The sequence below is a fragment of the Flavobacterium daemonense genome (assembly GCF_007341385.1).
Classification (GTDB): Bacteria; Bacteroidota; Bacteroidia; order Flavobacteriales; family Flavobacteriaceae; genus Flavobacterium; species Flavobacterium daemonense.
In genome coordinates, this window is the sequence record NZ_VJYD01000011.1 from 1 (window position 1) to 183,864 (window position 183,864).

Below are 183,864 nucleotides of genomic sequence, written 5' to 3' on the forward strand. Positions count from 1 at the left end.
TGGTGGTCAGTTTGCTCCGGAACTGGTGATCAATTTACACTGGAAAGTGGTGGTCAATTTGACCGGTTTTTCCACATATCCTCTGCTGAGCACATTCTGCGGGGAGAGCAGCTTTATGGTTTTATGGTGGTTCTCCAATTGGAGTCTGCGGCTTCGCAGGTACTGGCTGGTAAAGATCTTCAGGCTGCCTTTTAAATGCTGAAGATTGCTGTTTTCCTGCTGGATGATGCGCTGCGGCCTTTGCAGCGTTTTTTGCGCAGTCAGCAGCAGGTGCTGCTTTTCTTCTGCCAGCAGGTTTCGGCTAGCCTGCGAAATATGCTGCTTTTGCAGCATAAGCCCTTCTTTCTGCGCGCCGATCAGTTCCCTTGCATTATGGCTGATCAGATTTTTGATCTCGGTGAGTTCCTTATAATGCCCGAGGAAAAGCTGCTGGGATTTGATGGCTATGGTCCTTTGCAGGGAGAGTATGTGCTGCTCGAAACTGCGGTTGTGCGCTATGATGAACTCCGCCGCCTTGGTCGGGGTTTTGGTATGGGTATGCGCCATAAGGTCTGTAATGCTCACATTCTTCTGGTGCCCGATTCCGGTTATCACTGGAATGGGGAACTTGGCGACCGCCCTTCCGATATTGTAGTTGTCAAAAATCAGGAAATCCGACTGCGACCCGCCTCCTCTTGCAATGACAACGGCATCATAGGGAATCCCCGTATTGTAGACCTCGATAAGCTTGTTTAGGAACAGTTTGGCGTTATTGTCTCCCTGGACAACGGTATGGTAGTCATCGATCTGAAAAACATACCCAAAATCGTTATGCTGCATCGTATGGCGGAAATCCTCGTTTCCGGCTGAACTGCTTGAAGAGATCACCGCAACCCTCTGTACGACTATAGGCAGCTTCAGACGGCTGTTGAGCGTGGAATACCCCTCACCTTCTTTGCGTATGAAATCATTTTCTTTTACCAGCCTTGCAAGTGTCGCATTGCGCTGCTGCTCCAGAATGCCAAGCATGAAATTGCTGTCGATATCCAGAAGGTTCACCGAAAGGCCGTAAAGCGGATGGTAGTCCACGCTCACCTGCACCAGCACATGCAGGTTGTTGGTGAAGCGCTGTCCGGTTGTGGTTTCAAAATCGAGGATCTTCAGTGCTCCGGCTCCCCAGCTCTTGCCCAGTATTTTGGCAGTGATCGTACTGCTTGTCTCTGATTTTTCCACCAGCTCGAAATAATGGATCTTCTTGTCGGCCTTGAAGGAATGGTTGGTGATATCAGCCACCACCCAGTACGTCTGTCCCCTGAAACGCGAATTGATCGTGTCCTGGATCTGGTCGTTGAGCTGTGAGAGTCTGATATACTGTTCGGGTCCCATATATTTTTAGGGTCTGCTGCTGTTTGTGTTTTCTTCCTCGCCGCTAAGGTAGCTATTCTGGAGCGGAATCTCAAAAACACAAAAAAAGAAGGCCAATTTTCAATTCAAAACGGGTTAAAAGGGCAGCCAAAGTAGTGTCCGCCCTCACCTGCATGCGCATAACGGCTCCCCGCCGCCCTTCGGGACTTATAGCACTCCGGCTCCTTGCGCCCACTGGTTCTTTGCTTTCTTTTTTCCCGTTTTTTCTTTTGAAAAATTTGCGTTGCGGGGTATGCGGAAAAAACTTGAAATAAGTAGTAACTAAAAATTTTATGTCATGGAAATCACAGGACGAATTGTAAAAGATGCCTCAGTTTTTAAGGTAAAAGAAAGCCGTGAGGTGGTAAACTTCTCTATAGCGATAAGCGACAGCTACAAGCCCAAAGGAAGCACCGAAACCAAAAAGATTGTAACCTATGTCGACTGCTCCTACTGGCTCAGCGCAGGATTGGCGCAGTGGCTCAAAAAAGGGGCGCTCGTGCAGCTCTTCGGACGCATCGGGCTGAATGTCTATATCGGAAATGACGCCCGCGCGCACGGCTCTCTGACCTTTCATACCTCGGATATCAAAATACTGGTATTTGCTGAAAGCAAAAATAGTGCGCCTGCGCCCGCTCCCAAAAAGCAGAATGTTTCGGATAATCCCGACGACCTGCCTTTCTAGACTTTTCAAGCCTTTAAATTTTATACACGCCTAAATGAAATATTATGAAAGCCTTACAAAAATCTTCTTATTGTGGGTATCGTGTAAGCGGTGCCTTTAACCAAATCATTCTGCGAAGCATCACTTCCTATGACGGCAAGCGTAGAGAACAGCTGAAATCCTTTTTCCTTGACCTGCAGAGGGGCGGTTGCATCAGCGGGATGATATCCGAATTCATCTACCATGATGACTGCAGGGCATTTTACATCGAGCATATCGATGACCTTGAAAATATCCGCAACGAACTCGAGCAGGCCATCGGCGAACCGATCGGGAACCGCTTTCAGACCCTGCACTACACTTTTGTATGCTGGCTCTGCTTCGAGGAATACTGCTATGACCTCTATTCAAGGCTCTTTGAGTGAAATTTTCAAACTTGACTATCTTCTTATGAAAGCTTCTGAAAATTTTAGAAAAGCCATAGAGGGCTATCTCGGCACCTTGGCGCAGGGCGATACAGCCTTTGCGCCACACTATGGAAAAGCTTCCAAAAACTTGGAAAGCTGTCTGAACTACATCTTCGGCGAGGTCAAAAAAACAGGCTTGTGCGCCTTTGACAATCAGGAAATCTTTGACATGGCAGTCAGATACTACACCGATGATTCCATCGGTACGCCCGCCTCTGTGGCATGCAGAGCCGTGGTACAGCCCCCTGCGCCCGCCGACCTTTTCTCACAGCCCGAAATCCCCGCCGTACCTGTTAGAACAGAACCTATTCCAACAGCAAAAAAAGACGTAAAACCTGCAGTGCAGACCGCACTCACACTCTTTGACCTATGATACCCAAAACCATCATCGAAAAGCAATTGACGGTGCTGAGCGCCTCACTTGCACCCATAAAAGCAAAGGTATTTATATGGGCGGAGCAGAATATCTTTCTCAAATGGGGCGTGCTCTCACGCTCCAAGTTCTACTGTTTGGAATGCGCCCACATTTGGAAGCCGTCCTGCCCGAACACCTGCAACAAGTTCACTACCTGTCCTGCCTGCGCAGGAAAGCTCAAAATGATGCCCTATAATCAGGTGCATTTCAAGGAAACCGAATATTTCGCCGTTATCGAGCGCTGTGTGGGGTTTCAGGTGGTGCGTTTGGTAATCGTCTACAAGCACATGAAAAAGAATTTCACGCCGACCTATTTCCACAAAGAGGTCATGCAGCATTGGATTAATGCAAAAGGCGAAGTGCGCACTTTTGCGCTCTCCACCAATGTATTTTCCAGCACGCTCGATTCATGGAAATTCTATTCCCCTCTTGAAATAAAGCCGAAGGATTTCATCCGAAATGCCAAATACTACATCAACCCCTTCAAGGTTTATCCGCAGATGAAAGTGCTTCCGATTTTAAAACGCAACGGCTTCAAGACCTCGGTCTACGACATCGCCCCGCACCTGCTCTTTGCATCGCTTCTGTCCGACCCCATAGCCGAAACCCTTTTGAAATCCCGACAGCTGAACATTCTGCAGTATTACCTCTGCGCATCACGCCAATGCATAAAACTCAATTGGCAGGCAGTCAAGACTGTCATCAGAAACAAGTACAAGGTTTCTGATGTGCAGATTTGGGAGGATTATTTGGAACTGCTCCGCTATTTCAAAAAAGACCTTTCCTATACCCTTTATGTCTGCCCTGATAATCTGCAAGATGCTCACGACCATTTCGTGAAAAAGAAAAGGGAACTTCTCAGAAAGAAGAAACTCCAAGACCTGCGCCTTGAGATCGAAAAGGCGCAGAAAAGATACGCAAGCGACAAGAAACGCTTCTTCGGACTGCTCTTTACGGAAAAGGATTTGAGCATTTCCGTAATCGAAAACGTTCGGGATTTCATGCAGGAGGGCGATGATTTGGGGCATTGCGTATTTACAAACGAATACTACGGCAGAAAGGATTCGCTGATACTCTCGGCTAAAATCGACGAAAAGTCCGTGGAAACCATCGAAATCTCCCTTTCCAAAATGGAAATCCTCCAATGCAGGGGGCTGAAAAACAAGCCCTCGAAACACCATTCGCAGATAATGCGCCTGCTCTCTGAAAACCTGTATCAAATAAGGGAACGGATGAAGAAAAGAAAAGCCATAACCGCAAGCCGATAGCATTATCGGCTTTTTTTTGTAAAAACAGACATCAAAAGCCCGCCGGCTTGCAGCCGGCGGGCTCCGTTTTTTCAAGACGCCTTGATTATCTGATGCTGATGGTGTCCAGAAGGTTTTCCTGATCGATAAAGGCCACAATGTACTGCTGGACCTCGCTGCGTTTCTCCTTGGCGGTTTCAAAAGTATTGATATGGTACTGCTCGTCCTGGTCCTCGATATGTATGATCTCGGTATATCCTTTCGAGATCAGGCTTCCTTTGAGCCTGAGAATGGTATGCTGGGCTCGGGCATCCAAATCTTTTCTCACCTGTAGTCGTATTGCTGTTTCCATTGTAAAAGATCGGTATGGGTCGGGAATCTTATCCCAAAGATAACACTTTCATCTTTTCATCGAAAGGGCGCCTGTGTTAAAAAAAACAATGCAGAAGATCCAATTGCTTCAAATCCTATTGATTAACAGCGTGTTGTACATGAAAATTTCATAAAATCAAAAATTTCAGGTGTAATTTTCCAGATCTTATATGCTGTAACTTTACCATCCTAAAAAAATCAAAAGATGAAAACTCCAATCGAACATACCCGGCACACCTGTCCCGTTTCCAAAGACCAATATTTTATTGACTCTTGGGGCAATCTGGTCTGCATCAAATCCTATAAAGGAGACTGGGGAGACTGGGATGAGGAAACTTCATTCCCTTGCGGTTCCCCTGCTGATGCTGATGAATCCCATACTGAATCTGAAACGGAATAAAAAATAGCCAATTACAAAAAACATGCAAACATCCAATAAAAAACAGTACTGCAGCACAAGGACATCCGATAAAAAAAGGCCGTCCCAGACGGTTTCTTCAAGAACAGATGAGAAATCCGCTTCTGCGCCAGTAAAACATTGTAAACACTACATTTGCAACAAATCCATTATCTCTATATAAACAATAATTTAAGTTTGTGGAAATTGAAGAAGAGAAGTATTGAGGAAAATATCCGACTAATCATAAAAAAAAGAGGCCAGCAACTATGAGCTGACCTCTACACATTTTTAAGTTTTACTAACTAAATAAAGCCTTTTTTAAGCCCAAGGCAGCTTGTTCAGATGAAAATTTAACCGCATCAATATGATCTAATGGGTTTAACAAACCATAATCATGGATAAATCCGTTAAAGGTTTGAATTGTTGTAGGAACACCAGCCTCATCTAACTTACGGGCATAAGCTAATCCTTCATCAAAAAGAATATCATTCTCGGCTAATTGTACTAATGCAGGTGGCAATCCTTTCAATTTTTCAATTGAAGCACTGAACGGGGTAGCATAGTATTCTTTTCTTTGCTCTAAATCTGTAGTATAGTTATCCCACATCCATTTCATTAAGCTTGCTGTTAAGAATCTGCCTTCAGCATATTTTTGCCAAGATTCACGTGTAAAATCAGCATCTGTTACTGGCCATAAAAGTAATTGGAATTTTATTTCAGGGCCACCTTTATCTTTTGCCATAAGACAAAGTACAGCAGTCATATTTCCGCCAACGCTGTTTCCGGCGGCCGCCATATTTTTACCATCTACTCCTATCTGGTCTCCATTTTCTGAAACCCATTTTGTAGCCGCATAAATTTGATTAATAGCGGTTGGATATTTAGCTTCAGGCGATGGTGTATAGTCTGTAAAAACTGCTGCTGCCCCACTATTTACGACTAAGTCCCTTACCAATCTCCTGTGGGTAGGATAATCCCCTAATATCCATCCACCACCATGTGTAAACATAAATACTGGTAGTTTTTCAGAAACTGCATCGGCAGGTTTTACAATATGAATATTTACTGTATAACCATCTTGTGTAATTTCTCTTTCGGATTCAACAATATCTGAATAATCAAATTCTACTGACTTTTGAGCATCTATCAGTACTTGTCTTGCGTCTTGAGGCGTCATTGTTTCCAATGGTTTGCCACCACTGTTATTTAGAGCATTTAAAAAATCTCTAATTTGTAAGAGGATTTGAGGGTCTTTTTCTGCTGGAATTGGTTGTGCCATAATAGTAAATTTTAATGATTAATATTTTTAAACAAAGTGCTCTAAGTAATTTTTATTCTTGACTTAGATTTTGATGAAACTTATCACTAACAAATTTCCTGATAAATTGGCAAGATTGTGTAACTGAATCAAATAAGTGTGTAACCAAATCTCTGGTTGAAATATATATTTGAAAATTAATTTCTTATATATACTTCTTCAAAAGGAACTCTGTATCTTTCTCCCCAGATGCCTTCATTTTCTTTTCTAATTCCACATGAAACTACCATATTAATTTCGGCACTTTGAGGCAATTTTAAAATGCCCTTTAAAACTTTACTGTCAAAACCTTCTAAAGGACAGGTATCATACCCTTCGTTAGCCATTGCAATCATAAAAGTTTGAGCTGCCAAAGCACATGATTTATGAACAACTACTCTCATATCATTCTCAGAGACTTCTCTTGTAATAGTCCTGAATAATCCAATAATCTTTGTTAAAATTATCCTTAAAATTCCAAGTAACCCAAAAAAACGCGAATAGAGTAAAGGCATTATTTTACCATAGTATAATTCACGATCCTTAATTCTTTTCTCTTGACGTTCTTGCGGGCTATTCCGGCGAATATTCCCTTTTTCAAAATCTAAAACAAATTTCGCTCTCTTTCGAAATAAATCTCTTCTGGTTACAAAAATTACAATTTGTGAAGCTGTTGAAGTTGCAGTTTGGTCTAGACAAGCCTTAGATACTTGTTTTAATAATTCTGGTTTTGTTATATGATGAAACTCCCATAATTGCATATTGGAACTATTTGGAGCCAAAGTTGCCAATTCTAAGCATTCTTTTACCTTTTCTTCATCAATAGGTTTTTCTTTATCATAAACCCGAACGGAACGTCTAAAATTTAATATTTCAGTTAAATTCATCGTTATTTTAAATAGCATTAATTAAATGATTGTCTGAACTCTAAAGGCGAAATAGAGGTTCTGTTTTTAAACAAGCGGTGAAAAGACTGCGGGTGTTCAAAACCTAAATGATAAGCAATTTCAGAAACTGACAAAGAAGTGGTAGAGAGCAGTTCTTTTGATTTTTCGATAATTCTATTCTGAATATGCTGCTGGGTTGTTTGTCCTGTGTGAACTCTTAACATATCGCTTAAATAATTAGGACTTAGGTGTAATTCGTTAGCAACATATTGAACCGTAGGAATGCCATCTTTCTCCAATTTGTCATTTTTGAAATAACCATCAAGTACATTTTCCAATTTACTAAGTAAATCGTTATTGGCTTTTTTTCTTGTCAAAAACTGACGGTTGTAAAAACGATTGCAATACTTCAGAAGTAAATCGATATTAGACACTAATAAATCCTGAGTAAATGAATCCATGTTGGCATCAATCTCACTACTGATATTTTCAATTATGTCCATTATCGATTTTTCTTCCTTTTCAGATAGAAATAAAGCTTCACTGGTTGAATATGAAAAGTAGCCATAGTCTCTAACTATGGCAGCCAAGTTGTATCCCTGCAAAAAATCGGGATGTATTACCGCAACAAATCCTTTAACACCATTAAGAAGAACATCTTCAAACTGCAATACTTGATGTGGAGCTATAAAGTACATTATTCCCTCATCAAAATCATAATATTGCTGGCCATATTTACATTTGCCTCCTGCACACTCTTTTTTAAGAGCAACCACATAAAAATCAGTTGTTATGGTGCTTAAAATTGTTTCAGGCTCCAACTTTACATCATCAAAATTAAATACACTGATCAACGGATTAGAAGGGCTTTTTAATCCTAAAAATTGATGTAATGCACTTATTGATGAAACTTTTGAAGGAGTTTTCATTTGTTGAAATTCTGACTTATACATCACTAAGTTACAATTTTTTATTTTAATAATTTTTCATTCTTAATTTGTTCGATGCCTTCTTTGTATGTTGTCACCTGAAATTCAGGAAAACGCTTTTTAAACTTTGAATCGTCGAATAAATTATCATATTTATATCTTGGAAGTAATTCCTGCAATTCTTTCACTCTTTCATTAAATCTTGCGCCAATTTTAAAAACAAATTTTGGTACAACTGAATATTGCAATTCTTTTCCATAAATTTTTGATGCCAGATTGATAAACTGATTATAATTTAACATGTTATCATCAATCGGCAAATGCCAAGTTTGACCGAAAGCATCAGGTGTATTACCAATTAAAGCTGTTGCCCTACTTGCATCTGGTGTCCAAATTAAACTTCTCAATTTATCATCTCTCAAAGGCACCCTCAATTTTTTATTTTCCTTTATATTATTAAAAATCAAAGTGTTGGTTATACTCTGTGTTTTACCAGGTCCATAAAATTCCGGTGCGCGACAAATAACCGCTTCGAGTTCACCTGATTCTATTTCTTTCATAACCATTTCAGCCATTTCTCTTCTTACTTTTCCTTTTCTTCCAACTGGATCGAAAAGGGTTTCTTCAGTGAGCAAACGACCATCCTGCGGGTACATATAAGTATTGTCAAAAAAAACCAATTTTGTTCCGTTGATTTTACAGGCATCAATGACATTTCGTAGAATGAGAGGAAATTGTTTTTCCCATAAGTCAGAACTAATAGGAAGCCCTAAAGTAAAATAAGCAATCTCACTTCCTTTTACAGCTTCAATAGCACTTTTTTTATTAGATAAATCAGCAGAAAATACTATATCTGTATCATTAACTTTCTTTGCTTCTCTGCTTACGATTCTTATCTCTGAAGTATAATTTCTCTTCAATTCTCTTGCTAATTCTTCGCCAATTTGACCGTTGGCTCCTAATATTACCTGCATTTTTTTAGTTTTAAATTCTACTGCAAAGTTCAGTATTATCATAGTGATAGACGTAACTCTGTTATGGTTGTTGTAACATTATCTCTGTTACATTACCCTTTTTAGCCACTTCATTTTTTTATCTGAATAAGGCGGATATTTCCAATCGGGTTCGCCCCAAGTTGTTTTCTCTATTACTGATTTTTGATGTGAGAATGTCAAAAATCCGAATTCACCATGATAATGCCCAATCCCGGAATTTCCAACCCCCCCAAAAGGAAGATAATCACTTGTAATCTGCATCAACGTATCATTGATGCAACCACCACCAAAGGAAACTCTGTTTAGTAGTTTATCTTTCTCATCATCATTATTTGTAAAAAGATAGGCTGCCAAAGGTTTTTCTCCATCAATGATTTTTTCAAGAGTTTCATCATAATTTTTAAAGGAAACCACTGGCAAAACCGGACCAAAAATTTCTTCCTGCATGACAGCATCATCATACGTTACATTGGTCAGGACTGTGGGCTCAATGTAAAGCATTTCTTCATTATGTTTCCCTCCATAAAATATTTTACCAGGAGTAATCAGACTTAATATTCTGTCATAATTTCTTTTATTGATAATACTTGTATAGTGCTCCGCACCATCTGTATATCCAATTTCTTCAATCTTATCTTTTAAGAATTGCAAAAACTTGTCTTTAATGGATTCTTCAACCAGCAAATAATCAGGTGCTATGCAAGTTTGACCACCGTTTAAAAATTTACCCCAAACGATACGTTTTGCGGCCACTTCTAAATTGGCTGTCTTTGTTACAATAGCGGGCGATTTACCTCCTAATTCTAACGTTACGGGGACCAAGTTTTTCGCAGCTGCTTCATACACAATCTGCCCTACTTTTGGACTTCCAGTAAAGAAAATTTTGCTCCACCGCAATTTCAATAACTCGGTTGTTTCCGGTATGCCGCCTTCAGCAACATACAAATAATTGGAAGGGAAATTAGTATTGATTAATTCCGCCAAAAGGCGCATTGTATTTTCGGGTAATTCGCTTGGTTTTACAACACAAGTATTTCCGGCTGCAATGGACGTAATCAAAGGAACTAAAGTCAATTGATAAGGATAGTTCCACGCCCCAATTACCAAAGTTACGCCCAAAGGGTCTGCATAAATATGGCTGCTTCCGGGTTGTAAACTGAGGGCCGTTTTTACTTTTTTGGGTTTAGCAAGCTTATCTAAATTTTTTAAAAAAAAGTTGATTTCTTTATGAACTAAATTAAGTTCAGTTAAAAAAGTATCGAAAGAACCTTTACGAAAATCTTTATAAATTGCTTCATATAGGCGTTGTTCGTTTCCTTTCAAAATATCTTTCAACTTTAGTAAAGTTTCCTTTCTAAACGCCACATCTTTTGTTTGATGAGTGTTGAAGAACTCCTTCTGCGATTGAAATATTTTAGCGAATTCCATTTCCTTAATTTTTAAAAATGAGTTGAATTATTTATTGTTTTCAGTCACTAATTCAGGTGTGTATAAAGCTGCTTGAAATTCCGGTTGGTAATCATAGCGAACTAATTTTTTAAGTTCCAATGATTTGATAAAGGCTGATAACGGACCATCTGAAAGATTAAATTGAATATCTTCAGCCTTTTTGCTTGTTGCTTTTTTTATTGCTCTTACATCACTGTAACCGTGTGTTAACTGGCCTTTTGTATTAAGATTGATAAAATTCGAACGGTTAATTTCAGGTATTGAATTGGTAACCTCTAATTTTTTACCTGTCATTGAAAAATCTAAATTCCCTTTTTCATCGTAATAAGTGAAAGTTACATTATTTCCATCAGTATTATAATCAATAGGGATTAACCATTTTGGTAAATTATATCCAACTTTTCCACGAACTCTTGCTAATTCGGTATTAACAGGCAATTTCAACACATAACCCCATAGACTTTTGTCATTTACTTCACCCATTAAAGAAATCAGTCCCCAATTACTTTTATTTGGTTTAGTGGTTACAATAGAGATAGAGAGTTCATTGTATGAATCATTATCACAAAAATGGTAAGCATAGGAAGTAATAGCGATCAATCCTCTACCGGGTGTATAAGAAATCGGTTTGACCAATTCGTTTACTTCCGCAGGAAGCAGCTCTTTTATTTTGCTCATATCTGCTGTATAAATAGCAGTAATACTACTATTGCTGTAATAAAAGTTTGGTGAATATGTGATAAAGCCAACATCTTTTTTTTCTTTGTGAAGGGTTTTGAACCAGCTTAAATCTATATCAGGTCTTTCCTCTGCGACTACGGAAAGGGGTGAATTGGAATGGAATCTGTCAAACATACCGCCTTTTAAAACAGGTAGTTGATGACCTGCCAATTCAATAATGGTATCGTTTTTAGCTATTGAATCGTTGTTTATTGCTTTCAGATTTGAATTTGCAGATGCTTTATTAATGATGGCACTGCTTAGAAAGAAGCCTGGTATAAAAAGTAGAATTACACCAAGGACTGCTACAAAAAATATGGTTTTTATTTTTTTCACTGTGTTATAGTTTATTTAGTATCTGAGTTTGTTTTAATTTTTTCAAGTTCTTTCATTACTACTCTAGCCATTTCTTTAGAGCTAAAAGGATTTTGACCAGTAATTAAATTACCGTCAACAACTACTTTTGAAGTCATAGGAATAAAAGCTTTTTTATAATCGGAGTTTCTTTCCTTTAATGCTGCTTCAAGATTAAATGGAACTTTCTTTTTTCGTCCGGCAAGACTTTCTTCAAACCAATTAAATCCAGTTATCTTTTTGTCTTTTATCAAATAGTCGCCATTGGAAAGTTTAACATTCAACAATCCGCCTACACCGTGACAAATCGCAGCCACTTTTTTATTCTTCTCGAAATGATCTTTAATGATTTTTTGTAGAATAGTATCATTTGGAAAATCATACATAGTCCCATGTCCACCTGCTAAATAAACACAATCAAATTCTTGTTTTGATACTTCTATTAAACTTTTGGTGTGCTGTAATTCTTCTCTAAATTGAATATTATTCCAATATCCTTTAGATACTTTATCCAAAACTAAAGGCCTTAAACTTTCAGGATCAATCGGTGTATCTCCACCGTTTGGACTTGCTATGGTAATTTCAAACCCTTGCTCTTTAGCTTTATCATATATATGGGTAAGTTCACTGAGCCATAGACCAGTTGGCAATTGGCCATCGTCATACATATTAATCCCAGTAACAATAATTAATAATTTCAATGCGTTCATAATATCTCTTTTTGATGATACAAAGTTCCGTCTTAAATGCAAAGCAGAAGTAACCTAATCAACTGAAGTTATAACATAATCTCTGTTGTTGTTGAAATTTTAATTATAAAAAACGAGTCAGAAAGTAATTTGCTTGTAATATGAGGAACATTAATATTTGGATATGCAAACGAAAATTTCAGATAATGATAAGGGCATATTTTTAAATCCGTAACTTTTTTAAATGCCTTTTTCGAATTCAAGAATTCCACAAAAGAATGTTACAACTTAATAACATTAAAAATGTATATGGATTAAAATTTTTTAACGTTTAACCCCTACAATACATACAAACCGTCTCCCAATTAAATATCAGATTAATTATCTTACAAAACAACCTCAGAATAAGCCAATTTCTTTAAATCATTCATAAAATGGTTTGTAAATTGTTCAGTAGCCTCCCCCTAGGTAACAAAACAAACCATTATTTAACTCCATAAACAAATGATTATCTTTGAGTGACAAATAAAGCATTTATAGGACAAGTTTAATTTGGGGTTGCCTACAATTTCGCCAAAAAGAAAAAGCGTTTTTAAAGATAATAAGCCATCCAAATTTTGTGGTAAAATCCTAGTACAATTTATTTAGAAAAAGAAAAACCTTAAAAATATCAATACTTAAGAAATTCATATCCAAATGTGTATTACAGGCAGATAAAAATATTGAAAAAAGATATATTTTAATCTGGGTGCAGAATCGGTGCATCTATTTCAAGAGAAAATCTAAAACATTGTACAACAATGACTTTAAACCTCAAGTTCGAAACATTACTAGAAGAAAACATGTTAATATTCAAAAAATAAGCAGATTTATTTTTTTAGTAAACTACTTATTGATTGCTCTTCTACTGAGGCAGAAAAATGGTTTATTTCTCTTTACCCCTTGCCGATATTCTTCTCAGAAACAAAAAATAAATTTCTGACCGGACCCAGTAAAGCTTTTGCCCAATGCAGAAGGAAGACTTTCTTTAGCACAAGCACAAAGCCGGCAAAAGAATTGGGTTTCTGAACATAGAAGTCCGCCCCCTTATCAAAAGTGTCTTCAATATCTGCAGGATAATCCCAGGTAGATAGCATAATGGCAGGAATGTCCTTAAGGCTTTTATCTCCCTTAATTTCTTCCAGCGCCTTTTTGCCCCCTTTAACGGGCATATTGACATCGATAAAAATAATATCGGGATCGGGATGGGACTGATCCCTGAGGGTATCAAGGAGCTCCTGCCCGTTTTCAACGGTCGTTACCTCAGAAGCAATCTCCGCTTCATCCAGGGCATCGATGAACAATTCCTGATCGTCCTTATCATCCTCGGCCAGCAGAATTTTAACCGGCTCTTTTTCTTTTGAGTCCTCAGCATCAGGATTTTCAGCACTTATCATATCAAGCGGTTTTATAATTTCCAAATGTACTAAAAATGCCCTAATGAAATGATACCCTGCAAAATAAATACCCAGGGCCTGATTTTACAATCCCTTTTAAACTGCAGGATATTAAAACATTATTATCAATAAGCCAGCTTAAAATTGTGCGCAGACAAACCAATAGTATTATTACAAAGTTTAGCTTTAGTCTTGATAAAGACTTAGGGAATTGATCTAATTTCAGTTTCATCATTATGTCAGTCTGCTGATCATCTCCCAATTTGAAAATATGTTTGTCAAAGGCGGCAAAACCATTTTTTTCATAAAACCGGATTGCTCTTAAATTCTCTTCCCAGACTCCCAGCCAGACATATTCATATCCCTTTTCCCAGGCCGCTTGGACTGCCTTGTCATAGAGCAGCTGCCCGACACTTTTACCATGAAATTCCTTTAAAACATAGATCCTTTCTATTTCAAGAGATGCACTGTCCCTTAATTCGGTTTGTGATTCTCCAAAATTGATTTTGAGATAGCCTACAACTTCACTATCAATCCTGGCAAAATAAAACTCGGAATCTTCATTTTGAAGCTCTGCAGTTAATTTTGTAATTGAGAAACCTTCTTCAAGATAAGATTTCATGTTTTCCTCGGAGTTCGAATCTGCAAATGTTTCTTGAAAAGTTTCACGGCCGATTCTCTGCAGTTCATACAGATCAGCAATAGTTACTTTTATAATGGTTATGGATTTCATCTTAGAACTGTTTTAGCCGTTAGTTTTTAAATTCCACTCATAATTAAGCCATTCCTGGTTTTCTATGGCTCCCAGTCTTTCATAAAAATTCCTGCCTCCCTCATTCCAAGGTGCAACGGTCCATTTTATCTGTCTGCAGTTATTCTTTATTGCTTCTACCTTAAGTTCGTCCATTAATTTCTCACCTATCCTGCGACCTCGGAAATCCTCGGCAACATACAGTTCTTTCATATAAATTGCCGGACGGTTCTGCGCCGTAAAAGGCAGGAAATAATATACCAGGATTCCTGCAATCTTCTCATCGCACTGGGCAACAATACAATAGAAATCCGGGGGATCTTTTCTAAAACCGCTCTCTTTTACTATTTCAGCAGTGATGGCAAAACTGTTAATGTATTTTTCAAAAACAGCAAGTTCTTTCATTAAGCTCCAAATTTGTTCACTGTCTTTTTCTGCAGCTTTTCTAATGGTTATATTCATTTTTTAAGGATTTTAGGCAAAGTTCTGAATATGTCCCAAGGAAAAATTATACAAATGATAAAAAATGAACCCTATTTTATATTTGTTCTGATACGGCTTAAACTTACCTGTGTTATGCCTAAATAGGAAGCGATATGCCCAAGCTGGACCCTTTGTATCAGGTCGGGATAATTTTTTAAAAGCTGCATGTAGCGGTCAGCTGCGGTTCCCAGCTGTCGGGAAATAAGTCTTTCTTCTGCTTTGAGCAGTTCATTTTCTGCAAACTTTCTGCCCCAGTTGGCAATTTCAATATTTTCATTGAAAAGATTTTGAAGCGCCTCAGTATTTAGTTCATAAAGCTCGCTGTTTTCCAGCAGTTCTATATTTTCATATCCTTTCTCACTGGAAATATAGCTTTTAAGCGACGCTATTGTATCACCTTCTTTTCCAAAGGAAAATGTAATTTCATTCTCCCCGGCATTGGAAAAAGTCCGGGCAATGCCCTTTTTAATAAAATAGATATTTTTCTCAACCTTGTCAGCCTGTATGATAAGGGTATGATTGGGTAGGCTTACTTCGAGAATATTTTTCTTGAGGATCAGTTTTGAAGCAGGTGAAAGCGGATGTATTTTGTCGAGTATTTGATCAATTTCCATTTTGATAACAGTAATCTGTTTTAGTTTTCCGGTTATTTGAAATTATGTACTAATCAGTAATTATTTTTCACGCACAAAGTTAGCAGATTCATAATTAGACTTGATTGAAGTTGCCTTCAAAAGTGCCACAAAAGCTAAGTCGAATTTAAAGATATTACAAAAGTCTCAATTTTGTGGCAGAATCGTGCGCATAACTCTTTAAACGAAAATTAATTGCTTAAAACCAAACTCTTATAAACTGAGGCTCGAATTGCAGATCTTCCTTCTTCACAATTAGAAAACATTTATTTTTTTCAAAGAATAGTCAGATTATGTATATTACTTACCATACTTATTAATTTGCTTTTCAACTGAAGTAATTTCTTAAAGAGTATTGCGTGTTTAGATCCGAATAGCAAAGCGTAATTGAATACCCGAGAAAAAACAAATTATAACTTTGAATACTAATCATTGAAATTATGAAATATTAAACCCCGTGGATATAACACCACTACAATGTTTCAATTTAATTTTACAGGCACCAAAAAGATATCCGCCATGTATGATTATGTATCGCTGTTAAAAAACATAGTGGACAACACACCTCTTCCTATAGCTGTTTTAATTGGCCCCGAACTTAAAATAGAACTGGCTAATCCCGCAATGATCTCAATTTGGGGAAAAGGAAACGAGGTTATCGGAAATAATTATTTTGAAGTACTTCCTGAAACACCCAGACATGAAATAATGGTCCAGGCCCTCGAGGTTCTAAAGACAGGAATCCCGTTTTATGCAAAGGACAAACTCATAGATTTAATAGTTGATGGAAAAATAACGCAGCATTATTTCAATTACAGTTTTACTCCTCTTTATGGTAAAGATGGAAATATTTACGGTCTATTAAAAAATGGAACCGATATAACAGATTTACACAACATCAAGCAGAAAGTACAGAACTCAGATGAAAGACTCCGCATAGCGGTTGAATCTTCTGGAATGGGGACGTATGAAATAAATTTAATTACTAAGGAAACTATTACTTCTGGAAATTTTAACGAATTGTGGTCTGCTGATGAAGCATCAGACACTGAAATGCTTCTGAAAAGAATGCATCCAGAGGATTTACCAATAAGAGAAAAAGCACATAAGGATGCTTTAATTACAGGAAAAATAGTTTATGAAGCCAGGATCATAAATGATGATCAATCTGAAAGATGGGTAAAAGTCAACGGAAAAATTATAAAAGATCAAAATGGAAATGATTGCAGCATCATTGGAATTATACAGGACATCAGCGATCAGAGAAAGTTTCAAAAAGATCTCCACCAAAAAATCGAGGAAAGCACTAAAGAGTTAAGGCTGTCAAACGAGAATCTAATTCATTTCGCCAACATGGTTACTCATGACTTAAAAGAACCTGTGAGAAAAATGAAATTTTTTAATGGTTTATTAAAAAAGGAAATTGAAGCTGAAAGAATTGAAAACATAAAAAAATACAGCGATAAAGTAGACCAGTCTGCCCAGAGAATGGAGACATTAATAGAAGGCACCTTAGCCTATTCAACTCTCAATAAATCAATTCAGTCAGTCCAGAAAATAAATCTTGATCAAATAATTGAAAATATAAAAATAGATCTAGAACTTATCATACAAGAAAAGGATGCAATTCTTATTACAAGCGAGCTCCCTGAAATAGAAGGAGCTCCTATTTTAATACACCAGTTATTTTATAATCTAATACATAATGCCTTAAAATTTTCTAAAGCAGATGAACCTCCTAGAGTTATAATTACATCTAATATTGTGGACTATGATGGTAAAAAGCATGTCCAGATATTAATTAAAGATAATGGTATCGGGCTGGACACCGCATATGCGGAACGAATATTCAATGCTTTTGAAAGACTGCATTCGAAAGACGATTATGAAGGAACCGGACTCGGGCTTGCCCTTTGCAGAAAAATAGCCGAAAGACATAACGGAACTATCACTGCTGCTGGAAAGGAGAATGCTGGAGCCGAATTTACAATAACCCTGCCGCTAAATCAGGATAAGAAGACTATTTAAAATATTCTTTGTACTCTCAACTTTGGGGTTTCACTAAAATTAAATTTTTTCTGCTGCTTATTACTGTAACTGGAATTTCCTCCGTTTTTGGCACAAAAAGATAAAGCGAATTTTTACTTATTTTTTGCCAATCTAAGTTTTGTGGCAAAATCGTGGCACTCTCTATTTAGAAGAACTAGAAGTTCAGTAAAATCAGGATATGAGAAGTTTAGGTTCGAAACTTTTAGATTCCAATACTTTTGTAATCGAATTTGAAGTCAATACTTCTGTTTCTTTTTGCATCACTTGATGAACCCATGTAAGGTATTTTTTCCTCAAACTCTTCAATCTAATGTCTTTTTCTAAACCAGCTTCGTGATGGAATATCACAGAAACCCGAATGATAATAATAATGACAACTTCATAATTGAAGACTAGCAACGTGCAGACTTTAAGTCTGACAAGCAAATCTATGGACTTTCAGACCAGAGTGGTTTAGTTTGTTATTCTAAACCAGTCAATGGCGACATTTCCGGCATCATTTATAATTCCTTCCCTAAGTGCCACAAAACCTATTTTTGCGCCAATCCACTTGCCTTCTCTAGCTTTAAAACTTTCACCAATGGGACTGAATTTTTTTCCGTCTTCACTATAGAAAAAATCGCATATTCCACCAGCTTTTATTTTTGCCTGCAAATAGATTGTTTTGTTTGTTATCGGAATAGCTTTTCCTTGGGATTCGACACCTTTTTTATCTATATTTTTTGCTGTTCTTTGGGAAAGAAATAATTTTCCGTCTTCTTGTTTCAAACATAAAAAACTATAGTCCAATCCCATAATTACCAATCCGGTATATTCTCCGTTAAATCTGGAGTTGAAAGTGATTTTTGTTGTAGCAGTAAACTCATTTGCAGGTAATTTTTGCAATAATAAGTTTGGAACATCAAATAAACTTGTGGCGTCTTTTGGTACGGGAATACAATTTAAACTATAATATCCCATAGCAGTCGTCAAGCCCCAAACAATTTGTGGATTTGCGTGCCATTGCCATTGCAAGCCTAATTTTGGCGTATTGAATTCATCACTTTCCGGAGGCGTTTCTATAGGAAATGATTTTTTGCCAACATTAGGTTTTTTATACGTCATAACCGGTTCGCCAATGCCATTTTTGTCTTCATCTGAACCTATAATAGGCCAGTCGTTTTCCCATTTCATTGGTTGAAGGTGTACGACTCTTCCATAAGCAAGTTGATCCTGAAAATGGATAAACCAATCTTCGCCTGTTTGGGTTTGAACCCAGGCTCCCTGATGCGGTCCATTTATAGAAGATTTTCCCTGATCCATAACTTTTCTTTTTTCATAGGGGCCAAAGACGTTTTTAGATCTCAAGACGGTTTGCCATCCGGTTGACACTCCACCAGCGGGAGCAAATAGGTAATAATAGCCTTTACGTTTGTAAAATTTAGGCCCTTCGATGGTTGTTTCGTCAGGGTGACCGTCAATAATCATGACATCATCATTGTTGGCACGGGAACCTTCTTTATTCATTGTACAAACGACTAAAGCGCTTTTTATTCCTGAACGGCTTCCTGCAAAAGCATATGCCAAATAAGTTTTGCCATCTTCATCCCAAAGGGGAGTAGGATCAATAATTCCTTTCCCTTCTTTTACCTTTATAGGTTCAGACCAAGGGCCTTCGACTTTTTTTGCTTTAAGCATATAAATACCAAAGTCGGCATCAGGATAATAGATGTAAAATTCGTTGTTGTGATAACGAATACAGGGTGCCCAAACACCATTTCCGTGTTGGACTTTGTTATATAGATCCAAAGGTTTTTGTATCGAAAGGGCGTATCCAATTAATTTCCAGTTAACCAAATCTTTTGAATGAAGAATTGGCAATCCCGGGATACAATTAAAGGACGAAGCCGTCATGTAATAATCATCACCAACCCGAATCGCATCCGGATCCGAATAATCGGCGTACAAGATTGGGTTTTTGTAGGTTCCATCACCGTTGTCGGCTACCCAGACTTGTGAATATTGTTTGTCATTCTTTTCCTGAGCTGTTGTCATTTGTATGGCAATGCTCAGTAAAAGTACTGGTGTTATTTTGGAAAGTTTCATTTATGATTATTTTTTATCTGTAGATTGTTCTCAATAATCCAGCCCTTACTCCAATTGGCACCAATAATTGCCGTTTGCTCAACAGTTGGCGGAGCCCAGTTTGGTGCTGCGTTTTGCAAAATGAAACCACGAACGGTAATATAGTTAATAAAATTCTTTGAAGGGTAAAAAACAGTCTGGCGAACATTCACCTCAACTTGAGACTTATTTGGATCCTTTCTAGGAAACTGGGCATGGACAACTGTGTCAACGGAACCAACCTCTGCAAAAAACAATGCTTCCCCAGCGATTGGTTTAACCACCTCATCTAAAGCGTTGGCCTCTTTGAGCCATTGATCATCAAGATAAACAGAACCCGTATGAGCAATGTGTCCCCCTACTGCGCTAAACCAGTCTCCTTTGATCAAATCACCAAAGGGGTTGTAGCTTCCGAAGAAAGTGTTAGGAATGACTGTTTTCCATGCATCATTTTGTTCCTTGATCCAACCAGTGACAGGCTCTGCACCGGTAATTATGACTTTTTCTCCTTTTGCTGCTTGGTAGGTGATACGCTTAGTTGCCGATTCACCACCACGTGGCGGGATAACCGTTTCACGATAAATACCTGCATGAACAGTAATTATATCGCCTGGCATGGCTTTGTTGGCCGCCGCCATAATTGTTTTTAATGGCTTGTTTAACGATCCGTCATTTCCATCGTTGCCATTCACAGATACGTGATATTCCTTTCCAAAAGAAGTTCTCCCCTTATCTTTTGCAAAAGCAGAAAAAACATTTAAAGCAACTAGTAGAATAATGATTTTTTTCATATATTAATTTAAGTATATTGGCATAGTTTTATTTAAATACAAATTAAGATTTTATTCTTAACTTTCTGTAATGGCTAAGTTAGCATGTCCAAAACCATTGTGCATCGGGATGTATGGTTCGCTTATAATTTGAGTTTGCATCATCGATAATGCCTATTTGGCCATGTTCCGCTTTTATTCGACGTTCTTCTTCTGATTCTTGCTTTTTTGAGCGAAGATCTTAGGTGATGCTATAGCACATAATAAGACAATCGAATACAAAATATTTTTTTTCATTTACTATTTTATTGGTTATAGTTAATATTTGAACATCAATTTTGAAAATTAATTTTAAAAAAAGTTCTATAAGTTTTTCAAATTCTTATGGGACATTAAATTTACTGTATTTCCATTTCGATTATTGTATCTATTGGATCTATTTTCACACCATCCATATACACAAAAGTTCCTTCTTGCTGTTGTTTGAATTTCAGTTCTTTTTTACCATCCATCAGATAACATTTTTTGAGTTTTTGTTTCATTTCAGGAATAAAAATGTAACCGGACTGTTTTGGAGTGTTGATGATATGTGCAAACCAGATTTTGTCTTTAGCAGTAAATACTCCCCAATCTTGGGCTTTCATTACTCCTCCTCTAGTTCCATAAATACTATTCCCGTTTTGCTTCAACCAAGTTCCTATTTCTCCTAAAGTCTGCACAAACTCTGGTTGAATTGTTCCGTCAGCCATTGGACCAACATTCAAAAGAAAATTGGCATTCAAACTGGCGCCATTGATCAAATAATGCAATAACTCTTTGGTCGATTTGTATTTTCTGTCAGTGATATTGAAACCCCAAGTACCGTTCATCGTTTCACAGGTTTCCAAAGGCAGTTGAGAAACAATGGATTCACCACTAAATCCAGCTGTGTTTTTACCAGGTAAATCTTTTTCAAATGCTTGGAAATCTTCTCCTGGAAGGGGCGCAAGGTGATGGTTGTTCGAAATTAAACAATCTGGTTGAATCGAATGGATCAATTTGTAAATTTCATCATAATGCCAGTTTACTTTAGACTGTGAATTTTTATCCTTGTCCACTTGATCCCAGTGTCCGTCAAACCAGATTCCTCCAATCTCTCCGTAATTAGTCAACAATTCTGTTAATTGACCTTTCATAAAGCGAATGTAGCTGTCCCAGTCGCTTTTTTGGGTTCTTCCGGTCCCTTGTCCTGTTCTACCGGTTTCGTATTGATAATCGGTTCTGGTCCAATCCAACAGCGAATAGTAGCAGAATAATTTGATGCCTTGTTTATGACATTCGTCTGCCAATTCTTTTAATAAATCTCTTTTAAAATGGGTGTTTGTAATTTTCCAATCGGATAATTTGGTATCAAAATTGCTAAAACCATCGTGGTGGCGTGTAGTGAAAGTAATGTATTTCATTCCTGCCGATTTGGCGATTCCAACCCATTTTTTGGCATCAAAATCCTGTGGATTAAATACATTAATCAATCTTCCGTATTCAGTTACATTGATGTTTTGATTCGTCATAACCCATTCACCGTTGCCCAAAACGCTGTAGGGTCCGAAGTGAATAAACATCCCGAATTTATCATCCTCAAATTCTTTTCTGTTTTCCAGATTTCCCTTTGTTGGAGTATAGCTTTGTGCTTGCATTCCTACCGAAAGCATTGAACACAATAGTAGACTAAGCGTCAGTTTTTTCATTTTATTGAATGTTTTGAATATTATAAAAGTAGTTTCATTGCCTTTTAGCTGTATAAAAAATCTTAAAGTTTTTAAGCTTCTATGTGATAGTTTTTTTTTTGCAATCAAGATATTTTCAGAATTATCCAAGTGATAGCCCCCAGAATTTATAGTTCATTCAAAAATTTAGGGGGCGACATCTTGGCAACCAAAAAATATAATAAAAACAAAAATAATTTCTAATACTCCCACTTAACAAAAGCCTCCATAGCGGCATAGTGAGACAACCCCAATTCTACATACAAATCTGCAGTTTCCTTGTTTCTGTCCTCGGCTCTTTGCCAGAATTCCCTTGAGTCGGTTCCTTGAAACACCACGCCGTCTTTTTGGGATTGATGTTTGAAGATTCCGTGTCTTTTAGCCAAAACCTGATCCGGACTCATAGGAACGGCCATCTCGATCTCGTCGATTCCCCATTCCTGCCACGCGCCACGGTACAACCACAACCAACAATCTTTCATGTAATCGTTTGGTTTCAAGCGTTTAGTAGCCTCAAAAATCGCATCCAGACATACTTTGTGCGTTCCGTGCGGATCCGCCAAATCACCCGCCGCATAAATCTGGTGTGGTTTTATTTTTTCGATTAATTCCATCGTGATTTGGATATCGGCCTCTCCGATAGGATTTTTTTCGATAGTTCCAGTTTCATAAAAAGGAAGCTCCATAAAGTGAATCTGACTGTCTGGCAAACCTACAAAATGGCTCGTGGCGCGGGCTTCTCCTTTTCTAATCAAACCTTTAATATATCTCACCTCTGGAATATCGATTTCACTAGTTTTCTTGTTTTTTAAGAAGCTTTTGGCTTTTTTATAAATAGTATCAGCCTCGGCACTTTTTATATTGAATTTTTCATTGTAATCAGTAACAAAATTTGCAAAACGCAGTGCCTCATCATCAGCAACGGCAATGTTTCCAGATGTCTGGTAAGCCACATGCACTTCATGTCCCTGCTCCTGCAATCTCATGAAAGTCCCTCCCATACTGATGATGTCATCATCTGGATGCGGGCTGAAAATAAGCACTCTTTTTCTAGCCGGTTCTGCTCTTTCTGGTCGATTGGCATCATCGGCGTTCGGTTTTCCTCCCGGCCATCCAGTGATGGTATTCTGTAATTTATTGAATATTTTGATGTTGATGTCGTAAGCTGGTCCCGAATCGGCCAATAGATCGCTCATTCCGTTTTCAATATAATCGGCATCGGTAAGCATCAAAATTGGTTTCTTCAAATGAAGCGCCAGTCCCAAAACCGCTTTTCGAATTAATTTATCGGTCCAAACCACTTTCTCTACCAGCCAAGGAGTGTTGATCCTTGTCAGTTTTGAAGACGCTTCTTTATCCAAAACAAAAACAGCATTTTTATGTTCCTGCAAAAACGAAGCAGGCACTTGGTTGGTCACCTCTCCTTCGGCAGAAGCTTTGATGATGTTGGATTTACCAACTCCCCAAGCCATAAGAATCACCTGTTTGGCTTCCATTATTTTTTTAACCCCGAGCGTGATGGCCGTTCTTGGGGTATTGTTAAGTCCAAGGAAATCGCTACTCGCCGCCACTCTTGTGATATGATCCAAAGCTACCAATCGGGTTTTGGAATTCTGCAAGGAACCCGATTCGTTGAATCCGATATGACCATTTCCTCCAATTCCGAGAATCTGCAAATCGATGCCGCCCAAAGCTTCAATTTTCGCTTCATAATTGGCACAAAATTCCGCAATTTCTTCTTTTGAAAGCGTTCCATCTGGAATGTGAACATTTTCAGGTAAAATATCTACTTGATCAAACAGTAATTCCTTCATAAAACGCACATAACTGTTGATTGAATCTGGTTCCATCGGATAATATTCGTCCAAATTGAACGAAATCACGTTTTTAAAACTCAATCCTTCTTCTTTGTGCAAACGAACCAATTCGGCGTACAATCCTTTTGGTGATGAACCTGTGGCCAATCCTAAAATACAAAGCTCATTGTTTTCTTGCTTGGATTTAATCAAACTGGCTATTTCCTGCGCAACAGCTTTTGACGCCGCTGAGGAATTGTCAAAAACTACGGTGTTAATGTTCTCAAATCGTTTCTCAAATCCTGTGGATTTGTCAATATTACTTTTTAACATTTTTTGGTTATTTATATTTCTTAATTTATTGTTCTAGGCTTTCCACCAGCTTTTGTATTTATGACTTTGATGCTGAAAAAACGATTTATAATGCAGGAGGCAATACAATTAAAAATAGTTTAAAGGAACAATTGCAGAGTTTACTAAACTGACATCACTAGTATCGCAAAATCTTTAACTCCGCTTTCTATGATTGAATTTCTTTTGATGATTCCGACATTGTTTATTAAAATATCAATGGGTGCCACTTCGGCTTCTATTTTGTTGATATTGGCAATCACCGATACTTCATCTTTCAAATCAAATACATACCCATACACTTTGATTCCCAAAGACTTGTACTCTTCTATTGCCTTATCCAATGCTGCTTGTGAGCGGTCATTGACTACAATTTTTGCGCCCGCCTCGCCCAATTCTTTAGCCATAGACATTCCTAGACCATGGACTCCTCCGGTAATAAGCGCTGTTTTTCCTTTAAAATCAAATAAATTCATTGTTTTTTTCCACGTTTACCAATTAAATTTCCTTGCTAGTGAATTCATTTACTTAATTGCAATCCAAAAACATTGTCAAGTTTGTTGCCTTATATCTTCTTTGATCCAATTGGCAGATATATTAATAAAAAAATTATACACATAGAACATAGACTTAAATTTAGATTCTTTTGAAGCGTGCTTATGGATTCAGGCAAAAAAAAATCATAAAATAAAGATCTATGTTCCTATGTGATTGGATTTATGATTCCCCAAAATCATAAATACCATTTTTTGTATCTCAGTAATGCTTCCAAGAAGTAATAATCGGCATAAGTAAGTGGAACATCAACCTCGCTTTTATGAGGTAAAGAACCTACGCTATGCAACAGTAAATAGCCTCCATTAGCACCTAACTGAGCACGGTATTTCGGACTTGATAATGACACTAAAATAGTTTTGGCTGCATCAACATAATTTTGCTTTTCTTTTCCCGATGTATACTGGCCCAATTCTAATAAAGCAGATGCATAAACTGCCGCTGCCGAAGCATCACGCAATGCATTTGGAATATTTGGCGCATCAAAATCCCAATAAGGAATTTTATCAGCCGGCAAATTAGGATTGTTCAATATAAATTTAGCAATATGCTGTGCTTGATTCAAGTAAGCTGTATTTTTGGTAAAGCGGTACATCATCGTATATCCGTACAGTGCCCATCCCTGGCCTCTGCTCCAAGCACTAGGATCAGAAAAACCTTGAACGGTACCTTTTTTCAGAACATTCCCAGAATTAAAATCATAATCTACCAAATGATAACTGCTGTAATCAGGTCTAAAATGGTTTTTAATTGTTGTATCGGCATGGCTTTCGGCTATGTTGGCAAAACTTTTGTCGGCACTGTTTTGACTAGCCCATTCGAGCATTTCAAGATTCATCATATTATCAATGATAACAGGCCCAGCATAATCTTTTGAAGCTTCCCATGATTGTATGACTTTGGCTTCAGGACGGTATCGCGTTGCCAATGACTTAGATGATTCTAAAATTACTTTTTTGTATTCTTCATTTTTTGTCAATCGATAGGCGTTTCCAAAACTACAATACATCATAAAACCTATATCATGAAGTTTTGTATAATATTTCACCGTATCTAGTATGGCAAGTTTTTTCTTCGCTTCATCCAAAATCAATGGTTTTTTCGTGTACTCGTAGATGTACAAAAGCGAACCGGGATAAAAGCCGCTGCACCACCAATAAACATCAGAACTGACATTATGATTATTCTGAAATGTTTTTGGCATTGAATCAAATGGTGTTGCTTTCTCTAAATACTGATACTGCTTTTCGGCAAATTCAAAATTCTCTTGAATCATTTTTTTCATGGCAATACGATCCTTTCCATTGTCTTTTTGGGCAAAAACTGATATACAGCAAAAAGATAATACCATAATCTGGTAAAAAACTTTCATTTTGATAATTCCCATAAATTTATTGTGTTATTTTATTTAATCTAAATTATTTACAGTTCTCGAAAACCTCTCAGACTCCTAAAAAATCTGACATAATTCTCTATCAAATAAATTATCATTTATCTGAAAGTAATTATGGTTCTTTTGAAATTTAATCCACACGATCCCAAGAACAGAAAGCTTAGAAAAACAATAATGCTTTTTTAAGTTTGAATAGTTCTTTTGATTTGATTTTTTATAAACGAAATAAATTATAATTACCCCGAGCATTCCTCGGAGTAATTACAATTGCAGTAGTATTTTATTGCCACAGTGGATTTTGAACCAATTTGCTGTTTAGTCCCATCTCTTTTAAAGGAATAGGCAACGTCATATTTTTCTCCACTGCGTTAGTATATTCAATTTTCATATTTTTAAGTGCAGTTGATGGTGCATTAGCCCCCATGTAAGTACCTGTGTCTTGCATTCTCTGAAGCCATTTTCCCCAACGAATCAAGTCCAATCTACGCAAACCTTCGAAACATAATTCTCGTGCACGTTCGTCTTCAATGGCTAACTGAAAAGCACCTTGAGATAAACCCGTAGGTAAATCACTAGCTGTAGAAGCAGTATTGATATCTAAACCATACCCTCTTCTTCGCACTTGGTTTACCGCATCATATGCAATAGCAGTAGGACCATTTACTCTGTTTTCGGCTTCTGCAAGCATTAATAAAACATCTGAATAACGAAGTATTGGGAAATTGATACCCGTATTTGACGTGTTTTTAAGACCCAGTTCATAATATCGACGGTATTTACCAATGCTTCTAAATTTAGTAGTAGCAGGAACAGGTTCCTGCACTAAAGTGGCGACATTTGTAGTTTTTGCAGGAAGAGACGAAAACGTAAATGGATAAAGTGCCCAATCACGACGCAAATCCCCCGGTTGGTACTTATCATACATACTTCCCATAGCAAACATTGATACACCACTATTAGCGCCTAAAACATCAGCAAAGTTTGCGGGAACTGAGATTCCATTGTCAATACCAAGCCTAGTAACCTCTATATACCCTTGAGTATTGAGCCCTTTAGCATCAGCCTCCCACATAGATTCTTTACTATTGTATTTTCCTTGAATTAGATTTATAAAAACCTGAGCATAACCATTATTAGTAAAAGCATTAACATTAACAGTCTTAGTTGCACCAACAAAAGTATAAGCAGGAGTGTTCAGTGTAGCATCTGCATAAGTATTTAAAGCATGCTTCCCTGAATTTTTTACTTTAGTAGCCCATTTTAGCGCCTCTGCATATTTACTAGTGTCGTTATGAGGATAGCCTGCCATAGTCAAGCATACTCTGGCTAAAATTCCTTGTATTGCTGTTTTATTGATTCGGCTTGCAGCTCCGCCTAACTCAGGAGCATCAACATCATATACTTTGCTTTCAGCTTCTGTCATGTCTTTTATAATTTGTGCATACACATCTGCAGGAGCAGATTGAGGAATCTTTACATCTTGGGGATTGGTTGTAGGAGTCAACTTCAAAGGGATATTGCGATAATATTCAATTAATATGAAATGAAAATAAGCTCTTAAAAACAAGGCTTCGCCCAATATTTCCTGACGTTTATTTTCGTCCATTACAGGCACATTAATATTTGCAATCAATTGATTGGCACGATCAATACCCAAATAACAAACTCTCCATAGATCAGCAACTTTATTATCTGCTGTAGTAAACACATTCCCTGTAACTCCAGTTACAGCACCGCTAAAGAAATTTTGATAACATTCGTCTGTTGTACAATCAAATGTTTGCCAAACTAAGTTTTGATAATAACCGCCGGTACTTGGGTTATTTAATGCGTCGTAAACCCCGGCCAGTAAACTGGTAAGTCCAGCTTCGTCTTGTATATATTGCTCAAGAGCGATTTTATCAATTGGCTCTGTATCTAAAATATCATCACATGACACGGTGGTCATCATCATTGCTATAACTAATAAATATATCTTTTTCATTTGTTTTATTTTTAAAAATTAAAATGAAGTATTTAGTCCAATTGTTACTGTACGTGCTCTTGGATAAGATGAGTAATCAAACCCGCCAGTTAAGACAGAGGGGCTTGTACTTACTTCAGGATCTGAACCAGAATATTTAGTCCATGTAATTAAATTTTGTGCAGCAGCATAAATGCGTAACGATTTCAATTTAACTTTTTTAGTAAAATCATTATCAAAGTTATATCCGAAAGACAACGTTTTAAGTCTTAAATAAGAACCGTCTTCAATCGTATTGGTATTATATCCAGGGATTGATCCATTAGTTCCTAAAAGACGAGGCATATTGGAATCTGGATTACTTGGTGTCCAGCGATCAGCAAAACTTGCAAATTGATTTAAGTTAGCTTTAATAGGAGTTCCTCCTTCAAACACAATACGGTTTGCATTCATAATATCATTACCATAAGACCATTGAAAGAATATATTTAAATCAAAACCTTTGTAAGTGAAATTGTTTGTAAAACCCCCAATATGTTTTGGTAAAGTATGCCCAATAATACCTATATCTTTTGTATCAAATGCACCATCACCATTTACGTCTTTGAATTTTATATCACCTGGTTGTATGAGATTAGCACCTTTACCATTAGTAATAATACCTGGTTTTAAAGTATAAGTAGTTACTCCAGTAGAACTAACAGTACTGTTAAAATCTGAATATTTATAAGTACCATCAAAAACATATCCGTACATTTCACCTAGTGGTTGTCCAACTGCAGATTTTGTATAGAATATCGATGGATCATAACCTGCTGTCCTTAAAATCTCAGTTTCACCATCATTCAATGCTAATATTTTATTTTTGTTGAATGAAATATTAAAAGATGTTGACCATGCAAACGACTTATTATTAATATTTTGCGTATTTAACGTAAGTTCCAATCCTTTATTCTCCATCGAACCAACGTTTTTAAAGGCAGTATTAAATCCAGAAGTAGTTGGCAAATTTGCTTGTAACAGTAAATCATCAGTTACTTTTCTATATACATCAGCAATAATTGTGATACGTTGATTAAAAAATCCTAAGTCAAGACCAAAATTCGTTTGTGCTGTTGTTTCCCATTTTAATTTATCATTTCCTAAATTGGTTGCAACCACTCCCGGTACATATTCATTATTGAAAACATAGGAGTTACCTATCCCATTGAAAAATTTGGTTTTGTAGTCAAAATCCCCTACTCTATTGTTTCCTGTTTCTCCATAAGAAAATCTTAACTTTCCGTCAGATAACACTTTATTGTTTTTTAGGAATTTTTCATTTTTAAATCTCCATGATAAAGCAGCCGATGGAAAATATCCCCAGTGATTTTCAGAAGGAAACTTAGACGAGCCATCTGCTCTCCATGATGCTGTCAAAAAGTATCTTGAATCATAATTATAATTTACCCTTGTCAGGAAAGACAACATAGTAGATACAGACGAAAAAGGATCAACTCGAACTGGACTACCATATGCTTGATCATTAGGATGTTTAAAAACATCAAGTCCCATTGATTCATCTTTAATTTGGTTATATGCTACACCATGAGTATCGGTTGTTACTTTCTGCATAGTAAAACCTCCTAAAACATTTAAATTGTGTTTTTTATTAAATGTTTTAGTCCATGTGAGGGTATTTTCATTCAACCAGTTTTTAGTATCAACATAATCAATTCTTCCATTAACTCCATTAGCACTACCCTTGTAACCACTAGATGTTTTAGAATTATTGAATTTTTCATTTCTAATTTCTGAATTAACAAGCCCGCCACTTACACGAAGCTTTAGTCCCGTAATAATATCATAATCAAGATAAGCATTACCAATAAAATTGCTTGATATTCTGTTATTGACCTGGTTCATTAAGTTAATAACTGGGTTGGTACGAAAATCTTGAGAAAGGTTTAAATCTGGATCAAACAACTCTTCATCAGGATTTGTCGAGGCACTTCTTGGTCCAGTTATAGGTCTATATCCCCATACTGAGTACATAGTGTAACTTGTATAACCATTACCAGTTGCAGAAGGTAAGTTTCCTTTCGATTCACTATATGCGTAATTCGTATTGATTCCTACTTTTATCTTCTTTGTTAATTGGTGATCCAAAGTAATACGTCCTTGATATCTAGTAAAATTAGACCCAATCATAATTCCATCTTGATCTACGACATTTCCAGAAATAAAGTATTTTGTTCTTGCAGTTCCTCCACTAAAGGATGCATCGTACGTTTTCATTATTGCAGGTCGAATCACCTTAGCGTACCAATCAGTAGCTTTACTCGTTTTGTAATCTTCTAATTTTACACCTGCTGGCAAATAAAGTTCTGTTGGAGACAGGTAGGGTGGTGTTCCAGTAGGTGACGGATTCAATTCTATTTGTAGTTTTACAAATTCGTAAGGATCCATCATACGGACATTGTTAATCCCGTTCTGAATACCAGTTGAATTACTAAAAGCAAAAACCGGCTTACCTGTTCTTCCCTTTTTAGTTGTAATTACGACTACCCCATTAGCTCCTCTTGCTCCATAAACAGCTGTGGCAGAGGCATCCTTTAAAATATCCATAGTTTCAATATCTTGTGGATTTAAAGTATTGGGATCCATATTTTCAATAGGAAAACCATCAATAATAAATAAAGGAGAATTGGATTGTGTTAAAGAGTTATTACCACGAATGACAATGTTCAATCCCGCTCCTGGTTGACCGTCTCCTGAACTAACCTGAACCCCTGCTACGCGTCCTGCTAAAGCTTGATCAAATGAAGCTACAGGAGCCTTTTGCAAATCTGACATAGATACTGTTGCTATAGATCCGGTGATATCTTTCCTTTTTTGAGCTCCATATCCAACTACAACAATCTCTTCAAGGTTACTTGTTGACGATTTTAAAGTAACATTTATAGCATTTCTATCCCCGACTGTAACTGTCGTTGTTTCAAAACTTATATATGTAAAAACCAATTGGTCTTTTGAATCGGCCTTGATATTAAATTGACCTGTATAATCCGTTATTGTAGCCGTTTTAGTTCCTTTTACAGAAACAGTAACGCCCGGAAGAGGATCATTCTTATCATCTTGTACAGAACCAGATATCATTCTGCTTTGTGCCTGCACAAAAACTGGCGCAATCATTATAAAAATACCGACAAGAAAATGTCTGAAAACCCTAGTACAAGGTTGGCATTTCAAATTATTATTTTTCATAAGTTACTAATTTTGGTTTTTTGTTAATTGTCTAAATCTGTTTTTGGTTAAAAGTTAGTTAGTTCTTAATTCATTAATTTCAAATTTTAGTTTACTTTTTTTGAGATTACGAAAACGTTTTCATTGTATTTCTTTTTCCAAATGTACAGACCTCTATCATTTTTAGGGTGGATAATCGCCCCATTTTGGGTGCTATTTCTCCCAATTTGTTGGTTTTTTGTTCTCTTTCACTATCACAAGTACTTTTTTTTCAATATTTTCTTAATAATTGTCAATCGTTTTTATTTTTCACGAAATTTCTATCTATTGAATGGAAAACCCATTTAATAATTTTTAGAAATAAATAGATTGAAACAGCGAATTCGATTTATAAATTTTCAATTATTTCTGACAATATCCCAGACAACCATACCGCAACTAAAATAAAAAAGCTGTCTAAAAAGATTTAGACAGCTTTTTTATTGTTTTAATATGTTAAACTATTGTAATTCTAATTATCTCAACACCATTTTAAAAACTGCAAAAATCTAATCGATAGCATATTTTCTCCTCTGCTGCAATTATAAACAAAATCTTGATGGCCTTGCTCTATTGAATCAAAAATTATACAATAAAAACCACATTTAACACCTATGATACTACGGTTGGGGTGCAAATATAGGTGTATTCTTACTCACTGTAAATGAAATACTTGATCCAGCATAAGGAGCTAAAGGCATTGTGCATTCTAAAAGTCTGGTAGATGTAATCCCCGGCAAATCCAAATAAACATTGATTTTTGTATTACTCTGAGCTGGATCGGCAATAGAAACAGCAACATTCGGGGTACCAACATTCTTCAACATCACTACGCAAGGCTTATCGACACGAACAGTTACTCCATCGTTTGTAAAAGTACTAGGCGTATAGAAAATCAGTTGCAATACATTCAATCCGGTGTGTTTTACGGCTTGTACATCGGAATTATTTGTCAATATTTGAATCTTGCTGGCATCATATTTCTTCATATCCCGTACCCTAGTTTTATTAGGCGCTACAATATAAGCGTAGCTTGCATCAGACGGTTTAACACCATGATTAAACCACAGCTTAAATACATCACTACTAACCGGTTTATTAACTTGAGAGTTATTGATATCATGCCAGTTACCGGTTTGAGTCTGATTAGTAAGCTGCAGATTCCCTCCCTGAGGAAAAAAATAACCTATATTACCATGTAAAGCCCATTGCAGATTACCATTATAATTGTAAGCCCCTTTGCTTAATATAGCAGTCTTTCCATTAGACGATACTATTACCTTGCCATCCAACAGACATTGGTTTACGGTAGTATTGATTGTTTCGGCAGCTGTAGCATTGATAGCGGCACCAAGACATACTACTTCATCATCAAAAAAAAACCATGATTTTCGAGCATTTACTCCATAATCATTAAAGGCATAAGCAGTCGCACCATAGACACCATCGGAAACCCCGCCCACAAAGGAAGATATACCCTTGTGTTCAGGAAGGCTAAACCACTGTCCACGTAATGGCATGGTAGCATATTCCGGAGCGGTTACCCCGGGAATTTTGTTCCATTCCCAAACAGGGAAAATATTATAATACTCATTTCCGGTAATATTAATATTAGTAGCACCATCGGTAAGCAAATACCCCTTAACACTCTCTCCTCCTCCATTTTCAGCTCTTAAAGTTCGGGTAGAAACGTTTCGCACACTAAAATTATAGCCGCTTCTGATATGCTGAACATAATCAGAACTATAATAATTATTATTTTTTGACTTTACCCCGTACGATGCCGGTTGAGTTCCTTTTACACGGGCTATAGCCTCATCATAAGTGTTACTATTACTCGGATCTAATAGTTTCATTTTTTCTAATGTTCTACTAAGTTCAGATTGGTCTAAAGCATTAGTCCTGCTAAGTGAACGCCCCATGACATTAAAATCGAAGTATTTACCACGAATAGAATTAAGATAAGTGTTTCGTATAAAAAGGGACAAGAGATTCAAATTGGCACCCGCCAATTCAAAAGAAGTACCTCTAACAAACATGGCCACATTAATTTCGCCGCCAATGAAAACTCTACCATAGCCACCTATATACAATTGACTGCCATGAGCTTTGTAAGAACAATCATATTGAATTCCATCACCAGTGGTCAATACTATAGGCTCAAAAGCTTGATTTACTGCCATTTTCACAATAGAACTATCCGCGTTAAGGCAGCCTCGATAAATATAATGTAGAGCAACATCTACGTTGTTGGCAGCACCGGTAACTGGATTGCCTCTATCCATTTGTAGGATAAGTTTAGCTTCAAGTGAGGACGGTATTTGCTTATTAGGGTTGCCTCGAAGCAAAATCAGAATTTGACCTATTTTTTGTGGATTTCCTATTTGATTCCACCACCAGCCATCGCCTGTACTTTGAGGATCTTTTTGATTCCAATACGTTAAACTATTTACGATTGCCTGATATAATGTACTGCTGCCATAATAATGAGAGCCAGGAATTGTATAGGCCAATGTAAAGTTTTTTACACGATCCAAATGGGGTGCCGGGCTCCAAAGGTTTGGAGAACGATCACTATAATTTATATCTTTCCAGGAACCATCACTTTGTAAAGTAGAAAGTGTATTGGCCACCGCATTATCTAACGTGATTATTGCTGTACCACTAGTGATACTTTCGCGTATGCGCTGCATGATCGTTTCATATTCTGACGCCGACTGTCCTAAAACACGATGGTTTTGAAAAAAGGCACAGATGAATAAAATAATTAAAACGCAGTTCTTCTTCATTATTATTAATTTTGATTAAATGTTTTTAATAGGTTGAAAGGTTTTCCTAATTAAGGCGATTATTTGATTGTTGCAAAAAGCACAAAGTCCTTACCAAAAAGAAGTTCACAAAAAAGCTTGTCAACAATCTTTATTTCTATATTTATTGTATTATCTCACTTTACCAAAAAATTCCCAATCAAAATTACTTTTCATTTTGATTGGGAATATAATTAAATTATTCTTTTTTATTTTTTAACAATCGTACTTCTAAAAATTTCAGCACCATTTTGAATAATCACAATATAGTTTCCGGAAGGCAAATCCTCAGCGAAAATATTTTGTGGGACAGCAACGAAATGAACCTGGCGGATCTTGTTGCCAAGTATGTTATATATACCAATTGTTGCATTAGGATCTAGCTTTGATGCTACCTCAACATTAAAATTGTCTTGAACTGGATTAGGGTAAACAGTAAAATTAGATGAAGTTGTTGCTACCTCTTTAGCAGCCATTTTAGCCGTACCATTGCAAGAACCTAGCTTATCTCCATGATTCAAATGTGCTTGAACGGCAGATTGTGCCACGCAAATAACATTATTATTATGACAAATCTGAACTTTATCATTTTTATTACCACATCTAACATCAAGTACATTAATTGTAATCGAAGCTGTAGATTGACATCCGCCTGCATACGAAGCTGTTACTGTATAGGTTCCAGCCTGTGAAACTGTAATTAATGGTGTATTTTCGCCAGTGTTCCAAGTATAAGTAACGATTTGATCTCCCTGTACCAATGAATTAAGCGTAATTGATGTTGGTCCATACCCTAGGTAAATGGTATTTTTATCATCTACAGCAGGATTCATGGCATAAACATCTGGAATAGATAACTGTACTGTTGGACAAACCACATTTGTAGTAACAACTGTAGAAGTTGTAACAGCATTATTGTTATCAGTAACTTTTGCAGTAATAACATAAGATCCCGTAGCAACATTGTTCCAATCAAAAGTGTAAGGCGCAGTTAAATCCTCACCTAACTTAGTTTCTCCGCTGAAGAATTCAACTTTAGCTACAGAACCGTCAACATCTGATGCATCAGCAGTAATGGTAACAGTTGCAGGAGCATTATAGTTTGCATTTGCCGAAGGCGAAGTAATCACAACCGTTGGCAATGCATTTACGGTAACGTTCACAATTTCAGAAGTCACAACAGCAACTTTATCATCAGCAACTTTTGCAGTCAATGCATAAGAACCTGAAGCAACATTTGTCCAATCGAAGCTGTAAGGAGATGCAGTAGCTTCACCTAATTTAGTTTCTCCATTGAAGAATTCAACTTTAGCTACAGAACCGTCAGTATCATTTGCATCAGCAGTAATTATAACAGTTGCAGGAGCATTATAGTTTGCATTTGCCGAAGGCGAAATAATCGCAACCGTTGGCAATGCATTTACGGTGACGTTCACAATTTCAGAAGTCACAACAACACCTTTATCATCGGCAACTTTTGCAGTCAACGCATAAGAACCTGAAGCAACATTTGTCCAATCGAAACTGTAAGGAGTTGCAGTAGTTTCACCTAATTTAGTTTCTCCATTGAAGAACTCCACTTTAGCTACAGAACCGTCAGCATCAGTTGCAACAGAAGTAATTGTTATAGTTGCAGGGGCATTATAACTTGCATTTGCTGATGGCGAAGTAATGGCAACCGTTGGCAATGCATTTACAGTAACATTCACGACTTCAGAAGTCACAATAGCACCTTTATCATCAGTAGCTTTTGCAGTCAATACATAAGAACCTGAAGCAACATTTGTCCAATCAAAACTGTATGGAGCCGTAGTGGCTTCTCCCAATTTAGTTTCGCCATTGAAGAACTCCACTTTAGCTACAGAACCGTCAGTATCATTTGCATCAGAAGCAATTGTTATAGTTGCAGGGGTATTATAGCTTGCATTTGCTGATGGCGAAGTAATGGCAACCGTTGGCAATGCATTTACATTAACATTCACGACTTCAGAAGTTTTAACAGCACCATTGTTATCAGTAGCTTTTGCAGTCAATACATAAGAACCTGAAGCAACATTTGTCCAATCAAAACTGTATGGAGCCGTAGTAGCTTCTCCCAATTTAGTTTCGCCATTGAAGAATTCAACTTTAGCTACAGAACCGTCAGTATCATTTGCATCAGAAGTAATTGTTATAACTGAACCTTGAGTAATAGTAGCACCATTAACAGGAGAAGTTACGATTACGGTTGGAACTGCGTTAACAGTGATATTTGCCACTGATGAAGTAGCCGTAAGTCCTCTATTATCAAAAGCTTTGGCTGTAATGGCATGTGTCCCTGAAGGAGCATTGTTCCAACTGAAACTGTAAGGAGCTATTGTGCTCTCTCCTATTTTAGTAGATCCATCATAAAATTCCACCTTGCTCACAGAACCATCTGCATCACTTGCAGAAAAAGTAAAATTAATACTTGAACCGGCGGTAAAACTGGCATTATTTGTTGGCGAGCTTAATGTCACTGTAGGAGCAATATTTTGTTCTAAAATCAATACCGGCCTGTTTGCAGCCAAAGCTTCCTTAGAATATAAAGTAATACTACCTGAGTTGGCATAGGTACCTGAATTTATATTTTTTAGAGCAATATCCAAGGACAATAGCTTATCCCCGGAAAGTTCAGCCACCACCTGATTGGTAATATCCCATTCTACTATGGTACCAACAGTTGATGCACCCGGCACTGAAGCAATTACAGCACCCGTTGTTGGTTTAGTATTCCAAGTAACCCCAGAACCCGCAGCACCAGTGCCTTCCACCCAACTGTCATTGGAAACATAAGTTACATCCCAGTTATTAACTGCAGCATTTGCCTGTCCACCTAAAACTTTCAATTGCAATCTGGCTTTATTGATACTGGCAGGAAGACTACTAAGATCAAACCTCATTAGGACTTCACGAGTAGTTGTAGCAGCAAAACCCTTAGTCATCAGTAAATTCGAGGCTCCATAATTATTAGCAGGTAAACCACCATCTACATAAGCATCCGCGACGGGCGACACATTTACAGGGGCGTACTTCACAGTGATATTTGTCGCTAGTGAGGTAGCGGAAAGCCCTCTATTGTCAATCACTTTGGCTGTAATGGCAAACGCACCTGCAGGTACATTGTTCCATGAAAAATTGTAAGGAGCCGTTGTGCTCTCTCCTATTTTATTAGATCCTTCATAAAACTCCACCTTGCTCACCGAACCGTCTGAATCGGTTGCAGAAACTGTAAAATTAACACTTGAACCGGCGGTAAAATTGACACCTTCTATCGGTGAACTTATGGTCACTGTAGGAGCAATATTTTGTTCTAAAACCAATACCGGTCGCAATGCAGCATTGCTATATTCCTTAGAATTAAAGGTAGCGTCTGAACTTCCCACTGCAACAGTAGAAGCAATATTCAAAGACAATACCTTATCCCCATTAAGTTCAGACAACACCTGATTGGTAATATCCCATTCTACGGTGGTTCCGGTTGCTTGACCGGGCTTTGAAGCCAATGAAGCACCCGTTGCTGGTTTGGTATTCCAGGTAACCCCATTTTCTGTCCAACTATCATCAGAAACATAGCTTACATTCCATGAAGTACTTGCAACAGCGGTATTAGCGTTTCTCGCTACTAATTTCAATTTGGCTCTGTTGATATTTGCAGAGATATTGTTTAGGTCAAACTTCAGTAAGTCTTCACGCGTAAAGTCGGCAGCTCCACTCTTATTGATCACTAAATCGGTAGCCGTTCCATAATTTGTAGTTGCATAAATACCACCTCTTACATAAGCATCTGCAGTTGGCGATACATTTACAGAGTCATATACAACAGTTGGTGTACTATCATTTACTGTATATGAAACACTTGATCCTGCATAAGGAGCTGAAGGCATCGTGCAAGCCAAAAGTCTGGTCGATGCGATTCCCGGCAAATCCAAGTAAACATTGATGTTGGTATTAGTCTGAGTAGGATCGGCAACATCCACCGAAACATTCGCAGTACCCACATTTTTCAACATCACCACACAAGGCTTATCCACACGGACACTCACAGTACCATTTGTAAAAGTAGTACCTGTATAGAAAATCAGTTGCCATACATTCAATCCGGTATGTTTTACGGCCTGTACATCAGAACTATTGGTCATGATTTGAATCTTGCTCGCATCATAATTCTGCATATCCTGCACCGTAGTTTTATTAGGTGCTACAATATAGGCATAGCTGCCATTAGTCGGTTTAACACCGTGATTAAACCACAACTTAAACACATTACTGCTCACCGATTGATTCGCCTGGCCGGTATTAATATCACGCCAGTTCCCGGTTTGAGTCTGGTTAGTCAACTGTAAATTCCCTCCCTGAGGAAAAAAATAACCTACATTCCCGTGTAATGCCCATTGCAGATTTCCATTATAATTGTAAACTCCTCCCGAACTTAATACAGAAGTACTTCCGTTGGACGATACGGTTACATTACCACTGAGCAGACATTGGTTTACGGTAGTATTGATCGTTTCGGCAGCTGTAGCATTAATGGCGGCACCAAGACAAACTACTTCATCATCAAAAAAGAACCATGATTTTCGAGCATTTACCCCATAATCATTAAACGCATAGGCACTGGCACCATACACCCCATCGGATACCCCACCCACAAAAGATGCTGTCCCCATATTTTCAGGAGCGTAAAACCATTCTGCACGTAACGGAATAGTAGCGTATTCCGGAGCGGTTACCCCAGGAATTTTGTTCCATTCCCATACCGGAAAAATATTATAATACTCATTTCCAGCAACATTAATATTAGTGGCTCCATCGGTAAGAAAATACCCTTTAAGACCCTCTCCACCCCCGTTTTCAGATTTTATAGTTCGGGTAGAAACGTTTCGAAGACCAAAGTTATAGCCGCTTCTGATGTGCTGAACATAATCCGAACTATAATAATTAATATTTTGGGCACTTACCCCGTAAGATGCCGGCTGAGTTCCTTTTATACGGGCTATAGCCTGGTCATAAGTGCTACTGTTATTCGGATCCAATAATTTCATTTTATCTAATGTCCCAGCTAATCCTAATAGATCTAAAGTATTAGCCCTGCTGTTGGAACGCCCCGTGACATTAAAATCCATGTATCTACCACGAATCGTTTTAAGATAGCTGTTTCGTATAAAAGAAGATAATAAATTCAATTTTTCAGCTGACAATTCATAAGAAGTCCCTTGAACAAGCGTGGCCACACCAATTTCACCGTCAACGAAAACCCTACCATAGCCCCCTGTATACAATTGACTACCGTGTGATTTATACGAATAATCATATTGAACTCCATCACCAGTGGTAAACTTTATTGGTATAAAAGCCTGAGTTACCCCTGTTTGTAAAACAGCACTGTCTGCATTAAGGCAGCCTCGGTAAATAAAATGCGTAGCAATATCCAACTTATTAGCACCTTCTTGTGTAAATATATCACCTCTATTCATTTTTAGGATAAGACCCGCTTCAAGTGTAGACGGTATTTGTTGGGTTGTGCTGTTACGAAGCAAAATCAGAATTTGTCCTATTTTTTGTGGACATCCTATTTGATAAAACCACCAGTCGTTAATTTGGGGTTCGTTTTGGTTCCAATATGTTAAACTATTTACAATCGCCTGATATAACGTACTACTACCATAGTAGCTGGAGTTAGGCATGGTATAGGCCAAGGCAAAGTTTTTTACACGACCCAAATGACTATCAAGTACAGAACCATTAGTGTAATTAAAATCTGGCCAAGAGCCATCGCTCTTTAAAGTAGAAAGTGTACTGGTAACCGAACTGATCAAGCCAGTTATACCTGTACCGGCAATTGCGTTTTCCCTTACACGCTGCATGATCGTTTCATACTCTGACGTTTGTCCCAAAACATGATGGTTCTGGAAAAAGGTGCAGATGATCAAAATAATTAAAAGGTAATTCTTTTTCATAATTATTTATTTTGGTTATTTAGTTAAAGGTTAGCTGTTTTTAATTACAATAAATTGGTTTCTTTTTTAATTAATAATTCTGTCTAACTATAAAAAACGAAAACGTTTTCGCGTTGTAGAAATTATTTCAAATTTACTTTAAAGCCTATTTTAAGAGGTGGATAATCTACCCATTTTGGATGTCATTTCTCCCAATTTATTGATTTACAATAGCAAACGACATAACATTTCAAAAGAGAGATGAAATTTTACTACGAAACTGCGAAATGTCCTTAAACTCAAAAAGAAAGGTCATTTGCTACAGCTTTGATCAAATTACCATTGAGAAAAAAATAATGAACTGATCGTGGTTACTGCCGACATTCGATTAATAAATCTCAGAGGCAAACTGAAAGGGAAAAGAATAATTAAAGAAAAAGAAATTGCAATCACTGAAGTTTAGCTAATTCATATCCTTCTTAATCTCTAAGATGCAGAACTAAATATTAAAAACTGGGTAAATAACTGTATAAAAACTGAATGTGCTAACAGTATGGAGTTTTCTAATTTCAACCAGAATTCCAAACTGTTAGCACATCTAATAAATTTTATTAACGTTATATCGGTTAGTATCTTTATTTAAAAAGCCATCCCAACAAAATTGGGATGGCTTTTTAAATAATATGATCATTTTATTAAAACCTTACTTAACTGGTTTTATCAAATAGCTATGTTCTTTAGGATGATTTTCAGTGTAAACACTATCCTGAAGATTTTCTATTTCCTGTTCAATAGCTGCCTGTTGTGGTTTGTCTTTAACATAATTATTGAAATATTTTTGGTGATAATCAGAACCTTTAAACTTTTCTTCTAGTCTTTTTTTCAAATAAGCATCAATTTGGTCGATACTCATGTTGGCCGGTGCATCCTTTAGATCATTTATTTCTACTAACTTATTATATCGCAAACGTACTTGAGCGGTTCTGATGCGCTGTACAATTCCCATTACTTTTAATGCCTGCTGGTATTGCGGTGTCTTTTGATTTTGTGACAAGTTGATACCATTACGCAACTCGTCGGCAGTGTAAAGTCCCACAGTTATTCCATCAATCAAAAGTTCAAATTTGCCATTCCCAGAAACATCAGCTTTAAGTAATTCCTGATCTAGGTCGTTTATAAATGGTACCCATGCAAGTGTCGATTGGGCAGCATCTGTAACAGGAAACGGTAAACTGTACTCCAGACATCGAAACGTTAGTTGCCCGTTATCGTGTTTAAGATCAGTAATTGAACAATTTATGCTCTGTGCTTTGCTCTTATTAAGATTTTTTCCAATAACGATCTTTGCAACATATTTGTTTGGTTCCAATGTGCTCAAAAACTGATAGGCCATTACAAAATGTCCAGGGGAACCAGGATGTACTCGATCCAGACTAGTAATCGTTGCGGTAGAATCTTTTGCCTGAAGTTCATTGTTGATTCGGTTCATAATGGTCCAGTAATCCACCAATCGGGTATTGTACTTTTTGGACATCAATGCCATGTGGTCGCCTGCTATGTGCAGTGCATCGTTAACTCCATAAAGGTTCTCTGTTGTTGTTTTGGCGCTTTGGTCGTATATTGTCGGCTTTTGAATTATAATGTCCAGATTATTTTTTTTAAATATCTTCAATATCTCTTCCGTTTTCTCACGATAAAGATTCAAAGCATCGCTTTTTGCTTTTTCTACTTGAGGATTATTACGGTTTTTTTCTGTGTAAAGTGAACGGTTTACATCATTCATCCCAATCATAAGTGCTACTTTGTTAGGACGATGACTAAGTATATCATCATCCATTCGTCCAAGAACGCCGGAAGCTCTGTCACCAGAAATACCACAGTTAAAAAAAGTCAGTCGCTCGTTTGGAAAACGGGTTGCATAGAATAGAGAAATTAAGTTATGGAATTCTCCATTATGAGTAATGCTGTTTCCCACAAAGCAAATCCGATCTCCGTCGTGAAAGAGTTTAGGTTTTTGCTGGGCAAATGAATAAGAAGAATAAAAAAGGGAAATAGCTCCAATTAGTATTGTAGCGCAGGTTTTAAAGTTATGGCATTTTATTAACATTATTGCTTGTTTGAGTTATTATTAAATGTTTTAATCGGAAATAATTAAAAGGTGCTTAGGTCTTCCCTTACTTAACCGCTTTTATCATATAGTTATGTTCTTTAGGATGGTTTTCAGCATAAACACTATCTTGAAGATTTTCTATCTCTTGTTCAATTGATGCCTGTTGTGGCTTGTTTTTAATATAACTACTGAAATTTCTTTCGTGAAAATCAGACCCTTTAAACTTTTCCTCTAGTCTTTTTTTCAAATAAGCATCAATTTGGTCGATACTCATGTTTGCTGGTGCATCATTTAGATGGCCATATTCTACTAGCTTAATATTTCGCAAACGCGCTTGTGCTGCTCTGATGCGCTGGACAATTCCCATCACTTTTACAGCTTGCTGGTATTGCGGTGTCTTTTGATTTTGAGCCAAATTGATACCATTACGCAACTCATCAGCAGTGTAAATCCCAACAATTATCCCATCAATCGAAAGCTCAAATTTACCATTCCCAGCCACATCAGCTTGGAGCAACTCTTGATCTAGGTCGTTTATAAATGGTACCCACGCAAGTGCCGGTTGGGCAGCATCTGTAACAGGAAACGGTAAGCTGTTTTCCAAGCATCGAAACGTGAGTTGCCCGTTATCATGTTTAAGATCAGTAATGGAACAATTTATGCTCTGCGCTTTGCTCTTATTAAGATTTTTTCCAATGACTATTTTTGCAACATATTTGCTGGGTTCTAATGTGCTCAAAAATTGGTAGGCCATTACAAAGTGTCCAGGGGAAGCAGGATGTACACGATCTTTGCTAGTAATCGTTGAAGTAGAATCTTTGGCCTGAAGTTCATTGTTGATGCGGTTCATGATTGTCCAGTAATCTACCAATCGAGTATTATACTTTTTGGACATCAACGCCATGTGGTCCCCAGCTTTATGCAGTGCATCGTTAGTTCCATAATAGTTTACTTCCTTTGTTTTGGCATTTTGGTCGTATATTGTAGGTTTTTGAATTATAACCTCCAGATTATTTTTTTTAAATATCTGCAATAGCTCTTCCGTTTTCTCATGGTAAAGATTCAAAGCGTCGTTTTTAAGTTTATCTCCTTGAGCATTACGGTTGTTTTCTGTATAAAGTGAAGGTTTTACATCATTCATTCCCACCATAAGTGCTATTTTGGTAGGGTGATGACTGAGGATATCATCATCCATTCGTTGAAGCATGCCAGAAGCTACATCACCAGAAATACCACAGTTAAAAAAGGTCAGCCTCTGGTTTGGAAATCGGGTTGCATAGAACAGAGAAATGAAGTTATGGAATTCGCCATTATTGGTAATACTATTCCCTACAAAGCAAACTCGATCTCCATCTTGAAAGAGTTTAGGTTTTTGTTGTGCATCTGAATAAGAAGAACAAAAAAGTGAAAGTGTTGCAATTACGATTGTAGTGCAGTTTTTAAAGTTATGGCATTTTATGAACATTATTATTTATTTTAGTTGTCGTTAAATGGCTTAAATAGGCTAAATTTTAGTTGTTATGACATGCAATAAATTAGTATATTTTTAATTGAATGATTTAATTATCTTAAAAATTACGAAAACGTTTTTGCATTGCGGAAACATTTTCAAATTTACTATAAAGCATCTTTAAAGAAGGGTGACAATCTAACCATTTTAGAGTGTATTCTTCCCAGTTTTTTGATTTCCTTTTTTGGCGTAATCCTATTTCTCTATTTTTAAAAATTTTCTTAATAATTATTTATTTTTATTATTTTTTATGTAATTTCATATTAAAATAGCAATAAAGCAACAATTTAATAATCGCTAGTGGCAAAAAAATTAACACTAATCTTTGTGCTTATAAATTTTCTGTTATTTTTGACAAATATTTATTCTGGTAATCAAACTACAATTCATCCAAACATTATTTAAGAACTCCCCATCTCTTAATAGTAAATTTTGGATATTCCAAATAACATCAATGTGTCGCTTAATTTATAAAAACTAAAAAATTTCAATGATTTTTAAATACCAAATTTTGAGATTTGTTTTTTTCTGGATTTGCTTTTGGAATTTACTTTTTTCGAGCTCTGAAAGCTTTGGTCAAAGCAAATCATTATCATTTAATAGATTGGATGTCACCAATGGTTTATCAAACAACTCGGTTTTATCAATCAGTCAAGACTCAACTGGCTATATCTGGCTGGGCACCAAATATGGATTGAATCGTTTTGACGGGCGTACTTTTAAAGTTTTTAAAAATGACCCGAAAAATAAAGCCAGTATATCTTCTGCAGATTGGATTCAAAATCTGGCATTAGGTAGTAATAACATAATGTGGATTGCAACCAAAGGGTTAGATCTATGCCACCTAGAAGATAACTCCTTTGAAACTATAATTCCGCAAAAAGAAAGCATTTTAACGGTATTGCCTGACAAGAAGGGCAATTTATGGATAGGTTCATCTAATCAGTTGCGATTCAAAGCCGCAAATAGTAAAAAAATTATATCTCTTACAATCGCCAAAAACATCAAAAAAGTTTCATCCATTTTTGAAGACAATGAGCATCATATTTGGATTGGAACATCTGATGGTTTATTTGAATTATTTTTTGGAAACAAAAAACTAAATGTAAAAAGGCATTTTAGTTCCCAATTTAAAAACGGTGAGAATATTGATCCTATTACCAGTATCGTGCAAGATCAAAATTTAAGATACTGGATCGGGACAAGAAAAAGCGGCCTCTTTGTTTTTGACAAAAAATCAATGCGCCTGACTCACTTTGAAAAAAAAAGCAATGATAAAAACTCGTTGGTAAATAATACAATCCGAAAAATTTTGCTTCATAAAAATGGTTCACTCTGGATCGGAACTCAGGATGGCTTATCGGTTTTGAATCCGAAAACTTTTCAATTTATTAATTATCAGCATGATCCAACTGATCCTAACAGTTTAAGCCAAAATTCTATTTACGATATTTTTCAGGACAAAAACGGTTCTGTCTGGATAGGAACTTATTTTGGAGGAGTAAATGTAGTTTATTCTGTAAATACGCCTTTTACAGTTTATCAAAACAGCATTTATAAAAACAGCATCAGCAGTAATATAATTAGCGCTATTACTGAAGACAGCAAGCATAATTTATGGATTGGTACAGAAGCTGGAGGATTAAATAATTTCAACAGAAGCAGCCAGCAATTCACCACATATAAAAATAAAATTAATGATAAGAACAGCTTAAGTTCTAATTTAGTTAAAGCCATCGCTATAGATAAAAGTCAAAACTTATGGATAGGTACCTCGTTTGGTGGTCTAAATTTTTTTAATACTAAAACCGCGACTTTTAAGGTTTTCAAACGAAATGGCGAAAGCAGCAATAGTATTGCATCAGATGAAGTCAACTCATTGCTTATCAACAAACAAAATAAGTTGTTTATTGGAACCGATTTAGGTCTTAATGTTTATGATATTGCTCAACAAAAATTTTGGCTTATAAATTCTAAAAATAATATAGTTGTAAAAAAACCAATTTATGCACTATTTCAAGATAAGAAAAATATTATCTGGATAGGCACTACTGACAGGATTTATAATTATCATGACTCAAAATTTCAACTTAAAAATTTTAAAGACAGTCTAAACGGATCGTTTAATTATAGGGTTAACTGTTTTCTGGAAGACAGCAAAAACAATATGTGGGTAGGAACCTATCATAATGGGTTAGCTCTACTTAACATCAAAAACAATACTTTTAAAATTTTTAATAGCGCAAATGGCTTGCCCAGCGATAATATATTGGCTATTGCAGAAGACAACGAAACCAATTTATGGATAAGCACTGATAATGGCTTGGTAAAATACAACCGCCGTTTAAATACTTTCAGAACTTTTAATATCCTTGACGGTCTGCCTGATAATCAATTCAATACTACTTCTGTTTTAAAGGACTTTCAGGGGCGACTATTTTTTGGAACCTACAATGGCTTTATCAGTTTTCTACCTAAAAATATAGAAAAAAACATAGTCCCACCTGATGTTGTGTTATCTGACCTCAAATTATTTAATGCACCTGTTAAAATTAATGATGAAAGTGAACTTCTAAAACAAGACATTAATTTTAGCACCACATTAACTTTTGACCACACTCAGAACAATTTCACAATCGAATTTTCCGCATTAAACTTTATAAAATCAAACAAAAACAAGTATGCCTACAAACTTGATGGTTTTGATAAAAACTGGAGTTATGTAGAAATACCTTCCGCCACTTATACCAATTTACCGGCAGGTGATTATCAGTTTTTAGTCAAAGCAGCCAATAACGATGGAATTTGGAGCAAGAATATCAAAAAAATTGACATTGAAATACTGCCGCCTTTCTGGAGAACCTGGTGGGCATATCTTATCTATTTTGCTATAGCTTATACAATAGCCTATTATATCATAAAGTTTTTTAAAGCCAGAGCTAGACTAAAACAAGAGCTTTATTTTGAAAATTTGAGAGCTGAGCATCAGAAACAGGACTATCAAATGAAGTTGGATTTCTTTACCAATGTTTCACACGAAATCAGGACTCCGTTAACCCTGATTTTAGGTCCAATTGAAAAATTAGAGCAACTAACTGTAAAAAATACACAGGCCAATAAATATGCACTAAGCATTAAAAACAATACCGAACGTTTATATCGATTGGTAAACGAATTGTTGGATTTCAGAAAAGCTGATTCCGGCAACCTGCGACTTCTGTTTATAGAAGAAGACATTGTAAAAGCCTTGAAAGAAGTTTTTAATCACTTTCAAACACTTGCCGAATCAAAAAACATTCAATACTCTTTTAAAACCAGCGATCCCCAGATTTTGGTCTATTTCGATAAAGATCAAATGGAAAAAGTGTTTTTTAATTTATTGTCTAATGCTTTCAAGTTTACACAAAAAGGAGGCAAAATCTGCTTAGAGATATCTTTGAAAGAACAGCAAGTTGAAATTACTGTGAGCGATAATGGCAAAGGAATTGCCATCGACAATATCAATGATGTTTTCAAAAACTTTTATCAAGCCGGACAAAAAATGGGAACGGGCATTGGTCTGGCCTTATCAAAAAGTTTGATAGAACTGCACAAAGGCAATATAAGCGTAACAAGTACGCCTGCTTTAGTGAACGAAACGGGAAAAACTACTTTTACGGTAATGTTGCAGCTAGGCAAAAATCATTTGAGCGAAATTGATATTACACCAGCAATATCCTACGTTGAAACTAATATGTATGAGGAAGCTGACCATTATTTACAAGAAGATGCGCCCGAAGATTTTTCAGAGGACTTTATTGACACGCAAATTGTTGTGAATACAAATAAAACTGCAACCATCTTGATTGTTGAAGATAATGATGAAGTAAGGGAGTTTATCAAACAATCTTTGGAGAGCCAGTATCATATTTACGAAAGAGAAAACGGACTTGAAGGCTGGGAAAATGCCATTCAAACCCTTCCCGATATAATTATTAGCGATGTAATGATGCCGGTTATGGATGGTTTGGAATTTTGCAGGAAAATCAAAACCGATATAAGAACTTCACATATCCCTGTTATTCTTCTGACAGCCAAATCAGCGCCTATAAACCAAATCCACGGCTTGCAACACGGTGCCGATGCGTATATTACAAAGCCCTTCAGTGAGCAGATTTTACATCTGAACATCCGTAATCTTTTAGCCTTAAAAGAAGCATTACGAAAAAAATATAGCGAACAGTTGCTGCAATTGCCGATTATAACCAATGCTGAATCATCTCAAGACGAGTTATTTCTGCAAAAACTGCAACAAATTATAGAAAACAATATTTCAAATACAGAATTGGATCTCAACTTTATTACTATAGAAATTGGCATGAGCAAATCAGGTTTGTACAGGAAATTTAGTGCACTGACCAATCTGACCTTAAATGAATTTATTAGAGCTCAGCGTTTGAGACACGCCGTCGAGTTGTTCCAAAAAGGAGAAATTTCTGTTATCTCGGTAGCTTCACAAGTTGGATTTAATGATCCAAAATATTTTGCACGAGAATTCAAGAAAATATATGGCATCACCCCAACAGATTATATTAAAAACAAAAAACAGAATTAAATAGTTGAGTTGATTAAGTACAATGCAAAACACTGATGCAAATAGACTACATTAATCTCTTTTAAAGTTTTAAAGACAGTGTAATATCATTTAGAAAGATATAATTCTAATTGTTTTTTTGTATAAAACGAGCGCACTCGAGATGCGTGTGCATCTCGAGTGCGCTCGAGGTCTTAAAATTATAATAATTCGAATTTCTGCACCAGACGCATCAAATTGTTGCTCCTTATGACCGATTGGTTCATTTTTTATATTCTATTCAAAATTATTTCCCTTTTGTAATTCCGCTTTCATTAAATGCATCAACCACATAAAAATAGTCAGCACCTGCATTCAAACTCAAAATGGTGGCCGAAGTTTCAGAATAGACTTGATGATTCAAATATAATTTGTCTTTTGCCAATCCATATCTAACTATGTAGCCCGTAGCATTTGGAACTTTATCCCAACTAACGGTTACTTGTTTTCGGTCTGAATCTTTTCTTTCAATTTTGATATTTTTTACGGGTTGCGGCAATTTATCATTCCCTTTTCCGAAAATACGGAAACCGCTTATCGCAAATTTTCCGTCAGGTACATGGTGATTGGTAATTCTGAAATAACGCCCTTTGATTGCTTTTGGCAATTCAGAATAATCATGTGGATAATCATTTACGTTATTGCTTTTATCAATTAAAACCGTCCAGTTTTTCTTGTCATTTGAATATTCAATTACATATTGATACGGCACATAATCAGCTCTTCCCAAAAGTTCAGTGTCTTTATCGGTAAAATTGATTTGAATTGCGCGAACCTCATATTCTTTTTCTAAATCCAAACTCAACCATTCACCTTTGTTTCCTGTTTTGGCACTCCAAAAAGTTCGGATGTTTTCGTCAACCGCATTTTCAGGATTGAAATTTTCCAAAACCGATGAAGTTTCCACTTTTTTGTTGTACGAAAGCAACATCCAACCCGTAAATAAATCGGTGTTGCCTTTTAGATTTTTGTTTGGAATATAATGCGGGTAATCTGCCAAATACGAATTGGAATACAAATTATTGTCTTTATCAAAAGCCGCCGGAATTAAGTTGATTCGACGCTCAAACAATTGATAAATATTTACGCCAACGGTTCCGCTATGCCAATAATTGCCATAAATATCCTTAAACGTGTTTCCGTGACCTCCTCCAAAAGCAAAGCCCGTAGGTTTGTATGCATACGGATTATGTTTAGCAATCGTGTAAGGCCCCAGCGGATGATCACCTATGTAAACTGCATCGTTGTATTCTTTTCCCTGCAAGGGCGAAGAATACTGAAAATAATATTTCCCTTTATATTTATTGAGCCACGCCCCTTCCAGCCAAGGTTTTGGGCGATTCAATAATCGATCTGATCCTTTGTTCTCCCATCCATATTTATCGAGATGCAAATTCACCATCGGCTGAATTTCCCCAATGGGTTCAAAGTTGTTTTTTACGTCCAATTCGATTCCGTACAACGGTAAATTATCATTGGAGCTGCCATAATACAAATAGAGTCTTTTATCATCGTCCAAAAACAAACAAGGATCGGTGAAACCGCTCAATTTATAATTCCTTATGTACGTCCATTTTCCCGATTTCGGGTCGGATGTTTTGTACAGTTTTTGGTCTGCAGCCATAAAATAGACTTCTCCGTTCATTTCTACAACGGTTGGCGCATATTCTTCCCAAGGCAAATCATTGTTCGTAATAAAATCCCAAGCAATCATATCTTTCGAATGCCAATAGCCTCCCGATCTGGAGACGAACAAATAATATTCATTTTTAAAAACCAGCATGTCCGGATCGGCGCCTTCACGATAGGATTGTGTTCCTAAAATTCTTCCCCCATAGTCTTTTCTGATGCAAAATCGATAACTGATATTTACAGGGTTACAATAGGTTGTCTGTGCAAAAAGAGTTTCTGAAAAACAAGTTGTGAGCAATATTATTATAATTATTTGCCATTTGAATTTACCGTTTATCGGATGTGTTTTTTTCATTTTCCTTTTAATTTATTTAGATTTCCAATCAATAGCGTCTGTACGAAATGGAACAGCAGGAAGTCCTGCACCGTTAAACAGATTTGGCATAGCTGTTTCATCCCAAGCAAAACGCACAGTCACAGGATTAGTAATCCCAGGTGCAGATACAATGACTTTTTGACCTTGGATTTGGGCAGTTGCAGGAACAAACTTACCATCATTCCCTGCTACCATAAACCAATTTAACGGTTTATTATAATTACTTTTCAGTCCATCACTATACTTGAATGACAGGATAGCATTGCCATTTTGTACCTTCATGCTTTCAAAAACTGGTCCACTGCATACTACTTTTTTATTGTAGGTATTTGCAAGTGAAATTAATGCTAACCTTCTACCTACTTCCCATTTATACGATGGGTGAATATCTGTAAGCGTATCCACCAAATCCGTGGTGACAGCCATACCAGTATGCGGTATTTTCAAAGACTGTGTTTGCCCTTCCCAGAACTCAGGGAGCCTTTCTGCAGTACGCGGTACGGAAGTCTTTTCCTTCCTCTTACTATAATAATAGGGAGCAATCAGTACCGAATAGAAAGGAAGTTTGTCATTCCCCCATTGTGTACGCCAACCTTCAATCAATGCCTGCATTTTATCAGCATACCGTATTCCATCATTATTCAGGCAATTTGCCTCGCCCTGATACCAAAGAAAGCCACGCAATGCAAAGGGCGCTAAAGGCTGTATCATGCTCTCATTATTCTTTCCAGGGGCAATGTTATCAATCATAAACGGCTCTTTTTTGCTCTCTGCTGCAAATGCTGGTACGGCTTTATAAGCTTCTGCTGGCGTCCACGTCTCAATACGGCTTCCACCCCATGCAGAAAAAATGACCCCAATGGGTATGTGTAGCTTTGACTGAATATTTTTTGCGAAATAAAACCCTACAGTAGAAAACTGCTCAAAAGCCGTGCCTGCACACTCATTCCAACCGGTTGTTGTTACATCAGGGCTACTCAATACCTTCTCAACTTTAAATAAGCGAATGTTGGGATAGATTTTAGTTAATTCCAACGCTGAGCTGTCAATCCCCACCTTAGGCTTGACAAAATATTGGGGAAGTAACTTCATGCTATATTCCATATTCGACTGGCCGGAACATAACCATACTTCACCCACAAGAATATTTGAAAGGCTAATCGTATTGCTGCTGCCAGAAATTGTCATCACCTTTGGCTTATCTGATGCTTTTAAAGGAGATAGTTCTACTTTCCAATTTCCATCAGAATTTGTTTTAGCGTTTTTTTTCTGACCCGAAAAAGATACAGTGACCCGTTCGCCTGGATTAGCCCATCCCCATACAGGCACAGGCTTTTCTCGTTGTAATACCATATTGCTTCCCAATACTTTTGGGAGTCTGACTTGTGCCTGAATAAAAGCAGAAGACGTTACAAGAACAGTAAGAGTGAATAGTGTTTTTAGTCTCATGGTTAAATCATTTAATTTTTTTTCATAGTAATGGTCATCTTACAGGCTGATTATTGGGTTTATTTTTTTGACACGGTCTAGATGGTTCATTATTACAGACAACCCCGGTTCCAGTTCAACTATAATCGAAAACATAGCTTATGTATTATGGTTGAGTCACATATATAGGCGTACCGGCATTCACTGTAAATGAAACACTTGATCCCGCGTAAGGAGCTGAAGGCATGGTACATTCCAAAAATCTGGTTGATGCGATTCCTGGCAAATCCAGGTAAACATTGATTTTGGCATTACTCTGTGCTGGATCGGCAATATCCACCGAAACATTTGGAGTACCAACATTCTTTAACATCACCACACAAGGCTTATCGACACGAACACTTACACCGCCATTTGTAAAAGTAGTAGGCTCATAGAAAACCACTTGCCTTACATTCAATCCGGTATGTTTTACGGCCTGTACACTAGAACTATTTGTCATTATTTGAATCTTGCTGGCATCATATTTCTTCATATCCCGCACCGTAGTTTTATTGGGTGCCACAATATAAGCGTAGCTGGCATCAGTAGGTTTAACGCCATGATTAAACCACAAGGTAAACACATCGCTGCTAACCGGTTTATTAGGCTGAGTTGTATTGATATCATGCCAATTACCGTTTTGAGTCTGGCTAGTCAACTGTAAATCCCCCCCCTGAGGAAAAAAATACCCTACATTACCGTGTAATACCCATTGCAGATTTCCATTATAATTGTTAGCCCCTTTACTTACTACAGAAGTCCTTCCATTGGACGACACCGTTACCTTGCCATCCAGCAGACATTGATTTACGGTGGTATTGATGGTTTCGGCAGCTGTAGCATTAATGGCGGCACCAAGACAGACTACTTCATCATCAAAAAAGAACCATGACTTGCGGGCATTTACGCCATAATCATTAAAGGCATAAGCCGTAGCACCATAAACCCCATCGGATACCCCACCCACAAAGGATGATTTGCCCTTGTGTTCAGGAAGGCTATACCAATCTGCACGTACAGGAATAGTGGCGTATTCCGGAGCGGTTACCCCAGGAATTTTGTTCCATTCCCATACCGGAAAAATAGTAGCATACTCATTCCCGGTAACAGCAATACTAGTGGCTCCTTCTGTAAGAAAACACCCTTTAAGATTCTCTCCGTTTCCATTTTCAGATCTTAAAGTTCGGGTAGAAACGTTTCTAAGACCAAAATTATAGCCGCTTCTGATGTGCTGAACATAATCCGAACTCCAATAATTAATATTTTTGGCACTTAGCCCGTACGACGCCGGTTGAGTTCCTATTAGACGGGCTATGGCCTCATCATAAGCGCCAATATTATTTGGATCCAAAAGTTTCATTTTTTCCAATGACAAACTTAATCTTGATTGATTTGAAGCATTAATTCTGCTAATGGAACGCCCTAAGGCATTAAAATCTATATTCTTACCACGAATACATTTAAGATAAGAGTTTCGTACAAAAAGAGATAAAAGATTCAAACTGGTACCCGACAATGCATAAGAAGTCCCTCTAACATACATGGCAACATTAATTTCGCCGTCAATAAAAACGCTACCATAGCCCCCCATATACAATTGACTCCCATGAGCTTTATAAGAATAATCATATTGAACACCGTCACCAGTGGTCAACACTATAGGCATAAAAGACTGATTTACGCCTATTTGCACAATAGCACTATCCGCTTTAAGACAGCCTCTATAAATATAATGCGTAGCAACATCCACCATGTTCGCAGCACCGGTTTGTGTAACTGGATTCCCCCTATCCATCTGCTCTATAAGATTAGCTTCGAGGGAGGACGGTATTTGTTGAGTTGTGTTGTTACGAAGTAAAATCAGAATTTGTCCTACTTTTTGAGGACTTGATATTTGATTCCACCACCAACTGCCACTTTGCGGATCTTTTTGATCCCAATAAGTCAAACTATTTATAATTGCCTGATACAAAACCTTATTACCATAATAGTTAGAGCTGGGCATCGTATAGGCTAGTGCGAAGTTTTTTACACGATTCAGATGCGTATCCGGAATCCAAGTGGCATGAGTACGATCACTGTAATTTATATCTCCCCAGGAACCATCGCTCTTTAAAGTAGGAAGTGTAGTGGCCACTGCATTATCTAACGCGGTTACAGCTGTACCACTAATTAAGTTTTCGCGTATACGTTGCATGATCGTTTCATAGTCTGATACCGTTTGTCCCAAAACACGATGGTTTTGAAAAAAGCAACAGATCAATAAAATAAGTAAAACGCAGTTCTTTTTCATTATTATTTATTCTTAGTTAATTCAAGTTGCTAGTTTTTCAACAGCAACACTACTCGCCTCTAGTACTTTAAACCGAAGCTTACTTGTCTTATTGTTTTCATAAACAACAATTTCAAGTATTATTTAAAAAAAATTAAAACGGGGCAACTCTTGCCAATCATCAGTTCCAAAACCGCTTTTCGGAAATCCCTCTGTATTAAACAAATCGCCGGACACAAAAATTTATTTTAAACCTTCTTTATCCATTGATTAAAAGGTCAAATGTTTTTATTTCACACTCACTACTAACGGACTTTTTAATTCTTTAGAAAAATTGTTCAAATATTCAAACCACTGAACTTCATTTGTAATTTTACCAGCTTTATCCCAAGCCGCGCCGGTATAATATACAATCGCTCCATTATTGTTTGTTTCTGTTATGGCTAACAATTGCTTATTATCTACCAGCGTATTCTTAACAGGAGTTGTCAAAATAGCACCAACGCCAGTCGTTCCATCTTCGCCATGAGTAGGTTCCCAATATCCTATAACACCTTCTTTTTCATTTAACGAAATAGCACCTGCTCCCTGCCTTTTGATTATTCCAACAACAACCGGCAATGCTTTACTATCTGAATAAGTGTAAACATTTTCTATCTTATTAAGTTGTGAACCTGCGTCTAGTGAAATAGTTCGAATGCAGGAAACTTTAATTCCGGATGCATCCCAGGTGTCATATTCCAATTTGAAAGTAGAGCGCAAAGGACCATTATCCAATATTTTCCAACGATGATAATTGGCAGAATAACGTATGGTATCATTAACATAAGGAGCCATATTTCCTGCGCCTAATGAAAACCCAACATGATAATAATCCATTCCATCTCCGTGATCAATATGATACTCTCTTAATTTATATCGTTCATTGATAACCATTTTATCGGTACGTTTTACCCAAATGTCTAATCCATAAGCATTATCTTTTTCTTTTTCAAGTGCTTTACCATAGGCTCTAAAAGCAATTTTATCATTCTCCCAGGCAAAATCATCCATTCTTTCAGGAACAAAACGGGCAAAAGTTTTGGTTTGAAATACTATTGGTTTCCCTTTTTGAATAGAAAGACGAAGTGTCCCTCTGGCTTTAACACTTACTTGCAACAATAAATTTTGAATCCCCGGAAGTCCTTGGTGTTCCAATTGATAAGGAACCTGTTTTTTGGTTGATGCATTGATCACAACAAAATTGGTCGTGTCTATTTGCGGGTAATGTGCCAAAATGGTTTCCCATTTGACAGCAACAACAGCTTCACTTCTGTTTAAATCCGAATTGTTCTGGATTTCAATTATTCCTTTTGTTTGGGACAAAAGCATTAAGGGTAAAAAAAGGAAGTATAAATAAATCCGTTTAGTGTATTTCATTTTGATCAGTTTTTATATTTTTTTTAAAATTTGTATTAGCTTTTTTTTGATTTTATTGGTAATATTTCCGTTAAAAAAAATCAGATTTACCTCAAAATTTTTCAACTCATTTATAATTTTAAAAAAAGCCACCATTACAGTGGCTCCTTACCACTAAAAAAAAAACAAACTAATATTTATGTTGAACTATTGCACTTTAGCGTTTGATAATCATTTGTATCTGATTTTTGATATCCGTACATTGTCTTTCGGCTTCAGATAAAGGAAATCCAACGTTCATTCCTGGTCTCTTATGCCCGATTGAACTTAAATAGGAATCTTTCTTGATTGCTTGTTCTTTTTCTACTAGCTGAAAAATAGATTCGCCGTTTTTATACCTAGATAAAACATCTTTCATATCTACCGCATTTGCAACTTTTGTTTCACCTAAACCCAAAAGAATATTTTTTGCTATAATAAAATGTCCAAGATTATCAGGGTGTATACCATCTGCCGCAAACTCAAATGTTGAATCTTTAAGGCGTTGATCTTCTAGATATTTTTTCATTGGCCAATGAACATCAATCACACTCCAATCACTTGTATAGCGACGGCTGATCAGCCAGTCTGAATATACATCAAGCACATTGGCGTAAGCACTTCCTTTTCGTTCATCATATATTGGAGGCGTAATATGAATTATCGAAGCGCCCGATTTTATTACCTCCTCATGCAACCAGTTGATTCCTTCACAGAACTTCTGAAATCTTTCATTGTCAAAAGGCAGGTAAATGCCATCATTCATGCCGTAACAGGCAAGTACCAAATCAGGTTTTAGTTTTTTTAGAACACGATCAAGGCGCTCATGCAAGTCTGGTCGAGGAAATTTACCATCTGCATGATTAGGCTCAGACAAACCCGAAACAGTTTCGCTAGGCAAACCCACATTAATTATTTCAAAATGTCTTTCTGGATATTGCAGACGCAGGTAAGCATCTATACACGACACATAATACCCGGCATAAGTAATACTATTTCCTAAAACAACAATTTTCTTTGAGTTTGCCGGAATACTATAAGGTTGCGCAAAAGATTGATTTTGAAGTCCCAGAAAAGAAATTATTACTAAAAGAAAAGTTTTCATATTATTAGGAATATAGGTTTTCATTAAATTCATACATTTTTTAAAAATATAAAAGTAGAATACGTGAAGTATTTTAATTAATTGAATATTGTCCTTGTTTAATCAATAATTATCTGATGTTACAATAACATGATTTATTGGGCTCCCGTTTCATCAACGGTTACTATTCTGTTTCTTAAAGCAATTCTAACATTGATTTTCTTTTAGAGAACGATTTCAAATTTATTGCTATTGAAGATCCCAGAGGAGGATATTCTTCCCTTCTTTGGTTAAAATCCTCCATTTTTTTCTAGGTCCTAAAAAGAAATAAGCTATTTCTTAAAGCAATAAAAAAACAGTTTATAAAAGTTTAGTAAAGAGATTGTAAATAACTGACGTATCTCATATTTCGTCTTTTTAAGAAAAATACACAAAGGCAATAAACACTTAATTAAGGATAATTTTGCATTATAATTGAACTCAGCATTTTAATAATTTTATTCTTGAAATTAAATCAAAATGCGGGGCCTGAAATATTGTATTAAGCAAACTTAAAATGGTTATTTTTTAATCGATAGTTTATTATTTTTTTTGCCATAAATTTCAAATAAAACAATCGAAACTTAAAAGTATTGTCCCGCATCTGATTTGATAAGGTCCCGAATTTTTAAAAAAAATCTAATTAATATACAACGAAAAGAAAACCAATTCAGCAGAGAATAGGTATTGTATTCGTACATACCTTTTAAGCAATTCAAAATAGAAGTAAGATCCATAGTAAAATCCAAGACTAATGACAATAGGAATTATAGGAGTATGTAGTGCAACATTGAATTTCGCCACCAGAGCTATTGAATACGGACATGAAGTACTAATTAGCCACTACCGAAACAATGAGTCTATGAGGGCAACAGTACAAGAAATGGGATGCAACGTAAAATTTGTCAGTAAAGAAAAAGCCGCAAAAGCCAAGATAATTATATTGTTTGTTCCCTTTGAAGAAATCGATTCTTTTATGTCTGATTTGCCAGATATGACAGGCAAAATATTAATTCATACAAACAATTCAATTTTCAGTATGGAATGCCTTCAATTTGAATTAAGAACAAAACTCTCTAGTGAAATAATAGCTCGCTTATTGCCAAAAGCCTATTCGTTAAAAATACTTACAATATTAAATCCTAATCTAATTTCACCAGTTACTATAAATGCAAACGAAATATTTTATCTGACAACAAACCAGAAAATAAAAAAGAAGGTTGACGAATTTTTAGAAACTTTAAATTTTTCACCTTATGATTTTGAAGAAATATGTCGAATAAATGCCTCTAATGAAGTTGTTAATGAATTCGAACTAACTTGATTTTTTTTTACATCCGTTATGTTGATTGCACTTTGACTTTGTATTTTTGATTTTTAAGAAAAAACAATAATTCTGTTCTTCTTTCCTTTAAAAATTTTCAAAAAATGCAGGAACAACAATATTAATATTAAAACCACAAACATTAAAAATTAATCCTTTTTTACAATTCTGGCAATTTCTTTTACTAAATTTTAAATCCCAAACTATGACTGTTTTTTTTAAACACACTTTTTATCTATTTTTTGTATTCACTAGTCTGAAGAGTTTCGGTCAGTTACTTATTAAACCTAATGATAAAAAAATCACCTATATGGGAAGAGTAGAAACGAGCAAAGATGCAGCTGTTTTTTACTGGCCTGGAACTTCGGCGACAATAAATTTTACTGGTACAAACATTAAGGCAACCATGAAGTCGAGCAAAGAAAAAGGCTATTTTTATGCTATTATAGATAATGATGCTACAAAAGCTCTTAAGTTTGAATCAGACAGTATAAAAAAAGATATTTTGCTCGCAGAAAATCTTTCTAAAGGGAAACATTCACTGCAATTATATAAACTTTCCAACAGCACCTCTGCTAATATTTTTTATGGTTTCGAAATTGGCGGAAAAGCAAAATTGTTCAAACCTTCGGTACTGCCTAAACGAAAAATAGAATTCTATGGAAATTCTATTACTGCTGGTCATGGAGTCGATGTCCCACAGGGAATGAATGATTCTGGGAAACCTGAGCTTTTCAACAACTATTACACCTACGCAGCGTTAACTGCAAGGCACTTTAATGCACAATCATCCATCATTGCCAGAAGCGGTATCGGCATCATGCTCAGCTGGTTTCCGGAAATAATGTCCGAAATCTATGATCGTACTGATCCTTTTGACCCTTCAAAAAAATGGAATTTTAATAACTACACCCCTGATGTAGTGGTGATTAATCTGTTTCAAAATGATTCCTGGCTGATCAACAAACCTGAACATCAAGAATTTAAACAGAGGTTTGGCACAACAAAGCCTACAGAAGATTTTATCATAAAATCATATCAGAATTTCGTTGCGAGTATCCGCGCCAAATACCCAAAAGCTTATATTATCTGTGCTTTAGGAAATATGGATGCCACTCAGCCAGGTTCGAAATGGCCTGGATATATACAGCAGGCTGTAGCTGGATTGAAAGATGAAAAAATTCATACTGTCTTCTTTCCTTACAAAAATAGATCAGGGCATCCAAATAGAGAAGAGCAACAGTCCATGGCTGATCAATTAATCCTTTTTATTGACAAAACTGTTAAGTGGTAGAAAAACCGAAAATCTGAAACAAAAAACTAAGCAAAATAGAAGTATTTGACTTTACTGCTAATTTAAAAAACACTTATTAAATTAAATGTCGGCGCAGCATGTAAACGATGAGCTGTAAAAACAATTTTAAATAATAAAGATTTATTAAAGTCAAGTATTTTCAATTGCTGGTGATCAATCTTCCACTCAATCCATTCTGAGCTTTGACCTTTTACTGTTGCCAACAAAATATCTGATGCTGCTTTGTCATTAATGTTTGCTTTATCTTTTCTATTATCTGGCAAACAATAAATTACGCACATCAAATTTTCAGAATCGATAACATTATCAGGAATTTTTACTCGATAAACAGCATAGTCAAAATGATTGATTTCATTTAAATCAAATTCTAAAAAAATCTCTTTGTAAATTTCTCCTTTTTTCACTTTCAGATTTTTATCTGTTAAAAATTAATTGCTACATTTTCCTTATCCAATAAATACTATTTAGCAAACAAGTGATTGAGAATAGAATTACTACTATTCAGCAATCACTTGTTTTTTTACGTTTTAAAAATATGATCTGCGCCTTTTCTTCAATGCAAAAAATATTTTCTCCAGACGTACAGATCAAACCTAAGTTCTACTATTTATACGCAACTGCAGTTTGCGTACTGCTTCCCAAACCGTCCATACCTAATTCGATGACATCTCCCGGTTTGATATAAATAGGATCAGGCTTAATTCCCAAACCAACTCCTGGAGGTGTCCCTGTACTGATGATATCGCCAGGAAGCAATGTCATGAATTGGCTTAAATAATGTACTAAAAATGGGATTTTGAAAACTAGATTTGAAGTATTGCTGTTTTGAAATTTCTTTCCATTTACCTTCAGCCACATTGGGATATTATTGACATCTTTAATTTCATCTTGCGTTGCCAAAAACGGTCCAAGCGGTGCAAATGTATCACAGCCTTTTCCTTTTGCCCATTGTCCGCCGCGTTCGATCTGAAAACCTCTTTCGCTGTAATCGTTTAGCAAAGCATAACCCGCAACATAGTCTAATGCTTCAGATTCTTCTACATAACTTGCTTTTTTGCCAACCACAAATGCAAGCTCAATTTCCCAATCAGTCTTTTCACTATTTTTCGGAATAATCAAGTCATCATTTGGTCCGCATAATGACGTAGTCGATTTAAAAAAGATAATCGGCTCTGTCGGAATCGGCGCATTAGTTTCGACGCAATGATCTACATAATTCAATCCGATACATATTATTTTTGAAGGTCTTGCAACCGGAGAACCTAAACGCACATCAGCACCAACTTCAGGCAAAGCAGGATTGCGACCTAAAACTCTTCTCAACATCGCCAATCCGTCTTCTTCAAAAAAAGCTTCGTTGTAATCTGTTACTATTGACGATACATCATACCTTTTTTCTCCTATTAAAATACCTGGTTTCTCTTTTCCCGGTTCTCCAAATCGTATTAGTTTCATTTTATTTCCTTTATTATATTATACTTCTTCTAATTTATTCTAAATATGATGTTTCATTCAAAAAAACATCATTTTTATTCATTATTCAATTACAAAAACCACAACACTTCTTGCACCGTGTGCTCCTATCACCAATGACTGCTCTATATCGGCCGTTTTTGAAGGTCCTGCGACAAATGCACCAAAACCTTCTTTTTCCACATCAATTTTTTGATACGCCTGATGAAGATTGCTTACAATATTTTTTTTCTCCATTACTAAAATCAAATGCTGGCATATAAAAGGAATCAGCCTGTTTATCATTTGGCTTTCATAAATCCATACCGCACCATTTTCTGCTACTCCAAGTGTACCTTTGACATAAGCCTTCTCTACTTTCTCTAAATCAAATACCGGCAACAAAGCAACATATTTATCAACATCACCAAGTGCCTCAATAGTATTTACTATGAAATTTCCAGTCGTTTTATCGGTAGCCAATTTATCTTTTAGAACAGTTATATGCGAAATTAATTCCACTTTCCCGCCAATACTTTCCAATACCGTTTTAAACTGAATAAATGAATCTTCATAATGAATAGTTGATGCCAGGTCGATAACAGGAAGCTCAGCCAACTCAGGCTGATTCATTGCGATGGCATTCAATATATTTTCTCTTGCACTCATATTTCCAGTCAGCTATTAATTTTTTCTGTTTTTTAAATACCAGTCATGAAATGAATCTTTTGGAGCAGAAGGCATTTCTCTTTGCTTGAACCAAGGATTTAATTTATTGTTTACCATAAATGGAAAAAAATGAATGACCTTTCTCCCCGTCTTTCCCAGCAAACGATAGATCTTAGGATTCGAAAACACAAAACTCATTCCTTTCATGCTTATTTTTTTGCTTGCTGCCACATAGCCTTCTTCAACAATTACTTGTCTCCATTTCCATAATTGTTCGTGGATATTGATTTTTACCGGACAAACATTGCTGCAGCTCCCACATAGGGTTGATGCAAAAGGCAAATCAGCGTTGGCTTTCATGTCCAGATTTGGATTTAAAATAGAACCAATTGGTCCTGCAACAGCCGTATGATAACTATGTCCACCGCTTCGGCGATAGACAGGACAAGTGTTGAAACAAGCCGCACAGCGAATACATTTCAGCGAATTTCTAAAATCTTCTCGTCCCAACTGTTTGCTTCGTCCGTTGTCTACAATCACGATATGCATTTCCTGATCAGGTCTTGGTTTCTGAAAATGACTTGAATATGTTGTAATTGGTTGTCCTGTAGCGCTTCTGGCCAATAATCTCAAAAAAACAGATAAATGGTCCGCTTTGGGAATCAATTTTTCAAAACCCATACACGCAATATGCACAGGTGCTGTGTGAGCTCCCATATCAGCATTTCCTTCATTGGTACAAACAACAAAACCACCCGTTTCCGCGATGGCAAAATTGACGCCTGTTATTGCCAATTGTGATTCTACAAACTTATTGCGCAAATGCTGTCTTGCAGCTTCAGTCAAATACTGCGGATCATTATTTCCTTTCTCAGTCTTTAGATGTTCGTGAAAAGTGGCACTTACATCTTCCTTTTTCAAATGAATTGCCGGCAAAACGATGTGACTTGGCGGTTCTTTTCGAAATTGCACAATGCGTTCGCCCAAATCAGTGTCTACTACTTCTATGCCCTGGTGCTGTAAAAATTCATTTAAATGGCATTCCTCGGTAAGCATGCTTTTGCTTTTTACGATTTTCTGGATGCCATGTTTTAAGATAATTTCATAAATGATCTCATTATGTTCTTTGGCATCTGAAGCCCAGTGTACTTTTATACCGTTTGCTGCCGCTTTTTCTTCAAATTCTTTTAAATAATTCGAAAGATTAGAAAGCGTATTATTTTTAATTTGTGATGCCCATTCTCTTAATTGCTCCCATTCCGGCAAACCATGAGCTGCCTTGTCCCGCTTTTCACGAACAAACCACAGAGTATCGTCGTGCCAGTCGGTTCGAGGCTCGTCAGCTATAAATTTTTCCGCTAAATCAGCATGTTTTACGGTCATCCTTTTAAATTTATCTAATCTTTACTAAAGATTAATTTCATTTTTTATAACACCCGATTCAATATTTCAGCAATATGAATCGTTTTTATTTTGCTTCCTTGTCTCTTTAATATCCCTTCCAGATGCATTAGGCAGCTTGTATCTCCGCCTGTTATATAATCAACCTCATTATCTTCATGTTCTTTGACTCTATCCTTTCCCATTTTTACGCTTACTGCTTCTTCGAACACGCAAAAAGTTCCTCCAAAACCACAGCATTCATCATTTCGTTTTGCTTTTTTCAGCTCAATTCCTGCAACCAATTTCAGCAATTGCTCAGGCTTCGAGAATTCAGGCAGCATTCTTTCGGTCATTGAAGAAAGATTCAATCCCCGTTGTCCGTGACAGCTGTTGTGCAGTCCTACTTTATGAGGAAAACTTGCCGGAATGCTTTTGACTTTCAGAATATCAGTCAAAAACTCTGTGAGTTCATAAATAGAATTCCGAATTTGAGATGCTTCTATACCATCTTCCTCATTGCTTAAATGTTCTTTTACATGCAAAACGCAACTCCCCGAAGGAGCAACGATGTAATCAAATCCAGAAAAATTTTTAATGAAGTTGATATCACAACCCTTGCTTAAAGCAGCAAAACCACTATTGGCCATCGGCTGTCCGCAACAGGTCTGTTCCAAAGGAAAACTTACATCACAGCCAAGTTTTTCTAACAACTGTAAAGTAGCTATGCCAACTTTGGGATAAAACTGGTCAATGTAGCAGGGTATGAATAAGGCAACCTTCATTAAATTAGTTATTTAATTTGATGAAACCGCCATCAATTGGATAATCACATCCTGTCACAAAACCAGATTCATCACTACATAAAAACAACGCCAATGCCGCAATTTCATCCGGTTTTCCCATTCGTCCAATTGGCTGGGATTGTGATAATTTTTCGAATATTTCGGCTTCTTTTCCTGCATAATTTTTAGCAATAAAACCATCTACAAAAGGCGTGTGAACCCTTGCTGGTGAAATAGAATTACAACGGATATTTTCTCCTATATAATCTTTTGCAACTGATAAAGTCATAGCCATGACAGCTCCTTTTGCAGTCGAATAAGCAAATCTGTCCGGAATTCCAACCCATGCAGCAATAGATGCCATATTGACAATTACGCCACCATTTGAAAGTCGGAATTGTGGAATTGAGGCATACAAGCAATTGTATACGCCTTTTACATTCACATTCATAATTCGGTCAAAATCTTCTTCCGGAGTAGTATCTACTTTGCCGACATGCGCAATCCCTGCATTGTTTACCAGAATATTGATGTTTCCGATTTTTTCGAATGTTGCTACTACTTCCTGATGATCAGCAACATTGCAGGCATGCGAAAACACTTTTCCTCCATTTGCTTTTATTTCATCCACTGCTGCTTTGGCGCTTTCTTCAGTCAATTCAATAATATGCACTTCAGCTCCCTGTTTTGCAAATAAAGCCGAAATCGCTTTCCCTATCCCGCTGCCGCCGCCTGTAACAACAGCTTTTTTATTTTGTAATGAAAACATGTTTTTTTATTTAAAATTTAAAGAGAAACGCCGCGCTTCCACGGAATAAAATCATCTTGATTTAATAATACTGCTTTTGGAATAATTTCTCCGCTTGCCGCCTTGATGCAATATTCCAAAATATCTTCACCCATTTCTTCAATGGTTTTTTCTCCGCTGATTATTGGACCACAATCAATATCAATAATATCACGCATCTTTTTTGCCAGAACAGAATTTGTAGCAACTTTGATTACAGGACAAACCGGATTTCCTGTTGGAGTTCCTAATCCTGTAGTAAACAGTATTAACGTAGCTCCAGATGCCGCCTTTCCAGTTGTTGCTTCCACATCATTTCCTGGAGTACAAACCAAACTCAGTCCTGCTTTTGTTGCAGGTTCTGTATAATCCAAGACATCAACTACTGGAGCTGTCCCTCCCTTTTTGGCGGCACCAGCGCTTTTTATAGCATCTGTAATTAATCCGTCCTTGATGTTTCCCGGCGACGGATTCATATGAAAACCTGAGCCGACTTTATGTGCCAAAGCATCATAAGACTGCATTAAATCAATGAATTTTTTTGCCGATTCTTCTGTTGTACAACGGTCGATAAGATTTTGCTCTGCACCGCATAATTCAGGGAACTCAGCTAATAAAACTTTAGCACCCAAAGCAACTAATAAATCTGATGTATAACCAACAGCCGGATTTGCTGAAACGCCGCTAAAACCATCGCTTCCGCCACATTTTACTCCGATGCAAAGTTCACTCAACGGGGCATCAGTTCTTTCAAATTGATTGATTTCTATCAATCCTTCAAAGGTTTTTTTAATGGCATTAGCGACTAATACTTCTTCACTTTCAGTTTGCTGTTGTTCAAAAATAAACAGCGGTTTGTCAAAAGATGGATTTTGATTTTTAACATCATTTACAAAATCCTGAACCTGTAAATGCTGACAGCCTAAACTCAGCAAGGTAATACCCGCCACATTGGGATGATTTGCATAAGAAGCCAATAAAGCACTTAAAGTTGCCGCATCTTGGCGCGTGCCTCCACAACCCCCTTGATGATTTAGAAATTTAATGCCATCAACATTTTTAAAAATGCGATTGGCAGTATTATTTGGCGTAAGCTGCATATCCACAGCTTCAATATTTTCTCCATTTTGATAAGCTTCCAACAATTGATGGGTAAACTGTGTGTATTTATCACTCACCGAATAACCCAATTCATTGTGCAAGGCTTCTTTGATTACATCCAAATTTCGGTTTTCACAAAAAACAGTTGGTACAAATAACCAATAGTTCGCTGTTCCAACACGGCCGTCTTTTCTTTTATACCCTTTGAAAGTTCTGTTTTTATACTTAGAAACATTTGGTGCCTGCCATGAAAAATCGACATCACGATATCCATAAGGTTCAGCAGCGTGTTTTAGATTTTCAGTTGTCATCAGACTTCCTTTTGCAACATCACATTGCACTTTTCCAACTAAAACACCGTACATGATAATCTCAGCTCCAGCTTTCAAATCGGCTGTATAAAATTTGTGTTTTGCTTTAATAGTGTCTTGAAGGATATAAGCCTCGTTTTCAAAAATTATGCTTTCTCCTTTTGCCAAATCTGTTAAAGCCACCAGAACATTGTCTTCTGGATGCATTTTTATCAGCTGCCTTTTTACTTTATTTTCTAACATTATATATAAAATAGAATTTATCCTTTAATTGTTTTGTGCCCGTTGATTGCGAACAACAGTATTACCGAAAAACAAGTCAGCGGCACTACATATCCATTTTGGATATTTCCAGTCATATCAGAAATGAATCCTAAAACCGGAGGAAGCAAAGCGCCGCCAACAATTGACATAACGATTAGTGAAGATCCAATTTTAGTATTATGCCCGAGTCCTTCAATTCCCATCGAGAAAATAGTAGGAAACATGATGCTCATAAAAAAAGCAATAAATATCAAGGTATAGACCACCACCATTCCGGTTCCCATTATTGCAACTATCGATAAGAAAATGGCAATGATAGAATAAATGATCAATAATTTCCTTGGCTGTATAAATTGCATGAAGAATGTACCTGCAAAACGTCCTAACATAAAAGTCAAACCAAAAAACCCTAAATATTTAGCAGCTGTATCTTCATCCAGACCTGCTGAAGTTGTTGCCATTTTAATAAAGAAACTAGCCACACAGACTTGAGCTCCTACATAAAAAAACTGTGCTAAAATTCCCCAACGCAAGCGTATCGACTTTAATGCTCCAACAAAACTAGCTCCATCTGCTCCCTCTTTGTCCTCATCTTTTACATCAGGCATATTGGTAAAATAAAAAACTACAGCTACTGACAAAATAATCAGTCCTAAAATAAGGTAAGGCATTTTTACGCTTGCTGCCTCTTCTAAAATATGGGCATGAAGTGCAGCGGGTGCCATTGCATCGATTTCGGCTTTAGTCAGGTTTTTTCCGGATAAAATAATCGGCCCTATATAAGCCGGAGCAATAAAAGCAGCCAATCCATTAAAAGATTGAGAAAAATTCAATCTTTTTGTTGCCGTTTCAGATGGTCCCAGTATCGTCACGTATGGATTGGCTGCGGTTTCCAAAAATGTAAGCCCGCAGGCTATGATAAACAAAGCTCCTAAAAAATAAACATATTGTAGCGAGTTGGCAGCCGGCACAAACAAAATTGAGCCAATACCAAACAAAATCAATCCCGTCATTATCCCCGATTTATAACCGTATTTTCTCATAATATATCCTGCAGGCAAAGCCATTACAAAATACGCTATGAAGACTGAAGAGTCAATCAGAGAAGACTCTAAATCGGTAAGATTAAATGCTTTCCTTAAATGCGGGATAAGTATCGGATCCAAATTATGTACAAATCCCCAGAAAAAAAACAGACTTGTTACCAGAACAAAAGGAAATAGCCATTTTTTATTTTCTTTAGAATCTACAGTTCTTTTAACATCTATTTGAGTTACTAATGCCATGCGTTTTTTATTAAATTCATGCGTTTTTCGAAATATAAAAGTAGATTAACAGAGGTATATTAATTGATTCAATATTGTCCTTGTTTAATCAGTAATTATCTTTTTTTTACAGTGAACGATCTAAATGAGTGTAACCACCATCTACGTATATCAACTGTCCGGTAGTATGGCTCGATCTTTCGGATAATAAAAACACCACCATGTTTGCAATTTCCTCAGAAGTTGTCATTCTGTTTTCTAACGGAATTTTAGCCGTGATTTTCTTTAATTTTTTTTTGGGATTTTCTAGAGTCTGAATCCATTTATCGTACAATGGCGTGTAGCATTCTGCCACGATAACTGCATTTACCCGAATTCCGTATTTGAGCAGTTCAACAGCCCATTCTCGGGTTAGGGCATTTCTCCCGCCATTTGACGCCGCATACGCTGATGTATTTCCCTGACCGGTATCGGCCGTTTTTGAACCTATGTTTACGATAGATCCTTTTGTTTTTTTCAATTCCGGCAAAGCATATTGTGCCATCAAATAATAATGAACCAAATTTTTATGGATAGAAGCTATAAATTTTTCATAGTCGCCGCTTTCTAAACCTACATTATCATTTACACCAGCATTGTTAATTAATCCGTCAATGCGGCCGCATAATTTGATAACTTCATCCACAGCACTCTTGCAAGCCTGAGGATTGGTCAGTTCAGCTACAACCGATAAGGCTCTTCCGCCTTCAGCTTCAATTTCTTTGACAGCGATTTGGTTGTCAGCATCAGCTCTTCCTATAATTACAGGAACCGCTCCTTCGGAAGCCAAGGCTTTACAGATTCCAAGCCCTATTCCTTTTGCTCCTCCAGTTACAATTATTATTTTTTCAGTAAGATTAAAATTCATTTAGTCATTATTTTGGTTGGATAGTTTTTTATGTAAAATGATTCAGATAAAATTTAGTCTAAACCATAAAAGTTAATAGCATTTTTGCCCCAGAATTTATCTTGATCTTCTTTACTGAATCTCGAAAAATAATCCTCTGCAATATCACATGACTGCGCATAAGATGATGCAAGCAGACTTACTGGCCAGTCACTGCCAAACATCAGACGATCAAATCCGAATGCCTTTGTTACTACGATCAAGTAATAGATAAAATCCAATTTTTTCCAGTTTTTCCAATCGGCCTGTGTTGCTAAACCAGAAACCTTGCACATTACATTAGGCAATTCTGCAATAGCTTTAATTCCGTTTTCCCAAACTTTGAAATCTTTATTTTTGAAATCTGGTTTTGCCAAATGGTCAATAACAAATTTTTGCTCAGGAAATTTAGACACCAATTTTATTGCATTTTTGAGATGTTCAGGAAAAATTAAAATATCATATGTAAAATTGTATTTAGCTAATTTTGAAATACCATTTTGAAATATTTTAGACAGCATAAAATCAGGATCCTCTTCAGCCTGAATAATATGTCTGAAACCTTTTAGTTTTTCATATTGACTGAAATATTTTAAACGCTCGTCAATATTTTCGGCACGCAAATCGATCCATCCTACTACTCCTTTGATAAAATCATTTTCTTTTGCCAAATCCAGCAAAAAATGAGTTTCTTCCTCGCTTTGATCGGCCTGAACGGCCACACAGCCGTCAAACTGATGCTCTATCAATAAAGGCTCTAGATCAGAAGGAAGGAAGTCTTTTTTGATAATCCTCATTTCTTCATTGATCCATGAATCTTTTACAGGATGATACTTCCAAAAGTGCTGGTGACTATCTATTTTCATGTAAATCAAATATTTTCTCCATCATCATCCATTTTTCTCCTTCTTTAGCGCCAGGCAATGCTTTTTGATATTTCCACATGAGCGCTTCCCATTTCTGTACTATAGCATTAGTGGCATCCATTTCTCCTTTTCTTTCAAAACTAAATGTTTCATTAGCCTCGATAATCATAAACATCCTATTGCCAACACAATAAATTTCAAGATTTTCTATTCCTGAACTGGTAATGCTTTCTGTTATTTCAGGCCAAATCTTTTCGTGGTATTTTTTGTACTCGGCTATTAATTCTGGGTCTTCATTTAAATCTAATGCAAGACAATATTTTTGAGTTATCATATTATTTTATCTAAATTTTAAGGTTCAAAACCGAAATCATTAATTGAGAATTGAATTTTTTTTTTATCCAATTTAAAAACAAGGAAGATCAACTATAACGTTTTCAATTTTTGAACAAAACATTTTTATACTATTTCTAAAAAATAAAATTATTGCATTATTGTGTTTAATATTACCTCAAAATTATCATTAATTAATCTTTTATTATCTTAAAAATTAATTTCATAAAAAAACAAGAAATTACTACATTTTCAAACATAATTAAGCAAATACACAATAATAATAGCAGTAAACCCTGAAAAATAAAATTTCAATTAGAATTATTTATCAGGTAAAACATTAAACAAAAAAAGTAACCAAACAACTTAGAGATCCTCTACTAAAGCTTTTTTTCGGTATTCTTTAGGAGTTGTTCCAATTAATTTCCTGAACAGCTTATTGAAGTTTGAAGCCGTTTTGTATCCGCATTCATAGGCGATCTCAGAAATCCCTAAATCAGTTTCAATCAAAAACTTGCATGCATTTGACACCCTGATTTCGTTGAGATATTCTACAAATGGTTTTTTGGTCTTTGTTTTAAACATCCTGCAAAAAGAAGTAGGCGTAAGATTGGCGATTTTCGCAATTTCATCAAGAGATATGTCCTTGCTGTAATTTAATTTCACATATTGAAAAACATCAGCAAGCCTGTCATTTTTATTATCATCACAGGCAGAAATATATGCGTCGCCATTGATACATTTCAGGTCTTTGCTTTTTGATAAGAGAAACAAAATTTCAGTAAGTCCGATAATTACTTCAAAGCCTTTCTTTTTCAATAATTTTTTCATTTTTTCAGCAATCACTTTATTTGTTTGTCCTGTGATTACAACACCTTTCATTGCTAGCAAAAGGAACTTTTTGACCTCCTGAGCTTCGGGCAATTCATAAAAAGAATTTCCAAAAAGATCTCTGCTGAAATAAATTACAATGGCCTTCGCTTTTAGGCTATTATTTCCTTTATAAAAAACTTCGTCATTAAGCCAAACATGCGGAATATTATCTCCTAAAAAAACCATATCACCAGATTCGAATGATTCTACAGAGTTTCCAATAATTCGTTTCCCATGGCTTTCTAAAATATAAACCAATTCAAATTCAGGATGTGAATGAAATGGCGACTGAAAAAAAGGCTCTTCGCGAGAAAACACAGAAAGCGAACTATTAGTATAAGAAGTAATATTTGTTTTAACAATTTTCATTTAAGGATGACGATGGTAATTAATACTTATAATAAGGATAAAATTGAATTAATTCTTAAAGGCTGGATTTACATATTTTTCGTAAAAATCAAAAATAACAAAAAAAGCCCACCTCAAAGCGAAATCGATATATTTAACAAAATGCAACATAAATAATCTTATTTAATTTGTTAAAATATTGTATTTACCAGCAATTTAAAGAATCATTTTTGCAAACTCTGAATTTTCAAAATTATCTATATTTTTATTGATAAAAGCTGACTTAATTTGACGAGATTTATTGAAAGTCCGCAGGCTTATAATAGTTTTGCAGAGTGACTATAAATAATCCACCACTAAAAAATTCTTTATTAATCCTTGTCATTACAGGACTGATCCCTGTACTGACATTATTTATTGTTTTTGGATAAGTCATATTAGAGTCATGATTGAAGCCTACACAGTGACCTATTTCATGCACTGTAATATCTCCTTCATCCGTTGATATATATCCATTCAAAATATAATCGGCATAGCCCAAAGTAGTTCCTCCTCCCAAACCAGATACATTAGTGCACTTTCCACAGTAAAAACGAGAATGGGTAAGAATATCGTTATACACTTTTTCCTTTTCAGCCAATGTTAAAGCGGTTGTTCCATCATTTCCGATAATTTGTTCTTTTAAAAAAGCCTGCTTGAATTTATCCGACACAAAAACAATCCCCATATTAAGCATAAGTCCTGAAAAACGGCGAATATCTTTGGCTTTTATGGGTTCCCAATTATTGTTTGGATCATTATTAGGATCATAATCATAATAACTTATTGTCCATTTTAGTGCTTGGAGTTTTTTAAGCTTAAGTATAATTTCGCTGTCTCCTGTAAAATCAAAAGAAATTTTACCCGGATCAACCCCAGTTGTTTTATATTGAGATAAATCAATTTCCTTATTATCTGAACTTAAGAAAAGATCTGTTCCGTCTACAAAAGGATATTTCATTGATTGCGTCGCATGTGCCCTGATCTTTTTTATTTTGAAGAGCTGTACTTGCCCTTTTCCTTCGATGGTAGCCAATATGGTAGCATTTTCAATGTCGAAAGGAGCAAAATTAGAAACCTCAATATTTTTTGTATCAACGGTTTTCACACGAATAATCTGTGCAATGTTGTAAGCCCTAGAATCTGAAGTCATTACTGCTACTGCTTCATTATCCTGAAACATTAATGACGAATTCTGGTCGGTATCAAAAGAAACAATTTTTGGACTTACTTTTTCTTTATCGCCGTCTTCATTACAAGCAACAAAAAATCCAAAAACAATAAGCAATGCGAAACCTTTTTTAATCATATTCATATTGTTTTAATAGATTTAGGGTTAATATTTTGGCAGAAAAAAACTTTCTAGGCTCAGTTAGAATTTTCCTTAATGAATTTACAAACTTTTATCGCTCAAAAAACATAAATCGTTTTAGTAAAAAGAGCGATTTCAAATTTATTCTTATTAAAGACAGCAAAGGGGGATTATCTTCCCTTTTTGGGTTAAAATCCTCCTTTTTTTCTATGTTCTGAATTTTAGCCATTTTACAAATTTTGGAAGTTTTACTTTCTTTCTTTCTTCAACTACTATAATCGCTTTTCATTTATCAATTTGAAATTATCGATTCTTTTCAAGATGGAAATGCCGTGTTTTACGATTAATTATGTTTAAAAAATGTCTGGTAATGATATAGTTCCCTTCATAGCATATTAGCAACTGGATTAAAAGGGCAAAACATTAAAGGTAGTAATGGTGACTGGAGTTGCCTCCGATTTGCCACAAAATGCTAAGGTCGGTTTGATTCAAGAGGCACAATGATTTGTTTAATCGAATTTATGCAAAAGAGTTGCAGTTATATTAATCCTTAATATTTCCACTTCAAGTTTATTTATCCCCATTTTGGCAAAATAGCTCACCTAGCTTCTTCAATGCTTTTTCGGTTTTTGATTGCCATATATTGCAGTAATTCAGCCTTAAATAATTATCATATTCGTTTTTTGCAGAAAATAGCTCGCCTGGAGCATAACTTATTCCCTTTTCTATGGCATAATCATATAATAATAAAGGTTTTATAGGAACGGGCAATTCGATCCACAATACAATTCCGTCATTTGGACGGCTGATTTTTGTTCCATTCGGGAAGTGTTTTTCAATTAATTCTGTGGTACGAAGCAAATTTTTATTCAGTTCTAATCGATATCTCTGCAAATGACGGTCATAAGTACCCGAACTCAATAATTGCTGCACTACTCGTTGATTAAAATTGGATGTTGAGCCATTATGCATCCATTTGACTCTAGACACTTCGGCTAAGAAACGCCCGGGAGCACACCAGCCTATTCGAAATCCCGGAACCAAAGTTTTGGTAAAAGAACTGCAATACATTACCCAGCCGTTTTTATCATACGTTTTGATTGCGTCAGGTCTGCTTCCGTTGAAAAAAATGTCTCCATAAAGATCATCTTCAATAATTGGAATATTTCTGCTGTTTGCAAAATCTGCAAGCTGTTTTTTTACTTCTGTACTTATGGAGGCAGCATCGGGATTGTTGAAATTGCTGACAAATAAACAAGCTTTTATTTGAAGCCTTTGTGCTATGTTTTCAACATCAGCAAACTTAATTCCAGTTTCAGGGTCAGAAGGAATTGTTGCAAGTTTCAAATCAAGACATTCAAGAATCTGGAGGATTCCATAATAACACGGGTCTTGGACAAGTACTGTATCACCGGGTTGGGTTACAGCTTTCAGGCAGCATAACAAGGCTTCTTTTGCGCCATTTGTTATGATTAATTCATCTGCATGCAGACTGCCATCCCATAAAAAGGACCGCTTTGAGATTTCTTCACGAAGTTCTTTGTTTCCATTTCGCTGTTCCAAAGTAAGATAAGTTCCAGAAATATCTCTTGATACATTTTGAATTGCACGTTTGATTCCGTTAAAAGGCAATAAGCGATGGTCTGGTATCGCATTGGCAAAAGACACAAAATCTGACCTGTTCTCCTCTTTGTGTATCTTCTGTAAAAGTTCATCGATACGTACCTCGCTCTCTGAAAAAGAAGCTGGCAATGATCTAGGTACCGGAAGTTTTTTGACTGATTGATGCCTAACAAAATAACCGGATCTTTCTCTTGAATCGATCACTCCTTTATCAATCAGAAAATTAAAACTTTGAAGAATCGTACCAATACTAGCATTATTTTCCTTTTGCAAATGACGCAGAGACGGCAGTTTATCTCCAGATTTATAAATACCCTCCTCAATCATGGAAGCGATTTTATTTGCAAGATTTATGTAAACAGGTTCTTTCATTAGACAAAGATAGCAATCTGTTACAGTAAAATATTCAAAATCTGTATCTGTTTTGGCATTAGTTAATTTTAGAAGTTTGCTGTCTAATTATTAAATAAAATCAAATGAGACAATTAAACATTATTACTATTTTTTTCATGTTATCAATATCTATTAATGCACAAAATAAAACTATGAGTAGTACACAACAATCAGAAAAAACAGTTAGGGATTTTTTAGAAATTGTTCGCTCAGGAAAAGATCCTGAAAGAGCCGCAGAATTTATGTCCGAATCTGTAAAAGCCAACCAAGTTAATTCTGAACATCAAGAAGTAATTATGAGAACACCCGCGAACTACGCGGAACATGTAAAAGATTTTATGAAAATGTATGGGAATTACAAGCTTGAAGTCACCGAGTTGATAGCCAATGGCGATAAGGTGTATGCACGATGGGAGCAGTTGGGAAAACAAATGGCCGACATTGACGGCTTTAAAGCAACAGGGCTTCCGGTAACTGTAATCAATCATGCCACTTTCAGGATATCAAAAGGAAAAATCGTAGAATATTGGATCGCTACTGATAGAAAAGGTACGGAATTGCAGTTGCAGGCAAACCAAAAATTGAGTGAACCGCAGAAGCCTAAAAGTTCTCCTTATTCAGATGCCGTAGCGTCAGGTGACAATCTTTATATATCAGGACAACTGGGTTTGAATCGTACAACGGGGAAATTTAATGATGGAGGTTTTGAATCTGAAGCAAAACAGGCGATGGATAATATTGGCCTTATCCTAAACAAAAATGGACTTACGTTTAATAATCTGGTCAGTGTAACAATTTATCTTACTGATATGGAAAATTATAATGCTACAAATACGATTTATTCTACGTATTTTCAAAGTAATTTCCCTGCAAGAGTCTGTATTGCAGTTAAAGAATTGCCACGTAAGGGAAATATAGAAATTGCCGCTGTTGCAAATTTTAAAAAATAAAAGTTTGAGTATATTAAATTTAAAAAATGATTAGGCTCGTAAAATTTGAAAAAGAAATGCATGAACAATTAATTTCGTGGGTAGAAAGCGAAGAAGATTTAATGCTTTTTGCAGGTTCAAAATTTACTTTTCCTTTAACCTCAGAGCAATTGAAAACTTCTTTAACAAACGAACAACGTTTTGCTTTTCAGGTAATTGATACAGATACTAATTTACCAATTGGTCATTGTGAAATTTATTTAACAGATGAGACCGTTGTATTAGGAAGGATTTTAATTGGAGACAAATCACATCGTGGCAAAGGTTTTGGAAAAGCAATTATAATAGCACTTTTAGAGTATATCAAATTGAATATTGATCGCCTAAAAATCGAGTTGAATGTTTTTGATTTTAATTATAATGCAATAAAATGCTACGAGAAAGTCGGTTTTAGATTAAATCCAGACAAGAAATCTGAGATATCCTTCAAAAATAAAATTTGGATTTTGTTAAATAATTAGTTATTAGTTGGGGCTTTGAGCTGATACCTTTTTTGCACCTAAAAATTACGATTGCAACCTGCAGAAATCAATCATCATAAATTTTGACATGAATTTGAACCGCTTTTGGAGTTGCTACCTTTTTCGCGACTAAAAGCTTAGGCAGTATTGATCAGAAAGTGTAAAAAACGGATATAGTACTTAGAATTTCTTATTGAAAGCTAATTTTATGATTGCTAATTATTATAGGCATGAAAAATACTAGGAGAACCTTTACTATAGGCTTTAAGATTCTGGCCGCATCTATGAGCATCCACTGCGGAAGAGTCAGTGACGTGGCAAAAGAGCTTAACATTAGTAAAAACACCCTGCAACACTGGAAAAGACTTTATCAGGACGGCAGATTTAACATTAAAAAAACCTCAGCTGAAGTATCCCATATAAATGAATTAGTGAAACTGCGGAAACGGATCAAAGAGCTGGAAATTGAAAGGGACATACTAAAAAAGGCTCAAAATATCTTCTCCAGGATCGACGGGTGAAATATGAATTCATCAGAGAAAATGCAGAAATTTTTCCCATTGAGAAGATGTGCCGGATATTTCAGATCCACAAAAGTAGTTTCTTCCGCTGGCGCAAAAGAACACCCACCGCAAGGTCACAACGAAAAGCCCTCATCATAAGCGAAATTATAAGAATTTACCATTGGAGCCAATGTCGATACGGAAGCCCGAGAATTGCTAAAGAATTAGATTCTATCGGGATAAAAGTTTCCAGAAAATTTGTCGGACAGATGATGAAGGAAAACCATCTGAGAAGCATTGCAAAATCGAAATACAAAAGGACTACTAACTCATCCCTCAATAGCAAGGTCGTCGAAAACAGATTGGAACAGATTTTTAAAGCAGGTAGAAAAAATGAAGTCTGGGTTTCTGATATAACCTACATCGAAACAAAGGAAGGCTGGCTGTATCTCACTGTGGTGATAGACATTTTTGACCGTAAAGTGATCGGCTGGTCCATCAGCGAGACAATGAGGGCAAAAGATACAAGCATCGCTTCTTTGACAAAAGCTCTTCTAAATCGTCCCCTGCAGAATAATCAGGAATTGCTCTTTCACTCAGACCGCGGGATACAATACACCTGCCGTGAGTTTACCGCTTTATTAGCAAATACAAGACAGATTACCCAAAGTATGAGCAGGAAGGGAAACTGCTATGATAATGCAGTAGCAGAAAGTTTTTTCAAGACATTAAAGGTAGAATTGGTATACCAGAATAAATATAAAACCAAAGAGAAAGCAGAAAAATCCATTACTGATTATATACAGAACTTTTACAACACCTGCAGAAGACATTCTGCTCTTGGAAACTTAACAATTGAGGAATATCAAAATCAGCAGACAACTACAGAATAGACAAAAATCGTTTAGTCAGTTCACTTTCCCGTTTTAGTTTTGCGGAAAAATCATGTCATAGTTATTAATATAGAGGCAAAATAACAGAAAATTAAACTCCGATAGCTAGGGTTCGAATCTGTATTAGATCCTCTATACATTCGTTCTAATTCACTCCGTTCTTACTTTACATACTCGATTATTACGAATTAAAAACAACCAATTCGACCACAAGTATTGAATACTATATGATGGATTTGAGGTACAAATACAATACAACATTACTACAAGTACATTACAGCTATGTTATGTCATCAACTGTGTATTGATGTCCTACTGAAAATCTGCAGGCTTATAATAATTTTGTATCGTTGCAATAAACAATACTCCATTAAAGAATTGCGTGTTAATCCTTGACATAACAGGACTGATTCCTGTACTGACATTATTTATTGTTTTTGGATACGTCATATTTGAATCATGATTAAAGCCCACACAGTGACCTATTTCATGCGCTGTGATATCTCCGGCATCTATTTTTATATAGTCATGCAAAATATGTTCGGCATAGCCAAGAGTGGAACCGCCGCCTAGACCAGACACGTTAGTACATTTGCCGCAGTCAAAACGAGGATGAATAAGAATGTCATTATAGACTTGCTCTTTCTCGGCCATGGTCAATGCTGTTTTTCCATCATTTCCGATAATTTCCTCATTTAAAAAAGCTTGTTTGAATTGATCTGATACAAAGACGATTCCCATATTGAGCATAAGCCCTGAAAAACGGCGTATATCTTTGGCTTTTAAAGGTTCCCAATTATTATTAGGATCGTTATTAGGGTCATAATCATAGTAATGGATTGTCCATTTCAAGGCTTTCAGCTTTTTAAGCTTTAGTAAGATTTCGCTGTCGCCTGTAAAATCAAAAGAAATCTTTGTTGGATCTATTCCAGTTGTTTTATATTGTGATAAATCAACTTTTTTGTTATCTGTATCTAGGAAAAGATTGGTTCCATCCACAAAAGGATACTTCATGGTTTGTGTCGCATGAGCTCTAATCTTTTTTATCTTGAAAAGCTGCACTTGTTTGCCTTCAATAGTGGCTAATATGGTTGCATTCTCAATATCACAAGGAGCAAAATTTGAAACTTCTATATTTTTTGCATCAACCGCTTTTACTCTGATGATTTGCGCAATACTGTAGGTTCTCGCCTCCGAAGTCATTACTGCTATTGGTTCGTTGTCCTGAAACATCAAGGATGAATTTTGGTCGGTATCGAAAGAAACAGTTTTCGGATTAATAGTTTCCTCTTGTTTATCTTCATTACAGGCAGTAAAAACTTCAAAAACAATAAGCAGTACAAAAATTCTTTTTATCATAATTATTCTATTTTAGTAGATAGGGTAAAATTCTATTTTAAAATCATCTTTAAAAACGCTCTATTGTCATATACATTGTTGCTAAATAAATAGCCATAAAATAACAATTAAAGATATTCAAATAATACATAAAAAGAGGCCACCATTATTTTATAGACGGCCTCTTTATTTTTTATTTATTGCTTAACAATCGTTCCTCTAATCGTCTCAATACCATTCTGTATAACTAAAATGTAACTTCCTGAAGATAAATCGCTGCAGAAAACATTTTGTGGCATCGAAGTGAAATTGACTTGACGAAGCTTGTTTCCAATAATATTATAAATAGAAATTGTGGCAGTCGGATCTAGCATTGAAGAAATACTGACATTAAAGCTGTCATGTACAGGGTTCGGATAAATAGTGAATTTACCCAAATCTAGAGTTTCATTGCTTGTCGCTTTTCTAGATAAAGAGGTGCAAGAACCAAGCTTGTCTCCATGATTCAAGTGTGCTTGAACTGCCGACGGTGCTAGGCAGATAACATTATTGTTATGGCAAATCTGTACTTTATCATTTTTATTTCCACATCTTACATCAAGAGTATCCACTGCAATTGAAGATGTAGTTTGACATCCTCCTGCGTAGGTAGCTACAACAGTATAAGTACCCGCTTCTGAAACAGAAATCGATGGCGTTTGAGCGCCTGTATTCCAAGAATAAGTGCAATCTTGATTTCCTTGCACCATTGCATTAAGAGTAAGTGATGTTGGTCCATAACCAATGTAAATGGTATTTGCATCGTCTACAGCAGGATTCATTGCATACACATCTGGAATAGACAACTGTACTGAAGGACATATTACATTTACAGTAACAGCTGTAGAAGTAGTTGCAGCTCCATCATTATCGGTGGCTTTTGCGGTTAATATGTAAGAGCCTAAAGCAACATTGTTCCAATCAAAGCTGAATGGGGCCGTAGTTGCTTCTCCTAATTTATTAATTCCTTCGAAAAATTCAACTTTGCTCACACTGCCGTCAACATCTGTTGCATCGGTTGTAATGGTAATATTGCCAAGAGCATTGTAGTTTGCATTTGCCAAAGGCGAAGTAATAAATACAGTTGGTTCTGTATTGACTCTCAATATTTGCTCTATCGATGTGGCTGCATCATAAATGTTATTGCCTTCCTGTGAAGCTTTAATAGTAGTACTTCCTTTTCCAACAATAGTTACTGTGCTTCCGCTAATGGTAGCCACATCAATATTTGAACTTGTAAAGCTAACCGGTAAATTTGATGAAGCCGCAGCAGTCAGATCAAAGTTAGTATCTCCGATTGCTTTTGTGGGCATCGCGTCAAAAGTAATAGTTTGTGTGGCTGGATTCACAGTTAATGTTTGTTCTACCGCCTCGGCAATACTATAAATGTCATCACCGTCCTGTTTTGCCGTAATTGTACTTGTACCTTTACCAACAATCGTCACGGTGTTTCCACTGATTGTGGCCACTTCAGGATTGGAACTAGTGTAGCTAACTGGCAAACCCGAAGAAGCTGTAGCCGTTAAATCAAATGCTGCATCGGTGGCTATTTTAGCAGGGATGACCTCAAATCCAATTGTTTGCGGAGTTAAAACACGGTTTAATGTTATTTCTACCGGTAATCCATCCACAACGGTGAATTGGATTGTAGTTTCTCCATTTGCCGAGCCTGTTATACTGGCTCTAGTGTTGGGCTGGGAAATTTGCCAGTTGGTTCCTTTTATTTTGATGTTTATCTGCTTTTCCACAGACGGAGTATTTGCTCTGTAAGTAAATCCAATATCGGGATTGTTTATCGCCAGTTTTAGGCTTTTCTGAGCCGAATCATATTGCGACATTACCAAACAAGGATAATCTGCACCAGTCAATTGCCCTGTATTATTTATTCCTGAAAGCGCACTGAAAAATGCATATCCAAATATGGAATTTGAAGTCGCAGTAGGTTTGTACTCCACGATATGTGCCACTTCGTCTTTACGGTGTACCATATAAGGTTTATTTCCGGTATCAATCTGACTGCCCAAAGCACTCATATCTGCTGCAGTAGCTTTTGGCATACAAACATACTCGTAACCTTTGTTTGACGGTGCCGTTCCGTGATCGATATAACCAATGGCATAGTTTCCTATTGGATTATTGGAAATATTTTGTGCCGACCACAACTGATCATGTTGTGGTGTTTGCTGGTCTGCTTTTGTCAGCTTGATAGTTCCGCTTCCTGCAAACACATAAAAACCGGTGTTGAAATTGTCTATAATCCAGTGGTTAGCTGTGCCATCATAAGAGTTGGCATAAGATCCTGTCGACAATACATTACTATCAACATTTACCACTTCCTTGCCTGCAATGGCTTTACGCTGATATAAGGTAGTCAATGTGGTATTCGTGGTATCATTGTTGCCGATACCTGAACCCAAACAAATCAACATATTGTCGAATGTAAACACGGATTTCTTGAACGTAAATGTGTTGTTATGACTTTCCGGTCCATAAACAGTTCCAAATCCTAGGCCTGTCTTTTCTTGAAAATCCATGGCAAACAATCCGTAGGTTCCCTGATTTGCTTTTAGATAAGCGCCATTTTTATTTATAAAACTTAAAGATCCTACAAATCTTTTTTGTTGTAGTTCGTCAACACGGTCTTTTTCAGCGTGAAGCTTATCCCAAGGAAGTCGTATAACGGTGGTTCCCGGGACAAAATTCCAATCTCGGGTCGTTACATCATAACCATTTTCGGTCAGGTTGTCTCCAGCATAAACGATATCAACGGCACCATAACTTTGATAACGACCAAAACGATTAGCTGTACCACTAGAAGGGCCAAATATCTCTGTACCAAACATATTGTCGCTGAATCCTTTGCAAGTGGCTACCCAATTATCCTTGCGGTAAATGCCTGCCATACTGTGATTGAACTGAAAATAGCCTTCGTTAAAAGAAGCTGCAGTACTATTTCCGAAAGGTCCATAACCGCCCCATACACGATTGTAATAGGTAGCCATAACTGGATCTGAGGCGCCTGTTCCCATTATACTTCCTCCTCCTACTGCCATATTACGGAAAGAAAATTTGCTTATGGTTGAATTGAGTTCTTGAGGTTTTCTTCCTCCCATAGCTATTGATCTGGTGGTTTTGTCATTACCAAACATAAGCTGCGTCATAATCGCATCTCTCAGTCTAAGATATGATTCGGTATTTACCTGGAAAGAAGTTTGTTGCAAATAATAAATAATATCAGCACCCGAATTGAGATCATAACCCGTATAAGACGGATAACTGGCCCAATGGTGAAATCCTGAACCATCCGGTTTAATACCATCAAGGGTTCCTGGCGAATAGCTTAGAAATTTATCCATTTGGCGTTTGAAGGCAGTCATATAACGATAACGCTCATCGGCAGAATCAATCCATTTTACATAACCCAGCGTAACAGGCAATATATTCCCCAAATCGTCTAAATCGTATCCTACGGCAGTATTTACTTCATTAGGTTCCCACATATAGTCAAAAGTATTTTGTTGATTCAACAAATTCTCAAATAAACTTTTTACATAAAAATTATCTTTAATACGAGGAATTAATATTGCGGACTTCCCGAAATCATCATAAGAATACCCATTACCATCTGGACTCATTAATCCTTTACACATACGATCTGATGCTAACCATACCGTATTGAGGGCTTTGGTATATATATTATTAGTATCTTCAGGATGAAACTTGAGGTATTGGGCAAAAGTTTTTAAATACGAAAGCTGGTCAAAACTGGTAACAGCTGTCGTTGAGCTGATAGTATATCCGTCTACCGTAATACCAAGTGCATTATAGCTGGCAATCGCTGAATTAAGTGTAGTCGCTGATGGCTCAGTAGTACCTAGATAATTATCTGAAAAACGCTGTAAAATGGATTCTATTTCAGCATTAATAGTTGAATTTGATGCAACCAATGGCAGGTCAGGATTCATCGTCAACGAACAAGCCGGTGGCGGAGGTGTCGGAGCCGGTGTTGTAAGTAGCTGATATTTCAGAGCATTTCCCGTATACGTAACATTACCTGTATAACCGGTTGCGCTTTGAATGGTGCCAAAGCTTCCCGAAACGGTTCCTGGTGATGTTGTTTGCGCAAAAGTGAGAAAAGGCTGAGTTGAAGTAGTATAGGCATTGATAAAGTCAACCTTTAATGTTGTCGATGTCCCTATACTAATAGTTCCCGTCGCGTTTAATTGATCGTAAGCAGTAATTGCTGTAGGTCCTCCCGCCTGTACACGCATAGTACCACTGTTGGCTAATGTAAAATTACCGTTTACCTGTAGAGTTCTAGTAGCTTTATCGCCGGAAGTAGTTCCAAAATTCAATGTATTTACCGTAAGATTCCCATTAACAGTAACAGGTCCGGCCGCTGTCGCCAAGTACTCGCTGTTAACATTAAGTTCATTAAGAACTGCAGCCGCAGGATCAAAAGTAACTACTGTAGCTGCAGTATTCGGAAGCGTTGCACTAGTTCCCGAAATGGTAAGTTTTGAATTGACATTCCCTTTTATTAATCGGGTGCTGGTATTTCCCTGTTTGATGGTAGATGCCTGCAGGTTATACCCGGCAAGATCTAATGTTACAGTTGTCGCGTTGAAAACAAGCGGACTGTAGAATTTGCAATTTCCTGCCAATGAACGGCTGGTGCCCAATAATAAACCAACACTGATACTGTTGTTAGAGATAACACCAGTAGAAAGTTGGGTCAGGTTAATTGTTTTGTTAGCTCCTCCCAGGTAAATCCCTCTGGTACTGTTACTATCATGAATCGCTGTACTTCCTGTAATATCACCATTTGCGTTAAAAAAATTACTGCCGGAGACTGCTTGTATTGTTTTTATGGTTCCATTCCAGGTTAAAAGCCCATTAATGGTAAATGCCGAAGCAGTAGCATTATTTTTATGAAAAACTGTCCCTCCTGCATTAATATTTAGAGCAGCAATGGTCATGGATGTTGCTGTAATAGTAGCCGTACCTCCATTCAAAATAATTAGATTATCAGTTGCTAAAATAGCAACAGTAGCCAGGCCAGTCGTTCCATCTGGATTGGTAGTCCAGTTAGCGTTAACCGCACCTGAGTTTCCTGCAAGTGTTGCATTAGCAGATGCGGTATAATAATCGGTTGCAAAAGCATGAGGTATGAAGCTGTAAAATAACAGCAACATAAAAACAACGTGTAGTTTTGTTTTCATAATTTTTGGTTGGTTAAAGTTTAGTTTGTTTACGATTACGAAATCGTTTTCATAAATAAAATGATTTCAAATTTATTTTTATAAAAGATTATAAGAGAGGATGTTCTTCCTTTTTAAGAGTAAAATCCTCCTTTTTCACGTGATTGCTGAGTTTTAAGATACTTACTAATCATTTTACAAAATTTTGCAAACCCTTTTTTTCCATCCCAACTATTTTTATTAAACCAAAAAAGCTGCAAAAAATTCAAAGATTTTTTTGCAGCTTTTTCTATGATAACTATTGTTCTATTTTACGCTTACCAATAACGGTTTTTTCAATTCCTCAGAAAAATTATCCAAATACTCAAACCATTGTGCCGAATTTGTAATTATACCCGCCTTATCCCAAACTGCTCCGGTGTAATACACTATTGGTTCGTTATTTTTTGTTTCTGTTATGGCCAATAACTGATTATTTTCTACCAGCATTTTCTTAACTGGAGTACTCAAAATACTTCCTACACCGGTTGTCCCGTCCTTCCCATGAACAGGCTCCCAATAGCCTAAAATACCTTGCTGTTCGTTTAATGAAACTATACCGTTTTCTGGTCTTTTGCTGATTCCAACAGCAACTGGCAATGGTTTGCTGTCTGAGTAGGTATAAACATTTTCTATTCGGTTAAGTTGTGAACCAGCATCCAGTGAAATGGTTTTGGTACAGGAAACTTTAATGCCAGCTGCATCCCAAGTGTCATATTCTAATTTGAAAGTAGAGCGCAACGGACCATTATCCAGTAATTTCCATCTATGGTAGTTGCCCGAATAATAAACGCTGTCTTTGATATACGGTGCCATACTTCCAGCTCCTAATGTGAATCCTACTTTGTAATAATCCAGTCCGTTTCCATGATCTACGTGATACTCTCCTAATTTATAACGCTCATTAATGACCATGTTATCGGTACGTTTTACCCAAACGTCCAAGCCATAAGCATCGTCTCTCGTTTTTTCAAGAGCTTTCCCATAAGCCCTGAAAGCTATTCTGTCATTTTCCCATGCGAAATCATCCATTCTTTCCGGAACATAACGCGCATAGGTTTTGGTTGGAAATGCTATTGGCTTTCCTTTTTGTATCGAAAGAAGAGCTGTTCCTTTGGCTTTTACATTTACCTGTACCAATAAATTTTGAATCGCAGGAAGTCCTTTATGTTCCAACTGACACGGAATTTGTTTTTTAGTTGCTGAATTAATCACCACAAAATTTGACGTATCGATTTGAGGAAAACGAGACAAGATTGTTTCCCATTTAACTGAAACGACAGCTTCTTTTCTATCTAAATCAGAATTGTTTTGTACTTCAATACTTATTTTTGTTTGGGACAAAAGCAGTAATGGCAAAAAAAGAAATAATAAACTGAGGTATTTGGTGAATTTCATATATGTAATAGTTTGTTTGATGTTAAAAAAAATCTGCTGATACTGTTTTTTTTTAAACAATATCAGCAGAAAAAATTTTAATCATTTATTCATTTGATGGTTTTCCAATGGTAGCTAGGATTCCACCATCAACATACAGGATATGACCATTCACAAAATCACTTGCTTTTGAAGACAAGAAAATGGCAGCTCCCTGTAAATCTTCAGGATCTCCCCAACGATTTGCCGGTGTTCTGCTTATGATAAACTCATTGAATGGGTGCCCGTCTACTCTAATTGGAGCTGTCTGGCTGGTTGCAAAATACCCGGGACCTATTCCGTTTGTCTGAATATTAAATTTAGCCCATTCGGTTGCCATATTTTTGGTAAGCATTTTCAAGCCTCCTTTTGCGGCAGCGTATGCACTGACTGAATCTCTGCCCAATTCGCTCATCATCGAACAAATATTGATTATTTTTCCACCTCCACGTTTAATCATTCCTTTGGCAACGTTTTTGGAAACAATAAAAGGACTGATTAAATCTACATTGATTACTGCTGCAAAATCTTTCACTTCCATTTCAATGATTGGAGTTCTTTTGATGATTCCTGCATTATTGATCAAAATATCGATTGGCGCTACGTCGGCTTCGATTTTATTTATAGCTGCAATTACAGCTGCTTCATCGGTCACGTCAAATACATATCCGTAGGCTTCAATCCCATCTGCCTTATATTCTGCTATCGCCTTGTCTATGTTTTCCTGCGAAAGATCGTTTACCACAATTTTTGCTCCGGCATGCCCCAATCCTTTAGCCATTGCCATTCCCAGGCCATGAACTCCTCCTGTAATAAGAGCTGTTTTCCCTGTTAAATCAAATAAGTTAATTGACATTTTTTAAATTTTATAGTTAGTAATTATTATTTTTCTAAAACAAAACCGTCTTTTGTTTTTTCAAGCCACTTTATCAAAGAAGGCTGTAATTTTTTCACAATCGGCAAATCCGGATTATAGATATTTTTCAATTCAAAAGGATCTGCCTTCAAATCGTACAATACATATTCTCCCTTCCCTTTTTTTCTGACATAGGCCAATTTATAATCGGCTGTACGAATTCCTCTGAAACCTGTATTTATACTTACATTGTTGCTGGAAATGGCCCCTAGAATATATTGCTCAGCTGGCTTTTCGCCCTTCCCTTCAAGATAGTATTGGGCATAACTTTTTCCATCTAAATCTTTTGGGGTTTTGTCTTTCATTCCCATTAGTTCCAATAGTGTAGGATAAATATCAGGGAGACTTCCTAAAAAAGTATTGTCGATTCCTGGCAGAATATGACCTTTCCAGTAAACGATAAACGGAATTCGCAGCGACTCTTCATAAATGTTGTTTTTTGATACTTCAGAATGTTTTCCCAAACAGTTTCCGTGATCTGCCATGATTATCACAATGGTATTTTCATTCAGTTTTTGATCCTTTAAACCTTGCAATATTCGTCCAATTTGCTCGTCAACGCCAGTTATATTGGCATAATAATAACGAACATCTTTTCGGTATTGATCACCTTGTTCTGTTCCTTCGGCCGGAATATTTGGATCTTTTACCAAATCTTTCAAAGGAATATCTTTGTAGAGATTATAATATTTTTCAGGAACTGTCTGGTATTCCGAATGTGGCGGATTCATGGAAACCACTAATGAAAAAGGGGCTCCATTTTTACGAATTTTGTCATTTTCATTTTTCAAGAAAGACAACGCTTTATCAGCTTCATGTATTGGTCCCCATTGATTCACATATTTAAAATCGGCTCTTTTGTCGTTGGTATCCCAATACATCGGTTTGTCATGTTCATCGTAGGTTCCATAAGCATACCAATAGTCAAAACCGTGCCTTCTGTCCGGAGAAGTCCATTCGTTCCAAGCTACTTTTTCGGTATTATTTGATGTTGGGACATAGGGTTTGTACGGAGAATCCAAATGCCATTTTCCTATATAGCCATTAAAATATCCGTTTTGCTTCAAAATATCAGACCAACAAACAGCATCCTTTTGCAATTCGACACCAAACGGAGCCGAATTGGAATTCACATTGCTGTACACATGGTTTTTTATCGGATATTGACCCGTCATCAGCATGGCTCTTGCCGGAGAACAAACCGGATAGTTGCTCACCATTTGTGTAAGCACCAAACTTTCTTTGGCAAATTTGTCTACATTAGGAGTCTTAACAGGTTCTTTTCCTTCAAAACCCAGGGCCTGCCCTCTCCATTGATCGGCAAGAATAATCAACAAGTTGGGAGGTGTTTCAGATTTAGTTTTATTTTGGGCAACTGCTGAAATCGCTGCTAGCCAAAATAAAAGAAAAAACCTGGAAGAAATATTTTGTTTTATACACTTCATGTTTTATCAAAGGTTTAGTTTCTGAGTTACCGGTTTGCCTGACAATTTCCCTTGTGGCAATTCAAATACAAATGATTTATTATTGAAGGTTACTGTGATTTGTTTCAAATCTTTATTCATTTGCGGATCTTGAACCGAAATTACATTTTCCTTACCTTTCACTTCTATTTGCACAATACAAGGATTGGATACCGAAATACGAACTCCTTGTTGATTTAATTGAGTATTTCCATCATAAAACACAACTTGTATCAAATTACTGTCCAACGATTTAACCGCTTGTATTGAAGTATCATTTTGCAACACAACAAATGGAAGCGCAGCTGTCGGATTGTCTTTTCCGCAATACACAACATAGCCGTAAGTGTCATTTTTTACCTCACGGCCGTGATCGATCCAAAGTCTCAGGATATCTACACTGGCAGGTAAATCTTTTACCGTTTTGTTTTGAATATTCATTTTTAGCCAGTCGGCTGATTTTGTTTCACAGGTATAATAGGCCTTTTTACTGTATTGTGGTAAAACAGTGTAAGCGAATTTATCCTGTTGTTTTATCCAGACAGGCTGACCTTTATCAAAAAAGGACTGAACTCCAGATTTCACTTTTTGCCATGACCCATTTTCAAATACTACTACATCATTCTCTTTTGCAGTTTGATCAATGGTTGTACGAATAGTGCCTTCCAACTCAGGTCGAAGATTGTTTACGCCTGCGCCCAAAGCAATAAGATAATCGCCCTGCATGAAATAAGCCTTATGTACTTGTACGCCATAAATACATTCGTTTTCATTTTTATTAGTTCCTTTATCATTCACATCATCCCTGTCTGAGGCATTCTCTTTTTCAAAAACAAAACCGGCCACTGCATTTTCGCCTCCTGAAGTAGCACTTCCGGAAAAATTAAATTTACTATTATACCCTCTCCAGTTTGTAACTGGTTTGATTTTTTCCATTCCTTCCCGGGCAGTCACACCTGGAGAAGCGGTAACATCCCAGCCACCATATATTTTTCGGTATTCGGTTCCGTTACGTTGAAAAAACGTCATACCATCATCGTTAAAAAAGTTATAGCAATCGGCAAAATTGGTAGCACTTTCAATTCCATCACATCGATTCGAAGCCATGTTCACCATAATATGATAATCAGCGTTCTTCTTCATCAGGTCGTCATTATTAAAAAACCATCTCGTGCCACTATAAATACCGTTATCAAACTGAGACATATTTATGGCTTTGTCATTGGCCTCCTGTATAAACTGCTCTATTTCTTTTTGTTCCGAATCCGTAAAAGAAGTTTTCCAGTCTTTCATCAAACTTTTGGCAAGTCCGAGTGAAGGAATCGTGCCACTTCCTCTTCCATAAACCGATGAATAACGGTCCAGGCATGGAAGTTCATTTCCTTTATAATGGTACCAGTTTCCGCCCCTGAAAAAATTGATTAAAGTTTCTTTATTTTCCTGCGTTAGTTTCTTCTCCCAGGGTGAGTCTTTCAACATCACCAACATGTTCAAAGCATTGTTTCCTCCATCAATTGGATAACCCCAGATCAAACTTTGTTTGCCATGCCCCCAACCTGCACCATCGGCCGTAAATCCTTCTATCCAGAACGATTCATTATAGGTGGTTTGGGAAGTCTGACTGATTCCACGCTGGCATAATTCCGACAATAAATCAATCATAGGAATCGACTTGTACATAAATGCTGTTGGTAATAAAGAACGATACGCCAAAGCATTGCCTCCTACCCACCAAACATGATTTCGAAACCGTTCTATCTGCACTACATTATTATCAGTTGCGTCGTTGCGGAATGGCTGTGTCCAGCATTGCAAAGCCAATTCTTTCAACATCACACAAGCATCATTTTGCAATGTGTTTTTGCTCCTGCCGGCTTCTACTTCATCCATTTGTTTCAGCAACGAAAAATAAATATTCACTGCAGCTGTCGGAATAAGAAAACAAGAGGCATGAAATCTGTGTGCTTGATTGTTGCGGCCTGTTTCGAGATTGCCATAGTAAATGATGGCTTTGTAGAATTTGTCAACCAATACCTCTTTTTCCTTCATTTCACCAAGACGGTAAGCATCTGCCATTTTCCAAAGACGGTTAATTGCTTCTGATACCACTTTTGCGACTTCATCACTTTGAGGTGTATATTTCGATTGTAACATCTTTTCGTCGACGATCTTTGTTTCCTGTTGTGCTAAATCAGTAAAATGTCCATCCGGTCCAAGCAAGGCAAGACATTCTTTGCTCGTCTTTTTCATTTCACCTGACAGTTGATTATAACGATAAGGAGTCGTATTGAAACCTTTACGGTACTCTTGGATGGATGCTTCTTTTTTATCATCCTTGACTGATTTAGCTTGTGTGGAATATTTTACATAGTTGTCATATGCCACTTTACGCTCGGCTTCTTGTGCGTGACTACACAGGACTGTACTGATTGCGCATAAAACAAAAAATAGTTTTTTCATATTATATTTATGTCTTGTTATAATTATTTTTCTATCTATTTTTTAAAAGGCACAACAACATTCCATGAATGCGTTCCATATTCAAAACCACCCGGGCCATCCATAGTAGCAAAAAAGAAGTAGGCCGGTTTACCGTTTTCAAAAAAGATAAAAGGTCTTTCTAATTGTCCCATCGTTTCTGTACTACCATCATTGTAATGAAGTGTTCTCGAATAAGCTTTAGGCGAAGCGGCAACTGTCCAATGAATGGCATCTTTTGAATCAGCTAATACTCCTGCGCCTTTCTCTCCGGTATATTTGGCTACGTGATCTTTGAAAACTACATGATATCCTTTTTTATCCTTCCAAAAGAAAGGATCTTCAATTTCGGCTTGTCCGAGTCCGCCCAATACAGGCTGACCGTTGTTCAACACTTCAAACTTATCGTAAATACTTTTGGCACGAGCCATTCCAAAACACATGCCCGAATACTTGTCATTACCCACATAACTACGGGCTTTAAACATCAACAGCACTGATCCGTCCTCTTCAATAATCGGACTTGGATTAGAAGTCAGGAAACTATAAAAAGTATCTGGTTTTGTATCCAGTACAGGCTCATCAAAACGTTTCCATGGACCATAAGGCGAATCGGCAATAGCTACTCCCACCCGTTTATTGCTTCGGCCTACAATGCACCATTTACTGCTCAGTGTAAAATCCTTTTTATTTGGTTCTTCAAACGGATGCGTAGAGCCCATATAGTACATCACATATTTGTTTTTGTATCTGAATATACGTGGGTTATGAGTAGAACGTCCATCCCAGTATTGTGCACCACGGGCTGGCAAAGCGACATCAGAAAAAGTGTAAGGCCCTTCGGGTCTATCAGACACCGCATGTACAACTTCTGAAGCTATCATCCAACCCGGATGAAACAATATATTATCAGGCCAACGGGAAGCAAACATGTGGTATTTCTTGTCATCGCCTTTTACGACAGAACTGCACCATACCCAATACCCTTTCATCGAAAACGCAGGTGTTCTATATGCTTCTCCCAACTGGGTAAAAATTGGGTTGGAAGTATCTGTTTTTTGTGCCGAACTTAACTGGATATTTACAAACACAATTAAAAAAGCACAAATTGATGCCAATCTATTTTTCATTTTTTTTTGTTTTATTTTGACAAACATCCATTAAGTCAAATTGTTAGCTGCACTTTATCTCTTCTTTCCAATCGAGACCTTATATCTGTAAACGGGAACAATATCCATTTTATTCACTTTAGCCTTCAACTGATCGTCCAATGTTTTTTCTAAACTGCCCCAATAAACATCGAATTGCTTTTCTACAGGCAATACCTGAATTAATATAGGATCAGTTGTATTCTTTGATATGTAATTCAATCTAAACTTGCAAATACCATTATAATTGAACTGGTCATAAACTAATTTATTATCCTGATACATAGTCATATAATCACCATCGTAATTTACAGCCACTTCCCAATCAACCACACCAGCAGTTTGCTTACAGCTGTAAGTCGATTGATACAATTGCTGATTTGGCAATGAATGAAATGTCGCTTTGTATAAAGCCCCAGGCTGCAACGGTTTGAATTCTTTTGATTTTTTGAATGCCGTTAACATCGAGTCTTTAAATTTTTGGGCTGCTTCAATATTAGTATCAACGAATGGCATAAAATTTACAGCAGGTTTGTTGACAATGGAAGGATTCAACATAAATGAGCCCAACAAATTATCAGTATTAATTTGCTTGCAGCTTATATCTTTTGAAATTGATTTAAGCACTATATCAGAACTTGGATATGCTTTAACCTCAATCTTACCGTCTTTACTGGCAATTTCAAAACTCAATTGATGGTCTGATTCCTCTCTTAACAAAGCTTCGGTAAAAATCAATGCTTCTTGTTTATTACCGTAATTAATTTTGTATGCCTGTAAAGCCTGTTCTCTGGTAACAACAAGTACTTTAACCAATTCGCCATTTTTACTTGTTACTTCAAAATAAAAATTACCTTCTTGTTTATCACTGGTTACAATTCCGTCTTTTTCATTCCAAACACAGCCTTTCAGAGCGCTTACTTTTTTAATGGTCGTATTATCAAAAACCATTTCCGGATTGATGGCATCTCTAAAAAAAACAAACGTTTTTGTTTCACCATTATTTAAACTAGAAAGTGGCTGTACGGTAGCATATTTCAACAATACGCTTTGCATATCCAGCTTATAAGGCCAGACTACATAATGGTTGGCAGGAAAAGTAATGGGCTTTGCCGGAACCGTTTCCGTTGCTGTCCCATCATTTATACTCAATTGAAAATCTTTAATTTCTGGCAATGAAACCAGTCTTTGGTAGTTCGAAAGAAAGATAAAACCTTTGCCGTTTTTTGAACGAACAGAAGACTGTACTGTATCTTTTGAAACCATTGAACGTTTTAATTTAGCAGGGAAATAAGGTCGTGTTTCTGCTAGTCTATCGCCATAATCCTTTACGAAAAGATTCATTAATTTTAATTCAGAAAAAGATGGCGCCGGTATTCCCATAGCGCCTAACGGAGCCTGAAAATCGTAATTAAGCAACGGCATATCGTTAGGATAATTTGACACCCTTGATTCCTGAAAACCGTAGTCATTTGCCCAATCAAGAGGAGTAAAACCTCCATGAAACATAAAATACCCAAAACCGTTCAAACCTGCCGCTAATTTTGTAAAAATATTGGCTGCTACATCAGCAGCAGATACATCTACACGTCTGTGATAGGTTTTCTGCATACCAGATCCCAATTCGGCAGAGATTAATGGATAATTATTGCGAACTTTTGCATCAACTTTACCCAACAAATCACTTCCTATGTCATCATCGGCTTTCAGTGGCTTAATGAAATACACTCCCTTAATAAACGGTTTGGTGGTTGTGTTCCAAGGACTATCTGGATAACTGCCAAGGCTATAGAAAAATTCATCCTGATTATCAGGACCCGGAGCAAAACCACTATAATAAGGAACATCCATTCCATCAGCAATTGCCATATTTTTCAATGTTTTCATATGCTGGTACTCAGGGTCATTTTTAAAATTCATCTCATTTTCCAGTTGAATTCCAATAATTGGTCCGCCTTGCCTGAAATAAAGTCCCTCGCATTGTTTTGCTATTTGTTTATAATATGAAGCCGAATAACGCAAGTATTCCGGATCGTCTGTTCGTAGTTTTATGTTTTTGTTCATCAGCCAGTCCGGGAAACCTCCATTCTTAATTTCGGCATGTACCCACGGGCCTATTCGTATCCATGCAAGCATTCCGTGTTTTTTGCACAATGCCAAAAACCTGTTGAGGTTATTATTTCCATTCCAATCATAAACACCTTCTTTGGTTTCATGAAAAATCCAAATAATATAGGAACTGATTACCTCGACGCCTCCTGCCTTCATGGCAATAATTTCCTGTTCCCATTGATCAGCCTTGTACCTTTCAAAATTAAATTCTCCCATAACAGGAAACCAAGGTCTCCCATTACGCAATAGGTAATTACCCGTATAACCCAAACTTTCACCATTTGGTCTCACACTAGTTCCTCTTTTAATATCCGGGGTTACTACTGCGGCATTATTGCTTTTGATCTTTATATCATATTGCAAACGATTTTGTGCTTGCATGCCCACACAAGAAATATAAATTATACATAAAAGAAAAAAAAGTCTTTTCATTTTATCATTTTTGGTTTTGAATCTCCTTTTTATTGTCATTGAATCGTATCGATTTTATTCTTTTTTCAAATTGACTGTGGCTTCTGTTGTAGTTTTAATCAAATCATTTTCAGCTAACCATTTTTCGCAGGCATTTGGCCAATTTTTATTGGTTCCCGCAATTCCTAAACCAAAACCATGTCCGCCATTTTCATACAAATGCATCTCGACCGAAACTTTATTTTGCTTTAATGCCAAATAATAATTGATGCTGTTTTCAACCGGCACCGATTTGTCGTCGGTAGCATGCATTAAAAATGTTTTGGGTGTGTTTTTGTTAACCATTTTTTCATTCGAATATTGGGCTACCATTTCACTGCTGGCATTTTTTCCTAAAAGGTTTTCTTTTGACCCACGGTGCGTAATTCCGTCTTCCATAGAAATTACCGGATAAAGCAAAATAGAGAAATCGGGACGTGCGCTGGTTTTATCTTTAGATTCATACACTTTATCGTTGTAATGTGTGGACAAAGTAGAAGCCAAATGTCCTCCTGCAGAAAACCCCAGGACACCAATTTTGGAGACATCAAGATTCCATTGGTCAGCATTTCTGCGTAAAGTTCTTATCGCTTCCTGAGCATCCTGCAACGGACCGATCGTTTTGTTTTTCATAATGCTGTCACTTGGAAGCCTGTACTTCAAAACAAAAGCCGAAACCCCAATAGACTGAAGCCATTTGGCAACATCATCGCCTTCTTTTTCATGCGACAAAAGAGCATAACCTCCGCCAGGACAAATAATAACCGCTGTGTTTTTAGCTCCTTTGTTATCTGCTAAAAATATTTTCAGAGTAGGTTCCGTAACTTTTCTGATTCCCGTAATATTTCCCGAGTCATCTATTCTCGGCTCTTCTTTATAACGTTTAGAAGCTATAGCATCCGGGACTTTATCCCATAATTTTATTTCTTTGCTTTGCGAAAAAGAAGAAATACTCATTCCGAAGAATAAAATTAATGCAGACGTTTTTTGAGATGAAATAATTGATTCGGTCATAAAATTTGGTTTTGAAAATATATTTTTTCAATTAGACAATTATTCCCAATCATCAGTTCTAAAACTGCTGGCTGGAAATCCTTCGGTGTTGAACAAATCGCCAATCACAAAATCTTTAAAGGCGTACCTCACCGCTACAGGATTAGGAACCTCTTGCGATGATACAGTTAAAACCCCTTTTGTAATTACTGCTTTTGCCGGATGAAAAATTTTATCTTCTCCCGCAATTTCAAAATTGCTCAGAGGCTTACCATAAGAAGTAAAACCGTTGGGCGTATTGCTGAATTGGACAGTAGCCACATTTCCTGCAAAACTTACCGATTCATAAATTGGTGAAGCGTAAGGAAATCCCTTTAAAGCATAGGTTTTGGCAAGTGCCATATACGCCAGACGTTTTCCAACCGTTTCCTTATCCCAAGGATGAATGAAAATTTCATTACCAATATCCAATGTAACCACCATACCGCTGTTTGGGATTACTGCCAATGCTTTCCTTTGGGCATCTCTCAAATAAGCAGAATTCAGCTTTGGATCAGATTCGATAGGTTTGTTTTTGTACGGAGCAATCTGCACATAGTAAAACGGAAGATTCTCATTATTTGATTTTGTTCTCAGCATTTTTACAAAAGCAGGAAACAAAGTTTCGTATTGTTTTGGGCGATTATAATTGGTTTCTCCCTGATACCAGATACAGCCTTTAATAGTGTAGCCAAGAACAGGATGCAACATCGCATTATAAACTGCAGTAGCATTTTTATTGTCAATTTTTTGTGAGGCATCGGTTTTAGATGGAAACGAGTTAACATCAGGGAATGGTTTCAATGCTTCTTCATCCATAAAGCCTTCTACGGGAGTACCACCATAACTGCTGCACACCAGACCAATTGGCACTTTTAACTTAGCATACAATAATCTCCCAAAATAATAGGCAGTAGCGCTGAAGTTGGTAACCGATTCTGGTTCAGCTTCATTCCAAATAGCCTTATTAGAATCATCCTGAACCTCTCTCTCAACTGCTTTTGGAACGGTGTACAACCTGATTTTGTCATTGGCCGAATTAAAAATCGCATCGCCTGAACCAAGAATAGGCTGATCTTTGAAGCCCTTCATTGGCATTTCCATATTACTTTGTCCGCTGCAAAGCCAAACCTCTCCAATCAAGACATTTTTGATCGTAATGCTATTGTTGTGTTCACTTATTTTTATTTCAAAAGGACCGCCTGCTGCAGGAGTATCAACATTTGCTCTCCACTTTCCGTTGGAATCTGCTGTAACTGTAATCTTCTTTTTATTCCACGATGTAACAAGACTAACTTGAACTCCAGCTGTACTCCAACCCCAAATCAAAGGATGCGATTGTTGCTGCAGCACCATATTATCCGAAAATAAATAAGGAAGTTTGATGGCACTAAAAGCTGTACTCCCGAAAAAAGTAAAGCAAATTAGGCAAATAATTAGTTGTTTTTCAAGTTTCATGATTTTGATTATTCTTTAAATTAGTCTGTTAGTTTAAACATTTTAAAAGGTGCCAGATTTACTTGTTTCCTTAATCCATTTGGGTAATTTTCCCAATCTTAATTTTAATTGTGCTTCGTATAATGAAGCCGGTTCAACTGGTTTACCAATAGATTCAGATTGTCCTAATTGTTCCAATTTAAAAGAAGTTCCTTTGCTTGTAAACCCTACAATTATGGGATTCGGAATTCTCCACCATTCAGATACTGCCGAGGACGGCCAAAATTCAAAATCCTTAACAGGTTCGTTGGTTTGTTTGTAATTCCAAAGAACCAAGCCTTGCATATGGTTGGGCATATTTTCTTTTGCACCGCCACCACGGCCATTCATTAAACCGCCTTCTACACCATCTAGCAATGTATTTCTGGGTTGACTCGAATGCGACTCAAAACTTGTAGTTGCAGGATAAGTACATTCCCAAATTACAGTATTCATAGTTCCACCAGTAGTTCCAAAAGAATGCCATTGTGAAGCTTCATCAACGCATTTAGCAATCAATACATTAGTAGAACCTCCGGAGCTTATCGCTTCATGTCCCGCATTGCCATTTACTAAACAATTCAAAACAGTAACATTGGCACTTAGTGAAATTGTTGCCGCAACACTGCAATCCGTAAAACGGCAATTTTTCATCCATGAATTTGTTGTTCTTTGAATTCGAAGCATCGTATAGCCGCTATCATCTTTCCAGGAACGGTGGTGTACAAATTTTTCTTTCCAGTTCCCTACAAATGCAATATCTTCTATTCCAACCTCTTCACTATTGGAGAATTTATAAACTTCCCATTTATATTTTGGGTCAATCTTATATGAAATTGGCGCATTTAGTGTAAGTACTTCATTTTTTATATTTTTTATCTGATAAAAAACTTTGACACTTATTCCTTTTTCTATAAGGTTAGTCCATTCAGGTTCTGCCTTATTGTTTTTTAATTCAGCTGCTATTAGAGCTTTGTTATTATCTAATAATTTTAGTGCAATCCAATCTCCTGTTTGCAGACCTTCAGTTGTATTTACCTGAATTGTCAAATCACCAATAGAAGCTGCCTCAGTAACCTGACCTATTTTTTTATCAGAACCAGAGCTGGTAAAAACAAATAATGGCGGAACAGTCCACATTTGAGAAGGATTTGCCGGCTGAAGATTGTTTTTCATGTACAACTCCGTTCCTTCAGGACCAGAACCGCTTCCTCTGAAAATAATATGCCCTTTTTTTGAAATAATAGAATTGGTCGCATCTCCCTCTTCATTAACCAAAAATCTTCCTTTTGGAAAAAAAACAATTCCCGAACCATTTTTATTAGCGGCATCAATAGCCAATTGGATCGCAACTTTGTCTGAGATAGTATCATTAGGTTTTGCACCAAAAGAAGTAACATCAAAAATTTTATAATTAGTTACGGTAGGGATTTCTTTTTCTCCCTGATGATAACCAACATACGAGAAATCAGGCAATATGCTTTTGTCTTTCTTATACTCTTTAAATATTTTGGCTTCTTGTTGGGCAAAAACCACTGTTATGGCAAACAGATTCAAAAGAAGAATTAATCCCTTCTGAATCTGTTTTTTATTGCAGTTGTGTCTTGTTGTCGATGCTGTCATGATCTCAATATTTTGCCTTTAATGAATCTGTTTTATTAAAAAATAGTACTGAATTGTTGAGTAATAATCAGTAAAAAACACACAGAAAAACACAATTACAGTTTATTTTTAATAGTAAGAAGTGTTTGTTGTAGTCTGACAAAAAAGCCTTTATAAACTAAATAACTGTGTTTCTATGTGTTGTATTTAGAAATCTCCCCAAAAATTATAAATACCATTTTTGATAACGCAATAATGCTTCCAGAAAATAATAGTCAGCATAGGTAAGCGGAACGTCTATTTCACCGTTATGCGGAATCGAACCTACGCTGTGCATCAGCAAATAACCTCCATTCTTTCCTAATTCGGCTCTATATTTCGGACTAGATAATGATGTCAAAATCGTTTTGGCAACATCAACATAATTCTGCTTTTCTTTCCCCGAAGTATATTGTCCCAATTCCAAAAGTGCTGATGCATAAATCGAAGCTGCCGATGCATCGCGCAAAGCATTCGGAATATTTGGCGCATCAAAATCCCAGTACGGAATCTTATCAGCTGGTAAATGAGGATTGTTCAGTATAAATTTAGCAATTTCCTGCGCTTGTTTTAAATAAACAGGATTTTTGGTAAAACGGTACATCATGGTGTAACCGTACAATGCCCATCCCTGTCCCCTGCTCCATGCGCTGGAATCAGCATATCCCTGAGCTGTAACTTTCTTAAGCACTTCTCCCGTCTTTAAATCATAGTCAAGCACATGATAACTGCTGTAATCAGGCCTGAAATGATTTTTAATCGTCGTGTTGGCGTGAGTTTCTGCAATATTGGCAAAACTTTTGTCGGCACTGTGTTGGCTCGACCATTCCAGCATTTCCAGATTCATCATGTTGTCAATGATAACCGGGCCTACAAAACCATTTTTTTTATTTCTCAATCCATCATCGCTGACTTCCCATGACTGAATTACTCTGGCATCTGGGCGGTATCTTGTTGCTAATGATTTAGATGATTGAAGAATCACTTTTTTGTATGCTGAATCTTTTGTCAATCGATAAGCGTTCCCAAAACTGCAAAACATCATAAAACCTAAATCATGGTTTTTGGTATAATATTTTACCGTGTCTAATAGGGCAAGTCTTTTTTTGGCTTCATTTAAGATCAGTGGCTTTTTGGTATATTCATAAATATACAAAAGCGTACCCGGATAAAAGCCACTACACCACCAGTATGCATCAGAACTGATATTTCGATTCCCTTCGAATGTTTTGGGCATAGAATCTGATGGTGTGGCTTTCTCCAAAAATTGATATTGCTTCTCGGCAAAAACAAAATTATCGTGGATCATTTTTTTTATTTCAAAATGATCCGTTTTATTATCTTTCTGAGCAAATATTGATAAGCTGCAGAAAGATAATAGTATCGGAAAGTATTTAATATTTTTCAATTAATCGAATTTTACCAACCTGGGTTGTTTTCTGTTATTAATTTATTCGACAGTATTTCTATAGAAGGAATAGGAAATAATAGGTTTCTATTAGTAACATTAATTCCTGCTGTCTTCCCATATCTCTGATCGCCTATAGATAAGGGGCCCGAAACAGAAGGAGCTGCAGCCATTTCTGCCCCTACAGAATTCATTGTGCTGACAAATTTATTCCAGCGAATCAGGTCATAGCGGCGTAATCCTTCAAAACACAATTCACGCATACGCTCATCTTCAATAGCTTGTTGAAAAGTAGCCTTATTAAGTCCTGTAAAATCTGCTAACAAACTTGGTATACCAACTGGCAGTCCGTAACCTCTGCGACGCACTTGATTGATTGCTTCATAAGCTGCTGCAGTTGGTCCATTTACCTGATTTTCAGCTTCTGCAAACATCAATAGGACATCTGAATATCTCAAGACAGGAAAATTGATTCCGGTTTGGTTTTTATCTTTAGGACTAAGCAATTCATATTCTCTTCTCCATTTTGCAACATCTCTACCAAATTGAACCGTTTTTGCAATGGCTGTTTTAGTAGCAACATTTGTTGTATTGTTTATAGTCCATGTGTACGTAGTCAGATTCCAATCACGTCTTAAATCTTTTCCTGTAGCATCATACTTATTAAATAAGCGAGATGTTCCTTTTACAAATCCGTAACAATATCCTATACTGTTATATAAAGGAGAATTGGCTGCTGATGGTGTCATCGTAATACCTATTTGGCTTCCTAAACCTCCCAGGTCAAAATAGCCATCGGCACGATTTCCTTTAAATTCAACTTCCCACATACATTCCTTTGTATTATAAGCTTCTCTCGCAGCATTTATAAATATTTGACGGTAAGCATTATTAGAATTTGCGGGAATAGACGGTATTGTTTCGTTAAAGCTATTATAAGCAGCATCTGTGCTATAAGTTATATTTAGAGCATGTTCACCTGAGTCGATTACTTTTTTGGACCAGCTTAAAGATTCCGCATACTTTGAAGCATCATTTAATGGATATCCAGCCATTTGCAAACATACTCTGGCAAGAATTCCTTGTACGACCGTTTTTGAAACACGACTTGGGTAACCAATAGCCGATGAAGTACCTACTTTTGCTTCAGCCTCTTTCATATCTTTCAATATTTGAGCATAAACCTGAGCAGTTGGCGTTCTGGCTATTTGAACTCCATTAGGACTCGTAGTTGGAGTCAGTCTTACGGGCACATCTCCAAATCTGGTAACCAGCATAAAATAATAGTATCCTCTTAGAAACAAGGCCTCACCTAATATTTGCTGGCGTTTGTCTTCATCCATTTTTGGCAAATCTATATGCGCAATTAAATCATTGGCTCTGTTAATTCCGGTATATAGATCTGTCCATAAACCTGCTATATTGGCATTGGTCGGATCAAAATTATAAACCTGTACACCTGTAGTCTGGGCAGAACGCGCATAATAGCCTTCATCAGAACCTACTTCATTGATCACATTGATATTATTTCCATAAAGGTTGACAGAACCTAAAGGGTCATAAACCCCAGCTAAAACCTGAGTTAAACCGGCTTCATCTGTATAATATTGTTCTGCGCCAATTTTATCGATTGGCTCTTCATTTAAAAAATCTTCACAAGAGCTGGTAAACATTGCTACCATTCCTAATAATATATATATCTTTTTCATTTTGAAACTAATTTAATGTTGTTAAAATGTAATATTGGTACCAAGAGCAAAAGTACGTGCACGAGGATAAGCAGAAAAATCGAATCCAGGTGTTAACACTGATCTATAAGTATTTACCTCAGGATCTGGACCCGTATATTTCGTCCAGGTTGCTAAATTTTGTCCTGAAACAAAGAATCGCAATGATTTTAAGTGCCATTTAGCTACCAATTTTGAATCGACATTGTAACCCAGGGCAACTGTCTTCAATCTTAAATAAGAACCATCTTCAACATATCTTGATGAATATCCTCCACCGAAAAACCCTTTTGGACGGAAAACATCAGAATCCTGATTGGTTTGTGACCAACGATTTTCATAAACTGCCATTTGGTTGAAGTTTCCTAAACCATTTGCATTTCCGTCAAACAAAATACGATTGGCATTCAATAGATCATTACCATATGACCATTGGAAGAAAATATTCAAATCAAAACCTTTGTAAGTGAAGTTATTACTGAAACCACCTGTGTTTTTTGGCAAACCATTTCCAATTGTAGTATAATCTTTAGCATTTACAACTCCATCGCCATTTTGATCTACATATTTAATATCTCCAGGCTGAATAGCGGCAACTGTATTTCCGTTTGTCGCAATTCCTGTTTTTAATTTATAAGGATCTGCTGTTGTACCGCTGCCTGTAAAATCAGATATTTGGTAAACACCAGCCCATTGGTATCCATAAATTTGTCCTAAAGGCTCACCTACTTTTGCGATATATGCGCTTGTAGTTCTCCAATTTGTATCCCAGTTAACAACACTTTCCATTGTATTTTGGCCTTCGCCTAAGGCAATCAATTTACTTTTGTTAAAAGCAATATTGGCACTTGAAGTCCAGGTAAAATCTTTTGTAACGATATTTCTGGTTGTTAATGTCAATTCCAAACCTTTATTCTCTACGCTTCCGATATTTTTGAATGCTGTAGCAAACCCTGTATTAGGAGGAAGTTGTGTATTCAACAATAAATCTTTAGTTGTTTTTTTATACACATCTGCATTGAAAATGATTCTTTGGTTAAAGAAGCCTAAATCAATTCCTGCATCAATTTGCTCTGTAGTTTCCCATTTCAAATCAGAGTTTCCAAGTTTTTGAGGTATAACTCCAGGAACGTATTGGTTATTAAAAGTGTATGTATTAACTATTGGATTAAAATAGTAAGTAAGATAATCATATGCCCCTACACGATTATTTCCCGTTTGTCCATAACTGGCGCGCAGTTTACCATCAGATATTGTTTTGCTGTTTTTTAGGAAATTTTCTTCCTTAAATTTCCAGGCAACTGCTCCCGATGGAAAATACCCCCAGTGATTTTGTGAAGGAAATTTAGATGATCCATCAGCTCTGAATGAGGCTGTAATCATATATTTAGAGCCGTAGTTATAATTTACTCTCGTTAAAAACGAAGCCATTGTCCATTCAGAATTGGTAGGATCTATCCTTACAGGAACTCCTTGCCCAAATCCATCAAACATCAAAGCCTCATTAGGCAATTGAGTTTCACCGTAACCATGAGTCCAGTCTTTTCTTTGTTGAGCTGTAAACCCTCCCAGAACAGTAAATTTTGATTGACCATACGTTTTATCCCAAGTTAAAGTATTTTCATTCAGCCAGTTGCTATAATTGGTATCTGTAATTTTTCCCTGAACTCCACCCACGCTTCCTGGACGTCCTTTAGACGTTTTTGTATTGTAGAATTCACTTCTTTCTAATCTGCTTTCATTAATGCCAAAAGTGGATCTCAATTTAAAATTTTTAGCAAATGAATACTCAACATAACCATTTATACCAAAATTCTTTGTCTTACTTACATCATAAGTATTCTGAAGATTAATCACAGGATTGATTCTGTAATCACTTGATGCGTTCATATCCGGGTCTTGAAATGAATCTTCCAAATCAAATGTTTCAGAAGGAACAGGTCGCATTCCCCAAATTGAAGTCATTAGATTGGTAGTTGCACCATTTTCTCCTCTTGTTGGATCTTGTCCGGTTTGTTCCAGGAAACTGTAATTTGAATTAACACCTACTTTTAAATTATCAGTAATATTATAATCAAGGTTTACACGTCCCTGGTATCTTTTATAATTCGAGTTTAACAAAATACCATCCTGATCAACTGCCGAAACAGAAGTTGCATATTTCAATTTTTTAGTTCCTCCCCTTACGGCAAAATCATTACTGCTGTACAAAGCGGTACGGCTTGTCAGGTCTTGCCAATCAATTCCTTTTACTGTTTTGTAATAGTCAAGAGTTCTTCCAGGCTTAGTAAGATAGATCTCGGTTGGTGTTTGTGGCGAACCAACAGCCGAAGTAGGAAGAGGGTTAAAATCCAATTGGTATTTTACATATTCATAAGGATCCATTAAATCCATTTTATTCAACATATCCTGAACACCGGTGGTGCTGTTAAAAGTAAATACGGGCTTACCTTCTTTACCTCTTTTGGTTTGGATTACGATAACTCCATTCGCTCCTCTTGCACCATAAATAGCTGTAGCTGAAGCATCTTTTAAAATATCAATAGATTCAATATCAGCAGGATTGATTACGTTATTATTAGGATCCTCAATCAGGAAGCCATCAATAACATACAATGGGCTGTTAGCCTGAGTAACCGAGTTGTTGCCTCGAATTACGATATCAACTCCAGAACCTGGTCTGCCATCTGCCGAAGTTACCTGCACCCCCGCAACACGACCTGCCAATGCATCATCGAAAGAACGAACAGGAGCTTTATTGATGTCTGGCATTGATACACTTGAAACAGAACCTGTCAGATCTTTTCTTTTTACGCTTCCATATCCAATAACTACAATTTCATCAAGAGTACTGGTTGCGGATTTTAAACTAACATTTAGAGCCTTTTTATCACCAACAGTAACAGCTGCAGTTTCAAAACCTATATATGTAAAAACCAATTGATCTTTTGATTCAGCTTTAATGCTGTATTGTCCGGTATAATCAGTTAAAGCGGCATCTTTTGTTCCTTTCACACTTACAGTTACTCCGGGAAGAGGATCTTTATTCTCATCAACTACAGTTCCCGATATTAATTTCTTTTCCTGTGCCTGTGCAAAAAATGGAATAATGATCAAAAAAATACCAACAAATAAATGTCTAAAAACCTTCTGAGAAGGCTGGTATTTTAAATTCAATTTTTTCATAATTCTTAAATTTAGTTTGGTTAAATGTTAGTTTAGTTTTTGTTTCCGTTTTCAATTAATTTATACAATTACGAAAACGTTTTCTTTCATGTTTTTTTTTCCAAATGTACTCATGCAAGTACGATTTAAAAGGAGATTATTTTCCTTTTTTGGGTTAAAATCCTCCTTTTTACGGCGTTTTTACACAAAAACTTCTTTTTACATTATTCTGAATAAATTTTAATACGTTTATAGTTATATTATTGCTGTTTTCGGCTGGGAGCTTTCATAATTTTAGATAATTCAAGTGCTAAAATTTTAGCTTTTCCAGGCATTTTCGATACCAAATTATGCTTTTCAGCCGGATCTTTACTCAAATCATATAGTTGTGGTGTCTCTTGCAAGCCTGTAAGCACATTTTTATCTGCCAGCCATGGTGATGATGGCTGAATCTGTGGTGCAATATATTTCCAATTTCCTTTTCTTATACTCATAGTAAAAGCCTCCTCGATCAAATATTGACGTCCTTTTTGGGATTTTCCCAATAATTCATCAAGCATATCAAAACTATCAACAGCAGTTTCTTTATTTTCGATTTTGGCACCTATTAATTTCGCAAATGAAGCAAAAAAATCAACCTGACTAATTAATGCATTGCTTTTAGAAGGTTTAATTTTAGCAGGCCAATATACAATAGTTGGTACGCGGGTGCCAGCCTCATAAGCACTGTATTTTCCGCCTTTAAAATTTCCTGTTGGTCTATGACTGCCTATATTTGTCAATGCCTGATCTGCATAGCCGTCCTCTAAAATGGGTCCGTTGTCACTGCTAAAAACTATAATAGTATTTTCTGCGAGGTCCAGCTCCTTCAGTTTTGTCATAATCTGCCCCGTAACCCAATCCATTTGGACAATAGCATCACCGCGAGGTCCCATATTTGTAGAACCTACAAATTTTTCATTTGGCGCTCGGGGAACATGAATATCAGGTAAAGCAAAATACAGAAAAAATGGTTTGTCTTTATTACTGCTAATAAAATTACTAGCTTTTTTGGTCAATATAACAGGGAAATCTTCATCTTTCCAGTACGCACTGTGTCCTCCGCTCATATAACCAATGCGGCTTATACCATTTACAACCGTACCGCTGTGTTGCTTGTCGGCAATCATTTTTAGAAATACTTCATCCTCCATTCCTGTCGGGTCTGATCCTATTTTCTCATCATAGCTCACAGTAATCGGATCATGAGTATCCAAATTGACAACGTTGTGGTTTTCAACAAATACGGTAGGAACCCTATCAGCGGTTGCTGGTATCAGGAAACTGTAATCAAATCCTACTTCTAACGGACCCGGTTTAATGACTCCGTTCCAATCTGGACTGCCGTTTCCTAAACCCAAATGCCACTTGCCTACTACTGCTGTGGCATATCCTTGTTTTTTAAACATACCTGCAATGGTTTCCTGTTCTGGATTTATAATTAATGGAGCATCGCCGGGCAGAATAGCCGCATTATTTCTAAAAGCATAATTTCCGGTGAGCAAGGAATATCGTGAAGGCGTGCAGGTCGAAGCACTGCAATGGGCATCAGTAAACTGGATTCCACCTGCCGCCAATGCATCAACATTTGGAGTCTGAACCGCGGTTGCGCCGTAGCAACTCAGATCGCCATAACCCAAATCGTCAACATAAATAAATATGACATTAGGTTTCTTAGCTGTTTGATCCTCCTTTTTTGGCGAACAGGAAACTGATAGAAGTATCAAAAATGAATAAAATAAAAAAGAAGTTTTTTTCATAAAAGCGGGACTTTGTTGTATAAAAAAAGGCTATTACTAGCCTTTTGTAAATTAAGTTTCAATATTTCTAAAATCGATAGTCAAACTATGATTCAAATGTACTTTGATACAAGTTTACATAAGATGACAATTTTCCTTTTTTAGATTGAAATATTCCTTTTATTTTTTCCTTTAAAATCTATAAATCCCTCGCTTAATTGCTTTTATGAATTCTCATTTTTAATTGTGCATCATATAATGACAAAGGATACACTTTTCCCTTATTAAAATTTTCGGTATAAATCCATTGGTCTTGGGTATCTGTTTTATTGCCATTTATGGTTACTTCAAACTGGGGCTGGTAAACTCCTGCCAAAATACTTTTTGGATACATTTGATGACTTAAATTATCTTTCACCAAACCTTTTACCGGAGACTGCCAGCTGAAGAACATCTCTGAATCCTTATCATTAAAATCAGCTAATTCAACATTCCACCAAGTATTGAAATTTGCAGTATGAGGCAGATTGTTTGCCGCGCCGCCTCCACTGATTTTATTGAGCCCTTTAATATTTTCGAATAAATTTTCCGATGGAGGCGAAAATCTTCTATCACTGAAACCATGAAAATCAAACATACCTGGTTTTGCACTAACTGCTTTATAAGCAACATTTCTGAAAACATTCCCATAAGCATTACCTTCTCCGCTTAACACGTGCGTAAAACTGTTTTTGAAATTCAGGTTCTGGATCAAATTGTCACAGGCATGACTATAAATCTTCACACCGCTATGGCCATCAAAACCCATAAAATCAACACTGTCAATGGTTACATTTCTGCTGTCCAGCAAATAAATCGGACTGGTAAAATTTTCCAAAGTCACATTTTTTATCCAGCCATTGGCAACTCTGCAGAAATTTATCGCATTCCAGCCGTAATCCATCTCATGGCTTTGGTATTTATCTCCTCCTTCACAGCCGTGATGGCAATAATACCCAGCCCAGCCTGATTTTATGTGAATGTTTTCTATCCCGATTTCACGCAGCATTTCTGCCTTTGCCACTACAGGTTCGTATTTTAAATCGAAATCTCTTCTCAAAGGCTGTTTTAATGTGATGCTGTTTTTATTTACGCTTTCAATCTGGACCAGCCATTGATAAGAAGGCGCACCGCTTGGCCCCGCGCTTTTTGCTGACGCTTCAAAATCATAGAATTGTTTAACAGGGCTGATGATGCTTTTAATCAATGTGCCGTCATCATCGCTGTTGTATAAACCAAGTAAAATATAGTCGTTAGCAGTTAATTGGGCTGTGTTTTTTAGCCACAACGTTTTGTCGCCTTTTTTTGCGCTTTTGATGATTTGCGTCAAAACTTGTGCCTGCTGAATTTCTTCGCTTACAACACCAGCACTGGTAGAAATTACCTCTGATTTTTGCGCTCCATTTTTAGGAAAATCAATTCCCCAAAAACTTGCCGTGCTTTGCAATTTAGTTCCGGTTTGAATCAAAGCTGGAGACAGCCATGGACTCATATCATCTTGTGTCAAAGGATAGCCGTCAAAAAACACAGTTCCTTTGCTGCCGTTATTTTCTCCTCTCAGAACTATATTGCTGTAGTTTATTTTCAAAGACTGCTTTTCTCTCGGATTCATATTAAAATAATACCCCCCCTTCGGAAAATATAGAACACCTCCGCCATCTGCGCCAACTTTATCAATAAGCTCCTGCACTTCTTTGGTCTGGTCTCTCTTTGAGTTTGCTTTAATGCCGTACTGGGTTACATCTATTATATTTTTTGTGACAACGGGAATAGGCTGTTCTCCATAATGAAAACCTGCATAGGAGAAATCAGGCAGCTCGCATTTCTGTTTATTCTTTTTAAACTCTTTAAAAATCGCAGCTTCTTCTTGCGAAAAACATGAAAAACTGACAGTTAGCATCAACATGCAAAACAAAATCTTATTCATCTTATTTTTTATTGCAATGATAAGTTATTTTCTAATTTTTTATATCGCAATAAAGCTTCCAAATAATAATAATCAGCATAATTTAACGGCACATCAATTTCGCTATTGTGCGGCAGGCTGCCTACAGAGTGCTTGATTAAAAAATTATTGTTCGTATTTGGAATCGCTAGATAAGCGCTGCTGCTTAATGATTCGATGATTTCTAAAGCATCGGCTCTATATTTTTTTCCTTTTTCTTTAGACAAATACGTACTTATTTCCAAAAGTGCAGAAGCTGTAACTGCCGCCGCCGAAGCGTCTCGAGGAATAGGATTACTGAATTTTTCTTTCTGGTAGTTCCATAACGGTGTGTAGCCTTCCTGATTAACATTAAAATCCCATAACGGAATTTTGTCTTTTGGCAGACTTTTATTATTCAAGAAGAAATCCGCCAGTTTGACCGCCGTATCCAAATATTTCTTGTCTTTTGTTTCTCTATACATTATCGTGAAACCGTAAATTGCCCAAGCTTGTCCTCTTGCCCAAGTCGAATTGTTAGAAAATCCTTGGCACGTTTCTCTGTTCAGAACTGCTCCCGTTTTTTCGTCATAATTCACTACATGATACGTACTGAAGTCCGGACGAATATGATTTTTCATCGTAGCATTGGCATGTGATACAGCAATATTGTAATAAGTAGGATCGCCTGTTTCTTTAGAAGCCCAAAAAAGCAGCTCCAAATTCATCATATTATCAATTATTACAGGATATTTCCAAAGCGTTTTGCCGTCCCAAGACATACGCTGATCCCAAGATTCAATGCACTTTGTTATGGGACTGTATCTGCTGGCCAATGATTTTGCAGATTCGAGAAGTACATCGCGATACGCTTTATTTCCTGTTAAGCGGTACCCGTTACCATAACTACAATACATCATAAATCCCAGATCGTGCGTACCTTTGTTAAACTGATTGTCTTTTAAGGTTTCTGTCCATTTAGTTGCGGCTTCTTTCCATTTTGCATCTTTAGTATATTCAAAAACAAACCATAAATCGCCTGCCCAGAAACCACAGGTCCAATCTTTTAAATTGGTGCTCTTTAAACTTCCGTCGGCCGCAGTTGTGCGTGGATAAAGATTAAAATCCTTTTCAGTGTTGATCATATCTGTATACATAATTTCAGCACGATTAAAACCTTCTTTAATCAGCAGATCGGCTGAATTGTCTGTACTGGAAAAAGCCAAAAGCAGAAAAGCACAAGGCACTATCTTTTTTAAAATATTCATAGTTATTTATTTTGCAAATCTTTGCGCAACGAACTATTTGATTTTTTTTGGCAAGAAATTCTTCTGGAAAAAAAACTACCTCCAAAAATCAGTTCATTCAAAAAATTTGGGATTTTTAGATTTACAAATTTGGGATTAATGCTTTTCAAAACGGATTAAATATTTCCGTAATAAGTGTAAATTTTTCCTTTTATTGCTTTTCTTGACATTTCGTATAACTACTAAAATATTCATAAACAAAGATTTAGATAGCACTTTGTTTTTTTTTAAAGAAAAAAAGGTTTCAAACAGCATTTTCAAATCAGTTCTATTCTTACAAATTTCAAGAGTTGATTTGTTCTTCAAGATTAATCTTAAAATACTATAAAGAAACAAAGGAACTTTCCTTACTTATATGACTTCAGATATTTTATATTCGCAAAACATTAGGAAACAAATTATATTTATTGAAATTTAAATCAATATTATTTTTAGACTAATAAAATTTCTATTAATTTTGGCACAAATATGTAATCGCGCCTGATCTATTTTTTCTCCCTTTCTGCATTCTAAAAATAAAATCTGAATATTTTGCCAGCTTCAAATGCTGTTTAATTTTATAAACTTTAAGTCTTATTAATGATTTTTAAAGATCTTAATTTAAAATTTCTTATCTGGAGTATTTGCTTAGGGAGCTTCCTGCTTTTTAGTCCTAAAAGCTTTGCTCAAAGCAATTCGTTATCATTTAACCATTTAGATGTTATAAATGGTCTTTCAAATAATTCAGTGTTGGCAATCAGCCAGGATTCTACAGGTTTTATTTGGATTGGTACAAAATATGGCTTAAATCGTTTTGACGGGCGAACGTTCAAAATTTTTAAAAATGACCCAAATAACAAAACCAGCATTTCTTCGAGCGATTTTATCAAAAAAATAGCATTAGATCAAGATCAAAAAATGTGGGTCGTGTCTGACGGATTAGATTTATATCATGCCAAGGACAATACTTTTGAATCTATCATTTCGCAAAAAGAAAACATCGTAAAAGTTTTTAGAGATCATAAAGGCAATTTATGGATCGGTTCGCTTACGCAGCTGAAATTTAAAGCCGCCAAAAGTGAAAAAATTCTCTCCATCAAAATAGCAAAAGACAATTTGCAAGTTTCAGAATTTTTTGAAGACAATGAACATCACATTTGGGTAGGAACATCCGATGGGTTATTTGAATTGTTTTTTGCCGACAACAAAATGGTTATAAAAAGACATTTCAGCTCTCAATTTAAAAACAACAAAAATGGCGATCTGATTTCGAGCATTGTACAAGATCAAAATTTGAATCTCTGGATTGGAACTAAAAAAAGCGGCCTTTATCTTTTTGATAAAAAATCCTTGCAGCTTACTCATTTTTCAAAAAACAGCAACGACAAAAACACACTGATAAACAACAATATCAGAAAAATTCTGGTTCATAAAAATGGTTCACTTTGGATTGGCACGCAGGACGGACTGTCAATTTTGAATCCATACACACGTAACTTTATCAACTACCAGCATGATCCGGTAAACCTGAATAGTTTGAGCCAAAACTCGATCTATGATATTTTTCAGGATAAAAATGGCTCCGTGTGGATAGGCACTTATTTTGGTGGCGTAAATGTGGTCTATTCTGTAAATACGCCTTTTACCGTTTATCAAAACAACATCAACAAAAACAGCATCAGCAGCAATATAATCAGTGCAATAGTTGAAGACGGCAGACATAATTTATGGATCGGCACCGAAGCCGGAGGTCTGAACTATTTTAATAGAGACAGCCAACTGTTTACCTCTTATAAAAACAATATTAACGACAAGAACAGCCTGAGTTCTAATTTGGTCAAAAGTATCGCCGTTGATAAAAACCAAAACATTTGGATAGGAACAAATTTAGGAGGGGTAAATCTTTATGACCCAAAAACAGGAAGCTTTACTGTTTTTAGACGAAATGCCAGCAGCAACAGCATTACTTCAGATAACGTCAACTGTTTGATTGTGACCAGAAATAATAAATTATTTATCGGTACTGATACTGGTCTGGATGTTTATGATATTGCGCAGAAAAAGTTCTCTTTTACTCCTACCAAAGGCAGAACTTTTTTAGACAAATCTCTTAATGCGTTGTTTGAAGATAAAAAAGGTACGGTTTGGATAGGAACGCCACTCGGAATTTTTAATTACAAAGGATCTAAACTACAGCATAAAGATTTTAGAGACAGCTCAAATAAACCATTCCGATACAATATAAATTGTTTTGTGGAAGATAGCCAAGGGCGCATTTGGGTGGGAACTTACCACAACGGACTAGCACTGCTCGACCTCAAAAACAGCACTTTTAAAATTTTTAATATCAATAATGGCTTGCCAAGCGACAACATATTAGCCTTGACAGAAGATAATGATGGCAACTTATGGATTGGTACCGATAATGGTTTGGTAAAATACAATCGCCGTTTTAATACTTTCAGAAGTTTTAATCTTTTTGATGGTCTTCCAGATATTCAATTTAATACCAATTCGGCTTTTCATGACACCCAAGGGCGCATGTATTTTGGCACTTACAATGGCTTGGTCAGCTTTATTCCGCATAATATCCAAAAAAATACAATGGCGCCGGATGTGGTATTGTCCAACCTAAAATTGTTCAATAAAAGTGTAAAAGTCAATGATGAAAATAATCTTCTGAAAGAAGACCTTAATTATAGCAGTTCCTTGACTTTTGATTACGACCAAAACAATTTTACGATTGAGTTTTCGGCATTGAACTTCATAAAAGCCAATAAAAACAAATATGCCTATAGACTGGAAGGTTTTGAAAAAAACTGGAATTATGTCGATATTCCATCCGCAACTTATACCAATCTGCCAGCTGGAGATTATCAATTTTTAGTAAAATCAGCCAATAATGACGGTATTTGGAATAAGAATATCAAGAAAATAAATATCGAAGTATTGCCACCTTTATGGAAAACGTGGTGGGCTTATCTTATCTATTTTATTGCCGTTTTTGCCCTTGTTTATTATATAATGAAATTCCTGAAAGCAAGATCAGAACTTAAGCAGGAATTGCATTTTGAGAAAATGAAGCTTGATTTTTTTACAAATGTATCGCATGAAATCAGAACGCCGCTAACTCTGATTTTAGGGCCTATTGAAAAATTAGAAAAATTGACATTTGAAAATACACAGGCAAATAAATACGCGGTCAGCATTAAAAACAATACTGAAAGATTATACCGATTAGTAAACGAATTGCTGGATTTCAGAAAGGCTGATTCAGGCAATATGCGCCTTTACTTTTTTGAAGAAGATCTTGTCAAAACCTTAAAAGATATTTTTGACAGTTTTCAGACACTCGCCGAAGCAAAAAATATTCAGTACACTTTTAAAAGCAGTGATCCTGAAATTTTGGTTTATTTTGATAAAGACCAAATGGAAAAAGTATTTTTTAATTTATTGTCAAATGCATTCAAGTTTACGCCAGACGGAGGCATAATAAACCTGAAAATTGCGCTAAAAAAACAAAATGTAAAAATCACGGTAAGCGATAACGGAAAAGGAATTTCGATCAGTAATCTGGATGATATTTTTACCAACTTTTATCAGGCAGATCAAAGTATGGGAACTGGTATTGGTCTTGCTTTGACGAAAAGCCTCATTGAGCTTCATAAAGGAAAAATAAGCGTAAAAAGCAAGCCAGCATCAGAAGAAAAAACCGGAAAAACAACTTTTTCTGTCTTATTGCAGTTGGGCAAAAATCATTTGAGTGAAAATGATTTTTCGCTAATGCCAAAGATTGAGAACAGCATCGTTCCAAAAATTGAAGACAGATCATTTGAAAGCTTTATTGAGAATCCGATTGAAGAAAACAAAAACAAAAGCGCAACGATCTTGATTGTAGAAGATAATGATGAAGTTCGTGATTTTATCAAACAATCCTTAGAAGCGAATTACCATGTTTATGAAAGCGAAAACGGACTTGAAGGCTGGAAAACTGCAATTCAGATTATTCCTGATTTAATTATCAGTGACGTAATGATGCCAATTATGGATGGTTTGGAACTCTGCAGAAAAATTAAAACAGATTTACGTACCTCGCATATTCCTGTCATTATGCTTACTGCAAAATCGGCACCAATTCATCAAATCGAAGGTTTGAAACATGGTGCAGATGCTTATGTTACAAAACCTTTCAGCGATCAAATGCTGCAGCTGAATATTCAAAATCTGCTTTCTTTAAAAACGGCTTTGCAAAAGAAATATAGCGAACAGATTTTAAAATTGCCGATTATAACCAATACGGAATCATCGCAGGATGAGATTTTCCTTCAAAAACTGCAGCAGATTATTGAAGATAATATTGGCAACGCAAATTTAGATTTAGGATTTATTACAACAGAAATTGGTATCAGCAAATCTGTTTTGTACAAAAAATTTAGCGCACTTACGGATCTCTCATTAAACGAATTCATTAAGAACCAGCGCTTAAAACATGCCGTGGAGTTGTTTCAAAATGGTGAAACTTCGACAATGACTGTTGCATTGCAGGTTGGCTTTAATGATGTAAAATATTTTAGCCGAGAATTCAAAAAAGTGTATGGCATTACGCCTAGCGAATACATCAAAAATAAAGGACAAACATTAACATAAATCTCTTGATGAAAGCCTAAAAGTGCATTTCAGCTTTTATTAAATTAGGTGGTGAAGTTGATTTTAAATTATGTAAAGCAATAATTTTGAGAGAAATGATTTTATTTTCGCCAAGTTTTTGTAATTGATTGCTGTCAATTTTCCACTCGATCAATCCTGATTTCTGGCCTTTGATAGTTGACAATAAAATATCTGAAGCCGAATTATTATAGTTCGGTTTTATCATTTTATCGTCGGGCAAAAAGTAAATTTTCCATATCAGGTCTTTTGGTTTAAAAGCTGATTTCGGAACATTCATTCGCAAAACAACATGATCAAAACTGTTTATTTCATTTAAATCTAATTTTAAAAAAACTTCTTTATAAAAATCATTCTTGTTTTCTCTCTTTTCCACTTTCACTTTTTGATATTTAAGCTGTTAATGCTGATGTTTTAATATATTCAAATCCCCGCCTTTAAAAAATTAAAACTAAAATTAGACCGAGTCATACTGCTTTTCAAAAGCGACTGTCTTATTATCTGAGATTTCAATATCAATCGCCTCCAAACCCAAGGTTTCAAAAAAAGATTTCACTTTTCTTTTAGCACTTATAGCATCTCCCGAATAAAATATCTGATTTCCTTCCTGATCGGGATTTTTAAGCATGCAAATACTTGGCCCAATGATACTGTACATCCTAATTATGCTCGCCTCGGGCAACAGAGAAGCAATTATTTCGCCTGATGATTTCCCAGATACAGATCCTGGAAATTCCTTGCCAAGTATTGCATTATTAGTATGTATTAAAATTTTTCCAGTCATATCTGGCAATTCAGACATTAAATTTTGAATATCTTCCAGCGCAGCAAACAGTATAATAATTTTAGTTTTTAGAACACGATCTTTACTGGCTAATATTACATGATCTCCCATTCTCGATACAGCGTCCTTTATAATATTATTGTTACGCATATGACTGATTAAAACTTCATGTCCTGCTTTAGCAGCTCTATTGGCAATTTCCATTGTAACAGTGGACACGCCCATAATCCCAATCTTCAAAACTCTTCTTTTTAAATTAATATTGTTTTAATCCCTAAACACGCAAGCTGCTAAAACATTTAATTCAGGCCGAATGCATAGGATAATAAAAGGGTGTAATTTCAATTCTGATCTGTTTGAATCAAAAATGAAATTAACGGCAAATTTAAATCAGACCGCCAAGATCGTGGGAGACAATAATTTTTAATGGGATAAAAATCTTCCTTATTTTAACTAAAATTGATGTATTCTTTACACTAAATATAAGAACGTCCCAATTCTTTAAAATTAAATTCAAATCTTATGACCAAGTTTTAATTGGATTTTGTTTGTCAACATCTTAGTTACAGACAAATATCAAATATGTCAATACAATTTCTCAGCATGGAGCAGCCTTCATTTTTGCCACAGAATGTTAATTTCGTTTTTATCGAAAAAGGATGAAATTATTTTTTTTTTAAGCTACGAAATGAAAATAATGAAATAGGAATAATTCTTAAATACAGAAAAGATATCCAAGCACTTTGAAAAAGTTGGATTTAAGCTCTTACATAAAATATGGTCTAAATCTTTCCGTGCAAGGAAAATGGTAAAAAAACAGTGGAACAAGCACTGCAAAAGGAAACAATAAATTGGAATAGGTTCAATTCGTAATCACACTTCTTTTACTGTTATCCAAATCTATAATTATAAAAAATGAATGTTTAGTCTTTTTCCGCATTTCTCTTTTGAACAAAAATGATTATTTGGGGAAATAGATCCAAAAAGTTGTTCCTTCTCCTGGAAAACTTGTAAAATTAATAATGCCTTGATGGTTTTCAATAATACGCTTGCATAAGGCCAGTCCAATACCATTCCCGCTGTACTGATCTCTTTGATGCAGACGCTGGAACATATCAAAAATGCGGCCTGAATATTCACTATCCATCCCAATTCCATTATCTTCAATTGAAATTACATGAAAATTGCCTGAGGGGGCTGCAGGATCAAAAGTTGTGTCGCTTTGAGCTGAAATTATACGTGAAGATATATTTACTGTTGGCTGTGCTGAATTAAATTTTAATGCATTATTTATTAAATTATAAAACAGCTGTCGCAGTTGCGTATCAATTCCATTTATAGTTGGCAGTGGACTTATATTTACAATAGCTTTTTTTTCTTCTATAATAAGACTCAGATCGTCTAAGGTTTGAACGGCAATATCATCTAGACCAACCTTTGCTGCAAAATTATTGTGATTATTGACACGTGAATAATTAAGTACATCTGAAATTAAATTAGATAATCTGCCGGCAGCCAAAGTAATTTTATCAAAATAATAAAGCGTTTTTTGCTGCTCGGTCAAATGTTCTGCTGCCCTTGAAATCATAATCATAATTTTCCGCAGCGGTTCCTGAAGATCATGGCTTGTTATAAAAGCAAACTGTTCAAGTTCCTTATTTTTAAATTTGAGTTTTGAGTTTGCACTTTCCAGTTCAAGCTGGATCTTTCGAAGTTCTGAATTATCCTTCAAAGCTTCAACAATCATTTTCTGGGCATTATTATTTACAAAATAAATAAGCCAGCTGCCAATAGAGCCGTCTTCAGACTTATTAGGCATAATGGAAATGTTATGCCAGATATAAGCATCGTCTTTTTTAATACGAATATCGGCAGAAAATTCTACTTTGTTTTTTTTTGCATAATTCCATCCCTCAATAATTAGATGTACATCATCATAATGTATAAATGTTTCGAGGCTTTTTTTATCAAAAACAACTAAAGGAACTTTTAGATGTATTCGAAATGCATTATTTGCTAAAAGTACATTGTTTCGGTCGCTGACAATACAGATTAAAACAGGAATTGTATCGACCAGAGTTCTATATCGGTTTTCACTTTCTCCCAGCTTTTCTGAAAGTGCCACAAGCTCAATATTCTTTTTTCTGATTTCATCATAAGCAGAGATCGGCGGTTCATATTTAAAGTAATCAACCAGAGTATTTATTTTTGCATCTGAAAGAAGTCCCGGTGAAGGCACCTGATGGCTTAAAGTTGTTATTGATTGGTTATCGGTATAATTGTATTCTATATTACCCGATATTTTGGCAGCATATTTATAAGCTTCGGGGTTGCACTTTTTAAGATCGACTTTATCGGTAAGGACGGCCAATATTTCCTTATAGCTGGCTCTGATGATATTGATTCCCAATACCAGCACAGAATTTTTTCCGTTAGCAATGGAGCATCTTGCCACTTCTGAAACTGCCGTCGAAAATCGGGTCTGGGCCGGAAGAGGCATCCCGCACATTTCGGCAATTTTCATTGAACGCTTGTGTGCAAGTATGAGATCCATTTCATTGTCAAGATTAATTTTTACAATTTCCTTCATAAAGCCTTAAATTATTTTTCCAACCAAAATTGTAGCATCATCGGTTCCCCTTACATTGTCTTTATACAATGCAGAAGCGATAATACCCGGACTTTGCTTAATTATAGAATTGAGTTCACTTAAATTCCATCTGGTTCTGAGTCCGTCACTATGCATCACAATGACCTGATGTTTTTGGTATGGAACAACAGTGCTGTTTATGGTGCGGGGGATATTATGTCCTATTATGCCATTGTATGGCGTGTAGGTTTTGTTATCAAGCCCACTATAGATTCGCGTATTGATATTGCCTATTCCGCAGATATTCCAGCTCTGAGTTTCATAATCAACAGATGCAATAGTAGCAACCAGTCCCCTGCTCTTTTTAACGTAATCATGAACATATCGCAACATAGCCACGGGATGGCTTTCAGTACATTGTTTAAAAGCTCTTATTGCCTGTCCGACCGCTTCATGTGCGTTTGCTCCGTGACCTAGCCCATCGCCAACAAAAATCTGAAAACCTTTTTTGGAATGCTTAATATGATATCCATCACCACATAATCGTTCTCCCGGATAATTTACACTTATTGCTGAAAAATCTAATCCAGTACTGGATGCCGAGATTGGATGATCAGCTTTATCACAGATTTTTACATACTGGACAGTTCCCCATCCTCGCATGGAATAAATCTGAAAATCATTGCTTAATCTTTTGATGGCGCCTATCCCATGTCCCAGTGTGCTGGAAGTCGAATAGCCATCATTCATTATCTTGGCTATATTGTCAATGCCAATTCCCTTGTCGAGACAATATATTTCTATTTCATTGAAGCTTCCGTTATGATTTGCACGGTAAAGCAGTTCTCCGCCATTAGCATATTTAATAAGATTAGAAGTAAGTTCTGCAACAATAATATCTGTTTCAGCGGCTCGGTGAGGTTTAAAACCCAACTGTAGCGCCAAGTTATGTATCTCTCTTTTGATGAATGCAATTAGGCTTCTGTCATCAATTTTGTAAACGGAAAAAGTATTATCCATTTTTCCATTTTATTATGGTCACAGTTGTACCGTTTCCCAATTCTGTTTGTATATCAAATTCATTCACCAGCCTTTTTGTTCCCGGCAGGCCAAGGCCCAGGCTTTTTCCGGTGCTGTAACCATCCTTCATCGCAAGCGAAATGTCTTTTATTCCTGGCCCATTATCGATAAAGGTTACACGTACACCTTGATCACGTCCGTTGCTTACTGATTCTATGATGACTTTTCCTCCGCCACCATATTTCAAAAGATTGCGGACAAGTTCGCTTGTGGCGGTAATTAGTTTGGTTTGATTTAAAATGCTCATTCCAATCTTTACGCCATATTCCTTTACGCGGTTACGCAAAGGAACTACATCCTGCTCTTTTACTATAAGCAGTTCTTCTTTACTGGTTGCTGTCGTCATACGTCTGCTCCTCGTTATCGCCATTGTACATTTTCGCGCGAAGCAAATCCATGCCTTTTTCAACATTCAAGGCACTTATAACACCGTTTAAAGATAAACCAAGTTCAACTAGTGTAATAGCTACCGCAGGCTGCATGCCAACTACCACCGTTTGTGCATCCATAATTTTTGACATAACGGCAATATTCCCTAAAATCCTTCCCATAAAGGAATCAATAATAGAAACCGCAGATATATCAATCAAGACACCCTTTGAGTTATTTTTGTTTATAGTATTTATTAAATCAGATTCAAGATTTTCAGCCAATTGGTCATACAGATCCACCTGTATAGTGACAAGCAGAAAATCTCCCATCTTGAGTATAGGAATTCTTTCCATGTTCAATAATCTAAATTCGTTATTTTCTCTTTACGACAGTAAGCTGCAGCATGTCAAAAGCTGTCTGAAGTGCGCTTGCCAATGATGCTTTGGTAATGATTCCTGTAAGATCTATTCCAAGATGCACTACAGTCTGCGCAATTTCAGGACGAATACCGCTGATAATACATTCTGCCCCCATTAATCTGGTTGCGCTTACTGTTTTTATTAAATGCTGCGCCACTAATGAATCTACCGCCGGCACACCTGAAATATCAAGTATAGCAATAGAGCTTCCTGTATCAACAATCTGTTGCAGAAGATTTTCCATAACAACCTGTGTTCTGGAACTGTCCAGCGTCCCAATAATCGGAAGTGCCACTACACCATCCCAAACTCTTATGACTGGAGTAGAAATTTCACTGATCTCATCAATCTGTCTCGAAATAACATCTTCCCGCCCTTTCATATACGATTCAAAAGTCAAGATAGCCATATTGTCCAAAATAGTGCTCAACTGTAAGTTTGCGGTATATAATTTTGAAGGATCAGATTCTACTTCTGAAAGGATTTTTGAGGCAGCCTCTTTAAAGGCGATCAAATATTGGGCATTTTCGCGAGGAGAAAAACCACGTCTTCCTCTAGAACTTGAAATTCCGATCAGCAGATCGTGGACCTTTTCCAATTCATCTGAATCAGTATTTCCATTTGAATAGTGCAAGGCGTCTAGTAAAAGAGCTGCAAATTCTTTTGATTCTTCTTCTTCTGTAGCCCCGTCAGTAGAACCATTTGCTTGTAAAAGTTGCGACCATGTGGTCAATAATTTGTTTTGGTGCTCTTTCAAGCTTGCCAGGAGGTTGTTTTGCATCTGTTGTGATATTTGGAATTCTAGTAAATGTAGGCAATTAATTGTACTAAATTCCTGAATTCAGAAAATACCTGCAAAATAATGCATTGGAAACTCTTTTTATTCAGGAAATAATAAAAGGACTACAATAAAAAATTTCGATACTAAAAATTATACTAGAAAAATTAATTAACAATTTTAATTATGATGAACCTAAGTTTCTTCCCTTATTCTCCGGTCTGCATATGCGGAGCATCTACAGGCTTAGATTGAGAAGAGCCTATTTGTCTCAGATAAATGGAAAAAATGACTATAGCAAATACGGACAGAAATTCGCTCTGCCAGTTCTGGAAAGACTCAAACCAAAACCGGGAATCTCCAATATATGCCGAAGCAGTTTCAAGAGGCAAACCTTTTAATACCAATTGCTCGTTTTCATCTTTTAAGCTTCCGTAAAAATGTGCTGCCAGGGAAAGAAAAAACAATAAAAACAAGGCGATACTTAGAGAATGCTTGTATAAGGATAATATCCATCCGCCTTTTTTAACCGGCCATGGAGCACCTTCCCTTTGAGGCGATGGCTCTCTGTCAACTCCTTCTTCTTTGTCCAGATCTTTTGATTCTGAAGAACCTTTCTGCTGCAAAAAAATAGTCAGTACGACCAACAAACCCATTTGAAGAAATTCACTTTCCCAATTCTCGAAAGTTGATTCAATGAAATGTCCGGTAGAGAAATAAGAAAACAGACTGATTTGCGATGTACCTTCTTCCATGAGGTCTTTATTGTGTTCTACAAATCCAAATAAGATCTGTCCCGCAAAAGAGCCGACAAACAATAGAAAAAAACAAATTGAAAGCCCATTATTGCGTATAAAAATTTTCATATATTTTATTGTAAAACATTAATCCTCCCCTCTTGTCATGCTATCCAATTTAATTAATGTAAACACCTATTTTCCACACTAAAGCAGGACAATTGTTCGGAAACTAAAAGTAACACAGCCAGTGCTGAAGTCTTTTACATGATTATTTTATTTTATTACATTATTCCCCCCTTAATAAAAGCAAATTAAACACTGTATATCAACAACTTAAACTTCTAAATTGTGTAATAAGGAATTGAAATTATGTAACTGAAAACGCTACAGTAAGGGTAAATTTGAAATGCCTGAAAAATAAACTGCAGTTTTCGTCTGCTGGATTATTCACTTTGCCTTCAGGTCCTATTTTTAACCCATAATACTACTTCATATGAAAAATTTGCAGGATGAGAAGCAGCGTGATCTGCTTATCAACAAATCAGACGGCACCAATAAATTTTTGACCACCGATCAAGGAGTCAGAATCAACGACGACAATAATTCCCTAAAAGCCGGGGAAAGAGGTCCTTCATTACTTGAAGATTTTATTCTAAGGGAAAAAATAACACATTTCGACCATGAAAGAATTCCGGAACGAATCGTGCATGCAAGAGGTTCTGGTGCACATGGCTTTTTTGAAGTCACTAACCCCATACCAGAATTGACCAAAGCTGGTTTTCTTCAGGAAAAAGGCCTTAAGACACCTGTTTTTACAAGGTTTTCAACAGTAGCAGGCTCTCGTGGCTCTACAGATCTTGCGCGTGATGTACGTGGCTTCTCGGTTAAATTTTACACGCAGGAAGGAATTTATGACCTTGTTGGAAATAATGTTCCCGTATTTTTTATTCAGGACGCCTCAAAATTTCCGGATCTTATCCATGCCGTTAAGCCTGAACCTCATAACGAAATTCCGCAGGCTGCATCTGCTCATGATACTTTTTGGGATTTTATTTCACTGATGCCGGAATCCATGCACATGATTATGTGGGCAATGTCTGATCGCGCTATTCCAAGAAGCTATCGTATGATGGAGGGTTTCGGCGTGCATACTTTCAGATTGATTAATGAAACTGGCGAATCTGTATTTGTAAAATTTCACTGGAAACCCAAATTAGGAACTCATGCTGTTGCTTGGGATGAAGCACAAAAAATTTCAGGAAAAAATCCAGATTTTCATAGACAGGATCTTTGGGAAGCTATTGAAGGAGGAAATTTTCCAGAATGGGAATTAGGCGTACAGATCATTCCATCAGAGGATGAAAATAAATACGAATTTGATCTGCTGGATCCAACGAAATTAGTACCAGAAGAACTTGTTCCAGTCACAATCATTGGCAGAATGGTTTTGAACAAGAATCCTGACAACTTTTTTGCAGAAACGGAGCAGATTGCTTTCCACCCCGGTCATGTAGTTCCAGGCATCGATTTCTCAAATGATCCACTGTTGCAAGGCAGACTATTTTCATATACTGATACACAGCTTTCAAGATTAGGAAGTCCAAACTTTCATGAAATCCCAATTAATCGCAGTGTCGCACCTGTACATAACAATCAGCGCGACGGGCATATGCGCCAGGAAATCAACACCGGCAGAGTTAGTTATCACCCAAATTCTCTCGGCGTAGGCTGTCCCTATCAGGCTAAAATTGCCGAAGGCGGTTTCTCCAGTTTTAATGAACGAATCGATGCGTATAAAATACGAGAAAGAAGCGAAAGCTTTAATGATCATTTCGGACAGGCTAAATTATTTTTTAACAGTCAGACTTCTGCTGAAAAAAGCCATATTGTCAAAGCGCTTCGTTTTGAATTAGGAAAAGTTGAAACTACAGCCATAAGATTGAGAATGCTGGGACTTTTATCGCAAGTAGACAAAGAACTAGCCGAAAAAGTTGCCGTTGGTCTTGGAGCAAAAGTTCCGGATGTTTTAGAAAGACCGCTGAACCATGGTGTTTCTCCTGAAAATGAAAATGGAAAACAGGAATCAAAAACCACAGAACAATCTGTTAAGTCATCTGATGCACTGAGTATGCTTAAAAACCCGACAAACTCTCCAACAATTGCATCGAGGAAAGTGGCAATTATATGTGCCGACGGCGTTTCTGAAGCTGCAGTATCCAACATGAAAAAAGCATTGATGAAAGAAGATGCCAAAGGTCTGATCATAGCACCGCATTTGGGTGCAGTCATTTCGGATAATGATGGCGAAATTCATGCCGATTTCAGTTTTCTTACAGCATCATCTGTATTGTTTGATGCTGTTTATATTCCAGACGGGCTTGGATTAAATGTCCTTGCAGAAAGCGATGAAGTAAACGAATTTTTAAATGATGCTTACAAGCACTGCAAGGTAATCGGAGCAGACGGAAGATCTGTTGCCCTATTAAGTGCCGCAAATTTTGCTCCTAAAATCACAAACGATGATAAAGGGCTTATTGTTGCCAAAGAAGTAGGAACCGAAAAATTTGCCAACGACTTTATAAGCGCAATGGAAAAACACAGATTTTGGGAACGTGAACCAAACTTATACAATTAAAATTTAAAAAATGGAATTATGAAAAATTCAGAAAAAACGAATGATATTAAAACTGCAGACAAAAATACCAAACAGGAAATTGTAAAGCCTGTTGACGGCGCTGCATCAGAATTGAGAGCACTTTTTATTGACAGTCTTAAAGACATTTATTGGGCAGAAAATGCTCTGGTAGGTGCTTTGCCAAAAATGCAGGCCAATGCAAGTGATGCAAGCCTGGTTTCTGCGATTAAGGAACATCATGCAGTAACTCGGAGTCAAGTAACAAGACTTGAAAAAGTTTTTGAATTGTTGGGCGAAAAAGCGGAAGGAAAGAAATGCGAGGCAATGGCAGGATTGCTTAAAGAAGGCGACAGTATTCTTGAAGAAACAGAACCTGGACCTGTTCGTGATGCAGGTATTATTGCTGCTTCACAAAAAATCGAGCATTATGAAATTGCGACGTATGGAACTCTGGCTGCTTTTGCGAAAACGCTCGGGGAAAACGATGCTGCAAAATTGCTGACGCAGACACTTGCTGAGGAAAAAGAGGCAGACTGCTTGCTTAATGATGTTGCATTGAATGCAGTAAACATTGTAGCCGCTGAATAACGGCTTCCTTATTGGACGATATATAAAAAATCTGCACTATTTGCAGATTTTTTTTTTCACCATCTCAAAGATTGAATTACACATTGACTTTAAATAGAATTTACGAATATAAGTTGAATACAATTTATAGCAAGAAATTATATCATTAATCGTACCTAATGAAATCGGAGATTCCACCGATTCTGCCAAAAAAAGCCAAAGTTGCTTTTATAAAAGACATATATTGACTAGTTTGAAGGAATCTGTCTAAAAAGTTGCTGTTATTTCTGTGCTTGCTATTTCCGTTTTATTTATTCATAGTTACGTTGGCAAAATAGCTCACCTAGCTCCTTCAATGCTTTTTCGGTTTTTAATTGCCATATATTGCAGTAATTCAACCTTAAATAATTGTCATATTCATTTTTTGCAGAAAACAGCTCGCCTGGCGCATAACTTATTCCTTTTTCTATCGCATAATCATATAACAATAAAGACTTTACACGAGTAGGTAATTCAATCCATAATACAATGCCGCCATTTGGACGGCTGATTTTTGTTCCATTCGGGAAGTATTTTTCAATTAATTCTGTAGTGCGAAGCAAATTTTTATGCAGTTCCAATCGATATCTCTGCAAATGACGGTCATAAGTACCCGAATTCAATAATTGCTGCACTACTCGTTGATTAAAATTAGATGTTGAACCATTATGCATCCATTTGATTCTAGACACTTCGGCTAAGAAACGTCCGGGAGCACACCACCCTATTCGAAATCCCGGGACCAAAGTTTTGGTAAAAGAACTGCAATACATTACCCAGCCGTTTTTATCATACGTTTTGATTGCATCAGGTCTGCTTCCGTTGAAAAAAATGTCTCCATAAAGATCATCTTCAATAATTGGGATATTTCTGCTGTTTGCAAAATCTGCAAGCTGTTTTTTTGTTTCTGTACTTATGCAGGCTGCATCGGGATTATTGAAATTGCTGACAAATAAACAAGCTTTTATGTGAAGCCTTTGTGCTATGTTTTCAACATCAGCAAACTTAATTCCAGTTTCAGGGTCAGAAGGTATTGTTGCAAGTTTCAAATCAAGACATTCAAGGATTTGCAGGATTCCATAATAACAAGGGTCTTGAACCAGTACCGTATCTCCGGGTTGTGTTACGGCTTTTAGGCAGCATAACAAGGCTTCTTTTGCGCCATTTGTTATGATTAATTCATCGGCATGCAGACTGCCGCCCCATAAAAAGGACCGCTTTGAGATTTCTTCACGAAGCTCTTTGTTTCCATTTCGCTGTTCCAAAGTAAGATAAGTTCCAGAAATATCTCTTGATACATTTTGAATTGCACGTTTGATTCCATTAAAAGGCAATAAACGATGGTCTGGTATTGCATTGGCAAAAGATACAAAATCTGACCTGTTCTCCTCTTTGTGTATCTTCTGTAAAAGTTCATCGATACGTACCTCGCTCTCTGAAAATGAAGCAGGCAATGATCTCGGTATAGGAAGTTTTTTGATTGATTGATGCCTTACAAAATAACCGGATCTTTCTCTTGAATCGATCACTCCATTATCAATTAGAAAGTTAAAACTTTGAAGAATCGTGCCAACACTCGTGTTATATTCCTTCTGCAAATGACGCAGAGACGGCAGTTTGTCTCCAGATTTATAAATACCTTCCTCAATCATGGAAGCGATTTTATTTGCGAGATTTATGTAAACAGGTTCTTTCATTAGACAAAGATAACAATCTGTTACAGTAAAATATTCAAAATCTGCATCTGTTTTGGTGTTAGTTAATTTTAGAAGTTTGCTTTATCTAATTATTAAAAAGAAATCAAATGAAACTTCAAAACATTATTACATTTTTTATCCTATTATCAATATCTATTAATGCACAAAATAAAACTATGAGTACTACACAACAATCAGAAAAAACAGTTAGAGATTTTTTAGAAATTGTTCGCTCAGGAAAAGATCCTGAAAGAGCCGCAGAATTCATGTCTGAATCTGTCAAAGCCAATCAATTGAACTCTGAACATCAAGAGGTAATTATGAGAACGCCCGCGAACTACGCGGAACATGTAAAAGATTTTATGAAAATGTACGGGAATTATAAGCTTGAAATTACCGAGTTGATAGCCAATGGCGATAAAGTGTATGCACGATGGGAGCAATTAGGAAAACAAATGACCGACATTGATGGCTTTAAAGCAACAGAACTTCCGGTAACCGTAATTAATCATGCAACTTTCAGAATTTCAAAGGGAAAAATCGTAGAATATTGGATCGCTACAGATCGAAAAGGTACAGAATTGCAGTTGCAGGCAAACCAAAAACTGAGTGAATCGCAGAAACCTAAAAGTGTACCTTATTCAGATGCCGTAAAATCAGGCGATAATCTTTTCATATCCGGACAATTGGGTTTGAATCGTACAACAGGGAAATTTAATGAAGGAGGTTTTGAATCTGAAGCAAAACAGGCTATGGATAATATTGGTCTTATCCTAAACAAAAATGGGCTTGCATTTAATAATCTGGTTAGTGTAACAATTTATCTTACGGATATGGAAAATTATAATGTTACAAATACAATTTATTCGACGTATTTTCAAAGTAATTTCCCTGCAAGAGTCTGTATTGCAGTTAAAGAATTGCCACGTAAGGGAAATATAGAAATTGCCGCTGTTGCAAATTTTAAAAAATAAAAGTTTGAGTATATTAAATTTAAAAAATGATTAGGCTCGTAAAATTTGAAAAAGAAATGCATGAACAATTAATTTCGTGGGTAGAAAGCGAAGAAGATTTAATGCTTTTTGCAGGTCCAAAATTTACTTTTCCGTTAACCTCAGAGCAATTGAATGCTTCTTTAGCAAACGAACAACGTTTTGCTTTTCAGGTAATTGATAGCGATACTAATTTACCAATTGGTCATTGTGAAATTTATTTAACAGATGAGACCGCTGTATTAGGAAGTATTTTAATTGGACACAAATCATATCGCGACAAAGGTTTTGGAAAAGCAATTATAATAGCACTTTTAGAGTATATCAAACTGAATATTGATCGCCCAAAAATCGAGTTGAATGTTTTTGATTTTAATCATAATGCAATAAAATGCTACGAGAAAGTCGGCTTTAGAATAAATCAAGACAAGAAATCTGAGATATCCTTCAAAAATAAAATTTGGATTTTGTTAAATATGAGAATTGAATAATTAGTTATTAGTTGGGGCTTGGAGCTGATACCTTTTTTGCACCTAAAAATTACGATTGCAACCTGCAGAAATCAATCATCATAAATTTTGACATGAATTTGAACTGCTTTCCTACTTCAAAAAATTTAGATCATAGTTGATAGGGATTTTTAAAAGCTTAGTCAAATAGATTAAGAATCCAATATTTTTAATATATTTGTGATACAAAAAAAGAATAATATGACTGTCTGTAAATTCGTTAGTATTACATTTTTTTTGTGAATGATTTACTATTGATATATCAAAAAATTGAATTTTGGGTGCAGAATCGGTGCACTATGGTCAAAGACATTATATAAAATCTAGTATAGACAGGGCTTCAGCGATAAAGTTCGAATCCTGCTCTCCCCACTAAAAAAGTCCTAATGAAAATTAGGATTTTTTTTTTGAATATAAAAAAACCTGCAAATCTAAGGATTCGCAGGTTTTTTTGTTTTAGGACTGTTTTCAATATTTATAATCCTCACAAGATTAAAGGTGCAGAATCGGTGCACTTTGGTCAAAGACATTATATAAAACCTAGTATAGGCAGGACTTCAAAGATTAAGTTCGAATCCTGCTCCGGATCAAGTCTTAAAAAAGTATATAAATAAAAAATGCCCTAAAAAAATTAGGGCATTTTAAGTTTCTAATTCACCTATTTATTTAGAAAATTCAACCGTTTTTAGTTTATTCCAACCGCCACGAGTAAAATCAGGAATTTCTACCGGAGCTGAATTATTGTTTATTGAAATTTCAGTTAGTGGAGCCAAACTACACCATTCTGCTAAATCATAAACATCCATATCTAAAGGAAGTCCGTTTTGAAGACAATGGATCAAACGAAAATCCATTACAAAATCCATTCCTCCATGGCCTCCTACTTTCTTTGCTTGTTCTTCTATTCCAGCCACTATCGGGTGCTTATACTTTTGCATTAAAGCCTTTTTGACATCTTCAGAAACAAACTCCTCAGCATCCAATTTTTGATAATCAGGCGTAATATCAGCACCAATTGCTTTAGAACCCAAAGCATATCCTTCTACCGGATATTTGTTAGCAAAACCTTTAGTGCCTGTAAGTTGATACATTCGGCTGTACGGACGTGGATTGGCAACATCATGCTGAATTTGAATTGTTTTTCCGTTCTCTGTACGGATCATTGTCATCGTGTGGTCAGCATTTTTAAAATCTTTTAATTCCACTCCCTTTTTTTCTTTGATAAAAGCCGGAATTCCAACTACTTTGGTATCCATAGAAACCAAATAATTCATTTTATCTCCGCGGTGAATGTTCATCGCCAAACAAACTGGTCCCATACCATGCGTTGGATATATATCTCCGCGATGATCTTTGTTGTAGTCTAAACGCCAGTTATTCCAGTAATCTTCCCAAAAAGGCTCTAAGTTGTGAATATAGGCTCCTTCTCCGTGAAGAATTTCACCAAACAATCCTTGTTGTGCCATATTTAATGTAGTCAATTCGAAGAAATCGTAAACACAATTTTCTAATTGCATGCAATGTTTTCTCGTTTTCTCAGAAGTATTGATAAGATCCCAAATTTCATCCATTGTCATGGCAGAAGGAACTTCGATAGCTACATGCTTTCCGTCTTTCATGGCCTGAACGCCCATACTAGCATGGTGTTTCCAGTCAGTCGCGATATAAACAAGATCCACATTTGGTAGCGCTGTTACTTTTCTCCATGCATTTTCGTCTCCAAAAAATTCTTGTGCTTTAGGAAGTCCGGCTTTCTCTAATATTTTGTTTGCTGATTTTGTTCTTTCTTCTAACATATCACAAAGAGCAACAATTTCAACTCCAGGAATATGTGTCATGCGTTCAACAGCACCGGGGCCTCTCATACCTAATCCTATAAATGCTACACGCACAGTTGGTATTGGCGCACAAGCCATACGCAAAACATCAGTTTGTCCTTTTGGACGTTTAGGAGTTGGTGTCTTGATCATTTGTGCCGTGGCTGCTATCGATCCCAATACACAACAAATAACCATAATGGATTTAAAAAAAGTTGTTTTCATTATTATATTAAAATTAATTATTAAAAATTCAAAGTTCTTCTGCGATTAACATAAGACAAACGTATTTGATTTTATGAGACATCATCAAAAATCGACGTTGGTTTTTTACTACTAAAACAGGCAAATATTGAATCATTTACTGGGACATCGATTTTAATTTCTTTTTAAAATTATAGAAAATTAAAATCCGATAATTGATTCACTTATCACTAATCAGGACACGAAACTATAGATTAATTTTATATAAACCAAGGAAAAACAAAAAAATGTGCTCGAACACACTTAATTTATGTGCTCGAACACATTTTATCGCTATTTGTTTGGTTTATTAAAAGTAAAATTCTAGTTTCGTATCGCAAAAAAAATAAAATAGTCGTTTTTCACGCAAAAAAAACAACACAACTACTACATTTTAAGCAGATTAACAAATCAACACAAAAGAAAATTAACCCAACCTTAAAAAGATGAAATCCTTATACATTAGTACTCTTTTTTTACTTCTTTCTCAATTTATTCCGACGCAATCTTGTATTGCAAAAAGTAACCACCTTACTATTGATAACGACGGCGTTAAAACCATAAAATCAAAAACACTTAGCATTACTGTAGATTCTTCTTTTCCGAGAATTATTCAATATAATTGGATGGCAAATGGGACTGTTTTTTACGGTCAAGAAGACAAATTATCACAAGTGAAAATTAATAGTAAATTTTATACTCCCAAAACTACTTTTTCATTAGTAAAAAATGAAGCTGATTACACTTTAGATATTCCAGAAATCGAAGTAACTGTAAAAATTCAAATCAAAGTTGTTGACAATATTGTTGAATTGAATGTGACCCAAATTACCGAAAAAGGGAAATTTAAAGTCAGTACTTTTGAAATACCGAACCACAATTTGCTTTCAGTAAGAAGTACTCAAAAAGGAGCGTCTTTTGCAGGGGCAAAAATGTTTACCGCTATTAAGGGAACCGGCGATATATTTGAACCGCTTACTGCAACAATAAAAAATGACAGTATTGCAAAAGGTTATCTTTATGGCATACTAAATAATGACCAACTTGCCGCAAGTATCTGGAGCAACTCGACAGGTGAAAAAACGGATGACGACAGAGTTTTGAAGCAAACTATTAAAAAAGAAGACTATACCAGAACTGGAATATGGAACGGCTCTTGGATTTATCGTGCAAAAGGCATGAATTCGACAGATCCGCTTCCTACTGTTAAAATTGTCATCACCAATGATGCAAACAATGACAAAAAAATAGATTGGCAAGATGGCGCAATTGCTTTTAGAAGCATTATGAACAATCCTTTAGGGAGCGATAAAATTCCAAATTTGGTCGTACAACGCATTCCGATGAACTTTGCCAGCCAAGCTACAAATCCGTTTACAAAAACTTTAGATGAAACCAAAAGGATCTTCCTAAATACAGATGGTTTAGGCCAATATGTTATTTTAAAAGGATATGGATCTGAAGGACATGATTCTAAACATCCAGATTATGGAGATATTGGAAAAAGGCAAGGCGGTGCAAAAGATATGGAGATGCTTTGCAAACAGGCTATCAAATATAATGCTTTGATGGGTGTACATATCAATGGCACAGAATCTTATCCTGAAGCCACAGCATTTGATGATTCATTGGTTGACAAAACGAAAAAAGGTTGGGATTGGCTAGACCCTTCCTACTACATCAACAAACGTTATGATGCTAGTTCTAACAACAGAATGCTTAGACTTAAATCGCTAAAAGATCAAGTGCCTTCGCTTGGGTTTATTTATTGCGATGTTTGGTATGCCAAAGGAAGTTGGGACAGTAAAAAACTAGCACGTGAAATTCATTCGTTAGGATTGCCTCTAACTACTGAATTCCCAATGGATCACGAATATGATGCGATCTGGAATCATTGGGCAGTTGATTACGATTACGGAGGAAAAGATATCAAAGGATTCAACAGCCAAATTGTTCGATTTATTCGCAATCATCAAAAAGATACTTGGATTGGCAGACATCCTTTACTTGGCGGAACTGAAATGCAGGATTTTGAAGGATGGCAAGGTAGAAATAATTTCGATGATTGTATTAAAATGACTTTCACGACTGATCTTCCAACAAAATACCTCCAACATTTCCCTATTTTAATTTGGGAGGAAAACAGTATTACTTTGGATAAAAATGTAACCGTAAAAATCGTTTCGGATAAAAGAATCATTACTAAAGATGGCAGAACAATTTTAAATGGCGATACGTATCTTTTACCGTGGAATCCTTTGACAGAAGAAAAACTGTATCATTGGAATGCATCTGGAGGAACAACAACTTGGGAGTTGCCAGAAAGCTGGAAAAAGCAAAAAACAGTTTTTCTGTATAAACTTTCTGATCAAGGAAGAGAGCTTGTGCAAGAAGTAGAAATAAAAAATGGCAAAATTGAACTTAATGCTGAATCAAATATTCCTTACGTTTTATATAAAACTAAAAATACATCTCAACCAAACATTGTTTGGGGAGAAGGAACTTTTGTAAAAGATCCTGGATTTAATAGTGGTAATTTGAAAAACTGGAATATTGAAGGATCCGGATTCTCTGTCGTTCGCAATAAAATTGGGCAATATGAACTTGAAATGAACGGCACTTCAGCGGCTACAATAAGTCAGACGCTTTCTGGTTTAACTCCGGGAACTTATTACGCTTCTGTATATGTTTCTACCGGCGACAACAGAAGAGCTTATTTAGGAATAAAAGACTTTGGCGAACAAGAAGTTAGCACTTACGCAAGCAATTCTTTATGGAAAAATTACATTGCTGCCGATTCAAAACACGATACAAACTTGCAACGCATGTATGTTTATTTTAAAGTTCCACAAGGTCAAACAACTGCAAAACTATTTTTACATGCAGATGCTGGTACAGAAACAGTTGTATTTGATGATATTCGCGTGGTGCAAAACAAACAGGAATCAAAACCCTTAAATGTCTTTTTTGCCGAAAATTTTGAGAATATTCCTGATGGTTTATATCCATTTATCAAAGGTCCTGCAGGTGGCGTAAATGATCCGAGAATTCATTTGTCTGAATTACATTCACCTTATACTCAAAAGGGCTGGAACGGTAAATTAATTGACGATGTTATAAATGGAAACTGGTCTGTAAAAGCGCACAGCGAAGAGGTTGGTTTATTATTCCAAACGATTCCACAAACGGTTCGATTCAAAGCAGGCAAAACATATACGGTAACTTTTAAATATCAGTCGTCTGGTGCTGATTATGCTTTGGTTAACGGCGATGGAATAAAAAACAATATTTCAATTGTTATCGACACAGCGACGACTACAAAAACGCTTTCTTTCAGTTTTGTGGCTTCTGAGGACGGAAATTCATGGTTTGGAATTGAGAAAATCAATACCAATGAATCTGATTTCGTTTTAGATGATTTGGTAATTACCGAGAAGTAAAAATTATACCAATTTGCCTCAAATAAATACGCTATTTTTAAAGAAACAAAAAAATCCAAATCCCAATTTTACAATTGGGATTTGGATTTATAATATTAGAATTTCGAAAAACTTTAGTCCAAAATAAAACTAACACTCACATTAGCAGTAATTTCGATTTCTCCAATTGCCAAAGTTTCGTTTGAAGCTCCCGCGCTATCCATTGCCATAGCTTTCATTGCATACATTGGTTGCGGACGGTAAACTTGAGAATTATCAGAAATAGTAAAAGCTTTTCCAACTTTTTGTCCCAAAACCGAAACATAATCCTCAGCTTTTGACTTAGCATCTTTCATTGCTAATTTTCTAGCTTCAACTTGTAATTGTGCTTCTTTAGAAGATTCAAAAGTTACACGGTCAATTCGGTTGATTCCTTGCTGTACCAAACCTTCCATCAATTCGTCGTATTTAGACAAATCTTTTACGATAATTTCTACAGTTTGTGTCGCATTATAATTCGTTTTTTTCTTCTCGTAATCATACTGCGGATTCAAAGCCACTTGTTTTGTTTTAAAATCGGCTGTCGGGATATTCATTTTTTTGATGAACTTTAAAACAGCGTCCATTTTTTCGTCATTTTGCTTTTTGACGTCTTTAGCATTATTCCCTTTTGTTTCAACCGTAGCCGAAATACAAACCTGGTCAGGTGCTACTTTTACTTTTCCTTCGCCGTTAACATTGATTAGAGGCATTTGTTTGGTTTCTTGGCCGTAAGACATAGTCATAAACATGATTGTTAAAAATAATACTAATTTTTTCATTTTTGTTATATTTTAAATTATTGCTAAGACTATTTCAAAAGTTATGCCAGCCTTACAATTTTCCCAATTTAGCCATTCCAAAAAGTATAATAATTGGTATTGCCAATAGAATTGTCATTAAAGTATGATCAACAATCAACGACGGTTCTTTTATCAAAGTAATCAAATAACCGCCTATAGCACCTCCAAAGTGCGCTGTGTGCCCAATATTATCATTTTTAGCTTTCATTCCGTAAATCGAATACAGCAAATATAAAATTCCGAATAAATAAGCCGGAATCGGAATTATGCCATAAATTCCTAATGTCATATTAGGTTCCAATAAAATCGCCGAATACAAAACACCTGTCACGGCACCTGATGCTCCAACTGCTCGATAATTATAATCGTTTTTATGAAACAGCATGGTCAAAAGGCTTCCAAAAATTAAACTTCCAAAATAAATCAAAATAAAAGAAATCGTTCCGAGCCATTGAATAACGACTGGCGCAAAACACCAAAGCGTAAACATATTAAAAACCAAGTGCATGATATCGACATGCAAAAAACCCGAAGTAAGCATTCTGATTTGCTCTCCGGCACGAATACTTCCTACATGGAACTCGTACTTTCTGAAAAACGCATAATCATTAAAGCCTTTATAACTAAAAAGAACATTGGCAATTATAATTCCAACTAAAATGGTGTTCACTTGACCCATAAAATATATTTAATTTGAATTGTAAATATAGTTATTCTTAAACATATGTTAGGGTCAAACCAAAATATCGCTGGCTAATATTTTTGCTTTATATTTGTAAAAAAAAATAAATGCAGTTTCTTGTTTATATTTTAGCCTACCCTTTGCTCTGGCTTATTTCTATACTTCCATTCCGTTTATTTTACCTGTTTTCAGATTTTGTTTATTTTCTGGTGTATCACGTTATTCGCTACCGAAGAAAAGTGGTTCGCGAAAATCTGGCGCTTGCACTTCCTCATTTAAATGATTCCGAAAGAAAAACGGTCGAGAAGAAATTCTATAAACATATGTGTGATATGTTTTTAGAAATGATCAAAACCATGAGCATTTCGCCAGAAGAAATGGAACGAAGATTTCAGGTTACTAATCTTGATTTAGTATTGGATTATGCAAAAAAAGGGAAAAGCGTTATTCTTGTAGCCTCACATTATGCAAGTTACGAATGGTTGATGACCGTAAATCCTAAAATTGGTTTTCAAGGCGTTGCGGTTTACAAAAAACTGGCGAACCCTTATTTTGATAAATTGGTTCGAAAAATCCGTTCAAAATACAATACTGAAATGATCGAAACCAAAAAAGCAATTCCAACAATGGCACAAAATCAGCGTAAAGGAATTTTGAGCATGTACGGTTTAGCGAGCGATCAATCTCCTAAATTAGATAGAATTTTTCATTCGATGGAATTTATGGGAGTTGAAGTTCCCGTACACACGGGAGCTGAAATGTTGGCAAAAAAATACAATTTGAGCGTCATCTTTGTAAATGTAAAAAAAGTCAAAAGAGGATTTTATGAAGCAACATTTGTTCCGATTGCTGATAATCCGAAAGATTTTGAAGATTTTAAAATTACAGAAATGTATTTGAAAGAAGTGGAAAAGCAAATTCTCGAAGAACCCGAATATTATTTATGGACACACAAAAGATGGAAACATCGTGTTCAAAAATAATTTTATACAAAATCAAAGTCCAAAAAAGCAGTTTCTTTTTTGGACTTTTTTTTATTTTATCAAAATTTCACAAAACTAGAAAATGAAGTTTTAAACATTTAAAAGAAAAACTTTGATGTGTTTTTGTAATGATTTTTTATGGCATTGGAATATTTGCAAATTTATACAAACAGTATACATTTGGGACTGCCAATTACTTTCCAAATCCACTATAAAATTAATACTTATGATCAAAAAAAGCCTTTTATTTCTTTTACTACTCTTTTCTTCAAAATTAATTTTTGCTCAAAGTCCGAAGCGAGGAATTGCTTACGGAAACAATTCAACTGCCGATTTACAAGCTTTAAAACCCGGAATTTCTTGGTGGTACAACTGGGGAAGAACGCCCGAAAACGACACAAATGCAAATTATGCTTCTATTGGGGTTGAATATGTGCCAATGGCTTGGGGAAAATTAAATGATAGCGAAGTACAAAATTTCATAAATAACATAAAACCCGGAGCAAAATATCTATTAGCTTTTAACGAACCTAATTTCAATGACGGTGCACGATTAACACCTCAAGAAGCAGTAAATGCTTGGGCAAATGTTGAAAAAATTGCTGCTGCAAAAAACTTAGAAATCGTTAGTGCTTCACCTGCTTACAACGGCCCAGACAATTATGGCGGTTACAGCGACCCAACAAAATGGCACAACGAATTTTTCTTGTTATGCCCAAGTTGCAAAGTCGATTATATTGCTTTTCATACTTATGATGCGACGGCGGGTTCTGTTGTTGGCGTTACCGGAAATTTAAAAACATTCAATCGCCCAATTTGGGTAACCGAATTTGCAAATCGAGTTGTTCAAAGCGAGGCCGATAAAATCGCTTTTATGAAAGCAATCGTAAGCAGTTTTGAAAACGATCCAGATATTTACAGATATTCGTGGTTTACAGGTCGTGTTCCTGCAGACTGGATTGACATGCAGGAAGGGCAATTATTAAGCCCCACAAGCGGCGTTTTAAAGCCAATTGGGACTGCCTATATCAACGAAAGCTATACTACTAAAAAAATGAATGTTCCGGGAAAAGTTCCTGCCAACAAGCATTATCGCAGAAAAGGAACTGGATTGCAAACGACAATGGATGTCGGTGGTGGCGAACATGTATCGTCAATACAAGTTGGCGATTGGAATGAATTTTTATTGAATGTTGCCGATGCAGGAACATACAACATAACTTTTAGGGTTGCGTCTCCTGTAAACATCGGGAAGTTTGATATTCTTGTAAATGATGCTGTCGTTAAAACCGACGTAACTTTTCCTGCAACTGGCGATTCTCAAACTTTTACCAATAAAGATGTAACCGGCGTTTATTTGCCAAAAGGTGAAGTTTATATGAAAATCAAATTCAAATCTGATGGAATGAATTTTAATTTTATGGATTTTAGTTTGGCAAATTTGGGAGTTAATGATCCAATTGCCGAAAAAGATTCGTTTACTATTTATCCAAATCCTGTAAAATCGCAATCGACGCTTCATATTAAATCGGAAAGCACGGAGCCTTTGACAATAACAGTCATCGATATGAAAGGAATTGTATGCTACAAATCAAAAGAACATTTTACTAATGAAGATATTAAAATTGGAGACAAGCTCGCATCTGGAATTTATATCGTGAATGCTACTTACGGAAAAGTTCAAAAATCAATAAAGATTATTAAAATCTAAATATCACCAAAAAGTAAAAAGCCTCTTTCGAAGAATTTCAAAAGAGGCTTTTTTTATTAGAATCAAAAGATTACAATCCTGCAATCACTTTGATTTCGTCAATAATTCTTAACGCTAATTTATCTGCTGCATCTTGCGAATGCGCTTCAGTATAAATACGAATAATTGGCTCTGTATTTGATTTTCTTAAGTGAACCCATTCTTCAGCAAAATCAATTTTCACACCGTCGATTGTCGAAATATCTTCGTTTTTATATTTTTCGGTCATAGCAGTTAAAATTGCGTCAACATCGATTTGCGGTGTCAATTCAATTTTATTTTTGCTCATATAATATTCCGGATATGAAGCTCTCAAAGCAGAAACCGACATTTTTTTATTTGCTAAATGCGTCAAAAACAAAGCCACTCCTACCAAGCTGTCTCTTCCATAATGCAATTCAGGATAAATGATGCCGCCGTTTCCTTCTCCACCAATAACCGCATTGTTTTTCTTCATTAATTCTACAACATTCACCTCTCCTACAGCACTCGCTTCATAACTTCCGTTATGCGCTTTTGTAACATCGCGCAACGCACGTGATGATGACATATTTGAAACAGTATTACCAGGAGTCTTGCTCAAAACATAATCAGCGCAAGCAACAAGCGTATATTCTTCTCCAAACATTTCGCCGTCTTCGCTGATGAAAGCCAAACGGTCAACATCTGGATCAACCACAACTCCTAAATGCGCACCTTCTTTCACAACTAATTCTGAAATATCAGTCAAATGCTCTTTTAAAGGTTCTGGATTGTGAGGGAAATGTCCGTTTGGTTCGCAGTATAATTTTACTACTTCAACGCCCATTTGTTCCAAAAGTTTCGGAATAATAATTCCTCCAGACGAGTTTACTCCATCAACAACTACTTTAAATTTAGCGGCTTTTACTGCTTCAATATCAACTAAAGGTAAGTTTAAAACTTCGTCAATATGAATATCCATGTAAGCATCGTTTGAAATAATTTCGCCCAAACTATCAACATCAGAAAAATCAAAAGCTTCAGCTTCGGCAATTTCAAGAATTTTAGCTCCTTCAGCGCCGCTCAAAAACTCTCCTTTTTCATTCAATAATTTTAAAGCATTCCATTGTTTTGGATTGTGAGAAGCTGTAAGGATAATTCCACCATCAGCTTTTTCTAAAGGAACTGCAACTTCAACAGTTGGCGTTGTAGAAAGTCCAAGATCGATAACATCAATTCCTAAACCAATTAAAGTATTTACCACCAAGTTGTGAATCATTGGCCCAGAAATTCTGGCATCGCGCCCAATTACAACCGTTAATTTTTCTTTTGAAGTATTATTTTTCAGAAAGGTTCCGTATGCCGATGCAAATTTCACCGCATCAACAGGAGTTAGGTTATCCCCTACTTTTCCGCCAATTGTTCCGCGAATTCCGGATATTGATTTTATTAAAGTCATTTTTATGAGTTAAGGTTATTTTCATTACAAATATAGAAAAGTTGCTAAGGTTCTGAGGTACTAAGGGGCTAAGATTTTTAAAAAAGTTGCTATCCCGAGGCTTCGGGACTAAGATACTAAGGTGCTAAGAATTTTTTAAAAAGTTGCTAAGACACTATCCCGATGCCTCGGGACTAAGCTTCTAAGTTGTCTTGATTTTAAATAATTATCAAGTTTAGAAGTTGTAAAGCACTCAATAAATCGATATAAAAAACTTTTCATACATTTACTAAAATAACTTAGTTCCTTAGTATCTTAGAACCTTAGCATCTTAAAAAAAAAAATGAACTTCCTTGCCCATATATATCTTTCCGGCGATAATGATTTAATCAAAATTGGCAATTTTATGGCTGATGGTATTCGCGGAAAACAATTTGAACATTTTCCAGAAGATGTTCAGAAGGGAATTCTTTTGCATCGTTTTATTGATACTTATACCGATTCCCACGATATTTTTAGGCAAAGCACCAAGCGATTGCATGAAAAATACCATCATTATGCGGGCGTCATTGTGGATATTGTGTACGATCATTTTTTAGCCAAGAACTGGACGCAATATTCTGATGAAAATCTGGAAAGCTTCATAAACCGATTTTATAAATCATTAGACGAAAATTATTCCGTTTTAACTGAAAAAACACAAGGTTTGATGCCGTATATGATCGAAAGAAACTGGTTATTGAGCTATAGAACCGTTGAAGGAATACATCAAATCCTGACTCAAATGGATCGAAGGTCAAAAAACCTTTCAAAAATGCAGTTTGCAAGTGAAGAATTAAAAGAATTTTACTCCGAATTTGAGCAAGAATTCACCGTTTTTTTTGAAGATCTAAGACTTCATGCCAGCCAAAAATTACAATCATTATAAAATCATTCCGATTTAATATTTCTTTTTTTATGAAAAAAATTACGTTTTTATTCTCTTTCATATCAATTTATACTTTTGCCCAGCAAGCCGTTCATCCAACGGGATTTACAGCATCAAAAGCCATGGTCGTTTCCGCCCGTGAAGAAGCGTCAAAAATTGGCGTAGAAATCATGAAAAAAGGTGGCAATGCATTTGACGCCATGGTTGGTACCGAATTAGCCTTGGCAGTTGCTTATCCGTACGCAGGAAATCTTGGCGGAGGCGGATTCATGGTTTACCGAAAAGCGAATGGCGAAGTTGGAAGTCTTGATTACAGAGAAAAAGCGCCGCTTGCGGCATCAAAAAATATGTTTCTAGATAAAGAAGGAAATGTCATAAAAGGAAAAAGCACCGAAACTCCTTTGGCAATTGGTGTTCCGGGAACTATTGCCGGCGTTTTTGCAGTTCATAAAAAATTAGGTTCACTGCCAATGTCCGAAATTTTAAAACCTGTAATTGCACTTGCAGAAAGAGGCGTTATAGTTACTTTAAAACAGCAAAAACAACTAGAATCGTATCATGATGCCATCGTAAAAGCAAATGGTCCCAATACGCTTATGGCTAAAAACTTCAAAGAAAAAGATACCATAAAATATCCTGCGCTTGCCAATACTTTAAAAAGAATCTTGAAAAATGGACGCGATGAATTTTACAAAGGCAAAACGGCACAAATTCTTGTCGATTATTTAAAGAAAAAAGGCGGTATTGTTACGCTTAAAGATCTCGCATTGTACGAAGCAAAATGGAGAAAACCGCTTCAGTTTGATTATAAAGATTTAAAAGTAACTTCGATGGCGCCTCCTAGCAGCGGCGGCATCTGTTTGGCTCAAATCATGAAAATGATTTCGCCGTTTTATCTTTCAAAAATGGGACATAATTCGGAACAATCGATACAAGTTATTGTTGAAGCAGAAAGAAGAGCTTATGCAGACAGAAGCCAGTTTCTTGGTGATCCAGATTTTGTAAAAATTCCGATAAACGGGCTTTTGGCCGATGATTATCTAAAAGAAAGAATGTCAACTTTCAATTCAGAAAAAGCGACTTTATCATCTGATATAAAAGAAGGAAAAGTGACTTATAATGAAAGTACAGAAACAACCCACTACTCTATTGTAGATCAATTTGGAAATGCCGTTTCGGCTACAACCACGATCAATGATGGATTTGGATCAAAATATTACTGTGATGAACTGGGCTTTTTCTTGAATAATGAAATGGACGATTTTAGCGCAAAACCGGGTTCTCCAAATATGTTTGGACTCGTAGGAAATGACGCCAACAGCATTGCGCCACAAAAAAGGATGTTGAGTTCTATGACGCCTACTATAGTGGAAAGAAATGGAAAATTGTATATGGTTGTAGGTTCTCCAGGAGGATCAACAATTATAACATCGGTGCTTCAGACCATTTTGAATGTTTATGAATATAATTTGAGCATGCAGGAAGCTGTAAATGCGCCACGTTTTCATCATCAATGGCTGCCGGATTTAATCACTTTTGAACCTAAAACTTTCAGCGATAAAACATTAGAAAGTTTAAAAGCAAAAGGTTATTTAATAAATGAAAAAACGACGCCAGTGATTGGCAAAGTTGATGCAATTTTGGTTCTGCCCGACAAAACACTTGAAGGCGGTGCAGATTTTCGTGGCGACGACAAAGCAGCCGGATTTTAACGAAAAGATTTACTTCAAAAAAGTAGCAAAATTTGAATGTTTAGAGCTAAATTTGTATTCTCTGCAACTTTGTAAATAAATTATGATAAAACGACTTTTTCGAAAATTAGAAACCATTATTGCCTTAGCACAATCTTTATTGACGCCAAAGCAGTTTATTTTTTTATCGAGCGTATTAGTCGGTATTTCTTGTTCTTTGGCCGTAATTGTTCTAAAAACTTTTGCGCACAGCGTTTTTTCTTTTGCAACGTATATCAGCAGTATTTTAAAACTGAGTTTCATTAACAGTATCTTGCCGATTATTGGTATTATGCTGACTGTTCTTGTGATCAAAAAAGTTTTGAATGGAACAATCCAAAAAGGAACTTCTCAAATTCTATATGCAGTTGCCAAAAAAGCGAGCATCATTCCAAAAAAGCAAATGTATGCCCAAATCGTAACCAGCTCGTTGACAGTTGGTTTAGGAGGTTCAGCCGGACTTGAAAGTCCGATTGTTGTAACGGGAGCTGCATTTGGGTCAAATTATGCTCAAAACTACAAATTAGCTTATAAAGACCGTACTTTATTGATTGGATGCGGTGTTGCTGCAGGAATTTCAGCTGCTTTTAACGCTCCTATTGCGGGTGTTCTTTTTGCTATTGAAGTTTTATTGGTCGATGTCAGTATTGCGGCTTTTACACCAATTATGATTTCTGCCGCTACAGGTGCTTTGGTTTCTGCAATTGTTCTAGATGAAACGATTCTTTTATCTTTCAAAAGACAAGAAACTTTCAATTATCATAACATTCCTTTTTATGTGATTTTAGGTTTTTTAACTGGTTTTGCAGCCATTTATTATGCCCGAAATTTTCAGCGTGTAGAGCATTATTTTGCCGAAATGAAAATTGGGCCTTATAAAAAAGCACTGATTGGTTCAACTCTTTTAGCTTTATTGATTTTTGTTTTCCCAACGTTGTTTGGTGAAGGATACGAAAGCATCAAAACATTATCTGAAAATGATCCGGGGCAACTTTTAGACAACACCCTTTTTGCCGATTTTAGAAATAATCATTGGGTTTTGCTTTTATTTGTAGGATGCACGATGATGGTAAAAGTATTTGCATCGGGACTTACAATTGCAAGTGGCGGTAACGGAGGAAATTTTGCTCCTTCCCTATTTTTAGGTTCTTATTTAGGATACTTTTTCTCAAAATTGGTAAGCCTTACAGGATTGTCAAATTTGCCAATAAGCAATTTTACAATGGTGGGTATGGCCGGAATTTTGAGCGGATTGTTTCATGCTCCTCTGACAGCAATTTTCCTTATCGCCGAAATTACAGGAGGTTACGGCTTAATGATTCCGCTGATGATTGTTTCATCAATCAGTTTTGCAATCTCTAAACGCTTTGAAAAATATTCGCTTGACGTAAAAAATCTGGCGAAAAAAGGACATGCTTTTACGAGCAACAAAGATTCGAATATCTTATCAACTTTAGACATTGACAGTATTATTCAATGTGATTATCTTACGGTTCATCCTGATGAAAATTTAAGCAAACTAGTTGATCTGATTTCACATTCTAATCAGGTTGTTTTTGCGGTTGTCAATAACGAAAAAGATTTGGTTGGAGTGGTGCATTTTAATGATATCCGAGAAATCATATTTAACGCCTACCGAGTCAAATACACGCAAATCAAAGATGTTATGAAAACTCCGGCAGCCACTATTTCATCTTATGACAGCATGGAAATCGTAATGACAAAATTCGAAAGATCGAAATCAGCATTTCTTCCTGTTCTACGAAATGACAAATATTACGGCTTTATCTCAAAATCTATAGCACTAGAAGCTTACCGCATGAAACTGCGATCCATGACAATTGAGTAAAGCTTAATATCGGATACGTTAAAAATTTTCATTATCAGATATTAAGAAGTACCTTTGTGGGATTATGTGGAAAATAGACCTAACATACAGAGAAGAATTTCAGTCAACATTTGATCGATTGTACCAAAAAAGGCAAGAACTGCAAAACAGCAGGCCATTGCCCAACATCGCTTTGCATAAAATCCGCGAAAGCCTATCGCTAGAATGGACCTATAATTCTAACAGTATCGAAGGAAACACAATGAGTTTGCGTGAAACCCAAATGGTTATTCAAGAAGGAATTACCATTAAAGGAAAATCACTTCGGGAACATTTTGAGACCCATAATCACGATAAAGCCATTGATTATTTATATTCAATTGTTGATGATAATTACAAGCTTAGAAGCATTGATATTCTCTCGCTTCATGGTTTAGTTTTGCGCTCAATCGAAGATGATTTTGCAGGACGATTACGAAATGGCGGCGTTCGAATTTCAGGAGCTAATTTTATGCCTCTAAATGCCAATAAAGTTTCAGATTATCTTGATGAATTAATTGATTTTATCAATACAAACCCGTTAGATTTAAACGATATTGAACTAGCAACAATTTATCATCATAAATTAGTTTGGATTCATATTTTTTTTGATGGAAATGGCCGTACAGTGCGTTTAAGCATGAATCTGTTATTAATGCGTTGTGGCTTTCCGCCTGCTATTATTCTTAAAAACGATAGGAAAAAATATTACGAGGCGCTTAATCAGGCAAACAATGGAAATTATCAAAAACTGACTCTCTTGATGTGTCAGGCTTTAGAGCGAACTCTCAATATTTATTTAAGCGCCATGCCGGGAAGCAGTTATGATTATCAATCGATACAAAATATTGTAAGCGAGCCAGATACTCCTTATGGTCAGGAATATGTTAGTTTATTAGCCAGAACAGGAAAAATAGACGCTTATAAAGAAGGCCGAAATTGGTACACCACCAAAGAAGCCATTGAAGAATATATGGCTACAAGAAAAAGAAAACGCTAACTTATGGTTAGCGTTTTTTGTTACTAATTGTAACATAAAGTTTTGCATTCGAGCACAAAAAGAACAAATCAAAGTGGTAACTTTGCGTTTTGCTCAAAATTATGTTAGACAAAGACAATACTATTGAAGTTCTTGGTGCAAGAGTTCATAATCTAAAAAATATTGATATTTCTATTCCGCGTGAAAAATTGGTTGTAATTACTGGTTTATCTGGTTCGGGAAAATCATCCTTGGCATTTGATACTATTTATGCTGAAGGTCAGCGTCGTTATGTTGAAACTTTTTCGGCTTATGCGAGACAGTTTCTTGGCGGTTTAGAGCGTCCAGATGTCGATAAAATTGATGGACTTTCGCCCGTAATTGCAATTGAACAGAAAACTACTAGTAAAAGTCCGCGCTCGACTGTTGGAACTATTACTGAAATATACGATTTCCTGAGGCTTTTATACGCTCGTGGCGCTGATGCATACAGCTACAACACAGGTGAAAAAATGGTTTCATATTCTGATGAACAAATCAAAGATTTGATTATTCAGGATTATAGCGGAAAACGAATCAATATTCTAGCGCCTGTTATTAAAGCCAGAAAAGGTCATTATGCCGAATTATTCCAGCAAATTACAAAACAAGGATTCTTAAAAGTTCGTGTAAACGGTGAAGTTCAAGATTTGGTTTCTGGAATGAAATTAGATCGTTATAAAACACATGATATCGAAATTGTTGTCGACAGAATGCAGATTGAAGATACGCCGGACAATCAGAAAAGATTGGCGGAAAGCATCAATACGGCAATGCATCACGGCGAAAATGTTCTGATGATTTTAGACCAAGATTCGAATGAAGTCCGTTATTTCAGTAGAAACTTGATGTGTCCTACAACTGGAATTTCATATCAAAATCCGGAGCCAAATTTATTTTCATTCAACTCACCAAAAGGCGCTTGTCCGCATTGCAACGGACTCGGAACAGTTCATGAAATCAACGTAAAAAAAATCATTCCGAATCCGAAATTATCAATAAAAGCGGGTGGTTTCGCACCGCTGGGCGAATATAAATCTTCTTGGATTTTTAAACAATTAGAAACCATTGGAGAAAAATTCGGATTTAAAATTACAGATCCGATTGAAAAGATTCCGGAAGAAGCCATGACCATGATTTTGCATGGCGGAAAAGATAAATTCACTGTAAGTTCAAAAGATCTTGGTGTTACAAGAGATTATAAAATTGATTTTGAAGGAATTTCAAATTTCATCAAAAATCAATACGACGAAAGCGCTACTACAAGCATAAAACGCTGGGCAAAAGATTTCATGGACGAAATTGCTTGTCCGGTCTGCGAAGGTTCTCGTTTGAAAAAAGAAGCACAGTTTTTTAGAGTAAATGAAAAAAATATCACCGAATTGTGTGATATGGATATCTCTGACTTAACAACTTGGTTTAATGATTTAGACAATCATTTGACCGACAAACAACTTTTAATTGCATCAGAAGTTGTAAAAGAAATCAAAGATCGTTTGAATTTCCTGATGAACGTAGGTTTGAATTATTTGGCTTTAAGCCGAAGTTCAAAATCGCTTTCGGGTGGTGAAGCACAGCGTATTCGTTTGGCAACCCAAATTGGATCGCAATTGGTTGGTGTTTTATATATTTTAGACGAACCAAGTATTGGTTTGCACCAAAGAGATAATGAAAAATTGATCAAATCTTTGGAGCAATTACGTGATATTGGAAACTCAGTTATTGTGGTGGAACACGATAAAGACATGATCGAAACTGCTGATTATGTAATTGATATTGGTCCGAAAGCAGGAAAATACGGCGGGGAAATTATCAGTATCGGAACTCCGAAAGAAACTTTGGCATCAGATACTATTACTGCTCAATATTTGAACGGTAAAATGAAATTGGAAATTCCGAAAAAACGTCGGGAAGGAAACGGCAAGTTTTTAAAACTGACAGGAGCAACAGGAAACAACTTAAAAAATGTTTCTATCGAAATTCCGTTAGGGCAATTAACCTGTGTGACTGGAGTTTCAGGAAGTGGAAAATCGACTTTGATTAATGAAACGCTTTACCCAATTTTGAATGCGTATTATTTTAATGGCGTAAAAAAACCACAACCTTATAAAAAGATTGAAGGACTTGAACATATTGACAAAGTAATTGATATTGATCAAAGTCCGATTGGACGAACACCACGTTCGAATCCAGCGACTTATACAGAAGTTTTTACCGAAATCAGAAACTTGTTTACCATGACTTCTGAAAGTATGATTCGTGGCTACAAAGCCGGACGTTTCAGCTTTAACGTAAAAGGAGGACGCTGTGAAACTTGTGAAGGTTCTGGTGTGAGAACTATCGAAATGAACTTTTTACCAGATGTTTATGTTGAATGCGAAACTTGTCAAGGAAAGCGTTTTAACAGAGAAACTTTAGAAATTCGATATAAAGGTAAATCTATTTCGGATGTTTTGGATATGACGGTTGACGAAGCGGTTCCGTTTTTTGAAAATATTCCGAAGATCTACAGAAAAGTAAAAACGATTCAAGATGTTGGATTGGGTTATATTACACTTGGTCAACAAAGTACAACACTTTCTGGTGGTGAAGCACAACGCATAAAATTAGCTGGAGAATTATCTAAAAAAGATACTGGAAATACATTTTATATCCTCGATGAACCAACAACCGGTCTTCATTTTGAAGACATCAGAGTTTTAATGGAAGTGATCAACAAACTGGTTGATAAAGGAAATACGATTCTTGTTATTGAACATAACATGGACGTTATTAAACTTGCCGATTATATTATTGATATTGGTCCCGAAGGCGGAAAAGGCGGTGGACAACTTGTTGCAAAAGGAACTCCTGAAGAAGTAGCAAAAAACAAAAAGAGCTATACAGCTAAGTTTTTGAAGAAAGAATTGGAATAAATACATCTTTGTCAAGGTTAAAAACTTTGACAAAGATTCTTACTATTGTTAAATTTTAATACTAATTATTTTATATTTTAATATTAAAAATCAAACAATGAAATCAGTTTTATTATTCGTTGCAATAGTGGCATTCTCTTTTAGCAATTATTCGCAAACACAGAAAGACAGTTTAAACAAAGCTGTTCGTGAACGATATAAAAATGTTTTACAATCAGAATCTGATAATCCATATTTTACGAGAGAGGAAAGTGATGCGGAATATCAAAACGAAAACAACACTTTTCAGACCTTAGCGCAACCAAGCGAAAATAGTGATTTAGCAAACTTCTTTAAAATATATCTTGAAAAGAAGCTTCTTAAAAAAATCGATTTCTCAGAAGTTAAATGGTCTTATTTGTATAAAGATATTTCGCGCAGCGAATACAATTATACTATCCGGCTGACTTTTGAAATAAGCAAAACAGGCAAAGCTTCAGGCTTTAGAATTTATACGGGAGACAAAGACTTAGACAGAAAAGTCATTGAGATTTTCAAGAAATATCCGCTAGAAAAACTGGCTCTTACAGAAGCTGACAAACATGGAAGAATAAGCGTTCAGCTGTTTGCGAAAGAAAATAAAAATACCGTAATAAAAGCTAGCAAATTTGCTGTTGTTGATGAGCTCCCAACTGTAAAAGATTGTGAAAATCTTCAAACCTACTGGCAAATAAACAACTGTCTTTACGAAAGATTATACGATCATATTTTGCGAAATATTTCTCTAAAAACAATCAACAAGCAAGAACTTCGCGGCGAGATTCTTTTTAGGACACGTTTCACAATTGATACAAAGGGAAAAATTGTTCACGTAAATTCAATAGCTCCAAACGATGCTATTAAAAACGAAATTGATCGCCTCATTGCATCATTTGATCAAGTTTTAACCCCTGGAACCAGAAATAATATACCTAAAAACACTTATTGCGACGCTTTCAAAACCTTGACAGTTGAAAATTTGAATTAAAAGAAGTAATTTTAAAGAACAGCAATTTTAGTTTTCAGTTGTCTCCTTTTTTAAAGTTAATGTATTTTTAATTATCTGGTAATGAACTAAAAAGCAAAAATCCCTTATTTTACAATACCGGATTTAGATTATAAAGCCTCCTTTTTGTAACAATTCTAATAAAAAGTGTTAATTTAGCATCCGCTCTTTTTTAAAATTTAAAGAAAAATGCTTCAGTTAGGCCAATTGTTTAATTGAAACTGATTGCCCTAGCCCTGATGGGAGCGGCATCCTTTTGTGGTGGGGTTCACCACAAAAGATATAGCGGACAGCAGGAATCAGCTCCTTCTTCTAACTATAAAAAATGACAGCTTTAAATAAAAATAATAAATTAAAATACCTAAAATGAGATTAGAAGATTTTGATAATGATGAAGATAAAGTAATCCAAGATAGTTTAAAACAAAAAACTTGGAATGAAATAAGAACAAATGACAGCTGGGCGATTTTTAAAATCATGTCGGAGTTTGTGAATGGTTATGAAAGTATGGGACGTATTGGTCCTTGCGTTTCGATTTTTGGATCGGCGAGAACAAAACCAGATGATAAATACTACCAATTGGCAGAAAAAATTGCTTTTAAAATCAGTAAAGCTGGTTATGGCGTGATTACGGGCGGTGGCCCAGGAATTATGGAAGCTGGTAATAAAGGCGCACATTTAGGTGGCGGAACTTCGGTTGGTTTAAACATCGAACTTCCTTTTGAACAGCATTTTAATCCTTATATCGACCATGATAAAAACTTGAATTTCGATTATTTCTTTGTAAGAAAAGTTATGTTCGTTAAATATTCGCAAGGTTTTGTGGTTATGCCGGGCGGTTTTGGAACTTTGGACGAAATGTTTGAAGCAATAACATTGATTCAGACTAAGAAAATTGGAAAATTCCCAATTATTTTAGTTGGAGTTGAATTCTGGTCAGGATTAATTGAATGGGTTAAAACGGTTTTGGTTGAAAAAATGCACACTGTAAGTCCTGAAGATTTAAACTTATTTAAAATCGTTGACACTGAAGATGAAGTAGTTGATGTTCTAGATAAATTCTATAAGAAATACGATTTGAGTCCGAATTTCTAAAAAAAAAAAAAAATCACCATATAAGTTATATAAGTTCATAGCAGTATTGGCTTTATATCTGTAAAATTAAATGTACTTATATTGCTTATATGGTTTAAATGTTAAAGCTGTTTTTATAACAGCTTTTTTTATGCTATTTTTACATAAAACCGAAACATTTTTATGCTCGTATCTAAAGGTATATCAGTAATTTTTAAGCCAATTTTTGAAATCACTTTTTAAAATTATTATCCTTCTTGTTGTTTTATTAAGTTCGATAAAACAATATGCACAACATCAATCTAAGATGGAAGTGGCGGTAAATCTTGACTTAAAAACACTCAACATCAGACAGGATATTACGTTTTACAATACGTCAAATGATTCGTTGATTTCGATTGTTTTGAATGATTGGAACAATGCTTTTTCGGATAAAAACACTCCTTTGGCAAGGCGTTTTTCGGATGAATTTTACAGAGGTTTTCATGTTGCAAAGCCCGAAGAAAGAGGGAATACAACAATTTTAAGTTTGACCGATTCTGATAATATGGCATTGGAATGGGAAAGAACCGAGAAAAACCCAGATTTTGTTGTTGTAAAATTAAATAGAAAGTTGCGTCCGGGCGAAAAAATAGATCTGCATCTTACTTATATCGCTAAAATTCCGAGTGCAAAATTTACCCATTATGGTTTTGATCAAAATGGCGGCATGAATTTGAAAAACTGGTTTTTGAGTCCCGCGCGTTTTGAAAATCATCGTTTTGTAAAAAACAATAATTTCAATCTTGATGATATTGCAAACGCCGTGGTTGATTATCAGCTTGAAATCAAACTTCCTACAAATTATGCTATTAATACCGATTTGAATTCGGTTTCGAAAGACATTTCAAACTCCGCCTACACTTCTTACGTTTTTTCTGGAAATGAAAGAACTGATTTTAGTTTGATTATTGAAAAACAAAACAGCTTCAGGAGTTACACAAATGGTTATCTAGAAGTTCTCTCCGATTTAAAGATAAAAAAACTCAATGAAATTCAACGAGCGATTGTCATTAACCGAGTTGCTTCTTTTGCAAATGAATTTATTGGGAAATATCCGCATGAGAAAATCATTGTTTCTCAGGCTGATTATGATCGAAATCCTTTTTACGGACTCAATCAATTGCCGTCATTTATTAGTCCGTTTTCAGATGAATTTATATTCGAAATTACGTTTTTGAAAACCTATCTGAACAATTATCTAAAAAACAGCCTCCGCTTAAATCCAAGAAAAGACAATTGGGTTTATGACGGCATTCAGATTTATGCTATGATGAAATACATGGAGGAAAATCATTTAGATCAAAAAATGCTTGGTAGGCTTTCGGACATGAAACTTTTTAAAAGCTACAACATCACCAACCTGACTTTTAACGAGCAATACAGCTATTATTATATGCTGATGGCGCGAAAAAATCTAGATCAGCCACTTGGCGATCCAAAAAATACGCTGATAAAATTCAACGAACAAATTGCCAGCAAATACCGCGCGGGTTTAAGTTTGAGTTATTTAGATGATTATTTGGATCATAATATTGTACCCGAAAGTGTTCAGGAATTTTATGCTTTGAATAAAACAGAGCAAACAAATCGATACGATTTTGAAAAAATACTGACCAAAAACAGCACAAAAAATATAGACTGGTTTTTTAGAACTATTATCGAATCGCGAGATATTATCGATTATAAATTTAGTGATGTTTCAAGAACTAAAGACAGCGTTCAGTTTTCGATTAAAAACATTACGGGAGTTTATGCGCCAATTCCGGTTTATGGAATGAAAAAAAATGAAGTTGTTTTTAAAGAATGGATTGAACCAAAAACAAACGATTCGGTTTATGAATTTAGCAGAAAAAATGCGGATAAATTAGTATTGAATTATGATAATGAAGTTCCAGAATACAATCAGCGCAACAATTGGAAATCCTTAAAAAGTATTGCGATTACCAATCGTCCTATCAAATTTAATTTTGCCAAAGATCTCGAAGATCCTTATTACAACCAGATTTTGTACATTCCAACTTTAACGTATAACTATTATGATGGTTTTACGCCGGGAATTCGTTTTCACAACAAAACGATATTAGACAAACCGTTTACATTTGATGTTAATCCGGCTTATTCGATCAAGGCACAGACGATTTCTGGGTCTTCGGCGTTTTCTTGGAACCAGTATTACCGTCATAGCACTTTGTATAATGTTCGATATTCAATCAGCCAAAATTATTTTCACTACGCGCCAGATGCCGCTTATTTGAGGTTAAATCCGATGGTGCAGCTTCGTATTCGTGAAGAAAATTTTAGAGACAATAGAAAACAGCTAATCATGTTTCGACAAGTTATCGTAAATCGTGAAGCAAGTACTTACATTACAGATAACTCAAAACCAAACTATTCGATTTTCAATGCGCGTTATTCGAACACAAAAACCGAGTTGATCAATCATTTTAGTTATATGAATGATATCCAGTTTTCGGGAGACTTTGGAAAACTTTCGGGAGAAGTTGAATACCGACGTTTATTTGAAAACAATCACAAATTAAATTTACGATTATACGCCGGAACTTTCCTTTACAACACAACAAATTCAGATTATTTCAGTTTTGGTTTAGACCGACCAACGGATTATTTATTTGATTACAATCTTTTTGGAAGATCAGAATCCACTGGATTTTTCAGTCAACAATACGTAATTGCCGAAGGAGGTTTTAAATCACAATTAGAACCTTCGTACGCAAATCAATGGATGACAACTTTGAATGCAAGTTATGCTGTCTGGAATTGGGTTGAAGTTTATGGTGATATTGGATTTTTGAAAAACAAGCATCAATCAGAATTCTTTGCTTATGATAGCGGTATTCGGTTAAATTTGGTTCCAGATTATTTTGAGCTCTATTTTCCAGTCTATTCAAATAATGGATGGGAAATTACGCAAAGCAAATACAATGAAAAAATACGATTTGTTATCACATTTTCGCCAAAAACATTAGTCAATCTTTTTACTCGAAAATGGTTCTAATCAAATAAATTTTAAACAAAAAGTTATATTATTATCACATAAATTCATTTTTTACTGAAAATTACATAAATAAAATACGTAGTTTGTTGATTTTAAATACAAATAATTAAATTATATTTATTTTAAAGAATTATGATTATTGATTGTTTTTAAGTAATTTCGCAGTCTAAACATGACCACTAAAGATTATGATAAAAGAAAAAAACAATACTACTTTGACATTTGAAGATTTCAAAACTGAGGTATTGAACGACTACAAAATTGCAGTAACTAGCCGTGAATGTAGTCTTTTAGGTCGTAAAGAAGTATTAACAGGAAAGGCCAAATTTGGAATATTTGGAGACGGAAAAGAAGTACCGCAGCTTGCCATGGCAAAAGCGTTTAAAAACGGTGATTTTCGTTCTGGCTACTACCGCGATCAAACTTTTATGATGGCAATTGGCGAGCTGACTCCAAAACAATTTTTCGCTGGTTTATACGGTCACACCGATTTGGATTTTGATCCAATGTCTGCCGGAAGACAAATGGGCGGGCACTTTGTAACGCACAGTTTAAACGAAGACGGTTCGTGGAAAGACTTAACAAAACAAAAAAATTCAAGTTCAGACATATCGCCTACAGCCGGACAAATGCCAAGATTATTGGGATTAGCGCAGGCATCAAAAATTTATAGAAATGTTGACGGAATTACCATCAAAGATAAATTTACTGTAAACGGAAATGAAGTTGCGTGGGGAACGATAGGAAACGCAAGTACATCTGAAGGCTTGTTTTTTGAAACTATAAATGCCGCTGGAGTTTTACAAGTTCCAATGGTAATGAGCGTTTGGGATGATGAATACGGAATTTCGGTTCACGCCAAACATCAAACTACAAAAGAAAATATTTCTGAAATCCTAAAAGGATATCAGCGCGATGAAGATTCTAAAGGTTATGATATTTTTAGAGTGAAAGGCTGGGATTATGCTGAACTGGTTTCAACTTATGAAAGAGCTGGACAAATCGCACGCGAAGAACATATTCCGGTTTTAATTCACGTAAATGAATTGACACAACCTCAAGGACATTCTACTTCTGGTTCACACGAACGTTATAAAAATGCAGAAAGACTGGCTTGGGAAAGAGATTTTGACTGTATTCGCCAAATGCGTTTATGGATGATTGCCATCAATATCGCATCGCCGGAAGAACTTGCAGAAATTGATTTTCAATTGAAAAAAGAAGTTCTTGAAGCTAAAAAAGATGCTTGGAATTCGTTCATCAATCCAATTATTGACGAACAAAAAAATCTTTTGGCTTTGTTGGAACAAATTGCAGAAGCAAGCATTAACCACAAAGACAGAATTAAAAAATTAATTTCGGAATTAAGTGCAATTAAAGCGCCACTTAAAAAAGAATTGCTGGTTTATGCTAGAAAGATTCTTCGTTTTATTGAAGTTCCAAACAGCAAAGTGATTTTAAGAGCTTGGATTACTAGATTTTTGAACGAAACTCAGGAAAAATTCAGCAGTAATTTATATTCTGATTCCGATAAAAATGTTTTCTCTGTTCAAAAAGTGCTTCCTGAATATGGCGAAAATGCTAAAGCTGACATTGACGGAAGAATGCTTTTGCGTGACAACTTCGATGCTTTATTTGCAAAATATCCAGAAACTTTAATTTTTGGTGAAGATGTTGGAAACATTGGCGACGTAAACCAAGGTTTAGAAGGCATGCAGGAAAAATATGGCGAACTTCGTGTTGCCGATGTTGGAATTCGTGAAGCTACAATTATCGGACAAGGAATTGGAATGGCTTTGAGAGGTCTGCGTCCAATTGCTGAGATTCAGTATTTAGATTATTTATTATACGCCATCCAGATCATGAGTGATGATTTGGCTACTTTGCAATATAGAACTGTAGGAAAACAAAAAGCGCCATTAATCATCAGAACGCGTGGACACCGTTTAGAAGGCATTTGGCACTCTGGTTCTCCAATGGGAATGATTATCAATGCGATTCGCGGTATTCATGTTTTGGTTCCGAGAAATATGACGCAAGCAGCAGGATTCTATAACACGCTTTTAGAGTGCGACGAACCAGCTTTAGTAATCGAATGTCTGAATGGTTACCGCTTGAAAGAAAAAGCGCCTTTGAATTTTGGTGAATTCAAAACGCCAATTGGTGTGGTTGAAACCATGAAAGAAGGTTCAGATATTACTTTAGTTTCTTACGGGTCAACTTTAAGACTAGTTCAACAAGCTGCAACTGAATTACTAGATTTAGGAATTGATTGTGAAGTTATTGATATTCAATCGTTGCTTCCGTTTGACGTTAATAAAGATATTGTAAAAAGTATCGCAAAAACGAATCGTCTTTTAGTAATCGACGAGGATGTTCCTGGCGGTGCTTCGGCTTACATTCTACAACAGATTTTAGAAGAACAAGACGCTTACAAATATCTTGACAGCAAACCACAAACGCTTGCTGCAAAAGCCCACAGACCAGCGTATGGAACTGATGGTGATTATTTCTCAAAACCTTCTGCCGAAGATATTTTCGAGAAAGTATATAGCATGATGAATGAAGTTAATCCTTCTAAATTTCCTAGTTTGTACTAAGGATTTAGAATGTTTTAGATAAAAAAAAAGCTCCAAAAAATTTTGGAGCTTTTTTTTATAGACCACACGACCATACAGTTTGTCATTTCGACGAAGGAGAAATCTTCGCAAGAAACTCTGCAAAGTAAATTTCCAATCTTTGTCGAGCTACTTGCGAAGATTTCTCCTTCGTCGAAATGACAAGATTGTGTTGATTTTAAAATTATAAGCAACATTTTTAAGAGCTATTTCCCGCTATCCGTTACAATCTTTTCTGCCGAACCCCGGCACAAAAGGATTTTCACTTCTATCGGGGCTAGTGCACTCATTTTCAAATGAAACTAAAAAGATAATTAGTTCTTTATTTTTGTCATTTGTAAGTCCCTTTTAACACCAAAACCCTCAGACCTACAAAGAATAACATTACCAAAAACATTTATTATCTCAACATTAATTTTTTGTCCCAGCAGTTTTTTGAGTGCCATATTACTAACTTTAGTATATGTAAGGACATAATTGCAGTCCGATTTCCACTTTATCGATCCTTCTAATACTAATCCTGTTATAGTATCCGTTTCAATCTGGACTGTCTTTTTCCTAACCACTTTATATCTTTTCAAAGCTAGATTATTATATGAAAAAGTTCCAACTTTAAAATCAGAGCATTTTTTTTCTTGCGAAAACACGGCAGAAGTTAAAATACATAATAAAAAAATAAATATTATCTTCATGTTTTTAATTTATCTACTACCCAAAATAGCCCTCGCCTTCTCTAAATCCTCAGCCGTATCAATTCCAATTCCTACATGCGTCGTCTCAACCATTTTAATACGTTTTCCGAATTCTAAATAACGTAATTGCTCTAACTTCTCAGAAGCTTCCAAAGATTTCATTGGAAGGCTGTAAAAGTCTAATAAAGCCTGTTTTCTAAAAGCATAAATCCCGATGTGCTGAAAATATCTCACCCCAACATTTTTCTCTCTTGGATACGGAATTACAGATCTCGAAAAATACAATGCAAATTGTGATTGATCAACCACAACTTTTACATTATTTGGGTTATTTATTTCGTCTTCATTTGTGATTTCACGCATTAACGAAGCAAGATCAACTTTTTTGTCAGGATCATTTTTAAAAACAGATATAACCTGCTCAAGAGGTCCGGCTTCTGTAAAAGGTTCATCGCCTTGTACATTTACCACAATATCAACATCAAGATTAGCGACTGCTTCTGCAATTCTATCGCTTCCAGATTCGTGTTCTTTGATACTCATAATTGCTTTTCCACCGTTGGAAACAATTTCATCAAAAATCAAATCAGAATCGGTTACTACAAAAACATCATCAAATAATTTTGTTGAAACTGCCGCTTCATACGTTCTTAAAATTACTGTTTTGCCCCCCAGATCCTGCATTAGTTTTGCAGGAAATCGTGTTGAAGCATATCGTGCCGGAATTACCGCTATTATTTTCATTTTTAATTGTTTATCGTTTAAATTCAGCCGTTACAACTAAACCTTTTTTATCTTGTATTTTTAAAATTTCGTTTTCTATCAATTGTCTCGTTTTTTTAGGAAATCCTTCAGCAATATAATCGTCTGTATAAAACTCTTTATTATAATACAGTTCACCCCCCTCGTAACTCATGTCTCTAAATGAAAAACAATCCCTCTTTCGATTTCTCCTAAATATATCCATTGATCTTCTTTCAAAATAATAGCGATTCAACGGATATTCCTTTATCCCTACGATATTTCCACGAAAGTTTGTTTTTTCAATCGTAACTAGTTCCTTCTCTGCATTAACAGTAATTTTCAAATTTGACGAAGCTAAAAATCCTAAACCTCCACAAAGCAAAAAAAATACAGACCAAAAAACAAATCCAATTATGGATTGTGTCATTACTAAATAAGAAGTTATAACTACCCCAACAACTATTAAAATTAAAAATTGATCTTTTCTAGATGATTGATAAACTTTGATGTTCTCGCTTCCTTTTTCCATATAAAAACAAATATACTATTCGCAGATAGCTTTCTGAAATATATTTATAACATTTTTATTAAAGCATTGCATTTTAATCTGTTATAATCTTTTTATTTTTATAAAAAAAAAAAAAAAAAAAAAATGAAAAGAAACTTTACTTCTCTCCTGCTCTATTTCTTTTTAATTTTTGCTTCCAACGCTTTTTCTCAAAACAAATCAAATACTACAAATGCATTTTCAAACAGAATTTTCGATGGAAAAGGCTATCAGCCAATTGGAGATTTAAAATGGAAATTTAAAACGAATGGAAAAATATTCTCTTCGCCAATTGCTAAAAACGGCGCAATTTATATTGGAAGCGAAGACGGTTTTCTTTATTCTATAAATGAAAAATCAGGAAAAGAAAACTGGAAATTCAAAACCAATGGTGCAATTCATAGTTCGTTCAGCATTTTTGAAAACATCATTTATTTCGGAAGTTTCGATGGAAATTATTACGCCATAAACACTAAAAACGGAAAAGAAGTTTGGAAATTTAAAACCGGAGGCGAACATTGGCTGGGCGAAAACGGAATGTGGGGAATGAAGCCTGAAACACAATACATGGAAGATTTATGGGATTTCTTTTTGTCTTCGCCGGTAGTTTATGCGAATGGAAAATCTGCCTTAACGATCTTTGGAAGCAGTGACGGAAATATTTACGCTGTCAATGCAAAAACTGGAAACCTAAAATGGAAATTCAAAACTAATGGTTCTGTTCACGGAAGTCCGGTAATCGACAAAAATAAAATTTATATTGGCGGTTGGGATACAGTTTTATATGCTTTAGATGCTGAAACTGGAAAAGAAATTTGGCGTTTTGCAACGGGAACACAAACCGGTTTCAAAGGAATTCAATCTTCTGTTGCAATTGCCGACGGAAAAGTATTTTTTGGAGCTAGAGATCCGTTTTTATTTGCTTTGGATGCTGAAACCGGAAAGTTAATTTGGAAATACAATGCTGAGAATTCCTGGATTTTGAGTTCGGCTGTCATAAAAGATAATACGATTTATGTTGGAACTTCAGACACTTATGCTTTATTGGCAATAGACGTGAAAACCGGACAGGAAAAATATCGCTTTAAAGGAAATGGCTATATCTACTCTTCGCCTGCTATTTCAGGAAATACAATTTATTTTGGAGATTTTACAGGCAACTTTTTTGCATTGAATCTACTTTCAAACGGAAAAGAATTCAATTTTGTAAGTACCGAAAACCGAAAGAAATTAGCCACATCCATCTTAAAAGATGAGGTAATAAATTTTGCGTACGCTGCAAAAAATGCCGATTTGTATGTTTATGACAATAACAAAAAAGTGATGGATGAATTTTATAAATTAGGCTCGATTGTTTCATCGCCAGTTGTCAATAACAATACGGTTTATTTTGGAAGTGCAGATGGTTATTTGTACGCCTATAAATTGAAATAATTTTTAGCGAATCTCTGCGTAAATCTTTGTGTGGCTTTGCGTCATAATTATTTCACAGAGATTCACAAAGGCTTCGCAGAGATTTGCAAAATTTTACATAATCTTTACTGAAGTCATACTCAAGGAGCCAGCAAGAAGTTTATCATTAAACAGACTCAATTGTTCTGATTTTTCTTTTAGTCCCAAAGTATACAACAAAGGCAAATAATGATCTGGAGTTGGGATTGCAATTTGAACTGCTTTGTTCATCTTTTCGAAATCAATCAAAGGCTGAAAATTTCCGTCTAATAAATAATTATTTACGGTTTCTCTGGCTTCAATTGCCCAATCGTAGCCGTAGTTGTCTTTATCAAAATTTCTGAAATCAACTAAACGCAAATTGTGAACGATATTTCCGCTTCCAACAATTAAAACTCCTTTGCGACGCAAGGATTGCAGTTTCTGAGCCAATTCAAAATGATATTGCCCTGATTTTGTGTAATCAATACTCAACTGAATTACCGGAACATCGGCGTTTGGATATAAATGTTTAATTACGCTCCATGCGCCGTGATCCAGACCCCAATGTTCGTCTAATTCGACCATAACTGGATCTAAGATTTTCTTGGTTTCAACTGCTAGTTCGGGGCTTCCTTTTGCGGGATATTGAACATCAAAAAGTGCTTGCGGAAAACCTCCAAAATCATGAATCGTTCTTGGCATTTCCATCGCAGTAACTTTTGTTCCTTTTGTAAACCAATGCGCTGAAATACATAAAATAGCATTTGGCTGTGGCAATGTTTTAGCCAATTCGCGAAAACCAGCCACAAACTGATTTTCTTCAATTGCGTTCATTGGGCTGCCGTGTCCTAAAAACAGAACAGGCATTTTATCTGTATTCGAAAACGTCGATGAAATCGAATGTAAGTCGTTTAGTGTTGTCATTGTAAAATATTTTAAACACGAATTACACAGATTTACACTAATCTTTATTTAAAAAATTCGTGCTAATTCGTGACATCAGTGTTTTATTCCTCAAAACTTTCATCTTTAAATCCTATCAAATATAACTTATTTTTGGCACGCGTCATAGCCGTGTAAAGCCATCTTATGTAATCACGGTCGATTCCGTTTGGCAAATATGGCTGTTCAATAAAAACCGTATTCCATTGCCCTCCTTGTGATTTGTGGCACGTGATCGCGTACGAGAATTTTACTTGTAATCCGTTGAAGTATTCGTTTTCTTTTACCTTTTGGAACTTCTTGTATTTCGTCGGTTCATCTTCATAATCTTTCATTACTTCTTCATATAAACGATTCGATTCTTCATACGTCAAAGATGGTGCTTCGCTTTTTATAGTATCCAAAAGCAAAACCGTTTCAAAAGGTTTCTGATCTGGATAATCGACCATTCTGATTTTTACTTTTGCAAATGTAAATCCGTATAGCTCTTTGATTCCGAACATTTCCAGAACTTCGATAATATCACCATTGGCAATAAATCCGGCTTCATCGGTTTCTTTAAGCCAGAAATAATTATTTTTCACGACCATTAAAAAATCACCAACCGAAAGTTCGCTTTCTTTAAACAAAATTCGGCTCCTGATTTGCTCATTATACTGGTTTGCTCTTTTATTCGAGCGAACAATAAAAGCCGTATCTTCAATACTATAATTGCTGTAAGCAGAATTTATAGCATCCTGAATATCATAACCATCAGTCAAACGAACGATGTCTTTGAACTTTTTTACATTGAATTTGAATTCGGTAATAAAACTCTCTTTTAGGAGTTCGCGCAGTTCGGTTGCATTGAACAAAATCCCAGAACTTTCTTCCTGACGCATTACTTCATCTAATTCGATATGTTCAATTTCTTTATCATAATGAACGCCTAAAGTCTGAATATCAAGCGCGGGAGAAATATCTAAATTTACTGGAGGAAGCTGTGCGGTATCTCCTAAAAGAATCATTTTGCAATTATTTCCCGAATAAACATAATTGATCAAATCATCCAGAAGCGATCCGCTGTCAAGCGTACTGTCTGAAATCATCGAAGCCTCATCGACTATGAAAATAGTATTTTTATGTTTATTAACTTGTTTGGTAAAAGCAACGCCTCCTCCCGATGATTTTTTAGGAAAATATATTTTTTTATGAATCGTAAAAGCTGCCGTATTCGAATAATTCGAAATCACTTTTGCCGCACGTCCTGTCGGCGCAAGCAAAACAAACTTTTTGTTAATTTCTCCAAGATTGTTTACTATAGTCGAAATCACAGTCGTTTTTCCCGTTCCGGCATATCCTTTCAATACAAAAATGGTATCGTTTTGAGGTTCGGTCAAAAAAATAGCTATTTTTTGGAAAAATATATCTTGTTTATAAGTGGGTGCAAAAGGGAATCTTTTTTGTAAAACGCTGTAAAACAATGTTGAATTCATAGAGTAAAATTGTCATACAAAGTTCGTCTTTTTTAATCGCAATTTCAACTTTTAATAGTTCAAACCATATAAGTGCTATAAGTTAATTTAAAAAAAATTGATATTGAACATATTGACGCAGATCGAACGGATTCGCTATGGCGAAGACACGGATTAGCACGGATTTTAATTCTAAGAACGAAATCCGTTTTTTTCAGCGTTTTCGCGATAGCGACTCCGTTTCATCTGCGTAGAATTTAACATTAAACGTAAATTATTTATATATTTCAAAAAAAATAATAGTAGCATAACGTCTTCCTAACTTTTCTTTAGAATTGTTTTTTGAAATTGCAATTATTATTGTTCCTTTTTAATTTGTAAGTTTGTGGTCGCCTTAAATTCTTTCTTGATTCAAAAACAGGTAACGAATTGTAAATCAAATATGTCATTGCAAAATACTAACATTACTTCCAAAAATTACAAAAAGCTTTCTATTCAGGTTTCCCTGACAGGATTTTCATTTTGCTGTTTCGATACGTTAAATAACATCATCACTTCTTACAAAGAAATTAAGTTTGATACTTCAAACAGAAATTCTAAAATTGAGGATCTTTTCACCGAAGCTTTTAAAAACAATCCTGACTTAAAAGATACTTATGACGAAGTAATGGTTATTCACACCAATAACCTTTCGACTTTTGTTCCAACAGCTTTATTTGACGAAGAATACCTTGGAAGTTATTTGCAGTACAATACAAAAGTTTTTGCAACCGATTTTTTTACCTTTGATGAAATTCCGAATTATCAAATGAATTCAGTTTATATTCCGTATGTGAATATCAATAATTTTTTGATTGATAATGTGGGATCTTTTGACTACAAACATGCGAACAGTATTTTGGTCGAAAAAATTCTAGACAATTCAAGAAACAACGACGAAAAGAAAATGGTTGTCAATTTTAATCCTGGCCAATTTGAAGTAATTGTGGTTCAGAATCAAAAATTGCTTTTTTTCAATTCTTTCGAATATCAGACCCCTGAAGATTTCATATATTACCTACTATTTACTGCCGAACAATCGAACTTGAATCCGGAGATTTTTCCACTCGAATTATTGGGCACAATAGACCAGAACGATCCTTTTTATGCCATTGCGTATAAATACATTCGTAATATATCCTTCATGGATGTAAGCACTTTACAGCAAAAAAACAGCTTCTCTTTAACAGAAAATCAAAAACATTATATCTTATTTCAATCATGAGAATCATTTCAGGAAAACACAAAGGCCGCCGAATTTTTCCACCAAAAAACCTTCCTGTTAGACCCACAACTGATATGAGCAAAGAAGCATTATTTAATGTTTTAAACAATCATTTTAGTTTTGACAGTTTAAAGGTTTTAGATTTATTTTCAGGAACCGGAAACATCAGTTATGAATTCGCTTCACGTGGAAGCGCACCAATCACATCTGTTGATGGGGATTTTGGATGCGTGAAATTCATCAAGCAGGTTTCATCAGAATATGATTTTGATATTGCAGCAACTAAAAGTGATGTTTTTAAATTTTTGGAAAACTGCAAAACTTCATACGACATTGTTTTTGCCGATCCGCCATATGGTTTGGATCAAGAAACTTTTGAAAAAATAGTCTTAACTGTTTTTGAAAAAGATTTGCTTCACGAAGACGGAATGATGATTATCGAACATTCTAAATACACAAAACTCGATCATTTAAGTAATTTTTCTTTTCAGAAAAGTTACGGAGGTTCTTATTTCAGTTTCTTTGAATTAAATTCAACTGACGACGATGAGGAACTTCCTGGAGATTCTCCAATAAAAATTACTGAAGAAGATGAAGGGTAATTGTATTCTTCTTTGAAATAAAAAATTTTCCCAAAGTATTGTCATTTCGACTGAAAGGAGAAATCGCACTAGAATGTCGACAAAGATTGGCGATTTTGCATGTCGAATTACTGGTGTGATTTCTCCTTTCAGTCGAAATGACAATACTTTGACAATTTTCCTACAATAAAAAGATTTTCCCTTTGGAAAAACCTTTCTTTTCTATCTAATTCTATTCGAATTTTCATCAATATTTTTCTCCTTGAATTGGCTTTCTTTTATTTTTCCGAAGGAATATTTAATAGCGATCAAAACTTCATGAGCATCAACCACATATCTTGCTTTTGAACTAACATTATTAATCGTAAATTCTTCTTTTTCAATTACATTTTTAAAAACATTGTTCCAGCTCAAAGTGCAATTCCAGTTTTTATGAAAGGTTTTTGATACTCCCATATCCATAACAAATCTTGGAGTTCGTTCAAAAATGCCGTTGTATTGCGTAGTTAAACCCCAAAAATTCAAGACAAAGGAATACGCTTTTGGAAGCTTGAATTCGTTATTTGAAGTATAATACAAATAGGGTTTTGAAGCCAGAAAAACGGCAGATTGATCTTCAACTTTTTCTAAAATAAAAAGCAGCGAAGTGGTCATTGTCCAAAATTTATAAGAAAACGGCAATGTAAAATCAACCGAAAATCCTGATGATTTCTCAAAATTTATGTCCTTAAAAGTCATTATATTATTTTGAGCATCAAACAAAAAACTGCTGTAAACAGGATCTTTTGCCATATAATAACTAAGTATAACTGATTTATCACGATATTGAAAAGAGGTCGAAATTTCATTCATAATTGTTGGATCAAGAAAAACATTTCTCGAATACAAAAAGTACGGATTAATGTACGTTGCGCCTTGACTTAAAGAAGAGTAATTTGGCCTTGTTATGCTTTTTGCATAATTTAAAGTAATACTTTTTGTACTATCGATCGTGAATGTGAATTGTGCTTTTGGAAAGAAGTTCGTATAATTTTTATCAATTAAAGGCAATGAATCCGATTTGAATTTTCCTAGCGCAATTGTATTTTCAAATCGAATTCCGACTGAAAAATCTATCTTTTTGATTTTTCCTGAAAACTGACTGTATCCCGCTAAATTCTGTTCTCTAAAATCATACTGACTTATTTCATAAGCGTCTGTTTTAGCATTATAAATAGAAATATCCGACTTTGAATTCGCAGTCGAATATTGTCCGCCTGCTTCTAGTTTCATATCGTTTTTGAATTTTTTATTCAAATCCATTCTTCCTGAAAACACATTAACTTTAAAGTTTTGATCCCGAATTTGTGTCAAATCAAAATGCGTATCATTAAAATTATCTTGCACCTGACTCCACGATTTCTGATCAAAATTAGAATATTGAAATCCCGTAAAAACCTGCGTATCAATAGCTTTTATTTTCTTGGAATAGTTCAAAAATGAGTTTACAAAATTCTTTTGTCCATCATTATCGCTATACGTTACAACATGATTTTCTTCTTGTTTGTTTTTATTATCTGTAATCGTATTGATCGGAAAAGTATCTGTTTGCAATTTACTGCTTACATTAAATGAAAAATAATCATCATCGCTGATTTTGAAAAACAGACCGCCTCCAAAAACAAATTGTTTTCTTTTTGTGTTGGCCAAAACATCATAAATAGAAGCAATATTTGCATTTTGAATCTGATAATCAATACTATGATTTTCCCAAGGGTTCAAACGATTGTAGTTAAAATTAGCTTTCCACTCCACCCTATTCTTTTTGAAGCTGGAATTAAATCCCAAGTAATTATTAAAGTTCTTTTTAAAAGAAGCTGTTTCAGAAATTTCAGTCCTAAAACTGTCTTTTTTGCCTAATTTTCGAGTGATTAAAGCCACTACACGACCTTCGGCTTCGTATTTTGAAGATGGATTTTGAATAATTTCAATGGTTTTAATATCGGCGACAGCCAAAGCATTCAAATCGTTTATACTGGCCTTTTGATTGTCGATATACACAATTGGACTTCCCTTTCCAACAATCGAAATACTTTCACGATCTGCACTGACTTGCACTGTCGGCAGTTTTGCAAGCAACTCAATTGGATTTGGAATTGAACTGTAAATTGAATTCGCAACATCAACTTTTATGTTTCCATTTGAGTTTGTAAAAGTCTTTTTGCTTTGAGTTATTACGATTTCATTTAATTGATTTGAAATAGAATCTTTTGGTGTTTTGTTTTGGGCAATTCCAAAAAGAGAAAACAAAAAAAGCATAATTACGATGATAATTTTTAGAGGCATATAAAACAAATTTTGAATTATTTTAATTTGAGAAAATGCAAAAGTGGCTCTAAAAAAAGACCATGAAGGTTAATTGTAGGTTAATGCAGAGTTAATGTCTTTTTTGTTTTATAAAAGCGTTATTTTTGGGATGAGAAAATTTTGGTCCACGGATTGAACGGATTAAACAGGTTTTCGCCGATTTCTTTTTTAAGGACGACGGAAAAAAAAAGAATCTGTGTAAATCCGTTTAATCCGTTCAATCCGTGGCCCATAATTCCAAACAAAAAATGAAACAAAGAATCAATTTATTAATCGCTTTTTCAGTCGTTGCACTTTTAGTTTTAACGGCTGTTCAATGCTATTTGGTCAAAACGGCTTACGATTATAAAGTGGCCGAATTTCATGCGCAGATAAAAAACGAAATCGCTCAAATCACGAATAATTACAGCGATATTGATTCGGTTTTAGTTGCTAAAAAAGAAGCACTTTACAAAGAATTATCGGAAAAATATATTCAGGGAAAAAACAGTAAAAACGATATTAAAAAAGGGATTTTAGCAAATGAGTATCACGACCTCTTAACGCAAAAAATTCAGCGAAAATTTGAACGAGATCTTCCTTATTTCAAGATTGATTTTGCCATTGTCCTTAATAAATTCATTTTGTACAAAAACGAAAAAAAGGCCGATACCATTTTTTCTGAAAAACCTTTTATTCAAAACAAATTATATGGAAATCTGGCTTCTCTAAACCATGCATTTTTAGTTCGGAATTATGTTGGAACAACTAACGGAACTTTTGAAAATCAAGACTATAATTTGCTGACCGAAGATTCAATGTATGTTTCGGTTATAGATTGGGAAATGATTATTTTAAGACGAATGATTTTCATTTTAATTCTCTCTTTGTTTTCAATCGCAACGCTTATCAGTCTTTTTATAATTGCGATCAAAGCATTGATCAAACAGAAAAAAGTGAGCGATGTAAAAACTGATTTTATCAATAATATTACGCACGAACTTAAAACGCCTCTGGCAACTTTAGGAATTTCGACCAAGATTTTACAACAAAAAAACATTCGTGAAAACGATGAAAATTTCAATTCAATTGTCAGTACAATTTCACGCCAAAACAATCGTCTTCAAAACTTGATTGATCAAGTTATGGCAAATTCATTGGAAGAAAATGAATTGGAACTCCAAAAAGAGAAAATCCAAACCGAAGATTTCTTGCTTTCAATTGTAAGCGATTTTAAAATCACTTTTCCCAAAATTGACATCAAAACCGATTTTCAAACACAAAAAACGATTCTGGCTTTAGATAAATTCCACTTAACAACTGCATTTTTAAATGTACTTGAAAACGCTGTAAAATATGGTTCAAATAAAATTACCGTCAAAACAAGAATAGTTGAAAATCAGCTTTCTATAAGTTTTGAAGATGACGGAATTGGGATTGCAAAAAACAAGCAATCGTTTCTGTTTGAGAAATTTTATCGTGTTGAACAAGGAAATCTTCACAATACAAAAGGTTTAGGACTAGGACTTTATTATGTCGATCAAATTGTAAAAGCACATCAGGGTTCAATTGCTGTGATAAGTGATTTAGGCAAAGGTGCAGTGTTTACTATAATGTTTAAAGTTTAATATATTTCTTCTGAAAAAAATTCTTTTAGCCGAAGATGATGCTGATTTTGCAAATGTTCTAAAACAATATTTAGAACTGCATCACTATGACGTTTTGTGGGCAGAAAATGGCGAAATTGCTTTAGACTATTTTAAAAATCAAACTTTTGATATTTGTATTCTGGATGTGATGATGCCAAAAATGGACGGATTTTCATTAGCAGAAAAAATTGTCAAAATCAATCCCGAAACGCCTTTTATTTTCCTGACAGCTAGAAAGTTAAAAGAAGACAAAATCATTGGATTAAAACTTGGCGCCGATGACTATATCATAAAACCTTTTGAAGCCGAAGAATTGATTTTAAGGATTCAGAATATCTTAAAAAGAATTGAACAAAAAAGAAGCCTAGAAGGAAATAACATCATCGAAATTGGCTCGTATATTTTTGATAATGAGCGATTAACTCTCAACAACAAAAATCACGTTCAGCAACTTACAGAAATGGAAGCGTCTCTTATTGAGTATTTGTATCTGAATCATAATCAGTTACTAAAAAGAGATCAAATTTTGATGTCGGTCTGGAAAAAAGACGATTATTTTTCTGGGCGAAGCATGGATGTATTCATCAGCCGCCTTAGAAAATATTTTAATTCAGATCCAAAAATAAAAATTGAAAGTGTCCGCAATATTGGCTTAGAATTTAAAATAGAAAAACCTTGACGAGAATCAAGGTTTTTTTTGTTTTTTTCTTTAAGTTTTACTTTCCTATAACCCAACCTAAAGTGAAGTTTCCAGCAGGAATAAATTCAGTTTTGTATTTATCAAACTGAACTCCTGGACCAACACTAAATTCTAAATTGAATCTACCTTTATAAGTACGTTGCAATCCCCAAAGTGCTGCCACTGCAGCTGATGGAACATATGAAAAGTGCTCTGAATTTCCTGAAATAGGCGTGAAATAATAAGAAGCATTTAATGCTAAATAATTTCCAGAATTACGCTCTGTTCTTTTGCCTTTATTTGCTCTTTTTTGCAAATTATAATAATGACGAAATTGTTCTGTAATTAGTGGCGCAACAAAAACATTTGATTCTCCGTAATAGTCACTATAACTAAAGCCTAAACCCAAAGCTACTTCAGAATAAAGTGTATTTTTTTCTGAAAATCCATGTTCATAGACAAATCCGGGGAATAACATGTTTATTTTAAATTGATTTTTTACAACCGAAACCGAAGCTTCGTCCTGCGCATAAATTGATGTGACCGCGATAAACAGTACTAATAAAAAGTAATTTTTCTTCATTATTTTGGTTTTGATTAGTTTACGTAAAAATAATATTTAAACTATACGAAACTCACAAAATCAAAATTATTTTCTTACAAATTCTTCACTTAAAATCATGTAATTTATGTAAGTAATTGTATAACAAGATCTAAGAGTTTGAGCAATACATTTGTTTAACAACTTTTAAATCTAAAGATCATGAACCTAAAAAGATTATTCGGCGGATTATTGACTATCCTCGGAATTATAGGACTTATTTATACTGCCGTGATATTTGCCGGCACTAGCGGAGGAACAAGAGATGTAAAATCTCTAATTATTTACGGAATATTAGGAATCGTATTTTTTACGTCAGGAATCAGTTTAGTTCGAACTACAAAAGACGAGTCATAAGGGAAGGTACAAAGGTGCATAGGTTCAGAGATGCAAAGGTTTTAAATACTCTGAACCTTTGTCGCTTTGCAACTTTGAACCTAAAATTTATCCCTCTATATCAGGATTAAAGTTCAATTCTGTAAAATCTCTTTCTGTTTTTGAAATTATAATGGTAGCTACTGTATTTCCTATTAAGTTGGTAATGGCTCTTGCTTCGCTCATAAATTTATCAACGCCCAATAAAAATGCCAGTCCTTCAACTGGAATTTTATGAAGCGCTGTTAGAGTTGATGCTAAAACAATAAAGCCACTTCCGGTCACGCCTGCTGCGCCCTTTGAGGTAATCATTAAAATTCCGATAACGGTCAAGATTTCGAAAAAACTCAAATGCACATCGTATAATTGCGCAATAAACAAAACCGACATGGAAAGATAAATCGAAGTTCCATCGAGATTAAAAGAATATCCTGTCGGAATTACCAATCCCACAACCGATTTACTGCAACCCATTTTTTCGAGTTTTACCATAATGCTTGGCAAAGCAGCCTCAGAAGATGAAGTTCCAAGAACCAGCAAAAGCTCTTCTTTTATATATTTTAAAATCGAAAAAATACTGATTTTATAATAGCGCAGAATACTTCCTAAAACTAAAAAGACAAAAAGTGCCATTGTCAAATAAACGCATAACATTAATTTTCCTAGCGGAATTAAAGTGGCCAATCCAAATTTGCCAATCGTATAGGCCATTCCTCCAAAAGCACCAATTGGAGCCAGATACATAACATATTTCAATCCTGTAAAAACAACTTTCGAAATTCGTTCTAAAACTAAAATCGTCACTTCTCTTTTTTTATAAAAATTCAGCGCTATTCCACAAATAATAGCTGCTAATAAAACCTGAAGCGTAAAATTGGATAAAAAGAATTTCAGCCATGAAAAATGCTCTGCAGCGCCACTCGTATACTGGCTTGCATCGCCAATTGCCAAACCTGATTTATCAATTTTTCCCGGTTTAAAAACATAAGCAATTGTAACCCCAATGGCCAACGCGACTGTCGAAACTACTTCAAAATAAGTTAAAGCTTTAACGCCAATTCTGCCCACTTTTTTCAGATTTCCCATTCCAGAAATTCCCAAAACAATCGTCAAGAATATAATTGGACCAATAAAAACAGAAATTAACTGAATAAACTTCTTGCCAAGAAATTCCATTTTCACACCGTTTTCTGGCGAAAAATGTCCAAGCAAAACACCTGCAATAATTGCAATTAGAACCCAAAAAGTAAGATTTGTAACAACTGATTTAAAAAGACTTTTATCAGTTTTTGACGAAGAATTTGGAGTCGGAATATTCATGAAAAATTAGTTAGATAGTTTCACAAATATATAAAAAAAGCAGACCTATAAGCCGGATTCTGTTCTCATCTCGTTTTGCAACAAGACAATACCTTATCATTTATCTAGATTACGCATTACTACGCAACTCAAGCTACCTACCCTTCAACAACGGACGAGAAGCCCTTAAATGCTGATATACTTGGTATTTCACCGCATAGAGTTTACCTGGTTTCACTACAGCATTACCTGTACATACTTTCTGTTGCACTTGTCCTTGTCTCGTCGGAAAAGACGAGACCGACGGGTGTTACCCGCTATGCTTCTCTGTGGTGTCCGGACTTTCCTCCCTTCCGATGAATCGGAACGACGATAAGGCGGTCTGCGGTGCAAAAGTAACACTTTAGAAACAAAGAATACTATTTTAAAATTTTCCATTTTATGAAATTTATCCTAACTTTTTAATTTTAAATTAGTTATCTTTAAAATTCCATAATTTTTTAAATTCAGTTATCATGAAAAGAATGTATCATTACGCAACTGTTTCAAAGGCTTTAGATCAATTGAATGAGAAAGGATTTACGTGCGATTTTAATCGAAATGCTGACATGATTAAAAAAAATCCTGAGAAATTTGAAATTGTTCATGTGTATCGATACGAGGGGGAATCAGACCCAGGCGATGAGGCAGTTGTATACGGAATTAAATCGACTTCAGGAAAAAAAGGAGTCTATGTTGCTGGCTTTTCAGCCGATTCAGATCAAGAAACAGCACAGTTTCTATTCAATTTAAGTATTAGGGGAAGGTAGTTTTATATTTTCTTCATCCAGTTTTGTCATTTCGACGAAAGGAGAAATGACAAGATTGTTTTGACTTTACTGCGCATGTCATAAAATAAAAAAAACCTTTGCGAACTTAGCGTAATTCTTTGCGGACTTTGCGGTTAAATATCACGCAAAAAAAAAGCCCAACATTCAGAAGAGCTTTTAAAAACAGTAAATTACGCTTTTGGTATTTTCAATTTCCAGCCGGGCTGAATTAAATCGGGATTGGAAATTATGTCTTTATTTGCTTCAAAGATAGACTCCCAAGAAATACCAAATTCTTTTCCAATTTTTGAAAGTGAATCACCGCTTTTAACTGTATATTCAGCTGTTATGCCTTGTGCTACTTCAATATTCATCACCACATCTGCTGATCTGTATTCTGGATCTGCTTTTTCATAAGCATCCCAAAGTTTGTCTTTATCGTCAGCCGACTTTGCAACTCCGTCGATATATAAAATGTGATCTTGCTCTCTTATTTGTAAATTAGCAATTCCAAGTTCAGATGCTAAATTCGTTACCGTTTTGTATTTTTCCTGCAAATTCATAACCATTTATTTTATAGTTAATTTGTTATCAACCTTTTTGGGTTTCAATTCCTGAATACTCTGAATTAAAGGTTGCAACTGTTCTCTTTTAATTTCTCCAGAAAGCGTTACTACTCCGCCCACTACAGTCGCACTCACTCCGTCATATGCTTTTACGACTTTGCCAACAGATTTATCCAACTCATTGTCGGGATTAATTACAACCGCCGCTGCTGCAGGTTCTACATTAGGTTCTGGAATCTGGCAATTATTTATTACTGATTTGACGCCTTCAACTGACTTAACAGAACGTTCAATATTTTTTTTGAAAGCTTCATCATCACAAGTTCCCACAATTGTAGCAACACCATCGTGTACCGTCACGTGAACGCCTGGCGTATTCAATTTTTCACTGATTTGCTTTTCTAAGTCGGCGTCCTTAGGTGCACAAGAAAGCAAAGAAACAGCAAACCCCATTCCCAATAAAATTGATTGAATTTTCATAACACTAGATTTAATATTTAACTATCTAAAATTAAACAGATTAAACATTAAAAACTTTATACATTATGGTTATGATTCTTATATTTTTCCCAGTTATCAAGTAGTTTTTTTTTGATAACAATTTTCAGAAAAAAACTAAAACTAGAACTTAATCTAGATAATCAGGCGGAAACATTTCTTGTCCGTATTTGACAAAAATGGAATTTATTTTTTCTTTCTTTTCAATTTCAGAAGCTGCTACATTAGTTTCCTTATAACTGCAATTTCTTCAAATAAATCATCAAGTCCGGCTGGAGCAACTGTACATAATAATTTTGCAGGTTCATTGCTCAAATTTTTAAAACCATGAACGATACCGCCTTTCGGAATATTGACAAAAGCATTTTTCTTCGCAATATAAACTCCCAATTCCGATTTAAAAGTAACCTCGCCTTCCAACACAAAAAAAGTCTCTGTAAAATCAGCATGCGCATGGGGATTTGGTCCCGAGCCCGGCGGAACAGACATTTCGATTACAGCATATTCGCCATTGGTTTCTTTTCCTGAAATAATAATACGGTAATTTCCTCCGGCAATATTTAGTTTTTTGCCTTGGGTCTCATCGACGGTTATGATTGGGTTAAAACTTTTCATTTTGATTTTATATTAATTTCTAATAGAAAAGCGTTCTAATCAATACATCATAAGCGTAAAATTAAAGACCTAATTTTTTGAAACCCCAATTTGTTGTAGTTTCTTCTATATAGATATAAGACTGTGGCGCACAAAACTCTTCAATAAAATCGTCTGGTTCAATCTCTTTTTCAAATTTTACAACTTCATCTATTTTAATAGAAAAACCTTTTTCTGCATTTTTATAATATTCAAAAAAATCTCTTTCTGAAATTCCCCCAACTTCTTTAAACTCATTCCATAAATTAATTGGTGTATCTTCTATAACATCTAAAATTGTGAAGTAACCAATCATTTTTTTCTTGGGCATTGAAGAATAAATAAAAATTTTCTCTACTTCCCTCTTAAAGATTTTCTTCCTAAACTCAACTTTTTTTGTTCCAGCAATTATCGCTTGAGCATAAATTGGTTTAATCGATAATATAACGCTTGTCAAAGTATCCTTCATTTTTTAGTTCTTGATAGTCGATTTCAGATATTTTTGTAATAGTCTGTATTTTATTTTTAAAACTTTTCATTTCTTTTATTTTGACTAACTTAACTTTCTTTCTTAAGTATGTAACCAGTCTAAAAGTTATGACATTTAATTCTTTTTTTTCATTTAATTTATTAAATAGATCTTCCTGCGAAAATACAGTCTTTTTACTAACTAATTTCCATAACTCATCAAAATCTTTCACTATCTGTATCGTTTCCAATATACCAACAGGTTCTATTTCTTGATTGGTTTTTGAAGAATAAAAAAATAGCAAATCGCCTCTTTTTAATTTTGTAATTTTAGAATTTGAAATGTATGCCTTTATTATCGTATTGCCTTGAATTTCATTAACACTATCAGGCGAATTATCAAATAAACTTGGATCGCGAAGTTTTCCGTCTTTAAAAAGTTTTTCATAATAATCAGGTCTAATAGGAATTGCAAATTTAGAAACTAATTCATTATCAAAATAAAATGGATGATTATTAATAACATTATCATTTGAAGATAATTTAGTTTTATTCAAACATTTTATCATTTGAATTTCAATCAAATCTTGCTTATTCAAAAACTCAACCTTATAAAATCCAAACATTTCTAAGAGTTTGATTAAATGCACTTGTTTTTCATAAACTGTTAGATATAAATAATTTATTTTTTGGTTAATACAGTACTCAAACATTTTATGAAGAAATAACTCGCCAAGCTTGATCCCAAATGCTGTATTGGAAACTTTGAATGTACAAATCTTTAATGCTTTTTCAAAAACATTTAATAATTGATGTTCTTCCACGGTTTCTAAATTGTAAATTAATAGCGCTTGTAATTCTTCCTCAACAATCAAAGAATAGCATTTTCTATTTTTATTTGCACATTTTAGAAGCCAATTATCAAATACTTCCCCACCATAGTCTTCTCTTAAACTATCAAAAAAAACAGAACCAAACTTATTTTCTATCTCCCTAACACTATGCTCTTTAAGTATGGGATGAGTCGGGATTTTAATCGTAAATTGCTCTTCTAAAAAATAAAGTATTTCATTAATATCTAAAACTTTTGTTTGAAGATTTACTTTTTTAGCATTATTATGAATTCCTTTGTCTTGTGTTACAAACACATCAACATAATCCTTGTATAATTGATATAACTGCCTATTATCAATTTCGTCATTAATCTTTTTTTGACCTATAAGATTTACAAATTCTTGGGTTGGTTGAGCAAAGTCTTTTAACTTTTCATACTTATCTAGTTTAGAATTAATGATTGCTTTTCGTTCCAAATCCTTATCTCTGTTAATATCAATAGGAATTGCTTTTGGATGGTACAAAACTTGACAATTATTAGTAATTGCAAGTCTGTAAAATTCTGAAAATTGTTTGATGATTACTTTATTATCTTCAAGATTTATTAGAATGTTTGTGTCAATTAATATTCTCAATTTATTTATTTTTTTATTTTTTTATCCCCTCTCTTTTTTCTTCAGCTCCCTATGTCTACTTTATTTAATTTTTAAAAATAAGAATACTTATATGAAACTAATCATTTTGATTTTTGCTAAAAATAGTAATTTTTTTATTACAAAAATAAAACTAAACATTTATTAATTCGAACCTAATTAGACAACAAAAATGAATTTCCCTCCAAAATATTTCCTTATTCCCTCATATTCAATTCACTTAAAAATCTTTCAATTTTTAAATTTTTAAATCATTAAATTATACTCTATATTTGCTATCGAATAAAAACAGAATATGGAGCAATTTGTAGTATCGGCACGTAAATATCGCCCGCAGACCTTTAAGGATGTTGTGGGGCAAAAAGCCATTACAAACACTTTGCTGAATGCTATTGACAGCAATCACCTTGCTTCTGCCCTTTTGTTCACAGGACCACGTGGAGTTGGAAAAACTACCTGCGCACGTATCTTGGCTAGAAAGATAAATCAGCCTGGATATGACGATCCAAATGAAGATTTTGCATTCAATGTTTTTGAGCTGGATGCTGCTTCAAATAACTCGGTTGATGATATTCGTAACTTGATTGATCAAGTCCGAATCCCGCCACAAACCGGACAATACAAAGTATATATTATTGACGAGGTTCATATGTTGTCTTCGGCCGCTTTTAATGCTTTTTTGAAAACATTAGAAGAACCGCCAAAACACGCTATTTTCATTTTAGCGACAACAGAAAAACATAAAATCATTCCGACGATTTTATCTCGTTGCCAAATATTTGATTTCAAAAGAATTACAGTAAAAGATGCTAAAGAACATTTAGCTGATGTTGCTCAAAGTCAAGGAATCAATTTTGAAGATGATGCACTGCACATTATTGCCCAAAAAGCAGATGGTGCGATGCGTGACGCTTTATCGATTTTTGACCGTGTAGTTTCGTATTGCGGAACAAATTTAACGCGCCAAGCCGTAACTGAAAACTTAAATGTTTTAGATTACGAAACTTACATCTCAATCACTGATTTGATTCTGGAAAACAAAATCCCAGAGCTTTTGCTTGCTTACAACGATATTCTTTCAAAAGGTTTTGACGGACATCATTTTATTGCTGGATTGGCGTCTCATTTCAGAGATTTATTGGTAAGCAAAACTCCTGCAACTATTACTTTATTAGAAGTTGGAGAACAAGCACAGCAAATGTATGGCGTTCAGTCGCAAAAATGTTCTCAAGACTTTTTATTAAAAGGAATTGACATTGCAAACGACTGCGATTTAAAATACAAATTGAGTCAAAATCAGCGTCTTTTAGTTGAATTATGTTTGATGCAATTAGCCTCTATCAACTTTGATGGAGAAAAAAAAAAGTTGAGCAATTCATAATCCCCCCGACTTATTATAAAAATGGAAGCTTCTCGATAACAGAAGTTCAAAGTCCAAAATCCAAAGTCGAAAATCAGGCTGTTTCCGAAAATACAAAATCAGAAAATGTAGTTGCTCCAACTGAAGTTGCGAGTACGCAAAACACAACTATTTCTGAAACTCCAAAAGTTCAAACTCCTGAAGCGCCAAAAATAGAAACAAGCAATACGCCAAAAGTTTCTGCATTTTCTCTTGCAAGCATTCGCAAGAAAAAAGAATTGGAAGCGAGCACCAAATCATACGTTAAACCTTCTTCTGTTTTGCCAACAGAGGAATTTAACGAAACTGATATGCGTTTGCATTGGAACAAATATGCTGAACGTTTAGGACAAAAAGGATTAAAGATTATGGAATCAATTTTGTTGATTAATGATCCTGTTTTAAACGGAACCAGAATTACGTATGAATTGCCAAACGAAGGTTCTAAACTGGAATTTGAAAGTCAGATGTTTGGTCTTTTAGGGCATTTGAAAGGACACTTGCACAATCATGACATTACGATTGAAGTTATTGTAAATGAACAAGCTGAAACCAAACGAACTTACAACAATCAGGATCGCTATAATCGTTTCTTGGAAATTAATCCAAATATTGAACTTTTGCGTTCTACATTTGGACTGGATTTAAAAGATTAATTATTGATTTTTCGCCACGAATTTCACGAATTGGCACGAATTATTTTTAAAACTTTGCGAATAAAAATTCGTGATATTAGTGAAATTAGTGGCTAAAAACTTTTCATTAATCGTTCGAATAAAAAGCTCTTTCAATTCGTTTGTCTGGAATAAGCCATAACATTGCTACGATAAAATATGCAGCACCTGAAATCCATTCGCTATAAAACGAAGAAATAATTCCGATTATGTACAAAACAGCCGAAGCTTTTCCTTTTACATCTCTATTAAGTGCTTTTCGTAATACTGAATCTTCGCCTTCACTGCACATAATTACATATTGCAGAATTACATATGAAATAGCACAAAGCAATAAAATGATTCCGTACAGCGCCATTGAAGCTTTTGCGAAATTGTGTTCACCCATCCAGCCTGTTGAAACTGGGATCAGCGAGAGCCAGAATAATAAATGCAAATTGCTCCAAAGTACTTTTCCGTTTACTTTAGATAATCCGTGAAGCAAATAGTGGTGATTGTTCCAATAAATTCCGACGTAAATAAAACTCAAAACATAACTTAGAAACTTAGGAATAAGCGGTTTCAAATCGGCAAATTCATGTCCGGCCGGCACTTTTATTTCTAAAATCATAATCGTTATGATGATTGCCAAAACACCGTCACTAAAGGCTTCAAGTCTGCTTTTATTCATTTATTCTTAAGTATAAGTTTGCCACGAATTACACTAATTTACACTAATTTTTATTCTCAAAAACTTTAAAAATAATTCGTGCTAATTCGTGAAATTGCTTCGCCAGTGCGCTATCGCTTGGGTCGTGGCAAAAAAAATTAAATTTTACCGTAATACATTGCTTTTACGATTCCGTCTGAAAGTCCAATTTTTGGAACATAAATTTGACGCGCACCACTCCATTTCATTGCATTAAGATAGATCCTTGTTGCGTGAATAATTACGTCGGCACGGTCAGAGTTCAAACCTAATTCGGCGATTCTCTGTTCGTAAGTCAAAGAATTCAAGAACGCATATTGTGAATTGATATAAATGTATGAAAGCGGTTTTTCCTGCTGTTTACCAGACATTTTAAACAATTTATTGATGTTTCCTCCAGAACCTATCAAAGTAACCTCATCATAATCGGCAGTATTGGTTTTGATCCATTTTTCGATTTCATCCCAAACCACATCGCAAACCATATTATTTAATAAACGTACGGTTCCTGCTTTAAACGATCTTGAATTGATCATTTTTCCATCAGAGAAAAGCGTAAACTCAGTACTTCCACCACCAACATCAACAAATAAATAAGTCTCATCTGTTTTCAATAAATGATGTAAATCTGTAGAAGCAATAATTGCGGCTTCTTTTTTTCCGTCAATAATCTCGATTTTAATGTCGGCTTTCTTTTTAATCAAAGCCACAACTTCTTTGGCATTATACGCCTCGCGCATTGCCGAAGTAGCAAACGCCATATAGCGCTCTACTTTATGTACTTTCATCAAAAGATTGAATGCTTTCATAGCATCAACCATTCGATCTGTATTTTCTTGTGAAATTTCTCCAACGGTAAAGGCGTCTTGCCCCAAACGAATTGGCACACGAACAAGAGAACTTTTATTAAACTGTGGTTCTTTGCCTTCTTGTTCTACAACATTCGATATCAGAAGCCTCATGGCATTTGATCCGATATCTATTGCTGCAAATTTTCTAATATTAATCATGCTCACTTATGATTTGAAAAATTGGTTTTAATTAATTTATTTTTTGTGGAACCGCTTCAGCTACCTCAATTTTGTTTTGATAATATTTATAGGTTTCAAATTGGGCTCTAAATGGGGCATGATGATTTCTAGGCTTGTATTTGTTATCTAATTTATAAGAATGATAACGCACTTTAACATTTCCTTTCCAAGCAATATTAAAATTGTCTATCAGTTCTTTTTTAATTTCTAAGTCATAAATTGGGCAGGTAACTTCTACCCTTCCGTCAAGATTTCTGGTCATAAAATCGGCTGAAGAAATATAGACTTCGGTCAAGCCGGCATTTCCAAAAATATAAACTCTTGAATGTTCTAAATAATTATCGACAATGCTTATCGCTTCAATGTTTTCGCTCATTCCGGGAATTCCAGGAATCAGCGAACAAATTCCTCTCACTTGAAGCTGAATCTTCACACCAGCATTGCTTGCTTCATAAAGCTTGTCTATCATTTTAAAATCAGACAAACTATTCATTTTTAATTTAATATGCGTTTTTCTACCGGCAAGTGCGTGCAGAATTTCACGGTCAATTAATTTTATGAATTTGCTTCGCGTATAATGCGGCGACACAATCAAATGCTTGTATCTGTGTACTCTATAATTAATATCGAAGAATTCAAATATTTTTGATGTGTCTTTCAAAATCCCTTGATGACAAGTAAAAAGCGTAACATCGGTATAAATTTTTGCTGTTGATTCGTTGAAATTTCCAGTTGAAATAAATCCGTAACGGCGTGTTTTTCCATCTTCAATTCTTTCAATTACGCATATTTTGCTGTGAACTTTCAGACCTTTGATTCCAAAAATCAGATCAATTCCTTCCGTCTGCATTTGTTCTGCATATGAAATATTGCTGGCTTCATCAAAACGAGCTTGAAGCTCAATTTGCACCGTTACTTTTTTACCATTCTTTGCTGCATTGATCAAAGAACTGATAATCTGAGAATTTTTTGCTAAACGATATAACGTAATTTTAATGCTCGACACCTTTGGATCTAAAGCCGCTTCGCGTAAAAATTTAGTCAAATATGAAAACGACTGATAAGGCGCATGAACCAGATAATCTTTCTTGCTGATCTTCTCTAAAATACTGCCATCAAGACTTAAACCAGGAACTGGCAAAGGTTCATTTGGCTTATATAATAAGTCGTAACGCCCCAAATTTGGAAAATCCATATAATCGCGACGGTTGTGGTAGCGCCCGCCTGGAATGATACTGTCTGTTTCTACAATTTTCATTTTTTCCAAAAAGAACTGCAGCGTATCATCTTCAATCAAATTATCATAAATAAAACGAACCGGCTCTCCTATTCGGCGATCTTTAACAGAACTGGAAATTTTTTCAAGCATACTTTTGCTCAAGTCGCTGTCGATATCCAACTGCGCATCACGCGTAATTTTGATCATATGTGCCGAAACACTTTTATAATCAAATATGTTGAAGATATTTTTAAGTTTATAACGAATTACATCATCAATTAAAATCACATATTGTTTTTCATCTTCTGAGGGAAGTACGACAAACCTATTTATGTTTTTTGGAATTTCTATCAAAGCGTATCGAATTTCGTCGTTTGCCAATTCTAATCGAACAGCCAGATAACCTAAAGTATCTTTTAAAATTGGAAAAACGGCCAAGTCATTAAGAATGATTGTTACCAATTCTGGACTTAATTTTTGGGTAAAAAAGTCCTTTAAAAAGCATTCCTGTTTTTTGGTAATCTGAGTTTCGTTTATAATAAAGATGTTCTCAGCTTCTAGTTCTGCCTCGATATTTCCAAGAATACGCAAGCTTTCAGACTGTTGCTGAATTACGATTTCGGTAATATCCTTAATTAATTGATGCGCAGAAATACCGCCTAAATATTTTTCGCCGGAAATTCCCGAAAGGCTTAATCTCCGAATTGCAGCATACCGAACTCTGAAAAACTCATCTAAATTGTTTGAAAATATTCCAACAAAACGCAGTCTGTCTAAAAGCGGAACTGTGTTATCTGCAGCTTCCTGAAGCACTCTTGCATTAAACGCTAACCAACTTTTTTCTCTATCGATATATTTCTGTTCGTACACTTTATTTATTTTAAATCTTTGGGGAAAATTGTTTTATGTGTCTTGCCTTTATTGAGAGCCTCCCAGCTGTCTGAATCGAACTGCAGAGAAACGAAACCTGATGTCGGGACATTTTCAATAAAAACATCCCCAAATTTATTAACAAAATTTGTAATAGCCTCGTTATGTCCGAAAAGAATAACGCTATCGAAACTATTATCACACGATTTGATAACTTTTTCGAGCTGTTTGTCATCAAAAGTATAAAGTTCGTCTTTGAAAATAATGCTTTCAAGAGGATACGAAATATTTTGAGCAAAAATCAGCGCGGTTTCTGAGGCTCGTGCTGCCGAACTGCTCCACATTATATAGGTTTTAGGGAGATATTTTGAAATATTTGAAGATACTTCGTGAGCATCTAAAATTCCTCTTTTCATTAAAGGTCTGTCAAAATCTTTTAGTGGTGCTTCCCAGCTTGATTTTGCGTGTCGTATTAAAATTAAGTTTTTCATAAAAAGAGATTATTAGAAATAATTACACTGCAAGAAAACTACTTTCTAAGTTCTAATTTACAAAAGAATTTTTAATCCTTGTCTATTTTTTGCATCTGTTAACATTCTGTGAAAATTTTAACAAGAATATCAAATCTTCAAAACTTTAACAATCCAAAAAAATCCAATTTGGATTTTAACAAAAAAGTGTACTTCATCCATTAAAACTTACACTTCATCGATATTTTACAAATCTACAAAATTTTAACTAAATAACTGATTATTAACTATTTACAAAGATGCAAAATCTACATTTTTAGTCAAAAAATGAAGAAAAACGAATAACAAATTTTGCTAAAAAAGGTCAAAAATTGATTTTTTTCGACCTTTTTTTTGTTAAAAAAACGTAGTTGAACGAGTTTTTAGGTTAGTTACAGACAAAAAAAATCAAATACAAAAACTCTAATATAATTTTGATTGTGTTAAAATTTCATAAATACCACAAAACTAAATCTTAAGTTATGAAAAGTAAATCTACTCTTGAAAAAGCACTGAAATTTATTGTTGATTGTAAGTCTATTTTTTCCGTAAGAAAAAATATCTTCCAAAAAAACATCTTTTCGATTGTGCTCTGCTTGATTACGACCGTTTCATTTGCCCAATCTGGTTCTTGTAAAGCAACTCTAGGAGTTGAAAAGGACAGGATTTACAGCAATGCGGGCAGCGACGGTGCTTATTTTACACTTGTACTGACCAATGATGGAAATTCAGATGATGTTTATAATTTAAGTGCTTTAAACATAAACTCTAACTGTTCCAACAATGATGGGAGCAGTTCATCACAAAATGTGAATTTAGTTGGCAGTTTTCTTGACAACAGTAATGTTCCAATCACATCGGTTTCACTACCACCCAACCAGACGGCTACTTTTCAGATTCATTTAACGGTTCCGCAAGGTACTCCGTATAACAGATGGAACTGCACGCAGATCAATGCAACTTCATCAAATTGCGCTAATTACACAGTAAATACTGTTGTACATACGATTGTAAACAATCCTTCTGAAAATTAAATATTCACTGCAAAAATATTTAGTTGTTTTTCAATTTAAATTCCTATAAAATGAAAAAAACATTACACTTTATCCATTTAATAAAAAAAGCAGGCATAACTTTTTGTATGTTGCTTTTCTTATTTTCATCATCCATAGGTTTTGCACAAACAATAACACCAACAAAGACGGTTACCGTTGCTGCTGGCGTTTGTGGAGCATTGGATGTTGAATTAAAAATTCAGGGATCAAATCCGGTTGCCAGACCGTTGGAGGTTGTTTTAGTTATTGACGTATCTGGAAGTATGGGTGATGGAAACAATCCTAAACCTTTATCTCGTGCGCAAGATGCTGCTACTGATTTTATCAATAAAATGTTTCTTCCTGCTAATAACCCAACAGGCAAAAACAAAGTGGCAATTGTAACCTATAGTACGACTGCAACAATTAAAAAAACGTTAACCGACAGTAGTGGTAAATCTGATTTACTAACCATCATAAATGGGCTCTCTGCAAATGGAAGCACTAACATCCAGGATGGTCTTGTAAAAGCCAATACCGTATTAAATGATGCTACATACGATTGTGCTACAGCAAGAAGCATTGTTTTATTAACTGATGGTGTTGCGAATGTGACTGGAACAAGCGGTTCAAGCTGTTCATCAGGACAACAAGGATCTTGTATCCAAAGTGCCATCACTGCGGCTAATACTGCAAAAAGCAGAACAGTTTCTGGCACAGTTTACACTAATCAGATTTTTTCTGTTGGATTATTTGGTGCTATTTCTGGAAGTACTCAAACAGATGCTGAATATACTTTAAATCAAATTCAGTCTGGAGGTTCATTTTTCACAGAAACTGCCGCAGATTTAACAGGTATCTACAGCCAAATTTTCACTCAATTATCTTGGGTTGCAAAAGCAATAACAGGAACTCCTTTTGAGAAAGAAACTGTTGGTGCCAATTTTACAATTGGATCTGTTTCTGCAACCAAAGGAACTACCACAGTTACTGGGCAAGAAATTGCTTGGAATATTGATTTCTTAAATGTTGAAACCATCACTTTAAAATATCGATTGACCCCAAAACCAAATACATGCGGAAGTCAGCAAGTAAGCAGTTCGAAACTTTATTTTCAAAACGCTCTCTGTACAAATTCAACACAAGACATCGATTCACCAACGACCAATGTTCCTTGTCCTATAATTACGGTTGCATCGCAAACCAATGTAAAATGTTTTGGAGGAAATACCGGTTCAATCACACTTAATACCCCAACCGGAGGACAAACTCCATACTCTTTTAAATGGACAAAAAACAATGTCGATTTTGCTACAACACAAAATATATCTAACTTAAGCGTTGGTACATACAAAGTTAGCGCAACAGATAACAATAATTGTGCTACAGGAATTTTGACTATTGATATAACACAGCCTCCAGCAGCGATGGCACTTGCCGTTTCTAGCAAAACAGATGCTGCTTGTTATGGAGCAAGTTCAGGAAGCGTAACTGCTGGTGCGGTTACCAACGCTGTAGGAACGGTGAAATATTCATGGAAAAACACTTCTAATGTTGAAGTTGGAACAACAGCTACCGTATCAAATCTTCCTACCGGAACTTATACCATTACTGTAACAGATGATTGTTCTAGCCAAAGTAATTCCGTAACTGTTGGACAGCCAACTGCAGCTTTAGCGCTTGGAGTTTCATCTAAAACCGATGCTGCTTGTTATGGAGCAAGCACAGGAAGCGTAACTGCAGGAACGGTAAGCAACGCAATTGGAACGGTGAAATACTCTTGGAAAAATGCTTCTAACGTTGAAGTTGGAACATCAGCAACAGTTTCCAATCTTCCTACTGGAACTTATACTTTGACAGTAACGGACAATTGTTCAAGCCAAAGCAATTCGGTTACAGTTGGACAGCCAACCGCAGCTTTAGCACTTGGCACTTCATCAAAAACTGATGCCGCTTGTTATGGAGCAAGTACAGGAAGCGTAACTGCCGGAACTGTAAGCAACTCAATTGGAACGGTGAAATATTCTTGGAAAAATTCATCTAATGTTGAAGTTGGAACATCAGCAACGGTGTCAAATCTTCCTACCGGAACTTATACTTTGACCGTAACTGACAATTGTTCAAGCCAAACTAATTCAGTTACTGTTGGTCAGCCAGCTGCAGCTTTAGCACTTGGAGCATCTTCAAAAACTGATGCTGCTTGTTATGGCGCAAGTTCAGGAAGCGTGACTGCTGGAACGGTAACCAATGCAATTGGAACTGTAAAATATTCTTGGAAAAATTCATCTAATGTTGAAGTTGGAACATCAGCAACAGTTTCCAATCTTCCTACTGGAACTTATACTTTGACAGTAACGGATAATTGTTCAAGCCAAAGTAATTCGGTTACAGTTGGGCAACCAACTGCTGCTCTAGCACTTGGCGCTTCATCAAAAACTGATGCTGCTTGTTACGGAGCAAGTTCAGGAAGTGTAACTGCTGGAACGGTAAGCAACGCAATTGGAACTATCAAATATTCTTGGAAAAATTCATCTAATGTTGAAGTTGGAACATCAGCAACAGTATCCAATCTTCCTACCGGAACTTATACTTTGACCGTAAGTGATGATTGTTCTAGCCAAACTAATTCGGTTACAGTTGGACAGCCGGGAGCTGCTTTAGCACTTGGTGCTTCTTCTAAAACCGACGCTGCTTGCTATGGTGCAAGCTCAGGAAGCGTAACTGCAGGAACTGTAAGCAACGCAATTGGAACTATTAAATACTCTTGGAAAAACGCTTCAAATGTCGAAGTTGGAACATCAGCTACAGTATCAAATCTTCCTACCGGAACTTATACTTTGACCGTAAGTGATGATTGTTCAAGCCAAAGTAATTCGGTTACAGTTGGACAGCCGGGAGCTGCTTTAGCACTTGGAGCATCTTCTAAAACAGATGCTGCTTGTTATGGCGCAAGTTCAGGAAGCGTGACTGCTGGAACGGTAAGCAACGCAATTGGAACTGTAAAATA

Annotated in this window: 131 protein-coding genes, 1 other RNA gene and 1 pseudogene; 41 read left to right on the forward strand and 92 right to left on the reverse strand. The window is 35.7% G+C overall.

All coding sequences use genetic code 11. The features are described 5' to 3' along the window. Positions 1-6: 6 nt before the first annotated feature. A complete protein-coding gene (gene xseA / locus FND99_RS14235) occupies positions 7-1,365 on the reverse strand; it encodes an exodeoxyribonuclease VII large subunit (protein ID WP_144338613.1) in 1,359 nt (452 codons plus the stop codon). 316 nt (positions 1,366-1,681) lie between these two features. Between xseA and FND99_RS14240 the strand changes: the two genes are divergently transcribed. From FND99_RS14240 to FND99_RS14255, 4 genes are read left to right on the forward strand one after another with little or no spacing between them, the layout of a single operon-like run. Next, entirely contained in the window at positions 1,682-2,068 is a 387-nt protein-coding gene (locus FND99_RS14240; protein WP_144338614.1) for a single-stranded DNA-binding protein, read from the forward strand. A 44-nt stretch (positions 2,069-2,112) separates the two neighbouring features. Next, on the forward strand, positions 2,113-2,472 hold the full coding sequence (locus tag FND99_RS14245; RefSeq protein WP_144338615.1) for a DUF7222 domain-containing protein: 360 nt from the start codon (positions 2,113-2,115) through the stop codon (positions 2,470-2,472). Positions 2,473-2,497: 25 nt separating this feature from the next. Further along, complete coding sequence (locus FND99_RS14250; RefSeq protein WP_144338616.1) at positions 2,498-2,887, forward strand: PcfK-like family protein; 390 nt, start codon at positions 2,498-2,500, stop codon at positions 2,885-2,887. After that, positions 2,884-4,197, forward strand: coding sequence for a PcfJ domain-containing protein (locus FND99_RS14255; protein WP_144338617.1), 1,314 nt, complete (start codon positions 2,884-2,886; stop codon positions 4,195-4,197). The genes FND99_RS14250 and FND99_RS14255 overlap by 4 nt, the downstream gene beginning before the upstream one ends. 85 nt (positions 4,198-4,282) lie before the next feature. On the opposite strand, the gene FND99_RS14260 is transcribed toward FND99_RS14255, so the two are convergent. Further along, positions 4,283-4,528 (reverse strand): hypothetical protein, encoded by a 246-nt coding sequence (locus tag FND99_RS14260; protein WP_144338618.1) that lies wholly within the window; start codon positions 4,526-4,528, stop codon positions 4,283-4,285. A 225-nt stretch (positions 4,529-4,753) separates the two neighbouring features. On the opposite strand from FND99_RS14260, the gene FND99_RS14265 reads away from it, so the two are divergent. Continuing rightward, positions 4,754-4,948 (forward strand): hypothetical protein, encoded by a 195-nt coding sequence (locus FND99_RS14265; RefSeq protein ID WP_144338619.1) that lies wholly within the window; start codon positions 4,754-4,756, stop codon positions 4,946-4,948. A 298-nt stretch (positions 4,949-5,246) separates the two neighbouring features. Here FND99_RS14265 and FND99_RS14270 read toward each other — a convergent pair whose 3' ends face one another. From FND99_RS14270 to FND99_RS14320, 11 genes and pseudogenes are all read right to left on the reverse strand, one after another. Beyond that, positions 5,247-6,227 carry an alpha/beta hydrolase gene (locus FND99_RS14270; RefSeq protein ID WP_144338620.1) on the reverse strand — a complete coding sequence of 327 codons (981 nt, stop codon included), beginning with the start codon at positions 6,225-6,227 and terminating at the stop codon, positions 5,247-5,249. A gap of 176 nt (positions 6,228-6,403) precedes the next feature. Further along, positions 6,404-7,132 carry a nitroreductase family protein gene (locus tag FND99_RS14275; protein ID WP_144338621.1) on the reverse strand — a complete coding sequence of 243 codons (729 nt, stop codon included), beginning with the start codon at positions 7,130-7,132 and terminating at the stop codon, positions 6,404-6,406. A 17-nt stretch (positions 7,133-7,149) separates the two neighbouring features. Next, positions 7,150-8,061, reverse strand: coding sequence for a helix-turn-helix domain-containing protein (locus FND99_RS14280; RefSeq protein WP_017497226.1), 912 nt, complete (start codon positions 8,059-8,061; stop codon positions 7,150-7,152). 41 nt (positions 8,062-8,102) lie between these two features. After that, on the reverse strand, positions 8,103-9,035 hold the full coding sequence (locus FND99_RS14285; protein WP_144338622.1) for an NAD-dependent epimerase/dehydratase family protein: 933 nt from the start codon (positions 9,033-9,035) through the stop codon (positions 8,103-8,105). An 87-nt stretch (positions 9,036-9,122) separates the two neighbouring features. After that, the gene (locus FND99_RS14290) at positions 9,123-10,484 is read right to left on the reverse strand and encodes an aldehyde dehydrogenase (protein ID WP_144338623.1); all 1,362 of its coding nucleotides are present in this window, start codon (positions 10,482-10,484) and stop codon (positions 9,123-9,125) included. 27 nt (positions 10,485-10,511) lie between these two features. Further along, positions 10,512-11,561 (reverse strand): acetoacetate decarboxylase (ADC), encoded by a 1,050-nt coding sequence (locus FND99_RS14295; RefSeq protein ID WP_144338624.1) that lies wholly within the window; start codon positions 11,559-11,561, stop codon positions 10,512-10,514. Positions 11,562-11,572: 11 nt separating this feature from the next. Then, positions 11,573-12,289 (reverse strand): type 1 glutamine amidotransferase domain-containing protein, encoded by a 717-nt coding sequence (locus FND99_RS14300; protein ID WP_144338625.1) that lies wholly within the window; start codon positions 12,287-12,289, stop codon positions 11,573-11,575. Between the two features lie 914 nt (positions 12,290-13,203). Beyond that, positions 13,204-13,704, reverse strand: a complete 501-nt coding sequence (locus FND99_RS14305) for a response regulator (protein WP_144338626.1) — start codon at positions 13,702-13,704, stop codon at positions 13,204-13,206. Positions 13,705-13,921: 217 nt separating this feature from the next. Further along, positions 13,922-14,437 (reverse strand): annotated as a pseudogene (locus tag FND99_RS14310) (N-acetyltransferase family protein); the annotation flags it as partial. Between the two features lie 12 nt (positions 14,438-14,449). Continuing rightward, positions 14,450-14,917, reverse strand: a complete 468-nt coding sequence (locus FND99_RS14315; RefSeq protein WP_144338628.1) for a GNAT family N-acetyltransferase — start codon at positions 14,915-14,917, stop codon at positions 14,450-14,452. Between the two features lie 71 nt (positions 14,918-14,988). After that, complete coding sequence (locus tag FND99_RS14320) at positions 14,989-15,552, reverse strand: Crp/Fnr family transcriptional regulator (RefSeq protein WP_144338629.1); 564 nt, start codon at positions 15,550-15,552, stop codon at positions 14,989-14,991. 537 nt (positions 15,553-16,089) lie between these two features. Between FND99_RS14320 and FND99_RS14325 the strand changes: the two genes are divergently transcribed. Then, positions 16,090-17,598, forward strand: coding sequence for an ATP-binding protein (locus tag FND99_RS14325; protein WP_144338630.1), 1,509 nt, complete (start codon positions 16,090-16,092; stop codon positions 17,596-17,598). Between the two features lie 474 nt (positions 17,599-18,072). Here the strand turns inward: FND99_RS14325 and FND99_RS14330 are convergent, their stop codons facing one another. The 12 genes from FND99_RS14330 to FND99_RS14385 all read right to left on the reverse strand — a co-directional run bounded on the left by FND99_RS14330 (position 18,073) and on the right by FND99_RS14385 (position 43,898). Continuing rightward, positions 18,073-19,704, reverse strand: a complete 1,632-nt coding sequence (locus FND99_RS14330) for a glycoside hydrolase family 43 protein (protein ID WP_144338631.1) — start codon at positions 19,702-19,704, stop codon at positions 18,073-18,075. Continuing rightward, entirely contained in the window at positions 19,701-20,513 is an 813-nt protein-coding gene (locus tag FND99_RS14335; RefSeq protein WP_144338632.1) for a DUF1565 domain-containing protein, read from the reverse strand. The genes FND99_RS14330 and FND99_RS14335 overlap by 4 nt, the downstream gene beginning before the upstream one ends. Before the next feature lie 377 nt (positions 20,514-20,890). After that, positions 20,891-22,219, reverse strand: a complete 1,329-nt coding sequence (locus tag FND99_RS14340; RefSeq protein WP_144338633.1) for an alpha-L-fucosidase — start codon at positions 22,217-22,219, stop codon at positions 20,891-20,893. A gap of 218 nt (positions 22,220-22,437) precedes the next feature. Further along, the gene (nagB, locus tag FND99_RS14345) at positions 22,438-24,366 is read right to left on the reverse strand and encodes a glucosamine-6-phosphate deaminase (RefSeq protein ID WP_144338634.1); all 1,929 of its coding nucleotides are present in this window, start codon (positions 24,364-24,366) and stop codon (positions 22,438-22,440) included. A 143-nt stretch (positions 24,367-24,509) separates the two neighbouring features. Further along, positions 24,510-24,860, reverse strand: coding sequence for an SDR family NAD(P)-dependent oxidoreductase (locus FND99_RS14350; protein ID WP_144338635.1), 351 nt, complete (start codon positions 24,858-24,860; stop codon positions 24,510-24,512). 257 nt (positions 24,861-25,117) lie between these two features. After that, a complete protein-coding gene (locus FND99_RS14355; protein WP_246074219.1) occupies positions 25,118-26,326 on the reverse strand; it encodes a glycoside hydrolase family 88 protein in 1,209 nt (402 codons plus the stop codon). A gap of 286 nt (positions 26,327-26,612) precedes the next feature. Further along, entirely contained in the window at positions 26,613-28,286 is a 1,674-nt protein-coding gene (locus tag FND99_RS14360; RefSeq protein ID WP_211356630.1) for a RagB/SusD family nutrient uptake outer membrane protein, read from the reverse strand. A gap of 48 nt (positions 28,287-28,334) precedes the next feature. Then, positions 28,335-31,541, reverse strand: a complete 3,207-nt coding sequence (locus tag FND99_RS14365) for a SusC/RagA family TonB-linked outer membrane protein (RefSeq protein WP_211356631.1) — start codon at positions 31,539-31,541, stop codon at positions 28,335-28,337. Between the two features lie 638 nt (positions 31,542-32,179). Continuing rightward, on the reverse strand, positions 32,180-34,348 hold the full coding sequence (locus FND99_RS14370; protein WP_144338636.1) for a polysaccharide lyase 8 family protein: 2,169 nt from the start codon (positions 34,346-34,348) through the stop codon (positions 32,180-32,182). 227 nt (positions 34,349-34,575) lie between these two features. Continuing rightward, a complete protein-coding gene (locus tag FND99_RS14375) occupies positions 34,576-40,344 on the reverse strand; it encodes an Ig-like domain-containing protein (RefSeq protein WP_144338637.1) in 5,769 nt (1,922 codons plus the stop codon). 682 nt (positions 40,345-41,026) lie between these two features. Beyond that, positions 41,027-42,430 (reverse strand): SGNH/GDSL hydrolase family protein, encoded by a 1,404-nt coding sequence (locus FND99_RS14380; protein WP_144338638.1) that lies wholly within the window; start codon positions 42,428-42,430, stop codon positions 41,027-41,029. Between the two features lie 67 nt (positions 42,431-42,497). Beyond that, on the reverse strand, positions 42,498-43,898 hold the full coding sequence (locus FND99_RS14385) for an SGNH/GDSL hydrolase family protein (RefSeq protein WP_144338639.1): 1,401 nt from the start codon (positions 43,896-43,898) through the stop codon (positions 42,498-42,500). 535 nt (positions 43,899-44,433) lie between these two features. Between FND99_RS14385 and FND99_RS14390 the strand changes: the two genes are divergently transcribed. After that, positions 44,434-48,537 carry a hybrid sensor histidine kinase/response regulator transcription factor gene (locus tag FND99_RS14390; RefSeq protein ID WP_144338640.1) on the forward strand — a complete coding sequence of 1,368 codons (4,104 nt, stop codon included), beginning with the start codon at positions 44,434-44,436 and terminating at the stop codon, positions 48,535-48,537. Between the two features lie 265 nt (positions 48,538-48,802). Here FND99_RS14390 and FND99_RS14395 read toward each other — a convergent pair whose 3' ends face one another. The 5 genes from FND99_RS14395 to FND99_RS14415 form a co-directional block, all read right to left on the reverse strand. Then, entirely contained in the window at positions 48,803-50,542 is a 1,740-nt protein-coding gene (locus FND99_RS14395) for a discoidin domain-containing protein (protein WP_144338641.1), read from the reverse strand. 12 nt (positions 50,543-50,554) lie between these two features. Continuing rightward, the gene (locus FND99_RS14400) at positions 50,555-52,012 is read right to left on the reverse strand and encodes a sialate O-acetylesterase (RefSeq protein ID WP_144338642.1); all 1,458 of its coding nucleotides are present in this window, start codon (positions 52,010-52,012) and stop codon (positions 50,555-50,557) included. A gap of 145 nt (positions 52,013-52,157) precedes the next feature. Then, positions 52,158-54,326, reverse strand: coding sequence for a polysaccharide lyase 8 family protein (locus tag FND99_RS14405; protein ID WP_144338643.1), 2,169 nt, complete (start codon positions 54,324-54,326; stop codon positions 52,158-52,160). Between the two features lie 267 nt (positions 54,327-54,593). After that, the gene (locus tag FND99_RS14410) at positions 54,594-55,724 is read right to left on the reverse strand and encodes a DUF4861 family protein (RefSeq protein WP_144338644.1); all 1,131 of its coding nucleotides are present in this window, start codon (positions 55,722-55,724) and stop codon (positions 54,594-54,596) included. Positions 55,725-55,920: 196 nt separating this feature from the next. Then, positions 55,921-56,847: an SGNH/GDSL hydrolase family protein gene (locus FND99_RS14415; protein WP_144338645.1), complete on the reverse strand. Its 927-nt coding sequence runs from the start codon at positions 56,845-56,847 to the stop codon at positions 55,921-55,923. Positions 56,848-57,619: 772 nt separating this feature from the next. On the opposite strand from FND99_RS14415, the gene FND99_RS14420 reads away from it, so the two are divergent. Both FND99_RS14420 and FND99_RS14425 read left to right on the forward strand, forming a co-directional pair. Continuing rightward, a complete protein-coding gene (locus tag FND99_RS14420; RefSeq protein WP_144338646.1) occupies positions 57,620-58,189 on the forward strand; it encodes an NAD(P)-binding domain-containing protein in 570 nt (189 codons plus the stop codon). 310 nt (positions 58,190-58,499) lie between these two features. After that, on the forward strand, positions 58,500-59,483 hold the full coding sequence (locus FND99_RS14425) for an SGNH/GDSL hydrolase family protein (protein ID WP_162615558.1): 984 nt from the start codon (positions 58,500-58,502) through the stop codon (positions 59,481-59,483). Positions 59,484-59,545: 62 nt separating this feature from the next. On the opposite strand, the gene FND99_RS14430 is transcribed toward FND99_RS14425, so the two are convergent. The 14 genes from FND99_RS14430 to FND99_RS14495 form a co-directional block, all read right to left on the reverse strand. Beyond that, the gene (locus tag FND99_RS14430) at positions 59,546-59,908 is read right to left on the reverse strand and encodes a hypothetical protein (protein ID WP_144338648.1); all 363 of its coding nucleotides are present in this window, start codon (positions 59,906-59,908) and stop codon (positions 59,546-59,548) included. Between the two features lie 199 nt (positions 59,909-60,107). Beyond that, positions 60,108-60,959 (reverse strand): fumarylacetoacetate hydrolase family protein, encoded by an 852-nt coding sequence (locus tag FND99_RS14435; RefSeq protein ID WP_144338649.1) that lies wholly within the window; start codon positions 60,957-60,959, stop codon positions 60,108-60,110. A gap of 81 nt (positions 60,960-61,040) precedes the next feature. After that, entirely contained in the window at positions 61,041-61,625 is a 585-nt protein-coding gene (locus FND99_RS14440) for a LutC/YkgG family protein (protein ID WP_144338650.1), read from the reverse strand. A 15-nt stretch (positions 61,626-61,640) separates the two neighbouring features. Next, positions 61,641-63,008 (reverse strand): lactate utilization protein B, encoded by a 1,368-nt coding sequence (locus tag FND99_RS14445; protein ID WP_144338651.1) that lies wholly within the window; start codon positions 63,006-63,008, stop codon positions 61,641-61,643. A 44-nt stretch (positions 63,009-63,052) separates the two neighbouring features. Further along, complete coding sequence (locus FND99_RS14450; RefSeq protein WP_144338652.1) at positions 63,053-63,790, reverse strand: (Fe-S)-binding protein; 738 nt, start codon at positions 63,788-63,790, stop codon at positions 63,053-63,055. Between the two features lie 4 nt (positions 63,791-63,794). Beyond that, a complete protein-coding gene (locus FND99_RS14455) occupies positions 63,795-64,559 on the reverse strand; it encodes an SDR family NAD(P)-dependent oxidoreductase (RefSeq protein WP_144338653.1) in 765 nt (254 codons plus the stop codon). Between the two features lie 17 nt (positions 64,560-64,576). Continuing rightward, a complete protein-coding gene (locus FND99_RS14460) occupies positions 64,577-66,196 on the reverse strand; it encodes a UxaA family hydrolase (RefSeq protein ID WP_246074220.1) in 1,620 nt (539 codons plus the stop codon). A gap of 53 nt (positions 66,197-66,249) precedes the next feature. Continuing rightward, positions 66,250-67,539: an L-fucose:H+ symporter permease gene (fucP, locus tag FND99_RS14465; RefSeq protein WP_144338655.1), complete on the reverse strand. Its 1,290-nt coding sequence runs from the start codon at positions 67,537-67,539 to the stop codon at positions 66,250-66,252. Between the two features lie 106 nt (positions 67,540-67,645). Continuing rightward, positions 67,646-68,425, reverse strand: coding sequence for an L-fucose dehydrogenase (locus FND99_RS14470; protein ID WP_144338656.1), 780 nt, complete (start codon positions 68,423-68,425; stop codon positions 67,646-67,648). A gap of 53 nt (positions 68,426-68,478) precedes the next feature. Beyond that, positions 68,479-69,309: an amidohydrolase family protein gene (locus FND99_RS14475; RefSeq protein ID WP_144338657.1), complete on the reverse strand. Its 831-nt coding sequence runs from the start codon at positions 69,307-69,309 to the stop codon at positions 68,479-68,481. Then, entirely contained in the window at positions 69,296-69,643 is a 348-nt protein-coding gene (locus FND99_RS14480) for an L-rhamnose mutarotase (protein WP_144338658.1), read from the reverse strand. The genes FND99_RS14475 and FND99_RS14480 overlap by 14 nt, the downstream gene beginning before the upstream one ends. Positions 69,644-70,008: 365 nt before the next feature. Then, positions 70,009-70,884: an AraC family transcriptional regulator gene (locus FND99_RS14485; RefSeq protein WP_144338659.1), complete on the reverse strand. Its 876-nt coding sequence runs from the start codon at positions 70,882-70,884 to the stop codon at positions 70,009-70,011. Positions 70,885-71,161: 277 nt separating this feature from the next. Continuing rightward, the gene (locus tag FND99_RS14490) at positions 71,162-72,217 is read right to left on the reverse strand and encodes a hypothetical protein (RefSeq protein ID WP_144338660.1); all 1,056 of its coding nucleotides are present in this window, start codon (positions 72,215-72,217) and stop codon (positions 71,162-71,164) included. Positions 72,218-72,784: 567 nt separating this feature from the next. After that, a complete protein-coding gene (locus FND99_RS14495) occupies positions 72,785-74,209 on the reverse strand; it encodes an aminotransferase-like domain-containing protein (protein ID WP_144338661.1) in 1,425 nt (474 codons plus the stop codon). Positions 74,210-74,382: 173 nt separating this feature from the next. On the opposite strand from FND99_RS14495, the gene FND99_RS14500 reads away from it, so the two are divergent. From FND99_RS14500 to FND99_RS14515, 4 genes are all read left to right on the forward strand, one after another. Further along, positions 74,383-75,180: a Rid family detoxifying hydrolase gene (locus tag FND99_RS14500; RefSeq protein ID WP_162615559.1), complete on the forward strand. Its 798-nt coding sequence runs from the start codon at positions 74,383-74,385 to the stop codon at positions 75,178-75,180. 26 nt (positions 75,181-75,206) lie between these two features. Then, the gene (locus tag FND99_RS14505) at positions 75,207-75,680 is read left to right on the forward strand and encodes a GNAT family N-acetyltransferase (protein ID WP_144338663.1); all 474 of its coding nucleotides are present in this window, start codon (positions 75,207-75,209) and stop codon (positions 75,678-75,680) included. 230 nt (positions 75,681-75,910) lie between these two features. Beyond that, positions 75,911-76,201, forward strand: coding sequence for a transposase (locus FND99_RS14510; RefSeq protein ID WP_144338664.1), 291 nt, complete (start codon positions 75,911-75,913; stop codon positions 76,199-76,201). Further along, positions 76,198-77,076, forward strand: a complete 879-nt coding sequence (locus FND99_RS14515; RefSeq protein ID WP_144338665.1) for an IS3 family transposase — start codon at positions 76,198-76,200, stop codon at positions 77,074-77,076. Before FND99_RS14510 ends, FND99_RS14515 begins: the two co-directional genes overlap by 4 nt. Positions 77,077-77,388: 312 nt before the next feature. Here the strand turns inward: FND99_RS14515 and FND99_RS14520 are convergent, their stop codons facing one another. From FND99_RS14520 to FND99_RS14600, 17 genes are all read right to left on the reverse strand, one after another. Beyond that, positions 77,389-78,435, reverse strand: coding sequence for a hypothetical protein (locus FND99_RS14520; RefSeq protein WP_144338666.1), 1,047 nt, complete (start codon positions 78,433-78,435; stop codon positions 77,389-77,391). A gap of 176 nt (positions 78,436-78,611) precedes the next feature. Beyond that, on the reverse strand, positions 78,612-83,675 hold the full coding sequence (locus FND99_RS14525) for a chondroitinase family polysaccharide lyase (RefSeq protein ID WP_144338667.1): 5,064 nt from the start codon (positions 83,673-83,675) through the stop codon (positions 78,612-78,614). A gap of 285 nt (positions 83,676-83,960) precedes the next feature. Then, the gene (locus FND99_RS14530; RefSeq protein ID WP_144338668.1) at positions 83,961-85,091 is read right to left on the reverse strand and encodes a DUF4861 family protein; all 1,131 of its coding nucleotides are present in this window, start codon (positions 85,089-85,091) and stop codon (positions 83,961-83,963) included. 85 nt (positions 85,092-85,176) lie between these two features. Continuing rightward, positions 85,177-85,965, reverse strand: a complete 789-nt coding sequence (locus FND99_RS14535; protein ID WP_144338669.1) for a gluconate 5-dehydrogenase — start codon at positions 85,963-85,965, stop codon at positions 85,177-85,179. Between the two features lie 26 nt (positions 85,966-85,991). Further along, positions 85,992-87,470 (reverse strand): sulfatase family protein, encoded by a 1,479-nt coding sequence (locus FND99_RS14540; RefSeq protein ID WP_144338670.1) that lies wholly within the window; start codon positions 87,468-87,470, stop codon positions 85,992-85,994. 6 nt (positions 87,471-87,476) lie between these two features. Beyond that, positions 87,477-89,948: a polysaccharide lyase family 8 super-sandwich domain-containing protein gene (locus FND99_RS14545; RefSeq protein WP_144338671.1), complete on the reverse strand. Its 2,472-nt coding sequence runs from the start codon at positions 89,946-89,948 to the stop codon at positions 87,477-87,479. 35 nt (positions 89,949-89,983) lie between these two features. Further along, positions 89,984-91,096 carry a glycoside hydrolase family protein gene (locus FND99_RS14550; RefSeq protein ID WP_144338672.1) on the reverse strand — a complete coding sequence of 371 codons (1,113 nt, stop codon included), beginning with the start codon at positions 91,094-91,096 and terminating at the stop codon, positions 89,984-89,986. Between the two features lie 54 nt (positions 91,097-91,150). Further along, on the reverse strand, positions 91,151-93,658 hold the full coding sequence (locus FND99_RS14555) for a beta-galactosidase (protein WP_162615560.1): 2,508 nt from the start codon (positions 93,656-93,658) through the stop codon (positions 91,151-91,153). 54 nt (positions 93,659-93,712) lie between these two features. Then, on the reverse strand, positions 93,713-94,690 hold the full coding sequence (locus FND99_RS14560) for an alpha/beta hydrolase (protein WP_144338674.1): 978 nt from the start codon (positions 94,688-94,690) through the stop codon (positions 93,713-93,715). 39 nt (positions 94,691-94,729) lie between these two features. Beyond that, positions 94,730-96,166: a sialate O-acetylesterase gene (locus tag FND99_RS14565; RefSeq protein WP_144338675.1), complete on the reverse strand. Its 1,437-nt coding sequence runs from the start codon at positions 96,164-96,166 to the stop codon at positions 94,730-94,732. 42 nt (positions 96,167-96,208) lie between these two features. Continuing rightward, complete coding sequence (locus tag FND99_RS14570) at positions 96,209-97,807, reverse strand: DUF4955 domain-containing protein (protein ID WP_144338676.1); 1,599 nt, start codon at positions 97,805-97,807, stop codon at positions 96,209-96,211. Between the two features lie 205 nt (positions 97,808-98,012). Next, positions 98,013-99,134, reverse strand: a complete 1,122-nt coding sequence (locus tag FND99_RS14575; RefSeq protein ID WP_144338677.1) for a glycoside hydrolase family 88 protein — start codon at positions 99,132-99,134, stop codon at positions 98,013-98,015. 110 nt (positions 99,135-99,244) lie between these two features. Then, positions 99,245-100,942, reverse strand: a complete 1,698-nt coding sequence (locus FND99_RS14580) for a RagB/SusD family nutrient uptake outer membrane protein (protein WP_144338678.1) — start codon at positions 100,940-100,942, stop codon at positions 99,245-99,247. A gap of 21 nt (positions 100,943-100,963) precedes the next feature. Further along, positions 100,964-104,146 carry a SusC/RagA family TonB-linked outer membrane protein gene (locus tag FND99_RS14585; protein ID WP_144338679.1) on the reverse strand — a complete coding sequence of 1,061 codons (3,183 nt, stop codon included), beginning with the start codon at positions 104,144-104,146 and terminating at the stop codon, positions 100,964-100,966. A gap of 239 nt (positions 104,147-104,385) precedes the next feature. After that, complete coding sequence (locus tag FND99_RS14590; RefSeq protein ID WP_144338680.1) at positions 104,386-105,924, reverse strand: sulfatase family protein; 1,539 nt, start codon at positions 105,922-105,924, stop codon at positions 104,386-104,388. Positions 105,925-106,117: 193 nt separating this feature from the next. Further along, positions 106,118-107,869, reverse strand: a complete 1,752-nt coding sequence (locus tag FND99_RS14595) for a DUF4955 domain-containing protein (RefSeq protein WP_144338681.1) — start codon at positions 107,867-107,869, stop codon at positions 106,118-106,120. 8 nt (positions 107,870-107,877) lie between these two features. Continuing rightward, the gene (locus FND99_RS14600; RefSeq protein ID WP_144338682.1) at positions 107,878-109,134 is read right to left on the reverse strand and encodes a glycoside hydrolase family 88 protein; all 1,257 of its coding nucleotides are present in this window, start codon (positions 109,132-109,134) and stop codon (positions 107,878-107,880) included. A gap of 618 nt (positions 109,135-109,752) precedes the next feature. On the opposite strand from FND99_RS14600, the gene FND99_RS14605 reads away from it, so the two are divergent. After that, positions 109,753-113,799: a hybrid sensor histidine kinase/response regulator transcription factor gene (locus FND99_RS14605; RefSeq protein ID WP_144338683.1), complete on the forward strand. Its 4,047-nt coding sequence runs from the start codon at positions 109,753-109,755 to the stop codon at positions 113,797-113,799. A gap of 16 nt (positions 113,800-113,815) precedes the next feature. On the opposite strand, the gene FND99_RS14610 is transcribed toward FND99_RS14605, so the two are convergent. The 8 genes from FND99_RS14610 to FND99_RS14645 all read right to left on the reverse strand — a co-directional run bounded on the left by FND99_RS14610 (position 113,816) and on the right by FND99_RS14645 (position 120,706). Then, positions 113,816-114,193, reverse strand: coding sequence for a hypothetical protein (locus FND99_RS14610; protein WP_144338684.1), 378 nt, complete (start codon positions 114,191-114,193; stop codon positions 113,816-113,818). 81 nt (positions 114,194-114,274) lie between these two features. Continuing rightward, positions 114,275-114,826 carry an NAD(P)-binding domain-containing protein gene (locus tag FND99_RS14615; protein ID WP_144338685.1) on the reverse strand — a complete coding sequence of 184 codons (552 nt, stop codon included), beginning with the start codon at positions 114,824-114,826 and terminating at the stop codon, positions 114,275-114,277. A gap of 736 nt (positions 114,827-115,562) precedes the next feature. After that, positions 115,563-117,191: a sensor histidine kinase gene (locus tag FND99_RS14620; protein WP_144338686.1), complete on the reverse strand. Its 1,629-nt coding sequence runs from the start codon at positions 117,189-117,191 to the stop codon at positions 115,563-115,565. Between the two features lie 6 nt (positions 117,192-117,197). After that, complete coding sequence (locus FND99_RS14625; protein ID WP_246074221.1) at positions 117,198-118,136, reverse strand: SpoIIE family protein phosphatase; 939 nt, start codon at positions 118,134-118,136, stop codon at positions 117,198-117,200. Between the two features lie 67 nt (positions 118,137-118,203). Continuing rightward, a complete protein-coding gene (locus FND99_RS14630) occupies positions 118,204-118,641 on the reverse strand; it encodes an anti-sigma regulatory factor (protein ID WP_246074222.1) in 438 nt (145 codons plus the stop codon). Next, positions 118,598-118,996, reverse strand: a complete 399-nt coding sequence (locus tag FND99_RS14635; RefSeq protein WP_144338689.1) for an STAS domain-containing protein — start codon at positions 118,994-118,996, stop codon at positions 118,598-118,600. The genes FND99_RS14630 and FND99_RS14635 overlap by 44 nt, the downstream gene beginning before the upstream one ends. Positions 118,997-119,015: 19 nt before the next feature. After that, complete coding sequence (locus FND99_RS14640) at positions 119,016-119,843, reverse strand: STAS domain-containing protein (protein ID WP_144338690.1); 828 nt, start codon at positions 119,841-119,843, stop codon at positions 119,016-119,018. A gap of 206 nt (positions 119,844-120,049) precedes the next feature. Further along, on the reverse strand, positions 120,050-120,706 hold the full coding sequence (locus tag FND99_RS14645; RefSeq protein WP_144338691.1) for a DUF6766 family protein: 657 nt from the start codon (positions 120,704-120,706) through the stop codon (positions 120,050-120,052). Between the two features lie 367 nt (positions 120,707-121,073). Here FND99_RS14645 and FND99_RS14650 point away from each other — a divergent pair, with 367 nt between their 5' ends. Both FND99_RS14650 and FND99_RS14655 read left to right on the forward strand, forming a co-directional pair. After that, complete coding sequence (locus FND99_RS14650) at positions 121,074-123,215, forward strand: catalase (protein ID WP_144338692.1); 2,142 nt, start codon at positions 121,074-121,076, stop codon at positions 123,213-123,215. 18 nt (positions 123,216-123,233) lie between these two features. Next, a complete protein-coding gene (locus tag FND99_RS14655) occupies positions 123,234-123,803 on the forward strand; it encodes a YciE/YciF ferroxidase family protein (protein ID WP_144338693.1) in 570 nt (189 codons plus the stop codon). A gap of 290 nt (positions 123,804-124,093) precedes the next feature. On the opposite strand, the gene FND99_RS14660 is transcribed toward FND99_RS14655, so the two are convergent. Further along, complete coding sequence (locus FND99_RS14660) at positions 124,094-125,518, reverse strand: aminotransferase-like domain-containing protein (protein ID WP_144338694.1); 1,425 nt, start codon at positions 125,516-125,518, stop codon at positions 124,094-124,096. A 176-nt stretch (positions 125,519-125,694) separates the two neighbouring features. On the opposite strand from FND99_RS14660, the gene FND99_RS14665 reads away from it, so the two are divergent. Both FND99_RS14665 and FND99_RS14670 read left to right on the forward strand, forming a co-directional pair. Continuing rightward, entirely contained in the window at positions 125,695-126,492 is a 798-nt protein-coding gene (locus FND99_RS14665) for a Rid family detoxifying hydrolase (RefSeq protein WP_162615561.1), read from the forward strand. Between the two features lie 26 nt (positions 126,493-126,518). Further along, entirely contained in the window at positions 126,519-127,001 is a 483-nt protein-coding gene (locus tag FND99_RS14670) for a GNAT family N-acetyltransferase (RefSeq protein ID WP_144338696.1), read from the forward strand. 680 nt (positions 127,002-127,681) lie between these two features. Here FND99_RS14670 and FND99_RS14675 read toward each other — a convergent pair. Beyond that, positions 127,682-129,034, reverse strand: a complete 1,353-nt coding sequence (locus tag FND99_RS14675; protein ID WP_246074224.1) for a Gfo/Idh/MocA family protein — start codon at positions 129,032-129,034, stop codon at positions 127,682-127,684. Positions 129,035-129,525: 491 nt separating this feature from the next. Here FND99_RS14675 and FND99_RS14680 point away from each other — a divergent pair, with 491 nt between their 5' ends. Then, the gene (locus FND99_RS14680; RefSeq protein WP_144338698.1) at positions 129,526-132,519 is read left to right on the forward strand and encodes an endo-alpha-N-acetylgalactosaminidase family protein; all 2,994 of its coding nucleotides are present in this window, start codon (positions 129,526-129,528) and stop codon (positions 132,517-132,519) included. Positions 132,520-132,632: 113 nt separating this feature from the next. Here FND99_RS14680 and FND99_RS14685 read toward each other — a convergent pair whose 3' ends face one another. Further along, positions 132,633-133,319, reverse strand: a complete 687-nt coding sequence (locus tag FND99_RS14685; protein WP_144338699.1) for an SIMPL domain-containing protein — start codon at positions 133,317-133,319, stop codon at positions 132,633-132,635. 52 nt (positions 133,320-133,371) lie between these two features. After that, positions 133,372-134,010 carry a rhomboid family intramembrane serine protease gene (locus tag FND99_RS14690; RefSeq protein ID WP_144338740.1) on the reverse strand — a complete coding sequence of 213 codons (639 nt, stop codon included), beginning with the start codon at positions 134,008-134,010 and terminating at the stop codon, positions 133,372-133,374. Positions 134,011-134,129: 119 nt separating this feature from the next. Here FND99_RS14690 and FND99_RS14695 point away from each other — a divergent pair, with 119 nt between their 5' ends. Further along, entirely contained in the window at positions 134,130-135,005 is an 876-nt protein-coding gene (locus FND99_RS14695; protein ID WP_144338700.1) for a lysophospholipid acyltransferase family protein, read from the forward strand. A gap of 226 nt (positions 135,006-135,231) precedes the next feature. Continuing rightward, a complete protein-coding gene (locus tag FND99_RS14700; protein ID WP_162615562.1) occupies positions 135,232-136,716 on the forward strand; it encodes a glycosyl hydrolase in 1,485 nt (494 codons plus the stop codon). Positions 136,717-136,786: 70 nt separating this feature from the next. Here the strand turns inward: FND99_RS14700 and glmM are convergent, their stop codons facing one another. Further along, positions 136,787-138,175 carry a phosphoglucosamine mutase gene (gene glmM / locus FND99_RS14705; RefSeq protein WP_144338702.1) on the reverse strand — a complete coding sequence of 463 codons (1,389 nt, stop codon included), beginning with the start codon at positions 138,173-138,175 and terminating at the stop codon, positions 136,787-136,789. Positions 138,176-138,497: 322 nt separating this feature from the next. Between glmM and FND99_RS14710 the strand changes: the two genes are divergently transcribed. The 9 genes from FND99_RS14710 to FND99_RS14750 all read left to right on the forward strand — a co-directional run bounded on the left by FND99_RS14710 (position 138,498) and on the right by FND99_RS14750 (position 154,368). Next, on the forward strand, positions 138,498-139,082 hold the full coding sequence (locus tag FND99_RS14710; protein ID WP_144338703.1) for an acyl carrier protein phosphodiesterase: 585 nt from the start codon (positions 138,498-138,500) through the stop codon (positions 139,080-139,082). Between the two features lie 29 nt (positions 139,083-139,111). Further along, the gene (gene ggt, locus FND99_RS14715) at positions 139,112-140,794 is read left to right on the forward strand and encodes a gamma-glutamyltransferase (RefSeq protein WP_144338704.1); all 1,683 of its coding nucleotides are present in this window, start codon (positions 139,112-139,114) and stop codon (positions 140,792-140,794) included. Positions 140,795-140,876: 82 nt separating this feature from the next. Then, positions 140,877-142,661: a chloride channel protein gene (locus FND99_RS14720; RefSeq protein ID WP_144338705.1), complete on the forward strand. Its 1,785-nt coding sequence runs from the start codon at positions 140,877-140,879 to the stop codon at positions 142,659-142,661. A gap of 64 nt (positions 142,662-142,725) precedes the next feature. Further along, on the forward strand, positions 142,726-143,679 hold the full coding sequence (locus tag FND99_RS14725; RefSeq protein ID WP_144338706.1) for a Fic family protein: 954 nt from the start codon (positions 142,726-142,728) through the stop codon (positions 143,677-143,679). A 101-nt stretch (positions 143,680-143,780) separates the two neighbouring features. Beyond that, complete coding sequence (gene uvrA, locus FND99_RS14730; RefSeq protein ID WP_144338707.1) at positions 143,781-146,612, forward strand: excinuclease ABC subunit UvrA; 2,832 nt, start codon at positions 143,781-143,783, stop codon at positions 146,610-146,612. A gap of 97 nt (positions 146,613-146,709) precedes the next feature. Next, complete coding sequence (locus FND99_RS14735; protein ID WP_144338708.1) at positions 146,710-147,618, forward strand: hypothetical protein; 909 nt, start codon at positions 146,710-146,712, stop codon at positions 147,616-147,618. Between the two features lie 384 nt (positions 147,619-148,002). After that, complete coding sequence (locus FND99_RS14740; protein WP_144338709.1) at positions 148,003-148,731, forward strand: LOG family protein; 729 nt, start codon at positions 148,003-148,005, stop codon at positions 148,729-148,731. A gap of 286 nt (positions 148,732-149,017) precedes the next feature. Beyond that, positions 149,018-151,768: a gluzincin family metallopeptidase gene (locus FND99_RS14745; protein WP_144338741.1), complete on the forward strand. Its 2,751-nt coding sequence runs from the start codon at positions 149,018-149,020 to the stop codon at positions 151,766-151,768. Positions 151,769-151,956: 188 nt separating this feature from the next. Next, positions 151,957-154,368 carry an alpha-ketoacid dehydrogenase subunit alpha/beta gene (locus FND99_RS14750; RefSeq protein WP_144338710.1) on the forward strand — a complete coding sequence of 804 codons (2,412 nt, stop codon included), beginning with the start codon at positions 151,957-151,959 and terminating at the stop codon, positions 154,366-154,368. A 332-nt stretch (positions 154,369-154,700) separates the two neighbouring features. On the opposite strand, the gene FND99_RS14755 is transcribed toward FND99_RS14750, so the two are convergent. The 3 genes from FND99_RS14755 to FND99_RS14765 are packed head-to-tail and all read right to left on the reverse strand — an operon-like array spanning position 154,701 to position 156,351. After that, entirely contained in the window at positions 154,701-155,078 is a 378-nt protein-coding gene (locus FND99_RS14755) for a hypothetical protein (RefSeq protein WP_144338711.1), read from the reverse strand. A 9-nt stretch (positions 155,079-155,087) separates the two neighbouring features. After that, positions 155,088-155,822: a 3-deoxy-manno-octulosonate cytidylyltransferase gene (gene kdsB, locus FND99_RS14760; RefSeq protein ID WP_144338712.1), complete on the reverse strand. Its 735-nt coding sequence runs from the start codon at positions 155,820-155,822 to the stop codon at positions 155,088-155,090. 10 nt (positions 155,823-155,832) lie between these two features. Further along, entirely contained in the window at positions 155,833-156,351 is a 519-nt protein-coding gene (locus FND99_RS14765; RefSeq protein WP_144338713.1) for a hypothetical protein, read from the reverse strand. Between the two features lie 123 nt (positions 156,352-156,474). Between FND99_RS14765 and FND99_RS14770 the strand changes: the two genes are divergently transcribed. Next, positions 156,475-157,803: a PQQ-binding-like beta-propeller repeat protein gene (locus tag FND99_RS14770; RefSeq protein WP_144338714.1), complete on the forward strand. Its 1,329-nt coding sequence runs from the start codon at positions 156,475-156,477 to the stop codon at positions 157,801-157,803. Positions 157,804-157,896: 93 nt separating this feature from the next. On the opposite strand, the gene ygiD is transcribed toward FND99_RS14770, so the two are convergent. Together ygiD and FND99_RS14780 are read right to left on the reverse strand one after the other, a co-directional pair. Then, positions 157,897-158,727: a 4,5-DOPA-extradiol-dioxygenase gene (ygiD, locus tag FND99_RS14775; protein ID WP_144338715.1), complete on the reverse strand. Its 831-nt coding sequence runs from the start codon at positions 158,725-158,727 to the stop codon at positions 157,897-157,899. 83 nt (positions 158,728-158,810) lie between these two features. Then, the gene (locus FND99_RS14780) at positions 158,811-160,220 is read right to left on the reverse strand and encodes an ATP-dependent DNA helicase (RefSeq protein WP_144338716.1); all 1,410 of its coding nucleotides are present in this window, start codon (positions 160,218-160,220) and stop codon (positions 158,811-158,813) included. Between the two features lie 421 nt (positions 160,221-160,641). Between FND99_RS14780 and FND99_RS14785 the strand changes: the two genes are divergently transcribed. After that, on the forward strand, positions 160,642-161,463 hold the full coding sequence (locus FND99_RS14785; protein ID WP_144338717.1) for a DUF3822 family protein: 822 nt from the start codon (positions 160,642-160,644) through the stop codon (positions 161,461-161,463). Then, a complete protein-coding gene (locus tag FND99_RS14790) occupies positions 161,460-162,065 on the forward strand; it encodes an RsmD family RNA methyltransferase (protein ID WP_144338718.1) in 606 nt (201 codons plus the stop codon). Before FND99_RS14785 ends, FND99_RS14790 begins: the two co-directional genes overlap by 4 nt. A gap of 201 nt (positions 162,066-162,266) precedes the next feature. On the opposite strand, the gene FND99_RS14795 is transcribed toward FND99_RS14790, so the two are convergent. Next, positions 162,267-164,369, reverse strand: a complete 2,103-nt coding sequence (locus FND99_RS14795) for an outer membrane beta-barrel family protein (protein WP_144338719.1) — start codon at positions 164,367-164,369, stop codon at positions 162,267-162,269. A gap of 269 nt (positions 164,370-164,638) precedes the next feature. Between FND99_RS14795 and FND99_RS14800 the strand changes: the two genes are divergently transcribed. Both FND99_RS14800 and FND99_RS14805 read left to right on the forward strand, forming a co-directional pair. Further along, complete coding sequence (locus FND99_RS14800) at positions 164,639-165,997, forward strand: sensor histidine kinase (RefSeq protein WP_144338720.1); 1,359 nt, start codon at positions 164,639-164,641, stop codon at positions 165,995-165,997. A gap of 10 nt (positions 165,998-166,007) precedes the next feature. Then, a complete protein-coding gene (locus tag FND99_RS14805; protein WP_144338721.1) occupies positions 166,008-166,697 on the forward strand; it encodes a response regulator transcription factor in 690 nt (229 codons plus the stop codon). Positions 166,698-166,734: 37 nt separating this feature from the next. Here FND99_RS14805 and FND99_RS14810 read toward each other — a convergent pair whose 3' ends face one another. Then, positions 166,735-167,280, reverse strand: coding sequence for a hypothetical protein (locus FND99_RS14810; protein ID WP_144338722.1), 546 nt, complete (start codon positions 167,278-167,280; stop codon positions 166,735-166,737). Positions 167,281-167,460: 180 nt separating this feature from the next. On the opposite strand from FND99_RS14810, the gene FND99_RS14815 reads away from it, so the two are divergent. Beyond that, positions 167,461-167,655: a hypothetical protein gene (locus tag FND99_RS14815; RefSeq protein ID WP_144338723.1), complete on the forward strand. Its 195-nt coding sequence runs from the start codon at positions 167,461-167,463 to the stop codon at positions 167,653-167,655. Positions 167,656-167,742: 87 nt separating this feature from the next. On the opposite strand, the gene FND99_RS14820 is transcribed toward FND99_RS14815, so the two are convergent. Further along, positions 167,743-168,993 carry a cation:dicarboxylate symporter family transporter gene (locus FND99_RS14820; RefSeq protein ID WP_144338724.1) on the reverse strand — a complete coding sequence of 417 codons (1,251 nt, stop codon included), beginning with the start codon at positions 168,991-168,993 and terminating at the stop codon, positions 167,743-167,745. A 32-nt stretch (positions 168,994-169,025) separates the two neighbouring features. Then, positions 169,026-169,361: RNase P RNA component class A (gene rnpB, locus FND99_RS14825), an RNA gene on the reverse strand. A gap of 126 nt (positions 169,362-169,487) precedes the next feature. On the opposite strand from rnpB, the gene FND99_RS14830 reads away from it, so the two are divergent. Next, complete coding sequence (locus FND99_RS14830; protein WP_144338725.1) at positions 169,488-169,781, forward strand: SH3 domain-containing protein; 294 nt, start codon at positions 169,488-169,490, stop codon at positions 169,779-169,781. Between the two features lie 191 nt (positions 169,782-169,972). Here the strand turns inward: FND99_RS14830 and FND99_RS14835 are convergent, their stop codons facing one another. The 5 genes from FND99_RS14835 to FND99_RS14855 form a co-directional block, all read right to left on the reverse strand. Next, positions 169,973-170,344 (reverse strand): LysM peptidoglycan-binding domain-containing protein, encoded by a 372-nt coding sequence (locus FND99_RS14835; protein WP_144338726.1) that lies wholly within the window; start codon positions 170,342-170,344, stop codon positions 169,973-169,975. 6 nt (positions 170,345-170,350) lie between these two features. Beyond that, entirely contained in the window at positions 170,351-170,827 is a 477-nt protein-coding gene (locus FND99_RS14840) for a BON domain-containing protein (protein WP_144338727.1), read from the reverse strand. A 237-nt stretch (positions 170,828-171,064) separates the two neighbouring features. Next, entirely contained in the window at positions 171,065-171,460 is a 396-nt protein-coding gene (locus FND99_RS14845; RefSeq protein WP_246074223.1) for a cupin domain-containing protein, read from the reverse strand. Between the two features lie 61 nt (positions 171,461-171,521). Then, complete coding sequence (locus FND99_RS14850; RefSeq protein WP_144338728.1) at positions 171,522-171,947, reverse strand: ASCH domain-containing protein; 426 nt, start codon at positions 171,945-171,947, stop codon at positions 171,522-171,524. Further along, a complete protein-coding gene (locus FND99_RS14855; RefSeq protein WP_144338729.1) occupies positions 171,910-173,415 on the reverse strand; it encodes a PIN domain-containing protein in 1,506 nt (501 codons plus the stop codon). The genes FND99_RS14850 and FND99_RS14855 overlap by 38 nt, the downstream gene beginning before the upstream one ends. 313 nt (positions 173,416-173,728) lie before the next feature. On the opposite strand from FND99_RS14855, the gene dnaX reads away from it, so the two are divergent. Together dnaX and FND99_RS14865 are read left to right on the forward strand one after the other, a co-directional pair. Continuing rightward, positions 173,729-174,814, forward strand: a complete 1,086-nt coding sequence (dnaX, locus tag FND99_RS14860) for a DNA polymerase III subunit gamma/tau (RefSeq protein WP_144338730.1) — start codon at positions 173,729-173,731, stop codon at positions 174,812-174,814. Positions 174,815-175,071: 257 nt separating this feature from the next. Then, positions 175,072-175,488 carry a DNA polymerase III subunit gamma/tau gene (locus FND99_RS14865; RefSeq protein WP_144338731.1) on the forward strand — a complete coding sequence of 139 codons (417 nt, stop codon included), beginning with the start codon at positions 175,072-175,074 and terminating at the stop codon, positions 175,486-175,488. A gap of 106 nt (positions 175,489-175,594) precedes the next feature. Here the strand turns inward: FND99_RS14865 and FND99_RS14870 are convergent, their stop codons facing one another. From FND99_RS14870 to FND99_RS14885, 4 genes are all read right to left on the reverse strand, one after another. Beyond that, positions 175,595-176,176 carry a TMEM175 family protein gene (locus FND99_RS14870; protein WP_144338732.1) on the reverse strand — a complete coding sequence of 194 codons (582 nt, stop codon included), beginning with the start codon at positions 176,174-176,176 and terminating at the stop codon, positions 175,595-175,597. A 137-nt stretch (positions 176,177-176,313) separates the two neighbouring features. Next, on the reverse strand, positions 176,314-177,204 hold the full coding sequence (locus tag FND99_RS14875; RefSeq protein ID WP_035650761.1) for a Ppx/GppA phosphatase family protein: 891 nt from the start codon (positions 177,202-177,204) through the stop codon (positions 176,314-176,316). 31 nt (positions 177,205-177,235) lie between these two features. Then, entirely contained in the window at positions 177,236-179,314 is a 2,079-nt protein-coding gene (ppk1, locus tag FND99_RS14880) for a polyphosphate kinase 1 (RefSeq protein WP_144338733.1), read from the reverse strand. Positions 179,315-179,319: 5 nt separating this feature from the next. Further along, a complete protein-coding gene (locus FND99_RS14885) occupies positions 179,320-179,805 on the reverse strand; it encodes a SixA phosphatase family protein (protein ID WP_144338734.1) in 486 nt (161 codons plus the stop codon). A gap of 500 nt (positions 179,806-180,305) precedes the next feature. On the opposite strand from FND99_RS14885, the gene FND99_RS14890 reads away from it, so the two are divergent. After that, positions 180,306-180,857, forward strand: coding sequence for a COG1470 family protein (locus FND99_RS14890; RefSeq protein ID WP_144338735.1), 552 nt, complete (start codon positions 180,306-180,308; stop codon positions 180,855-180,857). A gap of 50 nt (positions 180,858-180,907) precedes the next feature. Then, the coding region (locus tag FND99_RS14895; protein ID WP_144338736.1) for a VWA domain-containing protein at positions 180,908-183,864 on the forward strand (2,957 nt) is incomplete at its 3' end.

Coding starts and splice junctions, on each gene's coding strand:
- xseA (WP_144338613.1), bottom strand. CDS start 1,365: ATGGGACCCGAACAGTATATCAGACTCTCACAGCTCAACGACCAGATC.
- FND99_RS14240 (WP_144338614.1), top strand. CDS start 1,682: ATGGAAATCACAGGACGAATTGTAAAAGATGCCTCAGTTTTTAAGGTA.
- FND99_RS14245 (WP_144338615.1), top strand. CDS start 2,113: ATGAAAGCCTTACAAAAATCTTCTTATTGTGGGTATCGTGTAAGCGGT.
- FND99_RS14250 (WP_144338616.1), top strand. CDS start 2,498: ATGAAAGCTTCTGAAAATTTTAGAAAAGCCATAGAGGGCTATCTCGGC.
- FND99_RS14255 (WP_144338617.1), top strand. CDS start 2,884: ATGATACCCAAAACCATCATCGAAAAGCAATTGACGGTGCTGAGCGCC.
- FND99_RS14260 (WP_144338618.1), bottom strand. CDS start 4,528: ATGGAAACAGCAATACGACTACAGGTGAGAAAAGATTTGGATGCCCGA.
- FND99_RS14265 (WP_144338619.1), top strand. CDS start 4,754: ATGAAAACTCCAATCGAACATACCCGGCACACCTGTCCCGTTTCCAAA.
- FND99_RS14270 (WP_144338620.1), bottom strand. CDS start 6,227: ATGGCACAACCAATTCCAGCAGAAAAAGACCCTCAAATCCTCTTACAA.
- FND99_RS14275 (WP_144338621.1), bottom strand. CDS start 7,132: ATGAATTTAACTGAAATATTAAATTTTAGACGTTCCGTTCGGGTTTAT.
- FND99_RS14280 (WP_017497226.1), bottom strand. CDS start 8,061: ATGAAAACTCCTTCAAAAGTTTCATCAATAAGTGCATTACATCAATTT.
- FND99_RS14285 (WP_144338622.1), bottom strand. CDS start 9,035: ATGCAGGTAATATTAGGAGCCAACGGTCAAATTGGCGAAGAATTAGCA.
- FND99_RS14290 (WP_144338623.1), bottom strand. CDS start 10,484: ATGGAATTCGCTAAAATATTTCAATCGCAGAAGGAGTTCTTCAACACT.
- FND99_RS14300 (WP_144338625.1), bottom strand. CDS start 12,289: ATGAACGCATTGAAATTATTAATTATTGTTACTGGGATTAATATGTAT.
- FND99_RS14305 (WP_144338626.1), bottom strand. CDS start 13,704: ATGATAAGTGCTGAAAATCCTGATGCTGAGGACTCAAAAGAAAAAGAG.
- FND99_RS14315 (WP_144338628.1), bottom strand. CDS start 14,917: ATGAATATAACCATTAGAAAAGCTGCAGAAAAAGACAGTGAACAAATT.
- FND99_RS14320 (WP_144338629.1), bottom strand. CDS start 15,552: ATGGAAATTGATCAAATACTCGACAAAATACATCCGCTTTCACCTGCT.
- FND99_RS14325 (WP_144338630.1), top strand. CDS start 16,090: ATGTATGATTATGTATCGCTGTTAAAAAACATAGTGGACAACACACCT.
- FND99_RS14330 (WP_144338631.1), bottom strand. CDS start 19,704: ATGAAACTTTCCAAAATAACACCAGTACTTTTACTGAGCATTGCCATA.
- FND99_RS14335 (WP_144338632.1), bottom strand. CDS start 20,513: ATGAAAAAAATCATTATTCTACTAGTTGCTTTAAATGTTTTTTCTGCT.
- FND99_RS14340 (WP_144338633.1), bottom strand. CDS start 22,219: ATGAAAAAACTGACGCTTAGTCTACTATTGTGTTCAATGCTTTCGGTA.
- nagB (WP_144338634.1), bottom strand. CDS start 24,366: ATGTTAAAAAGTAATATTGACAAATCCACAGGATTTGAGAAACGATTT.
- FND99_RS14350 (WP_144338635.1), bottom strand. CDS start 24,860: ATGAATTTATTTGATTTTAAAGGAAAAACAGCGCTTATTACCGGAGGA.
- FND99_RS14355 (WP_246074219.1), bottom strand. CDS start 26,326: ATGGGAATTATCAAAATGAAAGTTTTTTACCAGATTATGGTATTATCT.
- FND99_RS14360 (WP_211356630.1), bottom strand. CDS start 28,286: ATGATGATGACCACCGTGTCATGTGATGATATTTTAGATACAGAGCCA.
- FND99_RS14365 (WP_211356631.1), bottom strand. CDS start 31,541: ATGAAAAATAATAATTTGAAATGCCAACCTTGTACTAGGGTTTTCAGA.
- FND99_RS14370 (WP_144338636.1), bottom strand. CDS start 34,348: ATGAAGAAGAACTGCGTTTTAATTATTTTATTCATCTGTGCCTTTTTT.
- FND99_RS14375 (WP_144338637.1), bottom strand. CDS start 40,344: ATGAAAAAGAATTACCTTTTAATTATTTTGATCATCTGCACCTTTTTC.
- FND99_RS14380 (WP_144338638.1), bottom strand. CDS start 42,430: ATGTTAATAAAATGCCATAACTTTAAAACCTGCGCTACAATACTAATT.
- FND99_RS14385 (WP_144338639.1), bottom strand. CDS start 43,898: ATGTTCATAAAATGCCATAACTTTAAAAACTGCACTACAATCGTAATT.
- FND99_RS14390 (WP_144338640.1), top strand. CDS start 44,434: ATGATTTTTAAATACCAAATTTTGAGATTTGTTTTTTTCTGGATTTGC.
- FND99_RS14395 (WP_144338641.1), bottom strand. CDS start 50,542: ATGAAAAAAACACATCCGATAAACGGTAAATTCAAATGGCAAATAATT.
- FND99_RS14400 (WP_144338642.1), bottom strand. CDS start 52,012: ATGAGACTAAAAACACTATTCACTCTTACTGTTCTTGTAACGTCTTCT.
- FND99_RS14405 (WP_144338643.1), bottom strand. CDS start 54,326: ATGAAAAAGAACTGCGTTTTACTTATTTTATTGATCTGTTGCTTTTTT.
- FND99_RS14410 (WP_144338644.1), bottom strand. CDS start 55,724: ATGAAATACACTAAACGGATTTATTTATACTTCCTTTTTTTACCCTTA.
- FND99_RS14415 (WP_144338645.1), bottom strand. CDS start 56,847: ATGAAAACTTTTCTTTTAGTAATAATTTCTTTTCTGGGACTTCAAAAT.
- FND99_RS14420 (WP_144338646.1), top strand. CDS start 57,620: ATGACAATAGGAATTATAGGAGTATGTAGTGCAACATTGAATTTCGCC.
- FND99_RS14425 (WP_162615558.1), top strand. CDS start 58,500: ATGGGAAGAGTAGAAACGAGCAAAGATGCAGCTGTTTTTTACTGGCCT.
- FND99_RS14435 (WP_144338649.1), bottom strand. CDS start 60,959: ATGAAACTAATACGATTTGGAGAACCGGGAAAAGAGAAACCAGGTATT.
- FND99_RS14440 (WP_144338650.1), bottom strand. CDS start 61,625: ATGAGTGCAAGAGAAAATATATTGAATGCCATCGCAATGAATCAGCCT.
- FND99_RS14445 (WP_144338651.1), bottom strand. CDS start 63,008: ATGACCGTAAAACATGCTGATTTAGCGGAAAAATTTATAGCTGACGAG.
- FND99_RS14450 (WP_144338652.1), bottom strand. CDS start 63,790: ATGAAGGTTGCCTTATTCATACCCTGCTACATTGACCAGTTTTATCCC.
- FND99_RS14455 (WP_144338653.1), bottom strand. CDS start 64,559: ATGTTTTCATTACAAAATAAAAAAGCTGTTGTTACAGGCGGCGGCAGC.
- FND99_RS14460 (WP_246074220.1), bottom strand. CDS start 66,196: ATGCATCCAGAAGACAATGTTCTGGTGGCTTTAACAGATTTGGCAAAA.
- fucP (WP_144338655.1), bottom strand. CDS start 67,539: ATGGCATTAGTAACTCAAATAGATGTTAAAAGAACTGTAGATTCTAAA.
- FND99_RS14470 (WP_144338656.1), bottom strand. CDS start 68,425: ATGAATTTTAATCTTACTGAAAAAATAATAATTGTAACTGGAGGAGCA.
- FND99_RS14475 (WP_144338657.1), bottom strand. CDS start 69,309: ATGAAAATAGATAGTCACCAGCACTTTTGGAAGTATCATCCTGTAAAA.
- FND99_RS14480 (WP_144338658.1), bottom strand. CDS start 69,643: ATGATAACTCAAAAATATTGTCTTGCATTAGATTTAAATGAAGACCCA.
- FND99_RS14485 (WP_144338659.1), bottom strand. CDS start 70,884: ATGAAAATTGTTAAAACAAATATTACTTCTTATACTAATAGTTCGCTT.
- FND99_RS14490 (WP_144338660.1), bottom strand. CDS start 72,217: ATGAATATGATTAAAAAAGGTTTCGCATTGCTTATTGTTTTTGGATTT.
- FND99_RS14495 (WP_144338661.1), bottom strand. CDS start 74,209: ATGAAAGAACCTGTTTACATAAATCTTGCAAATAAAATCGCTTCCATG.
- FND99_RS14500 (WP_162615559.1), top strand. CDS start 74,383: ATGAGTAGTACACAACAATCAGAAAAAACAGTTAGGGATTTTTTAGAA.
- FND99_RS14505 (WP_144338663.1), top strand. CDS start 75,207: ATGATTAGGCTCGTAAAATTTGAAAAAGAAATGCATGAACAATTAATT.
- FND99_RS14510 (WP_144338664.1), top strand. CDS start 75,911: ATGAAAAATACTAGGAGAACCTTTACTATAGGCTTTAAGATTCTGGCC.
- FND99_RS14520 (WP_144338666.1), bottom strand. CDS start 78,435: ATGATAAAAAGAATTTTTGTACTGCTTATTGTTTTTGAAGTTTTTACT.
- FND99_RS14525 (WP_144338667.1), bottom strand. CDS start 83,675: ATGAAAACAAAACTACACGTTGTTTTTATGTTGCTGTTATTTTACAGC.
- FND99_RS14530 (WP_144338668.1), bottom strand. CDS start 85,091: ATGAAATTCACCAAATACCTCAGTTTATTATTTCTTTTTTTGCCATTA.
- FND99_RS14535 (WP_144338669.1), bottom strand. CDS start 85,965: ATGTCAATTAACTTATTTGATTTAACAGGGAAAACAGCTCTTATTACA.
- FND99_RS14540 (WP_144338670.1), bottom strand. CDS start 87,470: ATGAAGTGTATAAAACAAAATATTTCTTCCAGGTTTTTTCTTTTATTT.
- FND99_RS14545 (WP_144338671.1), bottom strand. CDS start 89,948: ATGAAAAAACTATTTTTTGTTTTATGCGCAATCAGTACAGTCCTGTGT.
- FND99_RS14550 (WP_144338672.1), bottom strand. CDS start 91,096: ATGAAAAATAGATTGGCATCAATTTGTGCTTTTTTAATTGTGTTTGTA.
- FND99_RS14555 (WP_162615560.1), bottom strand. CDS start 93,658: ATGAAAAGACTTTTTTTTCTTTTATGTATAATTTATATTTCTTGTGTG.
- FND99_RS14560 (WP_144338674.1), bottom strand. CDS start 94,690: ATGACCGAATCAATTATTTCATCTCAAAAAACGTCTGCATTAATTTTA.
- FND99_RS14565 (WP_144338675.1), bottom strand. CDS start 96,166: ATGAAACTTGAAAAACAACTAATTATTTGCCTAATTTGCTTTACTTTT.
- FND99_RS14570 (WP_144338676.1), bottom strand. CDS start 97,807: ATGACAGCATCGACAACAAGACACAACTGCAATAAAAAACAGATTCAG.
- FND99_RS14575 (WP_144338677.1), bottom strand. CDS start 99,134: ATGATCCACGATAATTTTGTTTTTGCCGAGAAGCAATATCAATTTTTG.
- FND99_RS14580 (WP_144338678.1), bottom strand. CDS start 100,942: ATGAAAAAGATATATATATTATTAGGAATGGTAGCAATGTTTACCAGC.
- FND99_RS14585 (WP_144338679.1), bottom strand. CDS start 104,146: ATGAAAAAATTGAATTTAAAATACCAGCCTTCTCAGAAGGTTTTTAGA.
- FND99_RS14590 (WP_144338680.1), bottom strand. CDS start 105,924: ATGAAAAAAACTTCTTTTTTATTTTATTCATTTTTGATACTTCTATCA.
- FND99_RS14595 (WP_144338681.1), bottom strand. CDS start 107,869: ATGAATAAGATTTTGTTTTGCATGTTGATGCTAACTGTCAGTTTTTCA.
- FND99_RS14600 (WP_144338682.1), bottom strand. CDS start 109,134: ATGAATATTTTAAAAAAGATAGTGCCTTGTGCTTTTCTGCTTTTGGCT.
- FND99_RS14605 (WP_144338683.1), top strand. CDS start 109,753: ATGATTTTTAAAGATCTTAATTTAAAATTTCTTATCTGGAGTATTTGC.
- FND99_RS14615 (WP_144338685.1), bottom strand. CDS start 114,826: ATGGGCGTGTCCACTGTTACAATGGAAATTGCCAATAGAGCTGCTAAA.
- FND99_RS14620 (WP_144338686.1), bottom strand. CDS start 117,191: ATGAAGGAAATTGTAAAAATTAATCTTGACAATGAAATGGATCTCATA.
- FND99_RS14630 (WP_246074222.1), bottom strand. CDS start 118,641: ATGGCGATAACGAGGAGCAGACGTATGACGACAGCAACCAGTAAAGAA.
- FND99_RS14635 (WP_144338689.1), bottom strand. CDS start 118,996: ATGGAAAGAATTCCTATACTCAAGATGGGAGATTTTCTGCTTGTCACT.
- FND99_RS14640 (WP_144338690.1), bottom strand. CDS start 119,843: ATGCAAAACAACCTCCTGGCAAGCTTGAAAGAGCACCAAAACAAATTA.
- FND99_RS14645 (WP_144338691.1), bottom strand. CDS start 120,706: ATGAAAATTTTTATACGCAATAATGGGCTTTCAATTTGTTTTTTTCTA.
- FND99_RS14650 (WP_144338692.1), top strand. CDS start 121,074: ATGAAAAATTTGCAGGATGAGAAGCAGCGTGATCTGCTTATCAACAAA.
- FND99_RS14655 (WP_144338693.1), top strand. CDS start 123,234: ATGAAAAATTCAGAAAAAACGAATGATATTAAAACTGCAGACAAAAAT.
- FND99_RS14660 (WP_144338694.1), bottom strand. CDS start 125,518: ATGAAAGAACCTGTTTACATAAATCTCGCAAATAAAATCGCTTCCATG.
- FND99_RS14665 (WP_162615561.1), top strand. CDS start 125,695: ATGAGTACTACACAACAATCAGAAAAAACAGTTAGAGATTTTTTAGAA.
- FND99_RS14670 (WP_144338696.1), top strand. CDS start 126,519: ATGATTAGGCTCGTAAAATTTGAAAAAGAAATGCATGAACAATTAATT.
- FND99_RS14675 (WP_246074224.1), bottom strand. CDS start 129,034: ATGGTTATTTGTTGTGTATTGGGATCGATAGCAGCCACGGCACAAATG.
- FND99_RS14680 (WP_144338698.1), top strand. CDS start 129,526: ATGAAATCCTTATACATTAGTACTCTTTTTTTACTTCTTTCTCAATTT.
- FND99_RS14685 (WP_144338699.1), bottom strand. CDS start 133,319: ATGAAAAAATTAGTATTATTTTTAACAATCATGTTTATGACTATGTCT.
- FND99_RS14695 (WP_144338700.1), top strand. CDS start 134,130: ATGCAGTTTCTTGTTTATATTTTAGCCTACCCTTTGCTCTGGCTTATT.
- FND99_RS14700 (WP_162615562.1), top strand. CDS start 135,232: ATGATCAAAAAAAGCCTTTTATTTCTTTTACTACTCTTTTCTTCAAAA.
- glmM (WP_144338702.1), bottom strand. CDS start 138,175: ATGACTTTAATAAAATCAATATCCGGAATTCGCGGAACAATTGGCGGA.
- FND99_RS14710 (WP_144338703.1), top strand. CDS start 138,498: ATGAACTTCCTTGCCCATATATATCTTTCCGGCGATAATGATTTAATC.
- ggt (WP_144338704.1), top strand. CDS start 139,112: ATGAAAAAAATTACGTTTTTATTCTCTTTCATATCAATTTATACTTTT.
- FND99_RS14720 (WP_144338705.1), top strand. CDS start 140,877: ATGATAAAACGACTTTTTCGAAAATTAGAAACCATTATTGCCTTAGCA.
- FND99_RS14725 (WP_144338706.1), top strand. CDS start 142,726: ATGTGGAAAATAGACCTAACATACAGAGAAGAATTTCAGTCAACATTT.
- uvrA (WP_144338707.1), top strand. CDS start 143,781: ATGTTAGACAAAGACAATACTATTGAAGTTCTTGGTGCAAGAGTTCAT.
- FND99_RS14735 (WP_144338708.1), top strand. CDS start 146,710: ATGAAATCAGTTTTATTATTCGTTGCAATAGTGGCATTCTCTTTTAGC.
- FND99_RS14740 (WP_144338709.1), top strand. CDS start 148,003: ATGAGATTAGAAGATTTTGATAATGATGAAGATAAAGTAATCCAAGAT.
- FND99_RS14745 (WP_144338741.1), top strand. CDS start 149,018: ATGGAAGTGGCGGTAAATCTTGACTTAAAAACACTCAACATCAGACAG.
- FND99_RS14750 (WP_144338710.1), top strand. CDS start 151,957: ATGATAAAAGAAAAAAACAATACTACTTTGACATTTGAAGATTTCAAA.
- FND99_RS14755 (WP_144338711.1), bottom strand. CDS start 155,078: ATGAAGATAATATTTATTTTTTTATTATGTATTTTAACTTCTGCCGTG.
- kdsB (WP_144338712.1), bottom strand. CDS start 155,822: ATGAAAATAATAGCGGTAATTCCGGCACGATATGCTTCAACACGATTT.
- FND99_RS14765 (WP_144338713.1), bottom strand. CDS start 156,351: ATGGAAAAAGGAAGCGAGAACATCAAAGTTTATCAATCATCTAGAAAA.
- FND99_RS14770 (WP_144338714.1), top strand. CDS start 156,475: ATGAAAAGAAACTTTACTTCTCTCCTGCTCTATTTCTTTTTAATTTTT.
- ygiD (WP_144338715.1), bottom strand. CDS start 158,727: ATGACAACACTAAACGACTTACATTCGATTTCATCGACGTTTTCGAAT.
- FND99_RS14780 (WP_144338716.1), bottom strand. CDS start 160,220: ATGAATTCAACATTGTTTTACAGCGTTTTACAAAAAAGATTCCCTTTT.
- FND99_RS14785 (WP_144338717.1), top strand. CDS start 160,642: ATGTCATTGCAAAATACTAACATTACTTCCAAAAATTACAAAAAGCTT.
- FND99_RS14790 (WP_144338718.1), top strand. CDS start 161,460: ATGAGAATCATTTCAGGAAAACACAAAGGCCGCCGAATTTTTCCACCA.
- FND99_RS14795 (WP_144338719.1), bottom strand. CDS start 164,369: ATGCCTCTAAAAATTATCATCGTAATTATGCTTTTTTTGTTTTCTCTT.
- FND99_RS14800 (WP_144338720.1), top strand. CDS start 164,639: ATGAAACAAAGAATCAATTTATTAATCGCTTTTTCAGTCGTTGCACTT.
- FND99_RS14810 (WP_144338722.1), bottom strand. CDS start 167,280: ATGAAGAAAAATTACTTTTTATTAGTACTGTTTATCGCGGTCACATCA.
- FND99_RS14815 (WP_144338723.1), top strand. CDS start 167,461: ATGAACCTAAAAAGATTATTCGGCGGATTATTGACTATCCTCGGAATT.
- FND99_RS14820 (WP_144338724.1), bottom strand. CDS start 168,993: ATGAATATTCCGACTCCAAATTCTTCGTCAAAAACTGATAAAAGTCTT.
- FND99_RS14830 (WP_144338725.1), top strand. CDS start 169,488: ATGAAAAGAATGTATCATTACGCAACTGTTTCAAAGGCTTTAGATCAA.
- FND99_RS14835 (WP_144338726.1), bottom strand. CDS start 170,344: ATGAATTTGCAGGAAAAATACAAAACGGTAACGAATTTAGCATCTGAA.
- FND99_RS14840 (WP_144338727.1), bottom strand. CDS start 170,827: ATGAAAATTCAATCAATTTTATTGGGAATGGGGTTTGCTGTTTCTTTG.
- FND99_RS14845 (WP_246074223.1), bottom strand. CDS start 171,460: ATGAAAAGTTTTAACCCAATCATAACCGTCGATGAGACCCAAGGCAAA.
- FND99_RS14850 (WP_144338728.1), bottom strand. CDS start 171,947: ATGAAGGATACTTTGACAAGCGTTATATTATCGATTAAACCAATTTAT.
- dnaX (WP_144338730.1), top strand. CDS start 173,729: ATGGAGCAATTTGTAGTATCGGCACGTAAATATCGCCCGCAGACCTTT.
- FND99_RS14870 (WP_144338732.1), bottom strand. CDS start 176,176: ATGAATAAAAGCAGACTTGAAGCCTTTAGTGACGGTGTTTTGGCAATC.
- FND99_RS14875 (WP_035650761.1), bottom strand. CDS start 177,204: ATGATTAATATTAGAAAATTTGCAGCAATAGATATCGGATCAAATGCC.
- FND99_RS14885 (WP_144338734.1), bottom strand. CDS start 179,805: ATGAAAAACTTAATTTTAATACGACACGCAAAATCAAGCTGGGAAGCA.
- FND99_RS14890 (WP_144338735.1), top strand. CDS start 180,306: ATGAAAAGTAAATCTACTCTTGAAAAAGCACTGAAATTTATTGTTGAT.